Annotated in this window: 238 protein-coding genes, 3 tRNA genes and 1 pseudogene (2 of these 242 only partly in view); 128 read left to right on the top strand and 114 right to left on the bottom strand. The window is 65.9% G+C overall.

Going from position 1 to position 219,683, the window contains the following annotated elements:
* The 10 genes and pseudogenes from ABD017_RS13580 to ABD017_RS13625 all read right to left on the bottom strand — a co-directional run.
* On the bottom strand, window positions 1–1,056 hold the start of the coding sequence (locus ABD017_RS13580) for a heavy metal translocating P-type ATPase (protein WP_235578661.1). It extends 1,200 nt beyond the left edge of the window; 1,056 of the gene's 2,256 nt are visible here — the first part of the coding sequence; the start codon lies at window positions 1,054–1,056; its stop codon lies off the left edge, out of view.
* Between the two features lie 230 nt (window positions 1,057–1,286).
* The gene (locus ABD017_RS13585) at window positions 1,287–1,616 is read right to left on the bottom strand and encodes a four-helix bundle copper-binding protein (protein WP_082545917.1); all 330 of its coding nucleotides are present in this window, start codon (window positions 1,614–1,616) and stop codon (window positions 1,287–1,289) included.
* A gap of 108 nt (window positions 1,617–1,724) precedes the next feature.
* Complete coding sequence (locus ABD017_RS13590; RefSeq protein WP_056604997.1) at window positions 1,725–2,177, bottom strand: DUF411 domain-containing protein; 453 nt, start codon at window positions 2,175–2,177, stop codon at window positions 1,725–1,727.
* A 14-nt stretch (window positions 2,178–2,191) separates the two neighbouring features.
* Window positions 2,192–3,307 (bottom strand): annotated as a pseudogene (locus tag ABD017_RS13595) (c-type cytochrome).
* A 13-nt stretch (window positions 3,308–3,320) separates the two neighbouring features.
* Window positions 3,321–4,559 (bottom strand): copper resistance protein B, encoded by a 1,239-nt coding sequence (locus tag ABD017_RS13600; RefSeq protein WP_200945311.1) that lies wholly within the window; start codon window positions 4,557–4,559, stop codon window positions 3,321–3,323.
* Window positions 4,556–6,379 (bottom strand): copper resistance system multicopper oxidase, encoded by a 1,824-nt coding sequence (locus ABD017_RS13605; protein WP_343883312.1) that lies wholly within the window; start codon window positions 6,377–6,379, stop codon window positions 4,556–4,558. Before ABD017_RS13605 ends, ABD017_RS13600 begins: the two co-directional genes overlap by 4 nt.
* A 1,241-nt stretch (window positions 6,380–7,620) precedes the next feature.
* Entirely contained in the window at window positions 7,621–8,514 is an 894-nt protein-coding gene (locus ABD017_RS13610; protein WP_343883313.1) for a recombination directionality factor, read from the bottom strand.
* 14 nt (window positions 8,515–8,528) lie between these two features.
* Window positions 8,529–9,506 (bottom strand): YqaJ viral recombinase family nuclease, encoded by a 978-nt coding sequence (locus tag ABD017_RS13615; RefSeq protein ID WP_056602744.1) that lies wholly within the window; start codon window positions 9,504–9,506, stop codon window positions 8,529–8,531.
* A gap of 83 nt (window positions 9,507–9,589) precedes the next feature.
* On the bottom strand, window positions 9,590–10,042 hold the full coding sequence (locus ABD017_RS13620; RefSeq protein ID WP_343883314.1) for a hypothetical protein: 453 nt from the start codon (window positions 10,040–10,042) through the stop codon (window positions 9,590–9,592).
* 12 nt (window positions 10,043–10,054) lie between these two features.
* A complete protein-coding gene (locus ABD017_RS13625; protein ID WP_343883315.1) occupies window positions 10,055–11,011 on the bottom strand; it encodes a DUF932 domain-containing protein in 957 nt (318 codons plus the stop codon).
* 652 nt (window positions 11,012–11,663) lie between these two features.
* On the opposite strand from ABD017_RS13625, the gene ABD017_RS16795 reads away from it, so the two are divergent.
* Both ABD017_RS16795 and ABD017_RS13630 read left to right on the top strand, forming a co-directional pair.
* Complete coding sequence (locus ABD017_RS16795; protein ID WP_377340525.1) at window positions 11,664–12,056, top strand: helix-turn-helix transcriptional regulator; 393 nt, start codon at window positions 11,664–11,666, stop codon at window positions 12,054–12,056.
* A gap of 178 nt (window positions 12,057–12,234) precedes the next feature.
* A complete protein-coding gene (locus tag ABD017_RS13630) occupies window positions 12,235–13,476 on the top strand; it encodes a YagK/YfjJ domain-containing protein (RefSeq protein ID WP_056602749.1) in 1,242 nt (413 codons plus the stop codon).
* Here the strand turns inward: ABD017_RS13630 and ABD017_RS13635 are convergent.
* From ABD017_RS13635 to ABD017_RS13650, 4 genes are all read right to left on the bottom strand, one after another.
* A complete protein-coding gene (locus ABD017_RS13635) occupies window positions 13,442–14,584 on the bottom strand; it encodes a hypothetical protein (protein WP_056602750.1) in 1,143 nt (380 codons plus the stop codon). The genes ABD017_RS13630 and ABD017_RS13635 overlap by 35 nt on opposite strands.
* Window positions 14,577–15,791, bottom strand: coding sequence for a tyrosine-type recombinase/integrase (locus tag ABD017_RS13640; protein ID WP_056602752.1), 1,215 nt, complete (start codon window positions 15,789–15,791; stop codon window positions 14,577–14,579). The genes ABD017_RS13635 and ABD017_RS13640 overlap by 8 nt, the downstream gene beginning before the upstream one ends.
* 807 nt (window positions 15,792–16,598) lie before the next feature.
* Window positions 16,599–16,674: transfer RNA gene (locus ABD017_RS13645), tRNA-Ala, on the bottom strand.
* Between the two features lie 51 nt (window positions 16,675–16,725).
* Window positions 16,726–17,841 carry a ribonuclease D gene (locus ABD017_RS13650; protein WP_343883316.1) on the bottom strand — a complete coding sequence of 372 codons (1,116 nt, stop codon included), beginning with the start codon at window positions 17,839–17,841 and terminating at the stop codon, window positions 16,726–16,728.
* Between the two features lie 99 nt (window positions 17,842–17,940).
* Between ABD017_RS13650 and ABD017_RS13655 the strand changes: the two genes are divergently transcribed.
* A complete protein-coding gene (locus ABD017_RS13655) occupies window positions 17,941–19,878 on the top strand; it encodes an SUMF1/EgtB/PvdO family nonheme iron enzyme (RefSeq protein WP_343883317.1) in 1,938 nt (645 codons plus the stop codon).
* A 209-nt stretch (window positions 19,879–20,087) separates the two neighbouring features.
* Window positions 20,088–20,516, top strand: a complete 429-nt coding sequence (locus ABD017_RS13660; protein ID WP_343883318.1) for a response regulator — start codon at window positions 20,088–20,090, stop codon at window positions 20,514–20,516.
* A 264-nt stretch (window positions 20,517–20,780) separates the two neighbouring features.
* Here ABD017_RS13660 and ABD017_RS13665 read toward each other — a convergent pair whose 3' ends face one another.
* The 22 genes from ABD017_RS13665 to ABD017_RS13770 all read right to left on the bottom strand — a co-directional run bounded on the left by ABD017_RS13665 (window position 20,781) and on the right by ABD017_RS13770 (window position 32,273).
* On the bottom strand, window positions 20,781–21,809 hold the full coding sequence (locus ABD017_RS13665; RefSeq protein WP_343883769.1) for a tyrosine-type recombinase/integrase: 1,029 nt from the start codon (window positions 21,807–21,809) through the stop codon (window positions 20,781–20,783).
* 2 nt (window positions 21,810–21,811) lie between these two features.
* Entirely contained in the window at window positions 21,812–22,015 is a 204-nt protein-coding gene (locus ABD017_RS13670; RefSeq protein ID WP_343883319.1) for a DUF4224 domain-containing protein, read from the bottom strand.
* Window positions 22,012–22,362, bottom strand: coding sequence for a hypothetical protein (locus ABD017_RS13675; protein ID WP_343883320.1), 351 nt, complete (start codon window positions 22,360–22,362; stop codon window positions 22,012–22,014). Before ABD017_RS13675 ends, ABD017_RS13670 begins: the two co-directional genes overlap by 4 nt.
* 179 nt (window positions 22,363–22,541) lie before the next feature.
* Window positions 22,542–22,742, bottom strand: coding sequence for a crAss001_48 related protein (locus tag ABD017_RS13680; RefSeq protein ID WP_343883321.1), 201 nt, complete (start codon window positions 22,740–22,742; stop codon window positions 22,542–22,544).
* Window positions 22,743–22,834: 92 nt separating this feature from the next.
* On the bottom strand, window positions 22,835–23,077 hold the full coding sequence (locus ABD017_RS13685) for a hypothetical protein (protein WP_343883322.1): 243 nt from the start codon (window positions 23,075–23,077) through the stop codon (window positions 22,835–22,837).
* 356 nt (window positions 23,078–23,433) lie between these two features.
* A complete protein-coding gene (locus tag ABD017_RS13690; protein ID WP_343883323.1) occupies window positions 23,434–23,628 on the bottom strand; it encodes a hypothetical protein in 195 nt (64 codons plus the stop codon).
* A gap of 97 nt (window positions 23,629–23,725) precedes the next feature.
* Window positions 23,726–23,923, bottom strand: a complete 198-nt coding sequence (locus ABD017_RS13695; protein ID WP_343883324.1) for a hypothetical protein — start codon at window positions 23,921–23,923, stop codon at window positions 23,726–23,728.
* Between the two features lie 427 nt (window positions 23,924–24,350).
* On the bottom strand, window positions 24,351–24,773 hold the full coding sequence (locus tag ABD017_RS13700) for a single-stranded DNA-binding protein (RefSeq protein WP_343883325.1): 423 nt from the start codon (window positions 24,771–24,773) through the stop codon (window positions 24,351–24,353).
* Window positions 24,770–25,378, bottom strand: a complete 609-nt coding sequence (locus ABD017_RS13705; RefSeq protein ID WP_343883326.1) for a lambda exonuclease family protein — start codon at window positions 25,376–25,378, stop codon at window positions 24,770–24,772. Before ABD017_RS13705 ends, ABD017_RS13700 begins: the two co-directional genes overlap by 4 nt.
* Window positions 25,375–26,091, bottom strand: a complete 717-nt coding sequence (locus ABD017_RS13710) for an ERF family protein (RefSeq protein ID WP_343883327.1) — start codon at window positions 26,089–26,091, stop codon at window positions 25,375–25,377. The genes ABD017_RS13705 and ABD017_RS13710 overlap by 4 nt, the downstream gene beginning before the upstream one ends.
* A 44-nt stretch (window positions 26,092–26,135) precedes the next feature.
* On the bottom strand, window positions 26,136–26,489 hold the full coding sequence (locus ABD017_RS13715) for a hypothetical protein (protein WP_343883328.1): 354 nt from the start codon (window positions 26,487–26,489) through the stop codon (window positions 26,136–26,138).
* A gap of 555 nt (window positions 26,490–27,044) precedes the next feature.
* A complete protein-coding gene (locus ABD017_RS13720; protein ID WP_343883329.1) occupies window positions 27,045–27,500 on the bottom strand; it encodes a hypothetical protein in 456 nt (151 codons plus the stop codon).
* A 39-nt stretch (window positions 27,501–27,539) separates the two neighbouring features.
* A complete protein-coding gene (locus ABD017_RS13725) occupies window positions 27,540–27,728 on the bottom strand; it encodes a hypothetical protein (protein ID WP_343883330.1) in 189 nt (62 codons plus the stop codon).
* Between the two features lie 163 nt (window positions 27,729–27,891).
* Window positions 27,892–28,239 (bottom strand): hypothetical protein, encoded by a 348-nt coding sequence (locus tag ABD017_RS13730; protein WP_343883331.1) that lies wholly within the window; start codon window positions 28,237–28,239, stop codon window positions 27,892–27,894.
* A complete protein-coding gene (locus tag ABD017_RS13735; protein ID WP_343883332.1) occupies window positions 28,236–28,577 on the bottom strand; it encodes a hypothetical protein in 342 nt (113 codons plus the stop codon). The genes ABD017_RS13730 and ABD017_RS13735 overlap by 4 nt, the downstream gene beginning before the upstream one ends.
* A 136-nt stretch (window positions 28,578–28,713) precedes the next feature.
* The gene (locus ABD017_RS13740) at window positions 28,714–29,022 is read right to left on the bottom strand and encodes a hypothetical protein (protein WP_343883333.1); all 309 of its coding nucleotides are present in this window, start codon (window positions 29,020–29,022) and stop codon (window positions 28,714–28,716) included.
* The gene (locus tag ABD017_RS13745) at window positions 29,019–29,327 is read right to left on the bottom strand and encodes a hypothetical protein (RefSeq protein ID WP_343883334.1); all 309 of its coding nucleotides are present in this window, start codon (window positions 29,325–29,327) and stop codon (window positions 29,019–29,021) included. The genes ABD017_RS13740 and ABD017_RS13745 overlap by 4 nt, the downstream gene beginning before the upstream one ends.
* Window positions 29,324–30,448, bottom strand: coding sequence for a DUF7666 domain-containing protein (locus ABD017_RS13750; protein WP_343883335.1), 1,125 nt, complete (start codon window positions 30,446–30,448; stop codon window positions 29,324–29,326). The genes ABD017_RS13745 and ABD017_RS13750 overlap by 4 nt, the downstream gene beginning before the upstream one ends.
* Window positions 30,445–30,681: a hypothetical protein gene (locus tag ABD017_RS13755; protein WP_343883336.1), complete on the bottom strand. Its 237-nt coding sequence runs from the start codon at window positions 30,679–30,681 to the stop codon at window positions 30,445–30,447. Before ABD017_RS13755 ends, ABD017_RS13750 begins: the two co-directional genes overlap by 4 nt.
* Window positions 30,682–30,684: 3 nt before the next feature.
* A complete protein-coding gene (locus tag ABD017_RS13760; RefSeq protein WP_343883337.1) occupies window positions 30,685–30,843 on the bottom strand; it encodes a hypothetical protein in 159 nt (52 codons plus the stop codon).
* Between the two features lie 355 nt (window positions 30,844–31,198).
* Window positions 31,199–31,498, bottom strand: a complete 300-nt coding sequence (locus ABD017_RS13765) for a hypothetical protein (RefSeq protein ID WP_343883338.1) — start codon at window positions 31,496–31,498, stop codon at window positions 31,199–31,201.
* A 112-nt stretch (window positions 31,499–31,610) separates the two neighbouring features.
* The gene (locus tag ABD017_RS13770; protein WP_343883339.1) at window positions 31,611–32,273 is read right to left on the bottom strand and encodes an XRE family transcriptional regulator; all 663 of its coding nucleotides are present in this window, start codon (window positions 32,271–32,273) and stop codon (window positions 31,611–31,613) included.
* Between the two features lie 62 nt (window positions 32,274–32,335).
* On the opposite strand from ABD017_RS13770, the gene ABD017_RS13775 reads away from it, so the two are divergent.
* The 33 genes from ABD017_RS13775 (at window position 32,336) to ABD017_RS13935 (ending at window position 55,241) form a co-directional block, all read left to right on the top strand.
* Window positions 32,336–32,539, top strand: a complete 204-nt coding sequence (locus tag ABD017_RS13775; RefSeq protein ID WP_343883340.1) for a hypothetical protein — start codon at window positions 32,336–32,338, stop codon at window positions 32,537–32,539.
* A 3-nt stretch (window positions 32,540–32,542) separates the two neighbouring features.
* On the top strand, window positions 32,543–32,980 hold the full coding sequence (locus tag ABD017_RS13780) for a hypothetical protein (protein ID WP_343883341.1): 438 nt from the start codon (window positions 32,543–32,545) through the stop codon (window positions 32,978–32,980).
* Window positions 32,977–33,126, top strand: coding sequence for a hypothetical protein (locus ABD017_RS13785; RefSeq protein WP_343883342.1), 150 nt, complete (start codon window positions 32,977–32,979; stop codon window positions 33,124–33,126). Before ABD017_RS13780 ends, ABD017_RS13785 begins: the two co-directional genes overlap by 4 nt.
* A complete protein-coding gene (locus ABD017_RS13790) occupies window positions 33,123–33,437 on the top strand; it encodes a hypothetical protein (RefSeq protein ID WP_343883343.1) in 315 nt (104 codons plus the stop codon). Before ABD017_RS13785 ends, ABD017_RS13790 begins: the two co-directional genes overlap by 4 nt.
* Window positions 33,437–34,108: a hypothetical protein gene (locus tag ABD017_RS13795; RefSeq protein ID WP_343883344.1), complete on the top strand. Its 672-nt coding sequence runs from the start codon at window positions 33,437–33,439 to the stop codon at window positions 34,106–34,108. Before ABD017_RS13790 ends, ABD017_RS13795 begins: the two co-directional genes overlap by 1 nt.
* On the top strand, window positions 34,108–35,892 hold the full coding sequence (locus tag ABD017_RS13800; RefSeq protein WP_343883345.1) for a toprim domain-containing protein: 1,785 nt from the start codon (window positions 34,108–34,110) through the stop codon (window positions 35,890–35,892). The genes ABD017_RS13795 and ABD017_RS13800 overlap by 1 nt, the downstream gene beginning before the upstream one ends.
* Entirely contained in the window at window positions 35,889–36,098 is a 210-nt protein-coding gene (locus ABD017_RS13805; RefSeq protein WP_343883346.1) for a hypothetical protein, read from the top strand. Before ABD017_RS13800 ends, ABD017_RS13805 begins: the two co-directional genes overlap by 4 nt.
* The gene (locus ABD017_RS13810; RefSeq protein ID WP_343883347.1) at window positions 36,095–37,105 is read left to right on the top strand and encodes a DNA adenine methylase; all 1,011 of its coding nucleotides are present in this window, start codon (window positions 36,095–36,097) and stop codon (window positions 37,103–37,105) included. Before ABD017_RS13805 ends, ABD017_RS13810 begins: the two co-directional genes overlap by 4 nt.
* Window positions 37,102–37,929 (top strand): DNA-methyltransferase, encoded by an 828-nt coding sequence (locus ABD017_RS13815; protein WP_343883348.1) that lies wholly within the window; start codon window positions 37,102–37,104, stop codon window positions 37,927–37,929. Before ABD017_RS13810 ends, ABD017_RS13815 begins: the two co-directional genes overlap by 4 nt.
* Window positions 37,926–38,135, top strand: a complete 210-nt coding sequence (locus ABD017_RS13820) for a hypothetical protein (RefSeq protein ID WP_343883350.1) — start codon at window positions 37,926–37,928, stop codon at window positions 38,133–38,135. Before ABD017_RS13815 ends, ABD017_RS13820 begins: the two co-directional genes overlap by 4 nt.
* Window positions 38,132–38,560, top strand: coding sequence for a recombination protein NinB (locus ABD017_RS13825; protein ID WP_343883352.1), 429 nt, complete (start codon window positions 38,132–38,134; stop codon window positions 38,558–38,560). The genes ABD017_RS13820 and ABD017_RS13825 overlap by 4 nt, the downstream gene beginning before the upstream one ends.
* Window positions 38,557–38,838, top strand: coding sequence for a hypothetical protein (locus tag ABD017_RS13830; RefSeq protein WP_343883353.1), 282 nt, complete (start codon window positions 38,557–38,559; stop codon window positions 38,836–38,838). Before ABD017_RS13825 ends, ABD017_RS13830 begins: the two co-directional genes overlap by 4 nt.
* Window positions 38,835–38,990: a hypothetical protein gene (locus ABD017_RS13835; protein ID WP_343883354.1), complete on the top strand. Its 156-nt coding sequence runs from the start codon at window positions 38,835–38,837 to the stop codon at window positions 38,988–38,990. Before ABD017_RS13830 ends, ABD017_RS13835 begins: the two co-directional genes overlap by 4 nt.
* A 112-nt stretch (window positions 38,991–39,102) precedes the next feature.
* On the top strand, window positions 39,103–39,333 hold the full coding sequence (locus ABD017_RS13840; RefSeq protein WP_343883355.1) for a hypothetical protein: 231 nt from the start codon (window positions 39,103–39,105) through the stop codon (window positions 39,331–39,333).
* Entirely contained in the window at window positions 39,330–39,698 is a 369-nt protein-coding gene (locus ABD017_RS13845; RefSeq protein WP_343883356.1) for a hypothetical protein, read from the top strand. The genes ABD017_RS13840 and ABD017_RS13845 overlap by 4 nt, the downstream gene beginning before the upstream one ends.
* Window positions 39,695–39,874: a hypothetical protein gene (locus ABD017_RS13850; protein WP_343883357.1), complete on the top strand. Its 180-nt coding sequence runs from the start codon at window positions 39,695–39,697 to the stop codon at window positions 39,872–39,874. The genes ABD017_RS13845 and ABD017_RS13850 overlap by 4 nt, the downstream gene beginning before the upstream one ends.
* 4 nt (window positions 39,875–39,878) lie before the next feature.
* A complete protein-coding gene (locus tag ABD017_RS13855; RefSeq protein WP_343883358.1) occupies window positions 39,879–40,163 on the top strand; it encodes a hypothetical protein in 285 nt (94 codons plus the stop codon).
* Window positions 40,144–40,683, top strand: coding sequence for a terminase small subunit-like protein (locus ABD017_RS13860; RefSeq protein ID WP_343883359.1), 540 nt, complete (start codon window positions 40,144–40,146; stop codon window positions 40,681–40,683). Before ABD017_RS13855 ends, ABD017_RS13860 begins: the two co-directional genes overlap by 20 nt.
* The gene (locus ABD017_RS13865) at window positions 40,676–41,209 is read left to right on the top strand and encodes a glycosyltransferase family A protein (protein ID WP_343883360.1); all 534 of its coding nucleotides are present in this window, start codon (window positions 40,676–40,678) and stop codon (window positions 41,207–41,209) included. The genes ABD017_RS13860 and ABD017_RS13865 overlap by 8 nt, the downstream gene beginning before the upstream one ends.
* Window positions 41,202–41,960: a hypothetical protein gene (locus ABD017_RS13870; RefSeq protein ID WP_343883361.1), complete on the top strand. Its 759-nt coding sequence runs from the start codon at window positions 41,202–41,204 to the stop codon at window positions 41,958–41,960. The genes ABD017_RS13865 and ABD017_RS13870 overlap by 8 nt, the downstream gene beginning before the upstream one ends.
* Window positions 41,957–43,453, top strand: coding sequence for a phage terminase large subunit family protein (locus ABD017_RS13875; protein ID WP_343883362.1), 1,497 nt, complete (start codon window positions 41,957–41,959; stop codon window positions 43,451–43,453). Before ABD017_RS13870 ends, ABD017_RS13875 begins: the two co-directional genes overlap by 4 nt.
* A 44-nt stretch (window positions 43,454–43,497) precedes the next feature.
* Window positions 43,498–45,552, top strand: coding sequence for a portal protein (locus ABD017_RS13880; RefSeq protein ID WP_343883363.1), 2,055 nt, complete (start codon window positions 43,498–43,500; stop codon window positions 45,550–45,552).
* Window positions 45,553–45,626: 74 nt separating this feature from the next.
* Window positions 45,627–46,517: a hypothetical protein gene (locus ABD017_RS13885; RefSeq protein ID WP_343883365.1), complete on the top strand. Its 891-nt coding sequence runs from the start codon at window positions 45,627–45,629 to the stop codon at window positions 46,515–46,517.
* Window positions 46,518–46,545: 28 nt separating this feature from the next.
* Window positions 46,546–47,751, top strand: a complete 1,206-nt coding sequence (locus tag ABD017_RS13890) for a P22 phage major capsid protein family protein (RefSeq protein ID WP_343883366.1) — start codon at window positions 46,546–46,548, stop codon at window positions 47,749–47,751.
* Window positions 47,752–47,762: 11 nt separating this feature from the next.
* Window positions 47,763–47,987 carry a hypothetical protein gene (locus tag ABD017_RS13895; RefSeq protein WP_343883367.1) on the top strand — a complete coding sequence of 75 codons (225 nt, stop codon included), beginning with the start codon at window positions 47,763–47,765 and terminating at the stop codon, window positions 47,985–47,987.
* Between the two features lie 56 nt (window positions 47,988–48,043).
* The gene (locus ABD017_RS13900) at window positions 48,044–48,214 is read left to right on the top strand and encodes a hypothetical protein (RefSeq protein ID WP_343883368.1); all 171 of its coding nucleotides are present in this window, start codon (window positions 48,044–48,046) and stop codon (window positions 48,212–48,214) included.
* Entirely contained in the window at window positions 48,211–48,627 is a 417-nt protein-coding gene (locus ABD017_RS13905; protein WP_343883369.1) for a packaged DNA stabilization gp4 family protein, read from the top strand. The genes ABD017_RS13900 and ABD017_RS13905 overlap by 4 nt, the downstream gene beginning before the upstream one ends.
* Window positions 48,627–50,042, top strand: a complete 1,416-nt coding sequence (locus ABD017_RS13910; protein ID WP_343883370.1) for a packaged DNA stabilization protein — start codon at window positions 48,627–48,629, stop codon at window positions 50,040–50,042. The genes ABD017_RS13905 and ABD017_RS13910 overlap by 1 nt, the downstream gene beginning before the upstream one ends.
* A gap of 5 nt (window positions 50,043–50,047) precedes the next feature.
* The gene (locus ABD017_RS13915) at window positions 50,048–50,617 is read left to right on the top strand and encodes an aspartyl/asparaginyl beta-hydroxylase domain-containing protein (RefSeq protein ID WP_343883770.1); all 570 of its coding nucleotides are present in this window, start codon (window positions 50,048–50,050) and stop codon (window positions 50,615–50,617) included.
* The gene (locus ABD017_RS13920) at window positions 50,617–50,796 is read left to right on the top strand and encodes a hypothetical protein (RefSeq protein WP_343883371.1); all 180 of its coding nucleotides are present in this window, start codon (window positions 50,617–50,619) and stop codon (window positions 50,794–50,796) included. The genes ABD017_RS13915 and ABD017_RS13920 overlap by 1 nt, the downstream gene beginning before the upstream one ends.
* 1 nt (window position 50,797) lies before the next feature.
* Window positions 50,798–51,625 carry a hypothetical protein gene (locus tag ABD017_RS13925; protein ID WP_343883372.1) on the top strand — a complete coding sequence of 276 codons (828 nt, stop codon included), beginning with the start codon at window positions 50,798–50,800 and terminating at the stop codon, window positions 51,623–51,625.
* On the top strand, window positions 51,625–53,148 hold the full coding sequence (locus ABD017_RS13930) for a hypothetical protein (RefSeq protein WP_343883373.1): 1,524 nt from the start codon (window positions 51,625–51,627) through the stop codon (window positions 53,146–53,148). Before ABD017_RS13925 ends, ABD017_RS13930 begins: the two co-directional genes overlap by 1 nt.
* Window positions 53,148–55,241: a hypothetical protein gene (locus ABD017_RS13935; protein WP_343883374.1), complete on the top strand. Its 2,094-nt coding sequence runs from the start codon at window positions 53,148–53,150 to the stop codon at window positions 55,239–55,241. Before ABD017_RS13930 ends, ABD017_RS13935 begins: the two co-directional genes overlap by 1 nt.
* A 113-nt stretch (window positions 55,242–55,354) precedes the next feature.
* Here the strand turns inward: ABD017_RS13935 and ABD017_RS13940 are convergent, their stop codons facing one another.
* A complete protein-coding gene (locus ABD017_RS13940) occupies window positions 55,355–55,621 on the bottom strand; it encodes a hypothetical protein (protein WP_343883375.1) in 267 nt (88 codons plus the stop codon).
* A gap of 68 nt (window positions 55,622–55,689) precedes the next feature.
* Here ABD017_RS13940 and ABD017_RS13945 point away from each other — a divergent pair, with 68 nt between their 5' ends.
* The 7 genes from ABD017_RS13945 to ABD017_RS13975 all read left to right on the top strand — a co-directional run bounded on the left by ABD017_RS13945 (window position 55,690) and on the right by ABD017_RS13975 (window position 60,609).
* Window positions 55,690–56,538: a hypothetical protein gene (locus ABD017_RS13945; protein WP_343883376.1), complete on the top strand. Its 849-nt coding sequence runs from the start codon at window positions 55,690–55,692 to the stop codon at window positions 56,536–56,538.
* Window positions 56,539–56,540: 2 nt separating this feature from the next.
* Entirely contained in the window at window positions 56,541–58,157 is a 1,617-nt protein-coding gene (locus ABD017_RS13950) for a hypothetical protein (RefSeq protein ID WP_343883377.1), read from the top strand.
* Window positions 58,158–58,177: 20 nt separating this feature from the next.
* Window positions 58,178–58,888, top strand: coding sequence for an alpha/beta hydrolase family protein (locus tag ABD017_RS13955; RefSeq protein ID WP_343883378.1), 711 nt, complete (start codon window positions 58,178–58,180; stop codon window positions 58,886–58,888).
* Between the two features lie 204 nt (window positions 58,889–59,092).
* Complete coding sequence (locus ABD017_RS13960) at window positions 59,093–59,440, top strand: hypothetical protein (protein WP_343883379.1); 348 nt, start codon at window positions 59,093–59,095, stop codon at window positions 59,438–59,440.
* The gene (locus tag ABD017_RS13965) at window positions 59,437–59,691 is read left to right on the top strand and encodes a DUF7940 domain-containing protein (RefSeq protein WP_343883380.1); all 255 of its coding nucleotides are present in this window, start codon (window positions 59,437–59,439) and stop codon (window positions 59,689–59,691) included. Before ABD017_RS13960 ends, ABD017_RS13965 begins: the two co-directional genes overlap by 4 nt.
* Window positions 59,691–60,227, top strand: coding sequence for a glycoside hydrolase family 19 protein (locus ABD017_RS13970; RefSeq protein ID WP_343883381.1), 537 nt, complete (start codon window positions 59,691–59,693; stop codon window positions 60,225–60,227). The genes ABD017_RS13965 and ABD017_RS13970 overlap by 1 nt, the downstream gene beginning before the upstream one ends.
* Before the next feature lie 94 nt (window positions 60,228–60,321).
* Window positions 60,322–60,609: a hypothetical protein gene (locus ABD017_RS13975; protein WP_343883382.1), complete on the top strand. Its 288-nt coding sequence runs from the start codon at window positions 60,322–60,324 to the stop codon at window positions 60,607–60,609.
* A gap of 347 nt (window positions 60,610–60,956) precedes the next feature.
* Here ABD017_RS13975 and ABD017_RS13980 read toward each other — a convergent pair.
* The 20 genes from ABD017_RS13980 to ABD017_RS14075 form a co-directional block, all read right to left on the bottom strand.
* A tRNA-Leu gene (locus ABD017_RS13980) sits at window positions 60,957–61,042 on the bottom strand.
* A gap of 55 nt (window positions 61,043–61,097) precedes the next feature.
* Window positions 61,098–62,240, bottom strand: a complete 1,143-nt coding sequence (gene metX / locus ABD017_RS13985) for a homoserine O-acetyltransferase MetX (RefSeq protein WP_343883384.1) — start codon at window positions 62,238–62,240, stop codon at window positions 61,098–61,100.
* A complete protein-coding gene (locus ABD017_RS13990) occupies window positions 62,237–63,286 on the bottom strand; it encodes a tetratricopeptide repeat protein (RefSeq protein WP_343883385.1) in 1,050 nt (349 codons plus the stop codon). The genes metX and ABD017_RS13990 overlap by 4 nt, the downstream gene beginning before the upstream one ends.
* Entirely contained in the window at window positions 63,283–63,807 is a 525-nt protein-coding gene (locus tag ABD017_RS13995; RefSeq protein WP_425543741.1) for a cytochrome c-type biogenesis protein, read from the bottom strand. The genes ABD017_RS13990 and ABD017_RS13995 overlap by 4 nt, the downstream gene beginning before the upstream one ends.
* A complete protein-coding gene (locus tag ABD017_RS14000; RefSeq protein WP_343883386.1) occupies window positions 63,807–64,349 on the bottom strand; it encodes a DsbE family thiol:disulfide interchange protein in 543 nt (180 codons plus the stop codon). The genes ABD017_RS13995 and ABD017_RS14000 overlap by 1 nt, the downstream gene beginning before the upstream one ends.
* Window positions 64,346–66,322, bottom strand: coding sequence for a heme lyase CcmF/NrfE family subunit (locus ABD017_RS14005; protein WP_343883387.1), 1,977 nt, complete (start codon window positions 66,320–66,322; stop codon window positions 64,346–64,348). Before ABD017_RS14005 ends, ABD017_RS14000 begins: the two co-directional genes overlap by 4 nt.
* Window positions 66,323–66,427: 105 nt before the next feature.
* Window positions 66,428–66,901, bottom strand: a complete 474-nt coding sequence (gene ccmE / locus ABD017_RS14010) for a cytochrome c maturation protein CcmE (RefSeq protein ID WP_343883388.1) — start codon at window positions 66,899–66,901, stop codon at window positions 66,428–66,430.
* Between the two features lie 5 nt (window positions 66,902–66,906).
* Window positions 66,907–67,137 carry a heme exporter protein CcmD gene (gene ccmD / locus ABD017_RS14015; RefSeq protein ID WP_425543742.1) on the bottom strand — a complete coding sequence of 77 codons (231 nt, stop codon included), beginning with the start codon at window positions 67,135–67,137 and terminating at the stop codon, window positions 66,907–66,909.
* Window positions 67,134–67,892: a heme ABC transporter permease gene (locus ABD017_RS14020; protein WP_343883389.1), complete on the bottom strand. Its 759-nt coding sequence runs from the start codon at window positions 67,890–67,892 to the stop codon at window positions 67,134–67,136. Before ABD017_RS14020 ends, ccmD begins: the two co-directional genes overlap by 4 nt.
* Window positions 67,893–67,897: 5 nt before the next feature.
* Complete coding sequence (gene ccmB, locus ABD017_RS14025; RefSeq protein WP_343883390.1) at window positions 67,898–68,584, bottom strand: heme exporter protein CcmB; 687 nt, start codon at window positions 68,582–68,584, stop codon at window positions 67,898–67,900.
* 198 nt (window positions 68,585–68,782) lie between these two features.
* Entirely contained in the window at window positions 68,783–69,418 is a 636-nt protein-coding gene (ccmA, locus tag ABD017_RS14030; RefSeq protein WP_343883392.1) for a cytochrome c biogenesis heme-transporting ATPase CcmA, read from the bottom strand.
* A gap of 211 nt (window positions 69,419–69,629) precedes the next feature.
* Window positions 69,630–70,037, bottom strand: coding sequence for a DUF3293 domain-containing protein (locus ABD017_RS14035; RefSeq protein WP_343883393.1), 408 nt, complete (start codon window positions 70,035–70,037; stop codon window positions 69,630–69,632).
* Window positions 70,030–71,484 (bottom strand): FAD-dependent oxidoreductase, encoded by a 1,455-nt coding sequence (locus ABD017_RS14040; RefSeq protein ID WP_343883394.1) that lies wholly within the window; start codon window positions 71,482–71,484, stop codon window positions 70,030–70,032. Before ABD017_RS14040 ends, ABD017_RS14035 begins: the two co-directional genes overlap by 8 nt.
* Window positions 71,485–71,560: 76 nt before the next feature.
* On the bottom strand, window positions 71,561–72,322 hold the full coding sequence (gene phbB / locus ABD017_RS14045) for an acetoacetyl-CoA reductase (RefSeq protein ID WP_343883395.1): 762 nt from the start codon (window positions 72,320–72,322) through the stop codon (window positions 71,561–71,563).
* Between the two features lie 112 nt (window positions 72,323–72,434).
* Window positions 72,435–72,932: a polyhydroxyalkanoate synthesis repressor PhaR gene (gene phaR, locus ABD017_RS14050; RefSeq protein ID WP_343883396.1), complete on the bottom strand. Its 498-nt coding sequence runs from the start codon at window positions 72,930–72,932 to the stop codon at window positions 72,435–72,437.
* Window positions 72,933–73,022: 90 nt separating this feature from the next.
* Window positions 73,023–74,579, bottom strand: coding sequence for a DHA2 family efflux MFS transporter permease subunit (locus ABD017_RS14055; RefSeq protein ID WP_343883397.1), 1,557 nt, complete (start codon window positions 74,577–74,579; stop codon window positions 73,023–73,025).
* A 14-nt stretch (window positions 74,580–74,593) separates the two neighbouring features.
* Window positions 74,594–75,793 (bottom strand): HlyD family secretion protein, encoded by a 1,200-nt coding sequence (locus ABD017_RS14060; protein WP_343883398.1) that lies wholly within the window; start codon window positions 75,791–75,793, stop codon window positions 74,594–74,596.
* Complete coding sequence (locus ABD017_RS14065) at window positions 75,780–77,270, bottom strand: efflux transporter outer membrane subunit (protein ID WP_343883399.1); 1,491 nt, start codon at window positions 77,268–77,270, stop codon at window positions 75,780–75,782. Before ABD017_RS14065 ends, ABD017_RS14060 begins: the two co-directional genes overlap by 14 nt.
* Before the next feature lie 10 nt (window positions 77,271–77,280).
* Window positions 77,281–77,805, bottom strand: coding sequence for a MarR family winged helix-turn-helix transcriptional regulator (locus ABD017_RS14070; protein WP_343883401.1), 525 nt, complete (start codon window positions 77,803–77,805; stop codon window positions 77,281–77,283).
* Between the two features lie 69 nt (window positions 77,806–77,874).
* Window positions 77,875–78,654, bottom strand: a complete 780-nt coding sequence (locus tag ABD017_RS14075) for a TatD family hydrolase (RefSeq protein ID WP_343883402.1) — start codon at window positions 78,652–78,654, stop codon at window positions 77,875–77,877.
* A 188-nt stretch (window positions 78,655–78,842) separates the two neighbouring features.
* Between ABD017_RS14075 and ABD017_RS14080 the strand changes: the two genes are divergently transcribed.
* Together ABD017_RS14080 and ABD017_RS14085 are read left to right on the top strand one after the other, a co-directional pair.
* Window positions 78,843–79,427, top strand: coding sequence for a glycine zipper 2TM domain-containing protein (locus ABD017_RS14080; protein WP_343883403.1), 585 nt, complete (start codon window positions 78,843–78,845; stop codon window positions 79,425–79,427).
* 50 nt (window positions 79,428–79,477) lie between these two features.
* Window positions 79,478–79,951, top strand: a complete 474-nt coding sequence (locus tag ABD017_RS14085) for an outer membrane lipoprotein (RefSeq protein ID WP_343883404.1) — start codon at window positions 79,478–79,480, stop codon at window positions 79,949–79,951.
* Between the two features lie 94 nt (window positions 79,952–80,045).
* Here ABD017_RS14085 and ABD017_RS14090 read toward each other — a convergent pair whose 3' ends face one another.
* Window positions 80,046–80,480 (bottom strand): cell wall hydrolase, encoded by a 435-nt coding sequence (locus ABD017_RS14090; protein ID WP_343883405.1) that lies wholly within the window; start codon window positions 80,478–80,480, stop codon window positions 80,046–80,048.
* Between the two features lie 455 nt (window positions 80,481–80,935).
* Window positions 80,936–81,745: a CAF17-like 4Fe-4S cluster assembly/insertion protein YgfZ gene (gene ygfZ / locus ABD017_RS14095; RefSeq protein ID WP_343883406.1), complete on the bottom strand. Its 810-nt coding sequence runs from the start codon at window positions 81,743–81,745 to the stop codon at window positions 80,936–80,938.
* Between the two features lie 119 nt (window positions 81,746–81,864).
* On the opposite strand from ygfZ, the gene ABD017_RS14100 reads away from it, so the two are divergent.
* From ABD017_RS14100 to lpxK, 14 genes are all read left to right on the top strand, one after another.
* Window positions 81,865–82,029, top strand: coding sequence for a DUF1674 domain-containing protein (locus ABD017_RS14100; RefSeq protein ID WP_343883407.1), 165 nt, complete (start codon window positions 81,865–81,867; stop codon window positions 82,027–82,029).
* Between the two features lie 76 nt (window positions 82,030–82,105).
* Complete coding sequence (sdhC, locus tag ABD017_RS14105; protein ID WP_343883408.1) at window positions 82,106–82,501, top strand: succinate dehydrogenase, cytochrome b556 subunit; 396 nt, start codon at window positions 82,106–82,108, stop codon at window positions 82,499–82,501.
* Window positions 82,498–82,902 (top strand): succinate dehydrogenase, hydrophobic membrane anchor protein, encoded by a 405-nt coding sequence (sdhD, locus tag ABD017_RS14110; protein WP_343883409.1) that lies wholly within the window; start codon window positions 82,498–82,500, stop codon window positions 82,900–82,902. Before sdhC ends, sdhD begins: the two co-directional genes overlap by 4 nt.
* 25 nt (window positions 82,903–82,927) lie before the next feature.
* Complete coding sequence (gene sdhA, locus ABD017_RS14115) at window positions 82,928–84,715, top strand: succinate dehydrogenase flavoprotein subunit (RefSeq protein ID WP_343883410.1); 1,788 nt, start codon at window positions 82,928–82,930, stop codon at window positions 84,713–84,715.
* Window positions 84,716–84,796: 81 nt separating this feature from the next.
* Window positions 84,797–85,585 (top strand): succinate dehydrogenase iron-sulfur subunit, encoded by a 789-nt coding sequence (locus ABD017_RS14120; RefSeq protein ID WP_343883411.1) that lies wholly within the window; start codon window positions 84,797–84,799, stop codon window positions 85,583–85,585.
* A 209-nt stretch (window positions 85,586–85,794) separates the two neighbouring features.
* Window positions 85,795–86,034 (top strand): FAD assembly factor SdhE, encoded by a 240-nt coding sequence (locus ABD017_RS14125; RefSeq protein WP_343883412.1) that lies wholly within the window; start codon window positions 85,795–85,797, stop codon window positions 86,032–86,034.
* Entirely contained in the window at window positions 86,006–86,443 is a 438-nt protein-coding gene (locus tag ABD017_RS14130; protein WP_343883413.1) for a protein YgfX, read from the top strand. Before ABD017_RS14125 ends, ABD017_RS14130 begins: the two co-directional genes overlap by 29 nt.
* Window positions 86,444–86,574: 131 nt before the next feature.
* Window positions 86,575–87,816 (top strand): lipoprotein-releasing ABC transporter permease subunit, encoded by a 1,242-nt coding sequence (locus tag ABD017_RS14135; protein ID WP_343883414.1) that lies wholly within the window; start codon window positions 86,575–86,577, stop codon window positions 87,814–87,816.
* Entirely contained in the window at window positions 87,809–88,522 is a 714-nt protein-coding gene (gene lolD / locus ABD017_RS14140; RefSeq protein ID WP_343883415.1) for a lipoprotein-releasing ABC transporter ATP-binding protein LolD, read from the top strand. Before ABD017_RS14135 ends, lolD begins: the two co-directional genes overlap by 8 nt.
* Window positions 88,523–88,755: 233 nt before the next feature.
* Window positions 88,756–91,047: a DNA internalization-related competence protein ComEC/Rec2 gene (locus tag ABD017_RS14145; RefSeq protein ID WP_343883416.1), complete on the top strand. Its 2,292-nt coding sequence runs from the start codon at window positions 88,756–88,758 to the stop codon at window positions 91,045–91,047.
* Window positions 91,048–91,135: 88 nt separating this feature from the next.
* The gene (locus ABD017_RS14150; protein WP_343883773.1) at window positions 91,136–91,798 is read left to right on the top strand and encodes a MotA/TolQ/ExbB proton channel family protein; all 663 of its coding nucleotides are present in this window, start codon (window positions 91,136–91,138) and stop codon (window positions 91,796–91,798) included.
* Window positions 91,799–91,806: 8 nt separating this feature from the next.
* On the top strand, window positions 91,807–92,238 hold the full coding sequence (locus ABD017_RS14155; protein WP_343883417.1) for an ExbD/TolR family protein: 432 nt from the start codon (window positions 91,807–91,809) through the stop codon (window positions 92,236–92,238).
* A 14-nt stretch (window positions 92,239–92,252) separates the two neighbouring features.
* The gene (gene msbA / locus ABD017_RS14160) at window positions 92,253–94,019 is read left to right on the top strand and encodes a lipid A export permease/ATP-binding protein MsbA (RefSeq protein ID WP_343883774.1); all 1,767 of its coding nucleotides are present in this window, start codon (window positions 92,253–92,255) and stop codon (window positions 94,017–94,019) included.
* 9 nt (window positions 94,020–94,028) lie between these two features.
* Window positions 94,029–95,012, top strand: a complete 984-nt coding sequence (gene lpxK / locus ABD017_RS14165) for a tetraacyldisaccharide 4'-kinase (protein ID WP_343883418.1) — start codon at window positions 94,029–94,031, stop codon at window positions 95,010–95,012.
* Here lpxK and hutI read toward each other — a convergent pair.
* From hutI to ABD017_RS14180, 3 genes are all read right to left on the bottom strand, one after another.
* Complete coding sequence (gene hutI, locus ABD017_RS14170) at window positions 95,001–96,227, bottom strand: imidazolonepropionase (RefSeq protein WP_343883419.1); 1,227 nt, start codon at window positions 96,225–96,227, stop codon at window positions 95,001–95,003. The genes lpxK and hutI overlap by 12 nt on opposite strands.
* Before the next feature lie 16 nt (window positions 96,228–96,243).
* Window positions 96,244–97,716, bottom strand: a complete 1,473-nt coding sequence (locus ABD017_RS14175) for a chloride channel protein (protein WP_343883420.1) — start codon at window positions 97,714–97,716, stop codon at window positions 96,244–96,246.
* Between the two features lie 66 nt (window positions 97,717–97,782).
* Window positions 97,783–99,354 (bottom strand): GNAT family N-acetyltransferase, encoded by a 1,572-nt coding sequence (locus ABD017_RS14180; RefSeq protein ID WP_343883421.1) that lies wholly within the window; start codon window positions 99,352–99,354, stop codon window positions 97,783–97,785.
* Between the two features lie 88 nt (window positions 99,355–99,442).
* Here ABD017_RS14180 and ABD017_RS14185 point away from each other — a divergent pair, with 88 nt between their 5' ends.
* Together ABD017_RS14185 and ABD017_RS14190 are read left to right on the top strand one after the other, a co-directional pair.
* On the top strand, window positions 99,443–100,798 hold the full coding sequence (locus ABD017_RS14185; RefSeq protein WP_343883422.1) for a formimidoylglutamate deiminase: 1,356 nt from the start codon (window positions 99,443–99,445) through the stop codon (window positions 100,796–100,798).
* Between the two features lie 126 nt (window positions 100,799–100,924).
* Complete coding sequence (locus ABD017_RS14190; protein WP_425543749.1) at window positions 100,925–102,217, top strand: MFS transporter; 1,293 nt, start codon at window positions 100,925–100,927, stop codon at window positions 102,215–102,217.
* Window positions 102,218–102,256: 39 nt separating this feature from the next.
* On the opposite strand, the gene ABD017_RS14195 is transcribed toward ABD017_RS14190, so the two are convergent.
* Together ABD017_RS14195 and ABD017_RS14200 are read right to left on the bottom strand one after the other, a co-directional pair.
* Entirely contained in the window at window positions 102,257–102,883 is a 627-nt protein-coding gene (locus ABD017_RS14195) for a GNAT family N-acetyltransferase (protein WP_343883424.1), read from the bottom strand.
* A 152-nt stretch (window positions 102,884–103,035) separates the two neighbouring features.
* A complete protein-coding gene (locus ABD017_RS14200; protein ID WP_343883425.1) occupies window positions 103,036–103,584 on the bottom strand; it encodes a DUF2058 domain-containing protein in 549 nt (182 codons plus the stop codon).
* Window positions 103,585–103,778: 194 nt separating this feature from the next.
* Here ABD017_RS14200 and ABD017_RS14205 point away from each other — a divergent pair, with 194 nt between their 5' ends.
* The gene (locus ABD017_RS14205) at window positions 103,779–104,045 is read left to right on the top strand and encodes a type II toxin-antitoxin system TacA family antitoxin (RefSeq protein ID WP_343883426.1); all 267 of its coding nucleotides are present in this window, start codon (window positions 103,779–103,781) and stop codon (window positions 104,043–104,045) included.
* A gap of 1 nt (window position 104,046) precedes the next feature.
* Window positions 104,047–104,538, top strand: coding sequence for a GNAT family N-acetyltransferase (locus tag ABD017_RS14210; protein ID WP_343883427.1), 492 nt, complete (start codon window positions 104,047–104,049; stop codon window positions 104,536–104,538).
* 37 nt (window positions 104,539–104,575) lie between these two features.
* On the opposite strand, the gene ABD017_RS14215 is transcribed toward ABD017_RS14210, so the two are convergent.
* Window positions 104,576–105,484: a cation diffusion facilitator family transporter gene (locus tag ABD017_RS14215; protein WP_343883428.1), complete on the bottom strand. Its 909-nt coding sequence runs from the start codon at window positions 105,482–105,484 to the stop codon at window positions 104,576–104,578.
* A 66-nt stretch (window positions 105,485–105,550) separates the two neighbouring features.
* Here ABD017_RS14215 and ABD017_RS14220 point away from each other — a divergent pair, with 66 nt between their 5' ends.
* The gene (locus ABD017_RS14220; RefSeq protein ID WP_343883429.1) at window positions 105,551–106,279 is read left to right on the top strand and encodes a helix-turn-helix domain-containing protein; all 729 of its coding nucleotides are present in this window, start codon (window positions 105,551–105,553) and stop codon (window positions 106,277–106,279) included.
* A gap of 70 nt (window positions 106,280–106,349) precedes the next feature.
* Window positions 106,350–106,754, top strand: a complete 405-nt coding sequence (locus ABD017_RS14225) for a VOC family protein (RefSeq protein ID WP_343883430.1) — start codon at window positions 106,350–106,352, stop codon at window positions 106,752–106,754.
* A gap of 78 nt (window positions 106,755–106,832) precedes the next feature.
* Here the strand turns inward: ABD017_RS14225 and ABD017_RS14230 are convergent, their stop codons facing one another.
* A complete protein-coding gene (locus ABD017_RS14230; RefSeq protein WP_343883431.1) occupies window positions 106,833–107,342 on the bottom strand; it encodes a Slp family lipoprotein in 510 nt (169 codons plus the stop codon).
* An 83-nt stretch (window positions 107,343–107,425) separates the two neighbouring features.
* Window positions 107,426–108,346: a 23S rRNA (adenine(2030)-N(6))-methyltransferase RlmJ gene (locus tag ABD017_RS14235; protein WP_343883432.1), complete on the bottom strand. Its 921-nt coding sequence runs from the start codon at window positions 108,344–108,346 to the stop codon at window positions 107,426–107,428.
* 150 nt (window positions 108,347–108,496) lie between these two features.
* On the opposite strand from ABD017_RS14235, the gene ABD017_RS14240 reads away from it, so the two are divergent.
* The 4 genes from ABD017_RS14240 (at window position 108,497) to ABD017_RS14255 (ending at window position 114,736) form a co-directional block, all read left to right on the top strand.
* A complete protein-coding gene (locus ABD017_RS14240; RefSeq protein WP_343883433.1) occupies window positions 108,497–108,883 on the top strand; it encodes a hypothetical protein in 387 nt (128 codons plus the stop codon).
* Between the two features lie 94 nt (window positions 108,884–108,977).
* A complete protein-coding gene (locus ABD017_RS14245) occupies window positions 108,978–110,717 on the top strand; it encodes a copper resistance system multicopper oxidase (protein WP_343883434.1) in 1,740 nt (579 codons plus the stop codon).
* On the top strand, window positions 110,714–111,679 hold the full coding sequence (locus tag ABD017_RS14250; RefSeq protein WP_343883435.1) for a copper resistance protein B: 966 nt from the start codon (window positions 110,714–110,716) through the stop codon (window positions 111,677–111,679). Before ABD017_RS14245 ends, ABD017_RS14250 begins: the two co-directional genes overlap by 4 nt.
* Window positions 111,680–111,802: 123 nt before the next feature.
* Window positions 111,803–114,736: a ligand-binding sensor domain-containing diguanylate cyclase gene (locus ABD017_RS14255; protein ID WP_343883436.1), complete on the top strand. Its 2,934-nt coding sequence runs from the start codon at window positions 111,803–111,805 to the stop codon at window positions 114,734–114,736.
* 21 nt (window positions 114,737–114,757) lie between these two features.
* On the opposite strand, the gene ABD017_RS14260 is transcribed toward ABD017_RS14255, so the two are convergent.
* The 4 genes from ABD017_RS14260 to ABD017_RS14275 all read right to left on the bottom strand — a co-directional run bounded on the left by ABD017_RS14260 (window position 114,758) and on the right by ABD017_RS14275 (window position 119,684).
* On the bottom strand, window positions 114,758–115,687 hold the full coding sequence (locus ABD017_RS14260) for an EamA family transporter (protein ID WP_343883437.1): 930 nt from the start codon (window positions 115,685–115,687) through the stop codon (window positions 114,758–114,760).
* Between the two features lie 141 nt (window positions 115,688–115,828).
* Window positions 115,829–117,988, bottom strand: a complete 2,160-nt coding sequence (locus tag ABD017_RS14265) for an AsmA family protein (protein WP_343883438.1) — start codon at window positions 117,986–117,988, stop codon at window positions 115,829–115,831.
* A gap of 113 nt (window positions 117,989–118,101) precedes the next feature.
* Entirely contained in the window at window positions 118,102–118,905 is an 804-nt protein-coding gene (locus tag ABD017_RS14270) for a siderophore-interacting protein (protein ID WP_343883439.1), read from the bottom strand.
* A gap of 137 nt (window positions 118,906–119,042) precedes the next feature.
* Complete coding sequence (locus ABD017_RS14275; protein WP_343883440.1) at window positions 119,043–119,684, bottom strand: PadR family transcriptional regulator; 642 nt, start codon at window positions 119,682–119,684, stop codon at window positions 119,043–119,045.
* A 176-nt stretch (window positions 119,685–119,860) separates the two neighbouring features.
* Between ABD017_RS14275 and ABD017_RS14280 the strand changes: the two genes are divergently transcribed.
* The gene (locus tag ABD017_RS14280) at window positions 119,861–121,753 is read left to right on the top strand and encodes an ABC transporter ATP-binding protein (protein WP_343883441.1); all 1,893 of its coding nucleotides are present in this window, start codon (window positions 119,861–119,863) and stop codon (window positions 121,751–121,753) included.
* Window positions 121,754–121,955: 202 nt separating this feature from the next.
* Here ABD017_RS14280 and ABD017_RS14285 read toward each other — a convergent pair whose 3' ends face one another.
* Window positions 121,956–122,882, bottom strand: coding sequence for a peptidylprolyl isomerase (locus tag ABD017_RS14285; protein WP_343883442.1), 927 nt, complete (start codon window positions 122,880–122,882; stop codon window positions 121,956–121,958).
* 132 nt (window positions 122,883–123,014) lie between these two features.
* The gene (locus ABD017_RS14290) at window positions 123,015–123,758 is read right to left on the bottom strand and encodes an SDR family oxidoreductase (protein ID WP_343883443.1); all 744 of its coding nucleotides are present in this window, start codon (window positions 123,756–123,758) and stop codon (window positions 123,015–123,017) included.
* Window positions 123,759–123,853: 95 nt separating this feature from the next.
* Here ABD017_RS14290 and ABD017_RS14295 point away from each other — a divergent pair, with 95 nt between their 5' ends.
* The 3 genes from ABD017_RS14295 (at window position 123,854) to ABD017_RS14305 (ending at window position 129,265) form a co-directional block, all read left to right on the top strand.
* The gene (locus tag ABD017_RS14295; RefSeq protein ID WP_343883444.1) at window positions 123,854–124,804 is read left to right on the top strand and encodes an AraC family transcriptional regulator; all 951 of its coding nucleotides are present in this window, start codon (window positions 123,854–123,856) and stop codon (window positions 124,802–124,804) included.
* A gap of 221 nt (window positions 124,805–125,025) precedes the next feature.
* Window positions 125,026–126,000 carry a LysR family transcriptional regulator gene (locus ABD017_RS14300; RefSeq protein ID WP_343883445.1) on the top strand — a complete coding sequence of 325 codons (975 nt, stop codon included), beginning with the start codon at window positions 125,026–125,028 and terminating at the stop codon, window positions 125,998–126,000.
* A 283-nt stretch (window positions 126,001–126,283) separates the two neighbouring features.
* Window positions 126,284–129,265, top strand: coding sequence for a TonB-dependent receptor (locus tag ABD017_RS14305; RefSeq protein WP_343883446.1), 2,982 nt, complete (start codon window positions 126,284–126,286; stop codon window positions 129,263–129,265).
* A gap of 230 nt (window positions 129,266–129,495) precedes the next feature.
* Here ABD017_RS14305 and ABD017_RS14310 read toward each other — a convergent pair whose 3' ends face one another.
* On the bottom strand, window positions 129,496–130,203 hold the full coding sequence (locus tag ABD017_RS14310) for an SDR family oxidoreductase (protein ID WP_343883447.1): 708 nt from the start codon (window positions 130,201–130,203) through the stop codon (window positions 129,496–129,498).
* 129 nt (window positions 130,204–130,332) lie between these two features.
* On the opposite strand from ABD017_RS14310, the gene ABD017_RS14315 reads away from it, so the two are divergent.
* Window positions 130,333–131,262 (top strand): LysR family transcriptional regulator, encoded by a 930-nt coding sequence (locus tag ABD017_RS14315; RefSeq protein ID WP_343883448.1) that lies wholly within the window; start codon window positions 130,333–130,335, stop codon window positions 131,260–131,262.
* Window positions 131,263–131,293: 31 nt separating this feature from the next.
* Here the strand turns inward: ABD017_RS14315 and ABD017_RS14320 are convergent, their stop codons facing one another.
* The 8 genes from ABD017_RS14320 to ABD017_RS14355 all read right to left on the bottom strand — a co-directional run bounded on the left by ABD017_RS14320 (window position 131,294) and on the right by ABD017_RS14355 (window position 141,240).
* Window positions 131,294–131,581 (bottom strand): hypothetical protein, encoded by a 288-nt coding sequence (locus ABD017_RS14320; RefSeq protein ID WP_343883449.1) that lies wholly within the window; start codon window positions 131,579–131,581, stop codon window positions 131,294–131,296.
* A gap of 113 nt (window positions 131,582–131,694) precedes the next feature.
* On the bottom strand, window positions 131,695–132,423 hold the full coding sequence (locus ABD017_RS14325; protein ID WP_343883450.1) for a UDP-2,3-diacylglucosamine diphosphatase: 729 nt from the start codon (window positions 132,421–132,423) through the stop codon (window positions 131,695–131,697).
* A gap of 6 nt (window positions 132,424–132,429) precedes the next feature.
* The gene (locus ABD017_RS14330) at window positions 132,430–133,143 is read right to left on the bottom strand and encodes a peptidylprolyl isomerase (protein WP_343883776.1); all 714 of its coding nucleotides are present in this window, start codon (window positions 133,141–133,143) and stop codon (window positions 132,430–132,432) included.
* Between the two features lie 403 nt (window positions 133,144–133,546).
* Window positions 133,547–135,064 carry a Ppx/GppA phosphatase family protein gene (locus tag ABD017_RS14335; RefSeq protein ID WP_343883452.1) on the bottom strand — a complete coding sequence of 506 codons (1,518 nt, stop codon included), beginning with the start codon at window positions 135,062–135,064 and terminating at the stop codon, window positions 133,547–133,549.
* Between the two features lie 67 nt (window positions 135,065–135,131).
* Window positions 135,132–137,225, bottom strand: a complete 2,094-nt coding sequence (gene ppk1 / locus ABD017_RS14340; RefSeq protein WP_343883454.1) for a polyphosphate kinase 1 — start codon at window positions 137,223–137,225, stop codon at window positions 135,132–135,134.
* Between the two features lie 89 nt (window positions 137,226–137,314).
* Window positions 137,315–138,544, bottom strand: a complete 1,230-nt coding sequence (phoR, locus tag ABD017_RS14345; RefSeq protein ID WP_343883456.1) for a phosphate regulon sensor histidine kinase PhoR — start codon at window positions 138,542–138,544, stop codon at window positions 137,315–137,317.
* Window positions 138,545–138,578: 34 nt separating this feature from the next.
* Window positions 138,579–139,268 carry a phosphate regulon transcriptional regulator PhoB gene (phoB, locus tag ABD017_RS14350; RefSeq protein WP_343883457.1) on the bottom strand — a complete coding sequence of 230 codons (690 nt, stop codon included), beginning with the start codon at window positions 139,266–139,268 and terminating at the stop codon, window positions 138,579–138,581.
* A 337-nt stretch (window positions 139,269–139,605) separates the two neighbouring features.
* The gene (locus ABD017_RS14355; protein WP_343883458.1) at window positions 139,606–141,240 is read right to left on the bottom strand and encodes a M48 family metalloprotease; all 1,635 of its coding nucleotides are present in this window, start codon (window positions 141,238–141,240) and stop codon (window positions 139,606–139,608) included.
* Between the two features lie 140 nt (window positions 141,241–141,380).
* On the opposite strand from ABD017_RS14355, the gene grxC reads away from it, so the two are divergent.
* The 3 genes from grxC (at window position 141,381) to ABD017_RS14370 (ending at window position 143,194) form a co-directional block, all read left to right on the top strand.
* Complete coding sequence (gene grxC / locus ABD017_RS14360) at window positions 141,381–141,644, top strand: glutaredoxin 3 (protein WP_343883459.1); 264 nt, start codon at window positions 141,381–141,383, stop codon at window positions 141,642–141,644.
* A 41-nt stretch (window positions 141,645–141,685) separates the two neighbouring features.
* Window positions 141,686–142,027: a carboxymuconolactone decarboxylase family protein gene (locus ABD017_RS14365; protein ID WP_343883777.1), complete on the top strand. Its 342-nt coding sequence runs from the start codon at window positions 141,686–141,688 to the stop codon at window positions 142,025–142,027.
* A 153-nt stretch (window positions 142,028–142,180) separates the two neighbouring features.
* Window positions 142,181–143,194 carry an isocitrate dehydrogenase gene (locus ABD017_RS14370; RefSeq protein WP_343883460.1) on the top strand — a complete coding sequence of 338 codons (1,014 nt, stop codon included), beginning with the start codon at window positions 142,181–142,183 and terminating at the stop codon, window positions 143,192–143,194.
* Between the two features lie 60 nt (window positions 143,195–143,254).
* On the opposite strand, the gene ABD017_RS14375 is transcribed toward ABD017_RS14370, so the two are convergent.
* The 6 genes from ABD017_RS14375 to ABD017_RS14400 all read right to left on the bottom strand — a co-directional run bounded on the left by ABD017_RS14375 (window position 143,255) and on the right by ABD017_RS14400 (window position 148,448).
* Window positions 143,255–143,713 (bottom strand): carboxymuconolactone decarboxylase family protein, encoded by a 459-nt coding sequence (locus ABD017_RS14375; RefSeq protein ID WP_343883461.1) that lies wholly within the window; start codon window positions 143,711–143,713, stop codon window positions 143,255–143,257.
* A gap of 44 nt (window positions 143,714–143,757) precedes the next feature.
* Window positions 143,758–144,684 carry an RNA polymerase sigma factor SigJ gene (sigJ, locus tag ABD017_RS14380; RefSeq protein WP_343883462.1) on the bottom strand — a complete coding sequence of 309 codons (927 nt, stop codon included), beginning with the start codon at window positions 144,682–144,684 and terminating at the stop codon, window positions 143,758–143,760.
* Window positions 144,685–144,741: 57 nt separating this feature from the next.
* Entirely contained in the window at window positions 144,742–145,695 is a 954-nt protein-coding gene (locus ABD017_RS14385; protein ID WP_343883463.1) for an aspartyl/asparaginyl beta-hydroxylase domain-containing protein, read from the bottom strand.
* Between the two features lie 145 nt (window positions 145,696–145,840).
* Window positions 145,841–147,220: a PhoH family protein gene (locus ABD017_RS14390; protein ID WP_343883464.1), complete on the bottom strand. Its 1,380-nt coding sequence runs from the start codon at window positions 147,218–147,220 to the stop codon at window positions 145,841–145,843.
* Window positions 147,221–147,323: 103 nt separating this feature from the next.
* Entirely contained in the window at window positions 147,324–147,785 is a 462-nt protein-coding gene (locus tag ABD017_RS14395) for a peroxiredoxin (protein WP_343883465.1), read from the bottom strand.
* Between the two features lie 96 nt (window positions 147,786–147,881).
* A complete protein-coding gene (locus tag ABD017_RS14400) occupies window positions 147,882–148,448 on the bottom strand; it encodes a glycine cleavage system transcriptional repressor (protein ID WP_425543743.1) in 567 nt (188 codons plus the stop codon).
* A gap of 113 nt (window positions 148,449–148,561) precedes the next feature.
* Here ABD017_RS14400 and dapA point away from each other — a divergent pair, with 113 nt between their 5' ends.
* Both dapA and ABD017_RS14410 read left to right on the top strand, forming a co-directional pair.
* Window positions 148,562–149,455 (top strand): 4-hydroxy-tetrahydrodipicolinate synthase, encoded by an 894-nt coding sequence (gene dapA, locus ABD017_RS14405; protein ID WP_343883466.1) that lies wholly within the window; start codon window positions 148,562–148,564, stop codon window positions 149,453–149,455.
* A 48-nt stretch (window positions 149,456–149,503) separates the two neighbouring features.
* Window positions 149,504–150,088: a hypothetical protein gene (locus ABD017_RS14410; protein ID WP_343883467.1), complete on the top strand. Its 585-nt coding sequence runs from the start codon at window positions 149,504–149,506 to the stop codon at window positions 150,086–150,088.
* Window positions 150,089–150,152: 64 nt separating this feature from the next.
* Here ABD017_RS14410 and fdxA read toward each other — a convergent pair whose 3' ends face one another.
* Both fdxA and ABD017_RS14420 read right to left on the bottom strand, forming a co-directional pair.
* Entirely contained in the window at window positions 150,153–150,476 is a 324-nt protein-coding gene (fdxA, locus tag ABD017_RS14415) for a ferredoxin FdxA (RefSeq protein ID WP_343883468.1), read from the bottom strand.
* 177 nt (window positions 150,477–150,653) lie between these two features.
* Window positions 150,654–150,729, bottom strand: a tRNA-Glu gene (locus tag ABD017_RS14420).
* Between the two features lie 187 nt (window positions 150,730–150,916).
* Here ABD017_RS14420 and pcnB point away from each other — a divergent pair.
* The 5 genes from pcnB to panD all read left to right on the top strand — a co-directional run bounded on the left by pcnB (window position 150,917) and on the right by panD (window position 154,981).
* On the top strand, window positions 150,917–152,272 hold the full coding sequence (gene pcnB, locus ABD017_RS14425) for a polynucleotide adenylyltransferase PcnB (RefSeq protein ID WP_343883469.1): 1,356 nt from the start codon (window positions 150,917–150,919) through the stop codon (window positions 152,270–152,272).
* Window positions 152,269–152,745 carry a 2-amino-4-hydroxy-6-hydroxymethyldihydropteridine diphosphokinase gene (gene folK / locus ABD017_RS14430; RefSeq protein WP_343883470.1) on the top strand — a complete coding sequence of 159 codons (477 nt, stop codon included), beginning with the start codon at window positions 152,269–152,271 and terminating at the stop codon, window positions 152,743–152,745. Before pcnB ends, folK begins: the two co-directional genes overlap by 4 nt.
* Before the next feature lie 53 nt (window positions 152,746–152,798).
* Entirely contained in the window at window positions 152,799–153,629 is an 831-nt protein-coding gene (gene panB, locus ABD017_RS14435) for a 3-methyl-2-oxobutanoate hydroxymethyltransferase (RefSeq protein ID WP_343883471.1), read from the top strand.
* A 17-nt stretch (window positions 153,630–153,646) separates the two neighbouring features.
* Window positions 153,647–154,492, top strand: coding sequence for a pantoate--beta-alanine ligase (panC, locus tag ABD017_RS14440; RefSeq protein WP_343883472.1), 846 nt, complete (start codon window positions 153,647–153,649; stop codon window positions 154,490–154,492).
* Between the two features lie 99 nt (window positions 154,493–154,591).
* Complete coding sequence (gene panD / locus ABD017_RS14445; RefSeq protein ID WP_343883473.1) at window positions 154,592–154,981, top strand: aspartate 1-decarboxylase; 390 nt, start codon at window positions 154,592–154,594, stop codon at window positions 154,979–154,981.
* 10 nt (window positions 154,982–154,991) lie between these two features.
* Here the strand turns inward: panD and queG are convergent, their stop codons facing one another.
* Entirely contained in the window at window positions 154,992–156,065 is a 1,074-nt protein-coding gene (gene queG, locus ABD017_RS14450; protein ID WP_343883474.1) for a tRNA epoxyqueuosine(34) reductase QueG, read from the bottom strand.
* A 39-nt stretch (window positions 156,066–156,104) separates the two neighbouring features.
* Here queG and ABD017_RS14455 point away from each other — a divergent pair, with 39 nt between their 5' ends.
* From ABD017_RS14455 to ABD017_RS14475, 5 genes are all read left to right on the top strand, one after another.
* Window positions 156,105–157,601, top strand: coding sequence for an NAD(P)H-hydrate dehydratase (locus tag ABD017_RS14455; RefSeq protein WP_343883475.1), 1,497 nt, complete (start codon window positions 156,105–156,107; stop codon window positions 157,599–157,601).
* The gene (gene tsaE / locus ABD017_RS14460) at window positions 157,594–158,091 is read left to right on the top strand and encodes a tRNA (adenosine(37)-N6)-threonylcarbamoyltransferase complex ATPase subunit type 1 TsaE (RefSeq protein WP_343883476.1); all 498 of its coding nucleotides are present in this window, start codon (window positions 157,594–157,596) and stop codon (window positions 158,089–158,091) included. The genes ABD017_RS14455 and tsaE overlap by 8 nt, the downstream gene beginning before the upstream one ends.
* Before the next feature lie 147 nt (window positions 158,092–158,238).
* Complete coding sequence (locus ABD017_RS14465) at window positions 158,239–159,681, top strand: N-acetylmuramoyl-L-alanine amidase family protein (protein WP_343883477.1); 1,443 nt, start codon at window positions 158,239–158,241, stop codon at window positions 159,679–159,681.
* Window positions 159,682–159,735: 54 nt separating this feature from the next.
* Window positions 159,736–161,550, top strand: a complete 1,815-nt coding sequence (mutL, locus tag ABD017_RS14470; protein WP_343883478.1) for a DNA mismatch repair endonuclease MutL — start codon at window positions 159,736–159,738, stop codon at window positions 161,548–161,550.
* Window positions 161,551–161,568: 18 nt separating this feature from the next.
* The gene (locus tag ABD017_RS14475; RefSeq protein ID WP_343883479.1) at window positions 161,569–162,465 is read left to right on the top strand and encodes a DUF1684 domain-containing protein; all 897 of its coding nucleotides are present in this window, start codon (window positions 161,569–161,571) and stop codon (window positions 162,463–162,465) included.
* Here the strand turns inward: ABD017_RS14475 and phoU are convergent.
* The 6 genes from phoU to rnt all read right to left on the bottom strand — a co-directional run bounded on the left by phoU (window position 162,462) and on the right by rnt (window position 168,142).
* Window positions 162,462–163,196 carry a phosphate signaling complex protein PhoU gene (gene phoU / locus ABD017_RS14480; RefSeq protein ID WP_343883480.1) on the bottom strand — a complete coding sequence of 245 codons (735 nt, stop codon included), beginning with the start codon at window positions 163,194–163,196 and terminating at the stop codon, window positions 162,462–162,464. The genes ABD017_RS14475 and phoU overlap by 4 nt on opposite strands.
* Before the next feature lie 142 nt (window positions 163,197–163,338).
* Window positions 163,339–164,106, bottom strand: a complete 768-nt coding sequence (pstB, locus tag ABD017_RS14485) for a phosphate ABC transporter ATP-binding protein PstB (protein ID WP_343883481.1) — start codon at window positions 164,104–164,106, stop codon at window positions 163,339–163,341.
* On the bottom strand, window positions 164,099–164,965 hold the full coding sequence (gene pstA, locus ABD017_RS14490) for a phosphate ABC transporter permease PstA (RefSeq protein WP_343883482.1): 867 nt from the start codon (window positions 164,963–164,965) through the stop codon (window positions 164,099–164,101). Before pstA ends, pstB begins: the two co-directional genes overlap by 8 nt.
* Window positions 164,965–165,972: a phosphate ABC transporter permease subunit PstC gene (gene pstC / locus ABD017_RS14495; protein WP_343883483.1), complete on the bottom strand. Its 1,008-nt coding sequence runs from the start codon at window positions 165,970–165,972 to the stop codon at window positions 164,965–164,967. The genes pstA and pstC overlap by 1 nt, the downstream gene beginning before the upstream one ends.
* Before the next feature lie 188 nt (window positions 165,973–166,160).
* The gene (gene pstS, locus ABD017_RS14500) at window positions 166,161–167,192 is read right to left on the bottom strand and encodes a phosphate ABC transporter substrate-binding protein PstS (RefSeq protein ID WP_425543750.1); all 1,032 of its coding nucleotides are present in this window, start codon (window positions 167,190–167,192) and stop codon (window positions 166,161–166,163) included.
* A gap of 293 nt (window positions 167,193–167,485) precedes the next feature.
* Entirely contained in the window at window positions 167,486–168,142 is a 657-nt protein-coding gene (rnt, locus tag ABD017_RS14505) for a ribonuclease T (RefSeq protein ID WP_343883484.1), read from the bottom strand.
* Window positions 168,143–168,312: 170 nt separating this feature from the next.
* Here rnt and ABD017_RS14510 point away from each other — a divergent pair, with 170 nt between their 5' ends.
* A complete protein-coding gene (locus tag ABD017_RS14510; RefSeq protein WP_343883485.1) occupies window positions 168,313–169,551 on the top strand; it encodes a porin in 1,239 nt (412 codons plus the stop codon).
* Window positions 169,552–169,685: 134 nt separating this feature from the next.
* Here the strand turns inward: ABD017_RS14510 and nth are convergent, their stop codons facing one another.
* The 3 genes from nth to metG all read right to left on the bottom strand — a co-directional run bounded on the left by nth (window position 169,686) and on the right by metG (window position 173,120).
* Entirely contained in the window at window positions 169,686–170,327 is a 642-nt protein-coding gene (gene nth / locus ABD017_RS14515; protein ID WP_343883486.1) for an endonuclease III, read from the bottom strand.
* Window positions 170,324–170,932, bottom strand: coding sequence for an RnfABCDGE type electron transport complex subunit B (locus ABD017_RS14520; protein ID WP_343883487.1), 609 nt, complete (start codon window positions 170,930–170,932; stop codon window positions 170,324–170,326). Before ABD017_RS14520 ends, nth begins: the two co-directional genes overlap by 4 nt.
* Before the next feature lie 91 nt (window positions 170,933–171,023).
* Window positions 171,024–173,120 (bottom strand): methionine--tRNA ligase, encoded by a 2,097-nt coding sequence (gene metG, locus ABD017_RS14525; protein WP_343883488.1) that lies wholly within the window; start codon window positions 173,118–173,120, stop codon window positions 171,024–171,026.
* A 150-nt stretch (window positions 173,121–173,270) separates the two neighbouring features.
* Between metG and ABD017_RS14530 the strand changes: the two genes are divergently transcribed.
* Complete coding sequence (locus ABD017_RS14530) at window positions 173,271–174,428, top strand: MFS transporter (RefSeq protein ID WP_343883489.1); 1,158 nt, start codon at window positions 173,271–173,273, stop codon at window positions 174,426–174,428.
* Window positions 174,428–175,057 carry an HAD family hydrolase gene (locus tag ABD017_RS14535; protein ID WP_343883490.1) on the top strand — a complete coding sequence of 210 codons (630 nt, stop codon included), beginning with the start codon at window positions 174,428–174,430 and terminating at the stop codon, window positions 175,055–175,057. The genes ABD017_RS14530 and ABD017_RS14535 overlap by 1 nt, the downstream gene beginning before the upstream one ends.
* Window positions 175,058–175,108: 51 nt before the next feature.
* Here ABD017_RS14535 and ABD017_RS14540 read toward each other — a convergent pair whose 3' ends face one another.
* Complete coding sequence (locus ABD017_RS14540; protein WP_343883491.1) at window positions 175,109–175,555, bottom strand: DUF2147 domain-containing protein; 447 nt, start codon at window positions 175,553–175,555, stop codon at window positions 175,109–175,111.
* 161 nt (window positions 175,556–175,716) lie between these two features.
* Here ABD017_RS14540 and apbC point away from each other — a divergent pair, with 161 nt between their 5' ends.
* From apbC to ABD017_RS14560, 4 genes are all read left to right on the top strand, one after another.
* Window positions 175,717–176,811 carry an iron-sulfur cluster carrier protein ApbC gene (apbC, locus tag ABD017_RS14545; RefSeq protein ID WP_343883492.1) on the top strand — a complete coding sequence of 365 codons (1,095 nt, stop codon included), beginning with the start codon at window positions 175,717–175,719 and terminating at the stop codon, window positions 176,809–176,811.
* Window positions 176,808–177,377, top strand: a complete 570-nt coding sequence (locus tag ABD017_RS14550) for an NADPH-dependent FMN reductase (RefSeq protein WP_343883493.1) — start codon at window positions 176,808–176,810, stop codon at window positions 177,375–177,377. Before apbC ends, ABD017_RS14550 begins: the two co-directional genes overlap by 4 nt.
* A 167-nt stretch (window positions 177,378–177,544) precedes the next feature.
* Window positions 177,545–178,111 (top strand): dCTP deaminase, encoded by a 567-nt coding sequence (gene dcd / locus ABD017_RS14555; RefSeq protein ID WP_343883494.1) that lies wholly within the window; start codon window positions 177,545–177,547, stop codon window positions 178,109–178,111.
* A gap of 82 nt (window positions 178,112–178,193) precedes the next feature.
* The gene (locus tag ABD017_RS14560; protein ID WP_343883495.1) at window positions 178,194–178,691 is read left to right on the top strand and encodes a hypothetical protein; all 498 of its coding nucleotides are present in this window, start codon (window positions 178,194–178,196) and stop codon (window positions 178,689–178,691) included.
* A 31-nt stretch (window positions 178,692–178,722) separates the two neighbouring features.
* Here ABD017_RS14560 and ABD017_RS14565 read toward each other — a convergent pair whose 3' ends face one another.
* Window positions 178,723–179,145, bottom strand: coding sequence for an HIT domain-containing protein (locus tag ABD017_RS14565; protein WP_343883496.1), 423 nt, complete (start codon window positions 179,143–179,145; stop codon window positions 178,723–178,725).
* On the bottom strand, window positions 179,142–179,813 hold the full coding sequence (locus tag ABD017_RS14570; protein ID WP_343883497.1) for a dienelactone hydrolase family protein: 672 nt from the start codon (window positions 179,811–179,813) through the stop codon (window positions 179,142–179,144). The genes ABD017_RS14565 and ABD017_RS14570 overlap by 4 nt, the downstream gene beginning before the upstream one ends.
* Window positions 179,814–180,019: 206 nt before the next feature.
* On the opposite strand from ABD017_RS14570, the gene rimO reads away from it, so the two are divergent.
* Together rimO and ABD017_RS14580 are read left to right on the top strand one after the other, a co-directional pair.
* Window positions 180,020–181,357 (top strand): 30S ribosomal protein S12 methylthiotransferase RimO, encoded by a 1,338-nt coding sequence (gene rimO, locus ABD017_RS14575; protein WP_343883498.1) that lies wholly within the window; start codon window positions 180,020–180,022, stop codon window positions 181,355–181,357.
* 9 nt (window positions 181,358–181,366) lie between these two features.
* Window positions 181,367–182,239, top strand: coding sequence for a DUF3025 domain-containing protein (locus ABD017_RS14580; RefSeq protein WP_343883499.1), 873 nt, complete (start codon window positions 181,367–181,369; stop codon window positions 182,237–182,239).
* Here ABD017_RS14580 and ABD017_RS14585 read toward each other — a convergent pair.
* A complete protein-coding gene (locus ABD017_RS14585) occupies window positions 182,196–182,954 on the bottom strand; it encodes a COG4705 family protein (protein WP_343883500.1) in 759 nt (252 codons plus the stop codon). The genes ABD017_RS14580 and ABD017_RS14585 overlap by 44 nt on opposite strands.
* A gap of 196 nt (window positions 182,955–183,150) precedes the next feature.
* Between ABD017_RS14585 and ABD017_RS14590 the strand changes: the two genes are divergently transcribed.
* Entirely contained in the window at window positions 183,151–183,495 is a 345-nt protein-coding gene (locus ABD017_RS14590; RefSeq protein ID WP_343883501.1) for a TfoX/Sxy family protein, read from the top strand.
* A gap of 201 nt (window positions 183,496–183,696) precedes the next feature.
* Here the strand turns inward: ABD017_RS14590 and greB are convergent, their stop codons facing one another.
* The 3 genes from greB to ABD017_RS14605 are packed head-to-tail and all read right to left on the bottom strand — an operon-like array spanning window position 183,697 to window position 186,969.
* Entirely contained in the window at window positions 183,697–184,197 is a 501-nt protein-coding gene (gene greB, locus ABD017_RS14595) for a transcription elongation factor GreB (RefSeq protein ID WP_343883502.1), read from the bottom strand.
* Complete coding sequence (locus ABD017_RS14600; protein ID WP_343883503.1) at window positions 184,194–185,444, bottom strand: hypothetical protein; 1,251 nt, start codon at window positions 185,442–185,444, stop codon at window positions 184,194–184,196. Before ABD017_RS14600 ends, greB begins: the two co-directional genes overlap by 4 nt.
* A 13-nt stretch (window positions 185,445–185,457) precedes the next feature.
* A complete protein-coding gene (locus tag ABD017_RS14605) occupies window positions 185,458–186,969 on the bottom strand; it encodes a helicase HerA-like domain-containing protein (RefSeq protein ID WP_343883504.1) in 1,512 nt (503 codons plus the stop codon).
* 167 nt (window positions 186,970–187,136) lie between these two features.
* Here ABD017_RS14605 and ABD017_RS14610 point away from each other — a divergent pair, with 167 nt between their 5' ends.
* Window positions 187,137–188,564: a transglycosylase SLT domain-containing protein gene (locus ABD017_RS14610; protein WP_425543751.1), complete on the top strand. Its 1,428-nt coding sequence runs from the start codon at window positions 187,137–187,139 to the stop codon at window positions 188,562–188,564.
* A gap of 56 nt (window positions 188,565–188,620) precedes the next feature.
* Here the strand turns inward: ABD017_RS14610 and ABD017_RS14615 are convergent, their stop codons facing one another.
* From ABD017_RS14615 to ABD017_RS14630, 4 genes are all read right to left on the bottom strand, one after another.
* Window positions 188,621–189,052: a hypothetical protein gene (locus ABD017_RS14615; protein WP_343883506.1), complete on the bottom strand. Its 432-nt coding sequence runs from the start codon at window positions 189,050–189,052 to the stop codon at window positions 188,621–188,623.
* A 118-nt stretch (window positions 189,053–189,170) separates the two neighbouring features.
* On the bottom strand, window positions 189,171–190,016 hold the full coding sequence (gene asd / locus ABD017_RS14620; protein ID WP_343883507.1) for an archaetidylserine decarboxylase: 846 nt from the start codon (window positions 190,014–190,016) through the stop codon (window positions 189,171–189,173).
* Between the two features lie 114 nt (window positions 190,017–190,130).
* Window positions 190,131–191,420: a VgrG-related protein gene (locus ABD017_RS14625; RefSeq protein ID WP_343883508.1), complete on the bottom strand. Its 1,290-nt coding sequence runs from the start codon at window positions 191,418–191,420 to the stop codon at window positions 190,131–190,133.
* Window positions 191,421–191,463: 43 nt separating this feature from the next.
* Window positions 191,464–191,895, bottom strand: a complete 432-nt coding sequence (locus tag ABD017_RS14630; protein WP_343883509.1) for a lysozyme inhibitor LprI family protein — start codon at window positions 191,893–191,895, stop codon at window positions 191,464–191,466.
* A gap of 197 nt (window positions 191,896–192,092) precedes the next feature.
* Here ABD017_RS14630 and prmB point away from each other — a divergent pair, with 197 nt between their 5' ends.
* From prmB to ABD017_RS14665, 7 genes are all read left to right on the top strand, one after another.
* The gene (gene prmB / locus ABD017_RS14635; RefSeq protein ID WP_343883510.1) at window positions 192,093–193,016 is read left to right on the top strand and encodes a 50S ribosomal protein L3 N(5)-glutamine methyltransferase; all 924 of its coding nucleotides are present in this window, start codon (window positions 192,093–192,095) and stop codon (window positions 193,014–193,016) included.
* A gap of 105 nt (window positions 193,017–193,121) precedes the next feature.
* A complete protein-coding gene (gene aroC, locus ABD017_RS14640; protein WP_343883511.1) occupies window positions 193,122–194,216 on the top strand; it encodes a chorismate synthase in 1,095 nt (364 codons plus the stop codon).
* A gap of 16 nt (window positions 194,217–194,232) precedes the next feature.
* Window positions 194,233–195,270, top strand: coding sequence for a 2-hydroxyacid dehydrogenase (locus tag ABD017_RS14645; protein WP_343883512.1), 1,038 nt, complete (start codon window positions 194,233–194,235; stop codon window positions 195,268–195,270).
* Window positions 195,267–196,295, top strand: a complete 1,029-nt coding sequence (locus tag ABD017_RS14650; RefSeq protein WP_343883513.1) for an aspartate-semialdehyde dehydrogenase — start codon at window positions 195,267–195,269, stop codon at window positions 196,293–196,295. The genes ABD017_RS14645 and ABD017_RS14650 overlap by 4 nt, the downstream gene beginning before the upstream one ends.
* Before the next feature lie 359 nt (window positions 196,296–196,654).
* On the top strand, window positions 196,655–199,012 hold the full coding sequence (locus ABD017_RS14655) for a motility hub landmark protein FimV (protein ID WP_343883514.1): 2,358 nt from the start codon (window positions 196,655–196,657) through the stop codon (window positions 199,010–199,012).
* Between the two features lie 94 nt (window positions 199,013–199,106).
* Complete coding sequence (truA, locus tag ABD017_RS14660) at window positions 199,107–199,874, top strand: tRNA pseudouridine(38-40) synthase TruA (protein ID WP_343883515.1); 768 nt, start codon at window positions 199,107–199,109, stop codon at window positions 199,872–199,874.
* Window positions 199,871–200,497: a phosphoribosylanthranilate isomerase gene (locus ABD017_RS14665; RefSeq protein WP_343883516.1), complete on the top strand. Its 627-nt coding sequence runs from the start codon at window positions 199,871–199,873 to the stop codon at window positions 200,495–200,497. The genes truA and ABD017_RS14665 overlap by 4 nt, the downstream gene beginning before the upstream one ends.
* On the opposite strand, the gene ABD017_RS14670 is transcribed toward ABD017_RS14665, so the two are convergent.
* Window positions 200,494–201,393: a LysR family transcriptional regulator gene (locus ABD017_RS14670; RefSeq protein WP_343883517.1), complete on the bottom strand. Its 900-nt coding sequence runs from the start codon at window positions 201,391–201,393 to the stop codon at window positions 200,494–200,496. The genes ABD017_RS14665 and ABD017_RS14670 overlap by 4 nt on opposite strands.
* A gap of 105 nt (window positions 201,394–201,498) precedes the next feature.
* Here ABD017_RS14670 and trpB point away from each other — a divergent pair, with 105 nt between their 5' ends.
* The 19 genes from trpB (at window position 201,499) to hisIE (ending at window position 217,391) form a co-directional block, all read left to right on the top strand.
* A complete protein-coding gene (gene trpB, locus ABD017_RS14675) occupies window positions 201,499–202,710 on the top strand; it encodes a tryptophan synthase subunit beta (protein WP_343883518.1) in 1,212 nt (403 codons plus the stop codon).
* Complete coding sequence (gene trpA / locus ABD017_RS14680; protein ID WP_343883520.1) at window positions 202,707–203,507, top strand: tryptophan synthase subunit alpha; 801 nt, start codon at window positions 202,707–202,709, stop codon at window positions 203,505–203,507. Before trpB ends, trpA begins: the two co-directional genes overlap by 4 nt.
* Before the next feature lie 138 nt (window positions 203,508–203,645).
* A complete protein-coding gene (gene accD / locus ABD017_RS14685) occupies window positions 203,646–204,515 on the top strand; it encodes an acetyl-CoA carboxylase, carboxyltransferase subunit beta (RefSeq protein ID WP_343883522.1) in 870 nt (289 codons plus the stop codon).
* Between the two features lie 489 nt (window positions 204,516–205,004).
* The gene (locus ABD017_RS14690) at window positions 205,005–205,439 is read left to right on the top strand and encodes a DUF4399 domain-containing protein (RefSeq protein WP_343883523.1); all 435 of its coding nucleotides are present in this window, start codon (window positions 205,005–205,007) and stop codon (window positions 205,437–205,439) included.
* Between the two features lie 72 nt (window positions 205,440–205,511).
* Window positions 205,512–206,912: a glutamate--tRNA ligase gene (gltX, locus tag ABD017_RS14695; RefSeq protein WP_343883524.1), complete on the top strand. Its 1,401-nt coding sequence runs from the start codon at window positions 205,512–205,514 to the stop codon at window positions 206,910–206,912.
* A 181-nt stretch (window positions 206,913–207,093) separates the two neighbouring features.
* The gene (locus tag ABD017_RS14700) at window positions 207,094–207,372 is read left to right on the top strand and encodes a hypothetical protein (protein WP_343883525.1); all 279 of its coding nucleotides are present in this window, start codon (window positions 207,094–207,096) and stop codon (window positions 207,370–207,372) included.
* A 41-nt stretch (window positions 207,373–207,413) separates the two neighbouring features.
* Window positions 207,414–207,896: a transcriptional repressor gene (locus tag ABD017_RS14705; RefSeq protein WP_343883526.1), complete on the top strand. Its 483-nt coding sequence runs from the start codon at window positions 207,414–207,416 to the stop codon at window positions 207,894–207,896.
* A gap of 139 nt (window positions 207,897–208,035) precedes the next feature.
* Window positions 208,036–208,467, top strand: coding sequence for a MerC domain-containing protein (locus ABD017_RS14710; protein ID WP_343883527.1), 432 nt, complete (start codon window positions 208,036–208,038; stop codon window positions 208,465–208,467).
* A 55-nt stretch (window positions 208,468–208,522) separates the two neighbouring features.
* A complete protein-coding gene (locus ABD017_RS14715) occupies window positions 208,523–209,470 on the top strand; it encodes a cation diffusion facilitator family transporter (RefSeq protein ID WP_343883528.1) in 948 nt (315 codons plus the stop codon).
* A gap of 86 nt (window positions 209,471–209,556) precedes the next feature.
* Window positions 209,557–209,718 carry a 30S ribosomal protein THX gene (locus ABD017_RS14720; protein WP_343883529.1) on the top strand — a complete coding sequence of 54 codons (162 nt, stop codon included), beginning with the start codon at window positions 209,557–209,559 and terminating at the stop codon, window positions 209,716–209,718.
* Between the two features lie 157 nt (window positions 209,719–209,875).
* On the top strand, window positions 209,876–210,214 hold the full coding sequence (locus ABD017_RS14725; protein WP_343883530.1) for a YerC/YecD family TrpR-related protein: 339 nt from the start codon (window positions 209,876–209,878) through the stop codon (window positions 210,212–210,214).
* Window positions 210,211–211,104: an ATP phosphoribosyltransferase gene (gene hisG / locus ABD017_RS14730; RefSeq protein WP_343883531.1), complete on the top strand. Its 894-nt coding sequence runs from the start codon at window positions 210,211–210,213 to the stop codon at window positions 211,102–211,104. The genes ABD017_RS14725 and hisG overlap by 4 nt, the downstream gene beginning before the upstream one ends.
* Window positions 211,105–211,215: 111 nt before the next feature.
* Window positions 211,216–212,541, top strand: a complete 1,326-nt coding sequence (gene hisD, locus ABD017_RS14735) for a histidinol dehydrogenase (RefSeq protein WP_343883533.1) — start codon at window positions 211,216–211,218, stop codon at window positions 212,539–212,541.
* Entirely contained in the window at window positions 212,538–213,590 is a 1,053-nt protein-coding gene (gene hisC, locus ABD017_RS14740; protein ID WP_343883534.1) for a histidinol-phosphate transaminase, read from the top strand. The genes hisD and hisC overlap by 4 nt, the downstream gene beginning before the upstream one ends.
* Window positions 213,587–214,651 carry a bifunctional histidinol-phosphatase/imidazoleglycerol-phosphate dehydratase HisB gene (hisB, locus tag ABD017_RS14745; protein ID WP_343883535.1) on the top strand — a complete coding sequence of 355 codons (1,065 nt, stop codon included), beginning with the start codon at window positions 213,587–213,589 and terminating at the stop codon, window positions 214,649–214,651. The genes hisC and hisB overlap by 4 nt, the downstream gene beginning before the upstream one ends.
* Entirely contained in the window at window positions 214,651–215,241 is a 591-nt protein-coding gene (gene hisH / locus ABD017_RS14750) for an imidazole glycerol phosphate synthase subunit HisH (protein WP_343883536.1), read from the top strand. Before hisB ends, hisH begins: the two co-directional genes overlap by 1 nt.
* Before the next feature lie 10 nt (window positions 215,242–215,251).
* Window positions 215,252–215,983, top strand: coding sequence for a 1-(5-phosphoribosyl)-5-[(5-phosphoribosylamino)methylideneamino]imidazole-4-carboxamide isomerase (hisA, locus tag ABD017_RS14755; protein WP_343883538.1), 732 nt, complete (start codon window positions 215,252–215,254; stop codon window positions 215,981–215,983).
* Window positions 215,977–216,768: an imidazole glycerol phosphate synthase subunit HisF gene (hisF, locus tag ABD017_RS14760; protein ID WP_343883539.1), complete on the top strand. Its 792-nt coding sequence runs from the start codon at window positions 215,977–215,979 to the stop codon at window positions 216,766–216,768. The genes hisA and hisF overlap by 7 nt, the downstream gene beginning before the upstream one ends.
* Window positions 216,765–217,391 carry a bifunctional phosphoribosyl-AMP cyclohydrolase/phosphoribosyl-ATP diphosphatase HisIE gene (hisIE, locus tag ABD017_RS14765; protein ID WP_343883540.1) on the top strand — a complete coding sequence of 209 codons (627 nt, stop codon included), beginning with the start codon at window positions 216,765–216,767 and terminating at the stop codon, window positions 217,389–217,391. The genes hisF and hisIE overlap by 4 nt, the downstream gene beginning before the upstream one ends.
* A gap of 24 nt (window positions 217,392–217,415) precedes the next feature.
* On the opposite strand, the gene ABD017_RS14770 is transcribed toward hisIE, so the two are convergent.
* Entirely contained in the window at window positions 217,416–217,655 is a 240-nt protein-coding gene (locus ABD017_RS14770; protein ID WP_343883541.1) for a hypothetical protein, read from the bottom strand.
* Window positions 217,656–217,947: 292 nt separating this feature from the next.
* Between ABD017_RS14770 and ABD017_RS14775 the strand changes: the two genes are divergently transcribed.
* Window positions 217,948–219,210 (top strand): JmjC domain-containing protein, encoded by a 1,263-nt coding sequence (locus ABD017_RS14775; RefSeq protein WP_343883543.1) that lies wholly within the window; start codon window positions 217,948–217,950, stop codon window positions 219,208–219,210.
* A gap of 25 nt (window positions 219,211–219,235) precedes the next feature.
* Here ABD017_RS14775 and ABD017_RS14780 read toward each other — a convergent pair whose 3' ends face one another.
* Window positions 219,236–219,683 carry the 3' portion of a DUF4232 domain-containing protein gene (locus tag ABD017_RS14780; protein WP_343883545.1) on the bottom strand. 350 nt of this gene lie beyond the right edge of the window, so only the last 448 of its 798 coding nucleotides appear in the window; its start codon lies beyond the right edge, outside the window — the gene reads right to left on this strand; it ends in the stop codon at window positions 219,236–219,238.

The following is a 219,683-nucleotide window of genomic DNA, read 5'->3' on the forward strand; positions in this document are numbered from 1 at the left end:
CACCTTGTCAGCCATGCGCTGCATCGGTGCGCGTGAGCGTTGCGCCTGGGCGACCAGTTGCACGATTTGCGACAGCACCGTCGCCGAACCGACTTTCTCCGCCCGGATCACCAGGCTGCCAGTGCCGTTGAGGGTCGCGCCGATTACGCTGGAGCCGAGGGACTTCTCGACCGGGACGGGTTCCCCGGTCAGCATCGACTCGTCGACATGGGAGCGTCCCTCGATCACTTCGCCGTCCACCGGCACCTTTTCGCCGGGGCGCACCCGCAGGCGATCGCCGACGTGAACGTGGCCGAGTTCGACATCCTCCTCGCCGCCATCGTCGCGCAGGCGGCGCGCAGTCTTTGGCGCCAGCCCCAGCAGGGCTTTCAGGGCAGTCGAGGTCTTGGAGCGGGCACGCAGTTCGAGCAACTGCCCAAGCAGGGTCAGCGAGACGATCACCGCTGCGGCTTCGAAATAGACACCCACGCGGCCATGTTCGTGAAACGACTCCGGGAACACGTCCGGTGCGAGGGTGGCGACGATGCTGTAGCCGAATGCCGCGCCAACGCCGATGCCGATCAGAGTCCACATGTTGGGGCTGAGGTTGCGGATCGACTGCACGCAGCGAACGAAGAACGGCCAGCCTGCCCACAACACCACCGGTATTGTCAGTACCAGTTCGATCCAGGTTCGGGTGTTCACCGGCAACCGGGGTAAGTAATGGCCGAACATCGCCAGCACGAGCACCACCAGCGTCGCCGGCAAGGTCCACCAGAAGCGACGGCTGAAATCACGCAGTTCGGGATTGTCCTCGTCGTCCAGCCCCGGCATTTCCGGTTCCAGCGCCATGCCGCAGATTGGGCAGATGCCGGGGCCATCCTGGCGCACTTGCGGATGCATCGGACAGACATACATCGTTCCCGCCGGTGCCGGCGCGGGAACGTCATCGGGTCGGCGGGTCAGATATTCGGCCGGGTCCGCCACGAAGCGCTCCAGGCAGCGCGCCGAACAAAAATGGTGCGTTACCCCTTCATGCTCGGCGTGATAGGCAGTCTGATTTGGGTCGACCTGCATGCCACAGACCGGATCAACTGCGGTTGTCCCCGCACCGGGTTGGGTGTGATGTCCGTGCTTGTCGGCGCCCGTGTGGTGATGGTGGGTGTTCATGCATCCTCCCATGACGATGACAATGGGTTGACGTCGATCGATGTGTCAGTACGTCTAACCGGCGAGGTGGGTGTGGTGTCGAGGTAGGCGTTGAACCGGGTGGCCCGCTTGCTTGCGCGCAGGCGGGCCACGATCGATCAACCGCCCATAGTGCGGCATGCCTCGGCACATCGACGACACGCCTCAGCGCACCGCTTGCAATGGTCCATGTCGTGCGCGTCGCACTGCTCGGCACACCAGTCGCAAATCTTCGCGCACAGCGCGCAGATTTCCTTCTGGAACGGACTATTGCGGGCCATGGCGTCCGCGCACATCCGGCACATGGCCGCGCACTCGATGCAACAGCCCGGACAATCGTTCGAGCTTGCCTTGCCGACCATGTGCGTAAAACAGTTGCCGCATTCGGTGGCGCAGTTGTCGCACGCGGTGATGCAGGCTTTGACAGCTTCAGTCAGGTGATGGCTCATGATGAGACTCCTCAGAGGTATCGCATGAACGGATATTTCCCCCAGGCGTTTCCGTGAGCACGCCTATTCGGTCCCGTTACGTGGCTAACCGATGGATGACGTGACCGATCACGCCTTGGGTCCGTGGGTGGTGAATACCCGCGACGATCCGTCCTGGTTGATCAGCACGACGTCATAGCGCTCGGGCGCGCCGACCTCCATGCCGGGTGAACCCATCGGCATGCCGGGTGCGGCTAACCCGCGCGCGTTCGGGCGTTCGGCGAGCAGCCGGCGGATGTCCTCCACGGGCACATGCCCTTCGATCACGTAGCCTTCAATCACCGCGGTGTGGCACGACATGGCGTCAGGCGGCACGCCGAGGCGCGCCTTTACCGCCGCCATCGGCTGATCCTGGTGCACGGTGACCGTGTAGCCCTGCGCGCGCATGTAGTGGACCCACGCGCCGCAGCAGCCGCAGGACGGATCGCTGTAGACGTCCATCGCATTCGCCGCCATCGCCGCCGGCGCGAACAGCACGGCAAACAGCAGGCTGATGCCCATACGGGGGAGCCATCGTTTCATCGTCATTCTCCTGGTCATTGTTCTGGCATGGGGGCGGTTTGCCACTGGACGGACACGATCTTCCAGCCGCCGCCGTCATTTTTTAGATTGAGCATCTCGCGGCTGTGCAGCGTGACCGGCTTGTCCTTGATCGTGGCCTGCATGGTGCTTTCGCTGCCGACCATCGCGGTATCGCCCATCGGCATCGAGCCCAGTGAGACGGGCGTAATCCGCGCGGCTTTCAGGAAGGCAATGTCCTCGTCCAAGTGGCCGCTCGCGTATTCATCACGCGACTGCGTGTTGCCGCCTTCGCTGATGCGGACGTCCGGTGCCAGCAGGGCGAGCACCGCCGTACTGTCGCCACGCTGCAAAGCCGCCTGAAAGGCCTGCGCCACGGCCTCGGCTGCCGGTACGGCCTTGGCTTTCATGCCATCCATCGACAATGGCGCTTCAGGTGCGGGCGCCGCATCGACCTGTTCATGATCGTGCCCGGCCGTAGTGGCCGCATCGGGGCTGTGCCCGGTTTCCGGTTTGGCAGGCATCCGCATGCCCTACATGTCGGCAGCACCGTGAGTGTCTTCGTCGGTGGATCCACCATGGCTGTGGCCACCTTCGCCCATGTCCATGTCGTGATCGGCGGGAGCCCTGGCCACCATGTCCTTGTACTGCTGCGGGGTCAGGTCCGGAAGCTTTTGCAGGAAGGCGACCATGCTCCACATCGTGGCATCGTCATGGCTGCCACCCCACGCCGGCATTGCGCTCATCTTGATGCCATGCTTGATCACCCAGAATGCTTCCTTCGGATCGACCCGTACCTGCGACAGGTTAGGCGGCTGCGGATACAGGCCGGGACGAATCTCCGAGTCCTGCATGCCGGGCTTGAGGTGACAGACCGTGCACATCGCTGCGTACTGGCCGGCGCCTTTCAAGATCAACTGCTCGTCGTTGAGGTCCGGTACCGTGATGTCTTTCGAGCGGGCGCGGATGGATTGCTCGCGCAGGGTCTGCATCACCGCCTGCACCGGTTTGGTGTGATGGTCGTCCGCACCGACGTTGTAGATGCCCGAATACACGAACACCGCCGCGCCGGCGATGATGATGGCGAGCAGTGCGACGACCGCGATGCTGTAGTGCTTGACGTGTTGTTTCATGATGTTCCCTTGGTCAGAACCAGATGCGGAAGCCGGCGACCCACTGCCGGTCAAACAGGCCTCGGCCTTGCTCGCGGGCGAAGTCGGCTGTGCCGCCAAAGCGACGCGCCCAAACCACGCCGACATAGGGCGCGAACTGTCGATTGAACTCATAGCGCAGCCGCAGCCCCAGCGAGACATCAGACAAGCCGCTACCCAGCCGCCGAGCTGGATCGTCCTTGCCGTAGGCGTTGGCTTCGAATTCCGGCTGCAGGATCAGCCGTTGCGTGAAGAGCAGTTCGTATTCGGCGCGGAAGCGGGCAGCGGTACGCCCGGAAGGACCGATGTAGGCGGTGGCCTCCAGCTCGAACCAGTACGGCGCCAACCCCTGGATGCCGAACGCGGCCCACTGGCGATTAGGCCCCTCACCCGCTTCGCTGCGTACGCCTAGCTGGGTACTCCAGAACGTGGCGACGGTGTGGTTCCAGAACGCCTCGATATCGCCCTCTTCCAAACTGCCTGCGCTGCGTTCACCTTCGGTGCGCAACCAGAGCTTGTCGTAGTCGTTGCCGTACCAGCCCTGGATGTCCCACTGCTGGCCGTTGCCGTCCTTGCCGTGGAAGGCTTCCAGTTGATCAATCAGCAGCATGGCGTTGGGGGCGTTGTCGTCCATCGCGTCGTGGATACCTCCTGCCGGGCCATAGCCAACGCCAGCGGAGTAATCAGGATTTCGGGCATCCGGCGGTGGGCTGCCGCCTTGCATGGGGCCCATTGTCATGCCCGACATCGAGCCATGATCCATACCCTGTGCGGAGCCATGATCCATGCCCTGCATCAAGCCATGGTCCATGCCTGACATGCCCGGATGCTCCGTCGCTTTCATGGACTGCGGACTCATGTCGGGCATCGACGAATGATCCATTCCTGACATCTCGCCAACGGGTGCCGCCGATGTCGCTGGCTTGGCCGGCGTCGACATACCAGGCATCGCACTGTGATCCATGCTGTGCATGTCGTGGGCCGCGGGTTCCGCCGCGGTGGGAACGTCTTTCTTTCCGGTCTTTTCTTCGGGCACGTTCGTCGCCGGCTTCTGCATGCTGCTCGCGGAAGCAGGCACGACCATGCCGGGCATGGAGCCTGTAACCATGGGTGATGTACTGCTGGAGGCCGGCGCGCTCTGCGCGGCGACTGCTAGTGGTAACGCCAGCAGGAGCGCGACCAACAACACCTGCCAATGTGTGCGGCGGAGCGTGATGCAACGGTTCATCGTCATGACACGACCACCTCGCGGAACATGCCCGCCTCCATGTGGTACTGCAGATGGCAGTGGTAGGCCCACCGCCCCGGGGCGTCCGCGTTGACGCGATAGGTGACCCGCTGCGCCGGCTGCACGTTGATGGTGTGCTTGCGTGCAATGAACTGCCCGCTGGGATCCTCCAGCTCGCTGAACATGCCGTGCAGATGGATGGGGTGATTCATCATCGTGTCGTTGACCAGCACGATGCGCAGGCGCTCGCCGAAGCTGAAATGCACCGGCTTGGCCTCGGAAAACTTCTGCCCATCGAACGACCACATGAAGCGCTCCATGTTGCCGGTCAGGTGCAGCTCGATCTCGCGCTCGGGCTCGCGTGGGTCGATCGGCCCATCGAGCGAACGCAGATCGGCATAGGTCAGCACGCGCCGACCGTTGCCGCGCAGGCCGATGCCCGGATCATCGAGATTGGTGCGCGGCATGTCGACGTGCATGTCGACGCCCGGGCCGTATTCGGTGCGCGCATGGCGAACCTTCGGCATGCCGGCGGGCGTGAGGTTGCTTATGGCGCCCATGTGCATGCCTTGCGTGTCGCCCATGTCCGGCATTTCCATTCCGCGCATGCCTCCCATGTTCACGCCAGACATGGCTCCCATGCCGCCCTGCTTGCCGCCGTGCCCCATATCGCCCATCGGCATCGCGCCCATCATGTCCTGCATGCTCAGCCACACGCGCGGATCCATCGCCGGCACCTCCGCCTCCATGCCCGGACGCGGCGCCAGCGTGCCGCGGGCGTAGCCGCTGCGATCGATCGACTGGGCGAACACGGTGTAGGCGCGATCATCCTGTGGTTCCACGATCACGTCGTAGGTCTCGGCTACCGAGATGCGGAACTCGTCCACCGGTACCGGCACGATGTCCTGGCCGTCGGCGGAGATCACCGTCATCTTCAAGCCCGGAATGCGCACATCGAAGATGCTCGTTGCCGAGCCGTTGATGAAACGCAGGCGGACCTTTTCGCCGGGCTTGAAGACCCCGGTCCAGTTGCCGGCGGGCGCCGCGCCATTCATCAGGTAGGTAAAGGTATAGCCCGAGACGTCGGCGAGGTCGGTCGGGTTCATGCGCATCTCGTTCCACATCTTGCGCATGGCGAGCGCTTGGCTGAGCCCTTTTTCGCGGACATCGCGGAAGAAACCCGGCGCGGTGGGTTGAGCGAAGTTGTAGTAGTCGCTCATCTTCTTGAGTTTGGCGAAGATGTGCTCGGGGTCCTCGTCGGTCCAGTCGTTGAGCATGACCACGTAGTCGCGGTCGCTCGGATAGCGCTCGGGGCCGGCAGGCTCGATGACCAGCGGGCCGAACACGCCGGTTTGCTCCTGGAAGCGCGAGTGAGAGTGGTACCAGTAGGTGCCCGACTGGCGAACCTCGAAACGGTAGACGAAGGTCTCGCCCGGCGCGATGCCGTCGAAACTGATGCCCGGCACGCCATCCATCTGAAACGGCAGCAGGATGCCGTGCCAATGGATTGAAGTCGGCACGCGCAGGTGATTGCTCACCCGCAGATTCACGGTGGTGCCCTCTTTCCAGCGCAGGACCGGGCCGGGCAAGCTGTTGTTGATCGTCGTGGCCATGCGCGGCGCCCCGGTGTAGTTGACCGGGGTTTCGGCGATATCCAAGGCAAATTCGGTACCGCGGAGCACGGTCGGCTGCCCTGTAGAAGCTGGTTGCGCCCAGACCTTGCCGGGGCGCAACAGCCCGAGGCCGGTCACGGCACCGCCAAGGGCAACACCTTGCACAAAACGACGCCGCGTCAAATCGATCGGGGGCGGGGGGAACAAGTTCATGGAAACTCTCCAGGTGGCGATATCGCGCGTGCCGATACCGATCACTGCCAATTGCCGGATGGTCGACGCGCGACCATCGCGAGCAAAGCTCATGGAAAACGAGGGAGAGTCAGACCGCCGGTGGTCGCAACGGAGGGGCGGTATTCACCGAAGGCGCATTGCCGGGCAGCGGCGTGGCATAGCTGGCAATCATCGCGGCCGGGGCCGGGACGACAGCCGTTGAGGGCGGGATCGTCGTACTGCACATCGCCGCACAAGTACACGCGTGACCTGCCATGCCACCGCAGCAACCGGGCTGATCGTCGCAACAGGAGCGGGATCCCTGGTCAGCGAGTTGGTGATGACAGTGTTCACTGACCGCCGCAACCGTTGTTTGCATGGGATGGGAATGAGGAGCTCCCGTCATGCCCATCGGTGCAGCGGCCAATGAGTTGATGACCAACATCAACCACGCCAGCACGCCCATCGCCCGAAGGCGACGTGAGCGAGCGAGCGGACGTAACGAGAAGGTCATGGAGCGAGCTTATCCGTGTGACTTGACGTCCTCAACTCTGGAGGTGGGTTCAGATGACTCACGGTTTGCTGAAGTCCATATGCAAGGTGATCTCTGAGCTTGCCCGGCTTCCGCAGACACCTAAGAGAGCGCTTCAGCTTCGGTCTGCACGGGCGTTCGATAGCCGTTGAACGAGTGCAGACGTTGGCGATTGTAAAAGACCTCGATATGGTCAAAGACCTTGTCCATGACTTGCACATGCGTTTGGTGGCGGCGCACCGCCTGCAGTTTCCGCCGGCCAACGCCAATTCAGTGGCTAATTGCCGGGCGTAGGGTCGAGCTCAATCCTGCAGGAGAAGGCACGTGGTCAACACGAAGTTGTTGCAGTCCATGCTCGAATTCGCCCTCGATTTGAGGCGTATGCACAGCTGTGCACCGGACGCACGTATCGGGAAGCATTCCAGGCACTTGCTTCCAGAATTGGACGTCGACGCCTGCTCGCGCAGCAAGTGAGCGAAGCATTCGAAAAGGTGTCATCGCAAGATGAGGCGTTTTTATTCGCTTCATCGAGGATGTCCTGGACTTTGCACGGACCTTCGTCGTCATGCAGGCTGCGATGGAACGAGTCCAGCAAGCCGCATCGGAAAAGGCAGGGGTCCCACCTTGACGACACACCCTTTTGGGAATCAAAAAAAAAGACTAGGTGCGGAGGTGAGCGTCACCCACCTCCGCGTACCAGTTCGTTGCCTCAAACAGAATTCAGCCGCGCAACTCTGTCCTCCAAGTGACCCTGGAGGCTGGAGTCCGCTTTGGTAGTTCCCTCAGTCTTCCCACCGTGGGCGTTGCCCGGGAAGAACTCCTCGACCACGGCCGGCACGTCCTCTGCCAGATCTTCGAATGCACCGTTGGCGAAGCCCTTGCGCGCGGCTTCGTCCAGCGCACCCTGGTCAAAGCCGCAGACTCGCCGCTGTTCGTCCAACTCCCGTGCCTGTGCGATGGCTTGCTCCAACGTGAGCCCAGAGCGCACCACTAGATCGACGTAGTAGATCGGCGTCCCGTAGCTCATCGTGGTGGATTTGCCACGCAGCTTCAGTTCCAGTGGCAGGCAGGCCAACAAGCCGCCCGACACGGCGCTGAAATACTCGAGCCGCGCCGCCAGCGTGCGGATGGTGTTGAAGGACGTGGTGCGCAGCACGAAGCTACCCAGCGCATCGTCATCGCCGACGACCACGTTTAGCCTTGCGTACGCCTTGCATGCCCCTTGCGAGAACGCACAGGCATCTGGCCCCGGGCAGGGCAACGTAGCTACACCTTCCTTGCCCGCGCGCCGGCAGGTCTCACCGTTGCCCACGCAGATCGGGCGGCCCGTGGTGCGGTCAAACAGTGAATAGTCCGCCCGCAGGTTGAGGCCCGGGTCGTTGAACAGCAACCGCATCGAGATTGCGCGCAACTTCTGACCCTCGGCTTCCTTGCGCAGCTTCTCGTCCAATGGGTGCAATATCCAACCGTCGCGCCCTTGCACCTGGCTGGTCAGGGTGAACTGATCGTCCTTCTCCGGCAGGCGCTTGCCGTTGCGCTCCATTACCCGGCCAATGGATATCCGCCCGATCACCGGCGGGGTAATTGCCAAACCTTTCAACATGTCGTTGACCTCTGTCAGTTGTTGGAAGACCGCGACAACACAAACCGGCGAGAGCCGGGGCGAGTCACGGAGTACATGGCGGCAACATCCGGGCACTCGGCCACCAGTCGCTTCGTATCCAGCGCGGCGCTGTCCTTGGCTCGCTTGAATGTCACCTCGCCGTGAGCGAAGACCGCCTTACTGGCGTCGCCCATCGCTTGCTGGATCACCTGCTTGAACGATTCGGCTTCATGCTCCATCGCTTCCAGCTCACCCTTGAGCGTTGTCAGTGCATCGAAGGCACGACTAAGGTCTTCGTCGCCGGAGAAGTCCAGGCTGGTGTCGTTGCCTCGATACAGTTTCCGCAAGGCCTTCGCCGCCGATTCACTGCCATCGGCCGGCGGCTCGATGTCCTTCTCCACGTACCCCCAGAACCGGGTTTCCAGCACGACCAGACGGGCGATCACTTCGTCGTCTCGTTCGATGCGGTGGATTTCCAGTTGCTGACCGCACAGCAGCACTGCCACGTCGGCAGCGACTTTGCCGGTGACGGCCAGTTGGTGCTGCACCTGCAGTTGGACGTATTCAGGCACACCGTCCTTCCAAAGTCGCGAACCGAACTCGCCGGCGGTCTTGCACTCCAACACTTGCACGCCGGGCACGCCGACGATTTCCCTGTCGATGTTCGCCAGCATGAAGGGGAACGTCGGATGCTGGAGCACGGCATTGAGCTTGCGCACCTTGTGACCGGTGCAATCCTGGTAGGCGGTCGCCACCATCGGTTCCAGAAGGGTGCCCCAATAGCGTGGATCGTCCTGACCGGGGCGAACTTCTTCCGGCGGCGTGCGGCCGGTCTTTTCCATCCACAGTTCGAGCTGGCTCTTGTACGGGCACAGGCCCACGGCGGCAGCGGCATCCGAGCTGCCGATGCCATTACGACGCACATCGAGCCACTGCCCATAGGGCAGCTTCTTGGTATCGACCAGCCTCACGGCGGCGTTTTGTTTGTTCATCGGTTTCCTCCAGGCATAAAAAATCCCGACCGATGCATGGGCATCAGCCGAGCGGCAGGTAGTTCGTTTTTTTCGAGGTGTCGTTACCAACTGGCGCGGTAGTAAATGTCCCAGCCTTGCTCCTGCAATTGCTTGGCGTGATGCAGGACTTTCAACGTGTAATCCACTTCGCCGTCCTCCAGCGTTTCATCGACGTCGGCGGTGAAATGATCGCTGGCACTGACCGAGGCGTCGCTTGCCTGTTCGAGCTTTCCTTCCAGCTCGATCAAGGTGTCTACCGAAACGAAAGCCGGACGGCAGTCGTCGACGCCCTCCTGCACGTTGCTCACAAACCACCGGTGCAAGGCATCGAACTTGCGCCAGTAGCCCACCCGCACCGTCACCCCGCTGACTTCCAGCAGGGAGGCATCCTGGCCCGGCTTCTCCTTTGGCGGCATATAGCCGATGGCCGTACCAATGGCGCGGCGCGTCGGTTCCGTCCGTGGATCGCAGGGGGCAACGTGCCGCTTGGCTTCCAGATACATATCCAGTCCCATCGTCGATCTCCGTCAGGCCAGCAGTTTCATCGCTTCGTCCCAGGCACGCTGCTTGATCTGCGCCCCTTGGCCGAACCACGCTGCATCACGGCGGTGATCGTCACTGCGCGCCCGACGGTGGTGATCGACGAACTCGGTCACGCTGTTGACCACACCCCATGCCGTCCCTCGACTGGACGCCATCAACGCACCGCGGCCTCCGCCTTCGTACAGTGAACGGACGGTGGCAAGCGCTTGCTCGTTGACCACCACGGCCTTGCCGTCCGGCGCGGCGTAGGTGAGTACCCGACGCAACAGCCCTTCGACCGTATCGGGGTCGACGGGCCGCTCCACCAACGCCTTCATGCGGGCAACGAAGCCATCCCACGACGAAACGGTGATGCCCAACTGGCGCTTGACCACATCGGGATCGAACTGGCTTCGATGCGGCACTTTGATGGCGCCGTTGGCGTTCCCCAGCGCAATGGACAAGGTGTTGTTGCAAACCACCCGCACCGACGTGAACTGTGCCGTAGTTGCCAACGTGCCGTCGCAAGCGGTGGCCAGCAGCAAGTAGCCATCGACGCGGTCACGGCCCTTGAGCGTGGTGCTCTGACCGGTCTTCGCCAACGCCCAGAACTTGCGGCCCTCGCGCAACACGCCGGCCGTCTCCAGCTCAAAGCCATTGCAGGCCGTCAGGTCGCGATAGAACTCCAGAATCTCGCCTGGCTGCACCACATGAAAACGCTTGGAGACCACGGCCAGCGGCGCCTTGGTGTCCGAGCGGTACAGCACCTTCTGCTCCGGAAAGGCGTTGATAACGCCCATGTGGTTGTTGCCGGAGATGTAACGGACATCGGAGGCTTCGATCTGCCAGTCCATGCCCGCCTGCTGCTTCCATGTGTCGATGGATTGCTGCGGGGCCAATCTGTTGCCAAGACCGTGCCACGGCTTTTCGCCGGCGTAGGCCATCGTTTCAACCAGATGCATTGTCGTTTCCTCGTAAGTTGGCGGCATAAACGCACAAGGCCCGGACATGCCGGGCCTTGTGCGATGTGCGTGTGTTGGGTCGGATCAAGGAGCTTTGAGGCCACCGCAGTTGGTGCATTTGATGATGCCAACCAGAACTGCCGTGGCAACGACCAGAATGCAATAGACCGTGTCAATTTTGCCGCTCATGTCGTCGGATACCCTTTGCGAACGCTGCGATGCGGAGCGTCCAGACGCGAAGCCGGAGAACATAGACTTCACATGGGTAATATGGATGTGAAATTCCGTCGAATCGGTGGCATTCAGTTTGCTGATTGTCGCGGTTCCGGACTATGGAAGCCGTTGAAATACATTGAAAGTCGTTGAAACGAAAGTGGGGTGTTCTTTGAGTGCCCCGCTTTCGTTTTGTGCCTGATTCGGGGTCGGCGGTTGTCGGAAAACTAACTCGACGTCTAGAAACTAACTCAACGGAGGGGGTCCGGAGGGGCGAGGGTGCGGAGCCCTTCCGCACTTCTTCAATCGTGGAAAGCTAGTCGTGGCGCGGCCTAACGGGTCGTCAGACTTTGGCTGCCCATGGAAGTGCGGATTTCGTACATCGTCAAACCACAAATTCGGCCTCAGTATCGCTGCGTCACCACCGCAGAGCCGCGATATGTACGATGTAAGTGATCCTTGTTCCACGCAGGTACTGTCGGGAGTCATTGCCCAAGCTGTCCGAGAAGCGATTGGCGATTCCCTCAAGAAATGGGATGTACAGCCCAGGCTGGTGTTGCGCATCGACGAAGTCGCCGCCCAGATCGGCTTGAGTCCGTCCACCATTCGGAATCTCTTGGACTCGGAGGGGCAGTGGTTCGACCCGGAGTTCCCCAAGCCTATCCGTCTCGGAAATGGAGCTGGAGTGCGATCCGCGATCGGCTGGCGGCGTGCCGACATCCTTGGGTGGGTTGACTCGCGCCCCACCCATGAAATATCGCACCAAGTCAGCAAGAAGATCTCGGAACCTAATATCCCGTCAATCCGGAGGAAGTCCATATCGAATAACTAACCTTGGGGCAAATAACGTATTGCGAATTCAGGAACTATATCTAATAGCCATATATCACCGTTGTTAGTTTAAGACAATAACTCCATCAAGCAAGTCCATTGATTTGTGATGGAAGTAGCTGTGGGTCTACTGTCTACATTACACCAGTGATTGGACTTTAAATCAGGTCAATGCACAAATGGACAAACATATGGGGAAAAACATCGTGAACTGTGACACCGTTAGTGACGAGCATATTGAGCGCGCCATTGAAAAAGGGGAGAGGCAGCACGCGCATATCGCCAAAGGCATGTGGCACACGACAGATGGAAAAGCTGTCGTCACGGAAGACCTCGATTGGCAGATGTATCTGAGGGTTTTTGAGCGAGCGGCTAAACGATTGACCACCGGAGGCGGCGCTATGGTCGTGCCTTTCAAATCCGTGCGCGGTATGGCGCATAAACTGTCAGCCCTGGGAAATGACGTGCGCTTACTGTGTGTAAACGCATTGCCATTGGTCGAGCGTGCCGAACAGGGCTTCCATATGAAGGGTCACTCCTTCCGCAAAGCAGATGGAACGATAGCCGGTCTGGCTGAAGGTGAGCCCTACACATTCATCCACGCCATACCCAACCCCCACATCACGGTGATGATCCGTGCCTGCATGCAGATCGCCGAGAAGCTGAGCGACTTCCATCCCGGCGAATGGGCAGACGTCAACGAGCCGAAGATTCGAAATGCGTTTGTCCAGGCGGCTAGGTTTGTAAAGCGCGTCTGCAATTCCAGGCGGTTCAGGACTGTGGTTCTCAATCACGAGAGGAGCGAGCGTAAGAACTTGAAGTCCTGCTGGGCTTATGCCGGCAGTCTGTTCGAGAAGTACTCAAAGCTCCTGGTACTCAGGATTGACCTTTACATCCATCCCGACAGTCACGCTTGGTCAGAGTCAGATCGTGCAGAGTGGTGCGTCAGCCAGTATCTACGTGCCTTACGGGAGAATCGCCTCATTGAACCTGACGTCAAGGGGTGGATCGTGAAGCGCGAAGGCGGTTTCCGCCGCGGCATTCATTTCCATCTCATGGTTTTCCTCGACGGCCACAAGCACCAGGAGGGCCACGTTTACAGCCAGCAGCTTGGCGAAGCCTGGACGAGCCGCTTCAGTGAAGGGAAGGGTACGTTCTTCAACTGCTGGGTACTGCGCAAGAAATACGAACACAACGCACTCGGCGTGGTGCGCATCAGTGATCGGGTCATGCTGACCGGCCTCCTGATCGCGCTGGCTTATATGACGAAGGAGGACTGCGCCCTGGAAACCGGGCGCTCGCGTAACCTCCGGCGTGGCATCATTGAGTCCAGCGATGGCCCGAAGCCGGGTGCCCCGCGAAAGACCGAGAATGATCTTTCGGTGCTCAAGAGCGTATTTTCTGATTCGCCTTTTGCTTGAGGCGAATGTCGCGAATGTCGATCGGGTAGATCGCTATAGACCAGACGGCCTTGTGTTCACCCTCGCCAGTAAACCCCCAGTCGTCTAGCCATTTACCTAAGTTGCGGGTCATCCGCATCTGGTCGTCTGGACTAACGTCCTCCCAGGGTCTCTCCTGACCGCTGACAATCTGTTGCCAGCATCGTGCTGCGTGGACAGTCAACATCAATCGTTTGCTCATCCAGTGAAGCTGGCCGAAAGCGCGAGCTTCGTTATCACTCAATACGCTGAGATCGAACTCAGCAGGAGACGGCACTCCCTGACGCTCGTTATGCTTCGTGTTGATGAGTTTCCTGACCAACTTCAGCACCCCATTGTTAAACAACCAGTCATTAACGCCGCAGGCCCTAGCTTCGTTCCGCACCCATTCTTGGACAGCAGGCTGCTGCTCCTGTACGCCTTTTTCCGGATCGTTGAAACGCGCAGCTGCGCGGCACAAGACGTACACCCCAGGCGAGGTCCCCCTTAGCCCCATTGGGTCTTCCTTCGCCCGCAATACGGTGTCCAAGGCATTCTGTTCAACGAAAACATCACGCAGCTCGATGGCTAGCGCATGCCCTGGGTCATGACCTATCCATGGCCCCCGCTTTGGCTGCCCGTCATTGGGCCGAAGGCAACATAGAGACTGCCATGGAATCAGTCGTGTGAGATGTTTCGAACCCGTCCCTGAGTCCGGCGAAAACTGGACGGCGAAAGGAAACCAGCAGACTTCCCTCCGCTCCATCTCTAGCAGCAAGCGGGCGTCCTTCGGCGCCATTGCTAGATAGATCGCATCTGGCACTATCATCGGATTCTGGATGGCTGGGATACCGGACTTCCTAGCCTTCCGCACCTGGCTAAGGTCGTAGGGCGACAGGGATCGGCTCCAGGAATTAGCGGCATCACTAAACGTTGCCGGCAGCAGCCGGATGCCATCCATGTACACCACCTTGCCCGCGGGTACACGGACGTAGAGTACAACCTCGCCATCGTGCACTAACGCAGGCAAGGTGCCGCGCATCTCGGCAGGAGATACTTCGTCTAACAGCGGCACCAGCTTCGACAGCCGCCTCGCATCGATCTCAGTCATGCGCCTCTGGCTTCCCGTTAGGCATTACGAAATCGGCCCATGCTTGCATGAGTGGTCGGCGTTGCTCCAGCAGATCCGTCCGGTGGTAGGCTGCCTCCACTTTGTTCTGCACGGTGTGGGCCAGTGCCCGTTCAGCCAAATCGCGCGCATACCCCTTCTCGCTGCACCAGTCGCGAAAGCTGGATCGGAAGCCGTGGGCGGTAGCCACACGTCCCGGTACGTCGCTAACGGCCTTCATGCGTCGCAGAAAGGCTGTCAGAACCATGTCCGACAACGGGACGCCTTTGCGTACGGACGGGAACACAAACGTGTGGTGCAGCCCCTGTTGGTGCTTGAGGAGCGCTATGGCTTGCTGAGAAAGCGGCACGCGGTGGCTTAGCTTGGCCTTCATTCGCTCCGCAGGCACCGTCCAGAGCTTGTTCTTCAAATCCACCTCATCCCACGTCATGTAGCGTACCTCGCCCGAACGGGCTGCCGTCAGGATCACAAACCCTAAGAGCTGGCGCGTGACTTCAACGCTTGGCGGCAGGTGGTCGGTCACGAACGCGGGCATCAACGCCCAGGGCATCGCAGGCTGGTGCTGTGTGCGAACCGTCTTGCCCGGTTGGAGTGGCAAGAGGTGATTCACTACGTCGACCGGGTTGGACTGACAGAAGCCGTGTGCCCACCCCCATGCCATGACCGCGTGTAGCCGTTGCTTGACCCTCCCAGCCGTCTCGGCTTTTTCCAGCCAGATGGGCCGCAGCACATCCGCGATGTGACGCGGCTGGATTTGATCAAGCGGCATAGCCCCGATCAACGGAAAGGCGTACTCGGTAAGGGTGTTGATCCATTGCTGAGCGTGCTTGGCGTTCTTCCAACCCGGTGTCAGCTCTTTGTGAAGGATTTTCGCCGCCTCGCGCAAAATGGGCATGTGTGGCTTGACTGCCTCGTTGGCTTTGGCCTCCAGTGGGTCTTGTCCGTTGGCAAGCTTTTCACGCATGAAGCGCCCCTGCTTGGCGGCTTCGGCAATGCCGATGTCTGGGTAACTGCCCAGTCCTGCGTTGCGGCGCTTACCGGTGACGGGACTGACGTAGCGGAGAACCCACTTGCCTTGCCCCTTGTGGCTGGGGGAAGGGTGAAGTGCCAGACCAGTGACTCCGCCATGGGCGAGGGGCGTGCTTCCAGCTTTGACGTTGCGAGCCTTGGTGTCCGTAAGGAGTGTCATAGACGGAGGTTCCGGGTTGGTAGCTGGTATGCCAAGCAGTATGCCATCCTGAATTGGTTGTGGCTGAGTTTGGTTGTGGCTTGTTGGGCTATGACTCGACAATAATGGCTTTACTTGGCCATTTATCTTGTATTCTGTTGGTATCCCTTGATCCTTGTTGCGTACTTTGCAGGCGGTCTCTCTCTCCGCCAGATACGCAAAACGCCCCTTTCGGGGCGTTTTGCGTATCTGGCGGAGAGAGAGGTGTGGACGAACCTTCTCGGGTTCGACAAATTCGCCGGGAGCGAATTTGGACAGCCGAAGGCTGGCCCTGGAGCGCGCAGCGCGGAAGGGTTGGGCCCATGGATGGGCCCAACAATCCCCGGCGAACGTCACGCAACGGCACAACACATCGAAGCCGATGCGCTGCGTATCTGGCGGAGAGAGAAGTGTGGACGAACCCTCTCGGGTGACTCGGCGCATCCTGCGCCTCGCCCTTCGGGCCAGCGGCTGCGCCGCTGTTCGCTCCGGCATCCTGCCTCCGCGACCGACAAATTCGCCAGGAGCGACAAGGACAGCCGAAGGCTGGCCCCGCAGCGCGCAGCGCGAAGGGGTTGGGCCCATGGATGGGCCCAACAATCCCCGTGGACGTCACGCAACAGTGCAGCGCACCGGAGCGGCGTTTTGCGTATCTGGCAGAGAGAGAAGTGGACGAACCCTCCCGGGTCACGTGAGCGATGTGGGTGGCAGGCGGGGCCGAGGCCGTCTGGCACCCAAAACAAAAACGCTCCACGCCGCGAGGCATGAAGCGTTGTTTGTCGACATGAGTGGTGGAGCGGATGGGGATCGAACCCACGACCTTCGCATTGCGAACGCGACGCTCTCCCAGCTGAGCTACCGCCCCACGTAAGCGGCAAATATTAGCAGCGCGTTTCGCATTCGCCAAGCGCCACGATCATGCGGGCAGCAAGGCCGGCAGGCGATCGTGCAGCACCTCGCGCCGCCAGCCTTCCAGGAACTCGGGCCATTCGGCGCTGACCACGTACTCCTCCAGCACCTTGCGCGGGCACAGCAGGCCCGATGGCAGGTCGAGCGCGGTGGCCTGTTCGTCCACGGCCTGCTTCATCGCCGCCAGTGCCTTTTTCGCCTCGCCCTGGGGGTGCGCGGGGATGCTGGCGGTGGCGGCGATCTCGTCGGCGTCGACCGGCCGGCCCAGCAGTTCGAGCAATTCGCTGCGCTGGGCCGAGCGCAGGGCGCGTTGGCCGCGGCTGCGCTGTTCAAGCTCGGACAGCGTGGTGGCCGGTTGCTGCGCCAGGCTCAAGGCCAGCGTGTCGTCCATCAGCCAGGGGCGAGGGCGATCGAGGCTGCGTGCGCTGCGGTCGCGCCACAGCAGCAGCCGGCGCAGCAGCGCCTGTTTCGCCACCGGCCATTCGGCGGCGGCGCGCAGGGCGCGCTGGGGTTGCGGGTCGCCGTCGCGATGGCTGGCGCGGCGCTTCAGGCGATCGCAGTCCTCGGCGTGCCATGCGCTGCGGTCACGCTGGTGCAGGCGTTCACCGAGCTGCTCGTGGATGGTCTTCAGGTACACCACGTCGAGCGTGGCGTAAGCGCGTTGCGAATCGGTAAGCGGACGTTGCAGCCAGTCCGAGCGGGTTTCGCCCTTGTCCAGTTCCACGCCCGCCAGTTCGGCGACCAGCGCGCGGTAGCTGATGCCCAGGCCCATGCCGACGAAGGCGGCGGCGATCTGTGTATCGAACAATTGCCGCGGGCCATCCGGCAGCAGCGGCGCCAGGGTTTCCAGATCCTCGCTGGCGCTGTGCATCACGGTGACGACGGCGCCGTCGCCCAGCCGCGGCTGCAGCGCAGTGCCGATGTCGAATGCCAGCGGATCCACCAGTGCATGGCGGCCGTTCCATCCCAGCTGCAGCAGCGCCAGCTGCGGGTAGAACGTATTGCGCCGCATGAACTCGGTATCGACGCCGACCGCCGCGTCGGCGGGCAGCGCATCCAGCCAGGCCAGCAGCGTGTCGCGGTGATCGATCCATTCGGCGTCAGCCGTGGCGGGCAAGAGCATGCAAGATCCTTGATGGGCGACAGGCAGATTGCCCTGCCAGCCGTTTGTGCCTAAGGTGAGCAGCGCACGATAACAGGCCGCCCCGAGGACGCCCAATCCATGCCAAGCAATACCGTCTTGCGCCGCCAGCGCGCCATGGGTGGAGCGCTGGGCGTGCTGGTGCTGGCATTCGCGCTGACTTACCACTTTTTTCCTCAGCTGTTTCACGTCACGCCCCAACAGACGGCCCCGCGCGGCATGTCGTTGGGAGGTACCGGTTCGGCGCAGCATCAAAGCGAGCAGGTGCCGGCGATCGCCGAGGTCAATGCCGGTCCGCCGATGACGCTGGCGCCGGCCAGTGTCATTGCCGCGCGCATGAAACATGGCAACGCCCATCTTCCCGAACAGCTGAGCGAGGATCCGCCGGCGGTGCGTGCGCTGTTGTCGCGCGCCACCAGGGCCTTGCGGGCCGGCGAACTGGTGGGCGACAAGGAAAGCGCCGCCGCGCTGTTTGCCCAGGCGCTGAAGGAAAAGCCGGACAGCCGCCGCGCCGCGCAAGGCCTGTTCGACGTGCGCGCGCGGCTGGTGGCGCAGATCGGGCAGGACATTGCGGTGGGCGACGCCGAGGGCGCGGTGGAACTGCTCGACGCGCTGCGCACGCTGCCGCATGCGGGCGAGGACGTGGCGCAGCTGGAAACGCAGCTGAAAACCCTGATCACCATGCGCCCGATGCTCGCCAAGGCGGCGAACCAGTTGCAGCAGGGCAAGGCCGACCAGCCGGCGGGCGACAGCGCGCTGGATACCTATCGCGAAGTGCAGAAGCTCGATCCGCAGAACGCGGTGGCGGAGCAGGGCATTTTCCAGGTGCAGCGCGTGGTGCTGGATCGCGCGCTGGCGGCGGTGGCGCAGAACAAGTTCGACGAAGCCGACCGGGAGCTGGCGCGCGCGGCCCAGATCCATCCCGGTTCGCAACAATGGCAGGATGTGCGCAAGCGCGTCGACGACATCCGCGGCCAGCGCGCCAACGGAATACTGGCGCAGGCGCGCTCGGCGCTGGATGGCGGCAATCTCGCGCTGGCCGAAAAGCTGGCGCGCCAGGCGCGCGATATCGACGCGCGCCTGCCGACGCTGGATGAATTCGACGAGCAGCTGGTCAATGCCCGCCTCTACGCCAGCTACCGCCCCGGCCAGGTGTTCACCGACCACTATGTCGACCTGCCGGGCAAGACACCGGCGATGGTGGTGATCCCCACCGGCACCTTCCAGATGGGTTCGCCGGCCAGCGAATCGGGTCGCAGCGACGCCGAAACGCCGCAGCATGCGGTCACCATCGCCACCGGTTTCGCGATGGCGCGCAGCGCGATCACGGTGGCGCAGTTCCGCGAGTTCGTGCGCGCGAGCGGCTATCGCCCCGACTCGGCGAAACTGGGCGGCGCCAGCGTCTACGACGAGCGCAGCGGCACCATGCGCGACGATGCCGACGCGGGCTGGGAGGACGATTACGCCGGTCGCCGGGCAGCGGACGACTTGCCAGTGGTCAACATTTCCTGGAACGACGCCAGCGCCTACGCGAAGTGGCTGAGCCAGCGCACCGGCAAGGTCTACCGCCTGCCAAGCGAGGCCGAGTTCGAGTACGCCCTGCGCGGCGGCACCACCACGCGCTACTGGTGGGGCGACGGCACGCCGCAGAAAACCGTGGAGAACCTCACCGGCTCGGGCGACCGTTCGTCCAGCGGACGGCGCTGGAGCCACGCGTTTCGCGGCTATCGCGACGGTCACTGGGGGCCGGCGCCGGTGATGTCGTTCCTGCCCAACCCGTTCGGGCTGTACGACATCAACGGCAACGTCTCCGAATGGGTCGCCGACTGCTGGCACGACAACTACAACCGTGCGCCGGCGGACGGCAGCGCCTGGATCAATCCCGGCTGCACGGCGCGCGTGGTGCGCGGCGGGTCGTGGGGTAGCTCGCCGGACCAGGAGCGCTCGGCGTATCGGCAGGGCGTGGACGCCACCGTGCGCAGCGGTAGGGTGGGCTTCCGGGTGGTCCGCGAGCTGTAGCTATCCATCGCCTGCCACATCTGCAAAAATGGGAGTTCCTGGCGCATGGCGGGTTCGACTGGCCCCGCATCCGCCGTTAGCCGCTTTTCTCACGGAGACGCCATGACTTCCGAGGCGATCAGCGTGTTGCGATCGTGCCGTGTCCCGTGCGGACGTTTCGACGCCGTACTCCCCCTGGGTGGCTCGCCCGTTGCCATCGGTTGGCGCGCATGACGGCGCCCTCGCGAACCACGCCATCGCCGGCCGTCACGCCGCGGCGCATCCTGCTGGCCGAAGACGAGATGCTGGTGGCGATGCTGCTGGAGGACATTCTCATCGATCAGGGGCATGCGCTGATCGGTCCGCTGGCGCACCTGGACCAGGCCTTGCACGCGGCGCGGCATGAAGCGCTCGACCTGGCCATCCTGGACGTCAACCTCAACGGCCAGGAGATCTACCCCGTGGCGGACGTGCTCCTGGAGCGCGGCATCCCGTTCGCGTTTTCCACCGGCTTCGGCGCGCAGGGCCTGGCGGAGCGCTGGCAGAAGCACCCCACGCTGCAGAAGCCCTATCACCGCGACGAGCTGTACCGCATGGTCGACGAACTGACGCTGGCCGGCGCGCTGAACGACTCCGCATCACCCAGCTCCGGCCGCTGAAGCGCCCGACACCGGACACGAAAAAGCCCGCGTCGAACGCGGGCTTTTTCGTTTCGCCGGCCTCCAGCGTCGAGCGCTGAACGCCATGATGGTACCGGTGATAGGACTCGAACCTACACGACATCGCTGCCAGCGGATTTTGAGTCCGGGCTGATCTTCCATACAGATCAGGCCATTAGGTCAGACGCCGGTCCGCAAACGTGACGGATTCGATGCCTCGCAGCCCTTGCGCTGCCTAGAGGCTGTGCCGATTGCGGACCGAAATCAGCGGGTCGGCGTGACCTTCGCGCCACGTCGATTCCTGACGTAGTGCTCCGTCATCGTCACTGACGAATGGCCCAGCTGCTGCTGCGCTTCGCGGATGTCGCCGGCACTGTCGGCTTTGTCGGTGCCAGCCTTGGCGCGCAGGTCGCGGAACTGGAACGCATCGGCGTCGATGCCGGCGAGCGTGCATGTGTCGCGGAAGGAGCGGCGCAGGCGGTCATAGGGTATCGGTTGGCCGTCGTCGCCCACGATCAGGCGCGTGGCATGCACGACGTAGCTGGCTTTCCTCGCGGCGATCCGATCGATCAATGCGGCCAGATCGCCCGTGACCTCGATGCGCCGTCTTGTGCCCGTCTTGCCCTGCTTGACGTGCAGGAACCCGTCGCGCATGTCGCGCTGATCCATTCGGAGTGTATCGGCCACCCGTTGGCCGGTCAGGTAGGCCAGGTCCATCGCGTCGCGCAACGGACCACCGGCGAGCCGCCAGACGGCCGCGAACACGTCATCCTCGATGTACACGTCCCGTCCGGTTTCCTTGTTGCCCTTGATGCCGGCGCAGGGGTTGGCCAGCGCGGTGTAGCCTTCGCCTCGCGCCCAGTTCCATATGTGCGATAGGAGCGCTTTTTCCCGGTTCGCGCGGATTTTCGCCTTCGGGCTGCGCCACGCGAGGTATTGCCGCACATGCTGAGGCTCGATGGCCTCCAGCGGGCAGGGTGGATCATCGAAGAACGCGATAAGCTGCTTCAACTCCTTCGCGTTGTCGAGCTGCGTGCGGGGAGCTTTCGTCGGGATGACGATGGCGCGGTAGCGATCGGCCACGTAGCGGAACGTGATGACGGCCGCCGCCTTCTCCGCTCCGGCGCGCTCGATCTCCGCCCAGCGTTTGATGGCCAGCCCGTAGTCGCTCCCCAGCGGCTCCTCGCGCCGTGGCTTGCCGCCGTGGTCGTAGTAGTAGCAGATCGTGCCGGATGGCTTCTTGCGCACGCGCAGGCGCGGCACGGCATCAGGTCGAGCGGGGCGACGTCCCATCGTCAAGCGGCCTTGTTCGGCTTCCAGGAGGTGGAAGCTTGCTCCGTGTCCTGTTTGCCTTCAACTGCCGCCCGGGTCACCACCGGCCAGCCGTGGGCGTCCACATAGTGCCGGATGCCATTCGAGCGCAGGAACGCGGCCTGGCCCGCCTTGAGCTTCGTGCGGGTCAGTTCGGCCAGCTCCGCGCGGGTGAGGCAAAGGCTCACGATTCCACCGACTCCCGCATGTTGTCCGCCACAATCACCCGCGCCAGCTGCTTGAGCGTGCGGAGCTGGTATTCCTTGCCACCGATGGTGGCGCTGCCGTGCCGGCCGCTGAGCATGCCCGCGCCCATGTTGCACTCCAGCCAGTAGTAGGACAGCCAGCCGCCGGCGTCGCCCACGGTTTCGGCCGTGGCTTCGGTGGCGACCGCCTGCAGATCTTGAATCGCACGCGGGAAGGGCGAATCCGGCGATAGGCCGAGCAGCGCGTTAAGCGCGTCGTACTGCTTGTCCATCTCGACGATGGCATCGCGCCACGCTTCGAGTTTTGGGAGCATATCAGCGGTTTTCATGATTTCCCTTTGTCGTCTTTCCCGTCTCGTTTATTGCAGATAATCCCCGCATATCGCCTTTGCGGACATGCGCTTGCGGCGATTAATTGCCGCGATGCTTGAAGGTGCATATCGCGCTTTTTGGGGTCTATCGTGTGTTAGCCCCCACGCCGCAGTGATATGCGGCGTGGGGCATCAGTTCAGAACGCGGCGATGCGCTCGCCCAGCACGGCGCTGTACATCGTCATGATGTGGGCTTGCGTATTCAGGCGCTCCTGCTCCTGCCACGGCAACCCCGCGAACAAATCGGTGTTTTTGAACGCGCCGAGTTTTTCGCGCTTCGCATCCAGCTCTTGCTTTTCGTCAACAACTCGCTGTTGGTGCGGCTGCAACTCTTTCATGGTCATATCTCTCTTTTTGGCGCCCCTCTCGCTGTGGGGGCTAACAGTTCATTCAAGCCGACGCCGCTTCGCGGCGCGGCTTAATTCAGGCGTTAGGCGGCAGTCGCTATCCAGCCTTTTTCCATTTCTGACGCCCACGCTTTTGCGGAATCGAGCGCTGGAAACGTCTTTGGTTCCGGGCCTACGAACAGCTCTTGATCTGTGTCATTTCGCCACTCCCCATCCACCTCAACAAAGCAGTATCCAAAGTGGCTGCCGTCGTCATGGCAAACGCTACTTGCGGCCACTACTTCGCGGCCGTTTTCGTCGGTGTCGTGGAACCATTTCAGATTCATTCCGTCTCTCCGGGTAGATGCCGCCTAACACGTCATCCGAGCTGACCGGCTAAAGCCGGCAGCTCAATTCAGGGGTTAGGCGGCAGGTGAATCCTCACCGCTATAAATTCGTCCCCGCACCGAGCGCATTCGCATTTCACTGCCGCGTGCGTCCGTCCAATGCCATCAGTCTTGCCCAAAATCACCAGGCCATATTGTTCTCCGGGTGAGTACCACCCCGGACTCGAATAGACAGGCGGCTTATGGCCGACAATTTTACAAATAATGTTCATTACAACTCCTCGCATAGCCGCCTAACACGTCATTCGAGTCGGACGCGCGAAAAGCCGCGCGCCGCTCAATTCAAGGGTTAGACCTCAAGATGTTCGTTGCCGCTCTACCAGCCGAAACCTGATCGAGCCGTCTGTTTCCACATCTTCATAAAGGCGGTTGTAGGCCACGGCATCAATATCTTCCTGCCGTATTTCCGCGTTGCCGCCCAGGCGCTTAACCAACACTGCAAATAGCAGCGTTGTCAGTGCGGGATCATTGAGTCTGCTTCTGTTGTCCATCGCGGTTCCTCGTAGTCGGTCTAACACTGCGGTCAACGCGACCGCCGACCTATGCCGCCAAAATCAAGCCGCGTCGTGCGGCGCGTTACCTCAAGGGTTAGGGCGCATAGCGGGGCGATGCGGCAGCCATGTAGTCGATGTCGGTCGCAATCTCCGTCGGCACTGGCTCCCACTCACCCCATTCTCCTGGGCACAGCGCGCCCGATGCGTCGGTGCAGGGCTGCATCACGCGATAGACCAGCCGTGCCTGCAGGGTCGATGTGCCGGCGGGTCGCACCCACTTCAATTCGATCATTCCACTGTCTCCGTTTGGGTCTGTGCCCTAACTCGTCGTCCAAGCCGAACGCGTTCCGCGTCGGCTTAACTCCTGGCCGCGCCGCAACTCAATTCAAGGGTTAGGCCGCAGCCAGCGCAGCGCGGTCACGCCACGCAGCCCATAGCATCCGGGTGCGCGCCGCATCGGGGCAGTAACGCCCGCCCTGCTCTGCGTCGCTCCGGTAGGCGGCCCCGTCCCATGTCGCGCACAGCGGCCAGCAATGGCCGCGCATCCACGCCTCAAATGCAAGGCGCTCGCCATCATTCGGCGGTGCGCCCTTTGCGCCCATGTCGTGTGCCGCTTCAATGCTAGGTGCTGCCATTGTTCGTTCTCCGTAGGCCAGCGGCCCAACAATTCATTCAAGCCGACGCCGCTTCGCGGCGCGGCATAATTCAGGGGTTCGCCGTTACCACAACTGCCGGCGCGGGATGGGCGCGAAAGGTATGGCGTCATCCTCAAACCCGCCCGTTGCCGCGTCGCCAAAGCTCGCCTCGCGCTTCGATTCCTGGCGCTGCGGACGGTCGGACTGGCCGGACTTCGCGCCGACCAGTTGCAGATCGTTCAGACGGATCGTCTTGTACGTCTTGCCGTCGTGTTCGCGCTCGCCCAGCTCGCCGGATACGAATACTTGCGTGCCCTTGAGAAGGTGCGGGGATGCCCCTTCGTACCGCTTGCCCCAGCCCGACGCGTCAAACCACAACGTGGTCTTGTTGTTGCCCCAACCGTTGTCCATCGCCAGCAAGAAGCCGGTAACGGCATCTCCATTGCCAGTATTGCGAACCACGGCGTCTTTGCCGACTCGGCCTACGCCTGAAATGATGATGCTCATGCTGCTTTCACTCCGAATCGTTCGATGTAGGTATCAAGCTCGCCGACAAAATCAGCGACGGCTTGGGAGAGGGTTTCGATGTACTTTTCGTCACGTTCGACACGAATACAGAACAGAGGCAGACGTGGCCAGTAGGAAACAAAATCCAGCCAGTCGCGGCCGCTGATCCAGAGCTGGCCCTGCACCTGGGCAACGTGCTCGCTTGGCAACTTACCCTTGTCCAGCACGTCAAGCTGCAAGTGCGGAAGCTTCGTCTTGATTTCCAGCAGCCCTCTGTCGCCGATCAGGCTGTCAGGGCTTGCCCCGGCACGTCCGCGACGCATGAAGCCGACAAGCTGCGGCTCCACGTCATGAGCGAAGGCGTACAGGTTGCGTGCGTCCGGCTCCATCGCGTGTCCGCGCTCGGTATGCGCGTTGCCGAAGCCTTCCGCGCACTCTCCCGTGATCGCCTCGCCGGCCAGCTTCAGCAGGTAGGCGCGCCGCGTCTTGCCTTCGCCCTTCGCCAGCACCGCCGAAAAGTTGGAGGCCGTGGGGATGCCGAGACGGGCCGCGAACCACTCCGGCGAATTTTGTTCGCAGTCGAAGATTTCCAGCTCGTCGCTCACTTCTTCGACTCCTTGGCTCGCAGCGTCGCCATCACGCTATCGAACGACTTCGCCGGAATTGCGCTGACTGAATCGACTTTCAGCCACTTCAAGAACTTGGCCTTGTCGCTTCCGGTGGCTTCCAGCATGTCGTTGATCTGGATTTCCTGTTCCTCGGTGATGGTCTCGACGGCGGCGCGGTAGGCGTCGTCATCCTCGCCGTGACTGGTCAGGTTGAGCAGTGCGCCAGCGGTGTAGCGCTTGCCGTAGCTGACGCTCGATGCGACAGCCTGCACCGCATTCTTGTTGCCTGACGGATCAGCGGGAAGCGTGATCGTCGTCTCTTCGCGATGCCCGGCGCGGTGCGAGAGCACGCCCGTGATGCTGATTCCGCCTGTGAAGTCGGTGCGGAACGTGAGCGCGAAACCGTGGCGCATCAGCACCGGCTTGATCGCCGCGTTGATGTCCTCCCACAGCGCGTAGGTGTAGCGTCCAGCTGCATTCCCGCGCTCACCGATCGTCGGCAACTCGGGCTGAAGGTCAGCCATCGACGCATCGAACGCGGCGCGAGCGGCCAGCGCATCCGCGTCCTTTTTCATCTGCATCAACCGTTCCAGCTTGTCGATATCCACGGATGGATCACGCGCCGCGCGCTCGATCATCGCGAACATGGGCGACACATCCGCTGGTGCGGCCAGCTCCTGGTGCTGCTCAACTCGTGCAACGTTGGTCATCTCAATTCCTTGCCGGTTAGCGACCGGCGCGCGTGGAAGTAAGGTTAGGGTGTCGCTACAACGCTGCCTTCTCTCGGCCGATCCACTTTGTGGCGAACGCCATCAATCTCGAAATCGCCGACGCCATGCCCGAGATAGCTGAAGCTACCCTTGTCGGCGGTTAGTCGTTGCTTTTCCGCCTCGTGGTTGCACAGCCACCGCGCAAGCGGCTTCTCGCCCTTGTTCTTTGCATCCGCTGACGTGTACGCAACTGCGGAATAGAGCCCTGCCGGGTGCGAGTACATATCAGCCGCCATTTCCAGAGCGGCTGCAACGCTATTTGCAGTGACGTACACGCAACCTTTGTCGCTGAAAAACGGCGCCGCGAAGCTATTCGTTTCGATGTAGAACTCTGTCATCACACCCTCCAATTGATAGTTGCCCGTGGGGCCGGGGGTGAATTTCCGGCTTGCTACTTGGTTTTCGCTACTCGTCATCGCCTTGTACCGGCTACAGGTCGGCCAACTAACTGATAAGCAGAGGCGCATCACCACTGCGCATTCCCACGAACACAAAAGCAGCCAGCTTTTCGTCTCTCCGGATCGGCCTGCCCACCGACTAGCTGCTTTGGTGTGCCGCCTGTTCAGGCCAAGCGGCGTGCCGTTTTGTTTAGCGCGACCCGATCCCCAACCAGACCGTGCCGCGCATCGTTAACCGTAGTCCGTTTGTCCAGGCCTCTCGCCCGGCGGCTCTTCGTACTGCACCGCTCCGCAATGCGTGGTTGGCGCCTCATGCCGGATGCAGTCACTACACAAACTTTCTACGATGCGTTGAAACCAAGCGAAATAGTTCAGCGTCATCGGCTACTCCAATTCGGGTGTGCACTCTTGGCATCCATGCCACCGAGAGTGCGGCGGTTCCGGTACTGCGTTAGGGGCCGGAACTCCCCAGGAGGTGCGCGCAGTTCGCGGGTGTTACGCAGTAGCGGTTTCGCCGAAATACACGCCGAAGTGGCGCAGGAAGTAGGCGCGGCGTTGCTCGATGTCCTCGATCTGCGCGCGAGCCTTGTTGAGGTCGCGGTCGAACTGATCCAGCACGTCCTGCTTGCGCACCGGCACGTCATCGTCGTGCGCCGGCACCATCTCCCACTTTTCGATGGACGCCTTGCTGGCGTTGACGTGAGCGAGTTGGATCGGCGATTCCTGGCCGTAGCCGGTTTTGACGTAGGCCACGATGATGGTCGGCAACGTCGCGAAGTTCTCGAACCCCACGACCACACCGGGGTAGACTTCGGGGCCGTTGTAGCCACCCTTAGCAAGCAGCTTGACCCTGCTGCCAACCTGAATGTTCTCGTGGACGATGGTGGCGTGGCGCAGGTCCACTTCCATCTTTACGCCGTTGATTTCGATGATGGTGGTTTCATTGTTCATTTGAATCTCCCGCCGGCTTCCCGGCTCAATTGAAAGTAATCAGTGCTTCGGCCGATACCACGCCATGACGTCGCGCGCCTGCTCAACCGTCAGCGGCGGGCACTGGCCTAGCTCCGGCCCGGAAAGTGCGGACTGCGCACGCATGCACAGCAGCGTCTCGGCGGGATCGACTGGGGCGGATAGCGGAGCCCAGCGGCGGAAGGGGATGGGTTCGGGTTGGGTGTTCATGCGGCTTGCTCCGAAAGAGAGTCACCAGCCCCGGATCGACCAGGGGTAGGCGCGTCAGGGGCGTCTCGCGACGTGCCTGCCGGGGCCGGTGAAAGGGGGGCCCGCTGATCGGCGATAGCCATCAGCTCGGCGATGTAATCGTCATCGAGAACGAGGGTGCACATCACGAATGCACCTCGTCGCTCGCTTCATCAGCCGCCATATCGTCGATATAGCGCGCCATGCCATCACGAATCAGGCGCATGCATTCCAGGTCATCCGTTGCGTTGAAAACGGCCGTCAGGAACGACGCGGCCACGGGGTTTTGCGTGCGGCTGTAGCGCTTGTCGTACTCGCCCAACGTCGCGGCTACGTCGCCGAATGCATCGGACAGGATTTCGACGTCAAGGCGATACGCGGCCTTTTTCTCGGCAGTGCGGCGCTCGATTTCGGCCTCTATTTCTGCCTCGACGCCCAAGCGGTGCGCGTGGCTATCGGCGTGCATGGAGTTGATGCAGGGAAGGGCGCTCATGGCTGCTCTCTGGTGGCTGCGGCGATAGCGGCGCGCATGCCATCCGTCATCACGGGCACGCCGAACTGGTCCAGGTTCGTCGCGTGGCGAAACCCGTTGATGCAGAACTCGCCGCCGGAACCAGACGCGAACGGTTCCCACCGGGCGGCGCCGGAACACAGGGAACTGGCGATCATGGCGTGATCAGGGGCGGCGGCGATCAGGTGGGCGTCACGCGCACGGCAGACAGCGACGTAATCCACGGGCGAACAGTCGTCATCAAGGCCAATGCAAAAGTCGGTCGGCGATCCATGCGGGTCCGGTCTCGCAATCCAATCGCCCGGCGTATGCCCGTTCATGCGGCAACCCTCCCCACAACCCGACGCATAACAATCGACCATCCAGCCGGGATGCGATCCACCGGGCCGATGTACGTGACGTATTGAGCGAAACCGCCTTGAAGCCGGGCGATGCGGCAGCGGAAGGTGCGGGCGGTCATGACGCACCGCCTACGCGGGCGAGGATGGCGCGCGATTGAGCTAGCACAGGATCGCTTTGCTCCATCCTGTCTACCGGATCGCAATCACCGCCCAGATCGATGATCTTGTCGCGGGCCGATTCCAGCGTGCTGACGTAGTGCTTATAGAGCGCTTTGTGGTCCTTGATCAGCTCGGCCACGGCGGCGTGGACCCTTTCCAGATCGTCGGCCACGCGCTCGAACTGCGCGCGCGTCAGCTTCGGCCCAAGGCGCAGACCGTTGGCGTGATGCGTCAATACCGCCAGCACCTCCACCGGCCCGCTCATGACACCCACCCTTGCCGCACGGCCAGCATCACCAGACCGATGCCCAGCACCATCGACCAGATCAGGGCGGCAGCCAGGAACGCTGGCTGTTCCTCGCGCCACGCTTCGCAGAACTCGTCCCGGACCTGCAGCCACGCGGTGCGGGCCATGTCCTTAACCATGCCCCACGAGGAAAGCGTTTCAGGGGTCTCGGCGTGGTGCGTCGGTGCGCAACGCTCCGCCGCGTGGATAGCCTCGCGCCGGGCCTCCAGATACGCAGCGAGGGCGCGGCGCTGTTCGATCGTGGGGACGGGTTGGGCGCTCATGCGATCACCTCGCCATCCAGATTTACCTCGACGCATGCGCGGACAACGCGCGGAGCCTTGCATTTGGCGGCATCACCAGTGATCGGGCGCAGTTCGGACAGCTTCACGCCGACCGCAACAAACTTGGTCGCCTCGCGGAAATAGGCCATTGCGTGCACTGGTGTTGGCCCGAAGTGCAGCCCGCCGCCGCAGTCGTTCGTGTCTGACCAATCGGGCGATACGGGCTTACTTCCGGGTGAGTAATCGAACCCGCGCGATGTCGTCCACCTATCGTCAACCGCTTTGAATACAGTTGCGATGCCGCGTGACACCTTGACACCGTGATACGCGCACCACTCAGCGGCGGTCATGTCGTCATCTTTCGTGTGATCCAGGACAACGCCGCCCTTGAGGCTTACGGCTGCGCTATGTAGATGGACGGCGACGCCAGCGTAGGCCGTGACCGTGGACGAGCCGTAGGCCGTGACCGTGGACGAGCCGTAGGCCCTGACCGTGGACGAGTCGCAGGCCGTGACCGTGGACGAGTCGCAGGCCCTGACCGTGGACGAGTCGCAGGCCATGACCGTGGACGAGTCGCAGGCCATGACCGTGGACGAGTCGCAGGCCCTGACCGTGGACGAGTCGTAGGCCGTGACCGTGGACGAATCGTAGGCCATGACCGTGGACGAGTCGCAGGCCCTGACCGTGGACGAGCCGTAGGCCGTGACCGTGGACGAGTCGCAGGCCATGACCGTGGACGAGTCGCAGGCCCTGACCGTGGACGAGTCGTAGGCCGTGACCGTGGACGAATCGTAGGCCATGACCGTGGACGAGTCGCAGGCCCTGACCGTGGACGAGTCGCAGGCCCTGACCGTGGACGAGTCGTAGGCCGTGACCGTGGACGAATCGTAGGCCATGACCGTGGACGAGTCGTAGGCCCTGACCGTGGACGAGTCGCAGGCCGTGACCGTGGACGAGTCGCAGGCCATGACCGTGGACGAGCCGCAGGCCCTGACCGTGGACGAGCCGCAGGCCGTGACCTTAATCCACACGCCTTGCGGCGAGCGAATGTCGATCCAATCAATCTTGTCAGCTATGGCCTTGTCGAGCTCGGCTTGCGTAGTGACGGTGCGCGCGCTCATGCCGCCACCTCCACCGGAACCCATGCATCGAACGCGTCGGCTGCCTCGATCAGCTTTGCGGCGAATTCGCGCAGCTCACTGGCACGGGTGTGGGTGAGCGCAACCGTGCCCGGGCTGGAGATTTCAAGGATTGCCGAGCCGTGGTCGAACTGCACGACCCGCAAGTTGCCGGGCATGCCGTTTTTGTAGCTGGATGCGACCGACACGTTGGCGTCGTAGATGATCTGCGGCATGGCTCAGACCTCCGCGCCGACATAGCCGATGGCAACGTGCGGATGCTTGGCGCTGAACTTGGCGCGCGCACTGTCGGCGCTGGCAGTGCGGACGAAGGCGACTTTGTCGACCAGGCCGCCGTAGCGGTTGGTGGTCAAGTACTCGATGACGTAGGTCTGCATGTCGTTCTCCCTGGCCGTTGTGGCTTGGGAGAAAGTAAAACACCGTTTACCTACCGAGTCAACAAGATTTTACTCTGGTCTTCCAACTTTCGATCCCGCACCGCAGCAATCCCCGGGCCGCAGGCACAAAAAAGCCCGCCGGAGCGGGCTTGGTGCGTTCCTTGACTGATTGGCTAGTGGCCGAGCGTTCCGCGTTTCGCCGCGCTCACGGCGTCGAGCACGCGAAACGGCCGATGATGCACGTATGACGAGAGCAAGATCCCGCAGAGCAAAACCATTGCCACGGGAATTGAAACGATCGCACGCGCCAAGCGCATGCCGTCAAGGAAGCCCTCGCGGATTGCTGCGTACACGTTCATAGGTTGCCTCGCACGATTTCGTTGACGAAACGCCACGTGCCCATTACGAGCACGATGATACACACGCCCCAGTCGGCATAGGTTAACCAAACCTCTATGCCGGACAGCGCTTGGAAGATAGGCGCCGGAAAGGCGTGTATCTCGTTCAGGCGGTAGAGGAGCCAGGATACGATCCAGGCGATGGCGAAAAAAACAATGAAAATCAATGCTGCTGCGATCAAGTGGCCGATCAGCTTAAGCACTGACGCCCAAAAAGAACGCGGCGCATCCCCGTGAAATAGCCTTCTTGGCATCATTCTCCCGCCCCTGTTTGCACTTTCTACCAGTTCAGCAACATCCCCACAACCGCCCACGCCATCACGATCACCAGCACCCAGCGCACGACGCGGTGGCCGAAGCGGTTGAACATCAGTCTTCCCAGCTGCCTATCCAGCGCACGCGACCATGAATTTCGAAACCCTTCGCGCCGTCCACCGGCACCGGGCGCTTCCACTTTGGGTCGCTCTTATTGTCGCTGTCGATGAACCACTGGCCACCCAGCTTCACCAGCCGCTTGGCGAAAAGGTCGCGCTCGTACGTGATGACGAAGAGCTTTTCATCCTTTGGCTCCTTATCCGACAGGTCCACCAGAATCGCATCGCCGTTCTTGATCGTCGGCCACATCGAATCGCCCTTGCCATAGATGACGGCCAGCTTGTCGGCCCGCAGATGCTTTCGCTTGAGGCTGTCAGCGCGGAACTTGAGCTTATGGGTCTCGGCGTATTCGTCCGGTTCGGCGCCATCGCCCAAGGCCGCCGCCTGTCTGACGCCGAGAATGTCGGCCCATTCCGACGGTTCGACGGATGGAGCGGGCGCATATTTCGGCCCCGTGCCCGATACCAGCCAGCGGATGTTAACTCCGCAGTGTCGAGCCCAGCCCTCAAGGAAGACACCATTGGGGCGCTGATTCGCTCCCTTCTCCAGGCCGTTCACGTACTGCTTTGACGTGCCCACGATGGCGCCGAACGCATCCATGGATAGCTTCGCGTCCTTACGGAGTTCTTTGATTCGGTCGCCGATCATGTAAAGCATGATTGACCGCCTGGGGTCAAATGTTGTTGACGCGCGCAAGTAAAAAATGATTTACTCGCGCCATGAACATCACGAAGCGGAAGATCAAAGACTCCCTCGACCTCAAAACTGACGTGGAGGTTGCCGCTTTCTTCGGCACGTCCAAGCAGGCGGTGGGCGCGTGGGGCGAAGACGAACCCATTCCCGAAGGCCGCCAATGGCAAGCCATTGCGTTGCGCCCAGACCTTTTCAGCGAGCCACCCGCCACCCTGCGCGAGGCGGGCTGAGCCATGAGCGCCGATTCCTTTCGTGATGTTCATGGCGAAAAGTTTTGTCCGGGCGAGGCTGTCAAGTCTTGTCAAGCCCCGAAAAGCTCCGCAAAGCGAAACACGGCGGCGCTTGTCCTGCCGCTGTGCAAGGGTCCCGTACCGGCTGATCCGCGCGTCCTACGTCAGATCGAAAGTGAAGCGCAAGCCATCGCCGTTGCGATGCAGGCATGCGGCGCAAAGCTGGCCTATATCGCCGCCGCCCTTGGCAAGTCTGAGAGCTATATCAGCCTGATTCGCAGCGGGAAACGCCCCGTGCCGAATTGGTTCATCAAACCGTTCTGCCATATCACCGGGACGTTGCTGTTGCAGCAGTTCCGCGACCTTCAGTGCGCGATGGAAGAGGTCACGGCGCGACGTGAGGTTGAGCGGTTGGCGGACATGTTGAGGAAAGCCGCATGAACATCACCGACCACGGCGAAAACGACCCGCTGGACTTCACCCTGCCCGAAGGCTGGCAAGCCGTCGCCCGTTTCGGCCGCGAGGCTATCGAGGCGAATCGGCAGGCGCGGAATGACGAGGATGCGCAGCGGGAGGCGAAGCCGTGAGCGATCTGTTCCGCAAGGCCGCCATGCGTCTCCGCGATTGGCGGCATGAACGATACATCCGCCGCTTGAAGTGCAGTGTGCAGGCTGCCTTACGTAAACCTGACCGCATCATGGCTCACCTCTACTGGCAGGCGATGGTGAGCGCAATCAATGCGCGGTCGCCGGCTCAGGTTGCGCGCATGGAGCAGCGAATGGGTCTGGCTGCGCGCCGGTCAATCAAGCGCCGCGTGATGGATGCCTTCCTGCGCGGGCGAATCCCTTCCACTTTCGTCACGGCGGTGTTCAAGCTGCTGCGACTCCGGAGTCTGTAATGGCAGGCGACTGGATCAAGATGAGGTCTGACCTTTTTACGCATCCGAAAGTCGTCCGCATTTCGTCCGCATTGAAAGCGGACACGTTGCGGACGGTCGGCGGACTTATGTCCGTTTGGTGTCTGTTTGACGCGCACTCTATTGACGGAAAACTTGAGGGCTACACGTCCCAAACTCTGGACGATCACCTGCGATGGCCTGGATTTTCTGCCGCCATGATTTCTGTTGGGTGGCTGGTGGATGACGGCGAAAGCCTTGCCCTGCCTGAGTTTGACACGCATAACGGACAGTCCGCGAAGCGTCGCGCACAGGACGCTGATCGTAAAAAAGCTGTCCGCAAAACGTCCGCATCGGAAGCGGACAAAAAGCGGACCAGAGAAGAGAAGAGAAGAGAAGAGAAAAAAGCAAAAGCGGCGATTCCATCGCCCATTGATTTCAAGGCTGACCTGTTCGCACGGTGGAAGGCACTCCCGGATGGTGGTGGTGGTGCGTTCCTGAACAAGCTCTTCCGCGACCACAAGCCCGAGCTTGCCGTGATCGAAGCGGTGGAGCGGACCCTAGACGAAAGCCGCGCGGACCCGAAGGCGTTCGTGCTTGGCATCCTGCGCGCCCCGACCCAAAAGCGCGTCGACGGCGAGACCTTGGACGAATTGATGGCGAGGGCGATCTGATGCGCGCAACCGAGATTGCCCAGCGTTTGTCGGCGCAGGTGGACGGCGTGGTGCGGCTGCTGCTACCGAACGGGAAGCGAGTAGGGCAGGAATGGCGGGCTGGATCGTCCAATGGCGAGTCGGGCCAGTCCCTTGGTGTCCACCTGACCGGCGATAAGGCCGGCGTGTGGAGCGACTTCAGCACGGGCGAGTCCGGCGACCTGATCGGCCTGTGGATGGCCTGCCGCAATCTGACACTCCGTGACGCCTGCAAGGAAGCGATGGACTACTTGGGCATCCGCGAGGAGCGGATGGACCCGCCCGCCAAGCGCTACAGCCGCCCGACGAAGGAAGGCGTGCATCGGGTATCCCCGGAGCATCTGGCATGGTTCACCGACACTCGAAAGATCGCAGAGGCGACGGTGAAGGCATACCGGGTGGCCTCGCGCGACGGGGCGATCATGTTCCCGTACCTGCGCGACGGTGAGCTGATCGCGGCCAAGTACCGCAAGCTTCCCAAGACCTTCCGCCAGGACGCCGATTGCGAGCCGTGCCTGTTCGGTTGGCAGGCGATGGCCGAGGACGCCCGCAGCGTCATCATCTGCGAGGGCGAGCTGGACGCGATGGCGTGGCATACCTACGGCTTCCCGGCGCTGTCCGTGCCGATGGGCGGCGGTGGCGGTGCGAAGCAGGGGTGGATCGCCAGCGAGTACGACCGGCTGGGCCTGTACGACACGATTTACCTGAGCCTGGACAGTGACGGCCCCGGCCAGCAAGCCGAGCGCGAGATTGCCGACCGCCTAGGCCGCGAGCGGTGCCGCATCGTCCGCCTGCCGCACAAGGACGCCAACGAGTGCCTGATGGCTGGTGTGGACCTTGGCGAGATGGCTGGAGCCTTGCGCGATGCCAGAACGCTTGATCCGTCAGAGCTTCGCGGCGCTGCGGAGTTTGAGGAAGCGGTGTGGCAGGAGTTCACCCGCAAGGATGAAGGGCTGCTGCTGCCGTGGAAGAAAACCCACGACACACTGAAGTTGCGCCCGGGCGAAACGTCCATTTGGGCCGGCGTGAACGGCCACGGCAAGAGCGCTGTTATCTCCCACGTTGTTGCCGACATGGCTACCCATGGCGTCCGCTGTTGCGTGGCGTCTATGGAGTACCGCACGCCGGTATGGCTGATGAAGATGGCCCGTCAGATCGCCGGCAACGGCAATCCGTCCGAGCAGTACATCCGCCAGATTATCCGCGAGCTGAAAAACTGGCTTTGGGCCTTCGACGTGTCCGGCGCAGCCAAGGGCCAGCGCATCCTTGAAGTGTTCCGCTATGCCCGCCGCCGCTACGACATTGAGCTGTTCGTGATCGACAACCTGACGAAGTGCGGGTTTGCCGATGACGACTATTCGGGCCAGAAGCAGTTCATTGAGGAAGTGACCGACTTCGCCCGTATCGAGGAAACGCACATCGCCATCGCTGCGCACATGCGCAAAAGCGAGAACGAGGATTCGCCGGGCGGAAAGATGGGCGTCAAGGGATCGGGCGGCATCACCGACATGGTGGATACCGTCATTGAAGTGTGGCGCAACAAGCCCCGCGAACGGGCCGTAGCTATCGCAGAGCGCGATAACGAGCCGGTAGCCGAAAAGTACCGAGACCAGGGCGACACGCTGCTGTTTGTCCGCAAGCAACGCGCCACCGGCCTTGAGCCGACCGTGGCCCTGTGGTTCGACCGCGCGACCACGCAATTCCTGAGTGCCCCGAATTACACGCCGCGCCCGCTGCTCGAAATACCGGCGAGGGCTGTCGCATGAGCCAGCGAGAAAAGAACAGGGCCGACTTCCCCGATTTTACCGATGGCCTGGACCGACTGCGCGCGGAGTTCGGAGCCGATCAAGTCAAACCGCTATGGGTCCGGGAGAACGGCAAGGAAATCGGCAAGCAGCAATCGTTCGACGGGACGGACGTGGACCAACTGATCCGCCTTGATGACATGGACGCAAAGCGGGGGGGGCGATGAACTTGGTCGCGCCGTTCCCGTACTTCGGCGGCAAGTCGCGCGCAGCCAGCCTTGTGTGGGAAGCGTTCGGTGATGTCGCCAATTACGTCGAGCCGTTCGCCGGATCGGCCGCGATGTTGCTGGCCGCGCCGGAAGGAAAACGGATCGAGACGATCAACGATGCAGACGGCTTCATTGCCAACTTCTGGCGGGCGGTCGCGCAAGACCCTGATTCTGTCGCGCACCATGCCGACTGGCCGTGCAGCGAGGTTGACCTGGAGGCGCGCCATGCGTGGCTGGTGAACCGCGCCGAGCGCCTGCGTTGGCAGCTGGAAGACCCTGATTTCTTCGACGCGAAGATAGCCGGCTGGTGGTGCTGGGGTGCGTGCAACTGGATTGGATCGGGATGGTGCGAAGGCACGGGACCGCATCACACGAACGGCACGCGGATATTCGATAGCCGCAAACTCCCGCATCTCGGCAACGCCGGGCGGGGCATCAACCGCAAACTCCCGCACCTAGGCGATGCCGGGCAGGGTATCAATCGCCAGCTCCCGCATCTTGGGAATGCCGGGCAGGGCGAGCACCCGCGATCCGCGTACATCCGTGAGTGGATGATGAAACTGGCCGAGCGCCTGCGCGATGTGCGCGTGACGTGCGGCGACTGGAAGCGCGTGGTGAAGGATTCCGTGACCACGCGGCACGGCCTGACAGGCTTGTTCCTTGATCCGCCATACACGAAGGGCGCAATGAATTATGCGGCGGGCGGGGTCGGGACGGAACTGCCGCTGCATGTACAAGCGTGGTGCCGCGATAACGGCGACAACCCGCTGCTGCGTATCGCCCTTTGCGGACACGCTGGCGAGCATGACGCGCTGCTTGATGCTGATTGGTTCACCGGCACCTGGACGGCGCGCAAGGGCTATGCGGCCAGCGCCGAAGCGGTGCAAAACAGCAAAGACGAAACCGTGTGGTTTTCGCCGCATTGCATCCGTGCAGATGCTGGGCAACAGAGGATGTTCGCATGAGTGCGGTTCTGAAAACTTCCGTCGCTGGCGAGCTGGTCGAGGCCGTCCGTCCATCCCGCCGCTGCAAGCATGAAATCTTCAACGACCATTTCCAGAACTATCGGCGGTATGGCATCCCGAAGGCGCAATTGGTCATCGCGGATATTCCGTACAACGTTGGGAGCAATGCCTATGGCTCGAATCCGAACTGGTACGTGGGCGGCGAAATCAAGAACGGCCAAAGCAAACTGGCCGGCGCGCAGTTTTTCGACACAGACGCCAATTTCAATATCAGCGAGTTCATGCACTTCTGTTCCACGCTATTAGTCAAGGAGCCGAAGGAAACCGGGATGGCTCCATGCATGATCGTGTTCTGTGCCCACCAGCAGCAATTCGGGCTGATCCAGCTTGCCCAGGAACACGGATTCAAAAGGCATATCCCGCTGGTGTTCTACAAGAACTTTTCGCCGCAAGTGCTGAAGGCAAACATGCGGGTTGTCGGCAATTGCGAGTATGCCGTGCTGTTCTACCGCGACAAACTCCCGAAGTTCAACAATCACGGGAAGATGGTGTTCAACGCCATGCCGTGGCCGCGCGAGTCGGGCAGCAAGATTCATCCGACACAAAAGCCGGTCGCGCTGCTTCAGCAATTGATCGCGCTATTCACCGATCCGGGCGAAGTAGTCATTGACCCGTGCTGCGGTAGCGGTTCGACCATCATTGCTGCCCGCAGGAGTCAGCGTTCCGGGTATGGGTTCGAAATCAAAAAGGACTTCTACCGGTCGGCCCATGAATGGCTTGATCGTGAAGGCCGTCAATCTGAGTTGTTCGCGGAGGTCGCATGACTCCAACCCAATCCATCACGATAGACCATGACAAGCTGGAGCGCCTGGCCCGCGAAATATGCGACTCGCGCAACGGAGCAGGCCATTACGACAAGGCCGGCACGCATCGCAATCACTGGCGAGCCAAGGCGTCGAAAATGCTGGCGCTGGCCGAGGCGATGCCGGCATACAAGACGCTGGCCCGTGCGATTGGGTGGCCGGTATGACTTCCCGAACCGTCTTTCTTGAACCAGGCAACGCGCGCGAACGCATGGCGCATGCGTGGAAGCTTGCCTGCGACCTGCTGCAGTTCGGCAAGCCGGTGCGGGTGCGTATCGACGAAAAGAAGCCGACGCGCACGCTCGACCAGAACGCGCTGATGTGGGCCGTACTGACCGACATCGCGCGGCAAGTCGAGTGGCCGGTAGACGGCAAGCTTCAGCTACTGGAGCCGGATGACTGGAAAGACATCCTTTCCGCCGGCCTGCGCAAGACGCAGCGGGTAGCCCAAGGCATCGAGGGTGGTTTCGTGATGCTGGGCCAGCGTACCTCACGCATGACCATCGGCGACATGTCGGAGCTGATCGAACTGGCCTATGCGTTCGGCTCGCAGCATGGCGTGGTTTGGCATGAGCAGAGGAAGGCGGCATGACCACCGCCGCCGATAAACGTTGGTTCGCCGCCGTCGCCAGCCTGGAGACGTGCAGTCTGTGCGGCAAGTGGGGCGTACAGGTAGCGCACCGCAATGAAGGCCGAGGCATGGGCCAGAAATCCAAGGCGCACCAGACCGCCGCGCTGTGCCCTGAGTGCCATACGAGCATCGACAACGGCCGCGACCTATCGCAAGAGGCCCGGCGCTCACTGATGCGCAAAGCGATCAACGTCACCCATGACCGGCTGATCGAGGCCGGGAAACTGAGGCTGGTATGAGCCACGAGTACCTAATCGGAACTATGCATCCGAAGGTGCCGAGCATCCATCTGGACCGGCTGGCGTTTATCGCGCAGTTCGGGACCGAAGCGGAGCTGCTGGCGAAGGTGCGGGAGCGGCTACGGCAGGCCATTGGGGAGCGCAAAGCATGACCACGAATTCCGCCATCTTCGCGCGCGCGCAACCTTGGGCGCTACCCCACCAGCCTACCGCTGCGAGCGCCGCCACGGCCGCGTTGGGGCCTTACCTCGTGGAGCGTGAGGAATGAGCATCCCCGAGCGAATCCTTAGCGTGTTCCGCGAAGGCCCCGGCATGATCGCTGACATCGTGCTGGAAACGGGCATGGAACCGCGCCAAGTCAGCGGCAGCGTGAATTATCTCGTCCGCACCGGGAAGCTACGGCGCCGTCTTTTCCACGTGCCGGAGGAAATGCAGAAGCCGGGCAAGTCCACGGTCTGGCTGTACTACCTGCCGTCTCAGGAGGTGAGGCGATGAGCGCCGCCGAAGACATGCTAGCCCTGCACCTCAAGGCCACGGGCCATGTTTTCGAGCGTGAGCACCGCTTCGCTGCCCATGCCACGGGCGGGACGGGCACAGGCTGTCGCCAGCGCCTGGTCGCCGCCGGGCTCAAGGACTGGCGCTTTGACTTTGCCGTGCCTAGCCGCAAATTCGCCGTCGAAGTTGAGGGCGGCGCGTGGACTGGGGGCAGACACACGACGGGCACGGGATTTCACGCCGACTTGCTCAAGTACGAAGCTGCCCAGCGGTTGGGATGGACGGTCTACCGATGCGACCCGGCGATGATCAAGAGCGGGCGGGCGATGCAGACGATCTCGATGCTGCTGGGGCAACCGGCATGACGCTCCCTGTCAAGCCCGAGGTCTGCATCATCGGCACCCGCGTCGCCGTGTTCATGGGCGCGGACTACAAGTTTTTGGAGCTTGCGACGGCAGACAAGCTCATTGCGGCAATGCAGGGCAAAGCGGCGGAACTGCGGCGACAACTGAAGCACGACAACGGAAACGACAAGGGGTGATGACATGAGCGGCAAGCCACGCAATCCTAGCCCCGTCTGCACAGTGGGCGATGAGCCGGAAAAGATAGCCGACGCGGTGTTTTTGAAAATCCGCCAGCTTCCCCACGCGCCAGCAAACGTGTACGTCCGCATGGGCGAGGTCTACGTCTTGTCGCAGGTCTACAAGATCACGCAAGCATGGGACGTGATGTACCCGGAGAGCTTCGCAGGGAGCTTTACGCGCATGGAGCGACCGCACCAGATCGTGCGGAAGCTTGAGCGGGTACTGGATGATGCTGAGTCTGTGTGAGGACATAACCCAACGCTCGCGGCAACGTCTCGGCATGGGACGACCAAGCCTTTACACCCCCGAACTGATCGAAGCTATCGCCGAACGCCTGAGCAAGGGCGAGCCGATGGCGGCCATTTGCCGGGATGAGGGAATGCCGGCTTATCGAACCGTCAAGGATTGGATGGACACGAGCCCGGACGTTTCCGCATTGATCGCGCGCGCGCGCGAAGAAGGTTTCGACGCCATCGCCGCTGGCACGCTGGAAATTGCCGACGACGGTCGAAACGACTATATGGAACAGTCGGATGACGAGGGCGGCATTGCCTTCAAGCTCAACGGCGAACACATCCAGCGCTCCAAGCTCCGCATTGAAACCCGCCTGAAGCTGCTGGCGAAGTGGGACCCGAAGCGCTACGGCGACCGCATGACCCTGGCCGGCGACGCTGACAATCCCGTCATGGGCATGACTGAGGCGCAAGTGGATGCGCGTCTGGCTGTGCTGCAGGCCAAGCTGCTGGCAGACAAGCCCGATGCTTGACGTGCATATCCTCGTCAGTCACGACACGCGGCGCGAATGGGTGGCGCAGTGTCTGGATAGCGTGCACGAGGCTGCTGACCGCGCTGGTTACCCGGTGAGCATATGCATGGTGCCAGGCGTGCCGGGGCACATCGGCAAAGCCCGCGCCGTCGGCTACTCGCTGGGCTTGCATCCGTACGTGACGTTTGTGGATGACGACGATTACGTGCTGCCGGAGGCCTTCGCGCAGATGGCCGATGCATTGCGCACCGGAGCCGCCGCGATTTGCACGCCTGAGCTGACACTGCAAAACGGGCAACTCCGCCCCGGTCACACGCGCCACCACCTGATTGCCTACCGCCGTGATGTGCTGATCGATCACGCGCAGTGGTCGTGCTGTGGCGACGTGGCACAACTGGCGGCTATCGCGCCCGCTGACGTGATCGACCTGCCCAGCCCGCAGTACGTGCACCGTCTGTACGGCACGAGCAAGGCCCGTGCGCTGCGCCGCGACAACCCCGCCGAGTTGGAGCGAGCCCATGGGTAATTTGCTGAGCGATCCGAGCAAGTGGACCGACGAGTCCGGCGGCAACCCGCCGAGCTACTGGAATGGCGCGGCCTATGAGTTCCTGAACGCCTACGGGAACACGGAATCCATCACTGCTACGGCGGCGGCCGGCGACACGGTATCGGTAACGACGACGACGAACGCGCCAAGCGATCACGAAACGACCATGACCGTAACGGTCAACGGCACGGCCGTCTACACCAACGACCTGCAAACCGTGGGTGATGCCAATTTCGCGTCGAACGCGCTTGCCGCTGGCGACGTCGTGGTGATCGCTTTCGAGACGCCCGGCTTGGGCAAGGTCTACGCGCTGGACGTGACGCTTACGCCAACCGTCGAAACCTGCACCGAGCTGGGCCGCGTCACCCGCGCCTATGTGTCGGGCTACCAGCGCGCCCGTGTGCACGAATCGCGGCTGATCCGTGGAGAGAAGCGTTGCCTTGTCGCCAACTTCAACGGCGCGATCGATGCTGGACGCTCCATCGCATCGGTCACGTGGCGCTGCGAACAGCCCTACGCCGCTGCAATGAGCAACGCACGCGTGTTTGCCCGCGAGGTCGCGGTGGACATCCTCGCCCAACTTCCCGGCGTCAGCTTGATCAAGTGTCTCGTCACGCTGGACAACGGCGAGGTGTACACGCAGCTATTCCGCGTGCAGGTGCAGGACGCGACATGGTTCGATGGCGAGCCTGCCGTGGCTGCCGGGCCGACGTCCATTACGGCGCCATGACCCCTGACGAAAAGCGCGAGCTTGTGGCGCTGTTGGAAAAGCGTGATCGACGCGACGCGCGCAAGCGGGCGCGGGAGGATCTTTTCTACCTCTTGACCGAAGTGCTGGGTCGCAAGGACATCGACAGGCCGTGGCTCAAGGCGCGCTGCGAAGAGGTGCAGGCCGGGCCGGACGGCATGCTCGACTTGTGGGCGCGCGAACACTACAAGTCCACGATCATCACGTTCGGCAAGACGATTCAGGACATTCTCGCCAGCCATGGCGACAACCCGCTGCCTGAATGGGGTGGACGTGAAGCCACCATCGGCATCTTTTCGCACACGCGACCGATCGCGAAGGGATTTCTACGCCAGATCAAGACCGAGTTCGAGCGCAACCAGCGTTTGCATGAGCTATTCCCGGACATCTTCTGGGCGGACACGCGCAAGGCTCCGAAGTGGAGTGAAGATGACGGCATCGTCGTCAAGCGCAAGAGCAACCCGAAGGAAGCCACGGTAGAGGCCTGGGGCTTGGTAGACGGGCAGCCCACGTCGAAACACTTCTTCGTGATGGTCTACGACGACATCGTGACCCGCGAGTCAGTCACCACGCCTGAAATGATCGCCAAGACCACTGCGGCGCTTGAGCTGTCCTACAACCTTGGCACGGATGGCGGCGTCAAGCGCTTCATCGGCACGCGCTACCACTACAACGACACGTACAAGACGGTGATCGACCGCGGCACGGCCAAAGCACGCCTTTACCCGGCGACCGAAGATGGCACGGTGGAAGGCGAGCCCGTACTGATGAGTCGCGACGCCCTGGCCGAGAAGCGCCGCGACATGGGCCCCTACACATTCGGATGCCAGATGCTCCAGGACCCGAAAGCCGACGAAACACAGGGCTTCCGCGAGGAATGGCTGCGCTATTACAAGAGCGATGCGAGTAGCGGGACGAATCGCTACATCCTTGTGGACCCAGCCAGCGGCAAGCGGAAGACGAACGATTACACGTCCATGTGGGTGATTGGGTTGGCATCCGATGGCAACTACTACGCGCTGGACATGGTGCGCGACCGTCTTAACCTCACCCAGCGCGGCAAGCTGTTGATGCAGCTGCACCGCAAGTGGAAGCCGCTGCAGGTGCGCTATGAGCGCTACGGCATGATGGCTGACATCGAGTACATCAAGACGCTTCAGGAAGCGGAAAACTACCGCTTCACGATCGATGAGGTGGGCGGTCAAACGTCAAAGCCCGATCGCATCAAGCGCCTGATTCCGATATTCGAGCAGGGTAAGTTCTACCTGCCCGAAACGCTCCATCGAACGAACTACGAAGGCACGGTGGAGGATCTGGTGAATACCTTCATCCAGCAGGAATACAAGCCGTTCCCGGTATCGCTGCACGATGACATGCTGGACGGACTGGCTCGCATCGCTGAGCCTGACATTGCGCTGAAATGGCCCGACGCCACCTCACGCGGCGCGATTTCGTTCGCTTCCGAGTTCGCGTAACCCATGGGAGGACATAGCGTGTACGCGCTGCAAAAGTCCGCAGCATGGCCGAATACGACAAGCCCGACGATGACGAGAAAGTCACCACCGAAACCCGGATGGCTGGCATTCGCAAACGCTTTGCGGCAGCGGAAGAAGCCGACTCCGCACTGCGCAAGGCCGCGCAGGACGACATCAAGTTCGCGTTCGTGGCGGGCCACCAGTGGGACGGCCACCTAGGCCAGTACCGAGGCAGCCGGCCGAAATACGAGTTCAACAAGCTGCGCCCGGCGATCAAGCAGGTCATCAACCAGTTCCGCCAGCAGACGCCGGCCATCAAGATTCGCGCGACTGAGGAAGGTGACAAGGATTTAGCCGATATCCGCGAAGGACTGGTGCGCAACATCGAGGCCCGCTCCCGTGCCGATGACGCCTACGACTGGGGCGTGATGTACGCCATCACGGGCGGTTTCGGCTGCTGGACAGTGGCGACGGAATACGCGGACGAGGGATCGTTTGATCAGGACATTGTGATCAAGCGCATTCCGAATCCATTCTCCGTCCACTTCGATCCATCGGCGCGCGAGCTTGACCGCCGTGACGCGCGCTATGCGTTTGTGGAAACGCGACTCACGCGTGCGCAGTTCCAGGCCAAATATCCGAAGGCGGAAATCTGCAACTTCGACGGACCAGGCTTCAACGGCGCGCATATGGCCGAGTGGTGGGGCAATGATGACGTGCGCATTGCGGAGTACTGGTACAAGCAGACCACGAAAAAGACCATCCACCAGCTTTCCGACGGCCGCGTGGTCGATGCCGAGGAATGGGACCCGGTAGCGGACGACGCAGCGAATCCGCCCATCGATCCGCAGACCGGCCAGCCGTCCGGGCCGCCCATCACCATCGTGCAGAGCCGTGAAGTCACGGTTGACAAGGTGATGATGGAGATCGTCTCCGGCAAGGAGATTCTGGAAGGCCCGACCGAATGGGCGGGCAAGTTCATCCCGATCGTGCCGGTATGGGGCGACCTGATCAACATCGACGGCAAGGATGAGTGGTATGGCATGACGCGCATGAGCCGCGACAGCCAGACCCTGTACAACTTCAACCGATCCAACGGCGTCGAAGTGCTGGCGGCTCAACCGCGCGTGCCGTACTGGTACACGCCGAAGCAGGCCGCAGGCTTCGAGGCGCAATGGCGCCAGATGGCCGTGGCGAATCCGGCCGGCATGCCATACAACCCAGACCCCGACGTTCCGGGCGGCAAGCCGCTGCGCGATCCGCCTCCCACATTCCCCGTGGGTATGTTCCAGGCCGCGCAGATCGACGATGCCGACATCAAGGGCACGTCTGGCATCTTCCAGGCATCGCTTGGCGAGGCAAGCAACGAAACCAGCGGCAGGGCGATCCAAGCGCGCCGGCAGCAGGGCGACACCACGACATTCGATTACACCGACAACGCCAGCCGCGCGATCCGCTACACCGGCGAAATCATCAACGACCTGATTCCGCACATCTATGACACGCAGCGTCAGTTGCGCATTCTTGGCGAGGATGGCGCCGAGAAATTCCTTGCGGTCAACAAGCCTGTTTTCGATCAGGCCACAGGCCAATGGGTTAAGGAAAACGATCTGGGACAGGGCCGCTATGACGTGACCGTGACCACCGGGCCGAGCTACGCCACGCAGCGCATGGAAACGCTGGACGCGATGATGCAACTTGTGCAGACCGGTGGGCCGCTGCAGCCGCTGGCGTTCTACCTCGCGGTGAAGAACATGGACATCGCTGGCGCCGACGATGTGTTGGAAGGTGCGCGCAAGCTGGCAATCCAGACCGGCCTGCTTGAACCGGGCGAGAACGACGAGCCGCCGCAACAGCAGCAGCCCAATCCGAAGGACATCGCTGACGCGAAGAAGTCCGAAGCGCAGGCCACGAAATACATGGCCGACGCGCAACGCGCGCAGGCCGAGACGCAGCAGACCGAGCTGGAAAACCAGCACATGCAGGAGGCGGCCGGCGTGCGGCAAGCCATCGCGCAAGCGGCACTCGCCGGCATCCCGACGCAGCCGGGCCAATCCATGTTCCAGCAGCGGCCGACACCGCAAGCATTCGGCGTGTGAGGACATAACTTCGCTACAAACCTAGCGTGGGTTCCACGAACCGGACGGTATCCGGGCAAGTGGAACCCACGCCCATGGGCGCTGAAGCAATCGAAGCAATCGAAAAGAATTTCGCATCAGGTGATGCGCGTGTGGCCGAAACCGTGCCGGATCAGCCGGCCGAGCAAGAGGAATCGGCAGCCTCTGTAAGCGATGCGGAACAGGAAACCGAGCAGGTCGAAGGCGACGAACACGAGGAAGGCGAACAGCCGGAATCGGGCGACAAGCCGAAGAAGAAGCCCGGCGTACACATCCGCATCGGCGAGTTGACACGGGAAAAATACGAGGCGAAGCGGGAAGCTGAACAGGAACGGCGCGAGAAAGAGGCCCTGAAAGCCCAACTCCTCGCGCTCACTGGCCAGCAGAACGCGACGCATCAACCGACCCAAGGTGCCGATTCTCCGCTGACGCTCGAAGCGTTCGACTTCGATCAGGAAAAGTTCCTAGCCGCACTTGCCGAGCGCAAGGCGCAGGAAATCTTCCGCAAGACCGAAGAAGAGCGCACGAAAGCCGACGCGCAACGCAAGCAGCAGGAAACCGAGGCCGAGTTCAAGAAGCGGGCCGATGCCTTTGCCAACGATCACGACGATTTCTACGAAGTGGTGTTCGGCAATCAGGCACTACCCATTTCCGAGACGATGGCCGAGGTCATCAAGGCTTCCGAAAACGGTCCTGCACTGGCGTATCACCTGGGGCAACACCCTGACGAGGCGGCGACGATCGCCCAGATGCCACCTTACGCGGCCGGTGCCGCACTGGCGCGCCTGGAAGATCGCCTGATCGCTCCGAAGACCCCGAGTCAACCCGCACAGATCACACGCGCCCCCCCGGTGGCGAATCGTGTGTCCGCTGCGGCTCCCGGCGTGAAAACGATGGAAGACATGGCAGACCACATTGCCGCCGTGAGGGAAAAGGCCCGCCGCTGAGCGGGCAACCCTTGCGGAGACTCATCCAATGGCTGGCAATCAGCTTCTCACCACGCAGAAGATCGTGGATCGTGCGCTGGCAGTGCTGACGGAAACCCCGTCGTTCCTGTCCCTCATCAACACCCAGTATGACAACCAGTTCGGCTATCGCGGCGGCGCCAAGGTGGGCGATACCGTCTCGGTACGTGTCCCGCAGCGCGCGAAGATTCGCGACGGCCGGATCATGGACATCCAGCCGCAGGTTGACAAGGTGATCAAGGTGGATATCGACGCCTACAAGGGCGTGGATACCGGCGCCACGTCCGCCGAAATGGCGATGCAGATCGATGACTATCAGGAACAGTTCATCGACACCAAGATTCCCGACCTGATCACCGCCGTGGAAGCGGACGTGATCAACCGGGTGGTGCCACTGGTGCCGGCAACCGTGGGCGATTACGGCGCGCTGGACGACCCCAAGACCATCCTGCAGGCCGGGGCGTATCTGGACAGCCAGTTGGCGACCAAGCGCGACCGCAACTTCATGGTGAACACCTACTCGCAGGTGGACATGGTGAATGCGCTGTCGGGCTACTTCAATTCCCAGAGCAAGGTCGATCGGCAGTACCGCAAGGGCGCGATGTATACCGATACGCTGGGTTTCGACTGGTTCTCGTCCAACCTGACCAGCTATGTGACGCGCGGCACGGCGGCTGGCTACTTGGTCAACGGCGCCAACCAGACCGGCAGCACGCTGACGGTCGATACTGGCACGGGCTCGCTGAACATCGGCGACACCTTCACCATTGCCGGCGTCTACGACGTGCACCCGCAGACCAAGCAGGTGTTGGCTGGGCTGAAGCAGTTCACCGTGACCGCTGCCGTGGCGGCCACCACGACCACGTTGCAGATCACCCCGGCGATCATCGCCAGTGGCACCGAGCAGAACGTTTCGGCCGCCCCGGCTGACAATGCGGCCATCACCGTCAAGGGCACCAGCGGCACGAACTACGCGCAGAACGTGGCGTTCGTGAAGGACGCCTTCTACTTCGTGACGGCTGACCTGCCGAACCCGCCCAAGGGCTACGGCGTGGACAGCGCGAGCCGCACGTACAAGGGCATCACGCTGCGGTTCCAGAACGGCTACGACATGGTGAACGACATGTTCATCAGCCGCTTCGACATCGTGTACGGCGCGGGCGTGCTTCGCCCGGAACTGGCCGTGCGCGTCCCCGCCACCGTCACCGGCCTCTGAGGAGAGACGACATGAGCAATCTCGCAGTGGATAGCACCCCGAGCAAGTGGGGCGCCGCCCCTGGCACCGACGAGGGTGCGGTATTGGGCATCAACGCTGACAGCAAGATCGGCTTCTACGGAACGGAGCCCATTGCGGTGCAGACGTTGAGTTCCGCGTCGTCTGGCGGCTCGACCGTGGCCCAAGTCGTGCAGGCGCTTGCCGCTCTCGGCCTGGTCGTCGATTCCGACGCGTGATCTTCGCGGCGGGGAGTGCTGGCAGTGGCCTCCCCGCCCCTTTTCTGGAGGGCGTCATGGGCGTACCCACCTGGATGTACCGCAATACCGAGGCCGGTCTTGAATCGGCCATTTTCGATTCCGACGATCTGCCCAAGGGTTGGCGCGATTCGCCGGATGCCAGGGACGATGACGACGAGAAGGACGCACCGAAGCGTCGCGGCCGTCCGCCCAAGGGCGAGCAGTGAGTACGGTTTCCGACATCACCCGCCGCGCGCTGCGCCTGATCAACGTTCTGGACCCGAACGAGTCGCCGGAAGCCGAGGACAGCGATACGGCCATCATGGCCTTGAACGGCATGTGCCGGCGCTGGGAAGCCAATGGCATGGCGATGGGGTGGAGCGATGTATCCAACCCCTCCGACACGATGCCGAGCCCGCCTGAGGCTGACGACGCCATTGCGTACAACCTCGCGCTGCGGCTCGCGCCCGAATACCAGCAGCAGCCGAACGGCGCCGTGGTGGCCTTTGCCGCCGAAGGGCTGCGCGAGCTGATGCGCGATCGTTTGGTGGAGATGCCGTTGACGCAGACCACCGATGCCCCGGTGGGCTTTGGCCGTGGGCGTTACGACATCCGTACCGATTCCTGGCTGCCGTACTGATGGGCAAGCTTCGCTCCGTCCCCATCGTTGGCGGCGCCTACACCGACGAAACGCGGCCCTATGATCAGCAGGAATGCCTGAACTACCTGCCGGAGTTCGCCGAGAACCAGCAGTCGCGCTCACCGGGCATTCTGCGCGGCGTGCCGGGGCTGACGTTGCTGGGCACGACTGGCACTGATCCGATTCGCGGCATGCGCAACGTGGAAGGAACGCTGTTCGTCGTGGCAGGAGCCACGCTGTACGAGATTGCCAGCGACGGAAGCAAGACGAGTCGCGGCACAATCACCGGCACGGGCCGCGTGTCGATGACGCACAACCAGCAGGCCACGGGCTATCAGCTGGTGATCGTCAACGGGCCGGAGGGCTTCGTCTACAACACCGCCAGCCACACGCTGACGCAGATCACCGACCCTGATTTCAAGGGGTCGATCATCACCGACTTCATCAACAGCTACATCACGCACATCGAGCCGCTGCGCCGGTTCTGGTTTCACTCCGACCTTGGCAACGCGCTGTCCTACCTCTCGACGGACGAGTATGAAGCGGAATCCGCGCCGGATCGGCTGGTATCGCAGGTGGTCAACCATTCCGAAGTATGGATGTTCGGCGAACGCACGATTGAGATATTCGTCAACACCGCGCAGACCGACGCGCAGGGCGTACTGATCACCTTCGAGCGCCAGTCCGGCACCGTGATTGAACAAGGATGTGCCGCGCGCTTCAGCCCACAGGCGATCGACAATTCGATCATGTGGCTGGGCAATGACGGCATCGTGTACCGCGCCGACGGCTACACGCCCGTGCGCGTCTCGACCTATGCCGTAGAGCAGGACATCGCCGGCACGGATTGGGCCGAAGCCTACGCCATGGTGTGGTCTGACCGTGGGCACAAGGTCTATTACCTCACGCTGCCGAGCGGCAAGACGTGGGGCTATGACGTAGCCACGCGTTTGTGGCACCGCCGCGCAAGCTACGAACTGGACATCTGGCGCGTGAACCACCTCGTGTTCTGGAACGGCAAGTGGATCGGCGGAGATGCCTTCAACGGCAACCTCTACACGCTGGACTGGGCCAACTACACCGAGAACGGCCAGCCGCTGGTGTCGATGCGTCGAACGCCCTACGCGCACGACTCGCAGAACCGGATCTTCATGGCGGCCCTAGAACTGTTGATGGACACCGGCTTCGAAACGCTCAACGGCGATGAATCGGTGTGGCTGCGCTATTCCGATGACGGTGGCAAGACATACACCAACTACCGCAAGAGGATGCTTGGTGACGTGCACCAGTATGGCAAGCGCATCCGCTTCTTGCGTCTTGGCACCTTCCGCAATCGGGTCTTCGAAATCATGGTTTCTTCGCCAGTCAAGCGTGACCTGATCGCCTGTTCGGTGGAGATGGAGGGGGCGGCGTGAACGCCATGCTGAAACCGGCATTGCCGCCCATCTTCCAGATTGCCCACGGTTTCGACGTCGCGCCGCTGCTGGCACAGATCGACGCGCATCCCGACGTGTGGAATCGCCACACGATGCGGACGGAAGCCTACGGCACGCCGCACGCCAAGATTGATGACATTTGGGTTCGCTACAACGCCTGGGAGAACTTCACCGGTGACATTGCGGCCTTCAATGGCCCGCACGCTTCGACGTGGTACCCGGTGGTGAATGACATCCCGGCCGTGAAGCCGCTGGTGTTCGATGTGATGCGGCTGGTGGAAGGTGAGCAGCTTGGCGGCGTGCTGATTACCCGCGTTCCGCCCGGTGGCCGCGTTGAGCCGCATATCGATGACGGATGGCATGCCAGCTACTACCACAAGATTGCCGTGCAGCTTCGCGGGAACGCGGAGCAGGCGTTTTGTTTCGACGATGCCGAGCTTCGGCCGATGCCCGGCGACGTCTACACCTTCGACAACTCCCAACGCCATTGGGTGGTCAACGAAAGTCACGATGAGCGCATCACGCTGATCATCTGTATCCGGGGTTCAGGCTAATGCTGCGCGATGACGAACACATTTCCTTCGACATGTATTTTGCGTCGCTCATGTCGATGCAAGTGCATCCCGGCGCGGGCACAAAAGAACACCGCAGGTTGACCATGGAGGAGTGTCGCGACATGGCACTGCAGATGGTTGAGATTCGGCGCAACGTCTTGCATCGGAAGGAGAGCTGATATGCCATGGGGAGTAGCAGCCGCAGCGGTCGCCGCAGCAGGCGCGGCGTATTCGTCGAATCAGCAGAGCAAAGCCGCGAAAGGCGCCGCCAACGCGCAGAAGCGTGCATCCGAGCAAGCCAACGACACGCAGCTGCAGATGTACAACCAGAGCCGCGAGGATTCGCTGCCCTGGCTGAATACGGGCGAGGCCGCGCTGAACAAACTGGCATCGCTCTACGGGCTCAACGTGGCGCCTAGCGTGGCCGCGCCAACGTCTGCCGGAGCATCGCCAGCCGGGCAGACTGCAACACCATCCAACGACGTCGGCCCTGTCGGTTATGAGACGGCGCGTCCGTATACGGGACCGCTCCCCGGCCGGACCGTAGGCAATGCGCTGGCGCTGGGGGCAGTTCAACCAGCCGCCCCGGCTGCCGCCAACTCGCCCAACTATGCCGACTTCTACAACTCGCCGGATTATCAGTTCGCGTTGCAGCAGGGCACGCAGAACCTTGACCGCAGCGCGGCATCGCGCGGCCGTCTGTACTCCGGTGGATACGGGCAAGACCTCGTGTCATACGGCCAGGGCTTGGCGTCGCAGCAGTTGAATACCTACACGAACCGTTTGGCAAATCTTGCGAACGTTGGCCAGACGGCAGGCGGCGATTTGAACAGGTTGGGCGCGAACTACGCCAGCCAGTATGGCAACAACCTGAACAACGCCGCCGCCGCCCGCGCATCGGGCTACGCCGCCAACGCCAACGCCGCATCTACGCTAGCCAACGGGATCGGACAGGCGGCGAACTATTACGCGCAGTACAACAAGAACAACCAGTGGGGTGGCGTCTGATGCCTTACGACATTGCCGGAGCCCTTCAGAATCCGAACATCATCGGCAACGCGTTGGCGGCCGGGCAGGCTGGCCGTGCCGCTGGCTTGCAGGATCAGGCCATGCGCAAGCAAAACGCGCTGGCCCAGCTGGCCGGGCAGGCATACAGCGCGCCAGCCGAACAGCAGAATGCGCTGGTGTCGCAGATGATCGGCATCGATCCGCAATCAGGCATGGAAATGGGCAGCGCACTGGCGGGACGTGCTCAGGCGCAGGAGGTCGATCACGCCAAGCGCCTAGGTGGCGCAGCGCGCTACATGGCGCAGGCCCTGCAGTCGAAGAATCCGGCTCAGATTGAGGGGGCATGGCAGGCTGTGCGTCCGTACATCGCGCAACTATCGGGCAAGGAGCCGCCGCAGAATTGGGACCCGGCCATGGAGCCGGCGCTGTATCAGGCGATTGCGGCCACGGGGGGCATGCCTGATGTGAAAGGCGTGGTGGTGGCGCCCGGCAGTGTGCTGGCGAACCCGTCCACCGGTGAGCGTATGCTGGCGAATCCGGCATCCCTGCAATATCACGACGTGCCCATGGGCGAAGGCAAGGCCGCTGGCGCGTTCGATCCGTCTACAGGCACCGTTCGCCCGGCCGTGGGTGGCGTGCCGCAGGGTGGCCCGCAAATCGACCCCATGCAGCCATTCATCGACCAAGCGAACGCCGCCATCCAGATGGGTGCGCCGCAGGATCAGGTGGAAGCGTGGTTGCAGCGGCAGGCCCAGCAGATCGGCGCGCAGCCGCAAGCACCGGGGCAGGGTGGCAACCAGCTGCAGACCACGCAGGCCGTTGTGCCGGCGCAGTTCGGGGTGGGTACGCCCGCAGGCCCGAAGCCGCAGAGCGAGACGTGGAGCCAGCCCGTCGATGAAGCTGGCCCCGATGGCAAGCCGATTCGTGTGCAGTACAGCAACACCGGGGAGCGGCGCGTGGTGGAGGGTGCGGCACCCATTCCGAAAGGCTCAGCGGCAAAGAAAAGCGACGAACAGATCAAAATGAGCCTGTACACCAAGGGGCTGGCTGATGATGCTTACGCTTATGCCGCCGCAGCTACGGGCAAGACGCAGGAAGAATTGCGATCGATGACCCCGCAGCAGGTGGCGGCGCTGGTGGCGCAGGGCTCGCGTTGGAGTAGCGGCCCCGTGATGGGGCGGATTCCCGGCATCAACCCCATTGCCAATGCCGACCTTGCGGCCTACGCCAATTCAGCATCCGGAAAGATGGCGCGCATGAATAACCCGACAGGGCCAGTTTCGAATTCTGACTTCGAGATTGCCGCGAAATCCGTATGGGGTCCGGACAAACCGGACGACGTGAACGCGCAGTTGATCCTCAATGCGTTGCAGCGCGAAAAGGCAGCGCAAGGTGACGTACCAGCAGGGTCTACGCCCAACAATGGCGGAGGCTACCGCGTGGGTCAGACCATTGAGGTCAACGGCAAGCAGTACCGCGTGACCGGCGGTGATCCGAACGATCCCGACGTGGAGCCGCTGTAATGCCGAAACTCTCTGAAGTGGCCGCTCAGCCGCAGACGCTGAAACTCTCACAGGTTCAGGGGCAGCAGGCCGCGCCAGCTCAGCCGGACGGCGGATCAGCCTTCGACCGCTTCATGATCGGCGTGGGTCACGGCATGACGCGCGTAGGGCAGGCGGCGGAGCAGCTGAGCCGCCACATTGTGCCGACAAGCCCACAACTGGACGCATTCACGGGCAACGAAAGCACTCCGGCATTTGAGTCGCGGATAGCGGACGAGGAAGGCTTGTACCAGGGCGGCGTGGGCAAGACCGGTGCGGCGAAGTGGGGTAGTTTTATGGGCAACCTTGCGGCTACCGCACCACTCGGCGCCATGGCGGTGCCGGCACGAGGCGCCACGCTTGGTGTCGCTGCGATTCGTGGTGCTTTGGCGGGCGGCGCTACCGCAGCCACCAGCGACCCGACGCAAGGTGGCGATGACTTTGCGGGACAGAAGGCGCTGCAATTTGGACTGGGCGCAGCGGCTGGTGGGGCTATTCCTGTGGTTGGCCGAGGGGTCATGCGCGCCGCTGAAAACCTTGTCCCGGCCAACATCGTGCAGCGAATTTCCAACGCATTCACCAATAAGGCGAACGCGCAGCCTTTCGCACAGGAAAGCGAACAGCTCGCACAGCGCACAGGGATACCCTTCACGCCGGGGCAGGTGTCAGGTGCGAAGATGCAGACGGGGCTGGAAAACCTTTCCCGGCAGTCGTTCTTCTCTGCCGACAAAGCATTCGAAGCGGACAAGCGGACGGCGGAGGCTGCCGCCGACTACATCCGCCGCACGATGGACAAACTATCGCCCAACGAGGTTTCCTCCGAAGGCGTTGGTCAGCGCGTGCAAGACACGGTGCGCAATGTGGTCAAGTCCATCTCCGACAACCGAGCGGCGACCGCTGCAAGGCAGTACGGCGCTATCGACAAGGCGCTAGGTGGAACGCCGGTGGTGCGCTACACCAACACCGCCAACACCATCAACAGTATTCTGGGCGAATACGCGGACGTGCCCGGACAGGCGGCGGCTGGTATTCGGGCGCAGTTGCAGAGCATGCTGGACGATATCGCCAAGAAGCCGGCCTATTCGATCAGCTCCGCGCAGAAAGCGCGATCCGCCTATGGACGTGCCGCATCGGGCAGCGCGGACATCTTCAAGGACGTGAAAACCAGCGAGCAGGCGCGCATTGCCAAACGGCTGTATGGCGCCATGACGGACGACATCGAAAGCGGCGCGGCAGCCCTGGATGGCGGCGTGCGCTTTGGTCCCGGCCTCATGACGCAAGCTGACGGATCCATGATCGAGCGCGGCGGCATTGCCGACATGTGGCGCAAGGCCAATGAGAACTATCGCAACTACTCGCAGCTCCTGGATGCCACCGAAGCCTCACCGTTGCGCCGACTGGTGGGCGACAAGGTAGATGTGGGCGACTTCATGACCGTCAACAAGCTGCCGCCTGAAAAGGTGATTTCCACGCTTGGCGGGATGGCTCCTAGCGAGCTGAAGATGGTCGGCAACGTCATGCAGCGCCAAGCGCCTAACGTATGGCAGGACTACAAGCGCTTGCTTGTGCAGAACGCGCTGGACGAGGCGCAATCCGCACCGGCGAGCATGGGCGCCAACACCTTGCCATTGAACGCTGCCAAGTTCGTTTCAGCGATGGGCGGCGGAAAGCCAGCGAAGGTGGCGCAATTGCGCGCACTGTTCACGCCGAAGGAGTACGCGCAGATAGACGACGCATTCAATGCGATGCGCAGGCTTGGGGACAAGTTCGGCGCCAACTACAGCGGAACCGCACCGGCATCCGAAATGTTGAATCTGTTGCGAGGGTTCGGTGTCAAGACGGCAGCCAGCGTCGGATCGCAGGTGATCGGGCTGCGCAAGATGGCGAATGTCATGCTGAACGCAGATGGTCGCCGCGCGATTGTTGAGCTTAGCCGGCTACCACCACAGAGCCGGCAGGCGGCGTCACTGGCGGGATATCTTGCGGCCTTGGCGACGTCGAATCAGAGCGTAAATGTTGGCGCGAGCGGTCAGATACAAGAAAACGATCGCAATGATGGAGCCAAAGGCTACTGAGCACAGCCACCAGAAATCCGGGTCATGGCGGAACTTCATAAGATTGGCGGCCCCAATAACGGCGCCTCCGGTCATCCAACGGCCAAGCTCGTCTTTAGTTGGTAGTGCGATCTTCATTCGGTAACGCACTTGAACGAAATATCAGCGCGAGGGAAGTTGCCAAAAATCGGCACGCCGCTTGATTGGGATGTGTCAGTCATTTGAGCCTGCTTGCCTTCTTTCGCACAATACGTATTCGCGTCGCCCATCGCCTTTGCCCTGAGCCCAGCGATACCGGTAAGACCGGTTTTGCCCTGCCGAGAAACCATGTAGCTATTCGGTCCGGTCTTGATTACGCCGGGATTCGATGCGCATGCCGCCAGAGCCAGTACCGCCAACACCAGAACGATCCGTCGCATAAAAACCCCCATGTGATGACATAACCCGGTGCGGCTCACAGCATGGCCGCATGGCTTTCCGACTGATCAACCCCGCGCCGCAATTCTTCACCGTGGACGGCAAAGTCCTGGCTGGCGGGAACCTGTATTTCACCGACACCGGCACGTCGAACCCGCGCCCAACATACGCCGATCCGGGCCTGTCTGCCGAGAATACCAACCCGGTGATTCTGGACGCCAGTGGCCGGGCGAATGCCGATATCTGGATGGATGGCGTGTATCGCGTCGTGCTGAAGGATTCCAGCGGGGCAACGATGTGGACGCGGGACGACGTGCAGGGGCCGGCGGACTTGCCGGGGCTGGCGGGGCAGGAGGGCTACTTCCTCAGCACGGACGGCGAAACGCTGATCTGGAAGCCGGTTCTGCAGGTTCCCGACGTCAGCGGGCAGGCAGACAAGATACTCACGAATGACGGAGCCACGCCGTATTGGGCTGATCCGTCATCGCAACTACCGGCGCAGACGGGGCACGCCGGGCAGTTCCTCACGACTGACGGCACCGATGCGTCGTGGGCCGCGATTGCTGGCGCATCGTCCACGAGCGGCAGCATCACAGTCGGCAACCAACTGGTGCAATTCGGCATCGATACCGCCCCATCATCGGGTGGCAAAACCACGTCCAAGAGCGTCACCTTTCCGACTGCCTACGCGAGCGCGCCGCGCGTATTCATCCAGCCGAACGGGTCAGGCCCCACGCCTAGCGGCATCTACGTTCGGGCTAGTGCGCTGACGATCAATGCCGGCAACTTCACTGCCGGATTCAGTACGGCCACAGGCGGCACCAGTGCGGACAACTACAGCCGCAGCAACATCACCAGCAGTTTCACGTTCGGCTGGCTGGCGGTCGGCACCAAAGCGTAGCCATGGCCGACAACAGCATTCTTCCCAAGGCCAGCGCGCCACTGGTTGACCAGACTGGCAGGCCGACGCGTGCGTTCTATACCTTCTTCAACGCGTTGGTTTCGAGCCTGCAAGGGCAGATCAACGCGATCAGCAAGCTGGTGAAAAACCTCGCGCTGGTGATTGCCGCGCTGGGTGGCGATCCAGATTCAGGCGAAGGTATCCCCGACATTGCCGGGCAGATCGACGCCAAGGCTGACAAGTCCATCACCATCACGGGGCTGGGGTCCATTCAAGGCGGTGGCGACCTTTCGCAAGACCGGTTTATATCGCTCGATGGCGATGTGGACACCGTGCCCGGCGTGAGCTTCTACGGGTCGCCTGATGGAAGCACGAAAGGCTGGGCGGCATTCTCCGGCAACTTCGCCCCATCGATGGACGCGGACGACAATGTAACGCTGGACCTTGCCGACATCGCCGACTCCGGCACCGGCGACGCCCTGGTCAAGATCACCCGAGACGCCAAGGGGCGTGTTAGCGGCACGAGCGCCGCGACCACAACCGACCTCACGGAAGGATCGAACCTCTACTTCACCGATACGCGTGCCGATGCGCGGATCACGCTGCAGAAGGCGCAGCCGCTGGGCCTCGCCACGCTCGATGCTGGCGGCAAGCTCGACGCGGGCCAGCTGCCGGCGTTGGCAATCACCGAGACGTTCGTCGTCAACACGCAGGCCGCGATGCTGGCGCTGTCCGCGCAGGAGGGCGACGTTGCGGTCCGTACCGACCTGAGCAAGTCCTTCATCCTGACCGCGGCGCCGGCGTCCACGCTGGCGAACTGGCAGGAGCTGCTGGTTCCGACTGCTGGCGTGACCAGCTTCAACGGCCGCACGGGCAGCGTGACGCCTGCGAGTGGCGACTACACGCCGGCGCAGGTGGGTGCTGAGCCCGCCATCGCCGCCGGCACCACGGCCCAGTACCGGCGCGGCGACAAGACGTGGCGCGACTTTGCCACGGATGTGCGCGGTGCGGTGCTGACGGGCCTGTCCACCGCCACCAGTGCGGTCATCACAGCCACTGATACCGTGCTTGGCGCGCTGGGCAAGCTTCAGGCGCAGATCAACGGGAAAGCGCCAAACACGCAGATCGGGACGTATGCCAGCCGTCCGTCGGCTGGGTCAGCACAAGGGGTTGTCTACTACGCCACGGACGTGCAAGAGGCATACCGGTCCGACGGCTCGACGTGGTCCATCTTGCCAATTGGCGGCATTGAACTTGGCTATGCGGAAATCACCTCGCAGTTCAACACGACTTCGACAACGGCTGTCGATGTCACCGGGCTGACCGTGACGTGTGTGGTGGGAGAGCGACCCGTAATTGTGACCTACGGCGGAAACATGCGGAACACCACGACCGGGCAATCGGCGCGCGTCCTGTTGATTGCAAATGGCTCCAACCAATCGAACCTCACGGCGCAGGGTTCCGTTGGGTACATTTTCCTTGAGCGCGAGACACGCATTTCCGGCCTCACCCCCGGAGCAAGCTACACGTTCAAGCTTCAAGCGCTGGCCATATCGTCTGGCACGACGCAGATCTATTCCGATGCCAACGATCGCGCGTTCATAAGGGTAGGGAACTAGCCGTGTGGACGAGCGCTGGAATGGGCCGCGCCGTGGCTTCGGAAAACGACGTCATCATGCGCCCAAGGATTCGCCCCGTCAGTCCACTTCCTGGCGTACTTTACGTGCACGGCGCGGAGGCCGATGCGGGGGGCGCCCTGACATGGATGCGCATTGCCTCGCGCGCACGGCTGATCAATGCGATTGCCGACGCCGGTTACACCATGCTCTCGTGCGACCTTGGCGGCGTCGCCACCTGGGGAAACGACACAGCGATAAGTCGGATCACGGCGGCGAAGAACTACCTACTCACGCTGCAGGATGTGGCTGCTGGGAAAATCGTCCTGGTAGGCCAGTCGATGGGCGGTCAAAACGCGATGGTGTGGGCGGCGGCTAACCCCACGCTGGTGGATTGCATCATCGCCGCTATTCCGGTGGTCAACATCCAGGACGTTCGGAATCGGGTGTATCAGACGTCTGTTGACGCGGCCTATTCAGGCGGCTATTCGGATGCCACCTATGGCGCTGCGCACAGCCCCTATGTGATTGCTGGCAACGGCGGATTGAACGGCATCCCCATGCAGCTTTGGTACGGAGACAGCGACACGACGTGCCTGCCGCAGTACACGCAGGACATGGCTACGCGAGCAAGCGCGGTGGAGCTCCACCAGCTAAGCGGCGGTCATGCCGAAGCAACCGTGGCGCAGATAGATCCCGCTGTTGTTCTCAACTACATCGCGGCGTTGCCATGAGACGCGAGTTCTCGCCCGCCACCTTCCCGACCTCGCAGGAGGTCATCGCACAACTGCCGCAGCCGGAAGCCTTCGGCTGGGTTGTGCATCAACCAGGGGCGAACGCATGAATCCACACCGCCGCCACGATGACATCAACCGCGTTGCCGAAGTGCTGACGCTGCCGGCTGTGGTCGCGCTGGCAATCACCATCTGGATTTGTGCATGACCGTGGAAACCGAACGCGCCAGCGATGGGCATGTGACCTTCCGGCTTGGCCCTGTCGAGCGCTGGGTGGTTGGTTTGGGCGCTGCTGCACTGGTAGCTGGCGGTTACCGGATTTACGCGACGTTCTCTGATCGCATGGATGCGCAGAGCAAAGCGCAACAAGACACCGTGACGCAGCTGGCGGTGATGAATTCACAGCTCGCGGTAATGAACACGCAGCTCGCGGATGTGCCGGGCCTGTCCATGCGCATCACGAAGCTCGAAACCAATCAGGCCGAACTTATCCGCCGCGTGGGGCGGCTTGAGGACGGCGGCAGCACGAAAGCGAAGGGGTGGACGCGATGAAACTGATCGATGATGCGGGGAAGCTCTGGCACCGGCTCTGGACGGTTCGCATGTCCATCATTGGCGTGGTGTACGCAAGCGTGGGCGGCGTCTACTTGGCGATGCCGGAAGGTATGCGGCCAGACCTGCCGGAGTGGGGAAAGCTGCTGCTGGCTGGCGTGGGCGTGATGTTGGCGGCAGCGCCGGGCGTTGCGCGTGTCGTGGCCCAGCCAAAGCTGGCGTCTGACGATACCGACAAGGCGGGCGCGTAGTGGATGCCGAACAGCTCGCCGCTTCTACGGGCTCCACGGTGGCTCGTGCGCGGTTCTGGCTCAAGCCCATCACCGACGCCATGACCGAGTTTGCGATCAACACGCCAGCACGTCAGGCCGCCTTTCTGGCGCAGATTGGGCACGAGAGCGGCGGGCTGATGTACACGCGTGAGCTATGGGGGCCGACGCCAGCGCAGGTGCGTTATGAAGGCCGCGCCGATCTTGGCAACACACATCCCGGTGACGGCTCGAAGTATCGCGGGCGCGGTTTCATCCAGATCACCGGACGGGCCAACTACGCCGCTGCTGGCAAAGCCCTGCATCTCGACCTGATCGACCACCCGGAAATTCTGGAAGACCCGGAAATGGTCGCCGTCTCTGCCGCGTGGTGGTGGAAGTCGCACGGCCTGAACGAGCTAGCCGATGCCGGCGATTTCCATCGCATCACGCGGGTTATCAACGGTGGCACCAACGGTCTGGCTGATCGTTTGGCCCGATGGGAAAAGGCGAAGAACGCGCTAGGGGTGGCCGCATGAAAGACGATGATCTGGACATGGCGCGTGGCATCGTATGGGCCTGCCTTGCCGTCCTCGGCGTGTACATCGCGGCCGCCGTCGCATGGAGCCTGTTGTGAGCTGGCTCACCCGCTGGCTGGCCGCCATCGGCGCGCTCCTGGCCGCGTTGGGCGCCGCTGTGCTGTACGGCCGCAGCAAGGGCAAGGCAGCGGAGCAGGGCAAGACGCGAGCCGCGCAGGATGCCGCAGCGACGGCGCAGGCATCAGTTCATGCTCACGAGGTGCGCAATGAAGTCGAGAACGAAACCGCGAAGCTACCGGATGCTCCGCCGCAGTCGGTGGCTACTGCTGACCCCGCTACTGCTGCTGGCCGGCTGCGCGACGACGGGTGGACGCGCGACTGATTACTGCGCTCCGTGGAAGCCAATTTTCGTCAGCCGCGCGGATGTGTTGACCGATCCGACTGCCAAGGCAATCCGCGACCACGACGAAACGGGGGTTAAGCTGGGTTGTTGGCCGGCGCCTAAGAAAGCGAAAGCCGCACCCAAACAATAGGCATCCGCCGACATAACTAGCGAATCAGCCGCGATAACTTGCGAATGCCCCAGCCGTCAGGCCTCATCCGGCGAGAGTCAGGCCAGCAGGAAGCGGCCGACCAGCGATCAGGCGCGGGCCGATGGCTGGGGCAATATTGCGGACCATTTCGATAATTGCGGACCAAAACAAAGGCCCCGGAAGGGGCCTAAGTCATTGGTACCGGTGATAGGACTCGAACCTACACGACATCGCTGCCAGCGGATTTTGAGTCCGCCGCGTCTACCATTCCGCCACACCGGCAGGTGAGCGACGCATTATGCCGGGTTCGATGGGTGCGGTCGAGCCCCGCGCGCGGTCAATCGGCCTGCAATCGGGCCAGAAAGCCGCCGATGGCGCGGCTGTAGTTCTCGATGTCGACCAGGAACGCGTCGTGCCCCTGCGGCGAATCCAGCGCCACGAAATCCACCTGGGCGCCGGCCGCTTCCAGGCCCTTGGCGATCTGCTCCTGCTGCTCCAATGGAAACAGGATGTCGGTGCTGACGCCGATCACCATCGCGCGCTCGATGCGGATGCGCTGCAGCCCCTCGTGCACGCTGCCATTGCCGTATTCGGCGATGTCGAACCAGTCGCTGGCGCGCGACAGGTAGAGGTAGCAATTGGGATCGAAGTGGCGCACGAAGCGCCGCGCGTGGCCCTCGAGATAGGACTCCACCTGGAATTCGCGGCCGAACGGGTCGTCGTCGCGTTGCTCCGGGTCGAGCCGGATGCGGGCGAAGCGGCCGTTCCATTCCATCGCCGAGCGGTAGGTGATCACGCCCAGCTTGCGGGCGATGCTCATGCCGATGTCGGGGTAGCGGTCGCCGTCGCCGGCGTGGATGTCGTAGCGACCGTCGTTCCAGCGCGGGTCCAGCCGGATCGCCTCGCGCTGCAACGAGCGGATGGCGATGGCGAACGGCTGGGCCTGCGGCGCCGTGTCCACGCTGATGTGCGCGCGCACGCTGCCAGGGTGCTGCACCATGTAGGCCAGCGCGCTCATGCCGCCCATCGAGCAGCCGATCAGGCAGGCAAGTTGCTCGATGCCCAGGCTGGCGACGGTGGCGTACGCGGCTTCGGCCACGTCTTCCAGCGCCAGGTCGGGGAAATTCAGCCGGTACGGTTCGCCACTGGCCGGGTCGATCGAGGCCGGGCCGGTCGAGCCCTTGTCGCTGCCCAGCGAGTTCACGCAGATCACGAACCAGCGCTTGGTGTCGATCGCCTTGCCCGGCCCGATCATGCCTTCCCACCAGCCGGGCGAAGGGTCATCGACCGACGAGGCCGCATGGGCGCTGGGCGACAGGCCGGTGAGGATCAGCAGCCCGTTGTCGCGCGCTGCATTCAGCTCGCCCCAGGTCTCGTAGGCCACGCTGGCGCCGTGCAGTTCGCCGCCACGCTTCATCCGGAACGGCGAGGGCAGGGCGAAATAGCGGCGCGCGTCGTGCGCGGTGGCGGGGCCGTTCATGGATGCACCTTGTCGATGATGACGGTAACCGGCGCGTGGCGGCTCACGTCGACCGTGCCGGCGCTGCCTTCCAGGTCGCCTGCGCGGGCGATGGGCTGGCCATCGTGGCTGATGCGCGCGCCCACTTCCACCTTGGCCGCCGACGACAGCCGCGCGGTCGGTGTCATCGCCATGGCGTCGGTCAGGGTGACCTCGAGCGGCAACGTGCCGGCGTCACGTTTCACCGCCGCCAGCGGCATCGGTGGACCGCCCGCGGCGCGGGCGTAGACGAACAGCACGTCGCCGGGCTTCAGCTTCTTCTTCAGCGCGGGAGCCAGCGACACCTGCACGCGCAACGCGGGTTCTTGGGCTGTTGTGGCGGCGCCGACGGATGACGCGCCCGCCGGTGATTTCGCGGCGCGGGACTGCGCCACCGCGATCTGCATGGCCACTGCTTCGGCCACCTTGGAGCCCGGTTCCAGTTGCGGCTGCAGGATGCGCCAGGTGGCGGCGGCGTTGGCGTAGTCGCCCTGCTGGAACTGGCCGATACCGAGCAGCCACAAGCCGCGCTGGCTGTCGGGCTGCAGTGATACGGCGTGTTTCAGCAGTTCCAGCGCGCGGCCGGTGATCTGGTGATCGCTGCGCGCCATCGAATCGGCCTCGGCCCAGCCGACCATGGCTTCGGCATGGTTGGGGGCGAGCTTGAGCACGTGATCGTAGGCGTCGCGCGCATCGGCAGGCTCGTGCAGCATGCTGCTGGTCTGTGCCAGCACCATCCAGCCGCGCACGTCATCGGGCTGTTCGGCCAGGTGCGTGCGCAGTTGCGCCAGCGCCTGCTCCATGCTGATCGGCGCCGGAGCCTGGGTGGCGTTGAGCGCCACCGGTGTTCCCACCATCAGGTACAGGCTGGCGGCGCCCAGTGGCAGCACCAGCGCGATGGCCAAGGCCAGTGCGAAAACCTTGCGCGGCCGGGCCGACGTGCGACCGTGTCGCATCAATGGCGCCAGCAGTACCGCCAGCGCCACGGCAATCATCGCCGCGGCGGCGATGTAGAAAGCGATTTTCACCAATCATCCCCGTTGTCGATCGAGCGGCGCGGCCCCGACGATCCGTTGGCCGGCATGCGGACGCGTTTGCGTATGGCCACCAGCACCACGCCGGCGCCGCCAAGCAGGATCAGCAGCGGACCGAACCACAGCAACCAGGTGCCGCGCGTCAGCGGCGGGTCGTACAGCACGAAGTCGGAATAGCGCGCCACCAGGTACTGCTTGATCTCGTCGTCGCTCCTGCCCTGCTGCATCATCTGGAAAATCTGGTTGCGCAGGTCACGCGCGATCGGCGCGTTGGAATCGGCCAGCGTCTCGTTCTGGCACATCGGGCAACGCAGCTGATGGGTGAGGTGCTGGAAGCGCAACTCCTGCGCATGGTTGGCAAACGGCATCGGCTCGATCGCCTGCGCGTGCACCTGGCCGGCGACTAGCAGGAAGGCCACCAGCAACGCCTGTAGGAGCGCACCGTGTGCGCGAAACACGCCGCCATATCGCAAGGCTTTTCGCGCACAGGGTGCGCTCCTACGGAACAACCGCATCACGGCGCCTCCTTGCGCAGCGCCGCGATGGCCGGTTTCAGTTCCTTCGCCACCACGTCCGGCGTGAGCGGCCCGATGTGCTTGTAGCGGATGACGCCGTGCGCATCGATCAGGAAACTTTCCGGCGCGCCGTAGACGCCGAAATCGATCGCGGTGTGGCCGGGCTCGTCCGCGATCACCACGGCGTACGGGCTGCCGTGCTCCGCCAGCCAGCGCTTGGCATCGGCCGGCGCGTCCTTGTAGTTGTAGCCCACCAGTTGCACGCCCAGGGTCGGGCCCTCGGCCTCGAGCACCGGGTGCTCCACGCCGCATTCGATGCACCAGCTGGCGAAAACGTTGAGCAGGTAGGGCTTGCCCAGCAGGTCCGCCTTGCTCACCGTCTGCGTCGGCTCGTACAGCTTGGGCAGGTTGAACGCGGGGGCGGGCTTGTTCAGCAGCGGCGTGGGGATGGCGTTCGGGTCGTGCTGGGTATTCCACCAGATGCCGAAGCCGAACAGCGCGGCCAGCAGCATGAAGCCGATGAAGGGCAGTAGCCGGCTCATGCGCGGGTTTCCTGCAGGCGCGGTTCGACGACTGGCTCGGCACGGGTGACGGTGCGCTTGAGGCGGAAGCGCTTGTCCGCGGCGCAGACAAAGCCGCCCAGCATCATCAGCAAGCCGCCGGCCCAGATCCAGCGCACGAAGGGCTTGTAGTACAGCCGCAGCGACCACGCACCTTCGATATTGCCCGCGTCCATGGGCTCACCCAGCGCCACGTACAGGTCGCGGGTGATGCCGGCATCCACCGCCGATTCGGTCTGCACCTGGCCGCGCGGGTAGGTGCGCTTCTGCGGATGCATCACGGCGATGTTCTTGCCGTCGCGGGTGACCGTGACCACGCCCTGGTCGGCGCGCCAGTTTGGCCCGGTGGTGCGGTGCGCGCCGTCGAAACGGAAATCGTAGCCGCCGATGTGCTGCGTCTGGCCGGGTGCCATGCGCACGTCGCTGGTGACGCTGAGCGATTCGGACAGCAGCACGCCGACCACGAACACCGCCACGCCGAAATGCGCCAGCAGCATGCCGGCCATCTCGGCCGGATAGCGGCGGCCGCTGGGCACCTCGCGCCAGCGCTTGTACGCGTACAGCAGCACGCCCACGCCGATCCACACCGCCGCGGCCACGCCCATGATCGCCTTCAGGTGGCCGTCCACGAAGAACGCCGCCACGATGGCGCAGGCCAGCGCGGCGATGGTCACGCGCAGCAGCATGCTTTTCAGCATGCCGGCATCGCTCTTGCCCCAGCGCAGGAACGGGCCGAACGGCAACAACAGCACCACGGGCAGCATCAACAGCGGGAACAGGAAACCGAAGTAGGGCGGGCCCACCGAGATGCGGCCCAAGTTCAGCGCGTCGCCGATCAGCGGGAACAGCGTGCCCAGCAGCACCATCGCGGCAGCCACCGCAAACATCAGGTTGCCGATCAGCATGGCCGTTTCGCGTGACAGCACGTTGAACGGCTTGCCCGCGGCGACCTTGGGCGCGCGCAGCGCATAGAGCAGCAGCGAACCGCCGACGATGATGGTGAGGAAGGCCAGGATGAACACGCCGCGGCGCGGATCGGAGGCGAACGCGTGCACCGAGGTCAGCACACCCGAGCGCACCAGGAAGGTGCCCAGCAGGCTCAGCGAGAACGCGAAGATCGACAGCAGGATGGTCCACGCCCGCAGGCTGCCGCGCTTCTCGGTGATCGCCTGCGCGTGGATCAGGCCCAGCCCGACCAGCCAGGGCATGAAGCTGGCATTTTCCACCGGGTCCCAGAACCACCAGCCGCCCCAGCCCAGTTCCGCATATGCCCACCAGCTGCCGGCGACGATGCCGCAGGTGAGAAACGCCCACGCCACATTGGTCCACGGCCGCGCCCAGCGCACCCAGGCCTGCTCCAGCTCACCGCCCAGCAAGGCCGCGATGGAGAATGCGAACGCCACCGAGAAGCCCACATAGCCCATGTACAGCACCGGCGGGTGCACGGTCATGCCCGGGTCCTGCAGCACCGGGTTCAGATCCGCGCCGTCGCCGGGCATCGGCAACAGCCGTCCAAACGGATTGGAGGTGAAGATGATGAAGGCGAGGAAACCCACCGCGACCAGGCCCATCACCGCCAGCACGCGCGAGGCGAAAATCTCGGGCAATTTCTGGCTGAAGGCGGCCAGCGCCACCGTCCACACGTTGAGAATCATGATCCACAGCAGCAGCGAGCCCTCGTGCGCGCCCCACACCGCGGCAATGCGGTAGTACCACGGCAGCTCCAGGTTGGAGTTGTCGGCAACGTACTGCACCGAGAAGTCGAAGCGCAGGAACGCCCACACCAGGATGCCGAACGCGATCGCCACGAACACCGCCTGTCCCGCCGCCGCCGGCCGCGCCACCGCCATCAGCGCGCGATTGCCGCGCCATGCGCCGATCAACGGCAGCACGCCCTGCGCCAGCGCCAGCAGCAAGGCGAGGATGAGCGCGAGTTGGCCGAGTTCGGGGGTCATGGCTGGAGGCCGGGAACGGGGAACGGGGAACGGGGAAGGCGGTGCTGCGACGCAATTGACATGATCTTGCTCCGGAGGGATATGGGACAGGCGGCGACGTTTGAACTAGCCACCGTTCCCCGTTCCCCGTTCCCTACTTTCCTCAACCTGCTTGCCCTCATGCGCTTTCGCCATGGCGTCCTTCAGCTCCTTGGGCATATAGGTCTCGTCGTGCTTGGCCAGCACCTCGGTGGCGACGAAGCGGGCGCCGTCCATGTGGCCGGTGGCGATCACAGATTGGTTGTCGCGGAACAGGTCGGGCAGGATGCCGGTGTACTCGACCGGCATGGCGCCGCCGGCATCGACCACGGTGAACGTCACCTTCAGCGAATCGCTGCTGCGCTGGATCGAGCCAGCCTTGACCATGCCGCCCAGGCGGAACGTGGTGTAGCCCGCCGCCTGGCCCGACTGCACCTGGCTGGGCGTGAGCAGGTAGTTCATGTTGTTCTGCAGCGCGTAGACGCCCAGGCCGGCGGCCACGGCGGCGGCCACGGCAACCAGTACAACGATGGTGAGTCGGCGCTTGCGGGTGGGATTCATGAGGCTCACTGACCGTCGATGGCGGCGGGTGGTGGAGGGGTGGTGGAACCGCTGCCGATGCGCGGCTGGCGGGCGCTTTGACGGGCGAGCCGGGCGCGAAGTTCACGCAGCAGGCGCTGTCGGCGCAGGCGCGGCGCGATCGTGTCGGCGATCAGCACGATGAAGAACACCGCGTAGGCAGGCCACACGTAGGCCGCATAACCACCCATCGCCAGGAAGCTTTGCACGTCGTTCATCGTGCGTCCCCGTCCTGGGCAATTTGCCGCACCCAGTCCTTACCGCCTTCCAGTGCCAGCAGGTCGGTGCGCGCGCGGCGGAACAGGCTGGCGACGTAGTAGAACTTGGTGGCCAGGGTCATCGTCAGCAGCGGCCACAGCATGTCGCCCGACATCTTGGACTGGCCGAACACGTTGACCGTGCTGCCCTGGTGCAAGGTGTTCCACCAGTTCACCGAGAAATGCACGATCGGCACGTTGATGATGCCGATGATGGCCAGGAAGGCCGCGGCGCGCGCGCCCTGGCGGCGATCCTCGAAGGCGCGGTAGAGGCCGATCACGCCTAGGAACAGGAACAGCAGCACCAGTTCGGAGGTGAGCCGCGCATCCCAGGTCCACCAGGTGCCCCACATCGGCTTGCCCCACAGCGAGCCGGTGACCAGGGTGATGAAGGTGAATGCCGCGCCGATCGGCGCCGACTCCATCGCCACCACCTCGGCCAGCTTGATCCGCCACACCAGCGCGATGAACGACGCCACGCCCATCACCGCGTAGATGAACATGCTCATCCACGCGCTGGGCACGTGGATGAAGATGATGCGGTAGGCGTCGCCCTGCTGGTAATCGGCCGGCGCCAGCACCAGGCCGCCGTAGAGCGCGATCGCGCCCAGCAGCAGCGCCAGGCTCATCGCCCACGGCTGCAGCGTGCCGGCGAAACGGTAGAAGGTTGGCGGCGAGCTGAGCCGGTGCAACCAGAGGGGGATCCAGTTAGCCATAGGGATCACGAATCCAGGGCAATGCGAAGTGCGGCGGCGCAGGCCAGCGGCGCCAGTACCACGGCCAGTACCAGTGCGGCGGCAAGCCAGCTGATCGGTGCCAGCCAGGGAAGACCCTGCTGGGCGGCAGCTACCGCGCCCGCGGCGAAGATCACGGCCGGCACGCACAAGGGCAGCAGCATCAAGGCGAGCAGCATACCAGAGCGCCGGGTGCCGACCGTCAGCGCAACCAGCACCGCGCCCAGCAGGCTGAGCAGTGGCGTGGCCAGCAACAAGGCCAGCAGCAATACCGGAATGACCGGTGCCGGCAGGTGCAGCAGTGCCGCCATCAGCGGCGAAATCACGATCAGCGGCAGGGCGATGGTGAGCCAGTGCGCCAGGATCTTCATGCCCAGCATCAGTGCCAGCGGCTGCGGCGCCAGCACCAGTTGCTCCAGCGAGCCATCCTCGATGTCGCTGGCGAACATCGCATCCAGCGCCAGCAGCATCGCCAGCAGCACGGTGACCAGCACCACACCGCCGGCGATCCGCTGCAGCAAGGTGTCCTCCGGCCCCAGCGCAAACGGGAACAGCGTGGTGACGATCAGCGCGTAGAGCACCGGCATCGCGATATCGCCGCGACGGCGCCAGGCTAGCGTGAGGTCGCGGCGCAGCATCGCGGCGCAGGCGGTGGTGAGGCTTGCGGCGCTCATGCTTCTGCTCCCTCCCCTGCGTGCAGGGGAGGGTTGGGGAGGGGTAAAGCTTTTCCGCAAGAGCGAACCCCCTCCCAACCTGCACTCAGGCCATCCATGACCCTCGCCCTTCGGGCGGCTGACGCCGTGCAAATCGGCAGTCCTGCCGATTTGTCCCCTGCGAGCAGGGGGAGGAGCCTGTGCCTGATGTGCCGTGCATTAGCCATGCATGCGGATCCGTCGCGGTTCGCCACCATGGAAGCTCACCGTGCCGTGGCTGGTGACCATGGCGGCGCCGCCGGCTTTGGTATGCCTCTCCAGCATGGCGTTCACCAGCGCGATGCCGGCGCGGTCGAGGTTGGCGTACGGTTCGTCCAGCAGCCACAAGGTGGCCGGCAGCATCGCCAGCCGGGCCAGCGCCGCGCGCTTCTTCTGCCCGGCCGAGAGGCGACGCACGGGCTCGTCCTCATAGCCGCGCAGGCCGATGTCGGCCAGCAGGGAGGCGCTGTCCATGCCCTCACGCGAGCCGTGCAGGCCGGTGGCGACGCGCAGGTTCTCGCGCGGGCTGAGGTCGGCCTTGAGGCCGAGCTGGTGGCCCAGGAACAGGATGTCGCCGGCGCAGAGGTCGCGCTGCAGCGGCTCGCCGCGCCATACCAGCTCGCCGGTGCTGAGGTGAAGCAGGCCGGCGAGCATGCGCAGCAAGGTGGTCTTGCCGCTGCCGTTGTCGCCTTCCACCAGGGCCAGTTCACCCGTGTGCAGCTGGAAATCCAGCGGGGCGAACACCGGTTCGTCCTGGCGATGGAAACTCACGGCCCGCGCTTCGAGCAGGGGCGCAGCGGTACGGGCGGCAGTCATCCCCGTGATTGTCCGCAATGGCGTGGCCGCTTGTCCATGCGGCGCAGTGCCGCTGAGAAGGTTGTGGTTCTCAACCTCTCAGCCCGGTCATGGAATGGCCGGACGCGGATCGGTCACGCAAATGACTGATCCGCGTGAGCGGGTCCGGGCATGTACCGGACCCGCGATAGAAGAAAACCACAGGAGGTGGTTTTCTTCACAAGCTTCTGAGTCAGTCCAGCGCGCGCAGCGTGGCCGCGCCTTCGGCCTCGCCGTGCACGTAGGCGAGTTGGCCGTGCGTGCGGGCCAGATGGTCCAGCGTCGCCACGTCGGGGCCGATCGCAAACAGGCTCGGTTCGCTCCACCCGCTGTTGCCCACGCCGATCGCCGGCAACACGATGCAGTCGGGCAGCGCCTGCAGTTCGCCCAGCAACTCACGCTGGGCGGCCAGGTTCTCGGCGGGCGGGCGGCGGCGCGCCTGCGGGTTCCAAGCGGTGATGAAGGCCCACGGACGCCCGTTCACCACGTCGACCAGGGCGCTGGGCAAGGGCAGGTCGACGCGTATCGTGGCCCAGCTCACCGTGTCGATGCAGACGTTGTAGGCGGTGGAGCGGAATGCTTCGAGCAGGGCCTCATCCATGGCGCAGCTCCGGCAGCGGGGCCAGGCTGGAACGGAAGCGTTGCGCGGCGGCATCGAGGTCGATCGCCGCCACGCTGGCGTTCTCGTGCAACAACTGCTCCAGCAGCTCGTCCTGCGCGCGACCGCGTTCGAGTGCGTAACGGTAGGGAAGATGGGTAAAAGTCACCATGCGATAACGTGCCATGTAATGGGTGGGAATGCGTGCGGCAAGCAGGGCGCCGAGCTCGCGCTTGGCAAGATAGTGCGGATCGGCCACCGAGTCGCGCATCTCGATGTAGTTTTCCAAGGCCATGTGGGCAATGGCATCGGCGTTGGGCTGGCGTTGGCGCTGGAACTCGGCGAATACCCCGGCGTGGTCGTCGGGCGATGCGGCGAGCAGGTTGGCCAGCACCACGGTGTCCTCGAAGCCGCAGTTCATGCCCTGGCCGTGGAATGGCACGATCGCGTGCGCCGCGTCGCCGATCAGCAGGGCGCGGCCGTCCAGATGCCAGCGCTGCAGGTACAGCGTGGACAGCGTGCCGACCGGGTTGTGTTCGAAGTCCTCGGCGAAACGCGGCATCAGCGGCAGCAGGCCGGGGAATTGTTCCGTGAAGAACGTGGCGGCCGCCGCGGCATCGGGCAAGGTGGCGAAGCTTGGTGCGCGTCCCTTGCCCGGCAGGAACAGGGTGACGGTGAAACTGCGTTCGGTGTTGGGCAGCGCGATGCACATGTAGCTGCCGCGCGGCCAGATGTGCAGCGCGTTCGGTTCCAGCGCGAAGCCGTCGCGGCCGTCGTTGGCTTGCAGCACGGCAGCAGGCAGCTCGCTCGCGGGAGGAATCTCCAGTTCCTTGTAACCGTGACCCAGCGGCTCGACCCGCTCGCCCAACGGCGTGTGGGCGTTCATGGCGGCGCGCAGGGCCGAACCGGCACCGTCGGCGCCAATCAGCAGGCCGGCGGGCAGGTCGCGTTCGACGCCATCGGCATCCGCCAGCCGAAGGCGTTGCCGGTCGAAATCCACCGTGGTCAGCGCCTGGCCGAAGTGGAAGCGGGCGCCCGCCGCCTCCGCCGCATCCAGCAGCAGCATGTTCAGTGCACCGCGCGACACCGACCAGATCACCTCGCTGTCGTCGATGCCGTAGGGTTGCAGGCCATGCTGGCCATCGCGGTCGTGCACCATGCGTCCGCGCATCATCACCGCGCGTTGCAGCACCGCGTCGGCCAGTCCCGTGCTGCGCAGGGCGTGCAGGCCGCGTTCGGCCAGCGCCAAGTTGATCGAGCGACTACCGCTGTCCATGGATGGACGAGTGCCGGGGGCGCAGGATGCGCTGGAGCGGCCGAGGAATCCGGCGTGGCGCGGATCGGGCCGCTTCTCGAACACATCGACCGCAAACCCGCGCTGCGCCAGTTGCTGCGCCAGCAGCGCGCCGACCAGGCCGCCGCCGATGAGGGTGATGGGGTGCTGCGCCATGCTGCGATCCGTGGAGGGAATCCCCCCACTGTTCCGCAAGCGCGCCCGGACTGCAATGGCGCGCGGTGTGACGCGCTCAGAAGCTCATGAAATAGCCGCCGTTCACCGGCAGGTTGGCGCCGGTGATGTAGCCGGCATCATCGGCGGCCAGGAAGCACACGGCGCGGGCGATGTCGGCGGGCGAGCCGAGCCGGCCCACCGGAATGCCGGCGATGATCTGCGCCCGTACTTCTTCTGCAACTGCTGCCACCATCGGCGTGTCGCAATAGCCGGGCGATACCGTGTTGACGGTGACGCCCTTGCGTGCCGTCTCGCGCGCCAGCGCCATGCTGAAGCCGTGCACGCCGGCTTTCGCGGCCGAGTAATTGGTCTGGCCGAACTGGCCGGTCTGGCCGTTGACCGAGCTGATGTTGACGATGCGGCCGAAGCCGCGCGCGGTCATGCCCTCGATCGTGTGGCGGCACATGTTGAACACGCCGTCGAGGTTCACCTGGATCAACTCGTGCCATTGCTGCGGCGTCATCTTGCGCAGGCTGGCATCGCGGGTGATGCCGGCGGCGTTGACCAGGATGTCCACGCCGCCGTGCTGTTGCTCGATGCGGGCGATCAGCTGCCCACAGCTGTCGAAGTCGCTGATGTCTCCCGGTTCGAAGCTGACCGCGTCGGCGACGTCCGCCATGTCCCGGCGGAAGCTGGCGATGCGCTCCTCGCGCGTGGCCAGGTCGACGGCGATCACCTGTCGGCCCGCCTGCGCCAGCTGACGGCAGATTTCACTGCCCAGGCCACCGATGCCGCCGGTGACCAGCGCGACGCGTTTCGGGGGGCTCGCTTCGTTCATGGGACAGTTTCCACGCGTGATCATGCCGCAGGGCAGCACGAATCATGCTGCAGTTGCGATAGGGGGAATCGGGTGTGCGGCGCGCCATGGCGCTGCACGACGGAGGGGCGGATCAGCCGGCCTTCTTGCTGCCGCGGCCGCTGCCGGGCGTGGGCTGGACGACCTGCGCGGCGGTGTTCATCAGGCCTTCCTGCATCGCCTTCCACGCGGCCATGTTGCGCTCGGTGAGGTCGTTCAGGGTGTTCCAGGGCGTTTGCCCCATCAGGCTGTTCAACTGGCTGCGGAACTGCGACTGCTGGTCGAGGAAAACCTGCAGGCTGCGCTCCAGATAAGGCCCCATGAAGCCTTGCAGCGAGTTGCCGTAGAACCGGATGATCTGGCTGAGCAGCTCGGGCGACAGCATCGGCTGGCCCTTGTCCTCGTGCTCGGAGATGATCTGCAGCAGGACCGAACGGGTCAGGTCTTCGCCGCTCTTGGCGTCCCTGACTTCGAAATCCTCATTGTCGAGCACCAACTGGCGGATCTCTTCCAGCGTGATGTAGCTGGAAATTTCCGTGTCGTACAAGCGACGATTCGGATACTTCTTGATGATGCGTTTGTTTTGTGCCATGCAGAACAAGCTAGCAGAAGGTATTGCATTGCACCAGTCGCGAACGGCTGGTCCATGTTGCACTTGCCGAGCGCAGCAATTGGTGGTTGGTCAATGACCTGCGGCACCGCTGGCGTTGCCGAAAGGCGGCCTGGCGAGCCACAGCAGCGGGATCAGGGCCACGAACATCACCGCGCACGCCAGGTACACGTCGTTGACCGCCAGGGTCAGCGCTTCGCGGCTGATCAGCTGCTCGACCACGCCCAGGCTTTGCTGCACGGAGAAGCCCCCGTGCTGCAATTGCTGCAGGAAGCCGTTGGCCGCCGGCACCGCGGGCGTGATGTGCTCGGTCAGCACCGCGTGGTGGTAGTCGCCACGGTGCTGCCACAGCGTCACCGTGGCAGCGGTGGAAACGCTGGAGCCGAGCGTGCGGCAGAAGTTGGCCAGCCCCGAGGCGCTGGCGACCTGGTCCGCCCCCAGCCCCGACAGGTACATCTGGTTGAGCGGGATGAAGAAGCAGGCGATGCCCACGCCCATCACGAAGCGCGGCAACACCAGCGTGGAGAACGAGGCCGAACTGTCGAAGCTGGCGAACCAGAACGAGGTTCCCGCAAACACGATGAAGGCGAACGTCACCACCGCGCGCAGCTCCAGCCGCTGGATGTTGGCACCGATCACCGGCGCCATCAGGAACGCCAGCACGCCCACCGGCGCGCTGGCCAGGCCGGCCCACGTGGCGGTGTAGCCCAGGGTGATCTGCAGCCACAGCGGAAACACCACGTTGATGCCGAAGAACGCCATCATGCCCAGCGACAAGGCCACCACCGCCACGGTGAAGTTGCGCCCCTTGAACAGCGACAATTCGATCACCGGGTGCTTGGCGTACAGCTCCCACACGATCAGGAAGGTAAGGCACACCAGCGCGGTGATGCCCAGCGTCAGGATCATCGGCGAGGCGAACCAGTCGTTGTCGTTGCCGTTGTCCAGCATGAACTGCAGCGCGCCCACGCCCACCACCAGCAGCACCAGGCCGACAACATCGATCGGCATCTTGAAGGTCGTGGTCTCGCGCTTGCGCAGCAGTACCCAGGTGACGATGGCCGCCAGCGCGCCCACCGGCACGTTGATGTAGAAGATCCACGGCCAGGAGAAATTGTCGGTCAGCCAGCCGCCCAGGATCGGTCCGAAGATCGGCGCCACCACCACCGTCATTGCCCACAGGGCCAGCGCAATGCCCTGTTTCGCCTTGGGGTAGCTGGCCAGGAGCAGCGACAGCGACAACGCCACCATCGGGCCGGAACCGGCGCCCTGCATCAGGCGGCAGATCACCAGCATCGGCATGCTGGTGGCCAGGCCGCACAGCATCGAGAACACCACGAACAGCAGTACCGATCCGACGAAGGTCTTCACCTCGCCGAAGCGGCGTGCCAGCCAGCCGGTGAGCGGCTGCATGATCGCGCTGGCCAGCGCGTACGAGCTGATCGTCCAGGTACCTTCGCTGGGGCTCACGCCCAGGCTGCCGGCGATGTGCGGCACGGACACGTTGACGATCGTCATGTCCAGCACCTCCATGAAGGTGCTGAAGGCGACGGCAATGGTCAGCAGCACCAGTGCGCCGCCCTGCAGCGGCTTCAGCGGTGGTGGGGCGTCGTGGGGCGTGGCGGCCATGCGGTCGACCCGGTTCAGTGCGTGTCGTCGGGGAGGTTGGCGCGAATGACCTGTTCGGCCTCCGCGTCGGCCTTGCTCGCCATCCGGTCATAGACGGTGGTCTGCGCCACCGGCCGGTTCGCCGGCGCGGCGGCCAGCACGCGGCCCTCGTCATTCGTGATGTCCACCGTGACCGTGGTGGAAAGGCCGATGCGCAACGGATGCTTGTCCAGCTCGGCGTTGTCCAGCGAGATGCGCACCGGCACACGCTGCACCACCTTGATCCAGTTGCCGGTGGCGTTCTGCGCCGGCAACAGCGAGAACACGCTGCCGGTACCGGCACCCAGGCCAACCACCTTGCCGTGGAATTCGGCGTCGCCGCCGTAGACGTCGGACTCGATCGTGGCGCTCTGGCCGATGCGCAGATGGCGCAGCTGGCTTTCCTTGAAGTTGGCCTCGACCCACAGGTCGTGCAGCGGCACCACCGTCATCAATTGCTGCCCGGGTTGCACGCTATTGCCCAATTGCACGCTGCGCTGGGCCACGTAGCCGGACACCGGCGCATAGATGGCATTGCGTTGCGCCGCCACCCAAGCGGCGCGGAAGTTGGCGCGCGCCTGCATCACGGCGGGGTTCTTCGCCACGTCGGTGCCTTCGATCGCCGCATGTGCGGCCCGGGCCTGGGCCTCGGCCGTGGCGACGGCGGCGCGGGCCTGCTCCACGCCGTCGCGCAGGTGCTGCACCACCTCGGGCGATTCGGCGCGTGCCGCCAGCAGCGGCAGATGGCGCTGCAAGTCCGCCTCGGCTTTCTTCAGGCTGATGCGGCTGGCCGCCAGCTGCGCGTCGGCACCGCTGGCCGAACTGGTCTGCTGGCGCACGCCGCGTACCGCCTGCGCCAGGGCGCTGCGCGCCTGTTGCAGGCGGACTTCCGCATCGGTGCTGTCCAGTTTCACCAATACCTGGCCGGCTTCCACCCGCTGGGTATCGTCGGCTAGGATCGCCACCACCGTGCCGGGCACCTGCGCCGATATCGCCACCTGGTTGCCGCCGACGTAGGCGTTGTCGGTTTTCACCCGCCTGGAGAACACCAGCAGCCACAGCAGGAACCACGCCACCGCCGCCAGCACGAACAGCGCGCCGACGATCAGCAGCACGCGCCGGCGTTTGCGCGGGTCGGTAGCCGCCATGCCGCTGTCATCGGCCTGGGGTGACTTGTCGGTCTCAGTGGCGCTCATGATCGGCGGCTCCGGTGGAAGAGGAAGAGGGGGCGGGCTGCGACTTTGCGGAGGCTTCATCGGCACCCCGGTAGCCGCCGCCCAGCGCCTTGATCAGCGCAAGGTCGGCGCTCAATGCCTGCGATTGCAGCTGCAACGCAGCGTCCTGCTGTTGCAGCAACTGCGCCTTGGCGGCGAGGCTTTCGCGAACGTCGCGCACGCCCTGGCGAAGGCGTGCCTGCGCGCTGGCCAGCAACTGGCGATCGGCGTCCAGTTCGGCCTGTCGTGCGTGGCGTCGCGCAGCCAGTTGCTCGGCGTTGAGCGCCTGCGTGGCGACCTCGCGCGCGGCGCCCAGGACGGCGCTGTTGTATTGCGCCACCGCGCTGTCGAGCTGGGCCTTGCTCAGGCCGTAGTTGGCCTCCAGTGCGCCGCCATTGAAGATCGGCAGATGAATCGCGGGCGTCAGCGCGAAGGTGCGGCTGCCCAGGGTGAACAGCTTGTCCATGTCGATGCTGGACAAGCCCGCCATCGCGGAAATGCCGATGTCGGGAAAGAACGCCGCCCGCGCCGCGTCGGTTTTTTTCAGCATCGACTCCACCTGCCAGCGACTGGCCACGATGTCGGGCCGGCGGGCGATCAGGTCGATGCTGGCGTTGGCGGGGATGCCGCGCTCGACCGGCGGCAGTGGCCGCGCATGCAGTTCGGGCAGCTCCGCCGGGGCGATGCCCAGCAGCGCGGCCAGCGCCACCTTGCGCATCTGCGCCGAGCCCTCGATCGCCGCGCGCATGCCCTCGAGGCTGGCCACACGTGCGTTCGCCTTCTGCGTTTCGTCGGGCAGGTCCACGCCCTGTTTCACGCGCAGCGCCGCGATCTGCGCCAGCTGGTGCTGCATGGACAACATCTGTTTCACCAGTTGCAGTCGCGCCTGGTCCGCCTGCCAGCCGAAATAGGTGTCCGCCACGGCGTACTGGATCGCCAGCGCGGCAGCGCTGCGCTGCGCCTGGGCGGCGTGGGCCTGGTCCAGCGCTGCCTCGACGGTGGCGCGCTTCTTGCCCCACCAGTCGAAGTCGTACTGCAGCTGTAGCCCGATGTCGGCCTGGTTGTACCAGGTGAAGCCCAGGAACTCGCTGGGAATCAGGCCGTGCTCGCTCATCCGCTGGCGCGATACCTGCGCGTTGCCATTGATCGACAAGCCCATCTGCGCGGCGGCCAGCCGCACCGACTGCTGCGCACTCTGCACGCGCGTCTGCGCCAGCGCGATGTCCGGCGATTGCCGCAGCGCCCGCGCGATCAGCTTGTCCAGCTGCGGATCGTCGTACTTTCGCCACCACTGCGCGGCAGGCCAGCCGGTGCGGGCCGGAGCGTCCAGGCCGGCCAGCGGCACGTCGTTGCGCAAGACGGGATGATCCAGTTTTGCCGGTGCCCGCGCACACGCGGCCAGCGCCAGCACGATCGTCGCGGTCAGCAGCGGCCGCCCGCGGAGCAGGGCATGCTTCATCGGATGTCCTTCATGGATGGGGGTCGTCGCTCAACCGGTCGAGGTTGCCGGCCAGTTTGCGCAACAGGCGGTCGAGATGGCGTTTATCGGTGGCGCTGAAGCCGTCGAACATCGTGTCGATGCGGGGAAACATCGGCGGCAGCATCTTCATCACGAACCGCCGGCCGGCGGCGGTGATGCGGATCACCACGCGTCGGCGATCCGACTCGCTGGCGCCGCGGGTGATCAGGCCGCGCCTGGCCAATGCATTGGCGATGCGCGTCATGTTGGTGGCGCCCTGGGTGGCGAACTCGCACAGCTCGCCCGGGGTGGAACTGCCATCGGGGCGGCTGTACAGGATCATCAAGGTCAGGAATTCGCTGTGATTGAGCTTGTGCGGCTTGAGCTTGAACGCGAGCTCCTCGCTCATGCCTTCGCCCACCATCAGCAGCAATCGACACAGCCGAGCCTCGGTAGCCGGCATGGCGGGGATGATCTGGCTGACGCGGCTGATGCCCTCGTCCATCAGATCGATGCATGTCGTCAGCTTTGCCATTTCACCAGCGGATAGTTCATCAATGAATTAAAACATAGCAAGGCGTGACGGGCGCGTGCAAGCCGGGGATCAGCGTGGCGGGCGCTCAAGGCCGAACAGGCGCCGTGCATTGGCGGTGGTGGCCGCGGCAATTTCCGCTTCCGGCGCGCCGCGCAGTTCGGCAATGCAGCGCAGGATTCCCGCAACCCGTGCCGGTTCGTTGCGCTGGCCGCGATGGTTGGCATCGGGTTGGTCCGGGGCGTCGCTTTCCAGCAGCAGGTGATGCAATGGCATGCTCGCCACGATGCGACGCAACCGCCGCGCGCGCTCGTAGGTCACCGGGCCGCCGATGCCGAGGCAAAACCCGATGTCCCAGAGCTGTTGCGCCTGCTGTTCGCTGCCCGAGAAGCTGTGCACCACGCCGTACACGCCGTCGGCGCGGCGCAGGGTGTGGATCACCTCCTCCAGCGCGCCGCGCGCGTGCACGATGACCGGCAGTTTGTGCGCGCGCGCGACCTCCAGTTGGCGCGCGAAGATCTCGCGCTGCAGCTCGCGCTCGATCCCCTCGACGTGGAAATCGAGGCCGATTTCGCCGACGGCCACGGCGTGGTGCGCATCCAGCCACGAAGACAATGCGTCCACATCCGGGCAGGCATTCTCGTTCAGGAACATGGGATGAAGGCCGTAGGCGGGATGGGCTTGCGGATGGCGGCGGCAAAGCTCGCGGATGCGCGGCCAACTGGCCCTGTCGGTGGCAGGCACCACGGTGGCGGCGACGCCGACGTCGCTGGCGCGCTGCATCACCGCGGCGAGATCCGGTTCGAATCGGCCGTCATCCAGATGTGCGTGGCTGTCCACAATTTCGTGCATGGTTTTTGTCCAGAAAGGCCCGGCTGCGAATTCAATGTGAAAATGCGGTAAGGGTTTGAGCTAGGCCCGATTCAGTTGATTCACGGTTCAATGGAAACACGGTTACGGCGCGGCGTGGGGCGTCGCCTTTGGTTGCCTCCCGCCCACCGTTCGCGAGCCGCCGTTAAACAAACAGAGGAGAGGGTCTGATGAAAGCTTTGACGATCAATGCATTGACTGTCGCCATGGTCGCGGCGTTGTCGCTGGGCGTGTCCGGCTGCAACCGCAACGCCGATGCCGGCCCGTCCGCCGATGGCGGTACGGCCGCCGATTCGACCCAGGCGGATGCGCCCAAGTACGCAAAGGTGGTGAGCGTCGATCCCGTACGCAAGACGGTGAACAACCCGCGCCAGGTGTGCAAGGACGAAGTCGTTACCCACACCACGCCGCCCAAGGACGAACATCGCATCGCCGGTACCGCGATCGGCGCCGTGGCTGGCGGCCTGCTCGGCAACCAGATCGGTGGCGGCAAGGGCAAGACGCTGGCAACGGTGGCTGGTGCGATCGGCGGTGGGTACGCCGGCAACCGCATCCAGGCCAGCCGCCAGCATGCCAACACCACGTCCACCGTGGAGCGGCACTGCGACACCGTCAATGACACCAGCACCAAGCTGGTGGGCTATGACGTGCGCTACGAATACAAAGGCGTCACCCGCACTGTCCGCATGGATCACGATCCGGGCGATCGCGTGAAGGTGGAGGAAGGTGTGACGGCGGTTTCCGACGCCCGTTGAGTCGATCGGAGTCATCGATCGGAGGGCTTTTTCCCGAAGGAGTGATCGACATGAATGCACTATCGAGCAAACTCGCGCTGGCCGTGGCCATGGCTGGAGGCCTCGCACTGGCCGGTTGCGCCACCCCCTACAGCAACGGTGGCAACTACGGCTATCAGGGACAGCCAGCCCGAAGCGCGCGCTGCAATACCTGCGGCGTGGTGCAGGAAGTGCAACAGGTCTACACCGAGGGCAACAGCAGCGGTGGCACGCTCGGTGCCGTGATCGGTGCGGTCGCCGGTGGCGTGCTGGGCAACCAGGTAGGCAAGGGTGACGGCCGCAAGGCCGCCACGGTGGCCGGTGCAGTGGCCGGCGGCGTCGTCGGCAACCAGGTTGGCAAGCGCAGCGGAAGCGGCGACGTGGCCTATCGCATCGTGGTGCGGCTGGACAACGGCCAGTACGCGACGGTCACTCAGCGGGAGAATCCGGACGTGCGCAACGGTGACTACGTGCAGGTGCGCGGCGACCACGTCTACAGGCTCTGATTCTCCGATCGTATGGACGTCCAGACGTTTGGACGTCCAAACAACAAAAGGCCCTCGTATGAGGGCCTTTTGTTTTATGGCGTGGTGTCGGGCGTCAGTTGACGGCGTAGAAACGATGTTCGCCGATGGTCGTCCCGGCACGGTTGACCGACCACGTCGGCGTGATCGCCACGGTGGCGAAGTGGTCGGCGCGTGGCACCAGCATCTTGCGTTCGGCGATCGGCAGCTGCCAGTTCCGGATCGAACGACCGGCAATCCGCCATGCCTTGTGGAAGGCCTCCAGGTTGGTGATGTCGAACGAGCCCGGGGTGGTGGTGGTGGCGAACTGGTGGGGTGCCGTGACGACCTTGCATACGGTGTCGCCCCAGCGTCCGCGTTCGCGCCGGCGCATGGCGACTTCGGCGACCGCGAGCTGGCCAAGCGTGGGTTCGCTGCGTGCTTCCAGATAGACCGTGGTCGCCAGGCAAGCCTGGTCCGCAACGGGTTGCGGCAGCAGGCTGGTGAGCCACAACAGCATGGAAAGTTTCATATCTGCCTCCAACGTGCTGTACGCGCAGCCTTGCAGGCCTGACGCGCCGTTGCGGTGGACGGGCTGGCAGGCCGTTCCACCTGGATTGATCGCCAACCGGGGTATGCGGTTGAACGTGTTGCCACGGACGTGTGGCGGGTCGAGCGGCGGGTTCGTGCCGATCGGTGATGGCTGCAATGGCGCTGCGCGTGCCTTAGGGCCGTGTTGCCTGCAACTGCCAGCTGTGGCGTCAGCTGGGTAACTCCATCCGGCTTTTTGCCGGGTCGCGCCGATCCGGATTCTTCCGGTTCGTCGCGTACATCGGCACCCCGTTTTCCGGATGCCGCGATATTCGATCGGCGGAGCCTAGTGGCGGATTTCGCCAAAGGCAAGTGCCTTGGTGTTTCGTTCAGCGCATCCTCACATTCCGTTGACGCCGATGAAAAAGGCAAATGGACGTCTAAATGGCCGATGCCTCAGGCGGGCCAGCGTTCGTCGACAACCGCCGACAATGGGCCCTCGTCGTGATCCAGTGAAAGGCTGCCGTCGCTCGCGCCGCTGGTGATGTCATCGTTCAACACGGCCAGCGCCTCGACGGTGTCTCCATCGACGACGTCCAGCACCATGCCGGCGTCCTGGCCGGCGACGCGCAGAGCCAGGCCCGGCGCAATGGCGCGCGACAACGTGAGATGGCACAAGTGGCGTTTGCAGCCACCGCGGAAATGAAGGCGCGCCACGATTTCCTGGCCGGGATAGCAACCCTTGTCGACGGCAACGGCCTGCAACCGCTGCAGCGACAGCATCGGCGCGACCCACTTGTCCAGCGCTTCCTCGGGCAACCAGGGCCAGCCGAGCTTCAGCTGCATCTTGCGCCACGCGGCGTCGCCGCTCTGCGTCGATGGCACGATGCGCAGGGCATGCTCGCCGCAGCCCAGCGAAATCGTTTCGCCCTCGATCCGCACATCGTGCAGCGCTTGCGCTTCGCCGGTAGCCAGCGCCGCGGGTGATGCCGCATGCAGCGTCACGCGCGAACGAAAGACAAAGCGCCGCAGGCCATCGGCCATGTCCGCGGCCGTACCGCCGCGCAACAGCAGCAGCAGTTTCTCCTCGGCGATGCGGGCAAGGTGAAACAGCGCACGCACACGTCCCTGCGGATCGAGCCATGCACCGAATGCCCAGCGGCCCACCGCCAGTCCGGTCACCTTGCTGCTGAATTGCGCGTGCGCGAACGCCACGGCATCAGGCCCCTCGATCAACAGGATTTCGGCATCGCGTGTAATGGACATAGACGGTCGATGTGTGGGCGCGGGTCGCGCGACTCAAGCGTGCTTTCCGTGCGCAGAGCAGGGGCCAGGTTGTGCTGGTTTTGCGCAAGTATTAACCTTCGCTGGCTAACAAGACGACCATGTCCGAATCCCATTCCCCAGCACCGTCCTCACCTGCATCCGCTCCGGCGGAGGATGCCGTGCCGGCGGCGCGGGGTGCGGACAAGGTCCCGCCCGAACGGCCGGCGCCGGATCCCACCCGCTACGGCGACTGGGAAAAGAACGGACGCTGCATCGACTTCTGAATCCCGCTGTGGCGCCCTTGCCGCTCACGGCGGCGGGGCGGCACGGACATCAGCGATTCCACACAGGATAGCCGCCATGGCAGATATGCAACGACCGCTCTCTCCTCATATCCAGGTCTATCGATGGCAGGTGCAGATGGTCAGTTCCATCCTGCACCGCGCCACCGGCATCGCGCTGTCCGTTGGCAGCCTGGTGGTGGTGTGGGGCTTGCTGGCGCTGGCCGCCGGCGGGCAGCAGTTCGACAGCTTCAAGGCATGCGCCGGCAGCCCGCTGGGCCTGGTGTTGCTGCTCGGCTGGAGCTGGTCGCTGTTCTATCACCTGTGCAACGGCATCCGTCATCTGCTGCAGGACGCTGGCGCCGGTTACGAGATCGTGCAGTTCGTGCGTTCGAGCTGGTTGTCGGTGGCCGGCAGCATCGTGTTGACCGTGCTGGTCTGGGCCTATGTGCTGATGGCCGGAGGTGCGGCATGAACGCGAAGAGTGATGTCGTGAAGGATCGCCGCCATCCGCTGAAGGCTGCTCGCGGCTTGGGCTCGGCCAAGTACGGCGTGAGCCACTGGTGGACCCAGCGCGTCACCGCCGCGGCGCTGGTGGGCCTGGGCATCTGGTTCGTCATCCTGGTGCTCGGCCTGCTGCATGCCGACTACGCCAGCGCGCGCGCCGCGGTGGCGAAGCCGTGGAATGCGCTGCTGCTGATCGCGTTCGTGCTCGCCGTGTTCTGGCATGCCGTGCTGGGCCTGCAGGTAGTGGTGGAAGATTACGTGCACACCCGCTGGAAGGAAGTGGTGTTGCAGGTGGCGATCAAGTTCCTCGCCGTGCTCGGCGCGCTCGCTGGCGTGCTGGCCGTACTGCGCATTGCGCTGACTCCTTAAGACGAATACGCGAGGCCGCAACTCCATGGAAAGCTACAAGATCCAGCAACACCTTTATGACGTGATCGTGGTCGGCGCCGGCGGTGCTGGCCTGCGTGCCACCTTTGGCCTGGCCGAGAAGGGCCTCAAGGCCGCCTGCATCACCAAGGTCTTTCCCACCCGCTCGCACACGGTGGCCGCGCAGGGCGGCATTTCCGCCGCGCTGGGCAACATGGGCGAGGACGACTGGCGTTTCCATTTCTACGACACCGTCAAGGGCGGCGACTGGCTGGGCGACCAGGACGCGATCGAATACATGTGCAAGCACGCACCCGAAGCGGTGATCGAGCTGGAGCACTACGGCGTGCCGTTCTCGCGCACCGAGGAAGGCAAGATCTACCAGCGCCCGTTCGGCGGCATGACCACCCACTACGGCAAGGGCACTGCGCAGCGCACCTGCGCCGCGGCCGACCGCACCGGCCACGCCATCCTGCACACGCTGTACCAGCAGGCGCTGGCGCATGACGCCACGTTCTTTGTCGAGTATTTCGCGATCGACCTGATCTTCGACGAAGAGGGCGTTTGCCGCGGCGTGCTGGCGCTGGACATGAACGAGGGCACGCTGCACTTCTTCCGCGGCCAGGCCGTGGTGCTGGCCACCGGCGGCTACGGTCGCGCCTACTTCAGCGCCACCTCGGCGCATACCTGCACCGGCGACGGTGGCGGCATGGTGCTGCGCGCGGGGCTGGCGTTGCAGGACATGGAGTTCGTGCAGTTCCATCCCACCGGCATCTATGGCGCCGGCTGCCTGATCACCGAGGGCGTGCGCGGCGAAGGCGGCTTCCTCACCAACTCCGAGGGCGAGCGCTTCATGGAGCGCTACGCGCCGAACGCGAAGGACCTGGCCTCGCGCGACGTGGTCAGCCGCGCCATGACCATCGAGATCCGCGAAGGCCGCGGCGTGGGCGAGCACAAGGACCACATCTTCCTCAACCTGATGCATCTGGGTCCGGAAGTGATCCACGAGCGGCTGCCGGGCATCGCCGAGTCGGCGCGCATCTTCGCCGGCGTGGACGTCACCAGGGAGCCGATCCCGGTGCTGCCCACCGTGCACTACAACATGGGCGGCATCCCCACCAACTATCACGGCGAAGTGGTGCAGAAGCGCGGCGACGACGTGGACGCGGTCGTGCCTGGCCTGTTCGCCATCGGCGAGGCGGCCTGCGTGTCGGTGCATGGCGGCAACCGGCTCGGCTCCAACTCGCTGCTGGACCTGGTGGTGTTCGGCCGCGCGGTGGCGCATCGCTGCGCCGAACTGATCGAACCCGGTGCGCCGCACAAGGATCTGCCCGCCAACGTGCTGGACAAGTCGCTGGCGCGCTTCGACGCGTTGCGCAACGCCAATGGCGGCACGCCCACGGCGCAGATCCGCCTGGCCATGCAGCGCACGATGCAAAAGGATGCGGCGGTGTTCCGCACCGGCGAGACGCTGGCCGAGGGCAAGCAGAAGATCTCCGAAGTGTTCGACATGTTCCAGGACGTGAAGGTCAGCGACCGTTCGCTGGTGTGGAACTCCGACCTGGTCGAGACGCTGGAGCTCTCCAACCTGCTGGCACAGGCGGTGGCCACCATGCATTCGGCCGAGCAGCGCCCGGAAAGCCGTGGCGCCCACGCGCGCGAGGATTTCCCCGAGCGCGACGACGCCAACTGGATGAAGCACACCCTGGTGTGGGTCGACGAGGCGGGCAAGTCGCGCTTCGACTACCGCCCGGTGCACATGCAGCCGATGACCGACGAGGTCAAGGCCGTGCCGCCGGCGAAACGCGTTTACTGATCCTGCGCCAGCAGGTGGCATCACATCACACGTTGCGCGGCCGGATCGTGGTTCCGGCCGCCGAACCGAAGGGTCGAGGACATGGGTGAATTCGCGCTACCGAAGAATTCCAAGATTCAGCCGGGCAAACACTACCCGGCGAAGGACGCGAAAAAGCCGCGCACCTTCCGCATCTATCGCTGGTCGCCGGACGACGGCCAGAACCCGCGCATCGACACCTACGAGGTCGATCTGGCCGCCTGCGGCCCGATGGTTCTGGACGCCCTGCTCAAGATCAAGAACGAGATCGACCCCACGCTGACCCTGCGCCGATCATGCCGCGAAGGCATCTGTGGCAGCTGCGCGATGAACATCGACGGCACCAATACGCTGGCATGCACCTGCGCGATCGCCGATGCCGGCAAGGGCAGCGGTGACGTGAAGATCTACCCGCTGCCGCACATGCCGGTGGTGAAGGACCTGGTGCCCGACCTCACCCATTTCTACGCGCAGTTCGCCTCGATCAAGCCGTGGATCCGCACGCAGAGCCCGGCACCGGACAAGGAGCGGCTGCAGTCGCCCGAAGAACGCAAGAAGCTCGATGGCCTGTACGAATGCATCCTGTGCGCCTGCTGTTCGACCAGTTGCCCGAGCTATTGGTGGAACGGCGACAAGTACCTGGGGCCGGCGATCCTGCTGCAGGCCTACCGCTGGATCGTCGACTCGCGCGACGAGGACACCGGTGCGCGCCTGGATGATCTGGAAGATCCGTTCAAGCTCTATCGCTGCCACACCATCATGAATTGCACGCGTACCTGCCCCAAGGGTTTGAACCCGGCCAAGGCGATTGCGGAGATCAAGAAGCTGATGGTGGAGCGGCGCAGCGCGTGATCGCCATTTAGTCCCTTCTCCCCTTTGGGGAGAAGGTGCCCGAAGGGCGGATGAGGGGCGGGTGCTCGCGGGGAAGTCGATCAAAGCTTCTTTCGATGAAGTTATCTCGCAGGATTGTCCCCCTCTGCTCAATCCTCTCTCCCACAAGGGGATTTCCTAAAGGTCGCCCGATGGGGAGAGGAGGCGAACGAGGCGCTTCGCGCGATCCTATGAATAAAGCTCGACTCCAATGGCGCGTCCGCCGCGGCACCCGCGAACTCGACGCCTTGCTCGGCGGTTGGCTGGAAGATCGCTTCGACCGCGCCGACGCGACGCAGCAGCAGGCCTTCGACGAACTGCTCGACGTGCAGGACCCTGACCTGTGGGACTGGGTAATGGGCCATGCCCGGCCCGGGCGACCCGACTGGCAGGCGATCATCGATGACATCCGCGCCCGCCATCGGCTTTGAATACGCGCCGTCGCGGCTGCTGCGACGCTGCCTGCTGGCGGTTGCCGCACTCGCCGCGCTGGCCGTGTCCCTCTCGGGTTTGTCCATCGGCCTGGAGCTGATATTGATCGTGGCGGTGGCGCTGATGACCTGGCAGAACCTGCGGCGTGCGGCGAGGTCGCCGCTGGCCGCCGCGGGCTGGGCCGCCGAGGGCGGCTGGACCTTGCGCACCGTCGATCACGAAGACATCGCCGCCACGCTGGCGTCGTTCCGCGTGCTCGGTGGCTTCATCCTGTTGCGCCTGCGCACGGTGGATCGCGGCGTCCAGGTGTTGCTGCTGGCGCCGGACAACAGCGACGCGGACATTCGCCGCCGCCTGCGCATGCGCCTCGCGACGGTGCAACCCGGCGCGGCGCTGCCGCGAATCTGACTGCCGCGCAACTTGCCGCGCCCCCTCCGCTTCGGGCACCCTGCCGCCGCTGCACGCCATGCGCTAACGTATACCGTTCCCGGCGGCCGTCCGTATCGGCTTTCCACGCCGCTCCCACGAATCAGGTTGCCATGTTCCGACCGCTCGAACTCTTCATCGGCCTGCGCTACACGCGCGCCAAGCGACGCAACCAGTTCATCTCCTTCATCTCCACCGTCTCGATCGTGTGCATCGCGATCAGCGTGATCGCCCTGATCACGGTGATGTCGGTGATGAACGGCTTCGACTACCAGATGCGCGCGCGCATCCTGGGCGCGATTTCCCACGCCACCGTGTCCGGCGTGGGCCAGAGCCTGGAAGACTGGCCGCGCACGTTGAAGGTGGCCACCGCCAATCCGCATGTGCTGGGCGCTGCGCCGTATGTCGAAAGCGAGGCGATGCTGCTGGCGCGGCGTTCCAGCGGCGCCCTGGTGCGTGGCATCGAGCCCGCGCTGGAGCCCAAGGTGGTCGACATCGACAAGCACATGGTGGAGGGCTCGCTCGACGCGCTGAAGCCGGGCAGCTGGAACATCGTGCTGGGCAAGGAGCTGGCGATGACGCTGGGCGTCAGCGTGGGCGATCGCGTGACCATGGCCGTTCCCGAGTTGCGCGCCACGCCGATGGGCGGCGTGCCGCGCATGCGCGGCTTCCATGTGGCGGGCGTGTTCGAGCTGGGCATGGAGCAGTTCGATTCCGGCCTGGCGCTGGTCAACATGAGCGACGCGGAAAAGCTCAACAGCCTCAGCGGCCCCACCGGCATTCGGCTGCGGCTGGACAATCTCTTCAACGCCCGTCCGGTGGCGCGCGAGCTGGCCGATGAGCTCGGGCAGGTGTATCGCGTGCAGACCTGGATGGACACCAACGCCAACCTGTTCGCCGCGCTGTCGATGGAGAAGATGGTGATGTTCGTCATCCTCTCGCTGATCATCCTGGTGGCGGTGATCAACCTGATCTCGATGCTGATGATGCTGGTGACCGACAAGCAGGCCGACATCGCGATCCTGCGCACGCTGGGTGCCACGCCGCGCAGCATCATGGGCATGTTCATGGTGCAGGGCGTGCTGGTGGGTTTCGTGGGGATCGGTTTCGGCGTGGGCCTGGGCTCGCTGCTGTCGTGGAAGTTGCCCGGCATCATCAAGTGGATCGAGCACACCTTCCACGTCACCTTCCTGTCGCCCGACGTCTATTACATCAGTGAAGTACCCAGCCGGCTGGACTGGCACGACGTGGGTTCGGTGGCCCTGCTCACGTTCACCTTCTCGCTGCTGGCCACCTTGTATCCCGCGTGGCGCGCCTCGCGCACGCAGCCGGCGCAGGCGCTGCGCTATGAATAAGGCCGTCATGCATCCCACCACCGAAAACGTGCTGCGCGCCAGCCACGTCGCCAAGACCTACCAGGACGGCGGATTGCGCACCGACGTGCTGAGCGACGTCAGCTTCGAACTCAAGCGCGGCCAGACGATGGCGATCGTGGGCGCGTCTGGTTCGGGCAAGAGCACGCTGCTGCACATCATCGGCGGGCTCGATACCTTGAGCGCGGGCGAGGTGGAGGTCGATGGGCGCGTGCTGTCCTCGCTCTCCGACGCCGAGCGCGGCCGCGTGCGCAACCGCTCGCTGGGTTTCATCTACCAGTTCCATCATCTGCTGCCCGAGTTCACCGCGCTGGAAAACGTGTGCATGCCGCTGCTGATCCGCGGCACCGCGATCGCCGAGGCGCAGCGCCAGTCGGCCGCGTTGCTGGAACGCGTGGGGCTGGGCAAGCGGCTGCAGCACAAGCCTTCGGAGCTTTCCGGCGGCGAGCGCCAGCGCTGCGCGGTGGCGCGCGCGCTGGTGACGCGCCCGGCCTGCGTGCTGGGCGACGAGCCCACCGGCAACCTCGACGAGGACAACGCGGCGCAGGTCTACGGCCTGATGCTGGAGCTCAACCGGGAGATCGGCACCAGCTTCGTGCTGGTGACGCACGATCCACGCCTGGCCGCGCGGATGGACCGCACGCTGGTGTTGCACAATGGCGTGCTGCAGGAAAAAACCGCCGCCTGAGCGGACCAGGCCCAACGCGCATCGGGGCCTGCGCAATAACGAAAACCTGCAGGAGCGACTTCAGTCGCGACCCGTTCCGAAGCGTGCAGTCCGGTCGGGACTGAAGTCGCGCCTGCAATTGACGGCCCATGCCAGGGCGAAGGCCTACATGTCTTTCGTCCGCCGTGCGGTCGGCGTCGCGTTACGCTCGACGGTCCGAATGCATGGAGCGCAGCGTGGCACGAATGGCGGCAATGCCTGCGGCAAGCGTGGGCCTCGCCTTGCTGGCGGGGGTATTGGCGGTGCAGTGGTTGCCGTCGTTGCCGCCGCGCTGGTGCGCCCTGCTGCTGTTGATCCCCGCTTTCGTGCTGGCGTGGCGATGGCCGCGCGGGCGCTGGGTCGGCGGCGTCCTGGTTGGCGTGGCGTGGGCAATGTATCGGGGCGGCGTGGCGATGGATGCGCGCTTGCCACGGTCGCTGGAAGGTCGCGATCTGGTGGTGACCGGCGCGATCGTGGATCTGCCCTTGAAGCGCGGCTACGCCAGCAGTTTCGACTTGCGGGTCGATCGCGCCCTGCTGGATGGCCGGCTCATTCCATGGCGCGGTCGCGTCACCGTGAGCTGGTACAACGATGCACCAGCGCTGCGTCCCTGCAGTCGCTGGCGTCTGCAATTGCGCCTGAAACGCCCGCGCGGCCTGCTTGATCCGGGCAGCGCGGACAGCGAGCGCTCCGCGCTGCAACGGGGCATCGTGGCGCATGGCTATGTGCGCGACGATGTCGACAACGCGCCGCTGGACAAGCCCTCCTGGTGCGTCGACGGCATCCGCGATGCGATCGCCCGCGGCATCGCGGCGCGGGTGCGCGACCCGCACGATGCGGCGCTGCTGCAGGCGTTCGCGGTGGGCGACACGCGCGGCTTGCAGCAGCATGACTGGGCGGTGGCGCGTGCCAATGGCGTTTCGCACCTGATCGCGATCTCCGGCTTTCACGTGGGTGTGGCGGCGGTGTTCGGGCTGGGCCTGGCGGTGCTGCTGTATGGCCTGTTTCCCCGGCTCGGCCACCGCCTGCCGCGATCGCAGGCGCAGGCGGCTGCTGCCTTGCTGACAGCCACGATCTACAGCGCGCTGGCGGGTTTCGGCCTGCCCACGGTACGCACCTTGCTGATGATCGCGGTGGTGACGCTGGCGCGCTGCGGGCGGCGCGGCAGTACCGGCGTGCAATCGTTGGGCCTGGCCATGCTGGCCATGTTGCTGGTCGATCCGCTGGCCGTGCTGGCCGCGGGGTTCTGGCTGTCGTTCGTGGGCGTGGCCTTTCTCATGCTGTGCCTGCAGGCGCGCGGTCGTGGCCTGCGTGCGTTTGTCCACGAATTGTCGGCCGGGCAGATGGTGATGACGGTGGGCCTGCTGCCGCTGAGCCTGTGGTTCTTCGGGCAGGCGTCGCTGGTGGGGGCGTTGTCCAACCTGATCGCGGTGCCGCTGGTCAGCTTTGCGATCGTGCCGTGTGCGCTGGCCGGCAGCCTGTTGCTGGGGCTGTGTCCACCCGCGGCGACGCCGGTGTTGTGGCTGGCCGCGAGGCTGGCCCATGCGCAGTGGTGGCTGCTGGAACAGACGGCGGCCTGGCCCGGCGCGCAGTGGTATCTGCCTTCGGTGCAGCCGCTGGCGCTGCTGCTGGCGTTGATCGGGGCGCTGTGGCTGTTCATGCCGCGTGGCGTGCCGCTGCGCTGGCTGGGCGCGCTTTTGTTCCTGCCGCTGTTGTATCCCACGCTGACGGCGCCGCCGTCCGGTGCGTTCCGGGCCTGGGTGCTGGACGTGGGGCAGGGCTTGTCGGTGTTGCTGTACACGCAACACCATGTGCTGGTGTACGACACGGGGGCGCGTTATCCCTCGGGTTTCGATCTGGGCGAGGCGGTGGTGTTGCCGGCGATGCATGCGCTGGGCATCGGCCATCTGGACATGCTGATGATCAGCCACGGCGACAATGATCACGCCGGCGGCGCCGAGGCGGTCGCCGCGGCGTTCCCGCAGGCGACGCGCTACGCCGGCGAACCGTCGCGAATGCGCATCCCCATGCGGCAATGCATCAGCGGCCAGACCTGGCGCTGGGATGGCGTGGACTTTCGCGTGCTGAATCCGGCGCCGGGCCAGGGCGATCGCGACAACGACAGTTCCTGCGTGCTGCTGGTGGAAGGCCCGCGCGACCGTCTGCTGCTGGCCGGCGACATCAGCTCGCGGGTGGAGCCGCAGGTGGCCGCGGCGGTCGGGCCCGGGCCGGCGCCGTGGCTGGTGGTGCCGCATCACGGCAGCAAGACCTCGTCCAGTGCCGCGTTCATCGCCGCGATCAAGCCGCCCCTGGCGATCGTCTCGGCCGGTTGGCGCAACCGCTTCGGACATCCCAAACCCGAGGTGGTGGCGCGCTATGCGGCGGCCCGCGTGCCGCTGTTCAACACCGCGATCCAGGGCGCCATCCCGCTCGAGTTTCCGGCGGATGCGCCCGCGCGGCGCCACTCGGGCTGGCGTCTGCGCCAACGCCGCTACTGGCGCGAGTGAACCGCGGACTGCCACCTGTGCCGCAGTCGAACGGGACGGGACTGCTATCATGCGCGCTCTCTGGATGTCGTCCGACGGGGGCGCAAACGTGCTGGAAATCCTGATGGCTGGCGGTTGGGCGATGGTGCCCATCCTGATCTGTTCCGCCGTGGCGCTGGCGATCGTGCTGGAGCGTTGCCTCACGCTGCGGCGCAAGGCCGTGCTGCCGCCCGGGCTGGGCGAGGAAGTGCGCCAATGGGCGCGTTCGGGGCAACTGGATCCCAGCCATCTGCAGACGCTGGCAAATGGTTCCCCGCTGGGCGAACTGCTGGCCGCGGCGCTGGCCGTGCGCAACCGCCCGCGCGAGCTGATCAAGGAGCGCATCGAGGACACCGGTCGCCACGTGGTGCACCGCATGGAGCGCTACCTCAACACGCTGGGCACGATCGCGCTGATCGGCCCGCTGCTGGGCCTGTTCGGTACCGTGATCGGCCTGATCCGCATGTTCATGCAGGTGATGGCCGGCGGCATCGGCGATCCGGCGCGCATGGCCGGCGGCATCGGCGAGGCGCTGATCTGCACCGCGTCCGGGCTTACCGTGGCGATCCCCGCGTACGTGCTGCATCGCTATTTCCGCTCGCGCGTGGCCAGTTATTGCGTGGCGATGGAAAAGCAGGCCACCGCGCTGCTGGACGACCTGACCCTGACGACACCCGCCGCGGCGCCGCGAACCCGGCGCGCGCCGGCGCCCTCGTCCACGGACGCAGGCTGAGCACCACGATGCGTATCGGCAACGACCGCCGCCAGGACGATTTCGAGATCAACGTGATCCCGCTGATCGACGTGCTGCTCACCCTGCTGATGTTTTTCGTGCTCACCAGCACCTTCATCCAGCACTCGCGCCTGCAGGTGACCCTGCCCAACGCCAGTACGTCCGATCGCGACATGAACGCGCCGGCGCTGACCGTGATGATCGATCGCGAAGGCCGCTTCTACGTGGGCAGCGACGAGGTCATGGGCGAGGGCATCGAGCCGCTCAAGCAGGCCCTCGCCAGCCATGCGGGCACGGACCGCGAGCGCCCGGTGACGATCCGCGCCGACGCCAACACGCCGCACCAGGATGTGGTGACGGCGATGGATGCGCTGGGCCAGCTGGGTTTCACCCGATTGTCGATCGCCACCACGCCCACGGCCGCGGGCGCGAACGAGTGAAGCATCGCCCGGCCATGGCACCGGTGGTCGACGGCTGGGGCGTCTATCACCGCCTGCTCGGTTACACGCGGCGATACTGGCCGGTGGCGCTGGTGGCGGTGGTCGGCATGCTGGTCGATGGCGGCGGGCTGGCGCTGTTCACCGGCCTGTTGCAGCCGATGATCGATACCTTGTTCACGCGCAAGGACCCGTACCTGATCTTCTGGATGCCGATCTGGATCATCGCGATCTTCCTGGTGCGCTCGCTGGGCACCTTCGTCAGCGACTACGGCGTGTCCTACATCGGCCGCCACGTGGTGCAGGCGATGCAGCACGATGTCTTCGAGGCCTATCTCCGCTTGCCGGCACCGTATTTCGGCAACGAGCCGTCGGGGCAGCAGGTGTCGCGCGTCACCTACACCAGCGAACAGGTGGCCGCCGCGTCGAGCAGCGCCGCCAAGATCGCCATCACCGACGGTTTCACGGTGATCGCCATGTTGGGCGTAATGCTCTACTACAGCCCCTATCTCACGCTGTCGCTGCTGGTGATGGTGCCGGCGATCGCGCTGGTGGCCACCGTGGTGAGCCGCCGCTACCGGCAGATCAGCCGGCGCATCCAGGGCACCATGGGCTCGGTCACGGGCACGGTGGAGGAGTCGGTGGGCGCGCACCGCGAGGTGCGGATCTACGGCGGCCAGCAGCACGAATCGCAGCGCTTCGGCGAGATCACCCGCCACACCCGCCGGCTCAACCTGAAGATCGCCGCCACCAATGCGGCATCCAGTTCGACCGTGCAACTGATCGCCGCGATGGCGCTGGCGGCGCTGGTCTACCTGGGCACGCGGCCGCAGGTGCTCAATGTCATGTCGCCAGGCGTGTTCTTCGCCGTGCTCACCGCGATGGGTACGATGCTGCCCTCGTTGAAACGCCTTACCAACGTGCAGGCCAACATCCAGCGGGGCTTGTCGGCGGCCGAGGATATTTTCCGGGTGATCGACCTGCCACCCGAGGTGGACCAGGGCACGCGCGAGCTGACCCGCACGCAAGGCGACCTGCGTTTCGATGCGGTGCGGCTGGTCTATCCGCGCAACGGTTTCGAGGCGCTGCGCGGCGTGGATCTGCATTGCCCGCCCGGCAGCGTGACGGCGCTGGTGGGCCGCTCGGGCAGCGGCAAGAGCAGCCTGGTAGGCATGCTGCCGCGCTTCCACGAACCCAGCGCCGGGCGCATCGTGCTCGACGGCGAGGATTATCGCGACTACACGCTGGCCTCGCTGCGCCGGCAGATCGCCTGGGTCGGCCAGGCGGTGGTGCTGTTCGACGACACCGTGGCCAACAACATCGCCTACGGCGAGCTGGCCGGGGCCAGCGAGGCGCAGATCATCGCGGCGGCCGAGGCGGCCAATGCGATGGAGTTCATCGCGCGCATGCCCGAGGGCATCCATACACGCATCGGCCAAAGCGGCAACATGCTCTCCGGCGGCCAGCGCCAGCGCATCGCGATTGCGCGGGCGATCCTCAAGAACGCGCCGATCCTGGTGCTGGACGAAGCCACCAGCGCGCTGGATACCGAATCGGAGCGGCTGATCCAGCAGGCGCTGCAACGGCTGATGCGCGACCGCACCACGCTGGTGATCGCCCATCGCCTGTCCACCATCGAGGATGCCGATCAGATCGCGGTGATGGACCAGGGCCGCATCGTGGAGCGCGGCACGCATTCCGCATTGATGGCGCTGGGCGGCCACTACGCGGCGCTGCATCGGATGCAGTTCAGCGAGCAGGCCGCTGCCCACGGCAGCGATTGAGGGTTCGCCATGGCGCTGGTCGACACGCTCGAAGCGGCCTGGTACGGCGATGGTCGCGCGCCCTGGTGGACGCGGCCGCTGGCCGCGGTGTACAGCGCCGCGATCCACCTGCGCCGCGCGTTCTACCACCTGGGCTGGCTGCGCCGCGTGCAGCTGGACGCGCCCGTCATCGTGATCGGCAACATCAGCGTGGGCGGCACCGGCAAGACGCCGCTGACGATCGCCGTGGTCGAGGCGTTGCGCACGCGGGGTTATCGGCCCGGCGTGGTGAGCCGCGGCTACGGCGGCCGCCAGCGCGAACCGGTGCTGCTGGGCGATGCGCCCGATCCGGCGCAGGTGGGCGACGAGCCCTGCCTGATCCACGCCAGCGGCGTGCCGGTGGCGGTGGGGCGCGATCGTCCGGCGGCGGCGCAATTGCTGCTGGATACCGGTTGCAATCTGGTGGTCGCGGACGATGGCCTGCAGCACTACGCCCTGGCGCGCGACGTGGAAATCGGCGTGGTGGACGGCACGCGCCGCTTCGGCAACGAGCGCCTGCTGCCGGCCGGCCCGCTGCGCGAACCGATGCAGCGTTGGGAGCGACTGGACTTTCGCGTGTGCAATGGCGGCACGCCGGCGGCGGGCGAATATCCGATGCGGTTGCGCGGCCAGGTGGCGATGTCGCTGGTCGATGCTCGCAAGCAGCCGCTGCGCGACTTCGGCGGCCAGCGGGTGCATGCGGTGGCGGCCATCGGCAACCCGGAACGTTTCTTCGACAGCCTGCGGGCGGCGGGCATCGAGGTGATCGCGCACGCGTTCGCCGACCACCACGCGTTTACCGCCGCGGATCTCGATTTCGCCGATGGCCTGCCGGTGTTGATGACCGACAAGGATGCGGTCAAATGCCGGGCTTTTGCGCAGCCGCACTGGTGGCGGGTGCCGGTGCGCGCGGAATTGCCGGCGGCTTTCTACAAGGCGCTGGCCGCGCGCATGAGCCGCCTGTCACGCCACTGATTCACCGCCGACGAGGACGGCACGCACCAGTGCGCCGCCGATCCAGTAGCAAAGCGCGGCCGGCTCGCGCACGTTCCATATCACCAGGTCGGCGCGCTGGCCTTGCGCCAGCGTGCCGCGGTCGTGGAGGCCCAGCGCACGCGCCGCGTTGACGGTGATGCCGCGCAGCGCTTCCTCCGGCGTCAGCCGGAACAGCGTGCAGGCCATGCCCGCGGCCAGCCGCAGCGACAGCAGCGGCGAGGTGCCGGGGTTGCAGTCGGTGGCGATCGCCATCGGCACGCCGTGCTGGCGCAGCAGGTCGATCGGCGGCAGCCTGGTTTCGCGCAGCGCGTAGAACGCGCCGGGCAAAAGCACGGCAACCGTACCGGCCGCGGCCATCGCGCGGATGCCGGCCTCGCCGAGATGTTCCAGATGATCGGCGGAAAGCCCGCCGTACTCGGCCACCAGGGCCGCGCCGCCCAGGTCGGACAACTGTTCGGCATGGAGTTTTACCGGCAGGCCCAGCTGCGTGGCGCGCTCGAACACGCGGCGGGTTTCCTCGCGGCTGAAGCCGATGCCCTCGCAGAACGCATCGACCGCATCGACCAGGCCTTCGGCGGCCAGCGCGGGCAGCATCGTGTCGCAGACCAGGCCGACGTAGGCCTCGCGCCGGTCGCGGTAGTCCGGCGGCAGCGCATGCAGGCCCAGGAAACTGGTGCGTACGCCGATGCCCAGCTCGCGGCCGAGGCGACGGGCCACGCGCAGCATGCGGCGCTCGCTGTCCAGCTCCAGCCCGTAGCCGGACTTGATCTCCAGCGTGGTCACGCCGTCGGCGCGCAAGGCCCGCGCCCGCGGCAGCGACTGGTCGAGTAATTCTTCTTCGCTGGCGGCGCGGGTGGCATTGACGCTGGATACGATACCGCCGCCACCGAGGGCGATCTCCTCATAGCTGGCGCCGTTGAGGCGCAGCTCGAATTCATGGGCGCGGTCGCCGCCAAACACCAGGTGCGTATGGCAGTCGACCAGGCCCGGCGTGACCAGGGCGCCGTCCACCGATGCCACGCTCACCGCCAGCGCGGCGGGCGCATCGGGCAGGTCGTCCATGTGGCCCAGCCACGCAATGCGCCCATGGTGCATCGCGATGGCGCCGTGCTCGATCAATCCATACGGCGCGTCGCCGGCAAACGTGGCCAGCGTGGCGTTCAACAGCAGCCGATCCCAACGTGATTCGCTCATGGCGGCGCGGACTCTCTCAAGGTTGGCGGCGAGCCGCGTTTTCGCCGGGTGCGGCCGGCTCCCCGAACGCGCTGGTGCGCCCGACCGGTGGCGGTGAGTGGTCATCGGCATCGTCGTCGCTCTCGCCGGCAGGGTGGCGCGTTGCGTGACGGCGTTCGTAATCCTGCACCATGCGCTCGGCGAAATCGCGATAGACCGGCGTGGGGCAGAACAGCGACGCCGCTGCGCGGGCGAGCAGGCACGCGGCCATGATCGGGATCACCATGTCCTGGTTGTCGCTAAGCTCCATCGCGATTACCGCCGAGGTCAACGGCGAGCCGGTGACGCCGGCCAGGTACGCGCTCATGCCCAGCAACACCACCGCGGCCGCGGGCACGTCCGGAAGAAACTGGGCGACGTTCTGGCCCAGGCCGGCGCCGACCGCCAGCGCCGGCGAGAAGATGCCGCCCGGGATGCCGGCCCAGTACGACACCACGTTGGCCAGCAGCTTGGCGATGCCGAATGCCTGCCCGGGCGTGTTGACCGTGTCCTGCACGATGGCGCGCGCCTGGTCGTAGCCGGTGCCGTAGATCGCGTTGTGCGAACACAGCCCCAGCAGCGCCAGCGCCAGCCCGCAGCCCACCGCAAACAGTACCGGCCAGCGGGCGCGGAGGCGTCCGATACGGGCCAGCGGGCCGCGCCGGCTGAGCAGAATCAAGCGAGCGAACAAACCGCCGAGCAGACCGCAGAGAATGCCGGTGAGCAGCACGGCGAGCCAGGCGCGCCCTAAGGGCAGGCTGGCCTCGACTTCACCGAAATAGGCGTAGTTGCCCATGATGCCCAGCGACACCACGCCGCCGATGATCACGGCGGTCAGCAGCAAACCGCTGAAGCGATGCTCGAACGTGCCGGCCAGTTCCTCGATCGCGAACACCACGCCGGCCAGCGGCGTGTTGAACGCGGCCGCGATGCCCGCCGCGCCGCCGGCCAGGATGAAACGCGACGCCGCCCTGGGGTCGGTGAAGCCGAAGCGGCGGCCGATCGAATGGAACAGCGCGGCACCCACGTGCACGGTCGGCCCCTCGCGGCCGATCGAGGCGCCGACCGCCAGCGAGACCAGGGTGAGCACCATCTTGCCCACCGCGATCGGCAGCGACAGCATGCGCGCGCGAAAACCTTCGTCCTCGATGTGCAGCGTGCCGATGACTTGCGGAATGCCGCTGCCGCGGGTCGCGCGCAGCCGCCCTTCGGTCACCCACGCCAGCAGCCCGAACACCACCGGAGTGAGGATCAGCGGAATCCACGCGCCGAACGCCAGGATGCGCAGGAACAGGTGATACGACCACACGCTGGCCTTGGCGAACAGGATCGCCGCCAGCGCCACCAGCACCGCGCCCACCCAAAGTACCAGCCGCCGCTTCCATTGATGCGGCGCGAAGAACTCGTGGCCAAGCAGCGCCTGCAGGCGTGGATTCGACGAGCTGGCGACAGGTTCGGTGGGTTCGTGCATCGGGTGATTATCGCAGGCTGGCCTTGTCCGCCGTCGCGCAGGCTGGGCGGGCAGCCGCCCGGCCGGTCACGTCGCCCCCGGCAAGGTCCGCCATCGCGTCTCGTACAGGTCGAAGCGGCGATCCTTCAAATTGGTCACCGCGCCGGCATTGCGTGCCCGGGCCAGGCCTTCCAGGCGCAGGTCGGCGAACAGCACGGTTTCGATGTTGGGGGTGGAGTCGGCGGCCACGCCATCGCGGGCAAAGCCGAAATCACTGGGCGTGAGGATGCAGCTCTGGCCATACTGGATGTCGAAATTGTTCACCCCGGGCAGGTTGCCCACGTTGCCGGACATCACCACGTAGCACTGGTTTTCGATCGCGCGCGCCTGCGAGCAGTAACGCACGCGCAGGTAACCCTCGCGCACGTCAGTGCAGAACGGCACGAACAGGATCAGCGCGCCCTGGTCCACCAGGTGCCGCGCCACCTCGGGAAACTCGCTGTCGTAGCAGATCATCACCCCGATCGGCCCGCAGTCGGTCAACACGGTGGCGGCGCTTTCGCCGCCGCTGATGTTCCACACGTTGCGTTCGCTGGGGGTAGGGTGCAGCTTCTCGCGCTCGTGGATGGAGCCATCGCGCAGGCAGATGTAGCAGACGTTGTGGATGTCGCCGTTGGCCTGCTCGGTGGGATGCGTGCCGGCAACGATGTTGATGTTGTAATGGACGGCCAGACGGCTGAACAGGTCCTTCACCTGCGGCGTGTACTGGCTCAGCTTGCGAATCGATGCCACCGGCGACAGCTCGGTGTTCTCGATCGACAGCAACTGCAGCGTGATCAGCTCGGGAAAGGTGACGAAATCGGCGTTGTAGTCGGCGGCGATGTCGGTGAAATATTCCACCTGGGTGGCGAATTCCTCGAACGAGCTGATGCGCCGCTGCAGGTATTGCACCGACGCCACCCGCACCGAATCGGGCAGGCGCTGGGTGGAGGGGATCGACGGCACGTCCGGCTGGTTCATCAGGCGCGGATTGCGCCACACCAGATGCACGGCAAAGCCCAGCGACTCATGGTCGGACGGCACGTAGGCGCGCAGCAACCCGATCATCTCGAAACCGTTGGACAACTGGAAGCTCAGCGTGGGGTCGCGCCGCTGGCCATCCAGCACCGCCTGCACATACGCTTCAGCGCTGCCGTAGCGGGCGATGTTTTTCGCCAGCCCCGGGATGCGTCCGCCGAACACGATGCCGCGCAGCTTCAGGTCGGTGCACAGGCGCTTGCGCGCGTGGTACAGCCGCTGGCCGATGCGCATGCCGCGGTAGTCCGGGTGCACCACCACCTCCATGCCGTACAGCCAGTCGCCGTCGGGCTTGTGCCGCGAGGCCATGCCGCCGCCGGTGATCTGCATCCACGTATGCGGCGCCAGCGCGGTGGCCTCGTCGATGCGGAAGGTGGCGCAATAGCCCACCACCTTGCCCTCGTACTCGACCACGAACTGGCCTTCCGGGAAGTGTGTCTGCTGGGAGCGCAGCATCTCGCGCGAGTGGCCCCACTCCTCGGAATAGACGCGGGCGGTGAGGTCGGCCAGTTGCGGCACGTCGGCCAGCACGGCCTGCCGCAACGCGAGTTTCGGTGTGTTTTCAGCGGTCTTCTTGGGCATGGCGCGATTATGCACACGCCGATTCCAAGCGCGGGTGAAGACAGCTCGACCCCCGTTACACTGCCGACGATCCCAGCGGAGGTTGACCATGCCTGATCACCCCAGCACCTACCGGGCCGGCCACGTGTGGCACAGCAGCGGCTGGCACGAGGCGGAGGCGTTCGCGATCCACGACGGGCACGTGGTGTCCGCGGCGGGCGCGCCCGGCGAGTCGCTGGGCCAGTGGGTGCTGCCGGGCATGCCCAACCTGCATTCGCACGCCTTCCAGCGCGCCATGGCGGGGCTGGCCGAGCGGCGCGGCCATGCCGAGGACAGCTTCTGGAGCTGGCGCGAAACCATGTACGCCTTCGCCGCCACGATCGGCCCGGAGGCATTGCAGGCCATCGCTGCCCAGCTCTACGTGGAGATGCTCAAGGCCGGCTACACCCAGGTCTGCGAATTTCACTACCTGCACCACCAGATCGACGGCACGCCCTACGCGGCGCCCGAGGCGATGTCCCTGGCGCTGGTCGAAGCCGCCCGCGAAGCGGGCATCGCGCTGACCCTGCTGCCGGTGCTCTACATCAGTGGCGGCTTCGATGGCCGCGCGCTGGCCGCGCGCCAGCGCCGCTTCGGCCACACCGTGGACGGCTATCTGCGGCTGCTGGAGACGTTGCGCCGGCACGAGAGCGACGACCTGCGCGTGGGCATCGCCCTGCATTCCCTGCGCGCGGTGCAGGAGCGGGCCATGCACGAGGTGTTGGCCAACGAAGCAGCAAACAGCGGGCCGATCCACATCCATATCGCCGAACAGATCGGGGAGGTGCAGGATTGCCTGGCCATGCGCGGCGCGCGGCCGGTGGAATGGCTGTTCGACCACGCCGACGTCGACGCGCGCTGGTGCCTGGTGCATGCCACCCACCTCACCGACGCGGAGACCATCCGGCTTGCCCGCAGCGGCGCGGTGGCCGGCTTGTGCCCCACCACCGAGGCCAACCTGGGCGACGGCCTGTTTCCGTTGGCCGCGTATCAGGACGCCGGCGGCACGCTGGGCATCGGCTCGGATTCGCACATTTCGATATCGCCGGTGGAGGAACTGCGCTGGCTGGAATACGGCCAGCGCCTGGCCACGCGTCACCGCAATGTCGCGGCCCGGCATGAAGGCGACAGCGTGGGCGAGACCCTGTGGCGCGCGGCGTTGCGCGGCGGCGCGCAGGCGTCGGGCTTGCCGATCGGCGAACTGCGTGACGGCGCGCGGGCGGACCTGATCGTGCTGGATGAAAACTCGCCCTTGTTGGCCGGCCGCGACGCGCGTGCGCTGCTCGACAGTTTCATCTTTGCCGGCAACGCGCCGCTGGTGCGCGACGTGATGGTGGGCGGCCGCTGGCAGGTGCGCGATTTTCACCATCGCGACGAGGAGCGCATCGCCGGGCGCTACCGCCGTACCGTGGCACGCCTCCCGTAGCGTATTGTGGGAGCGACTTCAGTCGCGATGCTCTTGGGTATCTGACAAGAGCATCGCGGCTGAAGCCGCTCCCACAGGGGTATGCGGTTAGGTCGTGACCATTCGGGCGGTCGTATCATGCGTCGGATGGACTACCCCTCGACGCCTGTTTCCGCCGCTCCGCCATCCGTGCCTGACGCGGCATACGCGCCCTTCATCCATCACGGTACGCCCGCGTTTCGCCGGACCAACCTGGCCTTGTTCGCCGCGGGTTTCGCCACGTTCGGCCTGCTCTACTGCGTGCAGCCGCTGATGCCGGAGTTCAGCCGCGACTACGGCGTGAGCGCGGCGGGCAGTGCGTTGTCGCTGTCGCTGACCACCGGCGTGCTGGCGGTGGCGATGTTGTTTGCCGGGGCGCTGTCGGACGCGTGGGGGCGCAAGCCGGTGATGGTGGCGTCGCTGTTGTCCTCGGCCTTGCTGGTGCTGGTGACGGCGGTGATGCCGAACTGGACCGCCTTGCTGGCGGTGCGCACCTTGCTCGGCCTGACCCTGAGCGGCTTGCCGGCGGTGGCGATGACGTACCTGGGCGAGGAGATGCACGTCGAATCGATCGGCCTGGGCATGGGGCTGTACATCAGCGGCAGCGCGGTCGGCGGCATGGGCGGGCGGCTGATCACCGGCGTGCTGGCGGATTTTTTCGGGTGGCGCGCCGGGGTCGTGGTGGTGGGTGTCATCGGCGTGCTGGCGGGCACGATCTTCTGGCGCGCGCTGCCACCCTCGCGGCATTTCGTGGCGCAGCCGCTGCACTGGCGGCGGCTGGCTGGCCGCTTCGCCGGCATGTTCCATGACCGCGGCCTGCCGTGGCTGTTCGTCGAAGGCTTCCTGCTGTTGGGCGCCTTCGTCACCGTCTACAACTACTTGGGCTATCGCCTGCTGGCGGCGCCGTACAACCTCAGCCAGGCGGTGGTGGGGCTGATCTTCGGCATCTATCTGATGGGTACGTTCAGCTCGGCGTGGATGGGCCACCTGGCCGGCAAGCTGGGGCGGCGCAAGGTGTTGTGGACGGCGTTCGCGCTGATGCTGGCCGGCGTGGCGTTGACGATGACGCGGCCGTTGCCGCTGATCATGCTGGGCATCGTGGCGGTGACGTTCGGCTTCTTCGGTGGGCATTCCATCGTCAGCAGTTGGGTGGGGCGGCGTGCCGGCGCGGCCAAGGCGCAGGCGTCGTCCGTCTACCTGTTCTGCTACTACACGGGATCGAGCGTGGCCGGCGCCAGCGGCGGGTTGTTCTACGCCTCGCACGGGTGGAACGGTGTGGCGCTGTTCGTGGGCGCGCTGGTGCTGGCCGGGCTGCTGATTGCGCTGCGGCTGATACGACTGGCGCCGCTGGTGGACGTGGCCACGCCGCCGACGCCGATGAGTCGCGGGGCGATGCCGTAGGAGCGGGATTCGGGATTTGTAGAAGCGTTTGCCTGCGGGTCAGCGCGGCTTGTCGGATTTGCCCAGGGCCAGGGAAATCTGCGCGGTGCCCGGTTCGCTGGGCAGCAGGCGACGCACGAAGCCGAGCTCCCTGCACAGTTCCAGCATGGGGCGGTTCTCCAGCAGCACGTAGCCCCAGATCTCGCACAGGTTGCGGCGGCGGCAGTCGTCCACCAGCCGCTGCATCAGCAGCGCGCCCAGGCCCAGGCGGCTCCAGTCGCGCTCCACCAGTACCGAGAATTCCGCGTTGTCGGCCGACGGGTCGACATAGATGCGGCCGACGCCGCGCATTTCCGCCGGCGTGACCGATTCGTCCATCAGGACGAAGGCCGTTTCCAGCGCCGGGTCGACCTGGCACAGGCGCTGCGCCATCGGCGCGGGAAGCTCCGACATGGCGTGCAGGAAACGGCGGCGGATGTCCTCCGGCGACAGCCGCGAAAAACAGCGTTGCAGGGCCGCCACGTCACCCGGTTCGATCGCCCGCAGCAGCAGCTCGCGCCCGTCGCGGGTGGAAACCCGCTCACCATGCGGTTCGCCGCTGTCATGGCGGCGGGCAAAGCGTTCGCTGCTGCGTGGTGGGAGCGGGGCGAAACGGATAGGCGCGGGATACGTGAAGGCAACACTCATGGCAACGTCCGTACTTTCGCGTATTGTGTGCGTTGCAGCATGAAATTTCAATGAGGCGCGTTGCTGTAAGCAGCCACTGCGACATTGCTTCACGCCAGGGGGGGGTGCCTGTTTTGCTGCAATACGGAACGAGCGCAGGGCGCCCCGCGCGGCTACCAGACCAGATCGTCGGGTACGACGAACCGGCTGTAGAACGCGTCGTCCGCGTCGGGGGTGTCCTGCGTCCCGGCAGGTGCCGGCCGGCCGTGGTCCAGCACGACCATGGCCGCATCGCGCTCGTACACCTTGTCGGCCGCCACGCGCGGCAGCAGTTCGTAACCCTGGCCGTGGCGCACGATCACCAGCGCGCCGGCGGCCAGCTGCGCGCGCAGCGCCTCGTTCACCAGCACATCCTTGATGCGGTCGCCGTCGGCAAAGCGGTAGGCGATCGCGCCCTCGCGCTTCACCTTGTGCGCCTCGACGATCTGCTGGATCTGGGCCCGCGCCTCGGCGGCGCGCAGCTGTGCGTTGCGCTCGGCGGCAATGGCACGGTCACGCGCGGCCTTCTCCGCCTGCGCGCGCTGCGCTTCCAGCTGCTCGGCACTCGGAGCCGCCGGCTGCTTGCCCTTGTGCTTCTTCGCCTGCTCGCGCACCGCCTGGGCGACCTGGTTCTTTTTCACCAGCCCGGCCTTGAGAAGTTGATCTTGCAGGGGATTGCGCATGGGAAGCAGAAGGGTCAATCAGAAGTCTCAGGGTGAGATTGTAGCGTGTGATGGTGCCGATCCAGGATGCTCGACATGTCAGCGTTGGCGCAGCTTTCGGCTATGGCAGCCGCCTGGCAGTGGCAACGTTTCCGCGCTCTGGATGGCGGGACCGATTCCTGTACGGTACAATTCCGTACACGAGGAGAAACGCCATGACTGCCGCCGCCCGACTCGATCTGCGCCTGAATCCGACTGACAAGGATCGCATTGCCCGTGCTGCCGATCTGCGTGGCGTACCGCTGTCTGCTTTCGTGCGCGATGCCGTACTGCGCGAGGCTGAAAACGTGATGGCGGCGGAGTTTGCCGTCACACTGTCTCCGGCCGAGTCGCGCCGTTTTCTCGCTGCGCTGGACAAGCCGTTCAAGCCGAACGCAAAGCTCAAGAAAGCGATGGCCGACGCCGCCAGGCTGATTCGCTGACGTGGCACTGCGTTTCATGCGGCTGGCTCCGCGGCAACACGATCGCGGCGGTTTTTGCTGCGGCGTCGAGGCGCTCGACATCTATCTGCAGCAACAGGCCGGTCAGCACCAGCGTCAAGGCATCGCCACCACGCACGTTCTGATCGACGACACCACGTCAGCCCGCATCCTCGGTTACCTGAGTCTCGCTGCCGCTCAACTCCACCCGCACGATTTGCAGCCGGCCGATCGCAAGCGGCTGCCTGCTTACCCGATACCCGCCGCTCGCGTTGGACGGTTGGCTGTTTCCGCCCAGCACCAGGGTGAGGGCTACGGGAGGCTGCTGCTGGGCCACGCGGTAAACAGTGCTCTCAGCCTCCGCGAGCGACTTGGCGTACGTGTGCTGGTGGTGGACGCCAAAGACGAACATGCCGCCATGTTTTACAAGACCTACGGTTTCCAGCCCACGACGGAAACGGCGTTGACCTTGTATTTGCCGTTGGGCAGTGGGTGAGGCGACAACGGCATTGGGGCCGCTCAGCCGTTACCGATCAATCGGCGCTGTCCGGCTCGAAAAAGCTCCACCGCACATCGCCGAACTCCGCTTTCATCGCCGCCTCGACGGTGTTGATCGCCGCGATCATTTGCTGGCTGCCGGCGGTGGGGTGCATCCGCGCCTTCACCGCCACCATCACGTCCGGGCCCATCTGCAGGGTGATCAGGTTCAGCACCTCGGCCACCTCCGGGCGCTGGCGCAGGAAGCCCAGCAACTCCTCGCGGCGACGCGGCTCCATGCCCTGGCCGATCAGCAGCGCCTTGACCTCGATAGCCACCAGCACCGCCACCACGATCAGCAGCACGCCGATGGCGATGGTGCCGGCCGCGTCGAACATCAGGTTGCCGGTGAGCATGGTGGCGCCCACGGCGAGCGCGGCCAGGCACAGGCCGACCAGGGCGGCCAGGTCTTCGCCGAAGATCACCAGCAGTTCGCTGGAGCGGGTCTGGCGGAACCAGGTCCACAGGTGCTGGTCGCCGCGGGCCTTGTTCACCTCCTGCAGGCAGCCGCGCATCGAGAGGCCCTCGGCGACGATGCCGAAACCCAGCACGCCCAGGGCAAGCCACGGCCATTTCAGCGGCTCGGGATGGGTGAGCTTGTGCGCGCCCTCGTAGATCGAGAACATGCCGCCCACGCTGAAAAGCAGGATCGCCACCAGGAACGACCAGAAGTACAGCGCGCGCCCCCAGCCCAGCGGAAACTCGTCGGTCGCGGGCCGCCTGGCCTGGCGCATGCCCAGCAGCAACAGGCCCTGGTTGCCGCAATCGGCGAGCGAGTGCACGGCTTCGGCCATCATCGCGCCGGAGCCGGTGACGAAGGCGGCGACCAGCTTGGCCACGAAGATGGCGAAGTTGGCACCCAGCGCGAGAAAGATCGCCTTGCGCGAATTGGCGTGGCCGGACATGGGGACATCCCTGGAGAAAGGCGAAAGTGTAAACGGCATCGGCGGCGGGCGTGGCAAGATGCGGTGATGACGTATCGGGAATGCCTGCCATCGCCGCCGCTGCGTGGCCTGGTCGCCGCCTACTGGGGCATCGACGACGATGCCGCCGCGCCCGCGCTGCGGCGCATCCTGCCCGATGGCTGCGCCGACCTGATCTGCGATTTCTCCGGCGTCGCGCCGCGCATGCGCTGGGTGGGCACGATGACGCATGCGATCGAGGTGGCCGGCGGCGCACGGCAACGCTTGTTCGGCATCCGCTTTGCGCCCGGTGGGTTGTATCCGCTGTTGGGCGCGCCGTTGTCGCTGTTCACCGATGGCAGCGCCGGCATCGATGAACTGCCCGCTCGGGTATGGCGCCCGCCGTTGCAGGCCTGGTGCGATGACGATGGTTTCGCCGCACGCTGCCATCGTGCCGACGCCAGCCTGCTGGCGATCCTGCCGCAGCTGGCGGGCACGGCGACAACACCCCTGCTGCGCTGGCTGCAGGGCGCGCCGGCCGTGCCGCCGTCCGCCTCGGCGCTGGCCGACGAGCTGGGACTGGGCATGCGGACGTTGCAGCGGCGTTTCATGGATCACTTGGGCGTCAGCCCGCGCCAACACCTGCGCTGGTTGCGCTTCGAGCGGGCGCGGCAGTTGCTGGTGAATGGCGGCGGACGCGCGGTGGAGGTGGCGCTGGCTGCGGGCTACAGCGACCAGGCGCATTTCGTGCGCGAGTTCCGCCGTTTTGCCGGCGTCACCCCCGGGCGCTACCGCTGACGCAATCGTTCAATCGCGCGGTGCCGGTGTAGGGCATGCTGGCGCCCCCACACTCCAGGAGACAGGCACCATGGCACTACCGGTTTGCCGCAAGGCCACGCCCGTTCTTTTCGTCGAAACCCTCGCGCCCAGCCTCGCCTTCTGGCGCGACCGGCTGGGCTTCGCGATAACCACCGAGGTGCCGGGTGAGGACGGGCCGGCGTTCGCGATCCTCGCCGGCAACGGCATCGAGCTGATGCTGCAGACCACCGCCTCGCTGGCCGCCGACCCGCACGCGGCGGCGATGGACTGGCGCGGCGATCGCAGCAGCCTGTTCATCGAGGTGGACGACATCGACGCGCTGGCTGCCGCATTGGACGGTTGCGAGGTGGTGGCGCCACGGCACGACACGTTCTATGGCGCCACCGAGATCGCCTACCGCGAACCGGGCGGACATTTCGTCACCTTCGCGGCGTTTGAAGGCCGGGATGCGTGAGCAGGAAGTGGCGGCTCGCAAGCGTGCCGCAGCGTGCGGCTTCCGCTCAGGCGAATCCCGGATTCCCGATCCCGGTTTTCAACGTATCCCCACGCCCAACCCCACGCCGAAATGCACGTTGTTGTGGCCCTTGCGCATTTCCTCGGCGGTCCAGACGTGCGACTGCGTGGTGCTGACCAGCGGAAAGACATACGGCGCCTCGCCCACCTTGCCGCTGCGGGTGCCGTTGAGCGTGCCGCTGACGGTCATCAACGCGCCCGAGGGGTAGTTCAGCGGTTCGGCATAGCCGGGCGTGACGGCGATGAAGCGGCCGCTGCCGGTGTCATTGGCCTTGGGCCGCTGCGATGAATCCAGCGGATAGGCCAGCACCTCGATCTCGCTGTGGTCGGCGAAGTTGTTCACGTTGACCACGCGGCCGCCCCAGATCACCGCGTTGCCGTTGTAGCGCTCGGGCGACTGCGCTACCTGCGCGGGCGTGGCGGCGACGGCGTTGGTGGTGGTCTTGTAGATCGGCGCGGGTGCGCAGGCAGCGAGCACCAGCGTCAGCAGCGGGGCGGAAAACAGCAAGGAGCGGGCAGCGATACGCATGGTCGAACTCCTGTGGCGATACGGCGTGGGCTTCGCGAACAACGTTACGGTGCAAGGTGTGGCGGAAATGTGTGGCACGGCGCTCAGCGCGGGCGTGGCGGGCGCTCGCGGACGGACAGGCGCGAGGCAGGCAGCGGGCTGGGCGCGGGCGGTTCGGCGCCTTCCTGCAGGATCCAGTCCAGCCGCGTCTGCGCCGGCTTGTCCTGGGTCAGCAGCTCGCCCAACGCACGCAGCGGTTCGCGCAGCACGTCGTCCAGGTTCCAGGGCGCGTTGAGGATGGCCATGCCCGAGCCGTTGAGGCGCAGCGGGGAGTCGTCCGGGTGCACCAGCAATTCCACCCGCAGCACGCGGCGCGCGCCGATGCGCTGCAGGCCGCGCAGGAACGGCTGCACCTGGCTGCGCAGCTTGATCGGGTACCACACCGCATAGATGCCGGTGGGCCAGCGCTGCAGCGCGGTCTTCAGCGCCTGCTCGATCGTCTTGTACTCGGCCTCCTGCGCCTCGTACGGCGGATCGATCAGCACCAGGCCGCGCTTTTCCTTCGGCGGCAGCAGGGCCTTCAACGCCTCGTAGCCATCGCGCTGATGCACGTGCATGCGCGGGTCGCGATGCAGCAGCTGGCGCAGCCGGGCCGCTTCCTCGGCATGCAGTTCGCACAGTTGGGCGCTGTCGTTCGGGCGCAGCAGGCGGGCGACCTGCAATGGCGAGCCGGGGTAGAACTTCAGCCCGCCCTCGTTGCCTTCGCCCGACAGGATGCCGGCGCGCCAGCGCTGCAGCAGCGCGGGTACCTTTTCCGCCGGGTGCAGCCGCGCGATGCCGTCCTTGTGCTCACCGGTCTTGCGCGCCTCGACGCCCTCCAGCGGGTAATTGCCGCTGCCGGCGTGGGTATCGATGTAGCAGAACGGGGCGGGCTTGGCCTGCAGCGACTCGATCAGCGCCTGCAGCACGGTGTGCTTCAGGACATCGGCGAAGTTGCCGGCGTGATAGGCGTGGCGGTAGTTCATGGGGGCGCACGGCGGGCGGGGGAGATCCAGTATAGAGGGGATGGGCGATGCCCCTTGGCGGGAAATGCTGGAGGCGGCTCCACAGTTGAGGTCGGCCGGCAAAGCACCTAGCCTGCGCGAATGCATCGCACGTCACGCCAGTTTGCTCGTTTGCCGCACCTCCGGGTGCTGGCGTTGCTGGCGTGGCTGATGGTGGTGCTGGCGCCGGTTCATGGTGCGGCGGGCGGGGTGACGGGCGATGCCCGGAACATGGGCCGGACATCATCGGTGATGCCGATGGCCGATCACGCTGCGCATGACATGTCGGCGATGACGGCCGGCTGCTGTACCGGGCAGGCCCCGCACGGCCACGACATGGGTGGCGATTGTCCTTGCGCCGTGACCTGCGCCAGCGTGCTGCCGATACTGGCGCTGGCTGTGCCCGCCGTGCCATCCATGCATGCCATGACGGTTCCGCGACATGGCGCGATGGCGCCCGACGTCGTCCGTTCGCCACCGCTGCGACCTCCCTTGCTGCAGACACCCCGACTGACCTGATCCGTCGCACGCCCCGGCGCCTTGCCGGCAGCGTCGTGTGACGGCGGCCATGACGGTTCCGGCCACGCCGGAGTCTGTTGTCTGGAGTTGCATCATGAAACCTGTCGATCTTTCGGCGGCGTTGCCGTCGAACCTGTCGCGCCGCCGCTTCGTGCAGGGCCTCGCCCTGGGCGGTGCGCTTGCCGGCGTGGAGTTGTTGCGTGCGTCGCCGGTGTGGGGGCTGACCGGCGCGGGCCAACCCAACGTGCCCCACGGCACCGATTTCGCGCTCGACATCATGGAGGCGCCGGTGAACTACACCGGCGCGGTGCGTACCGCCATCACCGTCAACGGCAGCGTGCCCGGGCCGGTGCTGCGCATGAAGCAGGGTTCCACCGTTACCCTGCGCGTCACCAACCGCTTGCGCGTGCCCACCTCGATCCACTGGCACGGCATCGTGCTGCCATTCGGGATGGATGGCGTGCCCGGCATCAGCTTTCCCGGCATCGCGCCGGGCGAGACGTTCGTGTACCGCTTCACCCTGCGGCAGTCGGGTACGTACTGGTATCACTCGCACTCGGGCTTCCAGGAACAGGTGGGGCTTTACGGCGCCATGGTGATCGAACCCGAAGGGCCGCCGCGCCACCCGACCGAACGCGACTACGTGGTGATGCTCAACGACTGGACCGACGAAGATCCCGGACACATCTACGCCACGCTGAAGAAACAGGGCGACTACTACAACACCGCCCGGCCCACCGTCGCCGATTTCCTGCGCGATGCGCGCCGCGAGGGCATGGACCAGGCGCTGGCGCGGCGGCGCATGTGGAACCGGATGCGGATGAGTCCCACCGATCTGGGCGACGTCACCGGATCCACCTATACCTACCTGATGAACGGCACCCCGCCGGCCGGCAATTGGACCGGGCTGTTCCGCCCCGGCGAGAAGGTCCGCCTGCGCTTCATCAACGGCTCGGCCATGACCATCTTCGACGTGCGCATCCCGGGCCTGAAGATGACCGTGGTCGCCGCCGATGGGCAGGAGGTGGAGCCGGTATCGGTGGACGAATTCCGCATCGCGGTGGCCGAGACCTACGACGTGATCGTCCAGCCCGAGGAGGAACGCGCCTACACCGTATTCGCGCAGTCGATCGACCGCGGCGGCTACGCGCGCGGCACGCTGGCGCCGCGCGCGGGCATGCAGGCCGAGGTGCCGGCGCCGGATGCGCGCGCGTGGCTGGACATGCAGGACATGATGGGCGACGCGCACGCGTCAGGCCACGGCCACGGCATGGATCACGGCGCCATGGCCGGCATGGCGATGGGCGCGGCACCCGCCGTGCATCACGCGCGCACCGAGTACGGCCACGGCGTGGACATGCGCGTGGATACCCCGCGCACCAATCTCGACGACCCCGGCGTGGGCCTGCGCGGCAACGGCCGCCGCGTGCTGACCTATGCCGACCTGCGTACCGTCGGCGGCCCCGTCGACGCGCGCGAACCCGGCCGCGAGGTCGAGCTGCACCTCACCGGCAGCATGGAGCGCTACATGTGGTCGTTCGACGGGGTGAAGTTTTCCGATGCCAAGCCCATCCACTTCAACACCGGCGAGCGGCTGCGTATCGTGCTGGTCAACGACACCATGATGAATCACCCGGTCCACCTGCACGGCATGTGGAGCGACCTGGAAACGCCCGACGGCCAGTTCCAGGTGCGCAAGCACACCGTCAACGTGCAGCCGGCGCAGCGCATCAGCTACGCGGTCACCGCCGATGCGCCGGGCCGCTGGGCCTACCACTGCCACATGCTCTACCACATGGAGGCGGGCATGATGCGCGAGGTGGTGGTGTCATGACCCCGTCCATCGATCGTTCAATCGAATCCCTTTCGCGTCGCCTGCTGGCGGTCAGCCTGCTGCTGGCGTTGCCGCTGCCGGCGACGGCGACGGCGCAAAGCACCGATGCACCGGCGGCGTCACCGGCGAACACCGTGGATCACCGTGCCATGCACGGCATGCCGGAGGATGCGGCGCCGGCGATGACGCACGCCATGGATCACGGTGCGATGGATCACGCGGCCAAGCCCATGTCGCATGCGCATGGCACGGACGCACGCGCCGGAACGCGCAGCCCGGACTATTCCGATGGCATCGGTCACAGCGACATGCCGGGCATGCACATGCTCGACAACCCGCCGCTGGCGATGCTGCGCGTCGATCAGCTGGAAGCAACGCACGGCCGCCATGTCAATGGCCAGGCCTGGGCCGTGCAGGGCTGGTACGGCAATGACGACGACAAGCTGTGGCTGCGCAGCGAGGGCGAGCGTCAGCGTGGCCGGACCGAGCACGCCCGGGTCGAGCTGCTGTGGAACCACGCCGTCGCCCCGTTCTGGGACATCCAGCTTGGTCTGCGCCAGGATCTTGGCGAAGGCCCGCCGCGGCAATGGGCCGCGTTCGGCATCCAGGGGTTGGCGCTGTACGGGTTCGAGCTGGAGGCCACCGCCTATGCGGGGCCGTCGGGCCGTACCGCCGCACGCCTGCACGTCGAGTACGAGCTGCTGTTCACCCAGCGGCTAGTCCTGCAGCCGGTGTTCGAAGTGAGCCTGCATGGTCGCAACGACGTGGCGGCGCGCACCGGGCGCGGCCTCTCCGACACCCGGCTGGGCTTGCGCCTGCGCTACGAGATCCGGCGGGAGTTCGCGCCGTATGTCGGTGTGGTGTGGACGCATCGCTACGGCGCCAGCGCCGACTACGCGCGGCGGGACGACGAGCCGGCCGCGGATCGCCAGCTCGTGGCCGGTGTGCGGTTCTGGTTCTGAACCTCGCCCGGATGTCGCCGGGCAGCGCCTCGACGCCTTCGGCGGGCCACGGCCGCCGCATGGCATGTTACGTGCTTGTTCCATGTGTCCGCGGTCTCCCGGCCGGAACGAAAGAGGTCCCTGATGAGGTTGTCCTGGCGCTGTCCATGGCTGGCGATGGTCGTGCTGCTGCTGCTGCTGTTGTCGGCGGGCCTGCCGCTGCGCGCGCAGCAGTATTCGTTGCAGACCTACGACCGCAAGGCCGGGCTGGAAAGCCTGAGCATCACGGCGCTGCTGCAGGATCGGCGTGGCTTCGTGTGGGCCGGTACCGAAATGGGCCTGTACCGGTTCGACGGCAACAGTTTCGAACGGATGGGGGTCGCGCAGGGCTTCGACAAGGGCGAATACGTCACCACCCTGGCGCAGGACACCCGCCACGATCTGCTGTGGGTGGCGACCCAGTCGGGCTTGCGACGCGGCGACGGCCGGCATTTCGCCAGGGTCGAGCTGCACGGCCGGCCGCTGGTGGTCGATGTTGGACGCCCGTTGGTCATGCTGGATGACGGCCGCCTGCTGCTGGTGCGCAACGACGCGCTGATGGTGCTTTCGGGCGGTGGCCAAGGGAAGGACGGCCAGGGGCAGCCCTGGCAGTTGCGACCGATGTTCGACGAGGCGCAGCTGGCGGCACTGCCGGCCTTGCGGCGCATCACCACGGTCTACCTGGCGCGGGACCGGCTGTGGCTGGGCTGCGGCACGGCGATGTGCAGCCTCGATGCCTCCGGCCGCGGCCGCGTCCTGCTGCATGGGCCGGCGCAGGGCGTGCCCGCCGACGAATGGCTGGGCGTGCTGCTGGACCGGGCCGGCAACCTGTGGCTGCGCGGCACGCGGCACGTCAGCGTGCGGCTGGGCGGGGCGACGCGTTTCACCGCGCGCGACCTGCCCGAGGAGGCTACCGGCGTGGTCAAGGATGACGGCCGTTTCGTCGAGGATCGCCAGGGCCGCGTACTCACCACCATCAACCAGGGGCTCGCCCGCTGGAGCGGCGCGGGCTGGACGCTGATCGACAGCCGCAACGGGCTTCCCGACATCAACATCAACGCCATGATGTTCGACGCCCAGGGAAGCCTCTGGCTGGGCACTTACGGGCGCGGTATCGCGCGCTGGGCCGGCTACGGCATGGTCGAGGGCTGGGCGGCGGCCCAGGGCATGGCCGGCCTGCCGAACTGGTCGATCCTGCGCATCGACGCCACCGGCATGTGGTTCGGCAACGAACTGGGCGGCAGCGTGCTGCAGGACGGGCGCACCCGGCTGGAGCCCTGGCCGGTGCGTGCCGATCCCCTGCCACGACAGGCCGGCACGCTGGCCAAGGCCGCCGACGGCGCCATCTGGATCGGCCTGTACGACCGTCGGCTGCTGCGTTTCGACCCGGCCAGCGGTCGCACCCGGCTCATGGCGCGGCTGCCCGCCTTCATCAAGGTGCTGCATTTCGACCGTCAGCAGCGTCTGTGGATCGCCACCGTCAACGGCATCTACCGCCTCGATGACGGCGACGCGACCGTGCAGCGGGTGGCAGCGGCACAGACTACCGATCGCCAGTGCTCGGACATCGCCGAGGGCGACGACGGCACGTTGTGGTTTGCCTGCAACGACGGCGTGCTGCGTCATGCCGAGGGGCAGTGGACCCGCATGCAAACCGGCGGCAAGGCCCCGGTGTCCGGCTTCAGCGCGGTGGCGGTGGATGCCGATGGCGGCCTGTGGCTGGGCGCCAACGAGCCGGGCGTCTGGTATGCGTCGCTGCATGGCGCGCAACTGCAGCTTGCCCCGGTGGTGGACGCGTGGCTGGACAACACGCTGGCGTATTTCGTCCGGCGCGATCGCCGCGGCTGGATCTGGGTGGGCGGTGGCGGCGGCGTGGACATTTTCGACGGCCGGCGCTGGACCCACCTTTCGCGCGACGACGGCCTGCTGTGGGACGAGACCAACCAGAACGCGTTCTTCGAGGACACCGACGGATCGGTATGGATCGGTTCGCCCATCGGCGTGAGCCACATCCTGCATCCGCAGGAGATGGTGGCGCGCTACCAGCACACCGTCGTGGTGACCTCGGTGATGCGCGGCGCCGAACCGGTGCCGGCGGGCGGCGAGGTGGACGCAAACGGCAACGCCGCCCCGCTCACCGTGCGCTACGCCGTGCTGGGCGGGCCCGCCGGCAGCAACCCGCGTTTCCGCTACCGGTTGAACGGGTCGGACTGGGTCGACACGCGGTCGCACGTCATCAACTTCACCGGCCTGCCCTCGGGCGATTACCGGCTGGAAATCCAGGCGCTCGACGACGACCAGCGGACGGTTTCGCCGCCCACCTATCTCGACTTCCGGATACCGCGGCCGTGGTGGCAAACGGGATGGGCGTACGTGTTGGAAGCGCTGCTGCTGGCGCTGCTGCTGGCGGCCATCTGGCGCTGGTATTCGCGCCGGTTGCTGCGCCAGAACCGGCAGCTCGAAGCGTTGGTGAGCGGGCGTACGGCCGAGCTCACCGAAGAGAAGCGCGAGCTCGAGCGAACGCGCGCCGAGCTCTACCAGCAGGCCACCCACGACAGCCTGACCGGGCTGCACAATCGCCGGGCCATCCTCGAACAGCTCGCCGCCCGGCTGGAATCGCCGGCACGGCGCGCCGGGCTGGCGGTGGGGCTTGTCGACGCCGATCACTTCAAGCGCGTCAACGACACCTTCGGCCACCAGGCTGGCGACGCCGCCTTGCTGACGATCGCCCAGCGCCTCCAATCGCAATTGCGTGACGGCGACCAGGTGGGCCGCTACGGCGGCGAGGAGTTGCTGGTGGTGCTGCCCAACATCAGCCGCCAGGCGGCGATCGAGCGCATGGCCACCATCCAGTCGGTGGTGAGTGCCAAGCCGCATCGTTGGGGTACGCAGCACTTCACGGTGACCTTGAGCATCGGCATGGTCTGGATCGGCGACGAGCCGGCGTCCGTCGAGGATGTGATCCGCCGCGCCGACACCGCGCTGTACCAGGCCAAGCATCGTGGCCGCGATCGCGTGGCGGAGTTCACTGCCGGCTGATGCGCTGGTACGGCCGTACGGTCAATCCACCATGCCGTGATGCTCGGTGGTGGCCAGCAACTCCGGCTGTCGGGTGGCGCGCTGGCGCCGGTGCAGCAGCGGGTGCACGAACACGGCCGCGAGAATCACCACCACGCCCGCATAGAACCCGGTGTCCAGCTCGCGCTGCTCGCCCAGCAGCACGATCGCCAGCACGATCGCGTAGACTGGCTCCAGGTTGGTCACCATCTGCGTGCCGAACGCGCTCATGTGCCGCAGCGCCACCAGCGCCAGCGCGAACGGCAGCAAGGTGCAGCCGAACGCCAGCGCCAGTAGCAACAGCGCGTCTTGCAGGCCGGGCAGCACGAACGCCGGCCCGGCATGCGGCAGCAGCGGCGCCAGCACGGTGAGAAACGCGGCGCCGGTACCCAGTTCGATGAAGGTCACCGTGAGCGGATCGCCATGGTCCACCAGCCGCTTGTTGAACGAGCCGAACAAGGCCACGAACAGCGCCGACAGCACGCCCACCACCAGCCCGAGCCGCATCTCGTGCGGCACGCCGCCCACCACCAGCGCCACGCCCGGCACCACCGCCACGCCGATCAGCAGCTCGCGCGGGTCGAACTTCCGCCGCGCGAGCCACGGTTCGAGGAACGCCAGAAACACCGGCCCCAGCGCAATGCAGGTGGCGCCCACCGAGGCGTTGGACAGCTTGATCGCGGCGTAGAACGTGAGCCAGTGCAGCGACACAAGCACGCCGATGCCGGCGTACGCCCAGCGCAATCGCGCCGGCATCGCGCGCAAGCCGCGCCATACCCGCGGCATCGCCAGCAACGCGGCCGAAACCAGCAGCATCCGCCACCACACCAGCGACAGCGCACCCAGCGTGATCAGCTTGCCCAGGATGGCGGTGAAACCCCACAAAACCACGCAGAAATGGATCTGCAACTGCGCGCGGCTGACGGCTTGCATGAGGATATCGCCCAAAGAGGTGGCGGCATTCTAGCGCCTGATCCGTCGGGTTGGCGGCCTTTGTAGGAGCGACTTCAGTCGCGATGCTTCTGCTTTGTGGCCCCATAGCGAGAGCATCGCGACTGAAGTCGCTCCTACAGGTCAATGCGGTTTGGCGGCCTTCTTTTTCGAGGGCATCATCTCGCCGGACTGGCGAAGCTGGCCGAGCACCGCGCGACAGGTGTTCTCGCCTTCCTCGTCGTGGCTGGGTGCAATCAGCGCGAGCAGGGCGGCGGCCGGTGCCGCCACCACGCCCAGCGCCACCGCGCCGGCACCGCGCGCCAGCAATGGCCCCGCCTGCACGCCCACGTTCGGGTTTTTCAGCGTGCCCCTGACGTACAGCGGCGAGCGCAGCGACAGGATGCGGAAGCCCTTGGTTTGCGGTTTCACGTCCAGGTCCAGTTGCTCGGTGGCGAAGTTCACCGTGCCGTCCACCGTGATCACCGCATCGCTGGTATCGAACACGAACAGCCGCATGTCGAACACGCCGTCCTTTGCCGCCATGTCGGTGGCGGCGCAGTTGATCTGCACCGTCTTGTCGCCAAACAGCTTGCCGATGATGATGTTGCCCACGTTGAGGCCAGCGGTTTCCAGCAGGTTCTTGCTGATCGCGCCATCGTTCATCAGCAGCTTCAGCTCGCCATCGGCGCTGCCCAGCAAGGCGGCCACCGAATTGCCGTGCGCTTTCAGTGCGGCGTCGCCATTGATCTCGCCGAAGCTGGTACGCATCGGCTCGAAGGTGGGAAACAGCTGTTTCAGCTTCAGGTGGCGCGCATTGAGATCGATCGCGCCCTGCATCGGCGATCGGCTGCCATCGAGCATCAGCGTGCTGCCCACGCTGCCGCCGGCCAGGCTGAAGCGCAGCGGGTCGAGCCGCAGCAGGCCATCGTTCAACCGCAGGTGCGTGCTCAGCGTATCGATCGGCAGGCTCTCGCCGTGCACGATGCGATCGGCGCTGAACTTCACGTCGGCGTCCATCGCGCGCCAGCGATCGGTGCGGAACGGTTCCACCGGCAGCAGCTTGTCCGCCGGTTGCGCGGTGGCCTCGCCGCGGCGCTGTTTGGATGCGCTCGAATCGGCACCGACCAGCGGCGCCAGGTCGGCGAACTGCAGCAGTCTGGAATGAAGAGCGCCGCTGAGCTTGGGCCGCTCGCCGCCGGTGACGAAAAGCAGGTTGCCGGCCAGGTCGCTGCCGCCCACGCGGCCGCGGAAATCCTCGTAGCGGTAGCGGCTGTCGCCCTTCTTCAATGTGGCCTTCAGGTGGCCCTCGGTGGCGTAGGGCGGTGTGTCGGGCAGGGTGATGCCGGTGAGCGGATAGAGCTTGGCCATGCTGGTGCCGGAGAACCACAACCGCACGTCGAGCGCGCCCAGGTGGATCGGGTCGGTCAGCGTGCCCACCAGCGCGATATGGCTGTCGCCTATGTGGGCGTCGGCCTGCAGCGGGAACGGCTCATCCGCGTCCTGCAACGCCAGCACGCCGCCGGTCTTGCCGTGGCCCTTGACCGGATTGCCCTGGTAGGTGCCCGAGGCTGTCCAGTCGAACAGGTAAGCAGTGGAGGCGCGCGGCTGGCCGATCGTCTTGTCCGCATCCTTGTCGCCCGCGGTGGCCAGTGTTTTCTTCGCCGCGGCCCCGACGGTCTTGCCGGCCTGGTCGCGTGCCGCGGTGGATTGCTGGGCCACGATCTGGTCGTACGGGATCGGGCCCCGCAGGGGTTCGACCGTCACTTTCAGCGTGATCGCGCTGGGCGCATCGTCCAGCGTCGCGTTGCCGCGGTCGAAGCCGATCGTGCCCAGGTTCAACCGCCACGCCGATGGCGTGCTGCTCCTGGGCCGGGTGAAATCCCAAGTGGCACGTCCTTGCTTGTCGCGCTGCAGGTCCACGGTCGGTTGCACGAGTTGCAGCCAGGGCACATCGATGCGATGGGCCAGCAGCGGCAGCGGCGACAGGCGGAAGCGCAAGGCCTGCAAGCTGGCAAATTGCGGCTGCTTCGCCCAGCCCGGGTTGGCGATGGTGATGTCGCGCGCGGTGAACTCCGGCCACGGCACCCACGCGGCGATCCCGCCACCATCGCGCTGGCGCTTCCAGTCCACGGTGAGATCGCCATTGATGGCAAACGGCCGCCCGATCGCCTGGCTCACCTTGTCGTTGATGAAGGGCTTCAGCCGGTTCCAGTCGAACAGCGCGATCACGACGACCAGCACCACAACCAGCGCCAGCAGCACGCCCACGATCCAGGCCACGATTTTCCGGCTGCGCGTCATCGCCCTCTCCGTTTGCCGGCCGCTGACGGTGTGCCACGGCCTGCCCAGGTCAACGAATAGCGTGGGCCGTGAAAAAATTGCGTGGTGAAGGAGCCGTCGGACTCAGGGGGGATTCATCGCGGGGCCTGCGCGTCGCCATCCTCTTCCGACTTCCAGTAGCCGGTGGCGCGGATCCACTCCCTGGGAACGCCGCGCTCCCTGTCCAGGAACAGGCGCATGGCGCGCGCACGACGCGATTCGGCGGCGATCCAGTAGAAGGTGTCGCCCGGCGTGGCGGGCAATTCGCGCAGCGCCTGCTCCAGCAATACGCTGTGCCCAGCGGCTACGCCGTCGCGATGCAGCCAGCGCACGGTGAAGGAGGCTGCGGAGGCCAGGGGCTGGCGGTCGCTTGCGCCGGGAATTTCCATCAGCACGTCGGCATGCACACCGGCGGGCATTTCTTCCAGCCAGCGGCTGACGGCGGGCAGGGCGGCTTCGTCGCCCACCAGGACGTAGCGGTCGAAATCGCCGGCGACGACGAAAGAGCCGCGCGGCCCACCCGCGCCGATGCGCTGGCCGCGTGCGGCCTGGGCCGCCCAGTTGGACGCCGGGCCGTCGCCGTGCAGCACGAAGTCGATGGTCAACTCGTTGCGCGCGGCATCGTGGTGGCGCGGGGTGTAGTCGCGCATCGGCGACGGTTCGAGGCCGGGCTGGTATTCGGGGCCGTTCGGGCCCAGCGTGGGCGTCACCAGTTCGCCGGCGGCGTTGGGGAAAAACAGCTTCACATGATTGTCCGGTGCGGCGCTGAGGAAACCGCGCAGTTCGTCGCCGCCGAACGTCACGCGCTGCATGTGCGGGGTGAGGCGTTCCACGCGCAACACATCCAGTGTGCGCAACACGACGGGATGGCGGAGTGTCTGGTGTTCATGGGTCGGCATGGGGTGAGCCTTTAGGGGAGGGGATCGGCCTGCAGGAGCGACTTCAGTCGCGATGCTCTTCGGAAGCTCGACCAAAGAGCATCGCGGCTGAAGCCGCTCCTGCAGGCCGATGGAACAGCCACAGGGGGCAACCGCCATCAATCGCGCGGGCCACCACTTGCGATGTCCCTGGCAGCGTTTTCCAGGATGGCCGCCACGCGCTGGGCCTCGGCCTTGTCCCAGTTTGTGCCGCGCATCAGCAGAGCGTACTTGAGGGAGTGCATTGCCTTGCGCACCGCCATCGGCGCGGACATCTTTGCGGCCATGCGCGCGCTCTGCTCGGTGCGCGCGGTCACCGCTTCCACTTCGTCACGGTTCTCGTCGAGAAAGGCGCGGCCCTCGTCGGTGATGGCGTAGAGCTTGCGGTTGCCGGTGGTGTCCTCGACGCGTGCGTAGCCCAGTTCCTCGAGCATCGTGAGGGTGGGGTAGATCGCGCCGGGGCTGGGCGAGTAATGGCCGTGGAACATCTCCTCGATGATGCGGATCAGTTCATAGCCATGCCGGGGCTGCTGTTCGATCAGCGCCAGCAGCAACAGCTTGAGGTCGCCATGGCCAAACATCCGGCCGCCGCCCCGGCGCCCGCCGCCGCGCATCTCGTCCCAGCCGCCGAAGAAGCCGCCACCGCGGTGCCCGCCGAAACCGGGGCTGGCATGGCGCTCGTGGGGGTCCTGGCCGGCGTGGCCGCACCAGTCGGGATGGTGGCGATGATGCATGGCGCGAAAAAAGTGGTGCAGTCCCATGGTGGGTTTCCTTCGTCTCAAGTGTGTTCTACGATATATCGCAAGAATGTCTTGAGCAATACCCTGGCGATCGATTTTTTCGGACCGCCTTCTCGCCGAGACCACGCCCTTGCCCATGAAATGGCATGCTCGTCCGGTTGCCACATCAAGGATGTCGAATGCCAGGTGAGTACAGCATGGGAGGGCGGGTTGGCCGTGGCGCGGCGCCTGTCGGCAGGCATGGTGAACCGCCGCCGGCGCAGAGCCTGCGCGAGCGGTTTGCCGCCTTGCGCAACCTGCCGCCGTTCCTGAAAAGCATCTGGCAGACCAGCCGCCTGCTCAGCGTGTCCAGCATTGCGCTGCGGCTGATGCGCGCGCTGCTGCCGGTGGCCACGCTGTACGTGGGCAAGCTGATCATCGACGAGGTGGTGCGGCTGCTCGCGGCCGGCAACGCCCATGCCGACGTGGGCAGCTGGCTGGCCAGCGGCGTGCTCGATCACCTGTGGCTGCTTCTTGCGCTGGAGTTTGCGCTGGCGGTGGGCGCGGACATCCTTGGCCGCATCGTGTCGATGATCGACTCGCTGCTGTCCGAGCTGTACGCCAACAGCACCAGCATCAAGCTGATGGAACACGCCGCCTCGCTGGATCTGGAGGATTTCGAGGACGCCGACCTGCAGGACAAGCTCGACCGCGCCCGCCGCCAGGTGTCCGGGCGAAGTTCGTTGTTGTCGCAATTGCTGGGCCAGGCGCAGGACATGGTCACCATCGCCAGCTTCGCGGTGGGGTTGCTGGTCTACGCGCCGTGGCTGATCGCGCTGCTGCTGGTTGCGCTGGTGCCCGCGTTCATGGGCGAGTTCCACTTCAACGCGCAGAGCTACGCGGTGAACTACCAGTGGACGCCGGAGCGGCGCGAGCTGGATTACCTGCGGCAGGTGGGTGCCAGCGCCCAGAACGCGAAAGAGGTGAAGAGCTTCGGCCTCAATGCGTTCCTGATCGAGCGCTACCGCGTGCTGTCGCAGTCGATCTATGCCGCCAACCGACGCGTCGCGCTGCGGCGTGCGGGCTGGGGCGGGTTGTTCACCACCATCGGGACGATCGGCTACTACGCGGCCTACGTGATCATTGCCTACCGCACGGTCAGCGGCGATTTCAGCGTGGGCGATCTCACCTTCCTGTCCGCCTCGTTCCGCCGTTTGCGCAACCTGCTGGAGAGCCTGCTGGTCGGTTTTTCGCAGGTGGCGGGGCAGGCCCTGTACCTGGATGACCTGTTCTCGTTTTTCCGCATCGAACCCGAGATCTTGTCGCCGCCCAACCCGCGGCCGTTCCCGCAACCGATCCGCGAAGGGTTCGTGTTCGAGGACGTGGGCTTCCGTTACCCGGAAGCGGAGCGCTGGGCGGTGCGCCATCTCAGCTTCACCTTGCGCGCCGGCGAGGTGCTGGCGCTGGTGGGCGAAAACGGCGCCGGCAAGACCACCCTGGTGAAGCTGCTCTCACGCCTGTACGACCCTGACGAAGGCCGGATTCTTCTGGACGGCCATCCGCTGGCGCAGTACGACCTGGAGGAACTGCGGCTCAACATCGGCGTGATCTTCCAGGATTTCGTGCGCTACTACCTCAGTGCCGCCGACAACGTGGCAGTAGGTCGCATCGATGCCCGCGAGGATCGCGCGCGTGTCGTCGAGGCCGCCCATCGCAGCATGGCCGACGAGGTGATCGGCAAATTGCCGCGCGGCTACGAGCAGATGCTGGGCAAGCTGTTCAAGAGCGGCGTGGACCTGTCCGGCGGCGAGTGGCAGAAGATCGCCATTGCCCGCGCCTACATGCGCGATGCGCCGCTGCTGATCCTGGATGAACCGACCGCGGCGCTGGACGCGCGCTCGGAGTTCGAGGTGTTCCAGCGCTTCAAGGAGCTGTCGCAGGGCAAGACCGCGGTGATCATCTCGCACCGCTTCTCCACCGTGCGCATGGCCGACCGCATCATCGTGCTCGATGGCGGGCGCATCGAGGAGATCGGCAGCCACGACGACCTGCTGGCCGCGAACGGCCATTACGCGGAGCTGTTCGAGTTGCAGGCGGCGGGTTATCGCTGAGGCTGTGAATTGCTTTTGCTTCCCCCGAAAGCGGGGGAAGCTGCCCGAAGGGCTGAAGGGGGCGCTTTTTGTCGACGCGCAAAAGCAAGATCAAGAGCCCCCCATCCGCCTTCGGCACCTTCCCCCGCTTCGCAGGGGAAGGGAAAAAAGCTGGCTCGGTGCTTTCCCGTCGAATATTTACAAACTCCGAGCGATTCCCAAGTCAGGGTTTGGCTGCGTGATTGGCCTCGCGCACCGGCGCCTCGATGCCGCACACGTCGAGCTTGCCCACGGGGGTGGGATAGAACGCGTTGTGGCCGTGGCGCTTCGCATCGATCAGTGCGGCGAAGGTGGCGCTGTCGGTGCGTAGCACTTCGATTGGCACGCGCTCGCTGGCGGGCACATCGGCGGCCAGTCGCACGGACGTGATCGCCACGCGTTGCGCCGGTTCGGTATAGAAGCCCATCGGTTCGGCGCCGCGCGGCAGAGCCGACAGCAGCGGCATGCCCTGCAGCACGCGTCCGGCGATGGCCAGGTTGTGATCCAGCCGCCGCGGCGCCTGGCCGATCACCGCGTAAAGCGAGCTGCCGCTGCCGGTTTCCGGTGCCACGTCGCGCGCCACGCCCACCATGCCGTAGCAATGGATCAACCATTCGCGCCCGCTGGGTGGATCGCGTGCCACCGGAAAGCCCTCGGAGAAACCGACTTGCGGCGCGTACACGTCGCCGTCGGGCAGCGGTGTCCACGGCAAGGCGGGGTCGATCTGACGGCTGAATTCCGGTGGCAGCGTGGCCTTGGCCTCGCCCAGCGGGCGCAGCTTACTCTTGTCGCCGGCATCGTCATCGTTGGGGTCGCCCCACTGCGTGACGAAGTTGTCCTGCACCCGCACGATGGCCAGGCCGTCGAAATAATGCTCGCGCACCAGGGTGCGGATGTTCGCCGCGTGCAGCGGCGTGAAATCCGGTGCCAGCTCGATCACCACGCGTCCCTGCGGCAACTGCATGTACAGCAGGTTCTGCGGATCGGGCGTGCGCCATTCGGCGGGCCGCGAGCGGGCCAGCAATTCGCTGGCGGTCGGGGTGGCTTTCTCGGCGGCGAAAGCCGGCAGGGCGGCGACCAGCGCCAGCGCGATCGTGAGATGGTTGATCATGCATGTTCCGAGGAATGGAGGGTGGCCGGGGATGTTGCTCGCCGGCGGTGCGTTTTCACCCTGGCGCAGCCTTCGTATCCTAGGCCCGGTTTCTGTCGGCGCGCATCCCCCGGGCGAAGGCGGCAGCAGGTTTCAGAGCGCCTCGGCCACCGCCACCGCGTCCGCGCCCGCCGGGATGCGAAGCGGGCAAGAGGGATCGTTGACCGCGCGCCACACCGCGTCGGCCACGTCCTGCGAGAGTGTGATCTCGGACGACTGCTGCGCCTGCGCAAGGATGGACTGGGCGAAGCTGGCGTAGGCCTCGGGGACACCGTTCTGCATCCGTGACCGTGCGTTGTCGCCAAAAGCCGTGCCCGGAGCCCGCCCCGGCAGCACCAGGTTCACCTGCACGTTGAACGGCTGCAGCTCCAGCGCCAGCGATTCGGTAAACGCGTTGATGGCCGCCTTGCTGGCGGTGTAGACGGAAAGCAGGGGCAGCGGCTTCAGGGTCACGCTGGAAGTGACATTCACGATGCGCCCGGCCTGCCGCTCGCGGAACTGGGGAAGTACGGCCCTGGTCATCGCGATCGTGCCCAGGGTGTTCGTTTCGAAGACGGCGCGCGCGATATCCATCGAGGTGCCTTCCAGTGCATTCAGCACGCCGATGCCGGCGTTGTTCACCAGTACGTCGATTGGCCCGGCCGCCTCCACGGCGTCGGCAATGCTTTGCGGATCGGTGACGTCGAGCGGGAGCACGCGCAGGCGCGTGGAGCGTGGCAGCGCGTCCTGGCGCGGCGTGCGCATGGTGGCGATGACGTTCCAGCCGCGTTCGAGAAAATGGCGAGCGGTGTCGAGGCCGAAGCCGGAGGAACAGCCGGTGATCAGGACGTTTTTCATGGGACTCCATCGTGGTGGGCGGAGTCGAAACGATAGGTGGCTGCGTCAGGACTTGCTACGATAGTCAGTCCATTTTTCTTTCGCAGGAGTCCGGCGTGATCGACCCGTTTGCGGAGATTGTCACGCTGCTGCAGCCGGCTGCCCGTTACTCCAAGATGGTGCTGGGCGCCGGTCGCTGGCGTGTCCAACGCGAGGAAATCGGGCGACCGTTCTATTGCGTGGTCATCGAAGGATCCTGCCGCCTGGCGGTCGACGGCGACGCTGCATTCGCACTTCATGCAGGCGACTTTGTGCTGATCCCCGCGGCGCAGCATTTCACCATGAGCAGCCGGGAACCGCTGGCTTCGGGCGAGATCGACACGCCGCCCACACCATTGTCCGCTGGCGAATTCCGGCTGGGCGTCCCGGCCGGCCCGCCTGACGTCCGGTTGCTGGTGGGTCACTGCAGTTTCGGCTCGCCCGATGCGGCATTGCTGGTGTCGCTGCTGCCGCGGTTGATACATGTGCGCGATGACAACAGGTTGGCCACGGTGGTGCAGCTTGTGGCCGACGAATCCCGCGCGCAGCGGCCCGCGCGCGATGTCGTTCTCGCCCGCCTGCTGGAAGTGCTGTTCATCGAAGCGCTTCGAGCGGGCGCCGAGACGACGGCATCGCCCGGCCTGCTGCGCGGCCTTGCCGACGCGCGCCTGGCCGAGGCGATACGTCACATCCACGATCATCCGGCGCGGCCGTGGACGGTGAGCCAGCTGGCGAAAGCGGCGGCCATGTCGCGTTCAACCTTCTTCGAACGCTTCAATCGCACCGTTGGCGTCGCCCCGATGGCTTATCTGCTCGCGTGGCGCATGGCGCTGGCCAGGCAGTTGCTGCGGAGGCGGCAATTGGCCGTCGCGGAAGTGGCCGAACGCGTCGGCTACGGCTCCGCCAGCACTTTCAGTGTTGCCTTCGGGCGCCACGTGGGCATGTCGCCCGCACGCTATGCGAAGACGGCGGCGGAGGCATCCATGGGCGGCGCGCTGGACATCGGGGCCCAGGCCAGCGCGACCTGACGAAAAGCCGCGGCCAAACCCGGCGCGGTCGACTGCGCCAGGTGATCGCGCAGTTGGGGACAAGCGCTGAAGGAGTGCCCGTGAAGGCCAAGTGCTCGTCGAACGACGCCAGCCCAACCCGGCATCGCGTTCCCGTGCCGCAGGGATGACCTATATACGGCCACGGGGTTTTGCATATCAACTATTCTTTGCGGGAATAGGTTGCCTGGTTGGAGAAACCCATGGTTCATCCCGACGCCCGCCGGCTCGGCATCACGCGGTTGAAAACCCGCCAGCTGTCGTTGCTGCTGTATCTGCATGAGTACCGGTCGGTGCTGCGCGCCGCCGAGGCGGCCAACATGACCCAGCCGGCGGCGTCGAAAATGCTGGCGGAAATGGAAAGCCTGCTGGGCGTACCCCTGTTCGATCGCCACGCGCGGGGCGTTGAGCCGACGCGCTATGGCCAGGTGCTGGTGCGGCGCGCCCGTTCCGCGCTGTCGGAGATCGGCCGCGCTCAGGACGAGATCGCGGCGCTGAGCAGTGGCCGCATGGGGCAGGCCTCCATTGGCACCGTGGTGAACCCGGGCACCAACCTGGTCCCGCAGGCGATTGCGGCGGTCAAGCGCGAATTTCCCGACATCCTGATCAAGGTCGAGATGGACTACAGCCGGCCGCTGGTGGCCAAGCTGCTGGACGGGCAACTGGACATCGTGGTGGGCCGCATCATGGGGCCGGAGGGAGCGGGCGAGCTGGATTTCGAGTCGCTGGCCGATGAGCCGCACGTGGTGCTGGCGCGCGCCGGGCATCCGCTGGCGCAACAGCCGCAGGTCACCCATGCCGATCTGGCCACCTTCGGCTGGATCATGCCGCCCCCGGGCAGCGTGCTGCGCTCGCGGCTGGACATGGTGTTTCTGGAACATGGACAACCACCACCCCAGAACATCGTGGAAACCGGCTCGCTGCCGATCATCGTCCACCTGCTGCGCAACAGCGACCTGCTGGCGGCCTTGCCGCCGGAATCGGTGCAGTTCTACCTGCAGATGGGCCAGATGCGCGTGCTGCCCATCAACCTCGGCGTGCGCATGGAGTATTACGGCATCGTGCGCCGCCGCAACCACCAGCTGTCGCCAGGCGCCGAGCGGGTTCTGGAGGCACTGCGGGCGGCGTCCTGCAAGCTCTACCAGGACAGGAACGATGCCGGCTGGGCTACCGCCTGACCCGCGCCGGGCACGTATTCCCTTTTAATATGATTAATGGCCAATATTTCATTGGTCTGGCATGGCGGCCCGCGTCTACCCTGAGGCCAGCTGCCATCCAATGGTAGCGATACCACCGCCGGTTGATTGCGCGGCTGCATCCCGCAGGGGGTGAGCGCCGAGCGGAGACTGTCTGAAGGAAAGCGGCGACGAGCGTGGCGGGGGGGCTGCGCCGTCGTCGACTTCACCGGCGCAAAGGTGCTCGTGCACCGATCAAATCAGAAATTTCCGGGGAGGAATATTCATGTCAACGCGTCTTGGCCGCCGTGCGGCCAGCTATCGCGCAAGCCGTGCCGCCAGGCTCGGCTTGCAACCCGCTGTCCTGGCCCTGGGCATCGCCATGGTGCTCAGCGGTACCGTCCACGCGCAGGACACGGCGCAGGACACCGCGCAGGACACGTCGCTGCGATCCACGCAGCAGAAAAAGCAGGCGACCGATCTGGGCGCGGTCACGGTGACGGGCATCCGTGCTTCGGTGGAGAGGGCGCAGGACATCAAGCGCTATGCGGATACCTTCGTCGACTCGGTCACCGCGCTGGACATCGGCGCCTTGCCCGACCGCAGCGTGACCGAGACGCTGTCGCGCATCCCCGGTGTCACCATCGACCATTTCCTTTCCGTCGGTGACCCGGAGCATTTCTCGGCCGAAGGCAACGGCGTGCAGGTGCGCGGCCTGACCCAGGTGCGCTCGGAGCTCAATGGTCGCGACAGTTTCTCGGCCTCCGGCGGCCGCAACCTCAGTTTCCAGGACGTGCCGTCCGAACTGATGGGCGGCGTGGACGTCTACAAGAACCAGACCGCGGAGATGATCGAAGGCGGGCTGGGCGGCACGGTGAACCTGCGCACGCGCATGCCGTTCGATTTCGAGGGGCAGAAGATCGGCGTGTCGCTCAGCGAGAACTACGGCGACTTCGTCAAGAAGTACAAGCCTTCCGGATCGGCGCTGTACAGCAACCGCTGGAAGACCGATGCCGGCGAGTTCGGCGTGCTGATCGACGTGGCGCATTCCGAGCTGGCCACGCGCACCGACGGCCTGTTCGTGCGGCCGTTCTTCAAGAACTCCAACACCGACGTGGACGGCAATGGCGCCGGCGACGAACTGTGGCTGCCGCGCGGCGCCGACTGGCGCTCGCTGCAATACGAGCGCAAGCGCGACGGCGCCTACGTGGCCTTCCAGTGGAGGCCCAACGACGACATGGACATCGCCGCCACCGTGTTCCAGAGCCGCTACGACGAGCTGTGGAACGAGGATGCGATCTTCGTCTCCAACGATCCCACCCAGGTAGCGCTGGACACCAGCCACCCGTACAACCTGGACGGCAACGTGTTCCAGTCCGGCTACCTCACGCAGCCGGGCGGCGTGCCCATGGGTACGGATATCCGCGCCTCGCACCGCAAATCCAAGACCACGGATTATTCGCTCAGCCTGAAATGGCGGATCGCGGACAACACCGAGTTCTCCACCGACCTGCAGTACATCAAGGCCGATACGCGGGCGCTGGACTCCACCATCGCGCTGGGCGTCAACGTGCCCTACATCGACGTGACGCTGGGCGGCGTGCCGTCCATCGGCGTGGACCAGAACTTCACCACCAACCCCGCCAACTACTACTGGGGCTTCACCATGGAAGACGTGGTGAAGAACCGGGCCGACGAGCTGGCCTGGCGTGCCGACATCAAGCAGAGCTTCGACAGTACGTTCTTCCGCTCGGTCAAGTTCGGCGTACGCACCACCACCCGCAAGGCGACCAACATCGACACCGGCTACAACTGGCAGCCGGTGTTCCAGACCTGGATGGCCTGGTGGGCATTGCCCAGCGACCAGATGCCGTCGCTCGACCTCAACGACAAGATCAATTCCAGCCTGGTGCACCTGGACAAATTCCCCAATTTCTACCGCGGCAACGCGGGCGTGCCCGGCGCGTTCTACGCCCCGATCCTGGCCACGGCTCTGGGTTATCCGGCCAGCTATCACGACATCCATGATGCGGCCAGCCCGTACTATGTGCCCGGCAGCGGCTATGAGAACGGCTTCGCCGAGCGCCAGCCGGGCGGCGAGTACACCAACGACCAGCACGAGAACACCCGCACCGCCTACGCGATGCTCAATTTCGGCGTGGACGAGTGGCGCATGGACGGCAACGTGGGCGTGCGCGTGGTGCGTACGCAGAACGAGGCCAAGGGCTTCCTGATCTATCCGAACGTGGCCTATGCGCCGTATCTCGGCAGCGGGCAGTCCGAGCCGGTCAACGCCAAGAATGCCTACACCGATGTGCTGCCCAGCTTGAACCTGAGCTGGGAAGTGGCCGACAACCTGCTGCTGCGCGCGGCCGCTTCCAAGGCCATCGCCCGTCCCGATTTCGGTGACATGCAGGCGTACCAGATGCTCACCGCCGGCACCAAGCAGGGCGTCACCGCGCCGACGGACGGCAGCAGCCTGCCGGTGTCGCAGCTCGACCTGTCCGGCAGCTCGTACGACAACCCGTACCTGAAGCCGATGCGGGCCAACCAGTACGACCTCTCGCTGGAGTGGTACTTCGACCCGGATCACGGCGGCATGGCGTGGGCCAACTTCTTCTACAAGGACGTCAGGGATTATTTCCGCCGCGAAGCCCGCGACGTGGCCTTCCCCGGCGCCGACGGCAACAGCTACGACTACCTGATCACCCGCCCGGTCAACGTCGGCAAGGCCAAGATCCAGGGTGTGGAACTGGGCTGGAACCAGTTCTTCGACTTCCTGCCCGATGCGTTCAAGGGCTTCGGCATGTCGGCGAACTACACCTACATCGACAGCACCACCAAGGTGCCCAACAGCTCGGACACCGTGCCGCGCGATACCGACGGCAGCACCTTCGGCACGCTTCCGGCCGATGGCCTGTCGAAGAATTCCTTCAACGTGGCCGCGTTCTACGAGAAGGGGCCGTGGCAGATCCGCCTGGCCTACAACTGGCGCAGCAAGTATCTGCTGTCGGTTGGCCCCAACGGCTACAACGGAGGCGACGGCGGCATCAACTGGAAGCTGCCGGTGTACAGCGACGACTTCGGCCAGCTCGACGGCTCGATCTTCTACAAGTTCACCGACCACGTGCAGCTCGGCCTGGAGATGAACAACATCAACAATGCCGAACAGCGCACGATCATGGGCCAGAACGGTGCCGGCAGCCGGGTCACCTCCTGGTACGTGAACGACCGTCGCTACGCGGCGACGCTGCGTCTCACGTTCTAAGCGGCGAAGTGACATCCCCCGGCGTTGCCTGGGGATGTTTGCTCGGGGTAGTTGGGGAAGAGCGTCCCCCCATCCGCCCTGTCGGGCACCTTCCCCCGTTGCACGGGGGAAGGAAGCCATCAGACTCCTCGAAACACCCAGTTTTCCTTCCCCCGCTTGCGGGGGTAGGTGCCCGACAGGGCGGATGGGGGCGTTTCAGCGGTGGAGCATCGATCAACTTCCTTACGCGATCACCAGGCCACCGCCTCGCCAAAGCGATCCAGGTAATCCAGGCCGGGTTTGCCTTGTTTCGCGATGACGACGCTCACGATGTCCGGAACGGTTTCCTCCATGCTGAACCGTGCATCCGGTCCGCCAAGGTCGGTGCGGATCCAGCCCGGCGCCATCAACAGCAGCGCACGCGGTTCGCCAGCGTGACGGGCGGCGTAGCTGCGCATGCACTGGTTCAGTGCGGCTTTGCTGGCGCGGTAGATTTCGTGGCCGCCTTTCTCGTTGTTGCCGACGCTGCCCTGGCCGGACGACATCACACCGATCAAACCCGTAGCCGCCACCCGATCCTGCAGCGCCTCGATGACACGCATCGGGCCGAGCGCATTGGTGACCATCACCTGGGCGAACTCCTGCGTCGAGACGTCGGCGATCGTGGCGTCCGGATGCTTGTTCGCGGTGCCGGCGTTCACGAACAGGATGTCGAAGCGGCGCCCGGCGAAGCGGTCATGCAGTGCCGAGATCTGGTCCGGCACGGTGATGTCGAGACACGCGATCTCGACCCGGCCCGGGTGTTGATCCGCCAGGTCGTGCAGCAGCGTGCGGCTTTCCCCTCGCACGGTGCCGACCACCTGCCAGCCTCTTTTCAGGAACTCCGCGGCCATCGCGTGGCCCAGCCCGCGCGACGCGCCGATGATGAGGATGGCGCCGCTGGTCGATTTCACTGTCATGGTTCTCTCCGCTCACTATCGGCGGCGCTGATCGTGGCAGCTGAGACGAGCCGGCGCCAGACGCATCAAAAGCAAACCATGCTTGCGTGAAACGCCTGCAATGGGGACTGATTGTTCTAAGCTCGCCGCATGGAAAACGTGGATTTGAATCTTCTGCTCGCGCTCGACGTGCTGCTTGACGAGGGCAGCGTCACCACGGCGGCGCGCCGTCTTGGGCTCAGCACGTCGGCGATGAGCCGCACGCTCGCGCGTCTGCGCGCGGTCACCGGCGACCCGCTGCTGGTGCGCGCCGGGCGCGGGCTGGTTCCGACGCCGCACGCGATGTCACTGCGCGATCGCGTCCATGCGTTGACGCGTGAGGTGCAGGCAACCCTGCGGCCGCGCACCGATCCGCTGGACCTTGCCGTGCTGGAACGCACGTTCACCCTCCGCGCCAACGAGGATTTCATCCGGTTCTTTTCGGTGCCCTTGTGCGCTGCCATTGCCGAGGCAGCCCCGCGCGTGCGGCTTCGTTTTGCACTGAAGCCGAACAAGGATCCCGCTCCCTTGCGCGAAGGCTTGATCGACCTGGAAATCGGTGTGATCGAGTCGGCCGCACCGGAGATGCGCACCCGGCTCCTGTTTCGCGACCATTTCGTCGGCGTCGCCCGCACCGGGCATCCCCTGCTGGCCGGACGGGGCGTGACCGCCAGGCGATACGCGGCCTCCCGGCACGTTGTCGTGTCGCGGAAAGCGCAGGTCACCGGACCGGTGGATGAGGCACTCCAGGCGCTGGGACTGCGCCGCACGATTTCCGTCGTGGTGCCGGCACACGCCGACGCGATGCGTCTGGCACGCCAGTCCGATCTGGTCGCGCTGGTACCGAGCTTCTGTCTCGGTCGTGGCCTTGCCGACAGCCCCGCGATGGCGGCCGGGCTCAGGAGCTTCGAACTCCCGGTACGGACGCCGGACATAAACATCTCGGCGTTGTGGCATCCGCGGATGGATGCCGACCCGGCGCATGGCTGGTTGCGGCAGATGGTGGTGGCGCTGTGCCAGGCGGCTCATCCGGTTTCCTGAAAGCGGCCATGGCGCGTCGTGCGTTGCACACTCAGAACTCGTCGGTGAACTCGATGCCCACATCGCGCTCGCGGGCGAGTGCCTCGGCGCTGACGCGCACGGTATCGGCAAGCTCGTCGTCGGGTGCGTCGACCTCGATGCGATATAGCTGCGCCTCGCTGTCGCTGATCGAGTCGCTGGAGCTGGAGTCGTCACGCATGCCGCTCATCATGTCGTCGATCTCCTCGACGTGTTCGATATCGTTGATGCCGTGCAGGGTGGCGATCATGGCGTCGGCGTCGGCACGGCCGCCGGTCAGGCGAAAGCGAACCATGGGCATGGGCTGATACTCCGGGTTTCGATGGAAACCCGATGCTGGTCATCGGCGCGTATGCGCAAGGTGATGCCATTCGGCTCGCGGCCAGCTGGCGCAAACGCGCTGCCGCGGGTGGTTCACTCGGCGCTCAGGCCGTGCAGCGTGGCGCCGCTTGCGTCGACCTTCAGTACCGAGCCGTGCTCGTACCAGTCGCCCAGCACGATGCGCTCGGCGGCGCGGCCATCCAGCGCGAACCGGTGCACGGCGGGGCGATGGGTGTGGCCGTGGATCAGCCGCGTCACGCCGGCCTTGCGCATGGCCTCGGCGACCGCGTCGGCGTTCACGTCCATGATCGTTTCCATGGTGCTGCCAGTGTGGGCACGGCTGTCCTCGCGTGCCTTGGCGGCGAACGCGCGGCGCGCGTCCAGCGGCATCGACAGGATCTGCGCCTGCCATTGCGGCGTGCGCACCTGCTTGCGCACCGCCTGGTAGGCCACGTCGTCGGTGCACAGCACGTCGCCGTGCATCAGCAAGGTGGGCTGGCCGTGCACGGTGTGCACGGTGCCGTCGTCCAGCAGGTCGAAGCCGGCGCGGCGGGCGAAATCCTGGCCCAGCAGGAAATCGCGATTGCCGACCATGAAGTACACCGGCACGCCCGCGTCGCGCACGCCGCGGATGGCGCGGGCGATGCGAGCGGGAAGCTCGGCATCGTCATCGTCGCCGATCCAGGCTTCCACCAGGTCGCCCAGGATGTACAGCGCGTCGGCCTGGCGTACCTCGTCGCTGGCCAGGTAGCGCTCGAACAGTTCGGTGATGTGCGGGCGCGACGGGTCCAGGTGCAGGTCGGCGATGAACAGGGTGGTCATTGCCGATCAGCCCCTGGCGCGTTTGGCGGCTTTCTTTTCCCCGGCCGTGGATGGTTTGGCGGGTGCCGCCTTGGCCGGCGCGGCCGTGCTGGCCGACGCGGGCGACTCCTCGCCGATCACATGGGCCTCTTCGATCACCACCAGCGGATTGGGCACGTCGCCCGCGAACGGTCCCAGCGCGCGGGTGGGCAGCGCGGCGATCTTGTCGACCACGTCCATGCCCTTGACGACCTTGCCGAACACCGCGTAACCCCAGGTCAGGCCGCTCTGGCTGCCCACGAAATCCAGGCGGCGGTTGTCGACCAGGTTGAAGAAGAACTGGGCGGTGCCGGAGTTGGGATCGGCGCCGCGCGCCACCGCCACCGTGCCACGCAGGTTGGACAGGCCGTTGTCCGCCTCGCTGGCCACCGCCGGGCGCGTGCGCTTGGGCTGCAGGTCGCGGGTGTACAGGCCGCCCTGCACCAGATAGCCGGGAATGGCCCGGTGCAGCAGAGTGCCGTTGTAGAAGCCGTCGCGCACGTACTGCAGGAAATTGGCCACGCTTTTCGGCGCCTTGTCCGGGTACAGCTCCAGCGTGATGTCGCCCTGGGAGGTCTGCAGCAGCACCTGCGGCGGCGCGGCGGTTTCGGCCGTTTCCCCGGCCGGCGCGGGCTTGGCTTGTTGGGCCTGCGACGACAGCGGCAGGATCAGAAGCAGGGCGGCGAGCAGGGTCTTGAGCATGGGCATCAGGATGTCGAGGAGTGCCGGCCATGATACGCGGCGGGGCGGGCGCGGACATGCGCGAAGAAAGAAGGAGGGTGCCTCAGTGGGCGGGGAAGATCAAAAGCGCACCCCTCCCCAGCCCTCCCCTGCGAGCAGGGGAGGGAGATGTACTCCTCCCCCTGCGCGCAGGGGGAGGCTGGGAGGGGGTTGCATGGGCTGGCGGCAAGATCAAAAGCGCACCCCTCCCCCAGCCCTCCCCTGCGGGCAGCGGAGGGAGATGTACTCCTCCCCCTGCGTGCAGGGGGAGGCTGGGAGGGAGTTGCATGGGCTGGCGGGGAAGATCAACAGCGCACCCCTCCCCAGCCCTCCCCTGCAAGCAGGGGAGGGAGCATGGGCGTGTGCAGGAGAGGAGCAAAGCCGGTCAGCGGCGGGTGATTTCCAGCGTGAGGCCCAGTTCCGCCATCGGCGCCTGCTCGTGCTGCAGGTCGGCCTCGCTCAGCGGGTGCTGTTCGAGCCAGTCGACGGGAAGGGCCAGCCGCAGGCGCTGGCGAGTGGCGTTCAGGCGCATCGGCGGCAGCGACTCGGCGCGGCGGGCGCGGCGGAACAGCACGGCCAGTCGCAGCAGCGCGGTGATATGGCGCGCCAGCTGGCGATAGCGCTGCGGCAGCGCGGAAATCACCGCCTTGTCCGGCTTGCGCCGATGCAGTTCGACCACCGCGGCCAGCAGTTGCTGCTCCTGCCGCGAGAAACCGGCCAGGTCGGCGTGACGCAGGATGTAGGCGCCGTGGTGATGGTGCTGGCTGTGTGCGATGGCCAGGCCGATCTCGTGCACGCGCGCCGCCCAGGACAACCACTCGCGCGCGTCGGCGGCGAGCTTCCAGGGTTTGGCCGCCTGGTCGAACAGGTTGAGTGCGGTCGCCTCCACGCGCCGCGATTGGGCGCGGTCGACGCCGTAGCGGGCGGCCAGGGCGTCGATGCTGGCGGTGCGCGGATCGTCGCCGCCGGCGCGGCCCAGCAGGTCCCACAGCACGCCCTCGCGCATTGAGCTTTCGCAGACCTGCAGGCGCTCGATGCCCAGCGCGGCGAACGCGGCCTCGAACACCACCAGGCCGCCGGCGATCACCGGCACACGTTCCTCGACCAGCCCGGGCAGCTTGATCGCGCTGATGCTGCCCTGTTCGAGCAGCACCTCGCGCAGCGAGTCCAGCGCCGCAGGCGTGATGCCGTCGTCGGAGAACTTCATCGCCTGCACCACCGCGCCGATCGACTTGGCGGTACCCGACGAACCAAAGGCATCGCGCCAGCCCGATTCGCGGAAGTCCTCGGCAAACTGCTGCAGCAGCACGCCGATGTCGCTGGTGGCGCGCTGCCAGCGCTTGCGGGTGAGCTTGCCGCCGGGAAAGAAGCGCAGGGTGGAGGCGATGCAGCCGGCCTGCACGCTCTCGGTGTGCAACGGCGCCAGGCCGCGGCCGATGATGAACTCGGTGCTGCCGCCGCCCACGTCGATCACCAGCCGCGGTTCGCGCGAGGCGGGCAGGTCGTGCGCGGCGCCGAGGAAGATCAGCCGGCCCTCCTCGCGGCCGGAGACGATCTCGATCGGGTGCCCCAGCGCCGCCTCGGCCGCGGTCAGGAAAACCTGCGGCGACGCCAGCCGGCGCACGGTGTTGGTGGCCACTGCGCGCACCCGCAGTGCGGGCAGCCCGGCGATGCGCTGGCCGAAACGGGCCAGGCAGGCCAGCGCGCGGGTGCGGTGGGCGGCATCGAGCGAGCCGTCCGCGCGCAGGCCGGCGGCCATGCGCACGGTATCGCGCAGGCGGTCGATCACGCGCGGCTCGCCGTGTTCGACCCGGGCCACCACCATGTGGAAACTGTTGGAACCCATGTCCACCGAGGCGATCAGCTCGCCGTCGCGAATGGGGCTTTGTTCCGCCGGGCTCAAGCGCGTACTCCGTGGGTTGCCGGGGGCGCATTCTCGCATGCCGATGGCGCGGTGCAGCAATGACCCTTCATGCGCAGAACCGCTGCAGCAGGGCGCGCTGGGCACTGTAGGGTGGATCGTCGCCCGGCTCGGCGCGCACGTAGTGGCCGTCGCTCTGCAGCAGCCAGGCCTGGGTGTTGTCGGCCAGGCCGTTGGCCAGCGTCTCCTCGAACACGCGGGCGGCCAGGTCCGGATCGAGGATGGGGAAGGCGATCTCGATGCGGCGCATCAGGTTGCGCTCCATCCAGTCGGCGCTGGCGCAGTACAGCTCGGGATCGCCGTCATTGGCGAACCAGTACACGCGGCTGTGCTCCAGGAAGCGGCCCACGATCGAGCGCACCCGGATGCGTTCGGAAATGCCGGGCAGCCCCGGCCGCAAGGTGCAGGCGCCGCGCACGATCAGGTCGATCTCCACGCCGGCCTGCGAGGCGCGGTACAGCGCCGCGATCACCCGCGCGTCGTTCAGCGCGTTGAGCTTGGCCACGATGCGGGCGGGGCGGCCGGCGCGGGCGTGTTCGGTTTCGCGCGCGATCTTCGCCACCACGCCGGGGTACAGCGTGAACGGCGAATGCAACAGCCGTTTCAGCTCGATCACCGGACCCAGGCCGGACAGCTGCTGGAACACCTTGTGCAAGTCCTCGCCGATTTCCGGGTTGGCGGTCATCAGGCCGATGTCGGTGTATACGCGGCTGTTGCCCTGGTGGTAGTTGCCGGTGGACAGGTGCGCGTAGCGGCGCAGCACGTCGCCCTCGCGGCGCACGATCAGCAGCATCTTGGCGTGCGTCTTGTAGCCCACCACGCCGTAGACCACCTGCACGCCGGCTTCCTGCAGCCGCGTGGCCAGGTGGATGTTGGCCGCCTCGTCGAAACGCGCGCGCAGTTCGATCACCACGGTCACGTCCTTGCCGTGGCGTGCCGCCTCCACCAGCAGATCCACCAGCGGCGTGTCCTCGCCGGCGCGGTACAAGGTCTGCTTGATCGCCAGCACCTGCGGGTCGACCGAGGCCTGGCGCAGCAGGTCCACCACCGCACCGAAGCTCTGGTACGGGTGGTGCAGCAGCACGTCGTGCTGCGCGATCAGCTCGAACTTGTTGTGGCTTGCTTCCAGTGCGGGCGGGAGTTGCGAGACGAAATGCGGAAACTTCAGTTCGGGCCGGTCGACCCACTCGTAGATCATGCCCGCGCGGATGATGTTGACCGGGCCGTCGCAACGGTAGACGTCCGCTTCCTCCAGCTGGAAGTTGCGGGTGAGCATGGCGGTGATCGACTTCGGACAATCGTCGGCGACCTCCAGTCGCACCGGCCGCGCATAGCCGCGGCCGAGCAGCTCCTCGCTCAACGCCAGCGCCAGGTTCTCGATCTCCGCCTCCTCCACCATCAGCTCGCTGTTGCGGGTGACGCGGAACTGGTACGAGCCGACCACCTTGAAACCGGGAAACATGAGGTCGACGAAGGCCTGCAGCAATTCGGCCAGAAACACGAAATTGTCGCCCTCGCCGCAGACTTCATCGGGCAGGCGGATGATCCGCGGCAGCGAGCGCGGCGCCCGCACCAGCGCCATGTGGCCCTCGTGGCCGAACGCGTCGCGGCCCTTCAGCACCACCGCGATGTTCAGCGTCTTGTTGAGGATGCGCGGGAACGGATGCGACGGGTCCAGCCCCAGCGGCGACAGCACCGGCAGCACCTCGTGCTCGAAATAGCCCTGCAGCCAGCGGCGCTGGCGCGGCTCCCATTGCTGGCGGGTGAGGATGTGGATGCGCGCCGCATCGAGTTGCGGGCTGAGCTGCTCCTGCCAGGTGGCGTATTGCAGCGCCACCAGGTCCAGCACCCGGCTGCGGATGCGCGACAGCAGTTCGCCCGACAGCAGGCCATCGGGCCCCGGCGCGGCCGAGCCATAGGCGTGGTGATGCTTGAGCATCGCCACGCGCACCTCGAAGAATTCGTCCAGGTTGCTGGCCACGATGCTGAGGTAGCGCAGGCGCTCCAGCAGCGGCACGGTGGCGTCCCGCGCCATCGCCAGCACCCGGAAGTTGAATTCCAGCGCGGCCAGCTCGCGGCTGAAAAACAGCTCGGGAGCGGACAGTTCCACGTCGGCGGCAACAGGGGAAGTTTGATCGCGCATGCGTGCATTCTGGCCCATGTGCCGGCGCGGCACATCCAGGCCACCCGCTTGCGCCTGCAGCGGCTTTCGCGGCGGCGGATCGCCGCGCATCAGGCCGGCTCGGGCGGCAGCAGGCGGGCGTGGCCGAAATGGCAGGAAAAAGTGGAGCCCGCGCCCGGCGCGCTGTCGATCTGCAATCGCGCCTGATGCAGGTTCAGCACATGCTTGACGATGGACAGGCCCAGGCCGGTGCCGCCGGTTTCGCGCGAGCGGCTCGAGGACACGCGGTAGAACCGCTCGGTGAGGCGTGCCAGGTGCGTGGCGGAAATGCCGAAGCCGGTGTCACTGACCGAATAGGCCGCGCCCTCGGGCGTGCGCTGCCAGCGGATCGTGATGCTGCCGCCGGCCGGGGTGTACCGCACCGCGTTGCTGACCAGGTTGGACAGCGCGCTGTGCAAATCGCGCGGCGAACCGAGCAGGTCCAGCGCCGCGGTGGACTCCAGCGTGATCCGGTGGCGCCCCTGGCTCAGCGCCAGCGCTTCCTTGTGCACGATGGCCAGCAGGGCGGCCATCGGCACGCGCTCGTCGGTGACGTCCTGCTGGGTTTCCAGCCGCGACAGGGTGAGCAGGTCTTCCACGATCTGGCCCATGCGCCGCGATTGCGCGCGCATCTCGGCCAGTACCGGGGCCAGTTCGGGCACGTCGTCGGGATCGAGCAATTCGAGATAGCCGTGGATCACCGTCAGCGGCGTGCGCAGTTCGTGCGATACGTTGGCCACGAAATCGCGGCGGATCTGTTCGAGCCGGTTGATGTGGCTGACGTCGCGCGCCAGCAACAGCTGCTGGCGCTCGCCGAACGGCAGCAGGTCGATGCTGAGCAGGCTGTCCGCGTGTCCGGGAGCGGCGATCTCGTGCAGCCGTTCGGCGGCGCCCGGCTCCAGGCATGCGGCCAGTTCGGTGCCGGCCATGCGCTCGGGCCAGCGCGCCCCGCGGTCGGCCGGTCGATGCAGGCCCAGCAGCGTTTCGGCGGCGCGGTTGAACCAGCGTATGCGCTGGTCGTGATCCAGTATCACCACCGCGTCGGGCCACTGGCGCGCGGTGGCACGCAAGTCGCGCAGATGGGCGGCCAGTCGTCGCGACTTGCGTGCCGCGAAAGCCTCGACGCCGATCGGCTGGCGTGCCGATCGGTGGATGTGGACCAGCAACGCGGCGATCTCGACGATCGCGGCCAGGGCGATTCCGGCTGCCACGCGCCCCGCCAGCCAGCCGCCCAGCGCGCCCGCGCCCAGGCCGGCAAGGAGCAGGGCGCGTAGCTGCCAGGAAGGTTTCGTGGAAAACATCGCGCGCTTCATTCCGGTGGTGCGGACGCCGTCGTCAGGCGCGGGTGGAGAAACGGTAGCCGCTGCCGCGCACCGTCTGCACCAGGTCGTCCAGCTTCCACGGCTCCAGCGTCTTGCGCAGGCGGCGGATGTGCACGTCGACCGTGCGCTCCTCCACGTAGACGCTGCCGCCCCACACGTGATCCAGCAACTGCGCGCGCGAGTAGACGCGCTCGGCGTGGGTCATGAAGAAATGCAGCAGGCGGTATTCGGTGGGCCCGATCGGCACCGGATCGTCGCCGGCAAACACGCGGTGCGCGGGGCCGTCGATGCGCAGCCCGCCGCCCTCGAGCATGCCGTCGCCGTCGTCGCCCTGGCTGCGGCGCAGGACCGCCTTGATGCGGGCGATCAGTTCGCGGGTGGAAAACGGCTTGACCACATAGTCGTCCACGCCGGCCTCGAGACCGTTGACGCGATCCAGCTCCTCGCCGCGCGCGGTGAGCATGATGATCGGTATCTCGCGGCTCAGCTCTTCCCTGCGCCAGCGCCGCGCCAGTTCCAGCCCGCTGGTGCCCGGCAGCATCCAGTCCAGCAGGATCAGGTCGGGCACCCGTTCGGCGATCGCCAGCTGCGCCTCGCGCGCATCGCCGGCCAGGGCCGCTTCCATTCCGGCCTTGCGCAGGGCGAAGGCCACCATGTCGCGAATGGATGCTTCATCTTCGACGATGAGTATGCGTTTGTGCACGGTTCGGCCGGTGGCTTGTGACGGGGATATTTCAGGGGATGAATGTTACGTGGGGATGACAGAACGCGGGGAAACATTGCGGTCGGCTGTAATCGCTGCACCGTAGCGCCGAAAAGCACCGTAATCCCCTCTCCCCTGCGGGGAGAGGGTTGGGGAGAGGGGGCCGGTGCTTGCGGGGAAGATCGGTAATGCAGCTTTTCGGCATCGTGTACAGCATCGTTGTGGCCTCCCCGCGGCGTGTCCCCCTCTCCCAACCCTCTCCCCGCAGGGGAGAGGGGATTACGGTGCCTTCGGCCTTCCGCGTGTGTCGGCTCGCTCGAGGACTCCCCGCTTTGCCCTACCGGTCGCCTTCCGGCCGGTCCGCCGTCTGGATCTTGCGCTTGTGCAATTCCAGCACCAGCGGCGTGAGTTCGGCGATGCGGGCCTGGATGCGGACGCGGGCGTAGTAGTCCAGGTCGTCGCGCTTGAGCAGGCGCTTGAGTTGTTCCATCGCGTCGAAGGGGCGCCCCGAGTAGTAGCTGGCGTCGGCGAACGCCTCGCCCGCGCGCTCGGTATCGCCGGCCTTCTCGCTGGCGCGGGCATAGGCAGTGTAGAGCTGGGGCTCCACCGCGTTGCTCAGCAGCGGACGCAGCAGTTCCGCGGCCGTGGCCGCCTGGGCCGGCGAGCCGCCGGTGGTGAGAGCCTGGGCGTAGGCCAGCGCCACCGCGCGATTGCGGGGCGAGCGCAGGTTGAGTTTTTCGTAGAGCGCCAGCGCGGCGGCGCGCTGGCCGGCCTGGAAGTGCGCCTCCGCCATGGCCAGCTGCAGGATGAGGTTGTCCGGCTGTTTTGCGATCAGCGGCTGCAACTGCGCGATGGCCTGGGTGCCATCGCCACTGCGCGTGAGCGCCAGGGCGTAGCCATAGCGCGTCGCGAGCGTGTCGAAGCCGGGCCTGTCGAAACTGGCGCGGTACTGCAGCGCTTCCTTGGAAGCGTCGCCGGTCAGCACGCGCAGGCGCTCGCGCATCAGCGCATAGGTCTGGCCGCGCTCCTGCGCCGACGGGTCGAACAAGGTGGTGACGTCGCGCACGAACGGAATCGGCGCCGTGGTGGCTTCCCAATGACTCTTGACCAGGGTGCTGCCGCTCGGACGCAGCTTCTGCGCGGCGATCAGGCCGCCAGCGCGCGATTTCGCGTCGCTGATGCGATCGGAGGTCACCGGGTGATCCTGCAGCATGCTCGGCGTATTGCCGATGCCGCCCGCGTTGGCGCTGAGCACGTCCTGCATGTGCGAGAAGAAACCGGCCATGCCGCGCGGATCGAAGCCCGCGTTGGCGAGGGTCTGGATGCCGGTGCGATCGGCCTCGATCTCGTCCTTGCGGGTGAAATTGATCGACCGTTGCGCGATCAGCCCCTGGCCGCCGGCCAGCACCGCCATCGGCGCGTCGCCGGTGTTGTTGGCGGCGCCGGCGGCCAGCGCGCCCAGCAGCACCAGCGCCATCAGGGGAGCGTCCTTGCGGGAGGCCTCGAACGCGCGCTGCAGGTGGTTCTGCGTGATGTGGCCGATCTCGTGCGCGATCACGCCGGCCAGTTCGCTCTCGCTGCGGGTGATCGCCACCAGGCCGGCGTTCACCGCCACGTAGCCCCCCGGCGCCGCAAAGGCGTTGATCTCCGGGTCCTTGACCACGAAGAACGAGAAATGCTCGTCCGGCTTGGCGCAGGCGGCCACCAGCCGGAAGCCCAGGTCGTTGATGTAATCGTCCACCAGCGGATCGTCGACCACCATGTCCAGCGCACGCATCTGGCGCAGCATGGAGGCGCCATAGGCCTGGGCTTCCTGCTTCGAGATCAGCGCATTCGCCGAACTGCCCAGGTCCGGCAGGCGAACGTTGTCCTGCGCCATCGCGATCGGCGCAAGGCAGGCCGTGCCGCACAGCAAGGCGCGGATCAGGGCGGACAGGAGACGTGGAGTGCGGTGGCGGGCTGGCATGGTCATCAGGAGGCGACAATATCATTCAGACCGCGCGCCGCGGGCGCGGTTCGCGTCACCGGGGCCGGCCGATACATGCTTGATTTGGCTTTCGCGCGGACGCATGTGTGGGCTGAACCATTCTGACCGTCCCCCGGAGCGCCGCCATGCCGAAGATCGAGATCTATTCCACCGCCGTCTGCCCTTACTGTGTCGCAGCCAAGAACCTGCTCAAGTCGAAAGGGCTGGAGTGGCAGGAAGTGCGTGTCGACACCGACCCGGCGCAGCGCGATGCGATGCTCCAGCGCAGCGGCGGGCGTCGTACCGTGCCGCAGATCTTCATCAACGACGAGCACGTCGGTGGCTTCGATGACCTGGTCGCCGCCGACCGCAGCGGCAAGCTGGCGCAGCTGCTGGGTGACGCCGCGTGAGCGAGGATCGCCTGGCCGAATTCACCGCCTTCCGCCAGCGCATGAACGAGCGGATCCTGGCCGAGGACAACCAGGTGGTCCGGCGCTTCTTCGCGCTGGACACGCAGACCTACAAGCCCGGCGCGCTGGACGTGAAGACCAAGGAGATGCTGGGCCTGGTCGCGTCGCTGGTGCTGCGTTGCGACGACTGCATCAGCTACCACGTGGCCCAGTGCAAGGAAGCCGGCGTGCAGCGGGATGAGTTCTTCGAGGTGTTCAGCGTTGGCCTGGTGGTGGGTGGATCGATCGTGATCCCGCACCTGCGCCGCGCCGTCGACCTGCTCGACCAGCTGGAGCAGGGCAGCGCCGACACCGGCGCCACGAGTTGTCCCGACCACGCCTGACCCTGCGGGATCATGCAACGCTGCGTGCGAGTATTTTCAAGGCGCTGCGCCTGCTTCGCGCTGGTGGCGGCCACTCCTATCGGCGATAATCGATGGGTTTCGCGCGACGTTCGGTCCGGATGTCGCGTATCCCCATTCGAAGGAGTTTCCCCCATGAGCAACACAATCGCGGTGATCCCGGGCGACGGTATCGGTCCCGAGATCATGACCGCCACCTTGCGCGTGCTCGATGCGCTGGACTGCGGCCTGAAGTACGACTTCGTCGACGCCGGCATGGTCGCGCTGGACAAGCACGGCGATCTGCTACCGAAGGCCACGCTGGACAAGATCGCCGAGCACAAGGTGGCGCTGAAAGGCCCGCTGACCACGCCGATCGGCGGCGGCTTCACCTCGGTCAACGTGACCCTGCGCCGCCACTTCGACCTGTACGCGAACGTGCGCCCGGCGGTGAGCTTCCCCGGCACGAAATCGCGCTACGAGAACATCGACATCATCACCGTGCGCGAGAACACCGAGGGCGCCTACCGCTCCGAAGGGCAGACGCTGTCGGAAGATGGTGAGATCGCCGAGTCGGTCGCGCGCAACACCCGCAAGGGCAGCAGCCGCATCGTGCGTTACGCGTTCGAGCTGGCGGTGAAGAAGGGCCGCAAGAAGGTCACCGCCGTGCACAAGGCGAACATCCTGAAGACCAGCTCGGGCCTGTTCCTCAACGTGGCGCGCGAGATCGCGAAGGATTACCCGCAGATCGAGTTCAACGAGATGATCGTGGACAACACCTGCATGCAGCTGGTGATGCGCCCCGAACAGTTCGACGTGATCGTCACCACCAACCTGTTCGGCGACATCCTGTCGGACCTGTGCGCCGGCCTGGTCGGCGGCCTGGGCCTGGCGCCGGGCGACAACATCGGCGAGCACGCGGCGATCTTCGAGGCCGTGCACGGCTCGGCGCCGGACATCGCGGGCAAGGGCATCGCCAACCCGTGCGCGCTGCTGCTGGCCGCCGCCGACATGCTCGACCACCTGGACATGGTGGCCAAGGGCGACAAGCTGCGCCAGGCGATCCGCGACACCATGACCAACGACCGCGACAGCGTGACGCCGGACATCGGCGGCAAGGGCAGCACCGACAGTTTTGCCGACGCGATCGTCAAGCGCGTCAAGGGCTGACCGTCGGCGCCAGCGACACGCAAGGCCGCGGTGTCGCCCGCGGCCTTGTCGTTTCCGGCGTCAGTGCGCGGCGGGCTTGTAGTGGCCGCCTTCGGTGCGCACGGCGATGTTGAGACGGTTCCAGCTGTTGATCAGGCCGACCAGCAGGGTCAGGTCGATCACCGCGGCCTCGTCGAGGTGCTGGCGCAGCTGCGCGTACAGCGCGTCGGATACCGATTCATGCGAGGGCAGTTCGGTGAGCTCCTCGGCGAAGGCCAGTGCGGCCTGCTCGCTCTCGCTGAACAGCCGGGTCTCGCGCCAGGCGGGGAGCAGGTACAGGCGTTGCTCGGTTTCGCCGGCGGCGCGGGCGTCCTTGCTGTGCATGTCCAGGCAGAAGGCGCAGCCGTTGATCTGCGAACAGCGCATCAGCACCAGTTCGACCAGCTTGGCGTCGAGGTGGCCGCGCGCGCGGATCTCCTGGCCTAGCGTGAGCAGCGGCTGCATGGCGGCGTAGTGGCGCTGGATGGAAATGCGGGTCATGGAAAACTCCTGATGTCGGTAGGGCGATGGCCGCGGCGGGCCATTCACTGCAAGGACGCGCCGGCCGCCCGGTTCGTTACCGTGGCGGCGAGGCGCGCCAGCTTGCCCGGGTGGCGCAGAGCGTGGATGGCGCGAATGTGCTCGCCGTCGCCCTCGATCCAGATCACCGTGGTCAAGGTGTCGCCCGACCAGGCCAGCAGGGCGGGCGCGCCGTTCAGCGTCAGCGCGGTATAGCGCAGGGGCTGCAGGCGGGTGTTGTGGGCGATCTGCAGATACAGCCGAGCCAGTCGGTCGGCGCCGTGCAACGCATGCAGGGTGGCGGTGACCACGCCGCCGCCGTCGCTGATGTGAACGGCATCCTCGGCAAACAGCGCACGCAGCGAATCCAGGGTGGGATGCTCCATCGCCGCCACGAAACGCTGCAGCAGGCGCTGCTGCGCCCGCGCGTCCACGTTGAAGCGCGGGCGATCCTCGCGCAGCCTCGCCCTGGCGCGATGCACGCGCTGGCGGCAGGCGTTCTCGGCGATGCCCAGGATGGCTGCGGCCTCGGCGTGGCTGTAGTCGAACACCTCGTTGAGCAGGAAGGCGGCGCGCTCGTCCGGGCCCAGCCGTTCGAGCAGGGTGAGGAAGGAGAGCGTGAGGGTCTGGTCGCGCTGCAGCGCCGTCTCCGGCGTGTCGCCGCCAGTGGCGGCCGCGGGCGCGGGATCGTCCACCAGCGGCTCGGGCAGCCACGGCCCGGCGTAGTGCTCGCGTTCGGTCTTCGCCCGGCGCAGCCGGTCCAGCGCGATGCGCGTGGTGACGGTGACCAGCCAGGCCTCCGGATCATCCAGCGCCGAGGTGTCCTGCGCGTGCCAGCGCAACCAGGCATCGTGCAGCACGTCCTCGGCGTCGGCTGGCGTGCCCAGCATGCGGTAGGCCAGGCCGAACAGGCGGGGTCGGTGTTGCTGGAACAGGGCCGTTTGTTGATCCATCGGACGCTCCGGAAGTTGACCGAGCCAGGACGCGCCGCTACCGCCAGACGTGACCGCTCACCGGAACAAGGGCCAGGGCGCCAGGAAGATCAACCACAGCAGGAGCAGGATGCCGATGTACTTGCCCGCCTTGTACAGCTTGCGATGCCGGCGCTTGAACTCGACCTTCCAGCGGTGGGTGGCGCCCTTGCGCTGGCTGAGCGCGTAGAGGCGGTTCACGAAGCCGGTCTTGTCGGCGCCGGTGTCGCTGTTGGGCGAGGCCGTGATCTTGCCCATGAACGCGCCCACGCGGTGGTTGATCGCGCTCATCCAGCGCGTGCGCAGCGGGCGCTCCACGTCGGCGAACAGGATCACCCGGGTCTGGTCGGTCTTGTTCTCCACCCAATGCACGAAGGTCTCGTCGAACACCACGTCCTTGCCGTCGCCCCAGGCGTGTTCTTCACCATCGACGAAGATGCGGCAATCGCGCGAGTTCGGCGTGATCAGGCCCAGGTGGTAGCGCAGCGAGCCGGCGAACGGGTCGCGATGCGGGTTGAGCTTGCTGTTGGGGGCCAGCGTGGCGAACATCGCCGCCTTGATGCCGGGGATGGCGTTGAGCAGTTCCACCGTCTTCGGGCACAGGGCCTGCGCCGAAGGCAGCGGCTCGCCGTACCACTTCAGGTAGAAGCGCTTCCAGCCTTGCTTGATGAAGCTGTTGAAGCTGGCGTCATTGTTCGCCGTGGTGCCGCGGATATGGCCGGCATCGGTGAGGTGCAGCGCCTCGTCGCGGATGGTTTGCCAGTTGGCCTGCAGCAGGTCCAGCTCCGGAAAGCCGCGGCGGTCCAGGATGGGTTTCGCGGGCACCGCCGAGAACGCGTACATCAGCAGGTTGTACGGCGCGAACACCGCCGAGTGGTCCACCAGCTGGCGATCGAAACGCAGCCGCACGCGCCCGCGCAGGTGCACCAGCAGCACGCACAGCACGAAGAAAACGAAGACGGCAAGCAGGATGAGACGGGGGGTGAGGATCATGGCGGTGTTCGGCGGGTCAGGCGGAGGCGCCGGCTCATTCTATCGCCTGGGAAGCGAGTGAAGAGGAGTGAGAACTGAGTAAAAGCGAAGTGCACGGCGCTTCTGCTTTCACTCACTTCTCACTTCTCCCCACTCACTCCTCGCCTTAAAGCGTTTCTGCCGCAAAATCCGCCAGCCGCGACCGTTCGCCCCGACGCAAGGTGACATGCGCCGAATGCTCCCATTGCTTGAAGCGGTCCACCGCGTAGGTGAGGCCGGAGGTGGTTTCGGTGAGGTAGGGCGTGTCGATCTGCTCGACGTTGCCCAGGCAGACGATCTTGGTGCCGGGGCCGGCGCGGGTGATCAGGGTTTTCATCTGCTTCGGGGTGAGGTTCTGCGCCTCGTCGATGATCAGGTAGCGCGACAGGAAGGTGCGCCCGCGCATGAAGTTCAGCGAGCGGATCTTGATGCGCGAGGCGAGCAGGTCGTTGGTGGCCTGGCGGCCCCAGCTGCCGCCGTCCTCCGGATTGGCCAGCACTTCGAGGTTGTCGGTGAGCGCGCCCATCCACGGCGTCATCTTTTCCTCCTCGGTGCCGGGCAGGAAGCCGATGTCCTCGCCCACGCTCACCGTGGCGCGGGTCATGATGATCTCGCGGTAGCGCTGCTGGTCCATCACCTGCGCCAGGCCGGCGGCCAGCGCCAGCAGGGTCTTGCCGGTGCCGGCATTGCCGAGCAGGGTGACGAAGTCGATGTCCGGGTCCATCAGCGCATTGAGCGCGAAGTTCTGCTCGCGGTTGCGCGCGCCGATGCCCCAGACGTGGTGGTTGGCATGCGAGTGGTCGTCCAGCAGCACCAGGGTCGCGGTGTCCTCGCCCACTTCCATCACGCGCAGCTCGATGCCGCCTTCGCCGGGCATGTACAGGCATTGGTTGGGATACCACTCCTCGCTCTCGTGGCGGTCGAGGCGGTAATAGGTGCGGCCGCGCTCGGTCCACGACTCGACTTCGGGGTGCTGCTCCCAGAAATCCTCCGGCAAGGCCTCCACGCCGGTGTAGAGCAGCGAGAAATCGTCCAGTGCGCGATCGTTCTCGTAATCCTCCGCGGTGATGCCCTGGATGCTGGCCTTGATCCGCAGGTTGATGTCCTTGGTGACCAGGATCACCGCGCGATCCGGATGCTGCTCGCGCAGTTCGATCACCGCGGCCAGGATCTGGTTGTCGGCCTTGCCGTGGCCGTTGCTGACGCGCTGCTGGAAATACAGCCGGCCCACCGCCGATCCGCGCTTGAGCTTGACTCCTTCGGGGTTGCTCAGTTCCAGCCCGTCGGCCAGGTCGTGCTGCTTGCCGCGCTCGATCAGCTCGTTGAGAAAGCGGCTGACCTGGCGGCCGTTGCGCGACACCTCCGAGGCGCCCTTCTTTTTCTCGTCCAGTTCCTCCAGCACGGTCATCGGGATGAAGACGTCGTGTTCCTCGAAGTGGAACAGCGAGGTCGGGTCATGCAGCAGGACGTTGGTGTCCAGGGCGTAGATGCGCTTGCTTCCGGTCATGCGGAAGAATCCTCGCGGGTGGTGGGAGAGGGATCGCGATGCTGCGGTCGCGGGCGGAGACGCGTGGCGTGCCACGCGGAAAGCAACGAGGCGGGGTGTGCGCTCACGCGGTCGGGATGGCGTCGAGCACTTCCTGCGCGTGGCCGGCGACTTTCACCTTGCGCCACTCGCGCGCCAGCCTGCCGTCGGGGTCGATCAGGAAGGTGCTGCGCACCACGCCCATGTGGCGCTTGCCGTACAGCACCTTCTCGTGGATCACGTCGAATGCCTTGCACCAGGTTTCGTCCGGGTCGGATACCAGCGGAAACGGCAGCGCCTGCTTTTCCGCAAACCTGGCATGCGAGGCGGTGGTGTCGCGCGACACGCCAACGATTTGCGCATTGCGCTGGCGGAACTGCGGATGGAGGTCGCGGAAATCCTGCGCCTCGGTAGTGCAACCGGGGGTGCTGTCCTTCGGGTAGAAGTAGAGGACGACCCATTGGCCTTTCAGCGCGGCCAGTTTCAGTGGTTCACCGGTGCCGGTGGGGCCGGTGAGCGGTGGTGTTTTCTTGCCGATTTCGGGCATGGACGCTCCATCGCGGCGACGGCCGCATGGGCGAAGACTAGCGCTTGCGGCGCAGCGGATGACAGGCCTTGCCAGCGCCGGTGGATCGCGCCATCCTCAGAACTTCACCGGGTCCATGATCGCGTCCAGATTCAGCCCATCGCACAGCTCGAGAAAGTCGTCGCGCAGCGCTGCGATGTGGATTTCCGACGGAATGCCGATGGTGAACTGGGCCTGGAACATTTCCGCCCCGGTCTGCATGGCCTGGTAGCGGGTGGAGTTGAGCTGCTCCACGCTGATCCCGTGCTGGCTGAAGAATTCCACGATGCGCGCCACGATGCCGGGCCGGTCGGCCGCCACCACTTCGACCAGATACGGCAACAGGTGCGAACTGTTCGCACGCGGCCGGGTGCGGTAGTGCACCAGCCGCAGGCTCTCGTCGCGGGCCAGCTTGGTCAACGCCGATTCCAGCTTGGCCAGCGCGTCCCAGGCCCCGGTGGCCAGCAGCATCAGCGAGATTTCGGTGCCGATCGTCGACACCCTCGCCTCGGCCAGGTTGCAGCCGGCATCGGCAATGCGGCGTGCCAACGTCAGCAACGGCGACTGCAGTGCCGGCGTCAGTACCTGGATCAGCAACTGCTCGTCGACACCCGCGCGGGCGGGGGAAGCGGAAGAAGATTTCAAGAGATTTGCCCGTGGGAAGTCCGCATGATGCGGGATGACTCCGTTCGAGCTTACTTGCCCGTCCAGCGAGCCCGCAAGTAACATACACGGCTGATTGCCGGGCGGGACTTGTCTTGAACATTCGTGGAAGCATCTGTGCGTTGGTCACCCCGTTTGCCGCCGATGGCGCGGTCGATCTGGCGGCGTTCGGCCGCTTGCTCGACTATCAATTGGCGGGCGGTACGCAGGGCGTGGTGGTGGCCGGTTCCACCGGCGAAGCACACATGCTGGAGCCCGAGGAATTCGACCGCCTGCTGGCGTTCGCCGTTCGTCATGTGAACGGCCGGGTGCCGGTGATCGCCGGCACCGGCGAAGCGGGCACGGCCAAGACGGTGGCGGCCACGCGGCGCGCGCAGGCGCTTGGCGCCGATGCGGCGTTGGTGGTGGTGCCTTATTACGTGCGTCCGACCCAGGAAGGCATGCGCCGCCATTTCCTGGAGGTTGCCGACCACGGCGGCCTGCCGCTGCTGCTCTACAACGTTTCCATCCGCACCGCCTGCGACATGCTGCCCGAGACCGTGGCGCTCCTGCGCGACCATCCGGCGATCATCGGCATCAAGGAAGCCCGCGGCGATGCCGAACGCATCCGCGCGCTTGCGGAACTTGCGGGCGAGAATTTCGTCTACCTGTCCGGTGACGACGCTACCGCGACCGACGCCATGCTTGCCGGGGCGAACGGCACCGTCTCGGTGGTGGCCAACCTGGCGCCCAAGGCGTTTCGTGAACTGTGCGATACGGCGGTCGGCGGCGACAGGGAAGCGGCGGCGCGTTGCCTGGCAAACCTGGAGCCGTTGCTGAAGGCGCTCAACTGCGCGCCCAACCCGATCGCGGTCAAGGCGGGGCTGCCGGAACTGGGTCTTGGCTTGGCGTTGCCGCGGTTGCCGCTTGTCGAATTGAACGAAGGCCCGGAACGTGCCCGACTGCGCCAAGCACTGTCCAGTCTGGCATCCTTGGCCACTGCTGCCTGACGCGCTGCGGCGTCGCGGCGGCCCGATCCTTCCACGGAATCCCACTACATGAAGAAAACTTCGCTCCTCGTCACCGTGCCCGCGCTTGCCCTCTGCGGTTTGCTGCTCGCCGGTTGCGGCATGTTCCGCTCGCACAAGGCATGGGAGACCGCCGTGCAGGAATCGCCGCTGGAGATTCCGCCGGGCCTGGATACGCCCTCGGCCACCGCGGCGCTGAACATCCCGCCGCCCGGCGCCAACCAGCCGACCGCCAACGGTGCCAGGGCGACCGTCGGCGCGGCCGCCGGCGAGGTCTCGGACGGCTTCATCGCCGAAGGCCCCATCGATTCGGTCTACCAGAAGGTCGGCCGGTTGCTGCAGGAGGGCAAGGCGGGCCAGGTGGTCGCCCAAGACGATGCCGCGCACAGCTACACGGTTGCCGTTACCGGCGTGTCCGGGAAGAAGAGGGGTTTCTTCGGCCGCATGTTCCACCGCGAGAAGCGCAACGATGCCACCGCGTCGGGCGGGGCGGCGCAGCAAGTCGTGGTGACCGTCGGCGACAGCGGCACCTACGGCAGCGAAGTCCGCGCCAAGGGCCGCGTCAACGCGGTGGGCAAGGTCATCGACGCGCTGAAGAAGGAGCTGGTGCGATAAGCCCGGCGAAACGCCATGAAAAAAGCCGCCCAGGGGCGGCTTTTTTCATGGTGCATGGTCAGCGTCAGCGCTGCAGCAGCGGCAGCTTGTCCGGCTTGCCGTCCCATTCGCTGGCGTCGGCGGGGGCGTCCTTCCGTTCGGTGATCACCGGCCAGCCGCGGGCCAGCTCCGCGTTGAGCGCCACGAACGCCTCCTGCCCGGCTGGCACGTCGTCCTCGGGATAGATCGCGTTGGCGGGGCACTCGGGCTCGCACAGCGTGCAATCGATGCAGTCGTCGGGGTCGATGGCGAGAAAATTGGGGCCTTCGCGAAAGGCATCGACCGGGCAAACTTCAACGCAGTCGGTGTACTTGCACTTGATGCAGTTGTCGACGACGACGAAAGTCATGAACGCTAGTCTGCTTTGAATGGAGCGGCGATCGAACCGTCGAGCCGTGTGCGACCGAACGCTCTTGCGGAGAGTGCGGCCATGGATGACCGCTTCTGGTCTGGCCAACGCCAAGCTTGGCCGGGTTGCCGGAATCCTTCCCGACAACGGCAATCACGGAAGATTGCACAAGTAAATTGGTGCTCCCTACGAGGTTCGAACTCGTGTTCCCGCCTTGAGAGGGCAGTGTCCTGGACCACTAGACGAAGGGAGCGTTCTCTTGCGAGGCGCGCTAGTATAGCGAAATTGTTTCGGGCGGCAATGCCCTGCCGCCGGTCAATCGTCCACGCCGCCGCAAGCGCCTGGTTGCCGCGGCGATCAGGCATCCAATGCATCGGCGGCATCGATCGCCGTGATTGATATAGTCATCGGTGCCGCGCACCTGGAAGGATTCAGACCGCTTGAACCTCGACCAAAGAACCCACGTTCCGCCCGCGCTGACGATCATTCCGCGCGACCAGCACATCATCTCGCGCAAGAACATCAGCAAGGCGGCGTTGCGCGTGTTGTACCGCCTGAACGAGGCCGGCTACACCGCCTACCTGGTCGGCGGCGCCGTGCGCGACTTGTTGCTGGGGCTGCAGCCTAAGGACTTCGACGTAGCCACCAGCGCCACCCCCGACGAGGTAAAGCGGCTGTTTCGCAATTGCCGCCTGATCGGCCGCCGTTTCCGCCTGGCGCATGTGGTGTTCGGCCCGGAGATCATCGAGGTGGCCACCTTTCGCGGCCTTGGCGAGGAAGGCTGCGAGGGCGACCGCAGCATCGTCGACGGCCGCATCGTGCGGGACAACATCTGGGGCACGATCGAGGAGGACGCGATCCGCCGCGACTTCCGCGTCAACGCGATGTACTACGACATCAGCGATTTTTCCGTGCGCGACTACGTGGGCGGCATGCAGGACCTGCACGATCGCGTGCTGCGCCTGATCGGCGATCCGGAAACGCGTTATCGCGAGGACCCGGTGCGCATGCTGCGCGCGGCCCGACTGGCGGCCAAGCTGGAGATGCACATCGACGCGGCCGCGATGGCGCCGTTCGAATCGCTGGGCCCATTGCTGGGCGACGCCGCGCCGGCGCGCCTGTTCGACGAGTCGCTGAAGATGTTCCTGAGCGGCAACGGGCTGAAGAGCTTCCACATGCTGGAGCAGTGCGGCCTGGTGAAGTTCATGTTTCCCGCCACCGCGCGGGCGCTCAAGCGGGGCGATGCCGCGCTGCGTGCGCTGGTCGAGCACGGCCTGGCCAACACCGATGCGCGGGTGCGCGAGGGCAAGTCGGTGACACCTGCATTCCTGTTTGCGGTGTTGCTGTGGGGCGAGGTGCGCGACGTGGCGCACCAGCTGATTGGCCGTGGTATCGATCGCACCGATGCCTGGGCACGCGCGGCGGCGCAGGTGGTTGGCGAGCAGTGCCAGCGGGTGGCCATCCCGCGCCGGTTCACCTTCACGATGGAGGAGATCTGGTCGCTGCAACCGCGCTTCGAGCAAGTGCAGCGCAAGCGCGTGTTCCGCCTGATGGCGCACCCGCGTTTCCGCGCCGCCTTCGATTTCCTGCTGCTGCGCGCCGACGAGTCGCCGGCGACACTGCAACTGGGCCAGTGGTGGGCGCACGCGCAGCAGCTGCCGCCCGACGTGCTCGCCGCCGCGCTGCCGGCCGGTGGCGGCAGCGCCGCCAGCGAACCGCCCGCTGCCGCGCCCGCGGGCAAGCCGCCGCGCCCGCGGCGGCGCCGGCGCAAACCGGGCAACGCGGGATCGGCGTGACGCGGGCCTTCATTGCCCTGGGCAGCAACCTGGGTGATCCGCGCCAGCAGGTGCTCGATGCGATGGAAGCCTTGCAGGCGCTGCCGGACAGCCATGTGCTGCAGCGCTCGAAGCTGTATCGCACGCCACCTTGGGGTGTTCTCGACCAGCCGGATTTCGTCAACGCGGTGGTGGTCATCGACACCGGCCTGGCGCCGCATGCCTTGCTCGATGCCTTGCATGCAATCGAACAACAGGCCGGTCGCGTCCGCGTCCAGCGCAACGGGCCGCGCACGCTGGACCTGGATCTCCTGTACATGGATGGCGTCCAGATCGACGACACGCGGCTGACCGTACCCCATCCGCGCATCGCCGAGCGCGCCTTCGTGCTGTTGCCGCTGGCCGACGTGGCGCCGGGGCTGCCATTGCCGGCCGGTACGGTGGCGCAGCTGCTGGCGCGGATCGATATTCACGGTTGTGTAGCGCTGGCTTGAGGCAAGATCGCGATCCGCCGGATAATTGCCGTTTGATCGCCGCAGGAAGTGCCGTGTACGTACAGAATGCCGAAGCCCCGCCGCGCAAGCCGGTCACCGTGCCGGGCCTGCACGCCATGAAGGCGGCTGGCCAGCGCATCGTGATGCTTACCGCCTACGACGCGAGTTTTGCGTGGCACCTGGAAAACGCCGGCGTCGATGTCGCGCTGGTAGGCGATTCGCTGGGCATGGTGGTGCAGGGCCGCGCCAGCACCTTGCCGGTAACGCTGGACCAGATGGTCTACCACACCAGCGCCGTGGCGCGCGGCCTGTCCGCCACGATGCTGGTGGCCGACCTGCCGTTCATGGCCGACCGCGACATCGCCCACGCGATGGAGGCGGCCACGCGGCTGGTGGGCGAGGCGGGCGCGGCGATGGTGAAGATCGAGGGCGCCGCGCCGCACGTGCTGGCGATCATCGAAGCGCTGGCCGTGCGCGCGATTCCCGTCTGTGCGCACCTGGGCCTCACTCCGCAGTCGGTGCACAAGTTCGGCGGCTTCCGGGTGCAGGGGCGCGACGAGGCCGCCGCCGACCGCATCGTGGCCGAGGCGCTGGCCGTGCAGGGCGCCGGCGCCGACTTGCTGGTGCTCGAAGGCGTACCGACCGCGCTGGGCGAGCGGGTGACCGGCGCGCTGCAGATTCCGGTCGTCGGTATCGGCGCCGGCCCGCATTGCGACGGGCAGGTGCTGGTGATCCATGACATGCTGGGCATCACGCCGGGCAAGCGGCCGAAATTCAGCAAGGATTTCCTGGCCGGCAACGGCTCGATCGCCGCGGCCATCGGCGCCTACACCGCCGACGTGCGCAGCGGCGCCTTTCCCGGTCCCGAGCACTGCTTCAGCTGACTGACGGAATTTGACCCATGCAAACCGTCCAGGACGCCGCCGCGCTTCGCGCCACCATCCGGGGCTGGCGTTCGCAGGGCCAGACCGTGGGTTTCGTGCCCACCATGGGCAACCTGCACGCCGGGCACCAGTCGCTGATCCGGCTGGCGCGCGCCCGCGCCGACAAGGTGGTGGCGAGCGTCTTCGTCAACCCGACCCAGTTCGGCCCGAACGAGGATTTCGAGCGCTATCCGCGCACGCTGGCGCAGGACAGCGCCGCGTTGAGCGAGCAGGGGTGCGACCTGCTGTTTGCGCCGGAAGTGGCCACGCTCTATCCGTTTGGCCCCGCCAACAGCGTGCTGCTGCGCGTGCCGCAGATCACCACGATGCTGGAGGGCGCGCATCGGCCTGGCCATTTCGATGGCATGGCCACGGTGGTGTGCAAGCTGTTCAACCTGGTGCAGCCGGATCTGGCCGTGTTCGGCCAGAAGGATTTCCAGCAGCTGAAGGTGATCGAACGCATGGTGCGCGATCTCTCGCTGCCGATCAAAGTGGTTTCGGCGCCCATCATGCGCGCCGACGACGGCCTGGCGCTGAGTTCGCGCAACCAGTACCTGTCGCCCGAGGAGCGCAGCCGCGCGCCGTATATCCATTCCACGCTGCTGCAGATGCGCGAGCTGCTGGATGCAGGCCACGCATGGCAGGCGGTGGAGCAGGCCGCGCACGCGCGGCTGGTGCGTGCCGGTTTCGCGCCGGATTACGCGGTGATCCGCTGCGCCGACCAGCTGACCGAGCCCACCGGCCAGGCCGGCGAGCGGCTGGTGGCGCTGGTGGCGGCGCGGCTGGGTAGCACGCGACTGATCGACAACCTGCTGCTCGACTGACATCCGCCGCGGCTACCGTGCCGGGCGTCATGTTGCGACGCAGCGACGCGCGGGCCGTATAATGTCGCTTTGCGCAGCTCGCTGCTGGAAATCATCGTCATGCACCTGAACATGCTCAAGGCCAAGATCCATCGCGCCACCGTGACCCACGCGGAGTTGCACTACGAGGGTTCGATCGCGATCGACGGCGTGCTGCTCGATGCCTCGGGCATCCGCGAGTACGAGCAGATCCACGCCTGGAACGTCAACAGCGGCCAGCGCTTCGTCACCTATGCGCTGCGCGCGGAAGAGGGGTCGGGCATCATCTCGGTCAATGGCAGCGCGGCACGCAGCGCGCAGCCGGGCGATCTGGTGATCATCGCCGCGTTCGTGCAATTGAGCGAGGCGGAGCTGGAAACCTACCAGCCCACCCTGGTCTACGTGGGCGCGCACAACCGCATCAGTCACACCAATCGCGCCATCCCCAAGCAGATGGCCGGGATCTCCTGAGCCGGCCGGCCTAGCCGCGCTGCCGCGCCAGCGCCCAGGCCACATGCTCGCGCACGATCGGTGACGGATGATCGGCGCGCGCCTGCAGCGCCGCGACAATCCCGGTTGAGCGCGGCGCATTGCCCAGCGCCACCGCGATATTGCGCAGCCAGCCCTCGTAACCGGTGCGGCGGATCGCCATGCCCTCGGTGCGCTTGAGGAATTCCTGCTCGGTCCAGCCGAACAGCTCCACCAGCTTCGCGCCGTCCAGGCTGTGCCGCGGCGCGAAGTCCGGCTCGCTGGTTTCCTGCGCGAACTTGTTCCACGGGCAGACCAGCTGGCAGTCGTCGCAGCCGAAGATGCGGTTGCCCATCGGTGCGCGCAGGTCCTCGGGGATGCTGCCCTTGAGCTCGATCGTGAGATAGGAAATGCAGCGCTTCGCGTCCAGCTGATAAGGCCCGATGATCGCCTGAGTGGGGCAGACGTCGATGCAGCGCGTGCAGGTGCCGCAGTGCGCGCTGGCGGGCGGGTCGACCGGCAGCGGCAGGTCGGTGTACAGCTCGCCCAGGAAGAAATACGAACCGGCGCGGCGATTGATCAGCACCGTGTGCTTGCCGATCCATCCCAGGCCCGCGTTGCGCGCCAGCGCTTTCTCCATCACCGGCGCGGAGTCCACGTACGCCCGGTAGCCGAAGTCGCCGACCACGCCCTGGATGCGCTCGGCCAGCTTCTGCAGCCGGCTGCGCATCAGCTTGTGGTAGTCGCGGCCAAGCGCGTAGCGCGACACATAGCCCGCCTGCGCGTCACCCAGCACGTCCCAGGCGTTCGCGGTGCCCGGCGGGGTGTAATCCATGCGCACCGAGATCACCCGCTGCGTGCCTGGCTCCAGTTCCGCCGGCCGCGTGCGCTTGCTGCCATGACGGGCCATGTAATCCATGTCGCCGTGATGGCCTGCGTCGAGCCAGCGCTGCAGGTGCGCCTCGTCATCTTCCAGGTCGATGCCGCTGATGCCGGTGTTGGCGAAACCCAGCTCGTGCGCCCAACGCTTGATGTCGCGGGCCAGCGCGACGAAGTCGGTGGTGGAAGGGACGTCTGCGGCGGACATCCGGGCATTGTAGATCGTGCGCAGGTTTATAATTTGCCGATGCCTACCTCGCCGCATCGTGCCCTCTACACCGTCGACCAGGTGCGCGCGCTGGAGCACGGCGCGCTGGACGCGCTGGCCGTCAGCAACCACGAGCTGATGTTGCGGGCAGCGCATGCCGCCCTCGATACCCTGCGCCGGCACTGGCCGCAGGCGGCGCGGATTGCGATCCATTGCGGCCCCGGCAACAACGGCGGCGACGGTTTCCTGTTGGGCGTGCTGGCGCGCCAGGCCGGCTTGCAGGTCGATGTGGTGGCGCTCACCGAAAGTTCGCGGGGCGAGGCGGCGCAGGCGCGTGCCGCGTGGCGGGCCGCCGGCGGAAGCGTGCGGCGATGGACTGGCGCGGAGCCGTTGCCCGCCGTCGACGTGCATGTCGACGCCATGTACGGCATCGGTTTCAGCCGAGCGCCGGGTGCCGCGGAGTCAGCGCTCATCGACGCGATCAACGCCAGCGCCACGCCCGTGCTCGCGCTCGACCTGCCATCGGGCCTCTTGGCCGACAGCGGCGATTGCCCCGGCGCGGTGATCCGCGCCGACGTCACCGTCACCTTCATCGCGCACAAGCGCGGGATGCATACCGGCCGCGCCGTCGATCAGGTCGGCGTATTGGAGTTGGCGACGCTGGGCGTGCCGGAAAGCGTGTATGCGCCGCTTCGACCCGATGCGCTGCTGCTTGCCGCCGAGACGCTGCCGCCACGCGCCCGCCATGCCAACAAGGGCGACAACGGCCACGTGCTGGTGATCGGTGGCGACCATGGCATGGCCGGTGCCGCACGGCTGGCCGGCGAGGCCGCCTTGCGCGCAGGTGCTGGCCTGGTCAGCGTCGCGACCCGCGCCGAACACGTGTCTGCACTGAACGCCGCGCGCCCGGAACTGATGGCGCACGCCGTGGGTGGCCCGCAGGCGCTGGAACCGATGCTGGAACGTGCCAGCGTGCTGGCGCTGGGGCCGGGCCTGGGCAAGGCCGCGTGGGGACACGCGTTGTGGCTGACCGCATTGGACGCCGGCAAGCCGACCGTGCTGGATGCCGATGGCCTGAATTTGCTGGCGCGCGAGCCGCGCGTCTTTTCGACACCCACAGTGCTGACGCCGCACCCCGGCGAGGCGGCACGGCTGCTCGGCGTGGCCGTCGACGACATCGAGCGCGACCGCTTTTCCGCCGCGCGCGAGCTTGCCCGTCGCCATGGCGCGGTCGTGGTGCTGAAAGGCGCGGGCAGCCTCATCGCCGATCCGGATGGACGTCTGGACGTCTGTCCGTGGGGCAACCCCGGGATGGCGTCCGGTGGCATGGGCGACCTGCTCACCGGCGTCGTCGCCGCCATGCTGGCGCAGGGATGCCAGCCGTGGGACGCGGCCTGCCTGGCGGTGGGGCTGCATGCGCGCGCCGGTGATCTCGCGGCACGTCAGGGCGAGCGTGGCCTGCTGGCCAGTGACCTGCTCGATCCCTTGCGCGCCCTGGGCAACTCGCTGCCCGACGGAGCTTTCCTTTATGCCTGATTCGCCACATGACGCCAGCTGGGACCTGCCCGACGAGGCCGCCACCATTGCCCTGGGCACGCGTGTGGCCGCGGCGATGCACGAAGGTGCGGTGGTCTATCTGCACGGCCCGCTGGGCGCCGGCAAGACCAGTCTTGCGCGGGCGCTGCTGACGGCATTGGGCGTGGGCGAGCGGATCAAGAGCCCCACCTACAGCCTGATCGAGGGTTACCAGGCGCCGGCCATGCCGGCCTGGCACCTGGACCTCTATCGCATCGGCGATCCGGGCGAGCTGGAATGGCTGGGCCTGGATGCGCTGGCCGATCCCGCGGCGCTGGTGTTGGTGGAGTGGCCCGAGCGCGGCGCCGGTGCGTTGCCCGCGGCCGATCTGGCCTTGCACATGGATTACGCCGGCGCCGGGCGCCGTGCGGCCGCGCAGGTGTTCACGGCCCGGGGCCGGCGCTTGCTCGAGCGCATGGATGCCGCAAACCCGCGTTTTCGTTCGAAATAGTCGGCGGCCAAGGCGACAAACCGATACCTGCGAAATGCGCTACTTGCGCCCCATAGCTGGACATTGCCTGACAAAACATCCGCAGGTTATGGATATTCAAGGGAAAACCCCTTGCAATCCGCGGGCACGTGCGTTTCAATGCGGCGCATGGCCGGTTACCTGAACAGCATCTTTCGCCGTGGCGCGATGGTCGCCGCGGCCGCGGCGATGGCGCCGCTGGCCGCCGTTCACGCGGCCAATCTGGAAGGTGTGCGGGTATGGGCCGGGCCGGACTACACCCGCGTGGTGATCGACGCGGCCGGCAAGCTGCATTACAAGATCCGCCAGGATGGTGGCGAGGTCCTGATCGACCTGCCCAACAGCGGTTTCAGCCGCAGCTTTTCCGACCCGGCGGCGCAAGGCCTGTTGCGCGGCATGAGCCACGCCCGCATCGGCAACAACCTGCAGCTCACGGCCAAGGTCGATCCGGGCAGCCACCTGAAGAGTTTCGTACTGGAGCCCGAGAGCGGAAAGAACTACCGCCTCGTGCTCGACCTTTACCCCGACCGTGCCGCCGCCGATCGGGTGGCCGACACGGCGGCCACGCCATCGGCCGCGCCCGCGCACAGCAGCCGCGCCTCCACCCAGCAGGCGGCGGCGCTGTTGAACGGCCAGCGCGCGGTGGTGGTGGCGATCGATGCCGGCCACGGCGGCAAGGATTCCGGCGCCCACGGCCCCAGCGGCACCCAGGAAAAGAACGTCACCCTGGCGGTGGCGCGCGACCTGGCTGCGATGATCAACCGCCAGCCCGGCATGAAGGCCGTGCTGACCCGCGACAGCGATTTCTACATTCCGCTGAAGCAGCGCTACAAGATCGCGCGCGAGAACAACGCCGACCTGTTCGTTTCCATCCACGCCGACTCGTTCACCCGGGACGACGCCCGGGGCTCGTCCGTGTGGGTGCTGTCGCCGCGCGGCAAGACCAGCGAGGCCGCGCGCTGGCTGGCCGATCGCGAGAACCGCGCCGACCTGATCGGCGGCACCACGCTGGACGACAAGGACGACGGCCTGGCCAAGGTGTTGCTCGACCTGCAGCAGGGCTGGGCGATGCAGGCCAGCGACGTGGTGGCCCGCAATGTGCTGAAGGCGCTGGCCCAGCTCGGCCCGACCCATCGCGGCTATGTGGAGAAAGCCAATTTCGTGGTGCTGCGTTCGCCCGACGTGCCCTCGATCCTGGTCGAGACGGCCTTCATCAGCAATCCCGCCGAAGAGCGCAAGCTGCGAGATCCGGCGCACCAGAAAAAGCTGGCGGCGGCCGTGATGGGCGGGGTGAAAAGTTACTTCGAAAGCTCGCCCCCGCAGGGCACATGGTTCGCGGCGCAGGCCGCGCAGCGTAGCGGCGTGCAACTGGCGTCGGCCGGCAAGCCGGGTACGCCGTCGGCCGCCCGCGCCGACGCCGGCGTGCGCGACCTGCACAAGGTCAACCGCGGCGAGAGCCTGGGCAGCATCGCGCGCCAGTATGGCGTGAGCGTGAGCGCGCTCAAGAACGCGAACCGGATGAGCGGCGACAGCGTGCAGGCCGGCGCCATGCTGGCGATCCCCGCCGGTTAGTCTCACGGTGGCACGTCCGTCGGACGGCGCGGCGTTCGCTGCTAAAGTGGGGCGATGACATCCATCCGCCTGTTGCCCCCCGCCCTCATCAACCAGATCGCCGCCGGCGAGGTCATCGAGCGACCTTCATCAGTGGTCAAGGAACTGGTGGAAAACAGCCTCGATGCCGGCGCGCGCCGCATCGAAGTGGACGTCGAGGCCGGTGGCGCGCGGCTGATCCGCGTGCGCGATGATGGCGTCGGCATCCCGCTGGATGAGCTGCCGCTGGCGGTGGCATCGCACGCCACCAGCAAGATCGGCAGTTTCGATGACCTGGAACACGTGGCCAGCATGGGCTTCCGCGGCGAGGCGCTGGCGTCGGTGTCGTCGGTGTCGCGCTTTGCGCTGACCTCGCGGGCGCAAGGCCAGGACGCGGCGTTTCGCATCGAGGTCGATGGCGGCGCGCTGCGGGAGGCGCGTCCCGCCCAGCATCCGCAGGGCAGCAGCGTGGAAGTGCGCGACCTGTTCTACAACGTGCCGGCGCGGCGCAAGTTCCTGCGCGCCGAACGCACCGAGTTTGCCCACATTGACGACCTGCTGAAGTCGCTGGCGCTGGCGCGCGACGGCGTGGAATTCCGCCTCAGCCACAACGGCAAGCCGGTACGCATCTGGAAAGCCGCCAGCGACGAGCGCGCCGCGTTGCAGCGCGTGGCCGAGGTGCTGGGCGAGGAGTTTCCCGCGCAAAGCCTGCGCATCGACCATGCCGCGGCGGGGCTGCATCTGTCCGGCTGGGTCGGCCTGCCCACGGCATCGCGTCCCCAGGCCGATTCGCAATATTTCTACGTCAACGGGCGGCTGGTACGCGACCGCATCGTGGCGCACGCGGTGCGTCAGGCGTATGCCGACGTGCTGTTCCACGGCCGGCATGCGGCGTTCGTGCTGTACCTGGAGCTCGATCCGGCCGGCGTGGACGTGAACGTGCACCCGGCCAAGCATGAGGTGCGTTTTCGCGAGCAGCGGCTGGTGCATGATTTCCTGTTTCGCACCCTGCACGAGGCGCTGGCGCAGACCCGCGCGGGGCTGGGTACGTTGCCGGCGGCCGAACCCGAGCCGGCCATGGCAACCGACTACGCCAATGCGGCCGCACGACCCACCGGTGGTGCACCGGTGTGGCCGGGCCAGTTCAGCCAGAGCCGCTTGAACCTGGGCGTGCGCGATGCGCCACTGGCCGGTTATGCCGCGTTGCTGGGGGACAATCCCCCCGCGCCTGCGACCGCGCCGATGCCCGCCGCCGACGACAGCGAGACGCCGCCGCTGGGTTTCGCCATCGCCCAGCTGAAAAGCATCTACGTGCTGGCCGAGAACGCGCACGGCCTGGTGCTGGTCGACATGCACGCGGCGCACGAGCGCATCACCTACGAAAAACTGAAATCCGGCCGTGCCTGCAGCAACCTGCGCTCGCAGATGCTGCTGGTGCCGCTGTCCATCGCCGTCAGCGCCAGGGAAGCGGCGGCGGCCGAGGAACATGCCGAGGCGCTGGCCGAATGGGGGCTGGAGCTTTCGCGCAGCGGCCCGTCCACCGTCGTGGTGCGGCGTATCCCCGCCTTGCTGGAAGGCGCCGACGTGGCGCAGCTCAGCCGCGACGTGCTGTCGGAGCTGGCCCAGCACGGGAGCTCGCGGCGGCTGCAGGAGCTGGAGAACGAACTGCTCTCGACCATGGCCTGCCATGGTTCGGTACGCGCGGGGCGCCGGCTGACCCTTCCCGAAATGAATGCGCTGTTGCGCGAAATGGAAACCACGGAGCGTTCCGGCCAGTGCAACCATGGCCGTCCCACCTGGACCCAATTGAGCCTGGCCGAGCTGGACCGCTTGTTCATGCGCGGGCGCTGACCACCATCTGGATCATTGATGAAACACTTCCTCTTTTTTGCCGCCAGCCTGCTGGGAGCCGTTACCGTGAATGCCGACCCCATCGATCATCGCCACGAGGTGGAGCAATGGCGCGCCGATCGCGTGGCTCGGCTCACCGCGCCCGCGGGCTGGCTGAGCCTGATCGGGCTGGAGTGGCTGAAGCCGGGGGAGAACCGCATCGGCAGCGCCGCCGACAACGACATCCTGGTCGCGGCCATGCCCTCGCACCTGGGCGTGGTGAGCCTGCGCGGGGACGGCAGCGTGCATCTGGCGCTGGCGGCCGACTGCGAAGCGTTGATCGATGGCAAGCCCTTGCGCGAGGCCGTGCTGGTCGATGACGCGGGCGAGGGCGCGCCGACGATGGTGAGCTTGGGCACGGTCAGCTTCCTGGTGATCGATCGCGAGGGCCGCAAGGGCTTGCGCATCCGCGACACCGAGGCGGCGACGCGGCGCGACTTTGCCGGCATCGATTATTTCCCGATCGACCCCGCGTGGCGCATCGAAGCCAGCTGGGTGCCGGCGAGCGCGGGCCAGACGCTGGAAATGGGCACCGTGATCGGCACCACCGAGAAGTATCCGGTGCCGGGTACCGCGCGTTTCAGTCGCGACGGCAAGACGTTCGAGATTCTGCCGGTGATCGAGGTGCCGGGCGACGCGCAGTATTTCGTGGTGTTTGCCGACCGCACCAGCGGCCGGGAGACCTACGGCGCGGCGCGCTTCCTGTACATCGACCCGCCGAAGGACGGCAAGGTCACGCTGGATTTCAACAAGGCCTACAACCCGCCTTGCGCCTTCACCGGGTTCGCCACCTGTCCGCTGGCGCCGCCGGAAAACCGGCTGGACCTGCGCGTGACCGCCGGCGAGAAGAACTACCGCGGCGGGCACGCGGACTAATTGTCTTTCGGCGGCCCCAACGGGCCCAGCTGCGGGCTGGCGGTGAAATCGCGCTTGCTGCGTTGGCTGTCCAGCGTTTCGCCGGTCACCTGGAACCAGGTGTTCTCGGCGATGTTGGTGGCGTGGTCGCCGATGCGCTCGATGTTCTTGGCCATGAACAGCAGGTGCGTGCATGGCGTGATGTTGCGCGGGTCCTCCATCATGTACGTGAGCAGCTCGCGAAAATAGCTGGTGTAGGCGTCATCCAGCACCACGTCGTTCTTCCATACGCGATGGGCACTTTCCACGTTGCCATCGCGGTACGCGGCCAGCACGTCGCGCACCGCGGTGGCCGCCAGCTCGGCCAGGCGGCGCAAGCCGCGGGTAGGCGCCACGGGCGGCGCCATCGACAACGGTATGGATCGCTTCGCCACGTTGGCCGCGTAATCGCCGATGCGCTCGATGTCCGACGCGATGCGCAATGCGGCGAACACGTTGCGCAGGTCGCCGGCCATCGGCGCGCGCAAGGCCAGCAGGCGCACCACGTCGTGGCTGATGGCCTGTTCGAGCTGGTCGATCGCCTCGTCATTGGCCACCACGTGTTGTGCCGCGCGCTCGTCGCGCCGTTCGAGCACGTCGATGGCCGCTTCCAGTTGCGTCACCGACAACTCGCCCATGCGCACGATCTCGCCGGTGAGGCGCGACAGCTCCGCGTCGTAGCTCTTGATGATGTGGTCTTTGCCGGTGTTCATGGTTACCTCGCATGTTTTCCCTCTCCCGCTTGCGGGAGAGGGTGCCCGAAGGGCGGGAGAGGGGGCGGGCGGAGCGGTATGCCGAGGGCTGCCCCGGCCCTCTCCCCCAACCCCTCTCCCGCAAGCGGGAGAGGGGCTTCGATCAGCCGAATCTGCCGGTGATGTAATCCTCGGTCTGCTTCTTGCCCGGCTTGGTGAAGATCTTTTCCGTCGGCCCGAATTCCACCAGCTCGCCCAGGTACATGAACGCGGTGAGATCGGAGCAGCGCGCCGCCTGCTGCATGTTGTGGGTGACGATGACGATGGTGAATTCGCGCTTCAGCTCCTCCACCAATTGCTCGATGCGGCCAGTGGCGATCGGGTCGAGCGCCGAGGTCGGTTCGTCCAGCAACAACACCTCGGGCTTCAGGGCGATCGCCCGGGCGATGCACAGGCGTTGCTGCTGGCCGCCGGAAAGGCCGAGTGCGTTCTGCTTCAGCTTGTCCTTCACCTCGTCCCACAGCGCGGCGCTGCGCAGGGCCTGCTCCACGCGGTCTTCCATCTCCGGCTTCGACAGCTTCTCGTGGTGGCGGATGCCGTAGGCGACGTTCTCGAAGATCGTCATCGGAAACGGCACCGGCTTCTGGAACACCATGCCCACCTTGCTGCGCAACCGGTTCAGCGAATAGCCGGGGGCCAGGATGTTCTCGCCGTCCAGCTCGATCGAGCCTTCCGCGCGCAGTTTCGGATAGATCGCGTAGATGCGGTTGAAGATGCGCAACAGCGTGGATTTGCCGCAGCCGGACGGCCCGATGATCGCGGTGACCTGCTTCTCGGGGATGTCCATGTCGATGCCTTTCAGCGCATGGAAATCGCCGTAGTGAAAGTGCAGGTCGCGCACGGTGATCTTGGTCGTGGCCGAATCAGTCATGGGAGGCCCTGGTGCGGGAAAGGATCAGGCGGGAAGCGAGGCTCAGCAGCAGCACGAACATGGTGATCACGAACGCACCGGCCCACGCCAGCGCATGCATGGATTCGCCCGGATCGTTGGCGTACTGGTAGATGATCTGCGGCAGGCTGGACATCTTCTCCATCGGGTTGACGGCCATGAAGTTGTTGCCGAACGCGGTGAACAACAGCGGGGCGGTTTCGCCGCTGATCCGCGCCAGCGCCAGCAGCACGCCGGTGACGATGCCCGAACGCGCGGCGCGTATCAGCACCTGCACGGTCAGTTTCCATTGCGGCACGCCCAATGACAGCGCGGCCTCGCGCAACGTGGCCGGCACCAGCCGCAGCATCTCGTCGGTGGTGCGCACGATCACCGGCAAGGCGATCAGCGCTAGCGCCACGCCGCCGGCAAAACCGGAGAACGTGGTCGAGCCGTGGGTCAGCGCGGTGCTCGGCAGCACCACGATGGTGTAGACGAACAGGCCCATCACGATCGATGGCGCCGACAGCAGGATGTCGTTGAGGAAGCGGATGGATTCGCCGAGCTTGGTGCGGTTGGCGTACTCGGCCAGCCAGGTGCCGGCCAGCACGCCGATCGGCGTGGCGATGGCGATGCCGACGAAATTGATGATCAGGCTGCCGACCATCGCGTTGGCCAGGCCGCCGTCCTCGCCGTAGGCGGTGATCTTCGTGAACAGTTTCAGGTCCAGCGCGCTGATGCCCTGGCGCAGGGTCTCCCACAGGATCCACGCCAGGAAAGCCAGCCCGACCAGGGTGGCCAGTGTGCTCAGCAGCATCGCCAGCGCATTGGTGATGCGGCGGCGCAAATAAGGCGAATGCATCAGCGACCCTCCTTGCTGGCCAGCCGTCGCAACATCAGCCGCGCAATCAGCAGCACGATGAAGGTCACCACGAACAGCAGGAACGCCAGCGCCATCAACGCCGATTTCTGCAGGCCCACCGCTTCGCTGAACTGGTTGGCAATGGCCGCGGCGATGGATGTGCCCGGGTCCAGCAACGAGGGCGACAGGCGCATCGCATTGCCCAGCACGAAGGTCACCGCCATGGTCTCGCCCAGCGCGCGGCCCAGGCCCAGGAAGATGCCGCCGATCACCGCCGAGCGCGTGTACGGCAGCACGATGTTCCAGGCCACTTCCCAGGTGCTGGAGCCCAGCGCATAGGCTGACTCCTTCAGCGGCGTGGGCACGGTCTGGAACACTTCGCGCATCACCGACGAGATGAACGGAATAATCATGATCGCCAGCACGATGCCGGCCACCAGGATGCTGGCGCCGAAGGGATAATCGCTGCCAAACAGCTTGCCGACGAAGGGCACGTGTTCGGCCACCCACGACAGCTGGCCGTCATCGGGCTTGTTGCCCAGGTTGTTGGTCAGCCATGGCTTGATGTGTTCGGCGAAGAACGGGGCGAAGATGAAAAGCCCCCACATGCCGTAGATGATCGAGGGAATGCCGGCCAGCAGCTCGATTGCCGACGCCACCGGCGTGCGCAACCATCCCGGCGCCACTTCGGAAAGATAGAGCGCGATGCCGAAGCTGATCGGTACGGCGATCAAGAGCGCCAGGAACGAAGTGACCAGGGTGCCGTACACCGGCACCAGCGCGCCGTAGACATCGTTGCCCGGGTCCCATTCCGAGCTGACCAGGAAGTGCCAGCCGAATGTGGCGAACGCCTCGCGTCCGCCCCACAGCGTGGCGCCGGCGGCGCCCAGCAAGGCGGCCAGCACGATCAGCGCGCAGCCCTTCAACAACCAGCGGAACAGCCGTTCGTGGCGGGCATCGCGGCGGGTGCGCTGTTCGAGGATGTCGGTGGATGACGCGATGGACATGTATGGATCCGGTTGATGCGTGGTTGGGCAGCAAGGCCACACCGTTCGCCCTGAGCGCAGCCGGAGAGGGAGCGAAGCCGGGGAGGGGAGGCCGGTTTCACCACGCTACGCTCAGGGCGAACGGTGCGGCGTGAGGATGGCCGTTGGCGGGGCGCATCGTGCCTCGATGCGTCCCGCCGCCGGGAACCTCAGTGCTTGAACTCGGCCGCCCAGTACGCCTCGATCTGCTTCACCAGGGCCGCGGGCAGCGGCACGTAATCAAGTTCGCTGGCGGCCTTCTGCCCGTTCTCCAGCGCGTACTTGAAGAAGTCGAAGGCTGTCTTGCTGTTGCCGGCGTTCTTCGGCGTCTTGTACATGATCATCCAGGTGGTGGCGGTGATCGGCCACGCCTTGGCGCCGGGGGCATTGGTCATGATCAGGTTGAAGTCGCGGGCCGAGGCCCAGTCGGCCGTGGCCGCGGCGGCGGCGAAGCTTTCCGCATCCGGCGACACCACGTTGCCGGCGGCGTTTTTAAGGTCGGTCCAGCTGAGCTTGTTCTTCACCGCGTAGGCGTATTCGACGTAGCCGATCGAACCCTTGATCTGCTTCACGTACTGCGACACGCCCTCGTTGCCCTTGCCGCCCACGCCGGTCGGCCATTCCACCGCCGTGCCGAACTTCACCTGGCTGGCCCAGGTCGGGCTGACCTTGGACAGGAAGTTGGTGAAGTTGAACGAGGTGCCCGAACCGTCCGAGCGGTGCACCACCGTGATCTTGCCGGCAGGCAGCTTCAGGCCGGCATTCAGCGCGGCGATCTTCGGGTCGTTCCAGTTGTTGATCTTGCCCAGGAAGATGTCAGCCAACGTGGCGCCGTCCAGCTTGATCTGGCCTGCCTGCACACCGGCGATGTTGACCACCGGCACGATGCCGCCGACCACGATCGGGAACTGGCCCAGGCCGAATTTCTTCAGGTCTTCCGCCTTCATCGGTGCATCGGACGCACCGAAATCGATGGTGCCTTCCTTGATCTGCGCGATGCCGGCGCCGGAACCGACCGACTGGTAGTTGAGGCGGTTGCCGGTCTTCTCCGCGTACGCGGCCGACCATTTGGACATCACCGGGTAGACGAAGCTGGAGCCGGCGCCGGTGATGTCGGTGGCCTGGGCGGCCATGCCGAACGTCGAGGCGACGGTCAGCGTTGCCACGGCGGCGAATCGGGTGGAAGTTTTGCGAAGGGTCAACACGGGCAGGCTCCTTGGAGGACGTCGAAAGTGACGGCGTCATTTCAGGTCTTTCGTGTTGCCATTGGATGATGCGAATGTTGCAGGAGGATGACAGTGCGGTGGGGAATGGGGAAAGCCAAAGCCGGAACGTCCCATTCCCCCAGCCGTTCACCCTGAGCGTAGCCGCGCCGCGGCGAAGTCGAAGGGTGGCCGCACGGGGAAGCTTCGACTTCGCCGCGATGCGGCTACGCTCAGCGCGAACGGCTGCGGACGAAAGGGTGAGAACCGCCAAGCCGGCGCGCCGCCGTATCTCAGGCCACGTCGAGCCCGCTGTGCGTCTGCTCGAACAGCTCCATTTGCCGCCAGCGGTTGACCACGCTGCAGAACAGCTCGGCCGTGCGCTCGGCGTCATAGACGGCCGAATGCGCCTCGCGGCTGTCGAACGGATGACCGGCCGCCAGCACCGCCTTGCTCAGTACGGTCTGTCCGTACGCCAGTCCGCCCAGGCTCACCGTGTCGAAGCAGCTGAACGGATGAAACGGGTTGCGCTTGTGCCCGCAGCGCCGCACCGCCTGATTGAGAAAGCCCAGGTCGAACGCGGCGTTGTGGCCCACCAGAATCGCCCGCTGGCATTCGGCGCCGCGCACCGCGTCGCGCACGGCTTGAAAGATGAAGTCCAGCGCCAGCCGTTCGCTCAACGCGCCGCGCAGCGGGTTGTACGGGTCGATGCCGGTGATTTCCAGTGAACGCGGGTCGAGATTGGCGCCGGGGAACGGCTCCACATGCGTCGATACGGTCGGGCGTGGGCGCAGATAGCCCTCGCTGTCCATCGCCAGCGGAATCGCGGCGATCTCCAGCAAGGCGTCGTGCTGTGCGTCGAAGCCCCCGGTTTCGACGTCCACCACCACGGGCAGGAAGCCGCGGAACCGCTCGGCCATGCGTGGTGCTTTGCTGTTCGGGTTGTGCATCGGCGAAGCATATCAGCCGGCTGCGGCAGCCGGTCGTGCGCCTGTCGCCGTACTGTCATCAAAACGGCATCGCGCTGTAAAACACGCACGCCAACCTGTCATGGCGGCTTGTCGCGCATCCGCCACCAAGCGGATGCCGGCATCAGTTTCCCATCATGACGGAGTACACCATGCGTTGCAGATTGATCGCGGTAGCCATTGCGGCCGGCCTGGGCCTCGCCAGTTTCAGCGCCATTGCGGCACCGCAGGCGACCAGCGGCGGCGATGTGGCCTTGCTCAAGGCGCAACTGGCCGAGTTGCAGGCAAAGGTCGATGCGCTGGAACAGCGCACCGATGCGCAGTCCGACATCAACGTCAGCACCGGCCAGGCGGTGGAAAAAGCCACCAACCTGGGCGCCGCCAGCGACAAGAAGCTTGCGGCGCTGGAAAAGGCGGTCAACAACACCAGCCTGTCCGGCAAGATGTACTTCGACTTCACCAGCATCGACCAGAAAAACAGTGACACCGGCAAGACCGACGCCACCGGCTTCGGCCTGGACGTGAAGCGCTTCTATCTTGGCGTGGACCACAAGTTCAATGACATCTGGTCGGCCAACCTGACCACCGATTTCAATTACGCCAGCAGCGACGGCCAGACCAGCGTCTTCGTCAAGAAGGCCTACGCGCAGGGCAAGTTCAGCAATGCGGCCGTGCTGCGCATCGGTTCGGCCGACATGCCGTGGATTCCGTTCGCCGAGAAGTTTTACGGTTTCCGCTATGTCGAGAACACGCTCACCGATCGCCTGAAATACGGCAATTCGGCAGATTGGGGCCTGCACATGGGCGGCGACCTCGGTGGCAAGACGGTCAACTACGCGGTGTCGGTGGTCAACGGCAACGGCTACAAGAATCCCGGCCGCAGCAAGGGTGTGGACGTGGAAGCACGCGTGGGCTTCGTGCCGTTCGACAACATGGTGGTGGCCGTCGGCGGCTACAGCGGCCATCGCGGCCAGGAAACCGAGAACATCGACGCGACCAACACCGCCAGCCGTGGCGACCTGATGGTGGCCTACGCCAGCGATGCGTTCCGCGTCGGCGCCGAGTACTTCACCGCGAAGAACTGGAACAACGTGCTGAGCCCGCTATCCGACAAGGCCGATGGTTACTCGCTGTGGGCCAGCGTGGCGGTGGCCGACGGCGTGAACCTGTTCGCGCGCTACGACAACGCGAAACTAAGCAAGGACCTGGACCGCGACAAGAAGGACGTCTACTACAACGCCGGCGTGGAATTCCAGGTCACCAAGGGCTTCAAGCTGGCCGGCGTGTGGAAGCACGAAAATGCCGAGAAATCGGTCACCGCGCCGCTGCCGCTGCACGTGCAAAGCGTCAAGACCAACGAGATCGGCGTCTTCGGCGAATTGTCATTCTGATGCAACACGCCCCGCGCAACATGCTGTCCGGACGTGGTGGCTGACAAGGAACGGTTATCGGAAAGGAGTTCGACCCAGGGAAGGAAAACGGCGGGCTTTTGCCCGCCGTTTGCTTTTCTGTGCCGTGGTCGTCCTCAGTCGCGCTCGATCGTCTTGTCCTTGTACCGGCATAGGTCGCGTATCACGCAGTTCGGGCAATCGGGCCTGCGCGCCTTGCACACGTAGCGGCCGTGCAGGATCAGCCAGTGATGGGCGTCGCGCTTGAATTCGGCCGGCACCACTTTCTCCAGCTTGTCCTCGACCGCGCGCACGTCCTTGCCCGGCGCCAGGCCGGTGCGGTTGGCGACGCGAAAGATGTGCGTATCGACCGCGATGGTGGGTTCGCCGAACGCCGTATTCAAAACCACGTTGGCGGTCTTGCGGCCCACGCCGGGCAGCGCCTCCAGCTCGGCGCGGGTGCGAGGTACTTCGCCGTGGTGCTGCTCTACCAGCAGGCGGCACAGCGCGATCACGTTTTTCGCCTTGGCGTTGTACAGGCCGATCGTGCTGATGTAGCGCTTCAGGCCGTCCTCGCCCAGGTCCAGGATCGCCTGCGGCGTATTCGCCACGGGGTAAAGTTTCTTCGTCGCCTTGTTCACGCCGGCGTCGGTGGCCTGCGCCGACAGCACTACCGCCACCAGCAACTCGAAAGGCGTGGTGTAGGCCAGTTCGGTGGTGGGATGCGGATCGAGTTCGCGCAGGCGCGAGAACAGCTCGTTGACGTCGGCGCGCTTCACGGTCCTGATAACCCCTGTTTTGCGCGGGCGCGGGCCAGCGCGGCCAGTACCGGGTTGGTCTCGACCGCCACCTTGCGAGCCGCCAGCTCGGCTTCGCGTTGCGCACGTTCGCGTGCCAATCGTGCTTCACGCCGCTGGAAATGCGCGCGTGCGGCGTCGGCATGGGCCACGTCACCGGCCTGCGCCAGCGGCATCGGCTCCAGCACGATGCAGTCGACCGGACAGGCGGCCACGCACAGTTCGCAACCGGTGCAGTCGTCGGCAATGACGGTATGCATCAGCTTGGCTGCGCCCACGATGGCGTCAACCGGGCAGGCCTGGATGCACTTGGTGCAGCCGATGCAGTCCGCTTCCACGATGCGTGCCAGCATGCGCGGCTTTTCGATGCCGTGATCGGGATCGAGCGACAGCAGCGGCTGATCCAGCAGCGCCGCCAGCTTCGCGATACCGGCAGCACCCCCGGGCGGGCACCGGTTGATCGGCGCCTTGCCGCGGGCGATCGCCTCGGCATACGGCCGGCAACCGTGGTAGCCGCATTGCTCGCACTGGGTCTGCGGCAGCAAGGCGTCGATGCGGTCGGCCAGGGTGTCGATGGGCGTATTCATGGAAGGGGGAAGACGGGCGGCCGGCAGTTCATCGCCGGCCATTGTCCCGCAATCGATGGCGGGCTTGTCACGCCGCCACCATGGACGGCATTCAGCGCACGGTGGCGCCGGCCTGGGCGCCCTGGTCCGCGTCCAGCAGGAACAGGTCGCTGCCGCCGTTGCCGGCGGACAGGATCATGCCCTCGGACAGGCCGAAGCGCATCTTGCGCGGGGCCAGGTTGGCGATGAACACCACGTTGCGGCCGACCAGTTTTTCCGGCTCGCCATAGGCGGCGCGGATGCCGGAGAAAATCTGCCGCGTGCCCAGTTCGCCGGCGTCCAGCTCGAAGCGCAGCAGCTTGTCGGAGCCTTCCACGAATTCGCAGGCCCGCACCTTGCCGATGCGCAGGTCGAGTTTGGCAAAGTCGTCGATGGAGATGGTGGCGGAATCCTGGGCTTCGGGATTTGCGGCAGGCTTGGGGCTGTCGTTCATGGGCTTCTTCTTTTTGTCGGCAACGGGCGCTTCGGCAGGTGTGGTTCCGAGTGATTCCTTCGAGGCCTCGACCATCGCCTCGATAAGCTTGGGATCGAGTCGGCCCAACAACGGTTCGAAAGCGTTGACGGTGTGGCCGAACAGCGTGCGGCGGGCGTCGTCGAAATCGGCGATCGGCGCGGCCAGGAAGGCTTCCGCCGCCGCAACCGTGGCCGGCAGGATCGGTTTCAGCAAGCCGGAAAGCAGGCGGAAGCCGTGCAGCGCCAGCGTGCAGACCTGCTGCAGCTCCTCGCGTCGCGCGGCGTCTTTGGCGATCACCCACGGCGCCTTGGCCGCGATGTAGCCGTTGACCCGATCCGCGATGGCCACGAAGCGGCGGGTGACGTCGGCGAACTCGCCGGTGTCGTACAGCGCATCGATGCCGTCGTAGTGCGACAGCAGCTCCTGCCACAGCGCGGCTTCCTCGGCGCCGAACTGGTCGGCCAGCTTGCCGTCGAAGAACTTCTGCGTGAAGCCCGCGGTGCGGCTGGCGATGTTCACCCACTTGCCGATCAGGTGCGAGTTGATCCGCTCCTCGAACGCCTTCAGGTCCAGGTCCACGTCGACCGGCGCGTCGTTGAGCATGGTGGCGAAGTAGTAGCGCAGGCATTCCGGGTGCAGGCCCGCGTCGAGATAGGTGCGCGCCTGGATGAAGGTGCCGCGCGACTTGGACATCTTGGCGCCGTTGACGGTGAGGTAGCCGTTGACGTGCAGCGCGGTGGGCGTGCGGAAGCCGGCGCCGTGCAGCATCGCCGGCCAGAACAGGCCGTGGAAATTGATGATGTCCTTGCCGATGAAGTGGTGCATTTCGGCCGTGCTGTCGGCGGCCAGGAAGTCGTCGAACGCAAGGCCGGTGCGATCGCACAGCGCCTTGAAGCTGGCCAGGTAACCCACCGGCGCATCCAGCCACACGTAGAAGAACTTGCCCGGCGCATCGGGGATGGGGAAGCCGAAGTAGGGCGCGTCGCGCGAGATGTCCCAGTCCTTCAGCCCTCCGTCCAGCCACTCGCGCAGCTTGGCGCTGACGCCGCTGTTGGCCACCGGCTTGCCGCCGGTGAATTTGCCCGCAAACCAGTCGCGCAGCAGCGTCTCGAACTTGCCCAGCTCGAAGAAGTAGTGCTCCGAATCGCGCAGCACGGGCGTGGCGCCGGACATCACCGAGTAGGGGTTGATCAGGTCGGTGGGCGCGTAGGTGGCGCCGCAGTTTTCGCAGTTGTCGCCGTATTGGTCGCTCGTGCCGCATTTCGGGCAGGTGCCCTTGATGTAGCGGTCGGGCAGAAACATCTGCTTTTCGGGATCGAACAATTGCTGGATCGAGCGGCGCGCGATGCTGCCGCCATCGCGCAGGCGCGTGTAGATCAGCGTGGACAGCTCGCGATTCTCGTCCGAATGCGTCGTGTGGTAATGGTCGAACGCCACGCCGAACGCCGCGAAATCCGCCTCGTGGCCCTGGCGGATGCCGTCGATGAAAACCTCCGGCGTCACGCCGGCCTTTTCCGCGGCCAGCATGATCGGCGTGCCGTGCGCGTCGTCGGCGCACACGTAGGCCACTTCGTTGCCACTCATTCGCTGCGCCCGCACCCAGATGTCGGCCTGGATGTAGCCCAGCAGATGGCCCATGTGCAGCGGGCCATTGGCGTAGGGCAGGGCGTTGGTGACGAGGAGGCGGCGGCTCATGGCGTGCGTGGTTCCGGAGATGACTGCGCATTATGGCATGGCGTTTCCGCGGCACCGAACGCGCGCAGCCGCTGCATGGCGGGTGCCCGATTGCGCGTCGATGCGCGGCTGTCTACATTGGGCGGCTTCGCTGTTGATGGAAATCTCGCCATGCAGACACGGGTGCCCATGGTCACCGACGGGCCACCCCTTGCTCCAGCGACCCTCGCCACGCGGCTCACCTTTCTGGTGTCGGGCATCGGCATGGCGGCCTGGGCGCCGATGGTGCCGTATGCCAAGGCGCGCCTGGGCCTGGATGACGCCACGCTGGGCCTGGTGCTGCTGGCATTTGGCGGCGGCTCCATGGCGGCGATGCCGCTGGTGGGTCTGCTCACTGCCCGCTTCGGCAGCCGGCGGGTGATCGGCGTCGGCGGCTTGATGTTGTGCACGGCGTTGCCGCTGCTGGCGCTGGCGCCCGGCATCGTGTCGCTGGCGCTGGCGCTGCTGTATTTCGGCATGGCGCTGGGTGCGGTGGACGTGGCCATGAATGCGCACGCGGTGGAAGTGGAGCGGCGTGCGCGGCGGCCGTTGATGTCGGGCTTCCATGGCTTGTTCAGCGTGGGCGGCTTGAGTGGCGCGGCGGGCATGAGCGCGCTGCTGGCGCTGGGCATGCCGCTGACGGTTGCCGCCCTGGTGATCGCCGGCTTGTTGGCGCTGGTCGTCCTCACGCAATGGCGTCATCTGATCGGCCGGATCGACGCCGCCGGCGGGCATGGCGCAAGCTTCCGCTGGCCGCGCGGCCTGGTGCTTTTGCTGGGCCTGGTCTGCTTCGTCAGCTTCATGGCCGAGGGCGCCATGCTGGACTGGAGCGCGGTGTTCCTGCGGGATTTTCGCGGCGTGTCGGCGGCGTCGGCCGGATTGGGCTATGCGGGTTTTTCGGTGGCGATGGCCGTGGGCCGGTTGAGCGGCGACCGCACGATTGCGCGTTTTGGCCCGGTGGCCAGCGTGCGCGTGGGCGCGGCCACGGCCGCGGCGGGCTTGCTGCTGGCCGCGACGGTGCCGTGGGCGGCGGCCGCCATGCTGGGCTTCGTGCTGGTGGGGCTGGGCGCGGCGAACATCGTGCCGGTGATGTTTGGCGCGGCCGGACGCCTGCCCGGCGTGTCGCCGGCGGTTTCCATCGCCACGGCGACCACGCTCGGTTACGCCGGCCTGCTCAGCGGGCCGGCGTTGATCGGCTTCCTGGCCCATGCCAGCAGCCTGCCGGTCGCGCTGGCGGCGGTGGGTGGGCTTTTGATCTTGGTTTCGATGTCGGCGCGGGTGGTGCGGTGATGAATGGAAAAAGCGGTTTCGACACGGTGGTGTTCGACCTGGGCGGCGTGCTGATCGACTGGGACCCGCGCTATCTGTACCGGCGCCTGTTCGACGACGAGGCGGCGATGGAGCGCTTCCTGGCCGAGATCTGCACGCCGCTGTGGAACCATCAGCAGGACGCCGGCCGTTCGTGGTACGACGCCGTGGCCACGCTGAGCGCACAGCACCCGCAGCACGCGGAGCTGATCGACGCGTTCCACACCCGCTGGTCGGAAATGCTGGGCGGGGCGATCGAGCCGAGCGTGGCCGTGCTGGACGAACTGCGCGGTCGCGGACTGCGCCTGTACGCGCTGACCAACTGGTCGCGGGAAACCTTTCCGATGGCGCGCCAGCGCTTCGACTTCCTGCGCTGGTTCGACGGCATCGTGGTATCGGGCGAGGAAGGGCTGGCCAAACCCGATCCGGTGATCTTCCAGCGCACGATCGAGCGCTTCTCGCTCGTGCCGCGGCAGACGATCTACATCGACGATGCGCCGCGCAATGTGGCGGCGGCGTTCCAGGCCGGCATGCGCGGCTTGCGCTTCCAGGATGCGGAAATGCTCCGCGCCCAGCTTTGCCGCTGCGGTGTGCTGCCACTGGCGGCCTGAGCCGCGTCGCAAAAGAGCCCCGGACCTGCCGGGGCTCTTTGCCGGCAGGTTTCAGTCCTGTCGTTCCCAAGTCTGGGTGCGCCCCAGCAGCGAGAAGCCGATATAGCCGTGCACGTCGAGCTTCTGGCCGTCGTCGCTGACGGTCAGTTTCACCTTGTAGGTCTTGCCGTTCTTCGGATCGAGGATCTTGCCACCGTCCCACACGTCGCCATCCTTGCTGACGCCCCACATGATGGTCATGCCTTCGATCGGCTGGTTCTTGCGCTCGCCGCTGCACTTGTCGCAAACCGGATTCGGGCCCTGGTCCGATTGCAGGATCTTGACCACCTTCGCCTGCAGCTCGCCGTCGCTCTCGGTGATCTGCACCAGCGACTTGGGCTTGTGGGTGGTGTCGTCGATGGTCTTCCAGGTGCCCACGGGCGAGGTGTTGGCGGCGAAGACGCTGCCGGCGGCCAGCAGCAGGCCGGTCGCGAGGGTGAGGCGAAAAGCGTGTTTCATGGCGTTTTCTCCCGTACGAAAGCGTATGGAAGCGAGACTGGCGTTGATCCCCAAGGGCGTCAAGCTGCATTGCGCAACGCGGCGGCACCGGTGATCTGCATCAACGGGCGGGCGCGGAGGCGCTGGCATAATGGGCTGTCCCCATCATCCTTCGAGCCCCCATGACACAAGCTACCGACGCGCTGGTGCGCCAACTTCTCGGCGACCTGATCGACCCCCACACCGGCGCGCCGCTGGCCGAGAACGTGCGGGCGGTGGGCGTCGACGGGCGCCGGGTTTCGGTGGATATCCAGCTGGGTTATCCCGCTGCCGGGGCGATCGATGACCTGACCGCGCGCGTGCGGCAGGCGCTGGAGGCCGATCCGGCGATCGATGCGGCGGCGGTGTCGATCACCAGCCGCATCCACGTGCACAAGGTGCAGGGCACGCTGGGGCCGCTGCCGAACGTGAAGAACATCATCGTGGTGGCCTCGGGCAAGGGCGGCGTGGGCAAGTCCACCGTGTCGGCCAACCTGGCGCTGGCGCTGCAGGCCGAGGGCGCGAAGGTCGGCGTGATGGACGCCGACATCTACGGCCCCAGCCAGCCCACCATGCTGGGCGTGCGCGGCAAGCCGGCTTCGCCCGACGGCAAGAGCATCATCCCGATGCAGGCGCACGGCATGCCGGTGATGTCGATCGGCTTCCTGGTGGAGGAGGACACGCCGATGATCTGGCGCGGCCCGATGGTGACCCAGGCGATGATGCAGCTGATCACCGACACCCGCTGGGAACAGCTCGACTACCTCGTCATCGACCTGCCGCCCGGCACCGGCGACATCCAGCTGACGCTGTCGCAGAAGGTGCCGGTGGCCGGCGCGGTGATCGTCACCACGCCGCAGGACATCGCCCTGCTGGATGCGCGCAAGGCGCTCAAGATGTTCGAGAAGGTCGAAGTGCCGGTGCTGGGCGTGGTGGAGAACATGGCCACCCACGTGTGCTCCAACTGCGGCCACGAGGAAAACATCTTCGGCGAAGGCGGCGGCGAGCGCATGGCCACGCAGTACGGCGCGGCCTATCTCGGCTCGTTGCCGCTGGACATCCGCATCCGCGAGCAGGCCGACGGCGGCAACCCCACGGTGGTGGCGATGCCGGAATCCGACTTGGCGGCGCGCTATCGCGAGATCGCGCGCAACGCCGCCGGCCGGTTGTCGCGCCAGCCGCGCAACAAGTCGCTGGGGCTGGGCAAGATCGTGGTGCAGGGCGTGCCTGCGGCATGACGGCGCCACGGCGAGTGCTGTGCCTCTGCGGCAGCCTGCGCCGGCTATCGTCCAACCGTGCCGCGCTGCAGGCGGCGCAACAGCTGGCGCCGCCAACGCTGCAGCTTGTGTTGTACGACGGCCTCGGCGCTTTGCCGCTGTTCAATCCCGATGACGAGCGCGACTCCTTGCCGCTACCGGTACTCGATCTGCGCCGGGCGGTGGGGACGGCCGACGCCTTGCTGATCGCCTGCCCCGAGTACGCCCACGGCGTACCCGGTGCCTTCAAGAACCTGCTGGACTGGCTGGTGGGCAGCCTGGAATTTCCGGGCAAACCGGTGCTGCTGCTCAATACTTCGGCGCGCGAATCGCATCATGCGCAGGCGGCGCTGGTGGAAATCCTAGGTACCATGTCGGCGCAACTGTTGACGCCGCAACCGGTGTCGGTGGGATTGCCTGGCGCGGGCTGCTCCGCGGCGCAAGTGCTGGCCAGCGCGGATCGCTGCGCGCAATTGCGGTTTGCGCTGGACCTGTTGGCCGCATCCAGCTTGGCGCCGTCCTCTCCACCGGACGCCCTTGGACTGTAGGAGCGGCTTCAGCCGCGACGCTTTCGCACGGGTGCCCAGGAAGCAGAAGCATCGCGACTGAAGTTGCTCCCACAAGCCGCCGCGCTGGCGCAGCGGCACGCCAACCATGTATTTTTGCGGCTTTGCGCCCGGTTCGACCGGGCGGTCCCGACCGACCCGGAGACAGCGTGAGCATCAAATCCGACAAGTGGATCCGCCGCATGGCTGAACAGCACGGCATGATCGAGCCGTTCGAGCCGGGGCAGGTGAAGGTTCGCGACGAGCAGCGGCTGATTTCCTACGGTACCTCCAGCTACGGCTACGACGTGCGCTGCGCGCGCGAGTTCAAGATCTTCACCAACATCAACTCCACCATCGTCGACCCGAAGTCGTTCGATCCGTCGAGCTTCGTCGACGTCGAGGCTGACGTGTGCATCATCCCGCCGAACTCGTTCGCGCTGGCGCGCACGGTCGAGTACTTCCGCATTCCGCGCAAGGTGCTCACCATCTGCCTGGGCAAGAGCACCTACGCGCGCTGCGGCATCATCGTCAACGTGACGCCGCTGGAGCCGGAGTGGGAAGGCCACGTGACGCTGGAATTCTCCAACACCACGCCGCTGCCGGCCAGGATCTACGCCAACGAGGGCGTGGCGCAGATGCTGTTCCTGGAATCGGACGAGGAGTGCGAGACCAGCTACAAGGACCGTGGCGGCAAGTACCAGGGCCAGCGCGGCGTGACCCTGCCGCGGACGTGAACGAGTGGCGCCCGATGGCCCGCGGGACCGCCGGCGGCCGCTACACTTCGCTGGCGCAACGACGATTTTCCAGGAGAGTCCGATGATCCGTTTTTCTACCCTGCTGACCCGAATCGCAAAGGTGGCCCTGCTGGGCGGCGCGGTGTGGCTGGCCGGTTGCAGCCTGGGCGGCACCAGGGAGGGCGTCAGCACCGACTCCATGCGCGGGCAGTTCGACGTCACCATCCAGGCCTACAAGAACGGCCAGTTCCTGGTCGATGGCGCGGTGCTTTCGGCGCTGGATACCGGCAGCCACTTCGCCTACCTGAAAGACCAGGGCAAGCTGCCGAAAACGGTGCTGCTGGAGCGCAGCGAGGACTCCAAGATCCGCAAGCAGCACCTGCAATACATGGCGCGGATGCAGGACGACTACAAGTTCACCGTGTATTTCGACGACGATGGCACGCTGAAGAAGATCAACCCGATCGATACCGAGGCGCGCGCGTTGCAGGAGACCCACGCGCCGGTGCAGATGAACGAGCAGCAGCGCGGCAAGGACGCGACCGGCAAGGATTTCGATCCCGATCCTTCCCGCCACTGAGGCATCCGTGGCATCAACGAAAAGCCCGCGCTCAGTCGCGGGCTTTTTCGTGCTCCAGCTGCTGGCGCAGCGCCGCCACGCGTGCCGCGGCCTCGTCGGGACGGTAGGGCACCGCCGCGCCGTGGCCCCACACCGGGCCGGGCCAGGCGGCATCGCCTTCGCGGCGGGCCAGCACGTGCACGTGCAGTTGCCGCACGACATTGCCCAGCGCGCCGATATTGAGCTTGTCGCACGGGGCCACCGCACGCAGTGCCAATGCCGCCTGGTCCACCTCGCGCCACAGCCGTGCGCGTTCGTCGTCGGCCAGGTCGGAAACTTCGGCCAGCCCCGCTTGGCGCGGCACCAGGATCAGCCAGGCGTAGCGCGCATCGTTCATCAGGCGCACCTCGCACAACGGCAGCGTGGTGACGGCGAGGGTGTCGGCGGCGAGCCGCGGGTCGAGGGCGAAGCTCATGCGCCGGCCAGCTGCGTGGCGAAGAAATCCAGCGTGCGCTGCATCGCCAGCTTCGCACTGGCTTCGTGGTAGCTGGCGCTGCCGTCGCGGTTGAACGCGTGATCGGCACCGGGGTAAGTGAAGGTTTCCATCTGCGGCAGGGCATCGCGGTGCTTGGCCACCGCCTCGGGCGGAATGTTGGGGTCCTTCTCGCCGAAGTGGAACATCACCGGCGCCTTGGGCGTTTCGTGCAGGTAGGGCAAGTTGCGCGCGCCGTAGTAGCTCACCGACGGCAGGCCCAGGCGCAGCGCCGACAGCAGCGCCACCGTGCCGCCCCAGCAATAGCCCACCGTGCCGATCCTGCCCGCCGAGGCGATCGATTCGGCCGCGCTGGCCACGTCTTCCAGCGCACGCTCCAGCCCCAGCTCGGTCACCAGCTGCCGGCCACGCGCGTAGCCACCGCGGTCGTAGGCCAGCTCCACGCCGGTTTCCAGCCGATCGAAGAACGCCGGTGCGATGGCCACGTAGCCGTGTGCGGCGAAGCGATCGACCATGTCGCGGATGTGCGCCGTCACCCCGAAAATCTCCTGGATCACCACGATGCCGCCCTTCGGCTCGCCCTGCGGCCGCGCCAGGTAACCGCCGATGCACTGCGTGCCGGAGGTGGGGATGTTGATCGACTGGCCCATGGCTGGCTCCTGTGTTGAAAGGGGAATTCTAGGACCGGGGGTGGGAAGGGCGTGAGAACGCTTCCGCGTGGCGCGTGCCACGCCTTGCACCGCCAGCCCAGGGCATGGCGAGGGAGGGCGCAGCGTCCCCGGAACATGCAGAAACCCCGACGCCCCATTCCCGTACAATCGCCTGTTACCCCGCACGTTCCACGGTACCGCCGCCCATGTCCCAGCCCGCCCACAAGATCGGTTTCGTCAGCCTTGGCTGCCCCAAGGCGCTGGTCGATTCCGAGCGCATCCTGACCCAGCTGAAGGTCGAGGGGTACGAGATCGTGCCCAGCTACAACGCGGCCGATGCGGTGGTGGTGAACACCTGCGGCTTCATCGACGCGGCGGTGCAGGAGTCGCTCGATTCCATCGGCACCGCGCTCAACGAGAACGGCAAGGTCATCGTCACCGGCTGCCTGGGCAAGCGCGAAAGCCTGATCCGCGAGGCGTACCCGGAGGTGCTGTCGGTGAGCGGCCCGCAGGACTACGCCAGCGTGATGAACGCGGTGCATGCCGCGCTGCCGCCCGCGCGCAACAAGTTTCTCGACATCGTGCCGGACACCGGCGTCAAGCTGACGCCCAAGCACTACGCATATCTCAAGATTTCCGAAGGCTGCAACCACCGCTGCAGCTTCTGCATCATCCCGTCGATGCGCGGCAACCTGGTCTCGCGCCCGGTCGACGAGGTGCTGATCGAGGCGGAGAAGCTGGTCAGGGGCGGCGTCAAGGAGTTGCTGGTGATCTCGCAGGACACCAGCGCCTACGGCGTGGACGTGAAGTACGCCGAACGCGAGTGGCGCGGCAAGGCGTACCGCACGCGCATGAGCGAGCTGTGCGAGGGCCTGTCCGAACTGGGCGTGTGGACGCGATTGCACTACGTCTACCCGTACCCGCACGTGGACGAGCTGATGCCGCTGATGGCGGCGGGGAAAATCCTGCCGTACCTGGATATCCCGTTCCAGCACGCCAGCCCGCGCATCCTGAAATTGATGAAGCGCCCGGGCAACATCGACAAGACGCTGGAGCGCATCCAGAACTGGCGCAAGGTGGTACCCGAGCTCACCATCCGCAGCACCTTCATCGTGGGCTTCCCCGGGGAGACCGAGGCGGAATTCCAGGAACTGCTGGACTTCCTGCGCGAGGCGGAGCTGGACCGCGTGGGCGCCTTCACCTATTCCCCAGTCGATGGCGCCAAGGCCAACGAACTGCCCGATCCGGTGTCCGAGGAACTGAAGGAAGACCGGCTGGAACAGTTCATGGCGGTGCAGGCGGAAATTTCCGCCGCGAAGCTGCAGCGCAAGATCGGCCGCACGATGAAGGTGCTGGTGGACGAGGCCAATGCCGATGGCGCGGTGGCGCGTTCCGCCGCTGATGCGCCGGAGATCGACGGCACCGTGCTGATTGCCGACGGTCAGCGGTTGAAACCGGGGCAGTTCGTCGACGTCGTCATCGAGGATGCCGGCGAGCACGACCTGCACGCGCGGCTGGCGTATCCCGCGCTGAAAGTGATGTAGGGCCGGCGCGTGCGCTATGTGGCGCCACGGCGCGGCACGGTGGACCCGGCAACATTCGGCCGGCCGCCGCTGTCGCGGTGGCGCGACTATGCGGACCTGCTCGAGGGCGCCGAATGGCCTTCCATCGATGCGCTCAATCGACGGCTTGCTCCCGGCCAGCGCCATCACTTCGTGGCGCAGACGCCGCAACTGCTGGCCGACGGCCAGCACTACGAGCAACGCATTGCCGACCACGGCGCCATCGCCACCCGCGAGGACAATTGGCACGACCTGCTCAATGCGCTGGTGTGGTTGCGCCATCCCGCGTTGAAGCAGGCGCTCAACCGGCGCCAGCGGGACGAGATCGCCCGCATCGGTCCCAAGCGGCGCTCGCGCGCGCAAGACGCCATGACCCATTTCGACGAGGGCGGCGTGGTTGTCGGGCTGCGCGATCCGTCCCTGCTGGCGCTGTGGGACGCACACGATTGGCACGGCCTGTTCTGGCGCCGACGGCAGGCGTGGCGCGATGGCACGATCCGCCTGAAGGTATTCGGGCATGCCTTGCTGGAGCATGCCCTGAGCCCGGACAAGCTGCTGGTGGGCAAGGCGCTGGTGTTCGATACGTCGCGCGTCGAGGCCGACACGGACCTCATCGCCGCCTGCGCCGGGATGATCGCCAGCCGCCGCTGGTTGAACGATCCGATCGAGCTGCGCCCGCTGCCATTGTCGGGCCTGCCGGGCTGGCGGCCGGACAATGAGGTCGAGGCGTTCCACCGCACGACGCCGTGTTACCAGCCACGCCGCGCCGGGCGGCAGTATCCGCCGGCCTGGTGCCTGCCACGCTCGCGGGGAAATATCTTCAATGCAGCTTGCTCGCCGGACGCTGCGGAACGAGCCGGATGAGAACCAGCATCAAGGCCACCAGCACCGCCGAAGCGCCTGCGCGGCTGAGCGCCAGCCCGCCGTGGCCGATCGGCTTGTCCAGGAAATCGCCCAGCACCGCACCCAGCGGCCGGGTCAGGACGAAGGCGAGCCAGAACAGCGCCGTGCGCGACAGGCGGGTCCAGAAATACGCGGCGGCGACGACCAGCAGCAGGCCGCCGAAGATCATCATCGCGCCGGTGTAGCCCAGCCCGGCACTGTCGGCGGTCCAGTCGCCCAGCGCGGTGCCCAGCGTCTGCGAGAACATGATGGTGATCCAGTAGAACGCCTCGGCGCGCGGGCTGGCCACGCTGTCCACCGCGATCGAACCCAGCGTGCGGTACCAGATGACCAGCGAGGCCAGCAGCAGTGCGAGCAACAACACGCTGCCGCCGGCATAGCCGATGCCCAGCGAGCGATCCGCAAGATCGGCCAGCGTGGTGCCCACCGTGGTGGTGGCCACGATGCTGAGCCAGTAGAGCAGGGGATGGAAACGCCGCGCGCCGATCTGCGCGCCGACCGCCGCCGCAAACACCAGCGCGAGAATCGCCGTGCTGACGAGATAGCCCAGGCCCAGCGACATCGACAACGCATCGCCACCGGTCTCGCCCAGCGTGGTGGCGGCAATCTTGATGAGCCAGAAGCCCGGCGTGACTTCGGGCACCTTGCCGGTGGCGGAGCGGTAATCGTGCGGCATGCGGCTGTCCCGGTAACGTCCGGAGCAGAGCCTAGCGATGGAGGCTTATGGTGGACTTAGCGGGAGCCGTCGGGTTCACTTCGGTGACGAAAGCTTCGTCGCCGGCAGGCTATGGCAGGTTATCGTTGGACGGCGGATAACGCGCCGCGACCATTCGCACACTCGATCCGATGCCGCGCAACACGCGGGAGATGACATGGCTACCGACCAGGATTTCGCCGACTACGTGGTGGAGCAGGTGGCGCTCGGCGATCGCTTGAGCCGCAAGCGGATGTTCGGCGAGTACGCCTTCTACGTGGACGGAAAGGTAGTGGGTTTTGCCTGCGACAACAGCTTTTTCGTGAAGCCGTCGGCGGCGGGCGAGGCGTTCGTGCCGACGCTTCCCCGCAAGCCGCCGTATCCGGGTGCCAAGGATTACCTGGTTGCCGACGAGTTGCTGGATGATGCCGAACGGATCCAGCGCCTGATCTTGGAAACGGCGGCGCTGATGCCGATGCCCAAGCCGAGAAAGCCCGCGGCAGCGCGCAAGCCCGGCAAATGACGCTTCGGGCGGCGACGCGTCGTAGCCAGGCTTGACGATGAGGAGCGGCGTCCACTGCTCCTGGACTGGCGCGACGACAACGCCGAACGGACGTCACTGGTCCTGTAGGAGCGCACCCTGTGCGCGAATGCTTTTCCGTGACATGACGAAAAGCGATCGCGCACAGGGTGCGCTCCCACAATTCCCTACGCGGATCGCGCGTTAGTCGTAGTCGACGGACAACACGGCGAACGATGTCTTGCCACCGGGCAATTCGGCAACGAACTCGTCGTCGATGCGTTTTTTCAGCACGGCGCGGGCCAGCGGCGAATCGATGCTGATCCAGCCGCGTTTCGCGTCCGTCTCGTCGGGGCCCACGATGCGATAGCGGCACACCTCGCCGTTGTCGATGTTCTCGATCTCGATGCGCGCGCCGAAAAACACCATGCCCGTGTCGGTGGGCGCGTGGTCGGCCACCTTCAGCGACGGAATGCGCTTGCTGAGGTAGCGTGCGCGGCGATCGATCTCGCCCAGCTGTTTCTTGCGGTAGGTGTACTCGGCATTCTCCGAGCGGTCACCCTCGGCGGCGGCCGCCGCCAGCGCCTTGACCACTTCGGGTCGCACCGTGTGCCACAGGTGGTCGAGCTCGGCCTTGAGCCGCTCGAAGCCCTCGCGGGTGATGATCGCGGTGGAGCCGGGTGCGGGTGGGCGCCAGCGGCTCATGCGATGCTCACCAGTTGTCGTCGCTGCGCGTCGATCTCGCCGCGCAGGGAATGCTCGGGCCATGCCTCGGCCAGCTGGTCGAGCAAGGCCGCGGCGGCGGCATGCTGGTCGGCGTGGGCGGCCAGTGCGCGTGCGGCCAGCAGGCCGTAGTGCGGCGCGTGCGGATCGCGCGGCCAATGCGCCAAGTACCCCTGACCCAGGTGGATGGCGAGGCGGCTCATGCCGATGCGCGCAGCAAGATCGGCTAGGCCGCCGCAGGTCCGCGGGTCGTCCGGGACGAAGCTGGCGTCGATGCCGATGCATTCCTGCAGCACGCCGAGCGCGCGCCGCGATTCGTCCTGGGCGATCAGCGCGGCGATCCATATCTGGCCGTGCACCAGCAGGTCGTCGCGCAATCCCTGCCGCTGCACCAGCTCGCGGTAGGCCTGATGCACGGCCGGTGGCGCCGCGCGTTCGCGCAGCCGGCCGGCGAGTAGCCGCAGGGCCGCCATCGGGTCAGCGGCGGCTTGCCGGCGCGCCGCTTCGACTAGTTCGTCATCGGCATCCTGGCCCGAAGCCCTGGCCAACGCCGGTGCTTCGGGCGTCATGCCGAAGTGCTCGTGGCGCTGGTGGATCAGGGCGCCCATCAGATGAAAGGCCAGCACGATCAGATAGGTGTAGGCAAACGCGAACAGCGGCAGCGCGAACACCCGCGGCAGCTGTGCGGTGGTGACCGAGGCAATCACGATCAGCACGCCAAGCAGCAGGTTGATCGCCACCGGAATCAGGTAGGCGGCGCCGAAGGCGCGAATGACGCGCAGCCAGTTGAGCGGGTTGATCGCCAGCGCGAGGTTGCCATCGAACACCAGCGACATGTCGATCGCCGGCAACACCAGCGCCGCCAGGACAAGCACCGGCCACAGCAGGCGCGGGAAGAACACGATGGAAACCACGCACAACGCAACCACCAGCAGGTGCACGGCGGTGAGGCCCCAGCCGCTGGAGCTGTCGCCGTCGCTGCCCACGTCCGGCGGATCGGCGTAGCCGTTGGCGGTGTGCTGCATGCACTCGGCGGCATAGCGCCAGGTAGCCGCCCAGACCAGCGCCGTGGCCAATGCCCCGGTGAAGCCGGGCAGCAAGCCGACGTAATGGACCAGCGCCAGCACCGCGCAGGTGGCCAGGGCGGAGCCACGCAGCGGATAGCCGAAGCCCTGCTGCAGGCGCCGCGCGAACGGCGTATCGGCGGCGACGATGTCCACGCGGGGCATGGTGCCGGCCTGCCTAGCGCCTGCCGCCAAAGATGCCGCCCAGCACGCCGCGCAGGATCTGCCGGCCGAGCTGGCTGCCCGCGGTGCGCGCCATCTGCTTGCCCATCGTCTCGATCATGCCCTGGCGGCGCCTGGTGCCGAACAGCGCGTCATGGATGGCGCCGCTCCAGCCGCTTGCTTCGGCATCTTTTGCCGAGCCCCTGGTGGAAGCATCGGCCGCCACCTTGCTGGCGTCGGCGGCCTTGTCCCCGGCGCGTTTGGCCAGCATCTCGGCGGCCGATTCGCGATTGACGACCGTGTCGTATTTCGCGCCGACCGGCGAGCGCTGGCGGATCGTGGCGCGCTCGGTGTCGGTGATCGCGCCGATGCGGCAGCACGGCGAGGTCACCAGCACCTGTTCCACCGGCGTGGGCACGCCGCCGCTGGCCAGGGTCGAGGCCAGCGCCTCGCCCACGCCGAGCCTGGTGATCGCCTCGCTGACGTCGAGCTTCGGATTGGCCACGAAGGTTTCCGCTGCCGCCTTCACCGCCTTCTGGTCGCGCGGCGTGAAGGCGCGCAAGGCGTGCTGGATGCGGTTGCCGAGCTGGCCCAGGATATCGCCGGGCACGTCGTCGGGATTCTGCGAGCAGAAATACACGCCCACGCCCTTGGAGCGGATCAGCCGCACCACCTGTTCCACCCGCTGCAGCAGTGCGGGCGAGGCATCGTCGAACAGCAGGTGCGCCTCGTCGAAGAAGAACACCATCTTCGGCTGGTCGAGGTCGCCCACTTCGGGCAACTGCTCGAACAGTTCGGACAGCAGCCACAGCAGGAAGGTGGAGTACAGCCGCGGCTTCAGGATCAGCTGGTCGGCGGCCAGAACGTTGATGATGCCGCGGCCGCTCATGTCCTGGCGCATGAGGTCGGCCAGCTCCAGCGCCGGCTCGCCGAAGAACTGGTCGGCGCCGTCGCTTTCCAGTTTCAGCAGGGCGCGCTGGATCGCCGCGATGCTCTGCGTGCTGATCAGGCCGTACTGGGTGGACAGCGCCTTGGCGTTCTCGGCGGCGTAGCCGAGCAGCGCGCGCAGGTCGGCCAGGTCCAGCAGCAGCCAGCCCTGGTCGTCGGCGGCCTTGAACACCACCTCCAGCACGCCTTGCTGGGTATCGTTCAATTCCAGCACGCGGCCGAGCAGGGTCGGTCCCATCTCGCTGGCGGTGGCGCGCACCGGGTGGCCGAGCTTGCCGTAGATGTCCCAGAACACCACCGGGTTCGCCTGCGCCTTCCAATCGCCGAGGCCGAGCTTTTCCAGCCGTGCCTTGAGCTTGTCGCCCGGCTCGCCCGCGGCCATCGCCAGGCCGGCCAGGTCGCCTTTCGCATCGGCCAGGAAGCAGGGCACGCCCAGCCGCGAGAAGCCTTCGGCCAGCACCATCAGCGAGACCGATTTGCCGGTGCCGGTGGCGCCCGCGATCATGCCGTGGCGGTTGCCGTAGTGCGGGTCCAGGCTGACGCTGGCGCTGTCGTTGCGGCCGATCAGGATGTTGGTCATGGATGTCGTCCGTGGGTGGTCAGCGGATTGTAACCACGAGCTTGGCGCGACCGGTGCAAGGTTTGAGTCGCGGCGCCGTGGCCGCTATGGTGGCCGTTTTGCGGATGAAGTCTGTGAGCTTGCTGTACTCGTTGTTCCGTCCCCTGCGTGCCGCCCCGTTGCTCCTGATGCTTGGTTTGAGTGCCGCCTGCTCCAGCACCGGCGGCAGCAAGTCCGCCACGCCGGTGAATGCGCTCTACAGCCAGCTCGACCAGGCCAGCAAGGGTTATGAAACCGCTTTGCAGCAGGCGCGCGCAGGTGACGATGCCGCCTCGCAGAAAACGCTGACCGCAGCGCTGGATCGGCTGAAGGAATCGGCGGCCCGTTGCGGCAGCACGCCCGGTTGCGATCCGCAACGGTTTTTCTCGGTGTTCGACCGCCTGTTGCGTCTGAAGGACGGCAGCTTTCTCGGCGACGAGACGCTCGGCGACCAGCCGCAGGCCGACGTACCCGGCGAGCAGGAAGGCGTCGCCGGGCTGCCCGAGGCGCAACGCAGCGTGACGCTGCTGCGTGGCCAGAAACTGAGCGAGCTGATCGCGATGAACGGTGCGGTGAAGGCGGCACTGGAAATGTGGCTGACCCAATGGCGGCCCAACCTGATCGACGCCTACGTCAATTACCAGTACCTGCGCTACCAGATGTGGCCGGCGTACGAGAAGGCCGACCTGCCCGAGGCGCTGCTGTTCGGCATCATGGCCAAGGAATCCGGTGGCAAGGTCAATGCGATCTCGCGCTCGGGCGCCGCCGGCCCGCTGCAGTTCATGTACGCCACCGGGCTGCGCTTCGGGCTGGTCACGCAGGATGGTTTCGACCTGCGTTTCGACCCGGCACAGTCGGCACGCGCCAACGCCGAGTACATCAACCAGCAGCTGAAGATCTTCAACAACAACCTGGAACTGGTGCTGGCGGCCTACAACGGTGGCGAGGGCCGCATGCGCCGCCTGGCGGGCGACATGCCGGATACCAGTTTCTACGACCCGAGGATCTACAACCAGCTGTCGCAGGAAACCCGCGAATACGTGCCTTCGGTGCTGGCGGCGGCGTGGCTGTTCCTGCATCCGGACAGCTACAACCTGCGCTTCCCGAAAATCGACGGCGCCGCTGGCGCGGTGACCCTGAAACGTCCCGCATCGCTGGCCGAACTCAGCGTCTGCCTGGGTTCGGCCGGCGGCATGGAGGAGGGCTGGTTTCGCACCCTGCGCAACCTCAATCCGCGGCTGAAACCGCAGGACACGCAGCCCGCCGGCGCGCGGATTCAACTGCCCAGGCTGTTGGAAGAACCCTACGCGTCGCGTTGCGTCGAAGGGCCGTGGCCGATCCTGGCCGCCGATCTGCATCAGGCCGTGGCGCCCGTGGTGCAGGGACCGCCGGCACCGGTTCGGGCCCCGCCGCGCGCCACCCGTACGCGCAACTACAAAGTGCGCAATGGCGACACGCTGATCGGCATCGTGCACCGGCTGCATTGCTCCAGCGTGCGCGAGCTGGCCGAACTCAACGGGTTGCAGCATCACCGTATCCGCGCCGGCGACGTGCTGAAGGTGCCGGTTTGCCGTTAGGCGGAAACGTCGCGGGCGTTGTCATCGATCCGTCTGTTCGCTGACGGTCAGGCGGCTCAGGCGGCGGCTCGTACCCGCGGCCGGCCGACCGCGCTGACGGCCTCGGCCTGCGTTTCCTTCAGCTCGCGCAGCAACTGCAGCAGCAGGCGATGTTGCGGCAGCAGGCGGTCGCCCGGCGAGTGCTTGGTTTCGTGGTACGCCACCGCCAGCCACAGCGCGATGCCACGCAAGGCGACCTCCAGGTTGCCCGAGCGCGCCCGTTCATAACCGATGGCCGTGCCCTGGCCCCAGGGCAGGTAGCGTGCCTCGGGCGAGGTGCCATGCAGGTGCGGGAATTCGCTGCGCGAGGCCTGGCCCAGTTCGCGCAGGGTCAGCAAACCCAGGCGTTGGCGGTGGCGGCGGGACAGCGCGCGGATGCTGCGTTCGATGTCATGCCATTGGCGGCCAAGCTGGCGCGCACGCAGCAGCGTGATGAGAGGACTGAACATGGATGTGGCTTCCCCTTCGGCTGAACCGGAAGGGCGAGCATAGCCATCGGCGCACGCCAATTGCGCCTAAAACGTCACAAATCGACGTGCTGCGTCAGCATTCCAGCCGCGGCGACGATCAGCTGGCCGCCAGCGTCCCCAGCCGTTCGCCCACCTTCACCGCCTGCTGCGGTGTCAGCGGATCGAGTGCTGCCGCACCCGGCGGCAGCAGCACGATGACGGTGGAGCCCATGTTGAAGCGCGCCATCTCGGCAAAGCGGTCCAGCGTGATGTTCTGTCCGGCAAACGACTTGCGCCCGATCGCCGAGGCATACGGCGGGATCACCAGTCCATCCCACACGGTCGCCACCGACGACACCAGCACCGCGCCGACCATGACCACCACGAACGGCCCGTGCTCGCCCTCGAAATGGCACACCAGCCGCTCGTTGCGGGCAAACACGCGCGGGATCGCCTCCACCGCAAACGGCGCCACGCTGAAGATGCGGCCCGGCACGTGCACGGTTTCCTTCAGTGTGCCTTTCAGCGGCATGTGCACGCGGTGGTAGTCGCGCGGCGAGAGGTAGACGGTGGCGAAGCTGCCCGAGCGGTACGCCTCGGCGTCCTCCGCGCTGCCGAGCAGTTCGGCGACGGTGTAATCCTGCCCTTTCGCCTGGAAGATGCGCCCGTCGACGATGGCGCCGGCCTGGCTGATGCGGCCATCCGCGGGCGAGAGCAGGGCCGATGGATCGGCATCGGCGTGCCGTGCGTCCGGTCGCAGCTTGCGGGTAAAGAACGCATTGAAGTGCTGGTAGGCCAGCGCATCGGGCTGCACTGCCTCGGTCATGTTGACGTTGTAGCGGCGCACGATCTGGCTGATCAGGAAATTCTTCCACGGCGCGAACGTCCAGCGCGTGGCCCAGTAGACCACGCGCGACAAGGCGCGGTGAGGCAGGATGTACTGCACGAATACGTTGAAAGTCATCGGGGCAGTATACGTGGCCGAAATGAGGGAGGGACAAGAAGCGAGCGACCAGGGGCCGAGGGGGTCCTTCCGCCGCATGGGTTCTGTTCTTTGGTCGCAGGCTTCGGCGATGCTTCAAGGCGTCATTGCTGGTGCAGTCGGCTGATTCGGATGGGTGGTCTGATGCTGATCCTGATGCTTGGGAGTGACTTGCTCCTGATGCAGCAGGAACTGTTGCATTGCCGAAGGCCACCGCGCTCCGCTCGATTCCATGGACGTATTGACCTCGGAGGTCGGCACATTGGCGTGCGATGCCAGGATCGCGCCGAACTGGCCAGGCGGCATTTGCGTCGCCCAGAGTCGACTTCCGTTGTCGCCAAGCGTGATCCGATCGATCCTCTCCAAGCCGCCGGCCCTGGCCGACACCGTCAGGGCCGACGCGAGGTTGTCGCTCATCTGGTCAGGTGTCCGACCCAGCTGCTGATCCAGGCGATGCACGTGATTGCGTGCCTGTTGAAACAGGGGGTGGTCAGGGTGGGTGGGGTCGTCCAGGCGGATTGGCGGCGCGGAGTGTGGTGATGCGTTTAGCGCCTGCAGCTGATTGTCGAGTGTTCGTCGCGTCGTCGGACCCACGACACCGTCCGGAGTGAGCTGGTGGTCGCGCTGGAAAGACGTAACTGCAGCCTCCGTGACTGGGCCAAAGGAGCCATCCGGCTCCAGGGCATAACCCAGGCGCGTCAAATTGCTTTGCAACTCGACGACGGGTGTCCCGCGGCTGCCGGCTCGCAAAGTGTGGCGATCGGGCAGCGCCCGCCCTTCGGACAAGGCGACCAGTTCGTCTTTTTCGTTCGCTGCGCGATCAAGGATGGATTCACGAACTTTGGGCGACGAGCTTCTGAAGTAGACATCGTTGTGGGCGATCTTGTAGTCCTGAATGGCGACGACGATATCTTTGTCCGAAAGTTGGGACAGGACGTAGTCATCGCCGTAGGCGGCCTTGAGTCCGCGCTCGAAAATTCCTTTGGTGAGCCCTCTGTATTGAACGGACGTGCTGAATAAAGCCTCTTGGACAGCCGGCCCCCGGGCGGTCAGGTCGATGCCGGAATTCTTCAGCCGTTGAACCTCGATGTCGTAGTGGGTTTCCTTGATGAAGCGGGTTTGATCCCTGCCGAATTCCGGGTCGCGGTTGGCGAGGGCTCGCCATTTTTCGTCGAACGCCGGGGTGTTGGGCGTCAAGCCACGGAAGTCATCCCCGTAGGAGGAGCTATCGAGATACTCGCCAATCGTCCCGGTATGGGTGGAGAGCTGATACGTGCCATAGGAAACACCGCCGTGATCGCCCCTGCCTGTCGAGATGGTGGCGGGTCCCGCGCCTTCGTGACGCTCCGAGATTTCGCCCAAGTGATATTCGGCATCGTTGGCCATGGTCGCGTCCTTTGATGGCTCGTCTCTGAAAAACCGCGGTTCGTTACTGCACGAACAACCTTGCTTCGAGGTCTGATGCCTGCCTCCCGGTTTCATTGACTTTGCAACTCAGCGCATCGAGCTCGGGCCTCTCGATTCCGTCAACCACTGTCGCGCAGCGATTGTCGCGATATTGAATCCAAGTCTTTTCTTCGGCTTTGAGTTTTGCCTGAAGCGGCGGGCTGAGTTTTGCCATGAGCGCGCGGTAGGCCTTGTTAAGACGCTTGTCCTGGTAGTCCAGCTCGTCTGCGATACAGGTGCGCATGGAGGCTGTTATCGATTCAGCGCGATCTATGCATTGTCCGAATGATGGGCGCAACCCGTACAAGCGCGCGATCACTGCCTGGTCGTCCTGTAACTGCGATCTTGCCTCGCTCAAGCCAGGCAGAAGGAGTATCGCCAACACGGCACCAAGCACGATTCGGTCGGTCTTCATGTAAGGTCTCCAGTATGGCCATCGGGTCACGTGCATCACGTAGGTCCGGCCCGAGTGACTACCTTAAAGTGCGCGGGTGGAATGTTATGTAGGATTTTTCCGAATTCCGGCGTGCTGTGCCTGTTCCAGCGGCCCGTCTCCCCCAACGACTTACCCCTCCCGTATACTTTCCGGTCCTCCTGCAGCTGGCATGCATCGTGACCGCCGAACTCGCCTCCATCATCGACTTCATCCGTTATGGGGCCAGCCGGTTTGCCGCTGCCGGGCTCACCTTCGGCCACAGCCATGACAACCCGATCGACGAGGCCACCCATCTGGTGCTGGCCAGCCTGCACCTGCCGCCGGATGTTCCGCCAGCCTACGGCGCCGGGCGGCTCACTGCGGAAGAGCGCGCGAAGGTGCTGTCACTGATCGAGCGACGCGTCAGCGAGCGCCTCCCGGTCGCCTACCTGGTGGGCGAGACCTGGTTCGCGGGGCTGAAATTCAAGAGCGATCGGCGCGCACTGGTGCCGCGTTCACCGATCGCGGAACTGATCGAGTCCGGCTTCGCGCCGTGGCTGGACGAGCGTCCCGTCGAGCGCGCGCTGGATTTGTGCACCGGGTCGGGCTGCATCGGCATCGCCATGGCCGAGTACAACCCGGATTGGCAGGTCGACATCGTCGACATCAGCGAAGAAGCGCTGTCGCTGGCGCGCGAGAACATCGCGTTCCAGCATCTGGAGGGCCGCGTCAACGCGATTCATTCCGATCTCTTTGCGGGCGTGGCCGGCCAGCGTTACGACCTGATCGTCTCCAACCCGCCTTACGTCACCGAAGACGAATACGCCGCGTTGCCGGGCGAGTACGCGCACGAACCCAAGCTCGGGCTGACCTCCGGTATGGATGGGCTGGACCTGTGCCTGCGCATGCTCGATGAGGCTGCGGACCATCTCACCGACGATGGCCTGCTGATCGTCGAGGTGGGCGAGAGCGAGCACGCGTTGGCCGCGTTGCTGCCGCAGGTGCCGTTCGTGTGGATCGAGTTCAAGGTGGGCCCGATGGGCGTGTTCGCGCTGGAACGGCGCGACCTGGTGGAGCACGCCGACGCGATTCATGCCGCCGCCGCAGGTCGACATGCGTGATGGTTATTTCCGCCCTGAACGGCGGTGTGAAATGATGACGAGTTGATTTCTCCAGTACGCCCGGTGTTCCCGACGGGTGGCCGACGTTTCGAGGCAGTCGCGACCGTGTCCAGCAATGCGTTTGGCAAGCTCCTTACCGTAACCACCTTTGGTGAAAGCCACGGGCCGGCGATCGGTTGCGTCGTCGATGGTTGCCCGCCCGGGCTGGCGCTGGACGCGCAGGAGTTCCGCCACGACCTGGAGCGCCGCGCCACCGGCCGCAGCCGCTACACCTCGCAGCGGCGCGAGGCGGACGAGGTGGAGATCCTCTCGGGCGTGTACGAGGGCCGCACCACCGGCACGCCGATCGCGCTGCTGATCCGCAACACCGACCAGCGCAGCAAGGACTACGGCGATATCGCGCAGACCTTCCGCCCCGGCCATGCCGACTACACCTACTGGCAGAAGTACGGCATCCGCGATCCGCGCGGCGGCGGCCGCTCGTCGGCGCGCGAAACCACCATGCGGGTGGCGGCCGGCGTGATCGCCAAGAAATGGCTGGCCGAGCGTCACGGCATGCGCGTGCGCGGCTACATGGGCCAGATCGGCGACATCACCCCCGATGCGTTCGACTGGGACGCGGTCGAGCAGAATCCGTTCTTCTGGCCATCCGCGGCCCAGGTGCCGGCGCTGGAGACCTATATCAACGCGTTGCGCAAATCCGGCGATTCCGTCGGCGCGCGCGTCAACGTGGTCGCCGACGGCGTGCCGCCGGGCTGGGGCGAGCCGATCTACGGCAAGCTCGATGGCGAACTGGCCGCGGCGCTGATGTCGATCAACGCGGTCAAGGGCGTGGAAATTGGCGACGGCTTCGCCGCGGTCAGCCAGCGCGGCAGCGAGCACCGCGACGAAATCGGCATGGACGGCTTTGCGTCCAATCACGCCGGCGGCATCCTGGGCGGCATCAGCAGCGGCCAACCGGTGACCGCCTCGATCGTGCTCAAGCCCACGTCCAGCATCCTGATTCCCGGCCACAGCGTGAACCTGGCCGGTGAACCGACCGAGGTGGTGACCAAGGGCCGCCACGATCCGTGCGTGGGCATTCGTGCCACGCCGATCGCCGAGGCGATGATGGCGCTGGTGCTGATGGACCAGGCGCTGCGCCATCGCGCGCAGTGCGGCGACGTGGGCGTGGTCGAGCCGCGCGTCACGGCGTCATGAGGGTGAGGCAGCTCGCATGACGGCCAAGCCGCGGGTTTGGATTTCGCGCCCCACGTTTCCCGACATCGTCGCCCGCCTCGACCCGTATTTCGAGGTGGTGGCCGAGCCGCGGGAGATCGTGTTCCCGCCGGCCGAGCTGGCCGCGAAAATCCGCGATTGCGATGCCGTCATCGTCGGGCTCAAGGAGCGCGTGGGCGCGGCCGAGGTGGCCGGGGCCGCGCGGCTGCGCATCGTGGCGAACCTGGGCGTGGGCTACGACAATCTCGATCTCGCCGCGCTCACGGCTGCCGGCATCGCCGCCTCCAACACGGCCGGCGCGCTGGACGAAAGCGTGGCCGACTTCACCTGGGCCATGCTGCTGGGCGCGGCCCGCCGCATGGGCGAGGCCGAGCGCTGGCTGCGTGCCGGCCAATGGCAGGGCACCCGCTTCACCGATTGGCTGGGCATGGATGTGCGCGGCCGCACGCTGGGCATCCTTGGCATGGGCCGGATCGGCCAGGCAGTGGCGCGGCGCGCAGTGGGCTTCGGCATGGATGTGATCTACCACAACCGCTCGCGGCTGCCGCAGGCGCTGGAAAGCGAGTGCCGCGCGCGCTGGGTCGACAAGGGCGAACTGTTGCGCTTGTCCGATTTCCTGGTGCTGGCGCTGCCGCTGACGCCGGAAAGCCGGCATGCGATCGGCGCCACCGAACTGGCGCAGATGAAACCCACCGCGGTACTGGCCAACATCGCCCGCGGTGGCATCGTCGACGACGGTGCGCTGGCCGACGCGCTGGCGCAGGGCAAGCTCGCCGCGGCGGCGCTGGACGTGTTCGAGGGCGAGCCGGTGGTGAATCCCAGGCTGCTGGAACTCGACAACGTTCTGCTCAGCCCGCACATTGCCAGTGCCAGCCCCGATGCGCGCCGCGGCATGACCGCGATGGCGGTCGATAATGTGCTGGCGTTGTTCGGACATGGCCCGCACGCCGGCCGTCCGCCCACGATTCTCAACCCCGAGGTGCTGGCCGCGGCCGGCTCCAATCACCCAACCCCGAGCCAAGAACAGCATCCATGAGCAAGAAGAGCAGTTACAAGGTAGCAATGGTCGGCGCCACCGGTGCCGTGGGCGAAACCCTGCTGGCGATTCTCGCCGAGCGCGAATTTCCGATCAGCGAGCTGGTGCCGCTGGCCAGCGAGCGCACCGCCGGCAGCGAGGTCACGTTCGCTGGCAAGAAGATCGTGGTGAAAAACCTGGCCGACTACGACTTCGCCGGCGTGGACATCGCGTTCTTCTCGGCTGGCGGCTCGGTCAGCAGGGCGCATGCGCCGCGCGCGGCGGCGGCCGGTGCCGTGGTGATCGACAACACCTCCGAGTTCCGTTACCGCGACGACATCCCGCTGGTGGTCAGCGAAGTCAACCCGCATGCCATCGCCGAGTACACCAGCCACGGCATCATCGCCAACCCCAATTGCTCCACCATGCAGATGCTGGTGGCGCTGGCGCCGATCCACCATGACGTGGGCATCGAGCGGATCAACGTGGCCACCTACCAGTCGGTCTCGGGCGCGGGTCGTTCGGGCATGGAGGAGCTGGGCAAGCAGACCGCCGCGCTGCTGAACTTCCAGAGCGCCGAGCCGCAGAAATTCCCCAAGCAGATCGCGTTCAACGTGATCCCGCACATCGACGACTTCCAGCCCAACGGCTACACCAAGGAAGAAATGAAGCTGGTGTGGGAAACCCGCAAGATCCTCGAGGACGACACCATCCAGGTGAACCCGACCGCCGTGCGCGTGCCGGTGTTCTATGGCCACGCCGAGGCGGTGCATATCGAGACGCGGGGCAAGATCAGCGCCGAGCGCGCGCGCGAACTGCTGGAGCGGGCGCCGGGCGTGGTGGTACGCGACCAGCGCGAGGCGGGCGGTTACCCCACCCCGGTCAGCGAGGCGGCGGGCAAGGACCCGGTTTTCGTGGGCCGCATCCGCGAGGACATCTCGCACGAGCGCGGCCTGGACATGTGGGTGGTGTCGGACAACATCCGCAAGGGCGCCGCATTGAACGCGGTGCAGATTGCCGAACTGCTGATCGCCGACTATCTGTAAGCACGCATGACGACGGTGCCCGCCGCGAGTTGCAGACAGCAAGTCGCGGTGGGCATTTGCGTTTTGCAGCACGTCGATCCGCCGGGCGCGGGGCGACTCCGGTGCCTGCCGCCGCGCGCGGATTCGCGATGATCGGGCCGCGAGGCCGGTGCGGGCTGACGCGACGGACTTGGCCAGCGGTCCTTCTGGAAGGTGTACCGATACCGCACGGGCGAGAACGCACGGCAGCAATGTGTCGCAAGTATTCGACCTGCCTATTGTTGATTGGCCAGTTTGTAACTTAAAGTGGCATGCGTTTCGAGTAGCCGCCGGTCCTGGCGGCCCGGTGAAAGTGCCAGGTTTGTTCGGGGGAACACGCGATGAATCGTTCGTTGAAGTGGTCGGTGCTGATGGCGCTGGCGCTGGGCAGCAGCCAGGTCATGGCGCAGGCCGGTACGCTGGATCTGGGCCAGATCCAGGTCAAGTCGGCACTCGGCCAGCCATTGCTGGCGGAAATCCCGGTGCATTCGAGCCATCCGGCCGACCTGCGCAACCTGAAGGTGCAACTGGCCTCGGGCGAGGATTTCGCCCGCGCCGGCATCGCGGGCGGGCGCACCACGTTGCCGCTCGAATTCAAGGTCGTCGACCTGGGCAACGGCAACCAGGTGATCCGCATCACCAGCAGCAAGGCCGTGGATGATCCCTATCTCGACCTGCTGCTCCAGGTCGATGGTGCCGGCGGCAAGAGCGTGCGCGAGTACACCTTGCTGCTTGACCCGCCGGGGATGGCAAGCGGCACCCCGGCGTACACGCAGGCACCGGCCGCGGCGACGCGACCCGCGCCCGTACAGCGCGCGGCGCCGTCGCAGGCACCGTCGCCCGCACCGGCACCTCGCGCCAGCGCAGCTGCCAATGGCAACTACGGTCCGGTGCAGCGGGGGCAGACCTTGTCCACGATCGCCCGCGACGCCGTGCCCGGCGCGGATGTGCACCAGGTCATGCTGGCGTTCAAGCGCGCCAATCCCGACGCGTTCTACCGCGACAACATCAATGCGCTGAAGAGCGGTGAAGTCTTGCGCGTGCCCACGCGCGAGGAGATCCAGTCCACCGAGCGGGCGGCCGCCATCGCCGAAGTGCGTCGCCAGAACAGCGATTGGCGCGCCAACGCCACCAGCATGCCGACCACCGTGGCCGATGCGGCCACCCGAGCCTCCACCAGCAGCGCACCGGCCGCCAGCCAGGCCTCGTCGTCCGATCGCCTGGCGCTGGTTCCGGCCAGCGCCGGCAAGTCGGCTTCCGATGCGGACGCCAAGGCATCGGCGGCGCTGAAGCAGGATCTGCTGCGCAGCCAGGAAAACATCGCCAACCTGCAGCAGCAAAGCAGCGACCTAAAGGATCAGCTCAAGGAGCTGGCCGACATCAACGCCAAGAACAAACGCCTGCTGGCGCTGAAGGACAACCAGATCGCCGAGTTGCAGGCAAAGCTGGCGGCGGCGGGCAAGGCGCCCGCGACGGCGCCTGCGCCTGCGGCACTGGCCAGCGCCGCCAGCACGCCGGCGAAGGCCGAGCCCCTGCCGCCCGCCTCGGCGGGCACCGTCCAGACCGCGTCGGCCCCGACGCCCCTCGCGACGGCATCGACGGCGGCGGTCGCCACCGCCGCGGTCACGCCCGCGAAGACCGAAGCGCCGGCAGCCAAGCCCAAGCCTGCCAGTCACCGTCCCGCCACCCGGTCGGCGCCGGCGCCGAGCCAGGCCGCCCAGCCGTGGTACATGCAGCCGGTGGCGTGGCTCGCGGCCGCTGGCGTGGTCGTGCTTCTGCTGCTGCTGGCCCTGCTGGGTCGACGCAAGAAAACCCCGAAGCCTGTCGTGGCTGCCTCGTCCTCGCTGGCGGATCGCTTCGCCGCGGCGCCGCCGGCCGAATACGGTGGCGACGACGTCGACCAGAACGAACTGCTGGACCAGCTGGCCGAGCATCCGGACGACGTGGGCCTGCACCTGGAACTGGTGAGCCTCTATTACTCGCGTCGCGACGTGGAGCATTTCGAGGCGGCGGCCGAGGCGATGCATGCGCATATCGCCGATCCGCAGCAGGAGGAATGGCAGGACGTGGTGCACATGGGCGAGGACCTGACGCCCGGGCATCCGCTGTTTGCCTACCAGGATGCCGCGCCGGGCGATGACGAAACCCAGGTGCGCCCGGCCTTCGACATCGACCACTACGGGGAAGCGACCGAGGACGACGAAACCACGTTCGCCCCGGTGGCGTCTCCCGCGCCGGCATCGCCGAAGAAGGTGAGCGAGTACAACTTCAATTTCCAGCTTACGCCCACTCCCGCGCCTGCCCAGGGGGAACCGCCGCGGGCGCCGTATACCGAACAGTGGTCGGGCGACGGGTTCGACGAAAGCGTGTCTTCCGCGCCGGAAGGGCTGGAGACGGAGCCGGCCCCCTCGTTCGACGCCGTCCATGACGCGGTCGATCCGGTGGCGGAGGAACCCGTCTCCACCTGGAAGTTCGAGACCGAGGAAGAATCCCATCCGGCCGAATCCCTCCCCGGCGAAAGCGGGGCGGAGCTGGGCGAGTTCAGCGACGATCCGGTCGACACCAAGCTCGACCTGGCGCGGGCGTACATGGACATGGGCGACGCCGATGGCGCGCGCGCGATGCTCGACGAAGTGCTGCGGGAAGGCACCCAGATGCAGCGGGATGTCGCGCAACGGTTGGCCGACAGCCTGGGTTGAACCTGGCAGGCATGATGCAACGGGCCGGCTTGCCGGCCCGTTGTCGTTGGCGTACTGCTAATCTTTCCCGTTTTCCCGTCCGGCACTCCACGTCATGCGCATCGCCATGGGCATCGAATACGACGGCACCGATTTCTTCGGCTGGCAACGGCTGAAGGAAGGCCCCAGCGTGCAAGGGCAACTGGAGCAGGCGCTGTCGCGGGTGGCCGATCATCCGGTGGAAGTCAGCTGCGCCGGGCGTACCGACGCCGGCGTGCACGGGCGTTGCCAGGTGGTGCATTTCGATACGTCGGCGCAGCGCGACATGCGCGGCTGGGTGCTGGGCAGTTGCTCCAACCTGCCCGACAGCGTGGCGGTGCTGTGGGCGCGGCCGGTGGCGGATGATTTCCATGCACGCTACGCCGCCCGCAGCCGGCGCTACCGTTACCGCATCCTCAACCGTCCCGTGCGCGCGGCGCTGGAGGCGCGCTACGTGACATGGGAGCGCCTGCCGCTGGATGCCGCGCGCATGCATCAGGCTGCCCAGGCATTGCTGGGGCTGCATGATTTCAGCGCTTTTCGGGCGCTGTCGTGCCAGGCGAAACATCCCCATCGCACCGTGCTGTCGGTCGACGTGCGGCGCGAGGGCGAATACGTCACGCTGGAGATCGAGGCGAACGGTTTCCTGCATCACATGGTGCGCAATATCGTCGGGTCGCTGCTGCTGGTCGGTCGCGGCGAACAGCCGGTGGAATGGATCGCCGAACTGCTTTCCGGATGCGACCGGCAGGTGGCTGGCCCGACGGGGCCGGCATCCGGCCTCACGTTTATCGGACCGCGCTACGAAGCCCGCTGGGGTCTGCCGGCGGAGGTGAGCCAATGACCCGCATCAAATGCTGCGGCATGACCCGGGTGGAGGATGCGCTGCTGGCGGCGCGCCTGGGCGCCGACGCCATCGGCGTGGTGTTTGCCGCCCGCAGCAAACGCCGCGTGGCGCTGGATCAGGCCGCGTCGATCGTGGCCGCGATGCCGGCGTTCGTCACCACGGTGGCGCTGTTCATGGACGACGATGCGGCGCTGGTACGCCAGGTGCTGCGCGACGTGCGTCCGGACCTGCTGCAATTCCATGGCGGCGAAACCGATGCCTGGTGCCACCAGTTCGACCGGCCCTTCCTGAAGGCCGTGGCGATGGGCGAGGGTGCCGCGGCGCTGCCGGCGCTGCAGGCTTACCCGCATGCGCGCGGCTTGCTGCTGGACGGCCACGGCGCGGGTGAGGCCGGCGGCAGCGGCAAGACCTTCGACTGGTCGTTGATACCGCCGGATATGGGGTTGCGCCTGATCCTGGCCGGCGGGCTTTCGCCCGCGAATGTGGCCAGCGCGGTGCGCGAAGCGCGGCCGTGGGCGGTCGACGTGGCCAGCGGCATCGAATCGTCGCCGGGCATCAAGGACCCCGCCAGGACCGCGGCCTTCATCCATGCGGTTCGCGAGGCGGATGCGGATCGCTAGGAAGGTGGCGGTCGATCCTCGGCCAGTTCGTTCGCCAGCCATGCCGCCAGGGCAGGCGCGCGCGGATCGTGCCGGCGATCGGGCGAAGCCAGGACCCAGGCCGCGTCGGTAGCCACGAACCCCCACGGTGCCAACAGGCGTCCGGCGGCCAGTTCCCCGGCGACCAGCGGCGCCGGCACGATCGCCACACCAAGCCCGGCGATGGCTGCCTCCAGCAGGTAGTAGAGATGGGGAAATCCCTGCCCGGATGGCGGCGAACCCGGCAGCTTTGCCGCGCGCGCCCACGCGAGGGTGGCCTGCGGCCGCGAGGCGGTATGCAGCAGCGGTTCGTCCAGCAGGCAAGAGGCGGGCTTGCCCTTCAACTTTGGCCAGCCGCTGTAAGCCGGGCTGACGACGGGGCCAACCGTTTCCGGCGCCAGCACCTCCACGTGCCAATCCTTCGGCCACGGTGGCGCGGCCAGCAGCAAGGCTGCATCGAGCCCGTCCAGCGCATGCGGCAGATCCTCCAGTGCCGACAGATGCAGGGGAAGCTCGGGCAGGTCCCGGCCCAGACGCTCCAGCCGCGGAATGACCCAACGCGCCAGCAGGCTGCCGGAGCAGCCGAGTACAAAGGGCGTGCGCGTACGATCACGGGAAATCTCGACGCACACATCGCGCAGCTGGCCAAACGACAAAGCCGCGGCATCCCTCAGCCGCAAGCCCGCAGCGGTCAGCGTCACGCCGCGTCCCTGGCGCTGGAACAGGGGCACGCCAAGCTCGGCCTCCAGCGCACGGATCTGGCGGCTGATCGCACCGTGCGTCACGTGCAGTTCGCTCCCCGCGCGGCTGATGCTTTCCAGTCGCGCCGCGGCCTCGAAGGCGCGCAGGGCATTCAGCGAGGGCAGTTCGCGGGCCATCGTTATGTGAGTTTTACTGACATGTTGCGTGCGATCTTATCGCTTTTTGCGGTGCCGGTGCTGCGCTATGGTGACGGCTTCGTCTCCGCCACATCGAGCTTCCCCATGTCCACCATCGACGATTTCCACGCCTGGCCCGACGCGCACGGCCGCTTTGGCAACTACGGCGGCAGCTACGTTGCCGAGACGCTGATGGCACCGCTGGCCGAGTTGACCGAGGCCTACCTGCGCCTGCGCAAGGATCCCGAGTTCATCGCCGAGCTCGACCGCGACCTGACGCACTACGTGGGGCGGCCCAGCCCGATCTATCACGCCGAGCGCCTGTCCCGCCACGTGGGCGGGGCGCGCATCCTGCTCAAGCGCGAGGACCTCAACCACACTGGCGCGCACAAGATCAACAACACGATCGGCCAGGCGCTGGTCGCCAGACGCATGGGCAAGCCGCGCATCATCGCCGAGACCGGCGCCGGCCAGCACGGCGTCGCCAGCGCCACGGTTGCCGCGCGGCTGGGCCTGAAATGCGTGGTCTACATGGGCGCGGTGGATATCGAGCGGCAGAAGATGAACGTCTACCGCATGAAGCTGCTGGGCGCCGAGGTGGTGCCGGTGACGTCGGGTTCGAAGACGCTGAAGGACGCGCTGAACGAGGCGATGCGCGACTGGGTGACCAATGTGGCCGACACTTTCTACATGATCGGCACGGTGGCCGGGCCGCATCCGTATCCGCTGATGGTGCGCGACTTCAACGCCATCGTGGGCCGCGAGGCGCGGGCGCAGATGCTGCACGATTACGGCCGGCTGCCCGACGCGCTCACCGCCTGCGTCGGCGGTGGTTCCAACGCGATCGGGTTGTTCCACGAGTTCCTCAACGATCGCGACGTGCGCATCGTGGGCGCCGAGGCGGCGGGCGAGGGTATTGCCAGCGGCCATCATGCCGCGTCGCTGGCGGCGGGCCGCCCCGGCGTGTTGCACGGCAATCGCACCTACGTGCTGTGCGACGACAACGGCCAGATCACCGAGACGCACTCGATCTCCGCCGGTCTGGATTACCCCGGCGTGGGCCCGGAACACGCCTTCCTGAAGGACACCGGCCGCGCCGAGTACGTGGGGGTTTCCGACGACGAGGCGCTGGAGGCGTTCCATCTGCTGTGCCGCACCGAGGGCATCCTGCCCGCGCTGGAGTCCAGCCACGCGGTGGCGCAGGCGATCAAGCTGGCGCGCGAATACCCGAAAGACGGCCTGGTCCTGTGCAACCTGTCCGGTCGTGGCGACAAGGATGTGCACACGATTGCCGCGCGCGAAGGAGTGGAAGTATGAGCCGCATCGACCGCCGCTTTGCGGCCTTGAAGGCCGCCAGCCGCACCGGCCTGATTCCGTTCGTCACCGCCGGCGACCCGTCGCCCGCGCACATGGTCACGCTGATGCATGCGCTGGCGGAGGGCGGGGCCGACCTGATCGAACTGGGCGTGCCGTTTTCCGATCCGATGGCCGATGGGTTGGTGATCCAGCACGCCAGCGAGCGGGCGATCGCCAAGGGGGTCGGCATCGATGAGGTGCTGGGCTGGGTGACCAGGTTCCGCCAGCGCGACACCGAGACCCCGATCGTGCTGATGGGTTACCTCAACCCGGTCGAGATCCATGGCTACGCACGTTTCGCGCAGGAGGCGGTACAGGCGGGCGTGGATGGCGTGTTGCTGGTCGATTGCCCGCTGGAGGAAGCGGTCGTCTTGCAGCCGCTGCGCGCGGCCGGCCTGCAGCAGATCCTGCTGGCGGCGCCAACCACCGCACCGGAGCGCATGAAGTCATTGTGCGAGGCCGCGGAGGGCTTCCTGTATTATGTGTCCTTTGCCGGGATCACCGGCGCAGGGCAGCTCAGCACGCAGGATATCGCCGGGCGCGTGGCCGATGTCCGGGCCAGCGCCAGGGTGCCGGTGGCGGTGGGTTTCGGCATCCGCGATGCACAGAGCGCGAAGGAAATTGCAGCGTTCGCCGACGCGGTGGTGATCGGCAGTGCGCTGGTCGCACGGTTGGCGGGAGCCACCGAGCCGGACGACATCGCCGGCCGGGCAAAGGATTTCCTGCAACCGATCCGGGCAGCGCTGGACGCGGGTTGAACGGAGGGCTGAGGCGGCGCGTACCCTCACCCTTTGCCCTCTGCCGGTGGGAGAGTGGAACCAGTGGTGCCGTGCGGGTTCGCTAGATGGGTGTTGTCGCGTACGACAGCAGCTGTCCTCAGATCGAGGTTGGGTTGAATGAACTGGCTGCAGAAAATCATGACGCCGCGCACGCGGCCCCAGAGTTCCACCGCCGGCAAGGGTTCGGTGCCCGAGGGTGTGTGGGACAAATGCGGTGGCTGCGGCGCGGTGCTGTATCGGCCCGAGCTGGAACGCAACCTGATGGTGTGCCCCAAGTGCGGCCACCACCATTACATCGCGGCGCGCACGCGGTTGCGCGCGCTGCTGGACGAGGGCTCGGGCCAGGAGCTGTGGGCCGGCATGGAGCCCACCGATCCGCTGAAATTCCGCGATTCGAAAAAGTACCGCGACCGCATCATCGCCTCGCAGAAGAAGACCGGCGAAAAGGACGCGCTGCTGACCATGAGCGGCAAGCTCAAGGGCCGACCATTGGTGGTGGCGGCGTTCGAATTCGCCTACATGGGTGGCTCGATGGGATCGGTGGTGGGCGAGAAATTCACCCGCGCCGCCGAACGGGCGCTGGCCGACAGGAGCGCGCTGGTGGGCTTCTCCGCCACCGGTGGCGCGCGCATGCAGGAGGCGCTGTTCTCGCTGATGCAGATGGCCAAGACCTCCGCCGCGCTGGCGCGCCTGCGCGATGCTGGTGTGCCGTACATCAGCGTGCTGACCAACCCCACCACCGGCGGCGTCTCGGCCAGCCTGGCCCTGCTGGGCGACATCAACATCGGCGAGCCGAAGGCACTGATCGGTTTTGCCGGCCCGCGCGTGATTGAGCAGACCGTGCGCGAGACATTGCCCGAGGGCTTCCAGCGTTCGGAGTTCCTGCTCGAGCACGGCGCCATCGACATGATCGTCGACCGCCGCGAGATGCGCGACAAGCTGGCCGACCTGCTTGGCATTCTCGGGCGCCAGCAACGCGCCGCCTGAGCGCCTGGCGCCACCGTACGATGCCGCCTTCGGGCGGCATCGTCGTTTCGGCGCCAAGGTTTTCCACAGCGATTGTGGAAGCACCTCGGTAAAGCCTGTGGACAAGCCGCGGTGGTGGCTTTCGCATCAGCGACTTGTCACGCATTGGGCAGAAATTGCGCAGCGTTTTCCGCATCGCCCGACGCCTTGCGGAGCAGTTTTCCACAGTCGTTGTGCGCGTCTTATGTACAAACCTGTGGACAACGCGGACGCGTCCTTTGCCGACAATCACTTGGCACGCGATGCCGATGTTTTGCCCAGCGGCAATGCACGAAAGCGACATGCCGCGCCGCCGCGTCATTGGGGCCTTGGCAGCGCGCAGCCGTGGCTAACGTGGCTCGTCTGCAGGTGGCCGACGCTGCCGTCGCGCCGCGCTGCTCCAAGCGGATTTCTTTCGCGCGGGCAGTGCACCTACACTGGTCGTTCCCTCAACGAGGCTGGAGGTTCAACGTGAAACGTATCCTGCTTGCGCTTGCCCTCACCGGATTGACCGGCTCCGTGATGGCCGCCGATGCACCGGGCTTGCCCGTCACCAAGGCACCCGCGGGGGCCGAGGTCTACATCATCTCGCCCAGCGATGGCGCCACCGTGGGTCAGGACGTGACCGTGCGCTTCGGCCTCAAGGGCATGGGCGTGGCGCCGGCCGGCGTGGCCAAGGAGCACACGGGTCACCATCACCTGCTGGTCGACGTGACCGAACTGCCCGCGGCGGGCAAGCCGATTCCGGCCGATGCCCATCACATCCATTTCGGTGGCGGCCAGACCCAGACCACGCTGAAACTGGCGCCGGGCACGCACACCTTGCAGCTGGAACTGGGCGACCAGAACCACGTGCCGTTCGATCCGGCGGTGGTATCGAAGAAGATCACCATCCACGTGAAGTAGGCCATCGCGTCGGTTATCGGTGACGGATCGGCTAAAATCGGCGGCTTCATTCCCATGCCGCCGACGCCACCGATGACTGTACGCACCCGTTTCGCCCCCAGCCCCACCGGTTTCCTGCATATCGGCGGCGCGCGCACCGCGCTGTATTGCTGGCTGGAAGCGCGTCGCCGCGGCGGCGAATTCGTGTTGCGCATCGAGGACACCGACCGCGAACGGTCCACCGACGCCGCGGTGCAGGCCATCCTCGATGCCATGCACTGGCTGGGGCTCGATGCCGACGACGGCCCGTACTACCAGACCCGGCGACTCGATCGCTACAAGCAGGTGGCCGATGAACTGGTCGCCGCGGGCAAGGCCTATTACGCCTACGAAACCAAGGCCGAGATCGAGGCGATGCGCGAGGCCGCGATGAAGGCGGGCGAGAAGCCGCGCTACAACGGTTATTACCGCGACCGCAACGAACCGCTGCGCGATGATCCGAACCGGGTGATTCGCTTCAGGAACCCCACCGAGGGTTCGGTGGTGTTCGAGGACAAGGTCAAGGGCCGCGTCGAGTGGGCCAACAGCGAGCTGGACGATCTGGTGATCTTCCGCTCCGACGGCTGGCCCACCTACAACTTCGCCGTGGTGGTCGACGACATCGACATGGGCATCACCGAGGTGATCCGCGGCGACGACCACGTCAACAACACCCCGCGCCAGATCAACATCTACAAGGCCTTGGGCGCGAAGGTGCCGGAATTTGCGCACCTGCCGATGATCCTGGACAAGGAGGGCAAGAAACTCTCCAAGCGCACCAGCGCGGTGAGCGTGATGGAGTACCGCGCGGACGGTTTCCTGCCGCACGCGATCCTCAACTACCTGGTGCGGCTGGGCTGGTCGCACGGCGACCAGGAGATCTTCTCGCGCGAGGAGATGATCGCGCTGTTCGATATCAGCGACGTCAACAAGGCCGCCTCGCGCTTCGACACCGAGAAGCTGGCCTGGCTCAACCAGCATTACCTCAAGACCGACGAGCCGCGGACGCTGGCGGCCGAGTTCGAATGGCACCTGGCGCGTGCGGGCATCGACTTCAGCCAGGGCCCGGCGCCGGCCGACGTGATCGTGGCCTTGCGCGACCGCGTGCACACGCTGAAGGAAATGGCCGAGCGCGCAAAGATCTGGTACGCGCCGATTGTCGAGTGGGACGAAAAGGCCGTCGCCAAGCATCTGAAGAACGCGTCGGCACCGGCCGTGCTGGAGGCGGCCAAGACGCTCCTGGCCGAATGCACATGGCAGCCCGAGCCGATCCACGAGGTGATCGCGCAGGTGGCCGCGAAACTCGACCTGGGCATGGGCAAGATCGCGCAACCGCTGCGCGTGGCGATGACAGGCACCCAGGTGTCGCCATCGATCGAACACACCATCTACCTCGCCGGCCGCGCCGAGTCGCTCAAGCGGATCGATGACGCGCTGGCGCGGGCGCGGGGGTGAGTCGTGGTGTGGGTGGGAGTTCGAGGGAACGCGTCCCCCCATCCGCCTTCGGCACCTTCCCCCGCAAGCGGGGGAAGGAACAGCAGATTCTCCGCAAGCTCCCGTGTTTCCTTCCCCCGCAAGGCGGGGGAAGGTGCGAAGGCGGATGGGGGCGCTCTTCCGGCTATAGGCAAAGCCTCCCATGAATGACCTGCTCGCCAGGGCGCTGCAAGGTGTCGACCCCGACGCCCCGGGAGCGTTCTGGCAGATCTTCGCCAACCTGTTGCATTTGGTGCCGTGGGCAGCCATGTTCTGGTGGAACCTGCTCTTCGTCGCCATCGGCGCGTTGCTGGGCCGCTGGCGGGGACGCACGGCCGAAGGCGTGGTGTGGGCGGCGGTGCTGGGGCCGATCGGCTGGCTGGTGATCCTGTCCAGGTACCGCCGCAAACCGCCAGCCTTGCCGCCACCGCTGCCGCGCTGAAGAACGTCGGCGGGCTATGATCGACAACGAGGTGAATCAACGTGGCACACGAAGGCGCCGACATCCTGCACACCCATCCGCATCATCATGATGCGAAGGGTTTCGTGCATGCGGTCGAGGCGGCCAGCCTGGCGCGCGGCCTGCGCCTGACGCCGCTGCGCAAGGAGGTGCTCGAGCTGATCGCCAGCGAGCATAAGCCGATCAAGGCCTACGATCTGCTGGCGTTGCTGCGCGAGAAGCATGGCAACGCAGCGCCGCCGACGGTGTACCGGGCGCTGGATTTCCTGCTCGAGAACGGCTTCATCCACAAGCTGGAATCGATCAATGCCTTCGTTTCCTGCCATCACCCCGACGAAGCCCACCAGGTGCCGTTCCTGATCTGCGATGTCTGTTCCAGCGCGCAGGAAGTCTGCGACGAGCGCGTGGCAAGCCTCATCGAAGCCCAGGCCAGTGCGTTCGGCTTTCGCCCTCAGGCGCAGACGCTGGAAGTGCACGGCGTCTGCAAGCGCTGTCTCAAGACCTGACGCCAGCTAACCTGCCGTGAGGGCGACTTCAGTCGCGATGCCTTTCGCCTCACCTCGACGCCAGTAGCGCCCGCTAATGTTATAAAGTAACATTACGCCACGGGCAGGAGCGGCCATTCCGGCGGCGCCCGGCAAGTCGATGATTTCCGAACAAGCGAGCAAAACCCGCTGGTGGCGCATGGCCGACCGCGTCGGTGCGGTGGCATCGTTCCTGTGTGCGATCCACTGCGCGCTGCTGCCCTTCATGCTGGCGGCGTTGCCGTTCATCGGCATGGAATTCCTGGCGGACCATCGCTTCGAGCGTGGTTTCGTCATGTTTGCCTGCGTGCTTGCCCTGCTGGTGCTGGTCCGGGGTTTTCGCCGGCACCGGTGGGCGCCGCCGTTGTTGCTGGCCACGCCGGGCCTGGGCCTGCTGCTGCTCGGCGTGACGTATGCCGAGAGCTATTCCATCGCACTGCACAGCGCGCTGGTGACCTGCGGCGGCTTGCTGCTGGCGGCGGCGCATTTCATCAATCTCCGCCGTGACCACCAGCTCGATGGCCACGTCCACGGGCCGCAATGTGCGCACTGAGCGCGGGCGGCGAGGGTGATTGTGTAACGGCCGGCCCGCTTTCTAGCATGCGCCCATGAGCAGCGCCCATTCCCATCATCACGGCCACGATCACGACCACCCGCATGCGCACGGCGCGGCCGGTACCCGCCGCGGAAAACTGACGTGGGCGCTGGGCCTGACCGTGGCGATGACGCTGGTGGAAGTCGTCGGCGGCTGGTGGTCGGGCTCGCTGGCCTTGCTGGCCGACGCCGGCCACATGGCGGTGGATTCGCTGGCCTTGCTGCTGGCCGTCCTCGGCGCCCGGATGGCGGTGCGTCCCGCCGATGCGCGGCGCAGCTACGGCTATGGCCGGATCGAAGTGCTGGTGGGTTTCGTCAATGCATTGAGCCAGTTCGTGCTGGTCGGCTGGATCGTCTACGAGGCCGTCGTCCGCCTGCGGCATCCCGCGCCGATCCTGTCCGGACTGATGCTGGGCGTGGCGATCGCCGGCTTGCTGGTCAACGCGCTGGTCCTGCGTACGTTGCATGGCCACGCGCATGACGACGTGAACATGGCCGGCGCCAGCCTGCATGTGCTGGGCGACCTGCTGGGGTCGCTGGCGGCGGTGGGCGCGGCGCTGGCCATCCGCGCGTTTGGCTGGTTGTGGGCCGATCCCGCGTTGTCGCTGATCGTGGCGGTGTTGCTGCTCGGCAGTGCCTGGCGGCTGCTGCGCCGTTCATCGCACATCCTGCTCGAGGGCGTGCCCGAAGGGCTGGATACTGCCGCCGTCGAGGCCGCCCTGCGCAAGGCGGACGACGCGATTTGCGACGTCCATCACCTGCATCTGTGGCAATTGGCGTCGGGTTCGCGGATGGCCACCGTCCACGCCGAGCTGCGCGAGGATGCCGACAGCGCGCAGGCGATGCGGGCGATCAACGACGTGCTGCGCGAGCGCTTCGGCGTGCAGCACGTCACCGTGCAGATCGACACCGGCGGTTGCCTCGACCGCCGCGGCGGCTGTGCCGAACATGTACCGCACTAGAACCTGCAGCGGTCTCACCGGCTATGGCTGGCGCCGCCTCACTGCTATGATCCAGGCCTTCATACGATACGAATCAAGGAGTTCCCATGGGCAAGGGTGATCGCAAGACACGCCGCGGCAAGACCAACCGCGGCAGCTACGGCAACAGCCGCGCGCATGCCGCACAGCCGGCAGTGGTGGGCGCGAAGCCGACGGTGACCAAGCCGGCGGCAGCCAGGAAGGCAGCGCCGAAGAAAAAGTCGGCCTGATCCGCACCTGACGAAAAGCCCCACTCCGGTGGGGCTTTTCCGTTGTGGGCCGCGCCCGGCGGAGCCGCCCGGCACGCGTGTGCGCGTTTTCAACGCTTGCCGCACTGCGGCACACTGCGTATGATGCCGCCCCAACGTATTAACGCGTTAGTACATTATGAAGCGTCGATCGCGGGATCCCGAGACACCCATCGAGTCCGCCGAACTCAGCCTGTGCGAAGCCTTGCTGTCGCTGAAGAACGTGGAAGAGATGGCCGCTTTCCTGCGTGACCTGTGCACGCCGTCGGAGCTGGAAGTGCTGGTCGATCGCTGGCGCGTGGTGCCACACCTGCTCGAAGGCGTGTCCTATCGCGAAATCCACGAGCGCACCGCCGTCAGCATCACCACGATCGGGCGGGTGGCGCGTTACCTCAACCAGGGCAGTGGCGGCTACGTGGCCGCCGCCGCCCGCGCGGCGCGGCGTCGAGCGCTGGCCCAGAAAAGGACAGGTGCATGAAGGAGCGTGACCGATTGCGGATCGCGATGCAGAAATCCGGCCGGCTCACCGAGCCCGCGCTGGAGCTGCTGCAGCGTTGTGGCCTGAGCTTCCGCCAGAGCCGCGACAAGTTGTTCTGTTTCGGCGAAGGCGAGCCGGTCGACCTGCTGCTGGTGCGCGACGACGACATCCCGTCGCTGATCGCCCAGGGCGTGTGCGACCTGGGCATCGTCGGGCGCAACGTGCTGAACGAATTCCAGCTCACCGCCGGTGAGGAAAGCCCGCCGCTGGCGGAATTGCGCCCCTTGGGTTTTGGCCGCTGCCGCTTGTCCATCGCGGTGCCGCAGGAGTTCGAATACAAGGGCCCGCAACATCTCGAAGGCACGCGCATCGCCACCTCGTATCCCGGATTGCTGGCGGCGTGGTTGCGTGAGAAAGGCGTGGATGCCGGCGTGATGACGCTGGCCGGCTCGGTGGAGATCGCACCGCGCCTGGGTACCGCCGATGCGATCTGCGACCTGGTGCAGAGCGGCGGCACGCTGGTGGCCAACCAGTTGCGCGAGACGGAAGTGTTGCTGGAAAGCGAGGCCGTGCTGGCGGCCGCCGGCACGCCGCCGGCCGACGAGCGCGGCGACATGCTGGAGCTGTTGTTGAAACGCTTGGACGGCGTGATCCAGGTGCGCGAATCACGTCTGCTGCTGCTGCAGACCTCGCGCCATACGGTGGAGGCCGTCACCCGCCTGCTGCCGGGCGGCCCGCAACCGACCTTGCTGCCGGTGGCCGGCCAGCCCGACCAGTTGATGCTGCAGGCGCTGTGCGCCGGCGAAGTCAGCTGGCGCCAGTTGGAGGAAATCAAGAAGGCCGGTGCGCGCGAGATGTTCGTGTTGCCGGTGGAAAAAATGCTGGCGTGAAAAATCCTGGCGTGACGCGGGAGGTCATGCATTCCTGACTTCCCGCGCGCGCGATGGAAGGAAGTCGCGGCAAGCGGCTTCTTTCCCGAACTCTGAACCAGGCAACAAACGATGAAACAGCTGGACTGGAACCGACTGGACGAACCCGCACGGCGTGATGCGCTGGCGCGCCCCACGCAATCGCGCACCGACGATCTGAGCGGCGGCGTGGCACGTATCGTTGCCGCCGTACGCGAACGCGGCGACGATGCCTTGCGTGAATTCAGCGCCGCCTACGACGGCTGCGCGCTGGACGCGCTGGAAGTGAGCGAAGCCGAGTTCGCCGCCGCCGAGGCCGCGCTCGATCCCGCGCTGAAAGCGGCGATCGACGAGGCGGCCGCGCGCATCGAGCATTACCACCGCGCCACTGCGTCAAAACCCGTCGCCGTGGAAACCGCGCCCGGCGTGCGACTGGAACGCATCGTACGGCCGATCAATCGGGTGGGTCTGTACGTGCCCGCCGGTACCGCGCCACTGCCATCCACCGCCTTGATGCTGGGCGTGCCGGCGCGGGTGGCCGGTTGCCGCAGCGTGGTGCTGTGTTCGCCCGCGCGTGCCGACGGCAACTGCGATGCGGCGGTGTTGTACGCCGCGCGCGTTACGGGCGTGCACCGAGTGTTCAAGATCGGCGGCGCGCAGGCGATCGCGGCGATGGCCTACGGCACGGCTTCGGTGCCGCGTTGCGACAAGCTGTTCGGGCCGGGCAATGCCTGGGTCACCGAAGCCAAGCTGCAGGTATCGGTGGATGCCGGTGGCGCGTCGATCGACATGCCGGCCGGTCCTTCCGAAGTGCTGGTGATTGCTGATGCGCAGGCCAACCCCGTGTTCGTGGCTGCTGATTTGCTGTCGCAAGCCGAGCACGGCCCCGACTCGCAGGTGATCCTGCTCAGCCCCTCGACCGAGCTGATCGCCAGGGTTGCCGCCGAGGTGGAGCGCCAGCGCGCGCTGCTGCCGCGCAGCCAGATCGCGGAGAAGTCGTTGGCGCAGAGCCGCCTCATCGCGGTCGATTCGCTGGCGCAGGCGGTGGAAGTGAGCAACCGCTACGCACCCGAGCACCTCATCGTGCAGGTGAGCGATCCGCACGCGCTGCTGGACGGCATCGAATCGGCCGGCGCGATTTTCCTGGGCGAATGGGCGCCCGAATCGCTGGGCGATTACTGCAGCGGCAGCAACCATGTGCTGCCCACCTACGGCCATGCGCGCAGCTACAGTGGCGTGTCGGTGTCGAGCTTCCAGAAACAGATCACCGTGCAGGACGTCAGTGCCGCCGGCCTGCGTGCGATCGGCCCGTGCGCGGCCACGCTGGCGGCGGCCGAACAACTCGAAGCCCACCGGCGCGCCGTGACCTTGCGGCTGGAGGCGCTGGACGCGCGCGCAACGACGGAAGCATCGACATGAGCGTGCTCGACCTGGCGCGACCGGAGATCCGCGCGATGCAGCCGTATTCGTCGGCACGCATGGAAGCCAGCGGCGGAAAGGTTTTTCTCAACGCCAACGAATCGCCGTGGACGCCGCAGGGTGATGAGCTTGGCTGCAACCGTTATCCCGATCCGCAACCGGCGGCGCTGATCGAGGCCCTGGCCGCGCTCTATGGCGTGCAGCGCGAGCAGTTGTTGGTGGGCCGCGGCAGCGACGAGGCCATCGACCTGCTGGTGCGCGCGTTCTGCCGCGCCGGCGAGGACGCCATCGCGATCCAGCCGCCCACGTTCGGCATGTATGCGGTGTGCGCGCGCATCCAGAACGCCGCCGTGATCGAGGTGGCGCTGGCTGCGGATTTCGCGCTGGACGTGGACGCTGTGCTGGCGGCGGTGACGCCCGCGGTGAAGCTGGTTTTCATCTGCTCGCCGAACAACCCGACCGGCCAGACCGTGCCGCGTGTCGCCGTGGAACGGCTGGTGCAGGCGCTGGCCGGGCGTGCCGTGCTGGTGGTTGACGAGGCCTACGTGGAGTTCGCGGAAGCGGGCAGCGTGGCCGACCTGATCGGCCAGTACGACAACCTCGCCATCCTGCGCACCTTGTCCAAGGCCTGGGCGCTGGCCGGCGCGCGCGTGGGTACCTTGCTGGCACATGCCGACGTGATCGCCTTGCTGCGCCGGATCATGCCGCCGTATCCCTTGCCGTTGCCTTGCGTGGCGGCGGCGCTGGCTGCGTTGTCCACACCCGCCGTGACCGCCGCGCACATCGCCACCATCGGCGAGCAGCGCACCGTGATGCGCGCGGCGCTGGCGCAGGTCGCCGGGGTGCGCGACGTGCTGCCGTCGCAGGCGAATTTCCTGGCCGTGCGCTTCGATGATGCCGGCGCGGTCTACCAGCGCCTGCTGGCTGCCGGCATCGTGGTGCGCGATGTGCGTCGCTATCCCAACCTTGCCGATGCGTTGCGCATCACCATCGGCACGCCGGACGAAAATGCCCGCGTGCTGGCCATTCTCCAGGGAGGTGCGGCATGAGCCGCAAGTTGCTTTTCGTCGATCGCGACGGTTGCCTGATCGAGGAGCCCGCCGACGAGCAGATCGACAGCTACGAGAAGCTCGCCTTGCTGCCCGGCGTGATCGCCGCGCTGCAGCGCTTCGTCGGCGCGGGCTACGAACTGGTGATGGTGACCAACCAGGATGGCCTGGGCACCGACAGTTTCCCGGAGGCGCATTTCACCGGCCCGCACGACCTGCTGCTGCGGATATTCGCCTCGCAGGGCGTGTGCTTCCATGAGGTGTTGATCGATCGCAGCTTTCCGCACGAAGGCCTGGACACGCGCAAGCCGGGCATCGGCCTGATGCGGCATTACCTTGCCGACGACAGTTGGAGCCGCGCCGCGTCGGCGATGGTCGGCGATCGCGAAACCGACCTGCAGTTCGCCGCCAACCTGGGCGTGCGCGGCTTCCGCGTGGGGCCGCAGGGCGTGAGCTGGACCGAGTTGGCGCACCAACTGCTGGATGCGCCGCGCACCGCCACCGTCACGCGCAACACCAAGGAAACCCGCATCACCGTCAGCGTGAACCTGGACAAGGTGGCCGAGCCGAAGGTACACACCGGCCTGGGCTTCTTCGACCACATGCTGGAGCAGATCGGCAAGCACGGCGGTTTTGCACTGGAGCTCACCTGCGACGGCGACATCCACATCGACGACCACCACACTATCGAGGATTCCGCGCTGGCGCTGGGGCAGGCCATGAAACAGGCGCTGGGCGACAAGCGCGGCATCGGCCGCTACGGCTTCACGCTGCCGATGGACGAGTCGCTGGTCAGCGCCGCGCTGGATCTTTCCGGGCGGTCGTATTTCGTGTTCGATGGCAGTTTTCCGCGCGAGCGCGTGGGCGACATGGCGACCGAGCTGGTGCCGCATTTCTTCCGCTCGCTGTGCGAAACGATGGGTGCGAACCTGCGCCTCACCGTGCAGGGCGAAAACGCGCATCACATGATCGAAGGCTGCTTCAAGGCGGTGGCACGCACCCTGCGCCAGGCGATCCGGCGCGAGGGCAACGAGCTCCCCAGCACCAAGGGCACGCTGTAATGAGCGTCGTGCTGGTCGATGCGGGCGGCACCAATATCGGCTCGGTGCGCTACGCGCTGCAGCGGTTGGGGGTGGATGCCGCCTTGACGGCGGATGCGGCGGCGATTCGTGCGGCCGACAAGGTGATCCTCCCAGGCGTCGGCGCAGCCGGTCCCGGTATGGCGCGATTGCGCGAGCTGCAATTGGTGGATGTGCTGCGCTCGCTGACCCAGCCCGTGCTGGGCGTATGCCTGGGCATGCAATTGCTTTGCGAGCACTCGGCCGAAGGCGATACCGAATGCCTGGGCCTGATTCCCGCGCCGGTGTTGCGCTTTGTCGAAGCGCCTGGCTTGCGCGTGCCGCACATGGGCTGGAACCGGCTGGAAACCACGCGGTCGCATCCGCTGGTGGACGGCCTTGGCAGCGACGATCAGGCGTATTTCGTGCACAGCTATGCCGTGCCGGTGGGCGATTACACGCTGGCCATGGCCGACTACGGCGGCGCGTTTTCCGCGGTGATCGCGCGCGACAATTTCCACGGCATGCAATTCCATCCCGAGCGTTCCGCCGCGGTGGGGGCACGGCTACTCGGCAATTTCCTCAAGCTATGACGGCATCCTCATGACGAGTTTTGCGGTGATTCCCGCGATCGATCTACGCGGCGGCCAGGTGGTGCGGTTGAAGCAGGGCGACTACGCGCAGCAGACCACTTACGCTGCCGACCCGCGCGAGCTGGCCTGGAGCTACGCCGAGGCAGGCGCCGACTGGCTGCACCTGGTGGACCTCGATGGCGCCCGCTCGGGCAACCTCGACAACCTGGCGGTGATCCGTTCGATCGCCGCCAGCGGCATGCGTATCCAGGCCGGCGGCGGCGTGCGTGCCGAGGAGGATCTGCACCGCCTGTTCGATGCTGGCGTGCAGCGCGTGGTACTGGGCAGCGTGGCTATCCGCGATCCCGACCAGGTGGCGCGCTGGCTGGACAACCACGGCGCCGAACGCTTGGTGATCGCACTGGATACGCGCCGCATCGGCGACCGCTGGGCCTTGCCCAGCGCCGGTTGGACCGAAGTGGAAACCCGCACGCTGGACGAACTGGCGCCTTGGTACGCCGAGCGCGGTGCGCGGCACCTGCTGTGCACCGATATCGATCGCGACGGCATGCTGGCCGGTTTCAATCTCGACCTCTACCGGCACCTCAGCGAGAGCGTGCCTCAACTGGCGTTGCAGGCTTCCGGTGGCGTGCGCTCGCTGGACGATATCCGCGCCGCCCGCGACGCCGGCGCGCAAGGCGTGATCCTTGGCCGCGCCCTGCTGGAAGGCCGCTTCACCCTGGCGGAAGCACTGGCATGTTGAGCCGCCGGCTGATTCCCTGCCTGGATGTGCGCGACGGCAAGGTGGTCAAGGGCGTACGTTTTCGCGATCACGTGGTGATGGGCGAAATCGTGGAGCTGGCGCTGCGCTACCGCGACGAAGGCGCCGACGAACTGGTGTTCTACGACATCACTGCCAGCCCCGAGGGGCGCAGCGTGGATCGCGGCTGGGTCGAGAAGGTGGCGCGAGCGATCGACATCCCGTTCTGCGTGGCCGGCGGCATCCGCTCGGTCGAGGATGCGCGCGCCGTGCTGCACGCAGGCGCCGACAAGATCTCGGTGAACTCGCCCGCACTGGAACGGCCTGGCCTGATCGACGAACTGGCCGCCGCGTTCGGCGTGCAATGCGTGGTAGTCGGTATCGATTCGCTGCGCGACGCCGACGGCGAATGGCGTGTGCGCCAGTACACCGGCGACCCCAGCAAGACCCAGGTGTTGCCGCGCCGCACGCTGGACTGGATGATCGAGGCGCAACAGCGCGGTGCCGGCGAGATCGTGCTCAACTGCATGGGCAGCGACGGCGTGCGCCGCGGCTACGACCTGGAGCAACTGCAGGCCGCGCGCGCGATCTGCAAGGTGCCGCTGATCGCCTCCGGCGGTGCTGGCGAACCCGAACATTTCCGCGACGCCTTCGTCGAAGCCGACGTGGACGGCGCGCTGGCCGCCAGCGTGTTCCACTCCGGTGCGATCGCGATCCCCGCACTGAAACACTATCTGCACGAGCAGGGCGTCCCGGTACGCCTGCAGCACGAGGAATCACCGCGATGAGCGATACCACCGATACCAGCCGTCTCGATTGGTCCAAGGGCGAGGGCCTGTTGCCGGCGATCGTGCAGCATTGGTTGAGCGGCGAAGTGCTGATGCTAGGCTACATGAATGCCGAGGCGCTGGACGAAACCCGGCGCAGCGGCCACGTCACCTTCTACAGCCGCAGCAAGCAGCGGCTGTGGACCAAGGGCGAAGTGTCCGGTCACGTGCTCGACCTGAAATCGATCCGCATCGATTGCGACGCCGACACCTTGCTGATCCAGGCCGAGCCGCACGGCCCCACCTGCCACGAAGGCACCTCAAGCTGCTTTGGCAATGGCGCCGATGTGCGCCCGCCGCTGGGTTTCCTGGCCGAGCTCGACGCGTTGGTCGCGCAGCGCCATGCCGATCGCCCCGAGGGCAGCTACACCACGAAACTGTTCGACGGCGGCATCCGCCGCATCGCGCAGAAGGTCGGCGAGGAAGGCGTCGAAACCGCGCTGGCCGCGGTGGCGCAGGGCGATGAGGAGCTGCTGGGCGAGGCGGCGGACCTGGTGTTCCATCTCACCGTGGCGCTGCGTGCGCGGGGGTTGTCGTTTGCGGACGTGGCCAAGGTGCTGGCGGGGCGGCATCGCGCATCGTGATCGCGCCGCGGGTAATCGGGCCGCTCAGCCGCTGCAGCCGCCACAGCAGATCGTAGGCAACTGGACCACCTGCTCCGGCGCAACGGTCCAGCCCGTTCGCTGCATGACGTCGATCAGGTCCTCGATGGTCACGAACGACGAGATGCGCAGGGTCGATCCGCTGGGGTCGAGATCGACGAGCGCGTTCGAGTCGACGTCGAACATGGCGTCTTCGATGGCTTCGAGTGGCGGGCGTGTGTCGGCAATGGCGATGTGGAATTCCATCGTGGTCTCGCTCGGGAAATCCCGGTTGGCTGAGCCGATCTTCGTCGGGCCGGATGGCCAGCGTCTTGATCCTGATCAGGTCCCGCCCCGGGTGCGGCGATATGGCGCGGCAAGCGTGTTCCGATTTGACTGGCGTCAATGCCGGACATGGTCGGTACGTCGAGCATTCGCGCAACGCCCAATGGCGATGACGAACGCAGCCTCCGGTGGGGCGCGGCGGGCCTTTTTGCAATACTAGGGTGGCCGCAGCGGGACGTTTTCGGCCCGTGGCCCATTCGAGAAAAGACCATCCATGGACCCGATAGATTTTCATGCCCTGCTCGATCCTGGCGCGTCCGCCGAGCCGCCATCGCCCGTGCCATTGAGCGGCCGTGAATTGCAGGAGCTGGTCAGTCCGCTCGACGCCGCGCAGTTCGTGGATTCGTATTTCTCCCGCACGTCGGTGAGCGTCAAGGGGCATCCCGGAAAGTTCGACCATATTTTCGGTTGGGCGCGATTGCGCCAGGCGCTCGCGCGCGGAAAGACGCTGGCCGGTACCAGCTACAACATAAAAGCGGCCTTTACGCGCGGCGAAGAGGCTGGAAGTTCGAAGGGCATGATCGACGCGGACCATAACCAGGTCGCCGACTTGCTCAACGCCGGCGCGACCATCTGCATCACCGATATCCACCTGGCCGATCCGGTGCTTTGCCAGTGGGCGCAAGCCGTCCGTGCGCAGCTCAATTTCAACGGCCTCGTGGGCGCCAACTGCTACGTCTCGCCAGACGGCTCGGGTCTGCCCACGCATTACGACAAGCGGGTTGCCACCAGCATCCAGATCGCCGGCAGCAAGCGCTGGCGATTCTCCATGAAGTCGGCAAAGCCATGGCCGCTGGAGAATGCCGTGTATCAACCGGGCATCAGCGCGGATGTCGGTACGCTGCCCGAGCATATGGAGTTTGGCGAGGTGGAGCTTCATCCCGGCGACATGCTCTGTCTGCCCGCCGGAGCCTGGCATTCCGCACGCGGCATAGGCTATTCGCTGGCGCTGAATGTCTATTTTTCGCCGCGCAATCTTTTTTTCGATGTGGCCCCGTTGCTGCAGCGTCTCGCGGTCTCCAGCGAAAAGTGGCGCGGTGGCCCGCCGGCCACCCTGGAGAAAGCTCGCGGGAGCATGCCGGCCGCGGTATCGGCGTACATCAGCGAATGCCTGGACGAGATCAGCCAGGTGGCCGCCGAGCCGTGGTTGAAATCGCTGCAGCAGGAGCCGTTCACGGGTTGGAAGGCGGCACCGCTGTTGCCGGTTCCCGGGATGACGCCGGATCAGCGATTCAGCGTGGCCGCGTCACTGCGCTTTGTGCAGGTGCAGGATGACATCGTCGTGCCGTGCGAGACCGGTGTGCTCAAGTTTCCTGTGGCCATGGGGCCCGTATTCCAGCGGCTGTCGTCCCTGGTGGGGAGCTTTACCATCCCGGACGCCTTGTCGTGGCCACAGGAGCCCGGCGGTCCCGGTCGCGACGAAATGCTGTACGCGCTGACGATGCTGTACCAACACGGCATCCTCGGTATGGCGTAACCGCCGTCATTGCCGGCCAGCCGGGTCAGGGCGCATGGCAGGCCACGCCACTGGCCGATGGATAGGTCTCGCCATCGCGTAGCGGTGCGAGCCACGCGTCGTGCATGCCTTTTGTCCACCATTGCCAATGTTCGCCGATGTAGCGCGCGCCATCGGCCGAAACCGCGATATGCAGGCGGTGGGTGTCTCCATCGAGAGCGACCAAGGCGGTCGTGTCGTCGGGGTAGCTGGCCTGCACCTGGCGGCCGTCGTCGCAGGTATAGGAAAGCGCCGCCGCGGCTGCGGCGGGGCGGAACGGCGTAAGCGTATAGGTGGAAGGCTTGCCACCGGCGCCGCACAGCTGGCCGGTGAAGGGGCTCGAAACCGTTTCGGCGCCGATGGCCAGCGCGATGAAGGCAGGGGATTCACAATGCCCGTCCTCGTAAACGTTGCCGGACACCCAGCGCATCTCGCTTTCCACGGCGCTGCCGGGC

Origin of the sequence: Rhodanobacter caeni (assembly GCF_039523575.1) — a bacterium.
GTDB classification, from domain to species: Bacteria; Pseudomonadota; Gammaproteobacteria; order Xanthomonadales; family Rhodanobacteraceae; genus Rhodanobacter; species Rhodanobacter caeni.

Coding starts and splice junctions, on each gene's coding strand:
- hisB (WP_343883535.1), top strand. CDS start 213,587: ATGAGCCGCAAGTTGCTTTTCGTCGATCGCGACGGTTGCCTGATCGAG.
- ABD017_RS14040 (WP_343883394.1), bottom strand. CDS start 71,484: ATGGCGCAGCACCCCATCACCCTCATCGGCGGCGGCCTGGTCGGCGCG.
- ABD017_RS14280 (WP_343883441.1), top strand. CDS start 119,861: ATGGGAGGGCGGGTTGGCCGTGGCGCGGCGCCTGTCGGCAGGCATGGT.
- ABD017_RS14625 (WP_343883508.1), bottom strand. CDS start 191,420: ATGGCCAACGATGCCGAATATCACTTGGGCGAAATCTCGGAGCGTCAC.
- ABD017_RS13805 (WP_343883346.1), top strand. CDS start 35,889: ATGAGCCAGCGAGAAAAGAACAGGGCCGACTTCCCCGATTTTACCGAT.
- ABD017_RS13620 (WP_343883314.1), bottom strand. CDS start 10,042: ATGGGACTGGATATGTATCTGGAAGCCAAGCGGCACGTTGCCCCCTGC.
- ABD017_RS13665 (WP_343883769.1), bottom strand. CDS start 21,809: ATGGGACGTCGCCCCGCTCGACCTGATGCCGTGCCGCGCCTGCGCGTG.
- phoR (WP_343883456.1), bottom strand. CDS start 138,544: ATGTTTTCCACGAAACCTTCCTGGCAGCTACGCGCCCTGCTCCTTGCC.
- ABD017_RS13910 (WP_343883370.1), top strand. CDS start 48,627: ATGGGCAAGCTTCGCTCCGTCCCCATCGTTGGCGGCGCCTACACCGAC.
- sdhA (WP_343883410.1), top strand. CDS start 82,928: ATGGAAAGCTACAAGATCCAGCAACACCTTTATGACGTGATCGTGGTC.
- ABD017_RS14245 (WP_343883434.1), top strand. CDS start 108,978: ATGAAACCTGTCGATCTTTCGGCGGCGTTGCCGTCGAACCTGTCGCGC.
- ABD017_RS14075 (WP_343883402.1), bottom strand. CDS start 78,654: ATGCACGAAATTGTGGACAGCCACGCACATCTGGATGACGGCCGATTC.
- ABD017_RS13830 (WP_343883353.1), top strand. CDS start 38,557: ATGACCACCGCCGCCGATAAACGTTGGTTCGCCGCCGTCGCCAGCCTG.
- ABD017_RS14775 (WP_343883543.1), top strand. CDS start 217,948: ATGGACCCGATAGATTTTCATGCCCTGCTCGATCCTGGCGCGTCCGCC.
- ABD017_RS14535 (WP_343883490.1), top strand. CDS start 174,428: ATGAATGGAAAAAGCGGTTTCGACACGGTGGTGTTCGACCTGGGCGGC.
- metG (WP_343883488.1), bottom strand. CDS start 173,120: ATGAGCCGCCGCCTCCTCGTCACCAACGCCCTGCCCTACGCCAATGGC.
- ABD017_RS13900 (WP_343883368.1), top strand. CDS start 48,044: ATGGGCGTACCCACCTGGATGTACCGCAATACCGAGGCCGGTCTTGAA.
- hisA (WP_343883538.1), top strand. CDS start 215,252: ATGACGAGTTTTGCGGTGATTCCCGCGATCGATCTACGCGGCGGCCAG.
- gltX (WP_343883524.1), top strand. CDS start 205,512: ATGACTGTACGCACCCGTTTCGCCCCCAGCCCCACCGGTTTCCTGCAT.
- hisG (WP_343883531.1), top strand. CDS start 210,211: ATGAAGGAGCGTGACCGATTGCGGATCGCGATGCAGAAATCCGGCCGG.
- ABD017_RS13720 (WP_343883329.1), bottom strand. CDS start 27,500: ATGAACAATGAAACCACCATCATCGAAATCAACGGCGTAAAGATGGAA.
- ccmD (WP_425543742.1), bottom strand. CDS start 67,137: ATGAACGACGTGCAAAGCTTCCTGGCGATGGGTGGTTATGCGGCCTAC.
- ABD017_RS14665 (WP_343883516.1), top strand. CDS start 199,871: ATGACCCGCATCAAATGCTGCGGCATGACCCGGGTGGAGGATGCGCTG.
- ABD017_RS14215 (WP_343883428.1), bottom strand. CDS start 105,484: ATGTCCGGCCACGCCAATTCGCGCAAGGCGATCTTTCTCGCGCTGGGT.
- ABD017_RS13650 (WP_343883316.1), bottom strand. CDS start 17,841: ATGCTCTTGCCCGCCACGGCTGACGCCGAATGGATCGATCACCGCGAC.
- ABD017_RS14770 (WP_343883541.1), bottom strand. CDS start 217,655: ATGGAATTCCACATCGCCATTGCCGACACACGCCCGCCACTCGAAGCC.
- ABD017_RS14370 (WP_343883460.1), top strand. CDS start 142,181: ATGAGCAACACAATCGCGGTGATCCCGGGCGACGGTATCGGTCCCGAG.
- ABD017_RS14560 (WP_343883495.1), top strand. CDS start 178,194: ATGATCCGTTTTTCTACCCTGCTGACCCGAATCGCAAAGGTGGCCCTG.
- ABD017_RS14070 (WP_343883401.1), bottom strand. CDS start 77,805: ATGGCAAAGCTGACGACATGCATCGATCTGATGGACGAGGGCATCAGC.
- ABD017_RS13820 (WP_343883350.1), top strand. CDS start 37,926: ATGACTCCAACCCAATCCATCACGATAGACCATGACAAGCTGGAGCGC.
- ABD017_RS13600 (WP_200945311.1), bottom strand. CDS start 4,559: ATGACGATGAACCGTTGCATCACGCTCCGCCGCACACATTGGCAGGTG.
- ABD017_RS13780 (WP_343883341.1), top strand. CDS start 32,543: ATGAGCGCCGATTCCTTTCGTGATGTTCATGGCGAAAAGTTTTGTCCG.
- panC (WP_343883472.1), top strand. CDS start 153,647: ATGCAAACCGTCCAGGACGCCGCCGCGCTTCGCGCCACCATCCGGGGC.
- hisIE (WP_343883540.1), top strand. CDS start 216,765: ATGAGCGATACCACCGATACCAGCCGTCTCGATTGGTCCAAGGGCGAG.
- pstC (WP_343883483.1), bottom strand. CDS start 165,972: ATGTCCATCGCGTCATCCACCGACATCCTCGAACAGCGCACCCGCCGC.
- ABD017_RS14325 (WP_343883450.1), bottom strand. CDS start 132,423: ATGACCACCCTGTTCATCGCCGACCTGCACCTGGACCCGTCGCGCCCG.
- hisC (WP_343883534.1), top strand. CDS start 212,538: ATGAGCGTGCTCGACCTGGCGCGACCGGAGATCCGCGCGATGCAGCCG.
- ABD017_RS14410 (WP_343883467.1), top strand. CDS start 149,504: ATGAAGAAAACTTCGCTCCTCGTCACCGTGCCCGCGCTTGCCCTCTGC.
- ABD017_RS14185 (WP_343883422.1), top strand. CDS start 99,443: ATGCCTGATCACCCCAGCACCTACCGGGCCGGCCACGTGTGGCACAGC.
- ABD017_RS13700 (WP_343883325.1), bottom strand. CDS start 24,773: ATGAGCATCATCATTTCAGGCGTAGGCCGAGTCGGCAAAGACGCCGTG.
- mutL (WP_343883478.1), top strand. CDS start 159,736: ATGACATCCATCCGCCTGTTGCCCCCCGCCCTCATCAACCAGATCGCC.
- ABD017_RS14540 (WP_343883491.1), bottom strand. CDS start 175,555: ATGAAACACGCTTTTCGCCTCACCCTCGCGACCGGCCTGCTGCTGGCC.
- ABD017_RS13680 (WP_343883321.1), bottom strand. CDS start 22,742: ATGAAAGAGTTGCAGCCGCACCAACAGCGAGTTGTTGACGAAAAGCAA.
- ABD017_RS14395 (WP_343883465.1), bottom strand. CDS start 147,785: ATGCCCGAAATCGGCAAGAAAACACCACCGCTCACCGGCCCCACCGGC.
- ABD017_RS13875 (WP_343883362.1), top strand. CDS start 41,957: ATGACCCCTGACGAAAAGCGCGAGCTTGTGGCGCTGTTGGAAAAGCGT.
- ABD017_RS14315 (WP_343883448.1), top strand. CDS start 130,333: ATGGAAAACGTGGATTTGAATCTTCTGCTCGCGCTCGACGTGCTGCTT.
- ABD017_RS13870 (WP_343883361.1), top strand. CDS start 41,202: ATGGGTAATTTGCTGAGCGATCCGAGCAAGTGGACCGACGAGTCCGGC.
- ABD017_RS14550 (WP_343883493.1), top strand. CDS start 176,808: ATGACGGCGCCACGGCGAGTGCTGTGCCTCTGCGGCAGCCTGCGCCGG.
- ABD017_RS13800 (WP_343883345.1), top strand. CDS start 34,108: ATGCGCGCAACCGAGATTGCCCAGCGTTTGTCGGCGCAGGTGGACGGC.
- ABD017_RS13880 (WP_343883363.1), top strand. CDS start 43,498: ATGGCCGAATACGACAAGCCCGACGATGACGAGAAAGTCACCACCGAA.
- ABD017_RS14005 (WP_343883387.1), bottom strand. CDS start 66,322: ATGACCCCCGAACTCGGCCAACTCGCGCTCATCCTCGCCTTGCTGCTG.
- ABD017_RS13775 (WP_343883340.1), top strand. CDS start 32,336: ATGAACATCACGAAGCGGAAGATCAAAGACTCCCTCGACCTCAAAACT.
- ppk1 (WP_343883454.1), bottom strand. CDS start 137,225: ATGCGCGATCAAACTTCCCCTGTTGCCGCCGACGTGGAACTGTCCGCT.
- ABD017_RS13640 (WP_056602752.1), bottom strand. CDS start 15,791: ATGACACTCCTTACGGACACCAAGGCTCGCAACGTCAAAGCTGGAAGC.
- hisD (WP_343883533.1), top strand. CDS start 211,216: ATGAAACAGCTGGACTGGAACCGACTGGACGAACCCGCACGGCGTGAT.
- ABD017_RS13795 (WP_343883344.1), top strand. CDS start 33,437: ATGGCAGGCGACTGGATCAAGATGAGGTCTGACCTTTTTACGCATCCG.
- ABD017_RS13955 (WP_343883378.1), top strand. CDS start 58,178: ATGGGCCGCGCCGTGGCTTCGGAAAACGACGTCATCATGCGCCCAAGG.
- ABD017_RS13755 (WP_343883336.1), bottom strand. CDS start 30,681: ATGCCGCAGATCATCTACGACGCCAACGTGTCGGTCGCATCCAGCTAC.
- ygfZ (WP_343883406.1), bottom strand. CDS start 81,745: ATGTCCATTACACGCGATGCCGAAATCCTGTTGATCGAGGGGCCTGAT.
- ABD017_RS13835 (WP_343883354.1), top strand. CDS start 38,835: ATGAGCCACGAGTACCTAATCGGAACTATGCATCCGAAGGTGCCGAGC.
- ABD017_RS14225 (WP_343883430.1), top strand. CDS start 106,350: ATGGCACTACCGGTTTGCCGCAAGGCCACGCCCGTTCTTTTCGTCGAA.
- ABD017_RS14255 (WP_343883436.1), top strand. CDS start 111,803: ATGAGGTTGTCCTGGCGCTGTCCATGGCTGGCGATGGTCGTGCTGCTG.
- msbA (WP_343883774.1), top strand. CDS start 92,253: ATGGCACCGGTGGTCGACGGCTGGGGCGTCTATCACCGCCTGCTCGGT.
- ABD017_RS13840 (WP_343883355.1), top strand. CDS start 39,103: ATGAGCATCCCCGAGCGAATCCTTAGCGTGTTCCGCGAAGGCCCCGGC.
- ABD017_RS14715 (WP_343883528.1), top strand. CDS start 208,523: ATGAGCAGCGCCCATTCCCATCATCACGGCCACGATCACGACCACCCG.
- truA (WP_343883515.1), top strand. CDS start 199,107: ATGCGCATCGCCATGGGCATCGAATACGACGGCACCGATTTCTTCGGC.
- panD (WP_343883473.1), top strand. CDS start 154,592: ATGCACCTGAACATGCTCAAGGCCAAGATCCATCGCGCCACCGTGACC.
- ABD017_RS13635 (WP_056602750.1), bottom strand. CDS start 14,584: ATGACTGAGATCGATGCGAGGCGGCTGTCGAAGCTGGTGCCGCTGTTA.
- trpA (WP_343883520.1), top strand. CDS start 202,707: ATGAGCCGCATCGACCGCCGCTTTGCGGCCTTGAAGGCCGCCAGCCGC.
- ABD017_RS14260 (WP_343883437.1), bottom strand. CDS start 115,687: ATGCAAGCCGTCAGCCGCGCGCAGTTGCAGATCCATTTCTGCGTGGTT.
- pstA (WP_343883482.1), bottom strand. CDS start 164,965: ATGCATTCGCCTTATTTGCGCCGCCGCATCACCAATGCGCTGGCGATG.
- ABD017_RS13925 (WP_343883372.1), top strand. CDS start 50,798: ATGCCATGGGGAGTAGCAGCCGCAGCGGTCGCCGCAGCAGGCGCGGCG.
- ABD017_RS13725 (WP_343883330.1), bottom strand. CDS start 27,728: ATGAACACCCAACCCGAACCCATCCCCTTCCGCCGCTGGGCTCCGCTA.
- ABD017_RS13920 (WP_343883371.1), top strand. CDS start 50,617: ATGCTGCGCGATGACGAACACATTTCCTTCGACATGTATTTTGCGTCG.
- ABD017_RS14155 (WP_343883417.1), top strand. CDS start 91,807: ATGCGTATCGGCAACGACCGCCGCCAGGACGATTTCGAGATCAACGTG.
- ABD017_RS14465 (WP_343883477.1), top strand. CDS start 158,239: ATGGCCGGTTACCTGAACAGCATCTTTCGCCGTGGCGCGATGGTCGCC.
- rnt (WP_343883484.1), bottom strand. CDS start 168,142: ATGCACAACCCGAACAGCAAAGCACCACGCATGGCCGAGCGGTTCCGC.
- ABD017_RS14285 (WP_343883442.1), bottom strand. CDS start 122,882: ATGATCAACCATCTCACGATCGCGCTGGCGCTGGTCGCCGCCCTGCCG.
- lolD (WP_343883415.1), top strand. CDS start 87,809: ATGAATAAGGCCGTCATGCATCCCACCACCGAAAACGTGCTGCGCGCC.
- ABD017_RS14670 (WP_343883517.1), bottom strand. CDS start 201,393: ATGGCCCGCGAACTGCCCTCGCTGAATGCCCTGCGCGCCTTCGAGGCC.
- lpxK (WP_343883418.1), top strand. CDS start 94,029: ATGGCGCTGGTCGACACGCTCGAAGCGGCCTGGTACGGCGATGGTCGC.
- ccmB (WP_343883390.1), bottom strand. CDS start 68,584: ATGAGCGCCGCAAGCCTCACCACCGCCTGCGCCGCGATGCTGCGCCGC.
- ABD017_RS14330 (WP_343883776.1), bottom strand. CDS start 133,143: ATGCTCAAGACCCTGCTCGCCGCCCTGCTTCTGATCCTGCCGCTGTCG.
- ABD017_RS13995 (WP_425543741.1), bottom strand. CDS start 63,807: ATGCGGTTGTTCCGTAGGAGCGCACCCTGTGCGCGAAAAGCCTTGCGA.
- ABD017_RS13715 (WP_343883328.1), bottom strand. CDS start 26,489: ATGACAGAGTTCTACATCGAAACGAATAGCTTCGCGGCGCCGTTTTTC.
- ABD017_RS14180 (WP_343883421.1), bottom strand. CDS start 99,354: ATGCCCAAGAAGACCGCTGAAAACACACCGAAACTCGCGTTGCGGCAG.
- phaR (WP_343883396.1), bottom strand. CDS start 72,932: ATGGCACAAAACAAACGCATCATCAAGAAGTATCCGAATCGTCGCTTG.
- ABD017_RS14530 (WP_343883489.1), top strand. CDS start 173,271: ATGCAGACACGGGTGCCCATGGTCACCGACGGGCCACCCCTTGCTCCA.
- ABD017_RS14570 (WP_343883497.1), bottom strand. CDS start 179,813: ATGGGCCAGTCGATCAACATCCCCACCTCCGGCACGCAGTGCATCGGC.
- ABD017_RS14270 (WP_343883439.1), bottom strand. CDS start 118,905: ATGCCGACCCATGAACACCAGACACTCCGCCATCCCGTCGTGTTGCGC.
- ABD017_RS13825 (WP_343883352.1), top strand. CDS start 38,132: ATGACTTCCCGAACCGTCTTTCTTGAACCAGGCAACGCGCGCGAACGC.
- ABD017_RS14390 (WP_343883464.1), bottom strand. CDS start 147,220: ATGACCGGAAGCAAGCGCATCTACGCCCTGGACACCAACGTCCTGCTG.
- ABD017_RS13810 (WP_343883347.1), top strand. CDS start 36,095: ATGAACTTGGTCGCGCCGTTCCCGTACTTCGGCGGCAAGTCGCGCGCA.
- ABD017_RS14305 (WP_343883446.1), top strand. CDS start 126,284: ATGTCAACGCGTCTTGGCCGCCGTGCGGCCAGCTATCGCGCAAGCCGT.
- ABD017_RS14385 (WP_343883463.1), bottom strand. CDS start 145,695: ATGATCCTCACCCCCCGTCTCATCCTGCTTGCCGTCTTCGTTTTCTTC.
- ABD017_RS14120 (WP_343883411.1), top strand. CDS start 84,797: ATGGGTGAATTCGCGCTACCGAAGAATTCCAAGATTCAGCCGGGCAAA.
- queG (WP_343883474.1), bottom strand. CDS start 156,065: ATGTCCGCCGCAGACGTCCCTTCCACCACCGACTTCGTCGCGCTGGCC.
- ABD017_RS14130 (WP_343883413.1), top strand. CDS start 86,006: ATGACATCCGCGCCCGCCATCGGCTTTGAATACGCGCCGTCGCGGCTG.
- ABD017_RS14275 (WP_343883440.1), bottom strand. CDS start 119,684: ATGGGACTGCACCACTTTTTTCGCGCCATGCATCATCGCCACCATCCC.
- ABD017_RS14175 (WP_343883420.1), bottom strand. CDS start 97,716: ATGCACGAACCCACCGAACCTGTCGCCAGCTCGTCGAATCCACGCCTG.
- ABD017_RS14205 (WP_343883426.1), top strand. CDS start 103,779: ATGACTGCCGCCGCCCGACTCGATCTGCGCCTGAATCCGACTGACAAG.
- ABD017_RS14475 (WP_343883479.1), top strand. CDS start 161,569: ATGAAACACTTCCTCTTTTTTGCCGCCAGCCTGCTGGGAGCCGTTACC.
- ABD017_RS13960 (WP_343883379.1), top strand. CDS start 59,093: ATGACCGTGGAAACCGAACGCGCCAGCGATGGGCATGTGACCTTCCGG.
- ABD017_RS13930 (WP_343883373.1), top strand. CDS start 51,625: ATGCCTTACGACATTGCCGGAGCCCTTCAGAATCCGAACATCATCGGC.
- pstB (WP_343883481.1), bottom strand. CDS start 164,106: ATGACTGATTCGGCCACGACCAAGATCACCGTGCGCGACCTGCACTTT.
- ABD017_RS14655 (WP_343883514.1), top strand. CDS start 196,655: ATGAATCGTTCGTTGAAGTGGTCGGTGCTGATGGCGCTGGCGCTGGGC.
- ABD017_RS14125 (WP_343883412.1), top strand. CDS start 85,795: ATGAATAAAGCTCGACTCCAATGGCGCGTCCGCCGCGGCACCCGCGAA.
- ABD017_RS14615 (WP_343883506.1), bottom strand. CDS start 189,052: ATGTTCAGTCCTCTCATCACGCTGCTGCGTGCGCGCCAGCTTGGCCGC.
- ABD017_RS14610 (WP_425543751.1), top strand. CDS start 187,137: ATGCTTGGTTTGAGTGCCGCCTGCTCCAGCACCGGCGGCAGCAAGTCC.
- ABD017_RS13630 (WP_056602749.1), top strand. CDS start 12,235: ATGGACAAACATATGGGGAAAAACATCGTGAACTGTGACACCGTTAGT.
- ABD017_RS14605 (WP_343883504.1), bottom strand. CDS start 186,969: ATGACCAACATCCTGATCGGCCGCAACGACAGCGCCAGCGTCAGCCTG.
- ABD017_RS13885 (WP_343883365.1), top strand. CDS start 45,627: ATGGGCGCTGAAGCAATCGAAGCAATCGAAAAGAATTTCGCATCAGGT.
- ABD017_RS13660 (WP_343883318.1), top strand. CDS start 20,088: ATGACGGCGCCCTCGCGAACCACGCCATCGCCGGCCGTCACGCCGCGG.
- ABD017_RS14230 (WP_343883431.1), bottom strand. CDS start 107,342: ATGCGTATCGCTGCCCGCTCCTTGCTGTTTTCCGCCCCGCTGCTGACG.
- ABD017_RS13760 (WP_343883337.1), bottom strand. CDS start 30,843: ATGCAGACCTACGTCATCGAGTACTTGACCACCAACCGCTACGGCGGC.
- ABD017_RS13745 (WP_343883334.1), bottom strand. CDS start 29,327: ATGAGCGCCCAACCCGTCCCCACGATCGAACAGCGCCGCGCCCTCGCT.
- ABD017_RS14090 (WP_343883405.1), bottom strand. CDS start 80,480: ATGAAACTTTCCATGCTGTTGTGGCTCACCAGCCTGCTGCCGCAACCC.
- sdhC (WP_343883408.1), top strand. CDS start 82,106: ATGGCAGATATGCAACGACCGCTCTCTCCTCATATCCAGGTCTATCGA.
- ABD017_RS14310 (WP_343883447.1), bottom strand. CDS start 130,203: ATGACAGTGAAATCGACCAGCGGCGCCATCCTCATCATCGGCGCGTCG.
- ABD017_RS13765 (WP_343883338.1), bottom strand. CDS start 31,498: ATGATGCCAAGAAGGCTATTTCACGGGGATGCGCCGCGTTCTTTTTGG.
- ABD017_RS13685 (WP_343883322.1), bottom strand. CDS start 23,077: ATGAATCTGAAATGGTTCCACGACACCGACGAAAACGGCCGCGAAGTA.
- ABD017_RS13625 (WP_343883315.1), bottom strand. CDS start 11,011: ATGCATCTGGTTGAAACGATGGCCTACGCCGGCGAAAAGCCGTGGCAC.
- ABD017_RS14645 (WP_343883512.1), top strand. CDS start 194,233: ATGACGGCCAAGCCGCGGGTTTGGATTTCGCGCCCCACGTTTCCCGAC.
- ABD017_RS14290 (WP_343883443.1), bottom strand. CDS start 123,758: ATGAAAAACGTCCTGATCACCGGCTGTTCCTCCGGCTTCGGCCTCGAC.
- ABD017_RS14020 (WP_343883389.1), bottom strand. CDS start 67,892: ATGGCTAACTGGATCCCCCTCTGGTTGCACCGGCTCAGCTCGCCGCCA.
- ABD017_RS13695 (WP_343883324.1), bottom strand. CDS start 23,923: ATGATCGAATTGAAGTGGGTGCGACCCGCCGGCACATCGACCCTGCAG.
- ABD017_RS14565 (WP_343883496.1), bottom strand. CDS start 179,145: ATGAGCTTCGCCCTCGACCCGCGGCTCGCCGCCGACACCCTCGCCGTC.
- accD (WP_343883522.1), top strand. CDS start 203,646: ATGAACTGGCTGCAGAAAATCATGACGCCGCGCACGCGGCCCCAGAGT.
- ABD017_RS14355 (WP_343883458.1), bottom strand. CDS start 141,240: ATGACCATGCCAGCCCGCCACCGCACTCCACGTCTCCTGTCCGCCCTG.
- ABD017_RS14100 (WP_343883407.1), top strand. CDS start 81,865: ATGTCCGAATCCCATTCCCCAGCACCGTCCTCACCTGCATCCGCTCCG.
- ABD017_RS13710 (WP_343883327.1), bottom strand. CDS start 26,091: ATGACCAACGTTGCACGAGTTGAGCAGCACCAGGAGCTGGCCGCACCA.
- asd (WP_343883507.1), bottom strand. CDS start 190,016: ATGACTTTCAACGTATTCGTGCAGTACATCCTGCCTCACCGCGCCTTG.
- ABD017_RS14035 (WP_343883393.1), bottom strand. CDS start 70,037: ATGGATGAGGCCCTGCTCGAAGCATTCCGCTCCACCGCCTACAACGTC.
- ABD017_RS13895 (WP_343883367.1), top strand. CDS start 47,763: ATGAGCAATCTCGCAGTGGATAGCACCCCGAGCAAGTGGGGCGCCGCC.
- ABD017_RS14250 (WP_343883435.1), top strand. CDS start 110,714: ATGACCCCGTCCATCGATCGTTCAATCGAATCCCTTTCGCGTCGCCTG.
- ABD017_RS13965 (WP_343883380.1), top strand. CDS start 59,437: ATGAAACTGATCGATGATGCGGGGAAGCTCTGGCACCGGCTCTGGACG.
- ABD017_RS13845 (WP_343883356.1), top strand. CDS start 39,330: ATGAGCGCCGCCGAAGACATGCTAGCCCTGCACCTCAAGGCCACGGGC.
- ABD017_RS14080 (WP_343883403.1), top strand. CDS start 78,843: ATGAAAGCTTTGACGATCAATGCATTGACTGTCGCCATGGTCGCGGCG.
- ABD017_RS13770 (WP_343883339.1), bottom strand. CDS start 32,273: ATGCTTTACATGATCGGCGACCGAATCAAAGAACTCCGTAAGGACGCG.
- ABD017_RS13890 (WP_343883366.1), top strand. CDS start 46,546: ATGGCTGGCAATCAGCTTCTCACCACGCAGAAGATCGTGGATCGTGCG.
- fdxA (WP_343883468.1), bottom strand. CDS start 150,476: ATGACTTTCGTCGTCGTCGACAACTGCATCAAGTGCAAGTACACCGAC.
- ABD017_RS14455 (WP_343883475.1), top strand. CDS start 156,105: ATGCCTACCTCGCCGCATCGTGCCCTCTACACCGTCGACCAGGTGCGC.
- sigJ (WP_343883462.1), bottom strand. CDS start 144,684: ATGGATCAACAAACGGCCCTGTTCCAGCAACACCGACCCCGCCTGTTC.
- ABD017_RS13735 (WP_343883332.1), bottom strand. CDS start 28,577: ATGAACGGGCATACGCCGGGCGATTGGATTGCGAGACCGGACCCGCAT.
- ABD017_RS13690 (WP_343883323.1), bottom strand. CDS start 23,628: ATGGACAACAGAAGCAGACTCAATGATCCCGCACTGACAACGCTGCTA.
- ABD017_RS14365 (WP_343883777.1), top strand. CDS start 141,686: ATGAACGAGCGGATCCTGGCCGAGGACAACCAGGTGGTCCGGCGCTTC.
- ABD017_RS13740 (WP_343883333.1), bottom strand. CDS start 29,022: ATGAGCGGGCCGGTGGAGGTGCTGGCGGTATTGACGCATCACGCCAAC.
- ABD017_RS14065 (WP_343883399.1), bottom strand. CDS start 77,270: ATGAAGCATGCCCTGCTCCGCGGGCGGCCGCTGCTGACCGCGACGATC.
- ABD017_RS14630 (WP_343883509.1), bottom strand. CDS start 191,895: ATGAAGACCGACCGAATCGTGCTTGGTGCCGTGTTGGCGATACTCCTT.
- ABD017_RS13815 (WP_343883348.1), top strand. CDS start 37,102: ATGAGTGCGGTTCTGAAAACTTCCGTCGCTGGCGAGCTGGTCGAGGCC.
- ABD017_RS13860 (WP_343883359.1), top strand. CDS start 40,144: ATGATGCTGAGTCTGTGTGAGGACATAACCCAACGCTCGCGGCAACGT.
- ABD017_RS14590 (WP_343883501.1), top strand. CDS start 183,151: ATGGCTACCGACCAGGATTTCGCCGACTACGTGGTGGAGCAGGTGGCG.
- ABD017_RS13785 (WP_343883342.1), top strand. CDS start 32,977: ATGAACATCACCGACCACGGCGAAAACGACCCGCTGGACTTCACCCTG.
- ABD017_RS13675 (WP_343883320.1), bottom strand. CDS start 22,362: ATGAAAACCGCTGATATGCTCCCAAAACTCGAAGCGTGGCGCGATGCC.
- ABD017_RS13855 (WP_343883358.1), top strand. CDS start 39,879: ATGAGCGGCAAGCCACGCAATCCTAGCCCCGTCTGCACAGTGGGCGAT.
- ABD017_RS14085 (WP_343883404.1), top strand. CDS start 79,478: ATGAATGCACTATCGAGCAAACTCGCGCTGGCCGTGGCCATGGCTGGA.
- ABD017_RS14720 (WP_343883529.1), top strand. CDS start 209,557: ATGGGCAAGGGTGATCGCAAGACACGCCGCGGCAAGACCAACCGCGGC.
- ABD017_RS14200 (WP_343883425.1), bottom strand. CDS start 103,584: ATGCGCAATCCCCTGCAAGATCAACTTCTCAAGGCCGGGCTGGTGAAA.
- apbC (WP_343883492.1), top strand. CDS start 175,717: ATGACACAAGCTACCGACGCGCTGGTGCGCCAACTTCTCGGCGACCTG.
- ABD017_RS14585 (WP_343883500.1), bottom strand. CDS start 182,954: ATGCCGCACGATTACCGCTCCGCCACCGGCAAGGTGCCCGAAGTCACG.
- trpB (WP_343883518.1), top strand. CDS start 201,499: ATGTCCACCATCGACGATTTCCACGCCTGGCCCGACGCGCACGGCCGC.
- ABD017_RS14650 (WP_343883513.1), top strand. CDS start 195,267: ATGAGCAAGAAGAGCAGTTACAAGGTAGCAATGGTCGGCGCCACCGGT.
- ABD017_RS14060 (WP_343883398.1), bottom strand. CDS start 75,793: ATGAGCGCCACTGAGACCGACAAGTCACCCCAGGCCGATGACAGCGGC.
- ABD017_RS13730 (WP_343883331.1), bottom strand. CDS start 28,239: ATGAGCGCCCTTCCCTGCATCAACTCCATGCACGCCGATAGCCACGCG.
- tsaE (WP_343883476.1), top strand. CDS start 157,594: ATGCCTGATTCGCCACATGACGCCAGCTGGGACCTGCCCGACGAGGCC.
- ABD017_RS13850 (WP_343883357.1), top strand. CDS start 39,695: ATGACGCTCCCTGTCAAGCCCGAGGTCTGCATCATCGGCACCCGCGTC.
- greB (WP_343883502.1), bottom strand. CDS start 184,197: ATGAGCCGCTGGCGCCCACCCGCACCCGGCTCCACCGCGATCATCACC.
- ABD017_RS14520 (WP_343883487.1), bottom strand. CDS start 170,932: ATGAATACGCCCATCGACACCCTGGCCGACCGCATCGACGCCTTGCTG.
- ABD017_RS14195 (WP_343883424.1), bottom strand. CDS start 102,883: ATGAGTGTTGCCTTCACGTATCCCGCGCCTATCCGTTTCGCCCCGCTC.
- ABD017_RS13585 (WP_082545917.1), bottom strand. CDS start 1,616: ATGAGCCATCACCTGACTGAAGCTGTCAAAGCCTGCATCACCGCGTGC.
- ABD017_RS14320 (WP_343883449.1), bottom strand. CDS start 131,581: ATGCCCATGGTTCGCTTTCGCCTGACCGGCGGCCGTGCCGACGCCGAC.
- hutI (WP_343883419.1), bottom strand. CDS start 96,227: ATGAGCGAATCACGTTGGGATCGGCTGCTGTTGAACGCCACGCTGGCC.
- ccmE (WP_343883388.1), bottom strand. CDS start 66,901: ATGAATCCCACCCGCAAGCGCCGACTCACCATCGTTGTACTGGTTGCC.
- ABD017_RS13945 (WP_343883376.1), top strand. CDS start 55,690: ATGGCTTTCCGACTGATCAACCCCGCGCCGCAATTCTTCACCGTGGAC.
- grxC (WP_343883459.1), top strand. CDS start 141,381: ATGCCGAAGATCGAGATCTATTCCACCGCCGTCTGCCCTTACTGTGTC.
- hisF (WP_343883539.1), top strand. CDS start 215,977: ATGTTGAGCCGCCGGCTGATTCCCTGCCTGGATGTGCGCGACGGCAAG.
- ABD017_RS13615 (WP_056602744.1), bottom strand. CDS start 9,506: ATGAACAAACAAAACGCCGCCGTGAGGCTGGTCGATACCAAGAAGCTG.
- ABD017_RS14510 (WP_343883485.1), top strand. CDS start 168,313: ATGCGTTGCAGATTGATCGCGGTAGCCATTGCGGCCGGCCTGGGCCTC.
- ABD017_RS14145 (WP_343883416.1), top strand. CDS start 88,756: ATGCCTGCGGCAAGCGTGGGCCTCGCCTTGCTGGCGGGGGTATTGGCG.
- ABD017_RS14000 (WP_343883386.1), bottom strand. CDS start 64,349: ATGAGCCGGCTACTGCCCTTCATCGGCTTCATGCTGCTGGCCGCGCTG.
- ABD017_RS14235 (WP_343883432.1), bottom strand. CDS start 108,346: ATGAACTACCGCCACGCCTATCACGCCGGCAACTTCGCCGATGTCCTG.
- ABD017_RS16795 (WP_377340525.1), top strand. CDS start 11,664: ATGTACGATGTAAGTGATCCTTGTTCCACGCAGGTACTGTCGGGAGTC.
- ABD017_RS14265 (WP_343883438.1), bottom strand. CDS start 117,988: ATGACGCGCAGCCGGAAAATCGTGGCCTGGATCGTGGGCGTGCTGCTG.
- ABD017_RS13655 (WP_343883317.1), top strand. CDS start 17,941: ATGCCAAGCAATACCGTCTTGCGCCGCCAGCGCGCCATGGGTGGAGCG.
- ABD017_RS14135 (WP_343883414.1), top strand. CDS start 86,575: ATGTTCCGACCGCTCGAACTCTTCATCGGCCTGCGCTACACGCGCGCC.
- ABD017_RS14700 (WP_343883525.1), top strand. CDS start 207,094: ATGAATGACCTGCTCGCCAGGGCGCTGCAAGGTGTCGACCCCGACGCC.
- hisH (WP_343883536.1), top strand. CDS start 214,651: ATGAGCGTCGTGCTGGTCGATGCGGGCGGCACCAATATCGGCTCGGTG.
- ABD017_RS13605 (WP_343883312.1), bottom strand. CDS start 6,379: ATGAACTTGTTCCCCCCGCCCCCGATCGATTTGACGCGGCGTCGTTTT.
- rimO (WP_343883498.1), top strand. CDS start 180,020: ATGTCCCAGCCCGCCCACAAGATCGGTTTCGTCAGCCTTGGCTGCCCC.
- metX (WP_343883384.1), bottom strand. CDS start 62,240: ATGAACGGCCCCGCCACCGCGCACGACGCGCGCCGCTATTTCGCCCTG.
- ABD017_RS14725 (WP_343883530.1), top strand. CDS start 209,876: ATGAAGCGTCGATCGCGGGATCCCGAGACACCCATCGAGTCCGCCGAA.
- phoU (WP_343883480.1), bottom strand. CDS start 163,196: ATGAACACCGGCAAAGACCACATCATCAAGAGCTACGACGCGGAGCTG.
- ABD017_RS13610 (WP_343883313.1), bottom strand. CDS start 8,514: ATGTTGAAAGGTTTGGCAATTACCCCGCCGGTGATCGGGCGGATATCC.
- ABD017_RS13590 (WP_056604997.1), bottom strand. CDS start 2,177: ATGAAACGATGGCTCCCCCGTATGGGCATCAGCCTGCTGTTTGCCGTG.
- ABD017_RS13950 (WP_343883377.1), top strand. CDS start 56,541: ATGGCCGACAACAGCATTCTTCCCAAGGCCAGCGCGCCACTGGTTGAC.
- ABD017_RS14300 (WP_343883445.1), top strand. CDS start 125,026: ATGGTTCATCCCGACGCCCGCCGGCTCGGCATCACGCGGTTGAAAACC.
- ABD017_RS13915 (WP_343883770.1), top strand. CDS start 50,048: ATGCTGAAACCGGCATTGCCGCCCATCTTCCAGATTGCCCACGGTTTC.
- phbB (WP_343883395.1), bottom strand. CDS start 72,322: ATGAACGAAGCGAGCCCCCCGAAACGCGTCGCGCTGGTCACCGGCGGC.
- ABD017_RS14600 (WP_343883503.1), bottom strand. CDS start 185,444: ATGCCCCGCGTGGACATCGTCGCCGCCGATACGCCGTTCGCGCGGCGC.
- ABD017_RS14220 (WP_343883429.1), top strand. CDS start 105,551: ATGACGTATCGGGAATGCCTGCCATCGCCGCCGCTGCGTGGCCTGGTC.
- ABD017_RS13935 (WP_343883374.1), top strand. CDS start 53,148: ATGCCGAAACTCTCTGAAGTGGCCGCTCAGCCGCAGACGCTGAAACTC.
- ABD017_RS14375 (WP_343883461.1), bottom strand. CDS start 143,713: ATGACCCGCATTTCCATCCAGCGCCACTACGCCGCCATGCAGCCGCTG.
- ABD017_RS13750 (WP_343883335.1), bottom strand. CDS start 30,448: ATGAGCGCGCGCACCGTCACTACGCAAGCCGAGCTCGACAAGGCCATA.
- sdhD (WP_343883409.1), top strand. CDS start 82,498: ATGAACGCGAAGAGTGATGTCGTGAAGGATCGCCGCCATCCGCTGAAG.
- ABD017_RS13865 (WP_343883360.1), top strand. CDS start 40,676: ATGCTTGACGTGCATATCCTCGTCAGTCACGACACGCGGCGCGAATGG.
- ABD017_RS14190 (WP_425543749.1), top strand. CDS start 100,925: ATGGACTACCCCTCGACGCCTGTTTCCGCCGCTCCGCCATCCGTGCCT.
- ABD017_RS14055 (WP_343883397.1), bottom strand. CDS start 74,579: ATGGCCGCCACGCCCCACGACGCCCCACCACCGCTGAAGCCGCTGCAG.
- ABD017_RS14710 (WP_343883527.1), top strand. CDS start 208,036: ATGATTTCCGAACAAGCGAGCAAAACCCGCTGGTGGCGCATGGCCGAC.
- ccmA (WP_343883392.1), bottom strand. CDS start 69,418: ATGACTGCCGCCCGTACCGCTGCGCCCCTGCTCGAAGCGCGGGCCGTG.